This is a genomic window from Rickettsia endosymbiont of Urophora cardui (assembly GCF_964030725.1).
Classification (GTDB): Bacteria; Pseudomonadota; Alphaproteobacteria; order Rickettsiales; family Rickettsiaceae; genus Rickettsia.
The window spans coordinates 1-230,686 of the sequence record NZ_CAXIPY010000001.1 but is presented as its reverse complement, the minus strand read 5'-3'; the positions used below and the strand labels follow the sequence as shown (position 1 = coordinate 230,686).

The window sequence follows — 230,686 nt, the reverse complement described above, 5'->3', positions numbered from 1 at the left end:
TTTTATACCTAGAATACCGGTAGTTAAGTTACCCGACGTACCTGCGATATACATATTATTCACGCCTGTACCGGTTTCGATATAAGAAGTATCTTTATACGTATTATATCTAATACCAATATTAGGCATTAAATTTATACCGTCCATGACAGAGAATTGATAACCGATATTACCCTCAAAACCGTAAGCTTTGCTTGTATATTTACCGCTAGCAGTCTTATACCTATTAGGTCCAACTTGTCTTAAATTCTTGGTGTTAATTTTACTGTTACTTGCTGAAAATATTTCTTGTAATATAAGACCGATACTAAATTGTTGTTGGCCGTATAGAGAAATAATATCGCTTTCTGCCGACAGTTTATCACCAGTGCTTGGATCTTTAAACCTAAAGTCAGCGTTCATACGGCTATATGCAATACCGACAAGACTATTTTCCCCGATATAAATATCACCACCGATAATACCGCCGGATACAGTGCCTTTATAGCTAGGATTACCTTGATGTGCATCTTGATTACTTGAACCAAAAGTACCGATAACCCATAATCCTTTTTTAGTAACTATAGGGCTTTCTTGATCACCCGCTGCAACTGCTACCATAGTACCACCTGATAGGTGATTATTAATGTTAGAAGTGACTACTTTATACATCATATTTGCTACATTAACCGCTCTTGTTCCTTGCTCGGTTAAATGCTCTACTACTTTTTTTATATTATCAGGTGCAACCTGAGCTAAATTTGTTGCAAATAATAAAGCTTGCTCTTGTTGTGTTTTACCCACTACAAAAGCATCATAATTAGCTATTTTAATCACTTCTTTTAGTTCAGCTTTATTCTTTACTAATTCTTGAGCCAGTTCTACCGCATATTTTTCAGGATTTTTTATAACAAGTGTAGATTTTTCTCGGATCACTTCTTTTTGCGCTGCCGATACAAAAGCATTTTCCGTATGTCCAACGATCATATTATTGATTGCCTCAGCTAATTGTTGTGACTCAGGTTTTTTAACATATTCCTCGTCTACTCTTATTGAGTTAGTTTGACATTGCTGATACTCTGCTTGCAGTTTTTGCTGTTCAGCTCTTTCATTAGCTTCACGTTCTGCTTGCAGTTTTTGCTGTTCAGCTCTTTCATTAGCTTCACGTTCTGCTTGCAGTTTTTGCTGTTCAGCTCTTTCATTAGCTTCACGTTCTGCTTGTAGTTTTTGCTGTTCAGCTCTTTCATTAGCTTCACGTTCTGCTTGCAGTTTTTGCTGTTCAGCTCTTTCATTAGCTTCACGTTCTGCTTGCAGTTTTTGCTGTTCAGCTCTTTCATTAGCTTCACGTTCTGCTTGCAGTTTTTGCTGTTCAGCTCTTTCATTAGCTTCACGTTCTGCTTGCAGTTTTTGCTGTTCAGCTCTTTCATTAGCTTCACATTCTGCTTGCAGTTTTTGCTGTTCAGCTCTTTCATTAGCTTCACGTTCTGCTTGTAGTTTTTGCTGTTCAGCTCTTTCATTAGCTTCACGTTCTGCTTGTAGTTTTTGCTGTTCAGCTCTTTCATTAGCTTCACGTTCTGCTTGTAGTTTTTGCTGTTCAGCTACTGCATCTGCTTGAACTTTATTTTGAGCCTGCATCGCTTGTATTTGAACATCAACGCTTACTTGTGACTTTGCTACTTTTTGATCTAGTGTTCCCTGTTTTCTTTTGCTCTTTTTGCTTGTTACTGTCACATAACCATCGTCATGATCTGAAGCCATTACTAGTGTATCAACGTGTAATATTGATAAAAATACCAATATTATAATTCGTAACCCTATCTTATAATAACTTACTGTTTGATAAAATTTCATTTTTTAGTACTAATAAAATTAAGACTATGTCAAAACCACTCGACATATATTACAATAATTAAATAAAAATTTGTAATGCAAAGCAAGTAATAATTAACAAAATCAGGTATCCAACAAACCAAAACTTATGCTATAATTAAAAAAGTGATAAATTACTCACCTTACGCATTACGCAGCAGGGCTTTGTTGCATAAATAAGACTTGTAGAGGGTAAATTCCAGTATTAATTAAGCCAGATTTATATTTTCTTCCCATACCTCATTGGGTGTTTTATAACCGAGCACTTTTCTTGGTAAATTATTTAAAAAATCCTCAATTTCTTGTAATTGCTTTATTGTTAATTTTTTTATATCTAAAGATTTAGAGTATACTCTGTGCACCATTGAGTTAATCTTCTCTATCAATGGTTTTTGCCATGGAGAATAAGGATTGCAAAAATATACTTTTCGTTCAGATTTTGGCAATAGTTGTTCATGATTGGTAAATTCTTTGCCATTATCTAACGTTATGCTTTTGATTATATGCGACAATTGTTTAAGTTTTTTATTCATGTTACCAATCACATCTTGTGTTCTTTTTGAACGGTTTAAAGTGAGAAACACTTTTTGTGTTCTGATATCCACAAGAGCGCCTATATTACGACTTTGATTACCTTTGTTAAAAGTTAAATCACCTTCTAAATGACCTATTGCTGCTATCTTTCTATTTATCTCTGGTCTTTCAGTAATGGAAACTCGATTTGGTATTGTAATTCTTTTGTTTCTGATTCTTGTACCATGATGCAACCTATTTTTCCTTTTTCTTGCTAAAGATAAATATAATTTTTGCCTTCGTGCTATAGGAGATGTATACAGGAGTTTCGCACTTAGCAAAGTTGCGAATCAGTTAAAAGCCATCTGATATTGTTTTGAATTGATGTTTTTATAACTTCCCAAGTTTGTTGATATAAAGTAATGTTTTCATTTATCCTCCTTTTATTCATATCAAGCCAGGCAAATACTGCAAGGCAAATATGATTTCTTTGAGCTCGGCCCGTGCGTGCCTGACAGCGTTCAATACCACAAGTTTGTTTTAATTCTCGATGATAAACCTCTATAGACCAACGTGCCTTAACAATTTTCTCTATTTGCTCACGTGTGGGATTTTCCAAGTTCGTTGTTATGTAATCAATGCGACCATTCTTTGCCACAAACTTAAATACCGTAACCCAACCGTATCCACGTAGGTGAATTTTTAGCCCCTCATCGGGTATCTCTAAACTTTCCAAGCTAACATTATGATTAACTTTTCTATTTTTCCTTAGGGTGGTAACCCATAGCCAGCCTAAATTACGTATATGTTTTAAATTCTCCAACCCGCTATACCAAGCATCCATGGCTTTGTTGCATAAATAAAATTTGTAGAGCAAGAGTGGTGATAATCTGGTAAGATGTCCTGAATTAAAAAATAATCCAGATTATATGAGATCTCGGAAGAAAGCCCCTTTTAGTAAATCACGCAAGTATTCTAAATATAAAATAACGAATTGGTCAGAATATAATAATTTTTTACGCAATAGGGGTCGCATAGATTTTATGATTGCCAGTGATTTGGCGATTGGCTGGTATGCTGATTACAGAGAGGAAATGAAACGAGGAAGACCTAGACGCTATAGTGATCACGCTATATTACAGTGTTTGAAGATCAGATGCTTATTCGGTCTTAAGTTACGCCAAACCCAAGGCTTTATAAACTGGCTCTTTGAAATATCGGGTTTATCTATTAGATGTCCAGACTATACAACATTAAGTAAGCGTATGAAGTCATTAGATCTTAGGTATTTACATGGAAATCAAGATAAAGAATTTAGTTGTATTTCAATGGATAGTACAGGGATACAAGCCTACACAGGGAACGAATGGCTAGAAAATAAGCATGGTAAGCAATATAAGCGTCGCATATGGAAAAAGCTACATATCGTTATAGAAGATCAAGGTATGATACTTGCCGATAGTACCACAGAGCATACTATAGATGATAGATCACAGATTGGACTACTAATAGCTAATGTCAGAGCCAAGGATTTTCTGGGAGATCGAGGGTATGACGGTGAATCTACATATCAATTGTTGAGAAAGAAGAAGATAAAACCAGTTATTAGACCCCCAAACTCTTCAGTAAAAGTTCAATCGCTTAGGGATAAAACTGAGAGAGATGCAGCTGTTATATATCAACAAAACAAAGGATACCAAGCATGGAGGGTAAAGAATAATTATGGTAGAAGGGAGCGTGTAGAGAACACGTTCTTTCGATTTAAAACTTCTTTTGGTAGTAAGTTTCTATCAAGACATGATCAAAATATGACAAAAGAAATGTCTATTAAATGCCACTTATTAAACAAAATGTTTGAAATTGGTAAACCTATCTCTGTGCCTGTTGGCTAGGCTAGCATTGCGGGGTTAGGGGCAGTATATTCAAAAGCTTATTTATGCAACAAAGCCATAGATGATAGATCACAGATTGGACTACTAATAGCTAATGTCAGAGCCAAGGATTTTCTGGGAGATCGAGGGTATGACGGTGAATCTACATATCAATTGTTGACAGGAGTTTCGCACTTAGCAAAGTTGCGAATCAGTTAAAAGCCATCTGATATTGTTTTGAATTGATGTTTTTATAACTTCCCAAGTTTGTTGATATAAAGTAATGTTTTCATTTATCCTCCTTTTATTCATATCAAGCCAGGCAAATACTGCAAGGCAAATATGATTTCTTTGAGCTCGGCCCGTGCGTGCCTGACAGCGTTCAATACCACAAGTTTGTTTTAATTCTCGATGATAAACCTCTATAGACCAACGTGCCTTAACAATTTTCTCTATTTGCTCACGTGTGGGATTTTCCAAGTTCGTTGTTATGTAATCAATGCGACCATTCTTTGCCACAAACTTAAATACCGTAACCCAACCGTATCCACGTATAGCTAACACGGAAATGTTTCTACCATAGATTAGGAAAAACTTAGGCATTGATCAATAATTTTATGTAAACAGTTTTTAAAGTTAGTCCAGCAATGTTTAATAGGATTTAGATCTGGTGAATATGTGAGTAAATACAAAAACTATGGTAAAAACCTTTTCGCGTTAGCTATAGGTGAATTTTTAGCCCCTCATCGGGTATCTCTAAACTTTCCAAGCTAACATTATGATTAACTTTTCTATTTTTCCTTAGGGTGGTAACCCATAGCCAGCCTAAATTACGTATATGTTTTAAATTCTCCAACCCGCTATACCAAGCATCCATGACTATGGCATCAGGATTGAGACCTCTTTCTTTAGCTAAAGTAAGCATATCACAAAAATGCTCATTCTTTGTTTTACCATCAGTGTCTTTATCATATATTCTATAATCTACGGGAGTAGATTGAGCAATTTTAGTATTGTAATGTAGTAAGTTTACCATTCCTATACCAGGTATAACATCATGTACAGCTCCAGAATATTGATAACGTACAAGCTCAATCTTCTGACTGTATTGCTTTGATAATAAGGTGTCATCCCCCACTAATAAACACGGTGCTTCCCAATCTATATATTTTGACACTTCCTTATAGATTTCGCTAGGACGAAAATCCTTACTCTTTAACCATCGACTTGCACTATCGTGAGATAGATCTACTGGACTCACTTCAGATAATGCCTTGCTAGTATATCTGACACTACTTGCTTGTAAAAATGATTTATATAAGTCCTTGCTACATTTTGTTCTTGTCATTTTTATCTAAAACTATTTTTCTCTAGATTAACATACTTTTTGCTAAGTGCGAAACTCCTGGTTGAGAAAGAAGAAGATAAAACCAGTTATTAGACCCCCAAACTCTTCAGTAAAAGTTCAATCGCTTAGGGATAAAACTGAGAGAGATGCAGCTGTTATATATCAACAAAACAAAGGATACCAAGCATGGAGGGTAAAGAATAATTATGGTAGAAGGGAGCGTGTAGAGAACACGTTCTTTCGATTTAAAACTTCTTTTGGTAGTAAGTTTCTATCAAGACATGATCAAAATATGAGAGTCTTTTGCAATGATTGTGTAAATTTTTGTTGAGCCTATATTAGAAGTAATTAAAAATATAGGTAACAGAAATGCAAATAGAGAAGAATAAAAAAATAAATGAAGCAATAGATTTGCTGATAGAAGGCGGAGTAGATTTAAAAACAGTACTAAGTCAGAATGGAATGATGCTCCTCGCAGCAGAGCTACGAGGTATCTAAAAAAGTTTTAGTTGTTTCTTATGATATCACGAAGCAGAGCTTCGGGGAATTAAACCCTGAGAGATTAATTAAGGAATTAACCAAGGGTATTTTAGAGCGAGCACTGCATGCTGAGATGTCAGAACATTTAGGTTATAGCAAGTATGATAGAGCTGAAACTGAGAATGCGAGGAATGGTAGTTTTAGTAAGAATCTGATTAGTGAGAATGGTACTATATAGCTAACACGGAAATGTTTCTACCACAGATTAGGAAAAACTTAGGCATTGATCAATAATTTTATGTAAACAGTTTTTAAAGTTAGTCCAGCAATGTTTAATAGGATTTAGATCTGGTGAATATGTGAGTAAATACAAAAACTATGGTAAAAACCTTTTCGCGTTAGCTATAGAGATAAATGTTCCAAGAGACAGACAAGGTAAATTTGAACCTATAATAGTCTCAAAGAAACAAACAAGAATAGATGGCTTAGACCAAAAGATAATATCCTTATATGCGAAGGGTATGAGTGTGTCTGATATTAAAACACAATTGCAAGAATTATATGGAGCTGAGATCAGTGAGAGCCTAATCAGCAGGATTACAGATGAAGTAATAGATGAGGTCAAGATTTGGCAGAGTAGACCTCTTGAGTCAGTATACCCTATAGTATATTTTGACTGTTTAGTAGTGAAAGTAAGACAAGCTAAACTTATTATTAATAAATCAGTATATGTAGCTTTAGGAATAGATTTATCTGGCAGAAAGGATATTTTAGGCTTATGGATAAGTGAGAATGAAGGAGCTAAATTTTGGCTTGGTAATTTTACTGAAATGAAGAATCGAGGAGTAAAAGATATCTTAATTGCTTGTAGTGATAATCTAACTGGTATGTCTGATGCTATTGCATCAGTATATCCGAAAACTGAACATCAAATTTGTATTGTCCATCAGATCAGGAATAGCCTCAAATATGTATCATATAAAGATAGAAAGCAATTAGCAGCGGATTTGAAACTAATCTATACTTCTGCTACTGAAAAAGAAGCAGAATTAGCTCTTGAGTCATTTGATCAAAAATGGAGTAAGCAATATCCGCATATAGCTAAATCTTGGTATAATAATTGGGATAATTTGATAATTTTCTTGCAATATCCAAAGGAGATTCGTAAGATTATTTACACTACAAATGCGATAGAATCGCTGAATAGCCAATTGAGAAAAGTTACTAAGAATAAACGCATCTTTCCAAATGATGACGCAGTATTTAAAGTTTTATATCTGACAATTGATTATATTACCAAAAAATGGTCTATGCCTATCCCCAATTGGAATGAAGCTATGGCTCATTTTATGATCAAATTTGATGGTAGAATTTAATGGTTCACGAAATTTACACAATTGATGAGACAGAGCCAAAATATGACAAAAGAAATGTCTATTAAATGCCACTTATTAAACAAAATGTTTGAAATTGGTAAACCTATCTCTGTGCCTGTTGGCTAGGCTAGCATTGCGGGGTTAGGGGCAGTATATTCAAAAGCTTATTTATGCAACAAAGCCCCACGGCCCAGTCCCTCTCAACTGTGATTCTACCAAGAGCTTTAGCAAGTTCATCATTTTGCTCTTGTAAATGATTTATTTGTTCTTGATATTCACTCAAAACTTTAGCTGGTTCAAAAGCTAATGCCGCATGGCTTTGTTGCATAAATAAGATTTGTAGAGCAAGAGTGGTGATAATCTGGTAAGATGTCCTGAATTAAAAATAATCCAGATTATATGAGATCTCGGAAGAAAGCCCCTTTTAGTAAATCACGCAAGTATTCTAAATATAAAATAACGAATTGGTCAGAATATAATAATTTTTTACGCAATAGGGGTCGCATAGATTTTATGATTGCCAGTGATTTGGCGATTGGCTGGTATGCTGATTACAGAGAGGAAATGAAACGAGGAAGACCTAGACGCTATAGTGATCACGCTATATTACAGTGTTTGAAGATCAGATGCTTATTCGGTCTTAAGTTACGCCAAACCCAAGGCTTTATAAACTGGCTCTTTGAAATATCGGGTTTATCTATTAGATGTCCAGACTATACAACATTAAGTAAGCGTATGAAGTCATTAGATCTTAGGTATTTACATGGAAATCAAGATAAAGAATTTAGTTATATTTCAATGGATAGTACAGGGATACAAGCCTACACAGGGAACGAATGGCTAGAAAATAAGCATGGTAAGCAATATAAGCGTCGCATATGGAAAAAGCTACATATCGTTATAGAAGATCAAGGTATGATACTTGCCGATAGTACCACAGAGCATACTATAGATGATAGATCACAGATTGGACTACTAATAGCTAATGTCAGAGCCAAGGATTTTCTGGGAGATCGAGGGTATGACGGTGAATCTACATATCAATTGTTGAGAAAGAAGAAGATAAAACCAGTTATTAGACCCCCAAACTCTTCAGTAAAAGTTCAATCGCTTAGGGATAAAACTGAGAGAGATGCAGCTGTTATATATCAACAAAACAAAGGATACCAAGCATGGAGGGTAAAGAATAATTATGGTAGAAGGGAGCGTGTAGAGAACACGTTCTTTCGATTTAAAACTTCTTTTGGTAGTAAGTTTCTATCAAGACATGATCAAAATATGACAAAAGAAATGTCTATTAAATGCCACTTATTAAACAAAATGTTTGAAATTGGTAAACCTATCTCTGTGCCTGTTGGCTAGGCTAGCATTGCGGGGTTAGGGGCAGTATATTCAAAAGCTTATTTATGCAACAAAGCCGTGAGCATGAGTTCTTTAAACCTGAATTCTGGATTAGCTAATTTTGAGATATAGCAGGTTTGTTAGGTTTCATACAGTATGCAATTAGGGCGGATAAGATATGTACAAAGGCATTCCAAATTGATCTATGTCTTGTATGTTCGATCTCGAAAGCACCCTTCAGCACACTAAATACTGTTTCGATAATTGAGCGTTTGCGTAATAATATTTTTTCAAATAATGGCATAAGTTTATTCTTCATTTTCTTCTTTATGCCAGTTACTAACTTGATTCCTTTGCTGTATAGATCATCAAAGAGCTCCTGTTTGATATAACCCTTATCGCCAAACAATAATCCCGTGATATGTTTGGTGATTATCGAAACCGGCGCTCTATCATCTACATTACCAGGCGTTAGTTTTAGACCTTGAATCTCACCTTTTTCGTTAATAACCAAATGTAATTTTAGACCAAAAAACCAACTTTTTGTTGTTTTACCCAAAGCAGCAATACCGGCAAAGACTTTATTACGAGAGATTCTTTTTCGATGACAAACCTCTAAAGATGTGGCGTCAATATAAGAAACTCCCGTAGATTGAGCTGCCTGCATATACCATTCAAGTAATAAAACTAAATAACTCAGAACTCTTGGTTTTAGAGCTATAAAACGAGTATATGATGGAAGAGTTACAAAGTCTGATTTATATAGTCTATCCGCCAAAAACACTTCAAATCCTGATCATTTGTAATGGGATAGAGTTTTGACAACAAATTGCTAAGATTTTCAATAAAAATTAATAAGTTATGTTAATTTTTACTGATACATTTCTGTGTTGGTCTAATTTTGATATGGAGCTATTGTTAACGATTTTTTATCGTTCATCTAGTTTTTGCATGATGATATTTTTGATTTATGTGGAGTTAGACACGATTTGTAAATGATTTGCAATGCATCGTAAATTCAAACCAATAGCAGAGATTATTGGATTGATAATATCTCCTATCATACCTTTCAAGAAGTTTCTACCCATCCGACCATATTGCTTTAAGTGACCTATTATTGGTTCTATGGCACTGCGTCTCTTGATCATAGACTTGTCCTCTTGTAACAACTTCTTCCGCGTTTTTGGGGTATATACCTTACTCTTCTCCTTTACATTGCTACCACTATACCCAAGATCAACAAATGATTTCTTTATCTTGATTCCAGTGACACTCTCTACTGCTTCAAAAGTATAATGGACTAATGGTATGGACCTCCTGATATAGAGAATGAAAAGCAGTTGCTAATCTTCTAGGGTTAATATTTAACATATTAAAACAACAATTAAGGAGGTCCATATGGAGGTTACTACAATTGGTATAGATATTGCAAAAAGAATTTTTCAAATTCATGGTGTAGATAAAAATGGCAAGACAGTATTAAAGAAAAAATTGATGAGAGATCAGGTTTTGACATTTATGGCTAATTTACCACAATGTTTAGTAGGGATGGAAGCTTGTGGTGGTTCTAGTTATTGGGCAAGAGAAATAACTAAATTAGGGCATGAAGTAAAACTAATGGCACCGCAATTTGTCAAACCATATGTTAAAACTAATAAAAATGATCAAGCAGATGCTGAAGCGATATGTGAAGCCGTGACAAGACCTAATATGAGATTTGTTGCAATTAAAACTATAGAGCAACAAGAAATTTTATCAATACATAGGGTAAGAGAGAGATTGGTAAAAAATCGTACAGCACTTGCTAATGAAATTAGGGGGCTACTACATGAGTTTGGTTTTATTGTTCCTCAAGGCATTAATAAGGTTATCACAAAATTAATTGAGATTTTAGATGCAGGGAAATTAAGCCAGTTAAGTTATCAAACATTTAGTGAACTAAAAGAAGAATTCTTAGATAATAACAGAAAAATAAAAGAGATAGAAAAACGATTAACAATGATAGCAAGTAACCTAACTCAATATCAACGATTAAGAGCTATACCTGGTCTTGGTTTAATTACTGCTACTGCTTTAATAGCATCAATAGGTAATGCTACAAGTTTTGAGAATGGCAGGCAATTATCGGCATGGCTAGGATTAGTGCCAAGACAACATTCAAGTGGTGGGAAGGATAAGCTGCTGGGAATTAGCAAGCGAGGTGATGTATACTTACGCACTTTATTAATTCAAGGGGCTAGAGCTGTACTAAATGCCAAGATAAGATTTACATCGGAAGAACAGAAATCTAAAAAAGATTTTAGCCAATTTACGAAATGGATGTTTAATTTATCTGAGCGAAGTAGCCATAATAAAACGACAGTTGCCATAGCTAATAAGTTGGCAAGAGTGGTGTTTGCTGTACTAAGATCAGGAGATGATTATGTAGAGAGTAAAGTTTGTAGCTAAAGAGTGTGTAGCATAGCACTTATAAGTAAAATAAATGGTGATTTATATAATGAATAGGTAAAAGCAAAACAATATGTAAGAGATTCCAACCCGAAATATGCTTGAGATAATTAATATTGATGGTAAATAAGACAAACCTTAGCTTACAAAAAAACTGCGTTTTTCAGTGGCTCTTTTAGAAGCCGATGGACTGATAAGTATATAGTTTGTAAGCCAGCGAATTCCATCAGGGCTGTAGAATAAATTAGGTTGATTTATCAGCTATAAGCCGGATACATGACTGCATTTGTTTGTTTTTATTATTGATGTTATTTTTTTCTTGCATTCTACAGGAGGTCCATACATGAAAAAATTGGACAAAAAAATGAAGGAGTGTGTTTCCGCAATAAGTTAGAATAAATAGCAATAAACTTAAGAGGAAAGATGAAGAAAAATAAAGTAAAAATTTTCAGTGCTTCAGAAAAAACGGGGATAGTATTAGAATTAATAAAAGAGGAGTCGACACTTGGTCAGTTAGCTTCAAAATATGCAATAAGTGTTAAAACAATTCAAAATTGGAAAAAACAGTTTTTAGGTAATGCGGCATTAGCTTTTGAACCAGCTAAAGTTTTGAGTGAATATCAAGAACAAATAAATCATTTACAAGAGCAAAATGATGAACTTGCTAAAGCTCTTGGTAGAATCACAGTTGAGAGGGACTGGGCCGTGGGAAAGCTCAAAAGCTTGGATTTATCAAATAAAAAGAGTCTTGTACACTCCAAGCTAAATCAACTCTCAAAATCAAGACAGTGTGAACTATTAAAGATTAGTCGATCTACAGCCTACTATAAATCCAAGGAGATGAGTATAAATAAATTAAGTATTTTAAATAGAATAGATGAAATATATACAGATAATCCTGAATTTGGTTATCGCTATATTCATCAACAGTTACTAGAAGATGGTTTTATTGTCGGTAAAGATCGAGTACTGAAATATATGAGGATGATGGGTATAGAAGCTATTTACCCACATAAGAAAAAATCTACTTCTCGAAACGATAGTGAGCATAAGATCTATAGCTACTTACTTGATCAATATTGGACTAAATCTGGCTCAACAAAGCAAGTGTATGTGCCTAATGTGAATGAGGTTTGGAGTGGTGACATTACTTACATTAGAACTAATGGTGGCTTTATGTATATGGCAGCTATTATAGATTGGCATAGCAAGGCCATATTGAGCTATAAACTGTCAAATTCTATGGATGCATCTCTTGTAACTGATGTCTTGAAACAAGCTCTCAGTAAGTATAACGCTCCACAGATATTTAATAGTGATCAAGGTAGCCAATATACCAGTTATGACCACATAAATATTCTCAAGGAGCATGATATCCAAATTTCAATGAATGGCAAAGGTAGAAGTATTGATAATATAGTAATAGAAAGGTTTTTTAGAACTTTAAAATATAATTGTATCTTTATTAATGATTTTAACAATGTTAAAGAGTTAAAAGATGGGATTGATCATTATCTGAATAAATATAATTATCACAGATTTCATTCAAGTATTGGTTATAAAAAGCCTATGAATGTATATCTGAATTATATGCAAAATTATCAGCAAATTGCTGCCTGATAATCGAAAAATTAGGAAAACATACTACTCATTTTTTTGTCTTGATTTTTCAGTCCCCTATCAAGCTCTGATGCAATGTATGACCATCATAAGGATTATTATGAAACGATTTTGCGGATAAAACAAAATTTCTACGACCACTTACTACTACCGCTACTTTATTGCCAAACTCATATGGCTTGTTGCGTTTTCCCTTTCCTATACACTCTACTTCAGGGGCATGAAAACTATATAATACTTTGTTATCTTCTTTATATTGCTTTTTAGCTTCTCTTTTTAAAACAGATTGGTTATGTATTTGTTTTATTTTTTGCAATACTTCTTGATTTTTGAGAGACAAGTTTAATTGCTTATTTTTGATCTCACGCTCACATACTCTAATCAAACGACCCAGTAATATTTTTAAATGCTTCATTATTTTCCAACGCTTCTTGGCTTTACTATGTTCTTTATATTTCCATAGCTTTACTATATCGCGTTTATAGGTTCTAGCGTATGTTTCATTCAAATGTATACCCAAACTGTTGCAAAGCTTTACTATGCTAAGCCTAGCTTTATCCATTAAATAAACATCGTGTGGGTGTTTGATATTCTTAATTTGTACAGTCGTATCAGCGATGATTAATTCCAAATCTTTTTTTTTAATTGTGTTAGTTTTTATCCCAACCCTGATCAACTCCGATAATATCTCATTATATCCAGCTTCACCTAATACACTACGAAACCGTCGTATACTAGTTTCCGAGATAGCTATGTCTTTTTCTATATATTCCCACCCGCAGAAATACTGCCAATACATATTCTCTTTTAGCTCTTCCTCTGATAATGAATCTGAAAAATTATACATTGCTTGTAGCATCGTTATGCCAAGCATCACTCTATGACATTTTCTATTTCTACCAAATTTCTTAATACAAACATTTTTTGATAACCACTCTTCGAGCCTAGACCAATTTATTAATTCTCTTAATGTCCCCCTACGGGGATAAAAAATCCCTCGCCTTCAGGCGAAGGGAAGATATAATGAAGTTGCTTTAGCAACGAATTGATAAAAAGATATGAGAAGTTATAGAAAAAATAGTCATAGCCAGTATGATTTAAAAGTACATATTATATGGATACCAAAGTATAGAAAAAGAGCATTGGTAGGAAAAGTAACTGAGAGAGTCAGGGATTTATTAAGGCAAATTTGCATGGAACATGAAGCATATATAATTTCAGGTAAAGTATCTTGTGATCATGTTCATATATTTATTTCATACCGTCCTCAAGTGGCTTTAAGTAAGCTTGTACAATATCTAAAAGGGAGTAGCTCAAGAATATTATTGCAAGAATTTGCTCATTTAAGGAAACAATTTTGGGGTAATCATTTTTGGGCTAGAGGATATATGGCGGTGAGTTCAGGTAATATTACTGACGAAATGATACAGCAGTATATTGATGAACAAGAAGGTGAGCCAGTAAATGATGATCGATTTCTAATCGATTCCACTTTATAACCCCTCAGCTTATAGCTGAGGGTTGTTTAGTTTATATAGCTTATTATTTGGGTTTAATTCTTCTTTTAATTTATAACCAAACAGTTTCCCTTGTTCTTGCGATTTGATAATGTTGTCTATTGGCATTGACTGAAATCCATAAGGTTTATGACCATATTTTATCATTTTCTTACGGATTGTTGTATTACTTCTTGTCTTAAAACCATATTATCTATAAGGCTTGTAGAGTTTTGGCGGACGGACTATATAATTGTAGATAGGACATATAAAAATATTTAAAGTTTTTACAAGGTGATTGATGGTATAAAAGCACTATTGTTAACAGCTCAGAATAGCTTATTTCAGGCTTTCTTGTAGGGTTTTTATTAATTAATGGTAGAAATGATTTATTAATCCACTGCTCGCTAATTTTACAAAAATCATCGACAAAACAAAATAATGCAGTAATATCTTTCTTCATGGGGATACTCTTGTTTTTTTGCTAAAAATTATATAGAGTATCTTCTATCCCTTGTAAATACTTACTTCCAAACCTAGATTAATCCAGAATTCAGGTTTTAAGTCTCTTGATGGCAAGCTTAAATATGCAGAGCAGTATGATAGCAGTATATTATCTGCTATCTCAAATGCTAAGACTGTGGAGCAAGAACAGCTAATTACAAATATGCATAATATGGTAGTATACGCACAAAAACATGGTATATTAAATGACCAAGAGATAGTAAATCAATTTAACTCTAATGATAGTCGAAACGTGCTTAAGAATTTAAGTAAAACATGTGAGAAACATTATATGGATCATCATAATGAGAATATTAAGCAGTTATTAGATGATGAGCATGTAATGGTCGGACTTAAGAAATATACATGTCCGCTTAAATATATGAAACATGAGATGCAAAATAATATACCTAGCTTTGTAGATGAAAAGCAAATATCTAGCACCTTTGCAAAGGTAAAGGCAGAAGTTAAAGAGCTACGCCTAGAAAGAGAGTTAGAACATACAATGACTATAAGATTATAAGGATTTGCAAGCATGACTAACGAAGAACTTAATCAGAGGCAACAGCAAACAGACTTAAGTACAAATAGCAATGCTAATGATACTGGCGATAATAGTGCTTCCGAGCACCCAAGGCATGACGAACTATTTAAAAAGGTCATGAGCGAGCCTGTAGCTGCTCGTGAGTTTCTAGAGCATTATTTGCCAGTGTCATTCAAGAACAAGATTAATCTAAGTAGTGTCAAAATAGAAAAGGAAAGTTTTGTTACTGAAGACTTAAGAAAGAGACTCAGCGATGTCGTGTACTCTGTTTCTTTAAAAAATGATAATATTAAAGATAGTAATGCTGAAAAAAGTGTCCATAATGACAAAGCGTACATATACGTGCTTATAGAGCATCAATCTAGTAGCGATTACTGGATTGCCTTTAGACTGTGGCAATATATGATTTTGTTATGCGAAAGGCATAAGGACGCACATAAAAATAATAGTAATAGTGCAAAAGAAAAAGATAATAAGCTTCCTTTAATATGTCCTGTCGTAGTATATGCAAATGATAAGCCTTATAATGCTCCAAGGAGCTTTTGGGAATTATTTGAAGATAGCAAGACTGCTAAGGAATTGATGGGCGGCGAGTATTTACTTGTAGACTTACAACAACAAAGTGATAATGAGATAGAGCAAAAGAAGCATCTTGGTATGATGGAATATATGCTCAAACATATCAAAGCTCGTGATATCTTAAATCTATGGCAAAGTCTACTTGAAAGATTTAAAAGTAGTATTGAAATAGATAAGGAAAATGGCTACATTTACATTAAATGGTTATTATGGTATAGTGATGCTAAGGTATCTGAAGATAAACAAGCAAAGCTAGCAAGCATCATAGCAACACATCTAAATAAAGCAGATCAAGAGGGACTTATGAGAACTATTGCTGATAAATATATTGATGAGGGCGTTCAAAAAGGAATGGTCCAAGGCATGCAGATCGGAGAAGCTAAAGGCATGCAGCTCGGAGAAGCTAAAGGAAAATATGAAGTGGCAAAAAATATGCTTGCAGCTGACTCTGATCCTGATTTTATTTCCAAGGTTACTGGTTTATCTATCACTGAAATCAACAAACTAAAGGATTAGAAAGTAGAATACAATGCAAACTGCAAGATCTACATTAAAGCTTAAAATGCCGCTGCAAACTATTCTACCTCAGCTACCACAAAAACAAGTAGTAGTCATAGATAGAAACTCCTTGCTGCAAAAAACTGCTAATCCAAAATCTACTAAAGATGTCAAGGCTAATGCTCAAGGCTTTGTTGCATAAATAAGATTTGTAGAGCAAGAGTGGTGATAATCTGGTAAGATGTCCTGAATTAAAAATAATCCAGATTATATGAGATCTCGGAAGAAAGCCCCTTTTAGTAAATCACGCAAGTATTCTAAATATAAAATAACGAATTGGTCAGAATATAATAATTTTTTACGCAATAGGGGTCGCATAGATTTTATGATTGCCAGTGATTTGGCGATTGGCTGGTATGCTGATTACAGAGAGGAAATGAAACGAGGAAGACCTAGACGCTATAGTGATCACGCTATATTACAGTGTTTGAAGATCAGATGCTTATTCGGTCTTAAGTTACGCCAAACCCAAGGCTTTATAAACTGGCTCTTTGAAATATCGGGTTTATCTATTAGATGTCCAGACTATACAACATTAAGTAAGCGTATGAAGTCATTAGATCTTAGGTATTTACATGGAAATCAAGATAAAGAATTTAGTTGTATTTCAATGGATAGTACAGGGATACAAGCCTACACAGGGAACGAATGGCTAGAAAATAAGCATGGTAAGCAATATAAGCGTCGCATATGGAAAAAGCTACATATCGTTATAGAAGATCAAGGTATGATACTTGCCGATAGTACCACAGAGCATACTATAGATGATAGATCACAGATTGGACTACTAATAGCTAATGTCAGAGCCAAGGATTTTCTGGGAGATCGAGGGTATGACGGTGAATCTACATATCAATTGTTGAGAAAGAAGAAGATAAAACCAGTTATTAGACCCCCAAACTCTTCAGTAAAAGTTCAATCGCTTAGGGATAAAACTGAGAGAGATGCAGCTGTTATATATCAACAAAACAAAGGATACCAAGCATGGAGGGTAAAGAATAATTATGGTAGAAGGGAGCGTGTAGAGAACACGTTCTTTCGATTTAAAACTTCTTTTGGTAGTAAGTTTCTATCAAGACATGATCAAAATATGACAAAAGAAATGTCTATTAAATGCCACTTATTAAACAAAATGTTTGAAATTGGTAAACCTGTCTCTGTGCCTGTTGGCTAGGCTAGCATTGCGGGGTTAGGGGCAGTATATTCAAAAGCTTATTTATGCAACAAAGCCGGTAAACATGGTGATGAGCAGAAATTACGTAATTATGTACAGAATCGAGGTTCAGGCAAACCTTCTTATAAAGCATTTCAACAAAAACAGTTAAAGCTTTTTGGATAGATACCTCGTAGCTCTGCTGCGAGGAGCATCATTTAAACCCTTTATCTATAAGCTTTCTATCTATCCCTTATCCTAAATTAGCGTTCTTAGTACTGATTATTAAATTGCAATGGTTTTTATCGTAATTGCATGGAGTTTTTTATTTAATACCTCAGATAGAGCATTTTTTACTAGTTTATGTTGATTAATTAAAGTAAGTCCATTAAACTGTATATCTGATAATTCTAATGCATAATGGTCTTGATCACCTACTAAATCGGTAATTTTAATTACACCATTTGGAAAAGATTTTTTAAGTATTTTTTCTAATTCTTCTGCAGATATTGCCATTATTTTATTAATTCCTATATAATACATACGTTATTAATTACTATATTATCTATAGAGTTCTATTGATAATAATGATTCTTGCGAATATAATTAATACTAAAATAATATATTACAGTAATATGAAAAAAGAAAGCAGAAGATATCGATGTAATTGACTTGAGTGGTAACAATAAGATAGCTGATTATATTATATTTGCTAACGGCAGGTCAACTAAGAATGTTGGAGCAATAGCTGAATATGTGGCATTAGAGTTAAAAAATAAAGCCGGTATAAGCACTAATATAGAGGGGCTTGGTAAATCAGAGTGGGTACTAATAGACGCAGGTACTATTTTGGTTAATATCTTTTATCCTGAAGCAAGAACACATTTTAAACTTGAAGAAATTTGGAAAAAATAAATATTTTTAAATGAACGATCACATACTTACTAATGTTATAATTTTACTTGGTACTGCAGTCTTTATCGTGGCTATACTTAAGCGATTTAAGTTAAGTCCGGTACTTGGCTATCTAATTGCTGGAGCTGCAATTGGTGATCATGGTCTAAAAATTGTAACATATGACCAGACTAAGTTACTCGGCGAACTTGGTGTAGTATTTCTATTATTTGCGATAGGGCTTGAGCTATCTTTCGAGCGATTAAAAGCTATGAGACGGTATGTTTTTGGGCTTGGTACTTTACAAGTTCTAACAACCACCATAGTAATTGCCGGTGCGATGGTGCTTATAGACGGCAATAGTAGTGCTGCTATTATTACCGGAGGCGGACTTGCACTTTCATCTACAGCCCTTGTTATGCAGGTCATTGAGGAAAACCGTAGCCAATCAACACAAATCGGTAGAATTTCTTTAGCAATTCTGCTGCTCCAAGATTTGGCTGTAGTACCATTACTTGTAATAGTACCACTGCTTAGCGGTAATAGTCAGGCTTCTCTTGCAATAGCACTTGGTATTGCATTTTTAAAAGCCATTGCTGCTTTACTTACTATATTTGTTGTGGGTCGTGTTTTACTTCGTCCAATATTTTCATTCATATCTTCCGAAAGTAATAGTACTAATGAGCTACCTATTTCAATGACTTTGTTAATAGTGCTTTCTGCTGCTTGGGCTACTGAAACTTTCGGCTTATCGCTAGCACTTGGAGCTTTTGTTGCTGGAGTATTAGTTGCTGAAACTGAATTTAGACTACAAGCAGAAGAGAGTATTTACCCTTTCAAAAGTTTGTTCTTAGGGCTATTCTTCATGACTGTCGGTATGAATATCGACGCACTTGAAATGTATGAAAAACTATCTCATATCCTTATTTTATCTATTGCTTTAATAGGTATTAAAACCTTAATAATAACAGCTTTTTGTATTTTATTTGGGTTTAATAAAGGTGTTGCTTTTTATTCAGGGCTTTTATTATCGCAGGGCGGAGAATTTGCTTTCATATTATTTAGCTTAGGTAAAGAAAGTGGTGTTTTAGAAGAAAGTAGTGCTAACATATTATTGCTTGTTGTTACCTTTACTATGGCACTTACGCCGCTACTTGCAGCATTAGGACGAAAAATTGCTGAAAAAGTCGATAAAGGTCTCGGCAAGACCCCAACGCAAATTATAGAACTTGGGGCAAGAGATTTAACAAATCATATTATTATTGCGGGGCTTGGTAATATCGGTAAAATGGTCGCAAGGGTTCTAGAAGCTGAAGGGACAAGCTATGTAATATTAGATTTAGACGAAGATAGAGTTAAGGAAGGGTTAACAGACGGTTTTCCAGTTTTTAAAGGTGATGTATCACAGGCAGATACTCTAAAAGCCCTTGGTACAGATAGGGCTCTTGCTATCATACTTACTATGAATAATCAAGTAACTATAAAGAAATCGCTTAAAACAGTTACCGCTAACTATCCTGATATGCAAGTTATCGTGAGGCTAAAAAGCCTTAAAAATTCTAGAGAGTTCTATGATTTAGGAGCAACAACTATTATCCCTGAAAGTTATGAAACAGGTCTTCAAATTGGTGGTACGGTTTTAAAATTCATAGGTATTAGTGAGCAAGAAATTAATAGAATAAAAGTACAATTTAGGCTTGGTAATTATATAGTAGCAAAGAAAGAGGAGAGCTTATCGGAAGTAGAGTATAATGATTAAGATTCTCATTGCTTTAATTGCAATAATACTATCAACAACAATTAATGCCGATAATAAACAGTTATCCATTCCAAGATTTGTTTCAATAAAATCTAATGAAGTTAATGCACGAAGCGGTCCCACTACGAAAGCAGCAATAGAGTGGGTTTTTGTTAAAAAAGGTGAACCAGTAGAAATAATTGCCGAATATGAACAGTGGCGACAAGTACGTGATATTCATGGCGAAAGTGGTTGGATACATTCAAGCGTCTTATCAGGTAGAAGATCAGTAATTATTATTGCTGATCAAGAGATCGAATTACTTAAATATGCAAATATAAAGAGTAGAGTAATAGCAAAATTAATGCCAAAAGTTCGCTGTGGCTTAAAAAAATGCAAAGAACAGTTTTGCCAAATTACCTGCAAAAATTACACTGGTTGGGTACTTAAAAAAGACCTCTGGGGAGTGTATGATGATAAAGATAGGTAATGATGCTCGGCTTTGTTGCATAAATAAGCTTTTGAATATACTGCCCCTAACCCCGCAATGCTAGCCTAGCCAACAGGCACAGAGATAGGTTTACCAATTTCAAACATTTTGTTTAATAAGTGGCATTTAATAGACATTTCTTTTGTCATATTTTGATCATGTCTTGATAGAAACTTACTACCAAAAGAAGTTTTAAATCGAAAGAACGTGTTCTCTACACGCTCCCTTCTACCATAATTATTCTTTACCCTCCATGCTTGGTATCCTTTGTTTTGTTGATATATAACAGCTGCATCTCTCTCAGTTTTATCCCTAAGCGATTGAACTTTTACTGAAGAGTTTGGGGGTCTAATAACTGGTTTTATCTTCTTCTTTCTCAACAATTGATATGTAGATTCACCGTCATACCCTCGATCTCCCAGAAAATCCTTGGCTCTGACATTAGCTATTAGTAGTCCAATCTGTGATCTATCATCTATAATGGACTGATGGTAAATAAGACAAACCTTAGCTTACAAAAAAACTGCGTTTTTCAGTGGCTCTTTTAGAAGCCGATGGACTGATAAGTATATAGTTTGTAAGCCAGCGAATTCCATCAGGGCTGTAGAATAAATTAGGTTGATTTATCAGCTATAAGCCGGATACATGACTGCATTTGTTTGTTTTTATTATTGATGTTATTTTTTTCTTGCATTCTACAGGAGGTCCATACATGAAAAAATTGGACAAAAAAATGAAGGAGTGTGTTTCCGCAATAAGTTAGAATAAATAGCAATAAACTTAAGAGGAAAGATGAAGAAAAATAAAGTAAAAATTTTCAGTGCTTCAGAAAAAACGGGGATAGTATTAGAATTAATAAAAGAGGAGTCGACACTGGCTTTGTTGCATAAATAAGATTTGTAGAGCAAGAGTGGTGATAATCTGGTAAGATGTCCTGAATTAAAAATAATCCAGATTATATGAGATCTCGGAAGAAAGCCCCTTTTAGTAAATCACGCAAGTATTCTAAATATAAAATAACGAATTGGTCAGAATATAATAATTTTTTACGCAATAGGGGTCGCATAGATTTTATGATTGCCAGTGATTTGGCGATTGGCTGGTATGCTGATTACAGAGAGGAAATGAAACGAGGAAGACCTAGACGCTATAGTGATCACGCTATATTACAGTGTTTGAAGATCAGATGCTTATTCGGTCTTAAGTTACGCCAAACCCAAGGCTTTATAAACTGGCTCTTTGAAATATCGGGTTTATCTATTAGATGTCCAGACTATACAACATTAAGTAAGCGTATGAAGTCATTAGATCTTAGGTATTTACATGGAAATCAAGATAAAGAATTTAGTTGTATTTCAATGGATAGTACAGGGATACAAGCCTACACAGGGAACGAATGGCTAGAAAATAAGCATGGTAAGCAATATAAGCGTCGCATATGGAAAAAGCTACATATCGTTATAGAAGATCAAGGTATGATACTTGCCGATAGTACCACAGAGCATACTATAGATGATAGATCACAGATTGGACTACTAATAGCTAATGTCAGAGCCAAGGATTTTCTGGGAGATCGAGGGTATGACGGTGAATCTACATATCAATTGTTGAGAAAGAAGAAGATAAAACCAGTTATTAGACCCCCAAACTCTTCAGTAAAAGTTCAATCGCTTAGGGATAAAACTGAGAGAGATGCAGCTGTTATATATCAACAAAACAAAGGATACCAAGCATGGAGGGTAAAGAATAATTATGGTAGAAGGGAGCGTGTAGAGAACACGTTCTTTCGATTTAAATGTAGAAGTTAAGATTTGATCTTACAGACACTATAAATTTGAGTCTTTTGCAATGATTGTGTAAATTTTTGTTGAGCCTATATTAGAAGTAATTAAAAATATAGGTAACAGAAATGCAAATAGAGAAGAATAAAAAAATAAATGAAGCAATAGATTTGCTGATAGAAGGTGGAGTAGATTTAAAAACAGTACTAAGTCAGAATGGATTAATTAAGGAATTAACCAAGGGTATTTTAGAGCGAGCACTGCATGCTGAGATGTCAGAACATTTAGGTTATAGCAAGTATGATAGAGCTGAAACTGAGAATGCGAGGAATGGTAGTTGGTAAATTCCAGTATTAATTAAGCCAGATTTATATTTTCTTCCCATACCTCATTGGGTGAGTCTTTTGCAATGATTGTGTAAATTTTTGTTGAGCCTATATTAGAAGTAATTAAAAATATAGGTAACAGAAATGCAAATAGAGAAGAATAAAAAAATAAATGAAGCAATAGATTTGCTGATAGAAGGTGGAGTAGATTTAAAAACAGTACTAAGTCAGAATGGCTTTGTTGCATAAATAAGCTTTTGAATATACTGCCCCTAACCCCGCAATGCTAGCCTAGCCAACAGGCACAGAGATAGGTTTACCAATTTCAAACATTTTGTTTAATAAGTGGCATTTAATAGACATTTCTTTTGTCATATTTTGATCATGTCTTGATAGAAACTTACTACCAAAAGAAGTTTTAAATCGAAAGAACGTGTTCTCTACACGCTCCCTTCTACCATAATTATTCTTTACCCTCCATGCTTGGTATCCTTTGTTTTGTTGATATATAACAGCTGCATCTCTCTCAGTTTTATCCCTAAGCGATTGAACTTTTACTGAAGAGTTTGGGGGTCTAATAACTGGTTTTATCTTCTTCTTTCTCAACAATTGATATGTAGATTCACCGTCATACCCTCGATCTCCCAGAAAATCCTTGGCTCTGACATTAGCTATTAGTAGTCCAATCTGTGATCTATCATCTATAGTATGCTCTGTGGTACTATCGGCAAGTATCATACCTTGATCTTCTATAACGATATGTAGCTTTTTCCATATGCGACGCTTATATTGCTTACCATGCTTATTTTCTAGCCATTCGTTCCCTGTGTAGGCTTGTATCCCTGTACTATCCATTGAAATACAACTAAATTCTTTATCTTGATTTCCATGTAAATACCTAAGATCTAATGACTTCATACGCTTACTTAATGTTGTATAGTCTGGACATCTAATAGATAAACCCGATATTTCAAAGAGCCAGTTTATAAAGCCTTGGGTTTGGCGTAACTTAAGACCGAATAAGCATCTGATCTTCAAACACTGTAATATAGCGTGATCACTATAGCGTCTAGGTCTTCCTCGTTTCATTTCCTCTCTGTAATCAGCATACCAGCCAATCGCCAAATCACTGGCAATCATAAAATCTATGCGACCCCTATTGCGTAAAAAATTATTATATTCTGACCAATTCGTTATTTTATATTTAGAATACTTGCGTGATTTACTAAAAGGGGCTTTCTTCCGAGATCTCATATAATCTGGATTATTTTTAATTCAGGACATCTTACCAGATTATCACCACTCTTGCTCTACAAATCTTATTTATGCAACAAAGCCAGGGGCAGTATATTCAAAAGCTTATTTATGCAACAAAGCCGATGCTCCTCGCAGCAGAGCTACGAGGTATCTAAAAAAGTTTTAGTTGTTTCTTATGATATCACGAAGCAGAGCTTCGGGGAATTAAACCCTGAGAGATTAAAAATTGATTATATCTGGCTTAATTAATTATAGAACTTTCCCTTAGTTGGCGATAATCCTGGGATACGCTTAATATCAAAGTTGCTTAATAACTTATCTCGAGAGAGTTTTGCTTGCTTCAGCAATCTGGCAATACGTTGTTGTTGTCTATGTTCTAACTCACGTATGGCTAACTCCTGTAGATAATCTATATATGTTTTCTTTTCTTGCTCAAAGCTTTCTGCAACTGATTTATAGCACGATGCAAAAGTAGGTAAGCAAAGGTTCTTGAGTAAATTATTTAGCGGTTGCGGAGTTATTATCTGTTTACTCATGCAACCTCCATTGTTTTAAAGCAATGTAATTGATCATATTCAGACAGTATTGGTTGATTAATTTTTACTGAACAAACAGTTTGAGTCTGGCTATTTAGTAAATCTGTAATATGATCAATTATTGGCTCAATCTTCTTTTCTAATAGCACTTCTAATGCAGTAACTACATTCAATTCTCCATACATTTTTGCTAATTGTAATATTTTAAGATATATTTTATGCCCTTTATATGGATATATAGAGATAAGCTGGTCATATACCTGACGAAATATAGCACGTGGGAATAAAGCTTCATAATATTGATATTGAACAAATGCTCCAGGTTTACGTACTAAACTATCAATAATATGTCTATAATCAATAACATAGCCATTGCTGATTCTAGACATTTTTTGTAAACATTTGTTACCATAGTAAAGCTCTATTTCTTCAGAATAAATATAAGCTTTTAAAGTATAACCTATTAAGCGACTAGGCACAGAATAAGCTACAGATAAAATACTAACTGTACTGCTTGGATTAACACGTACTGATAATATTGTAGGTGCATTCCATTTCCTGATTGGTAACTCTTTTAAATGAACTAATTCTTCAGCTAATTTTTCTTTTCTACAGCTATTTCGCTTTTCTTTAATTTGTGTAAGGAATAATTCATAAGCTTTTAAATCAACAAAATTACGTGATCCACGTAATAGCAGATGTTGATTCACTGCTTGCTTAAATGTATCATGACTCTCTTTTCAACAGAACCATTTTCATGACTGACGCCTGGATTATTTCGCGATGGTGCAACATTGTCAGGAGTTTCGCACTTAGCAAAAAGTATGTTAATCTAGAGAAAAATAGTTTTAGATAAAAATGACAAGAACAAAATGTAGCAAGGACTTATATAAATCATTTTTACAAGCAAGTAGTGTCAGATATACTAGCAAGGCATTATCTGAAGTGAGTCCAGTAGATCTATCTCACGATAGTGCAAGTCGATGGTTAAAGAGTAAGGATTTTCGTCCTAGCGAAATCTATAAGGAAGTGTCAAAATATATAGATTGGGAAGCACCGTGTTTATTAGTGGGGGATGACACCTTATTATCAAAGCAATACAGTCAGAAGATTGAGCTTGTACGTTATCAATATTCTGGAGCTGTACATGATGTTATACCTGGTATAGGAATGGTAAACTTACTACATTACAATACTAAAATTGCTCAATCTACTCCCGTAGATTATAGAATATATGATAAAGACACTGATGGTAAAACAAAGAATGAGCATTTTTGTGATATGCTTACTTTAGCTAAAGAAAGAGGTCTCAATCCTGATGCCATAGTCATGGATGCTTGGTATAGCGGGTTGGAGAATTTAAAACATATACGTAATTTAGGCTGGCTATGGGTTACCACCCTAAGGAAAAATAGAAAAGTTAATCATAATGTTAGCTTGGAAAGTTTAGAGATACCCGATGAGGGGCTAAAAATTCACCTACGTGGATACGGTTGGGTTACGGTATTTAAGTTTGTGGCAAAGAATGGTCGCATTGATTACATAACAACGAACTTGGAAAATCCCACACGTGAGCAAATAGAGAAAATTGTTAAGGCACGTTGGTCTATAGAGGTTTATCATCGAGAATTAAAACAAACTTGTGGTATTGAACGCTGTCAGGCACGCACGGGCCGAGCTCAAAGAAATCATATTTGCCTTGCAGTATTTGCCTGGCTTGATATGAATAAAAGGAGGATAAATGAAAACATTACTTTATATCAACAAACTTGGGAAGTTATAAAAACATCAATTCAAAACAATATCAGATGGCTTTTAACTGATTCGCAACTTTGCTAAGTGCGAAACTCCTGATTGTAATAACCAAGCAATTCTTGCCATCTTTCTGTAAATTGTCTACTATTACCACATTGCTTGGTAGCTGCACTTAAATTATCTGTACGATGCTCTGGTAAAACTCCACCTAACTCCCATACAGCTTTTTCAAACCCTGATGCTAATGTATCAAAACTTTCACTATGGCATATGCTAAAAGTTTCCCAACATGAATAAGGCAACATAAAATGAAATAGTAAGTGAGGATATGGTTGCCCACCAATACAAATACCCAATTGATTCATATTGGTCCAATCAGACTGACTCTGTTTGCCAGGAAGAATATTTTGTAAAAAGATTACTGTCTTATCCTTACCATGTGCAGCTCTCCATTGTTTCAACTATAATGGACTAATGGTATGGACCTCCTGATATAGAGAATGAAAAGCAGTTGCTAATCTTCTAGGGTTAATATTTAACATATTAAAACAACAATTAAGGAGGTCCATATGGAGGTTACTACAATTGGTATAGATATTGCAAAAAGAATTTTTCAAATTCATGGTGTAGATAAAAATGGCAAGACAGTATTAAAGAAAAAATTGATGAGAGATCAGGTTTTGACATTTATGGCTAATTTACCACAATGTTTAGTAGGGATGGAAGCTTGTGGTGGTTCTAGTTATTGGGCAAGAGAAATAACTAAATTAGGGCATGAAGTAAAACTAATGGCACCGCAATTTGTCAAACCATATGTTAAAACTAATAAAAATGATCAAGCAGATGCTGAAGCGATATAGCTAACGCGAAAAGGTTTTTACCATAGTTTTTGTATTTACTCACATATTCACCAGATCTAAATCCTATTAAATATTGCTGGACTAACTTTAAAAACTGTTTACATAAAATTATTGATCAATGCCTAAGTTTTTCCTAATCTGTGGTAGAAACATTTCCGTGTTAGCTATATGTGAAGCCGTGACAAGACCTAATATGAGATTTGTTGCAATTAAAACTATAGAGCAACAAGAAATTTTATCAATACATAGGGTAAGAGAGAGATTGGTAAAAAATCGTACAGCACTTGCTAATGAAATTAGGGGGCTACTACATGAGTTTGGTTTTATTGTTCCTCAAGGCATTAATAAGGTTATCACAAAATTAATTGAGATTTTAGATGCAGGGAAATTAAGCCAGTTAAGTTATCAAACATTTAGTGAACTAAAAGAAGAATTCTTAGATAATAACAGAAAAATAAAAGAGATAGAAAAACGATTAACAATGATAGCAAGTAACCTAACTCAATATCAACGATTAAGAGCTATACCTGGTCTTGGTTTAATTACTGCTACTGCTTTAATAGCATCAATAGGTAATGCTACAAGTTTTGAGAATGGCAGGCAATTATCGGCATGGCTAGGATTAGTGCCAAGACAACATTCAAGTGGTGGGAAGGATAAGCTGCTGGGAATTAGCAAGCGAGGTGATGTATACTTACGCACTTTATTAATTCAAGGGGCTAGAGCTGTACTAAATGCCAAGATAAGATTTACATCGGAAGAACAGAAATCTAAAAAAGATTTTAGCCAATTTACGAAATGGATGTTTAATTTATCTGAGCGAAGTAGCCATAATAAAACGACAGTTGCCATAGCTAATAAGTTGGCAAGAGTGGTGTTTGCTGTACTAAGATCAGGAGATGATTATGTAGAGAGTAAAGTTTGTAGCTAAAGAGTGTGTAGCATAGCACTTATAAGTAAAATAAATGGTGATTTATATAATGAATAGGTAAAAGCAAAACAATATGTAAGAGATTCCAACCCGAAATATGCTTGAGATAATTAATATTGATGGTAAATAAGACAAACCTTAGCTTACAAAAAAACTGCGTTTTTCAGTGGCTCTTTTAGAAGCCGATGGACTGATAAGTATATAGTTTGTAAGCCAGCGAATTCCATCAGGGCTGTAGAATAAATTAGGTTGATTTATCAGCTATAAGCCGGATACATGACTGCATTTGTTTGTTTTTATTATTGATGTTATTTTTTTCTTGCATTCTACAGGAGGTCCATACATGAAAAAATTGGACAAAAAAATGAAGGAGTGTGTTTCCGCAATAAGTTAGAATAAATAGCAATAAACTTAAGAGGAAAGATGAAGAAAAATAAAGTAAAAATTTTCAGTGCTTCAGAAAAAACGGGGATAGTATTAGAATTAATAAAAGAGGAGTCGACACTTGGTCAGTTAGCTTCAAAATATGCAATAAGTGTTAAAACAATTCAAAATTGGAAAAAACAGTTTTTAGGTAATGCGGCATTAGCTTTTGAACCAGCTAAAGTTTTGAGTGAATATCAAGAACAAATAAATCATTTACAAGAGCAACATGATGAACTTGCTAAAGCTCTTGGTAGAATCACAGTTGAGAGGGACTGGGCCGTGGGAAAGCTCAAAAGCTTGGATTTATCAAATACAGGAGTTTCGCACTTAGCAAAATTGTGTATTAGTTAGAAGCCATTTAATGTTGTTCTGAATTGATGTTTTTATAACTTCCCAAGTTTGTTGATATAAAGTAATGTTTTCATTTATCCTCCTTTTGTTCATATCAAGCCAGGCCAATACAGCAAGGCAAATATGATTTCTTTGAGCTCGACCCGTGCGTGCCTGACAGCATTCAATACCACAAGTTTGTTTCAATTCTCGATGATAAACTTCTATAGACCAACGCGCCTTAACAATTTTCTCTATTTGCTCACGTGTAGGATTCTCTAAATTAGTTGTTATGTAGTCTATCCGCCAAAAACACTTCAAATCCTGATCATTTGTAATGGGATAGAGTTTTGACAACAAATTGCTAAGATTTTCAATAAAAATTAATAAGTTATGTTAATTTTTACTGATACATTTCTGTGTTGGTCTAATTTTGATATGGAGCTATTGTTAACGATTTTTTATCGTTCATCTAGTTTTTGCATGATGATATTTTTGATTTATGTGGAGTTAGACACGATTTGTAAATGATTTGCAATGCATCGTAAATTCAAACCAATAGCAGAGATTATTGGATTGATAATATCTCCTATCATACCTTTCAAGAAGTTTCTACCCATCCGACCATATTGCTTTAAGTGACCTATTATTGGTTCTATGGCACTGCGTCTCTTGATCATAGACTTGTCCTCTTGTAACAACTTCTTCCGCGTTTTTGGGGTATATACCTTACTCTTCTCCTTTACATTGCTACCACTATACCCAAGATCAACAAATGATTTCTTTATCTTGATTCCAGTGACACTCTCTACTGCTTCAAAGCTCTGATGCAATGTATGACCATCATAAGGATTATTATGAAACGATTTTGCGGATAAAACAAAATTTCTACGACCACTTACTACTACCGCTACTTTATTGCCAAACTCATATGGCTTGTTGCGTTTTCCCTTTCCTATACACTCTACTTCAGGGGCATGAAAACTATATAATACTTTGTTATCTTCTTTATATTGCTTTTTAGCTTCTCTTTTTAAAACAGATTGGTTATGTATTTGTTTTATTTTTTGCAATACTTCTTGATTTTTGAGAGACAAGTTTAATTGCTTATTTTTGATCTCACGCTCACATACTCTAATCAAACGACCCAGTAATATTTTTAAATGCTTCATTATTTTCCAACGCTTCTTGGCTTTACTATGTTCTTTATATTTCCATAGCTTTACTATATCGCGTTTATAGGTTCTAGCGTATGTTTCATTCAAATGTATACCCAAACTGTTGCAAAGCTTTACTATGCTAAGCCTAGCTTTATCCATTAAATAAACATCGTGTGGGTGTTTGATATTCTTAATTTGTACAGTCGTATCAGCGATGATTAATGGCTTTGTTGCATAAATAAGCTTTTGAATATACTGCCCCTGGCTTTGTTGCATAAATAAGATTTGTAGAGCAAGAGTGGTGATAATCTGGTAAGATGTCCTGAATTAAAAATAATCCAGATTATATGAGATCTCGGAAGAAAGCCCCTTTTAGTAAATCACGCAAGTATTCTAAATATAAAATAACGAATTGGTCAGAATATAATAATTTTTTACGCAATAGGGGTCGCATAGATTTTATGATTGCCAGTGATTTGGCGATTGGCTGGTATGCTGATTACAGAGAGGAAATGAAACGAGGAAGACCTAGACGCTATAGTGATCACGCTATATTACAGTGTTTGAAGATCAGATGCTTATTCGGTCTTAAGTTACGCCAAACCCAAGGCTTTATAAACTGGCTCTTTGAAATATCGGGTTTATCTATTAGATGTCCAGACTATACAACATTAAGTAAGCGTATGAAGTCATTAGATCTTAGGTATTTACATGGAAATCAAGATAAAGAATTTAGTTGTATTTCAATGGATAGTACAGGGATACAAGCCTACACAGGGAACGAATGGCTAGAAAATAAGCATGGTAAGCAATATAAGCGTCGCATATGGAAAAAGCTACATATCGTTATAGAAGATCAAGGTATGATACTTGCCGATAGTACCACAGAGCATACTATAGATGATAGATCACAGATTGGACTACTAATAGCTAATGTCAGAGCCAAGGATTTTCTGGGAGATCGAGGGTATGACGGTGAATCTACATATCAATTGTTGAGAAAGAAGAAGATAAAACCAGTTATTAGACCCCCAAACTCTTCAGTAAAAGTTCAATCGCTTAGGGATAAAACTGAGAGAGATGCAGCTGTTATATATCAACAAAACAAAGGATACCAAGCATGGAGGGTAAAGAATAATTATGGTAGAAGGGAGCGTGTAGAGAACACGTTCTTTCGATTTAAAACTTCTTTTGGTAGTAAGTTTCTATCAAGACATGATCAAAATATGACAAAAGAAATGTCTATTAAATGCCACTTATTAAACAAAATGTTTGAAATTGGTAAACCTATCTCTGTGCCTGTTGGCTAGGCTAGCATTGCGGGGTTAGGGGCAGTATATTCAAAAGCTTATTTATGCAACAAAGCCATTCTGACTTAGTACTGTTTTTAAATCTACTCCACCTTCTATCAGCAAATCTATTGCTTCATTTATTTTTTTATTCTTCTCTATTTGCATTTCTGTTACCTATATTTTTAATTACTTCTAATATAGGCTCAACAAAAATTTACACAATCATTGCAAAAGACTCACCCAATGAGGTATGGGAAGAAAATATAAATCTGGCTTAATTAATACTGGAATTTACCAACTACCATTCCTCGCATTCTCAGTTTCAGCTCTATCATACTTGCTATAACCTAAATGTTCTGACATCTCAGCATGCAGTGCTCGCTCTAAAATACCCTTGGTTAATTCCTTAATTAATCCATTCTGACTTAGTACTGTTTTTAAATCTACTCCACCTTCTATCAGCAAATCTATTGCTTCATTTATTTTTTTATTCTTCTCTATTTGCATTTCTGTTACCTATATTTTTAATTACTTCTAATATAGGCTCAACAAAAATTTACACAATCATTGCAAAAGACTCAAATTTATAGTGTCTGTAAGATCAAATCTTAACTTCTACATTTAAATCGAAAGAACGTGTTCTCTACACGCTCCCTTCTACCATAATTATTCTTTACCCTCCATGCTTGGTATCCTTTGTTTTGTTGATATATAACAGCTGCATCTCTCTCAGTTTTATCCCTAAGCGATTGAACTTTTACTGAAGAGTTTGGGGGTCTAATAACTGGTTTTATCTTCTTCTTTCTCAACAATTGATATGTAGATTCACCGTCATACCCTCGATCTCCCAGAAAATCCTTGGCTCTGACATTAGCTATTAGTAGTCCAATCTGTGATCTATCATCTATAGTATGCTCTGTGGTACTATCGGCAAGTATCATACCTTGATCTTCTATAACGATATGTAGCTTTTTCCATATGCGACGCTTATATTGCTTACCATGCTTATTTTCTAGCCATTCGTTCCCTGTGTAGGCTTGTATCCCTGTACTATCCATTGAAATACAACTAAATTCTTTATCTTGATTTCCATGTAAATACCTAAGATCTAATGACTTCATACGCTTACTTAATGTTGTATAGTCTGGACATCTAATAGATAAACCCGATATTTCAAAGAGCCAGTTTATAAAGCCTTGGGTTTGGCGTAACTTAAGACCGAATAAGCATCTGATCTTCAAACACTGTAATATAGCGTGATCACTATAGCGTCTAGGTCTTCCTCGTTTCATTTCCTCTCTGTAATCAGCATACCAGCCAATCGCCAAATCACTGGCAATCATAAAATCTATGCGACCCCTATTGCGTAAAAAATTATTATATTCTGACCAATTCGTTATTTTATATTTAGAATACTTGCGTGATTTACTAAAAGGGGCTTTCTTCCGAGATCTCATATAATCTGGATTATTTTTAATTCAGGACATCTTACCAGATTATCACCACTCTTGCTCTACAAATCTTATTTATGCAACAAAGCCAGGAGCATCATTTAAATATAGATATATCATGGCTCATTTAACGATAGATGAAAGATTTAAAATATACGAAATGAATAAGAGTGGTTATAGCTCGCGATATATAGGGACAAAGATTGGCCGTGATAAAAGCACTATATGTTATGAACTCAAGAGAATGAGGCATAATTATAGACCAGATAGGGCTAACACACTTGCTTGCAGTTTAAGGCAAGGTAAGAGAAAAAGAAAATTAGATATTGATAATAATTTACGAGCAGAAATAATAAAGCAGTTAACACAGGGTATTTCACCAGATATAATTTCAGGTAGACGTAAACTATCACGAGATACTGTCAATATTTCTACAGAGAGTATATACCAGTTTATTTATACATCTCCTATAGCACAAAGGCAAAAATTATATTTATCTTTAGCAAGAAAAAGGAAAAATAGGTTGCATCATGGTACAAGAATCAGAAACAAAAGAATTACAATACCAAATCGAGTTTCCATTACTGAAAGACCAGAGATAAATAGAAAGATAGCAGCAATAGGTCATTTAGAAGGTGATTTAACTTTTAACAAAGGTAATCAAAGTCGTAATATAGGCGCTCTTGTGGATATCAGAACACAAAAAGTGTTTCTCACTTTAAACCGTTCAAAAAGAACACAAGATGTGATTGGTAACATGAATAAAAAACTTAAACAATTGTCGCATATAATCAAAAGCATAACGTTAGATAATGGCAAAGAATTTACCAATCATGAACAACTATTGCCAAAATCTGAACGAAAAGTATATTTTTGCAATCCTTATTCTCCATGGCAAAAACCATTGATAGAGAAGATTAACTCAATGGTGCACAGAGTATACTCTAAATCTTTAGATATAAAAAAATTAACAATAAAGCAATTACAAGAAATTGAGGATTTTTTAAATAATTTACCAAGAAAAGTGCTCGGTTATAAAACACCCAATGAGGTATGGGAAGAAAATATAAATCTGGCTTAATTAATACTGGAATTTACCTTATATTTTTTGATCTTTTGCATTAAAATACCTACTTGGTTATTTGTACATGTCATCAGTAATTCTCGAATAATATTTAAATATTTAAAAATAAATTTTTATTCGATTTTACTGTCCATAGTTACTTCTTTTTTATAGGTAATTTTAATGTTCGTTGAGGGTAATTCTAATATTCGTTAGTCAAAATTCTACCATCAAATTTGATCATAAAATGAGCCATAGCTTCATTCCAATTTGGGGATAGGCATAGACCATTTTTTGGTAATATAATCAATTGTCAGATATAAAACCTTAAATACTGCGTCATCATTTGGAAAGATGCGTTTATTCTTAGTAACTTTTCTCAATTGGCTATTCAGCGATTCTATCGCATTTGTAGTGTAAATAATCTTACGAATCTCCTTTGGATATTGCAAGAAAATTATCAAATTATCCCAATTATTATACCAAGATTTAGCTATATGCGGATATTGCTTACTCCATTTTTGATCAAATGACTCAAGAGCTAATTCTGCTTCTTTTTCAGTAGCAGAAGTATAGATTATATAATGGACTAATGGTATGGACCTCCTGATATAGAGAATGAAAAGCAGTTGCTAATCTTCTAGGGTTAATATTTAACATATTAAAACAACAATTAAGGAGGTCCATATGGAGGTTACTACAATTGGTATAGATATTGCAAAAAGAATTTTTCAAATTCATGGTGTAGATAAAAATGGCAAGACAGTATTAAAGAAAAAATTGATGAGAGATCAGGTTTTGACATTTATGGCTAATTTACCACAATGTTTAGTAGGGATGGAAGCTTGTGGTGGTTCTAGTTATTGGGCAAGAGAAATAACTAAATTAGGGCATGAAGTAAAACTAATGGCACCGCAATTTGTCAAACCATATGTTAAAACTAATAAAAATGATCAAGCAGATGCTGAAGCGATATGTGAAGCCGTGACAAGACCTAATATGAGATTTGTTGCAATTAAAACTATAGAGCAACAAGAAATTTTATCAATACATAGGGTAAGAGAGAGATTGGTAAAAAATCGTACAGCACTTGCTAATGAAATTAGGGGGCTACTACATGAGTTTGGTTTTATTGTTCCTCAAGGCATTAATAAGGTTATCACAAAATTAATTGAGATTTTAGATGCAGGGAAATTAAGCCAGTTAAGTTATCAAACATTTAGTGAACTAAAAGAAGAATTCTTAGATAATAACAGAAAAATAAAAGAGATAGAAAAACGATTAACAATGATAGCAAGTAACCTAACTCAATATCAACGATTAAGAGCTATACCTGGTCTTGGTTTAATTACTGCTACTGCTTTAATAGCATCAATAGGTAATGCTACAAGTTTTGAGAATGGCAGGCAATTATCGGCATGGCTAGGATTAGTGCCAAGACAACATTCAAGTGGTGGGAAGGATAAGCTGCTGGGAATTAGCAAGCGAGGTGATGTATACTTACGCACTTTAATGATGCTCCTCGCAGCAGAGCTACGAGGTATCTAAAAAAGTTTTAGTTGTTTCTTATGATATCACGAAGCAGAGCTTCGGGGAATTAAACCCTGAGAGATTAATTCAAGGGGCTAGAGCTGTACTAAATGCCAAGATAAGATTTACATCGGAAGAACAGAAATCTAAAAAAGATTTTAGCCAATTTACGAAATGGATGTTTAATTTATCTGAGCGAAGTAGCCATAATAAAACGACAGTTGCCATAGCTAATAAGTTGGCAAGAGTGGTGTTTGCTGTACTAAGATCAGGAGATGATTATGTAGAGAGTAAAGTTTGTAGCTAAAGAGTGTGTAGCATAGCACTTATAAGTAAAATAAATGGTGATTTATATAATGAATAGGTAAAAGCAAAACAATATGTAAGAGATTCCAACCCGAAATATGCTTGAGATAATTAATATTGATGGTAAATAAGACAAACCTTAGCTTACAAAAAAACTGCGTTTTTCAGTGGCTCTTTTAGAAGCCGATGGACTGATAAGTATATAGTTTGTAAGCCAGCGAATTCCATCAGGGCTGTAGAATAAATTAGGTTGATTTATCAGCTATAAGCCGGATACATGACTGCATTTGTTTGTTTTTATTATTGATGTTATTTTTTTCTTGCATTCTACAGGAGGTCCATACATGAAAAAATTGGACAAAAAAATGAAGGAGTGTGTTTCCGCAATAAGTTAGAATAAATAGCAATAAACTTAAGAGGAAAGATGAAGAAAAATAAAGTAAAAATTTTCAGTGCTTCAGAAAAAACGGGGATAGTATTAGAATTAATAAAAGAGGAGTCGACACTTGGTCAGTTAGCTTCAAAATATGCAATAAGTGTTAAAACAATTCAAAATTGGAAAAAACAGTTTTTAGGTAATGCGGCATTAGCTTTTGAACCAGCTAAAGTTTTGAGTGAATATCAAGAACAAATAAATCATTTACAAGAGCAAAATGATGAACTTGCTAAAGCTCTTGGTAGAATCACAGTTGAGAGGGACTGGGCCGTGGGAAAGCTCAAAAGCTTGGATTGATCAAATAAAAAGAGTCTTGTACACTCCAAGCTAAATCAACTCTCAAAATCAAGACAGTGTGAACTATTAAAGATTAGTCGATCTACAGCCTACTATAAATCCAAGGAGATGAGTATAAATAAATTAAGTATTTTAAATAGAATAGATGAAATATATACAGATAATCCTGAATTTGGTTATCGCTATATTCATCAACAGTTACTAGAAGATGGTTTTATTGTCGGTAAAGATCGAGTACTAAAATATATGAGGATGATGGGTATAGAAGCTATTTAGTCTATCCGCCAAAAACACTTCAAATCCTGATCATTTGTAATGGGATAGAGTTTTGACAACAAATTGCTAAGATTTTCAATAAAAATTAATAAGTTATGTTAATTTTTACTGATACATTTCTGTGTTGGTCTAATTTTGATATGGAGCTATTGTTAACGATTTTTTATCGTTCATCTAGTTTTTGCATGATGATATTTTTGATTTATGTGGAGTTAGACACGATTTGTAAATGATTTGCAATGCATCGTAAATTCAGGCTCTGTCTCATCAATTGTGTAAATTTCGTGAACCATTAAATTCTACCATCAAATTTGATCATAAAATGAGCCATAGCTTCATTCCAATTGGGGATAGGCATAGACCATTTTTTGGTAATATAATCAATTGTCAGATATAAAACTTTAAATACTGCGTCATCATTTGGAAAGATGCGTTTATTCTTAGTAACTTTTCTCAATTGGCTATTCAGCGATTCTATCGCATTTGTAGTGTAAATAATCTTACGAATCTCCTTTGGATATTGCAAGAAAATTATCAAATTATCCCAATTATTATACCAAGATTTAGCTATATGCGGATATTGCTTACTCCATTTTTGATCAAATGACTCAAGAGCTAATTCTGCTTCTTTTTCAGTAGCAGAAGTATAGATTAGTTTCAAATCCGCTGCTAATTGCTTTCTATCTTTATATGATACATATTTGAGGCTATTCCTGATCTGATGGACAATACAAATTTGATGTTCAGTTTTCGGATATACTGATGCAATAGCATCAGACATACCAGTTAGATTATCACTACAAGCAATTAAGATATCTTTTACTCCTCGATTCTTCATTTCAGTAAAATTACCAAGCCAAAATTTAGCTCCTTCATTCTCACTTATCCATAAGCCTAAAATATCCTTTCTGCCAGATAAATCTATTCCTAAAGCTACATATACTGATTTATTAATAATAAGTTTATCTTGTCTTACTTTCACTACTAAACAGTCAAAATATACTATAGGGTATACTGATTCAAGAGGTCTACTCTGCCAAATCTTGACCTCATCTATTACTTCATCTGTAATCCTGCTGATTAGGCTCTCACTGATCTCAGCTCCATATAATTCTTGCAATTGTGTTTTAATATCAGACACACTCATACCCTTCGCATATAAGGATATTATCTTTTGGTCTAAGCCATCTATTCTTGTTTGTTTCTTTGAGACTATTATAGGTTCAAATTTACCTTGTCTGTCTCTTGGAACATTTAGCTCTATAGTACCATTCTCACTAATCAGATTCTTACTAAAACTACCATTCCTCGCATTCTCAGTTTCAGCTCTATCATACTTGCTATAACCTAAATGTTCTGACATCTCAGCATGCAGTGCTCGCTCTAAAATACCCTTGGTTAATTCCTTAAATGATGCTCCTCGCAGCAGAGCTACGAGGTATCTAAAAAAGTTTTAGTTGTTTCTTATGATATCACGAAGCAGAGCTTCGGGGAATTAAACCCTGAGAGATTAATCCATTCTGACTTAGTACTGTTTTTAAATCTACTCCGCCTTCTATCAGCAAATCTATTGCTTCATTTATTTTTTTATTCTTCTCTATTTGCATTTCTGTTACCTATATTTTTAATTACTTCTAATATAGGCTCAACAAAAATTTACACAATCATTGCAAAAGACTCTAAATTCAAACCAATAGCAGAGATTATTGGATTGATAATATCTCCTATCATACCTTTCAAGAAGTTTCTACCCATCCGACCATATTGCTTTAAGTGACCTATTATTGGTTCTATGGCACTGCGTCTCTTGATCATAGACTTGTCCTCTTGTAACAACTTCTTCCGCGTTTTTGGGGTATATACCTTACTCTTCTCCTTTACATTGCTACCACTATACCCAAGATCAACAAATGATTTCTTTATCTTGATTCCAGTGACACTCTCTACTGCTTCAAAGCTCTGATGCAATGTATGACCATCATAAGGATTATTATGAAACGATTTTGCGGATAAAACAAAATTTCTACGACCACTTACTACTACCGCTACTTTATTGCCAAACTCATATGGCTTGTTGCGTTTTCCCTTTCCTATACACTCTACTTCAGGGGCATGAAAACTATATAATACTTTGTTATCTTCTTTATATTGCTTTTTAGCTTCTCTTTTTAAAACAGATTGGTTATGTATTTGTTTTATTTTTTGCAATACTTCTTGATTTTTGAGAGACAAGTTTAATTGCTTATTTTTGATCTCACGCTCACATACTCTAATCAAACGACCCAGTAATATTTTTAAATGCTTCATTATTTTCCAACGCTTCTTGGCTTTACTATGTTCTTTATATTTCCATAGCTTTACTATATCGCGTTTATAGGTTCTAGCGTATGTTTCATTCAAATGTATACCCAAACTGTTGCAAAGCTTTACTATGCTAAGCCTAGCTTTATCCATTAAATAAACATCGTGTGGGTGTTTGATATTCTTAATTTGTACAGTCGTATCAGCGATGATTAATTCCAAATCTTTTTTTTTAATTGTGTTAGTTTTTATCCCAACCCTGATCAACTCCGATAATATCTCATTATATCCAGCTTCACCTAATACACTACGAAACCGTCGTATACTAGTTTCCGAGATAGCTATGTCTTTTTCTATATATTCCCACCCGCAGAAATACTGCCAATACATATTCTCTTTTAGCTCTTCCTCTGATAATGAATCTGAAAAATTATACATTGCTTGTAGCATCGTTATGCCAAGCATCACTCTATGACATTTTCTATTTCTACCAAATTTCTTAATACAAACATTTTTTGATAACCACTCTTCGAGCCTAGACCAATTTATTAATTCTCTTAATTTATATAGCTTATTATTTGGGTTTAATTCTTCTTTTAATTTATAACCAAACAGTTTCCCTTGTTCTTGCGATTTGATAATGTTGTCTATTGGCATTGACTGAAATCCATAAGGTTTATGACCATATTTTATCATTTTCTTACGGATTGTTGTATTACTTCTTGTCTTAAAACCATATTATCTATAAGGCTTGTAGAGTTTTGGCGGACGGACTATTTACCCACATAAGAAAAAATCTACTTCTCGAAACGATAGTGAGCATAAGATCTATAGCTACTTACTTGATCAATATTGGACTAAATCTGGCTCAACAAAGCAAGTGTATGTGCCTAATGTGAATGAGGTTTGGAGTGGTGACATTACTTACATTAGAACTAATGGTGGCTTTATGTATATGGCAGCTATTATAGATTGGCATAGCAAGGCCATATTGAGCTATAAACTGTCAAATTCTATGGATGCATCTCTTGTAACTGATGTCTTGAAACAAGCTCTCAGTAAGTATAACGCTCCACAGATATTTAATAGTGATCAAGGTAGCCAATATACCAGTTATGACCACATAAATATTCTCAAGGAGCATGATATCCAAATTTCAATGAATGGCAAAGGTAGAAGTATTGATAATATAGTAATAGAAAGGTTTTTTAGAACTTTAAAATATAATTGTATCTTTATTAATGATTTTAACAATGTTAAAGAGTTAAAAGAGGGGATCGATCATTATCTGAATAAATATAATTATCACAGATTTCATTCAAGTATTGGTTATAAAAAGCCTATGAATGTATATCTGAATTATATGCAAAATTATCAGCAAATTGCTGCCTGATAATCGAAAAATTAGGAAAACATACTACTCATTTTTTTGTCTTGATTTTTCATGTATGGACCTCCTGTAGAATGCAAGAAAAAAATAACATCAATAATAAAAACAAACAAATGCAGTCATGTATCCGGCTTATAGCTGATAAATCAACCTAATTTATTCTACAGCCCTGATGGAATTCGCTGGCTTACAAACTATATACTTATCAGTCCATCGGCTTCTAAAAGAGCCACTGAAAAACGCAGTTTTTTTGTAAGCTAAGGTTTGTCTTATTTACCATCAATATTAATTATCTCAAGCATATTTCGGGTTGGAATCTCTTACATATTGTTTTGCTTTTACCTATTCATTATATAAATCACCATTTATTTTACTTATAAGTGCTATGCTACACACTCTTTAGCTACAAACTTTACTCTCTACATAATCATCTCCTGATCTTAGTACAGCAAACACCACTCTTGCCAACTTATTAGCTATGGCAACTGTCGTTTTATTATGGCTACTTCGCTCAGATAAATTAAACATCCATTTCGTAAATTGGCTAAAATCTTTTTTAGATTTCTGTTCTTCCGATGTAAATCTTATCTTGGCATTTAGTACAGCTCTAGCCCCTTGAATTAATAAAGTGCGTAAGTATACATCACCTCGCTTGCTAATTCCCAGCAGCTTATCCTTCCCACCACTTGAATGTTGTCTTGGCACTAATCCTAGCCATGCCGATAATTGCCTGCCATTCTCAAAACTTGTAGCATTACCTATTGATGCTATTAAAGCAGTAGCAGTAATTAAACCAAGACCAGGTATAGCTCTTAATCGTTGATATTGAGTTAGGTTACTTGCTATCATTGTTAATCGTTTTTCTATCTCTTTTATTTTTCTGTTATTATCTAAGAATTCTTCTTTTAGTTCACTAAATGTTTGATAACTTAACTGGCTTAATTTCCCTGCATCTAAAATCTCAATTAATTTTGTGATAACCTTATTAATGCCTTGAGGAACAATAAAACCAAACTCATGTAGTAGCCCCCTAATTTCATTAGCAAGTGCTGTACGATTTTTTACCAATCTCTCTCTTACCCTATGTATTGATAAAATTTCTTGTTGCTCTATAGTTTTAATTGCAACAAATCTCATATTAGGTCTTGTCACGGCTTCACATATCGCTTCAGCATCTGCTTGATCATTTTTATTAGTTTTAACATATGGTTTGACAAATTGCGGTGCCATTAGTTTTACTTCATGCCCTAATTTAGTTATTTCTCTTGCCCAATAACTAGAACCACCACAAGCTTCCATCCCTACTAAACATTGTGGTAAATTAGCCATAAATGTCAAAACCTGATCTCTCATCAATTTTTTCTTTAATACTGTCTTGCCATTTTTATCTACACCATGAATTTGAAAAATTCTTTTTGCAATATCTATACCAATTGTAGTAACCTCCATATGGACCTCCTTAATTGTTGTTTTAATATGTTAAATATTAACCCTAGAAGATTAGCAACTGCTTTTCATTCTCTATATCAGGAGGTCCATACCATTAGTCCACTATCATTAGTTTCAAATCCGCTGCTCATTGCTTTCTATCTTTATATGATACATATTTGAGGCTATTCCTGATCTGATGGACAATACAAATTTGATGTTCAGTTTTCGGGTATACTGATGCAATAGCATCAGACATACCAGTTAGATTATCACTACAAGCAATTAAGATATCTTTTACTCCTCTATTTTTCATCTCAGTAAAATTACCAAGCCAAAATTTAGCTCCTTCATTCTCACTTATCCATAAGCCTAAAATATCCTTTCTGCCAGATAAATCTATTCCTAAAGCTACATATACTGATTTATTAATAATAAGTTTATCTTGTCTTACTTTCACTACTAAACAGTCAAAATATACTATAGGGTATACTGATTCAAGCGGTCTACTCTGCCAAATCTTGACCTCATCTATTACTTCATCTGTAATCCTGCTGATTAGGCTCTCACTGATCTCAGCTCCATATAATTCTTGCAATTGTGTGTTAATATCAGACACACTCATACCCTTCGCATATAAGGATATTATCTTTTGGTCTAAGCCATCTATTCTTGTTTGTTTCTTTGAGACTATTATAGGTTCAAATTTACCTTGTCTGTCTCTTGGAACATTTAGCTCTATAGTACCATTCTCACTAATCAGATTCTTACTAAAACTACCATTCCTCGCATTCTCAGTTTCAGCTCTATCATACTTGCTATAACCTAAATGTTCTGACATCTCAGCATGCAGTGCTCGCTCTAAAATACCCTTGGTTAATTCCTTAAATGATGCTCCTCGCAGCAGAGCTACGAGGTATCTAAAAAAGTTTTAGTTGTTTCTTATGATATCACGAAGCAGAGCTTCGGGGAATTAAACCCTGAGAGATTAATCCATTCTGACTTAGTACTGTTTTTAAATCTACTCCGCCTTTTATCAGCAAATCTATTGCTTCATTTATTTTTTTATTCTTCTCTATTTGCATTTCTGTTACCTATATTTTTAATTACTTCTAATATAGGCTCAACAAAAATTTACACAATCATTGCAAAAGACTCGCGGATTTGAAACTAATCTATACTTCTGCTACTGAAAAAGAAGCAGAATTAGCTCTTGAGTCATTTGATCAAAAATGGAGTAAGCAATATCCGTATATAGCTAAATCTTGGTATAATAATTGGGATAATTTGATAATTTTCTTGCAATATCCAAAGGAGATTCGTAAGATTATTTACACTACAAATGCGATAGAATCGCTGAATAGCCAATTGAGAAAAGTTACTAAGAATAAACGCATCTTTCCAAATGATGACGCAGTATTTAAGGTTTTATATCTGACAATTGATTATATTACCAAAAAATGGTCTATGCCTATCCCCAATTGGAATGAAGCTATGGCTCATTTTATGATCAAATTTGATGGTAGGATTTAATGGCTCACGAAATTTACACAATTGATGAAACAGAGCCAGGTTTTGTTCTCCTTAGTCCTTGAATTTTCAATTGTAACCGACGCCAACCTAGCCATTTTTTCAATAACCCGTCTAACTGAAGTTTTGTCAAAACTTCAGGTCTAAAGATTTACATTATTAGAACAATATCTTTAACTTTAATGAACCTTGATGACTAGTATATTTGTTACGTAAATTACAGTGATACGTTGCAAGTAGCTCAATATTCTTATAAGATGCAAGTAAATTTGCACCTACAGTATAGCTGACTTTTGGTGTGCTATTGCTTGTAGTCTTCTCAAAGTAATTATCTGCCCAAATAAATCTAGCTTTCACCTTAGGTTGCTTATTGCTCAAACTATTTTCTATGGAAGCATGTAATCCCGGTACTATTTGAGCATCGTTTGATACTCTCTTAGGAGTAGTTATTTTTATACCTAGAATACCGGTAGTTAAGTTACCCGACGTACCTGCGATATACATATTATTCACGCCTGTACCGGTTGCGATATAAGAAGTATCTTTATACGTATTATATCTAATACCAATATTAGGCATTAAATTTATACCGTCCATGACAGAGAATTGATAACCGATATTACCCTCAAAACCGTAAGCTTTGCTTGTATATTTACCGCTAGCAGTCTTATACCTATTAGGTCCAACTTGTCTTAAATTCTTGGTGTTAATTTTACTGTTACTTGCTGAAAATATTTCTTGTAATATAAGACCGATACTAAATTGTTGTTGGCCGTATAGAGAAATAATATCGCTTTCTGCCGACAGTTTATCACCAGTGCTTGGATCTTTAAACCTAAAGTCAGCGTTCATACGGCTATATGCAATACCGACAAGACTATTTTCCCCGATATAAATATCACCACCGATAATACCGCCAGATACAGTGCCTTTATAGCTAGGATTACCTTGATGTGCATCTTGATTACTTGAACCAAAAGTACCGATAACCCATAATCCTTTTTTAGTAACTATAGGGCTTTCTTGATCACCCGCTGCAACTGCTACCATAGTACCACCTGATAGGTGATTATTAATGTTAGAAGTGACTACTTTATACATCATATTTGCTACATTAACCGCTCTTGTTCCTTGCTCGGTTAAATGCTCTACTACTTTTTTTATATTATCAGGTGCAACCTGAGCTAAATTTGTTGCAAATAATAAAGCTTGCTCTTGTTGTGTTTTACCCACTACAAAAGCATCATAATTAGCTATTTTAATCACTTCTTTTAGTTCAGCTTTATTCTTTACTAATTCTTGAGCCAGTTCTACCGCATATTTTTCAGGATTTTTTATAACAAGTGTAGATTTTTCTCGGATCACTTCTTTTTGCGCTGCCGATACAAAAGCATTTTCCGTATGTCCAACGATCATATTATTGATTGCCTCAGCTAATTGTTGTGACTCAGGTTTTTTAACATATTCCTCGTCTACTCTTATTGAGTTAGTTTGACATTGCTGATACTCTGCTTGCAGTTTTTGCTGTTCAGCTCTTTCATTAGCTTCACGTTCTGCTTGCAGTTTTTGCTGTTCAGCTCTTTCATTAGCTTCACGTTCTGCTTGCAGTTTTTGCTGTTCAGCTCTTTCATTAGCTTCACGTTCTGCTTGCAGTTTTTGCTGTTCAGCTCTTTCATTAGCTTCACGTTCTGCTTGCAGTTTTTGCTGTTCAGCTCTTTCATTAGCTTCACGTTCTGCTTGCAGTTTTTGCTGTTCAGCTCTTTCATTAGCTTCACGTTCTGCTTGCAGTTTTTGCTGTTCAGCTCTTTCATTAGCTTCACGTTCTGCTTGCAGTTTTTGCTGTTCAGCTCTTTCATTAGCTTCACGTTCTGCTTGCAGTTTTTGCTGTTCAGCTCTTTCATTAGCTTCACGTTCTGCTTGCAGTTTTTGCTGTTCAGCTCTTTCATTAGCTTCACGTTCTGCTTGCAGTTTTTGCTGTTCAGCTCTTTCATTAGCTTCACGTTCTGCTTGCAGTTTTTGCTGTTCAGCTCTTTCATTAGCTTCACGTTCTGCTTGCAGTTTTTGCTGTTCAGCTCTTTCATTAGCTTCACGTTCTGCTTGCAGTTTTTGCTGTTCAGCTCTTTCATTAGCTTCACGTTCTGCTTGCAGTTTTTGCTGTTCAGCTCTTTCATTAGCTTCACGTTCTGCTTGCAGTTTTTGCTGTTCAGCTCTTTCATTAGCTTCACGTTCTGCTTGCAGTTTTTGCTGTTCAGCTCTTTCATTAGCTTCACATTCTGCTTGCAGTTTTTGCTGTTCAGCTCTTTCATTAGCTTCACGTTCTGCTTGTAGTTTTTGCTGTTCAGCTCTTTCATTAGCTTCACGTTCTGCTTGTAGTTTTTGCTGTTCAGCTACTGCATCTGCTTGAACTTTATTTTGAGCCTGCATCGCTTGTATTTGAACATCAACGCTTACTTGTGACTTTGCTACTTTTTGATCTAGTGTTCCCTGTTTTCTTTTGCTCTTTTTGCTTGTTACTGTCACATAACCATCGTCATGATCTGAAGCCATTACTAGTGTATCAACGTGTAATATTGATAAAAATACCAATATTATAATTCGTAACCCTATCTTATAATAACTTACTGTTTGATAAAATTTCATTTTTTAGTACTAATAAAATTAAGACTATGTCAAAACCACTCGACATATATTACAATAATTAAATAAAAATTTGTAATGCAAAGCAAGTAATAATTAACAAAATCAGGTATCCAACAAACCAAAACTTATGCTATAATTAAAAAAGTGATAAATTACTCACCTTACGCATTACGCAGCAGGGCTTTGTTGCATAAATAAGATTTGTAGAGGGTAAATTCCAGTATTAATTAAGCCAGATTTATATTTTCTTCCCATACCTCATTGGGTTTTTTATAACCGAGCACTTTTCTTGGTAAATTATTTAAAAAATCCTCAATTTCTTGTAATTGCTTTATTGTTAATTTTTTTATATCTAAAGATTTAGAGTATACTCTGTGCACCATTGAGTTAATCTTCTCTATCAATGGTTTTTGCCATGGAGAATAAGGATTGCAAAAATATACTTTTCGTTCAGATTTTGGCAATAGTTGTTCATGATTGGTAAATTCTTTGCCATTATCTAACGTTATGCTTTTGATTATATGCGACAATTGTTTAAGTTTTTTATTCATGTTACCAATCACATCTTGTGTTCTTTTTGAACGGTTTAAAGTGAGAAACACTTTTTGTGTTCTGATATCCACAAGAGCGCCTATATTACGACTTTGATTACCTTTGTTAAAAGTTAAATCACCTTCTAAATGACCTATTGCTGCTATCTTTCTATTTATCTCTGGTCTTTCAGTAATGGAAACTCGATTTGGTATTGTAATTCTTTTGTTTCTGATTCTTGTACCATGATGCAACCTATTTTTCCTTTTTCTTGCTAAAGATAAATATAATTTTTGCCTTTGTGCTATAGGAGATGTATAAATAAACTGGTATATACTCTCTGTAGAAATATTGACAGTATCTCGTGATAGTTTACGTCTACCTGAAATTATATCTGGTGAAATACCCTGTGTTAACTGCTTTATTATTTCTGCTCGTAAATTATTATCAATATCTAATTTTCTTTTTCTCTTACCTTGCCTTAAACTGCAAGCAAGTGTGTTAGCCCTATCTGGTCTATAATTATGCCTCATTCTCTTGAGTTCATAACATATAGTGCTTTTATCACGGCCAATCTTTGTCCCTATATATCGCGAGCTATAACCACTCTTATTCATTTCGTATATTTTAAATCTTTCATCTATCGTTAAATGAGCCATGATATATCTATATTTAAATGATGCTCCTCGCAGCAGAGCTACGAGGTATCTAAAAAAGTTTTAGTTGTTTCTTATGATATCACGAAGCAGAGCTTCGGGGAATTAAACCCTGAGAGATTAAAAATTGATTATATCTGGCTTAATTAATTATAGAACTTTCCGTGGTCTATTTTTTTATGTCAATCACTACTTCCTTTTATATGAGTTATAATATTTATAATTGAAAACAAAAACTGTCACCCCTCGGCAAAGAAAACTGTCGTTGCATAGTGGTCCCTTTGTGACGTAATTTACTGGTCCCTTTTAGTTTAGCAATGACACATTTCAGTCCGTTATATATTGTCATCAAGATTTATCTCTTAGTATTTTTGCTTCTTTTTGCTTTTGTTTAGCTATAGCAGCTTGGTATCCTGCCCAAAAACTGGTTTTGCGTTTATGTTGCATTGATAATTCTAAAAAATAAATCTCATGATTCTGATATTGCTTCCAATCAGTAATTTGATTACTTAAGATTCCGCACGTTACTAAATCTTTAGCTGCATAATTATAATATTTAGATTTAGTGTTTGCTAAAATAGGTTGTATCATCTTGCGGTATAATAAAGTAGCAGCAAGCGGATCTATTTTATGCAGCACATCTGCTGCAGGACGCAAAATATTGTAATTACTACCGTCCAAATCACTACTCTTTGAATGTACTAATATTGCTAGAGGCTCAAATTCTTGAATAGCTACCAAGAATGTAATAGCTGTATAAGGATCATGGAACTCTAGTGCCTTTTGGATAGCAATCTTATGAAATGATCCAATAAAATCCACCTCTGCATATTTTACGATTTCTTTATATACTCTAGGACTTAAAGTTTCTTCAAACCAATGCAGTCTTTCTGTTTGTGCTTCTTGATATTTGCCACATAATTCCAAAGCCTCTATTTTTAAAGCTTTTCTTTTGTGCTGCCACGAATGTGTATGAGGTAAATCTATGGAATCTAGCCATTTTATTGCCTCCTGCCCTTTCCAGTACTTGATAAAACGTTCAGCAATTTCTAAATGTTCATGAGCAGAGGGTTTTGCATTAAATGAACAGGCAGCTATATAGGCATCAACATCATCTTGACAATCAGCTATCTGTTTTAAGCCAATGCTTATTCTCATAGTATTTTTTGAGTTATAAGCGTGCTTTAGCTTCTGCTCTAGCAACTTTAAGCCTTCATCACCTAATATAGTCTTAAAACTAAACAACCCTCAGCTATAAGCTGAGGGGTTATAAAGTGGAATCGATTAGAAATCGATCATCATTTACTGGCTCACCTTCTTGTTCATCAATATACTGCTGTATCATTTCGTCAGTAATATTACCTGAACTCACCGCCATATATCCTCTAGCCCAAAAATGATTACCCCAAAATTGTTTCCTTAAATGAGCAAATTCTTGCAATAATATTCTTGAGCTACTCCCTTTTAGATATTGTACAAGCTTACTTAAAGCCACTTGAGGACGGTATGAAATAAATATATGAACATGATCACAAGATACTTTACCTGAAATTATATATGCTTCATGTTCCATGCAAATTTGCCTTAATAAATCCCTGACTCTCTCAGTTACTTTTCCTACCAATGCTCTTTTTCTATACTTTGGTATCCATATAATATGTACTTTTAAATCATACTGGCTATGACTATTTTTTCTATAACTTCTCATATCTTTTTATCAATTCGTTGCTAAAGCAACTTCATTATATCTTCCCTTCGCCTGAAGGCGAGGGATTTTTTATCCCCGTAGGGGGACATTAAAGATTATATCATCATAAACAGCATAACCGTTATTCATAAAACGATTAAATACTAGCTCTATCATATCTTCTAAAGAAGTAGTTACTGCTGCATAGGCATTTGCTAAATCAGCACAAGCCTTAATAAAAACATCCCCGATTACTCCATTACTATCATCCACTCTATTCAAAGTCTTGGGATGTAAATCTAAGAAAGCCGTTAATAAATCAACAGCATGATTTGGAAATCTTGGTAATAAATCCCTAGTAATATGTATACGTAATTGATCAATCGTGGTAGCAAAATCACCAGATTCGTAATAATCAATGAATCTACTGGATTTTTTCAAAGATGATATCTCGGCTTTAATCATCGAAACAATCTTCTTGGGATCTTCATCAAGACTTGCTAATATCACATCTAATTGTTTTTGTATTCTGATATTACTGTTATAAAGAGATAAAATCAGGAGTTTCGCACTTAGCAAAATTGTGTATTAGTTAGAAGCCATTTAATGTTGTTCTGAATTGATGTTTTTATAACTTCCCAAGTTTGTTGATATAAAGTAATGTTTTCATTTATCCTCCTTTTGTTCATATCAAGCCAGGCCAATACAGCAAGGCAAATATGATTTCTTTGAGCTCGACCCGTGCGTGCCTGACAGCATTCAATACCACAAGTTTGTTTCAATTCTCGATGATAAACTTCTATAGACCAACGCGCCTTAACAATTTTCTCTATTTGCTCACGTGTAGGATTCTCTAAATTAGTTGTTATGTAATCAATGCGACCATTTTTTGCCACAAACTTAAATACCGTAACCCAACCGTATCCACGTAGGTGAATTTTTAGCCCTTCATCGGGAATCTCTAAAGTTTCCAAGCTAACATTACGATTAACTTTTCTATTTTTTCTTAGGTTGGTAACCCATATCCAACCTAAATTACGTATATGTTTTAAATTATCCAAACCACTATACCAAGCATCCATAACTATAGCATCAGGCTTGATACCTCTTTCTTTAGCTAAAGTAAGCATATCACAAAAATGCTCGTTCTTTGTTTTACCATCAGTTTCTTTATCATATATTCTATAATCTACAGGAGTAGATTGATCAATTTGAGTATTGTAATGCAGTAAGTTTACCATTCCTATACCAGGTATAACATCATGTACAGCCCCAGAATATTGATAATTTACAAGCTCGATCCTCTTACTGTATTGCTTTGACAATAAGGTGTCATCTCCCACTAATAAACAAGGATCTTCCAGATCAATATATTTTGACACTTTGCTATAGATTTCGCTAGGGCGAAAATCCTTACTCTTTAACCATCGACTTGCACTATCGTGCGATAGATCTAATGGACTTACTTCAGATAATGCTTTGCTAGTATATCTTACACTACTTGCTTGTAAGAATGATTTATATAAATCTTTGCTACATTTTGATCTTGTCATTTTTATCTAAAACTATTTTTCTCTAGATTAGCATATTATTTGCTAAGTGCGAAACTCCTGAAAATAATTTCTGCTAATTTCTCTGATCCAATATTAATTAGCTGTTCATTGGTGATCATATAATCATTCTTAGAGTTGTTATTCCTAATCTCTTACTTCGACCTTAGTGAAGTTAGTAGCAAAGGATGCTAAATCTAAAGATAATGATAGTGGACTAATGGTATGGACCTCCTGATATAGAGAATGAAAAGCAGTTGCTAATCTTCTAGGGTTAATATTTAACATATTAAAACAACAATTAAGGAGGTCCATATGGAGGTTACTACAATTGGTATAGATATTGCAAAAAGAATTTTTCAAATTCATGGTGTAGATAAAAATGGCAAGACAGTATTAAAGAAAAAATTGATGAGAGATCAGGTTTTGACATTTATGGCTAATTTACCACAATGTTTAGTAGGGATGGAAGCTTGTGGTGGTTCTAGTTATTGGGCAAGAGAAATAACTAAATTAGGGCATGAAGTAAAACTAATGGCACCGCAATTTGTCAAACCATATGTTAAAACTAATAAAAATGATCAAGCAGATGCTGAAGCGATATGTGAAGCCGTGACAAGACCTAATATGAGATTTGTTGCAATTAAAACTATAGAGCAACAAGAAATTTTATCAATACATAGGGTAAGAGAGAGATTGGTAAAAAATCGTACAGCACTTGCTAATGAAATTAGGGGGCTACTACATGAGTTTGGTTTTATTGTTCCTCAAGGCATTAATAAGGTTATCACAAAATTAATTGAGATTTTAGATGCAGGGAAATTAAGCCAGTTAAGTTATCAAACATTTAGTGAACTAAAAGAAGAATTCTTAGATAATAACAGAAAAATAAAAGAGATAGAAAAACGATTAACAATGATAGCAAGTAACCTAACTCAATATCAACGATTAAGAGCTATACCTGGTCTTGGTTTAATTACTGCTACTGCTTTAATAGCATCAATAGGTAATGCTACAAGTTTTGAGAATGGCAGGCAATTATCGGCATGGCTAGGATTAGTGCCAAGACAACATTCAAGTGGTGGGAAGGATAAGCTGCTGGGAATTAGCAAGCGAGGTGATGTATACTTACGCACTTTATTAATTCAAGGGGCTAGAGCTGTACTAAATGCCAAGATAAGATTTACATCGGAAGAACAGAAATCTAAAAAAGATTTTAGCCAATTTACGAAATGGATGTTTAATTTATCTGAGCGAAGTAGCCATAATAAAACGACAGTTGCCATAGCTAATAAGTTGGCAAGAGTGGTGTTTGCTGTACTAAGATCAGGAGATGATTATGTAGAGAGTAAAGTTTGTAGCTAAAGAGTGTGTAGCATAGCACTTATAAGTAAAATAAATGGTGATTTATATAATGAATAGGTAAAAGCAAAACAATATGTAAGAGATTCCAACCCGAAATATGCTTGAGATAATTAATATTGATGGTAAATAAGACAAACCTTAGCTTACAAAAAAACTGCGTTTTTCAGTGGCTCTTTTAGAAGCCGATGGACTGATAAGTATATAGTTTGTAAGCCAGCGAATTCCATCAGGGCTGTAGAATAAATTAGGTTGATTTATCAGCTATAAGCCGGATACATGACTGCATTTGTTTGTTTTTATTATTGATGTTATTTTTTTCTTGCATTCTACAGGAGGTCCATACATGAAAAATCAAGACAAAAAAATGAGTAGTATGTTTTCCTAATTTTTCGATTATCAGGCAGCAATTTGCTGATAATTTTGCATATAATTCAGATATACATTCATAGGCTTTTTATAACCAATACTTGAATGAAATCTGTGATAATTATATTTATTCAGATAATGATCAATCCCCTCTTTTAACTCTTTAACATTGTTAAAATCATTAATAAAGATACAATTATATTTTAAAGTTCTAAAAAACCTTTCTATTACTATAGCTAACACGACTAGAATTATTCCTTAGAATAATGTAAGATAATGATTTTAACTACGGTAGAGATGAAAGCATACAGTCAGGATTTAAGAGATAGGGTAATCAGTCTTCACAAAACCTCTAAATATAGAATAAAAGCAATATCAGACTTATTAGGTATAGAGCGTCATACGATATCAAATTGGATTAGACGTTATAAAGAAAATGGAGACTACAGCTCAAGACAACATCTGCAAAGTGGACGTGATGCTAGGTTTACTAATAAGGAGAATATAATTGAATTTTTAGCAAATAATCCTGATAGCCGAGCTATAGATATAAGAGATGCAGTAGCGCCCGAGCTGCCAATGAGCACATTTTATGACACGCTTCATAGAATGAAAATTACATATAAAAAAAGAGCCAAAATACAAAGGCAGGGATGAAGAAGCTAGAAAACAATTTGTGGAATATATTAATCAAATAGCATCTGATAAACTTGTGTATTGTGACGAAATGGGGGTAAGTAATAATATAACCATGTTGTACGGATGGTCAGAAAGAGGAACAAGAGCTTACTCAGAAGCAAGCAGGTTTTGCTACTGAGCGAGTAAATATAGTTGCTGGTTATCATAAGGGCACCAAAGAATTAATTGCTCCGTTAGAGCATTCCGGTTATATTGATAAGCAATTATTTAATCAGTGGGTAGGTGAGCTATTATGCCCATCACTAAAACCTGGACAATGTGTAATAATGGATAATGTGAGTATTCATAAGTCACCGTTGGTAAAGGAATTAATAGAAAAGCGGCTCTGTTTCATCAATTGTGTAAATTTCGTGAGCCAATGATGCTCCTCGCAGCAGAGCTACGAGGTATCTAAAAAAGTTTTAGTTGTTTCTTATGATATCACGAAGCAGAGCTTCGGGGAATTAAACCCTGAGAGATTAAATCCTACCATCAAATTTGATCATAAAATGAGCCATAGCTTCATTCCAATTGGGGATAGGCATAGACCATTTTTTGGTAATATAATCAATTGTCAGATATAAAACCTTAAATACTGCGTCATCATTTGGAAAGATGCGTTTATTCTTAGTAACTTTTCTCAATTGGCTATTCAGCGATTCTATCGCATTTGTAGTGTAAATAATCTTACGAATCTCCTTTGGATATTGCAAGAAAATTATCAAATTATCCCAATTATTATACCAAGATTTAGCTATATGCGGATATTGCTTACTCCATTTTTGATCAAATGACTCAAGAGCTAATTCTGCTTCTTTTTCAGTAGCAGAAGTATAGATTAGTTTCAAATCCGCTGCTAATTGCTTTCTATCTTTATATGATACATATTTGAGGCTATTCCTGATCTGATGGACAATACAAATTTGATGTTCAGTTTTCGGGTATACTGATGCAATAGCATCAGACATACCAGTTAGATTATCACTACAAGCAATTAAGATATCTTTTACTCCTCTATTTTTCATCTCAGTAAAATTACCAAGCCAAAATTTAGCTCCTTCATTCTCACTTATCCATAAGCCTAAAATATCCTTTCTGCCAGATAAATCTATTCCTAAAGCTACATATACTGATTTATTAATAATAAGTTTATCTTGTCTTACTTTCACTACTAAACAGTCAAAATATACTATAGGGTTACTGATTCAAGAGGTCTACTCTGCCAAATCTTGACCGATAGTGGACTAATGGTATGGACCTCCTGATATAGAGAATGAAAAGCAGTTGCTAATCTTCTAGGGTTAATATTTAACATATTAAAACAACAATTAAGGAGGTCCATATGGAGGTTACTACAATTGGTATAGATATTGCAAAAAGAATTTTTCAAATTCATGGTGTAGATAAAAATGGCAAGACAGTATTAAAGAAAAAATTGATGAGAGATCAGGTTTTGACATTTATGGCTAATTTACCACAATGTTTAGTAGGGATGGAAGCTTGTGGTGGTTCTAGTTATTGGGCAAGAGAAATAACTAAATTAGGGCATGAAGTAAAACTAATGGCACCGCAATTTGTCAAACCATATGTTAAAACTAATAAAAATGATCAAGCAGATGCTGAAGCGATATGTGAAGCCGTGACAAGACCTAATATGAGATTTGTTGCAATTAAAACTATAGAGCAACAAGAAATTTTATCAATACATAGGGTAAGAGAGAGATTGGTAAAAAATCGTACAGCACTTGCTAATGAAATTAGGGGGCTACTACATGAGTTTGGTTTTATTGTTCCTCAAGGCATTAATAAGGTTATCACAAAATTAATTGAGATTTTAGATGCAGGGAAATTAAGCCAGTTAAGTTATCAAACATTTAGTGAACTAAAAGAAGAATTCTTAGATAATAACAGAAAAATAAAAGAGATAGAAAAACGAATGATGCTCCTCGCAGCAGAACTACGAGGTATCTAAAAAAGTTTTAGTTGTTTCTTATGATATCACGAAGCAGAGCTTCGGGGAATTAAACCCTGAGAGATTAACAATGATAGCAAGTAACCTAACTCAATATCAACGATTAAGAGCTATACCTGGTCTTGGTTTAATTACTGCTACTGCTTTAATAGCATCAATAGGTAATGCTACAAGTTTTGAGAATGGCAGGCAATTATCGGCATGGCTAGGATTAGTGCCAAGACAACATTCAAGTGGTGGGAAGGATAAGCTGCTGGGAATTAGCAAGCGAGGTGATGTATACTTACGCACTTTATTAATTCAAGGGGCTAGAGCTGTACTAAATGCCAAGATAAGATTTACATCGGAAGAACAGAAATCTAAAAAAGATTTTAGCCAATTTACGAAATGGATGTTTAATTTATCTGAGCGAAGTAGCCATAATAAAACGACAGTTGCCATAGCTAATAAGTTGGCAAGAGTGGTGTTTGCTGTACTAAGATCAGGAGATGATTATGTAGAGAGTAAAGTTTGTAGCTAAAGAGTGTGTAGCATAGCACTTATAAGTAAAATAAATGGTGATTTATATAATGAATAGGTAAAAGCAAAACAATATGTAAGAGATTCCAACCCGAAATATGCTTGAGATAATTAATATTGATGGTAAATAAGACAAACCTTAGCTTACAAAAAAACTGCGTTTTTCAGTGGCTCTTTTAGAAGCCGATGGACTGATAAATATATAGTTTGTAAGCCAGCGAATTCCATCAGGGCTGTAGAATAAATTAGGTTGATTTATCAGCTATAAGCCGGATACATGACTGCATTTGTTTGTTTTTATTATTGATGTTATTTTTTTCTTGCATTCTACAGGAGGTCCATACATGAAAAATCAAGACAAAAAAATGAGTAGTATGTTTTCCTAATTTTTCGATTATCAGGCAGCAATTTGCTGATAATTTTGCATATAATTCAGATATACATTCATAGGCTTTTTATAACCAATACTTGAATGAAATCTGTGATAATTATATTTATTCAGATAATGATCAATGGCTTTGTTGCATAAATAAGCTTTTGAATATACTGCCCCTAACCCCGCAATGCTAGCCTAGCCAACAGGCACAGAGATAGGTTTACCAATTTCAAACATTTTGTTTAATAAGTGGCATTTAATAGACATTTCTTTTGTCATATTTTGATCATGTCTTGATAGAAACTTACTACCAAAAGAAGTTTTAAATCGAAAGAACGTGTTCTCTACACGCTCCCTTCTACCATAATTATTCTTTACCCTCCATGCTTGGTATCCTTTGTTTTGTTGATATATAACAGCTGCATCTCTCTCAGTTTTATCCCTAAGCGATTGAACTTTTACTGAAGAGTTTGGGGGTCTAATAACTGGTTTTATCTTCTTCTTTCTCAACAATTGATATGTAGATTCACCGTCATACCCTCGATCTCCCAGAAAATCCTTGGCTCTGACATTAGCTATTAGTAGTCCAATCTGTGATCTATCATCTATAGTATGCTCTGTGGTACTATCGGCAAGTATCATACCTTGATCTTCTATAACGATATGTAGCTTTTTCCATATGCGACGCTTATATTGCTTACCATGCTTATTTTCTAGCCATTCGTTCCCTGTGTAGGCTTGTATCCCTGTACTATCCATTGAAATACAACTAAATTCTTTATCTTGATTTCCATGTAAATACCTAAGATCTAATGACTTCATACGCTTACTTAATGTTGTATAGTCTGGACATCTAATAGATAAACCCGATATTTCAAAGAGCCAGTTTATAAAGCCTTGGGTTTGGCGTAACTTAAGACCGAATAAGCATCTGATCTTCAAACACTGTAATATAGCGTGATCACTATAGCGTCTAGGTCTTCCTCGTTTCATTTCCTCTCTGTAATCAGCATACCAGCCAATCGCCAAATCACTGGCAATCATAAAATCTATGCGACCCCTATTGCGTAAAAAATTATTATATTCTGACCAATTCGTTATTTTATATTTAGAATACTTGCGTGATTTACTAAAAGGGGCTTTCTTCCGAGATCTCATATAATCTGGATTATTTTTTAATTCAGGACATCTTACCAGATTATCACCACTCTTGCTCTACAAATTTTATTTATGCAACAAAGCCAAGCGGCTTGCAAGCTCTAACGCTTGTTGACCTGACAGAGTACGTAGCATCGAGTCTTTAGAAGATAGCGAGTTTAGCCTGCTACTAGTAGCTGCATATTGATCCGACAAACTACTCTGCAATAAGTCTGAAGCTCTAAAGTTTGTGCTTAATGTATCAACGCTTTCAGTAATAAACTGTCTGCCATCATCAGATGTAGTTACTCTCATACCACCATCATCAATAATACCATCACCCATCATTAAAGATGGTGCTAGATTCTGCTGCGATATAGTTCTATTACCGATACTTACATTATCCATACTTAAGTTATTATCAGCAATTCCAGCAGCAACGCTACTTGCAACAGAAAGCGGCGAGAACTGACCTGCAAGAATAGACATACCGTGTGAACATGCTTTAAATAAAGCCCAAGATAAAGGAGGTACTAAACATCCAAGCATCTGATACGTCGCGTAAGTATTTAATGCATATTCTGAATATGAGCCTTGTGATAGGATGCTCATGCCATTACCACCAAATATACTTACCTTGCCAGATAATGATAACATACCTAAACAATGCACTAACGAGTAGAATATTGGCCATGATGAGACCCATATTGTAAAGTTACACCAAAACTGAAAGAACTTAAAACCTCCAACAAGGCAAGTTAGTGGCAGCACCACTACCATACAGCTAATTATTAGCGAAAATGCGACCGATTGCATTATGCTTAAGAAATCCTCTGCCATCTTACCGCCCACTAAATAGGAAAAAGATTGCTGGAACATTCCTCTTGTAGCATGCATGCTAATTAATTCTGGATATAGCCTATTCATAGATAGTTTTTCACGCCAATCATCAAGTGCTTCTCTATTAGCATTTAAAAGCATGGCTTGTTGCATCCATTCATTTAAATCTTGTTGATCAGCTCTTAAAAAGCTTAAAGTATCAGAAGTAATAGCTTTTAAACGCTCTGCTATATGAGTATTATTTTGCATGCCAATTGCAACGCCGAATTTGCCAATTAATCCATCATTGGTCTCAAGAGCAATACTTGCCTTAAATGATGCTCCTCGCAGCAGAGCTACGAGGTATCTAAAAAAGTTTTAGTTGTTTCTTATGATATCACGAAGCAGAGCTTCGGGGAATTAAACCCTGAGAGATTAATTAATCTCTCAACCTGAATTCTGGATTAATCTAGGTTTGGAAGTAAGTATTTACAAGGGATAGAAGATACTCTATATAATTTTTAGCAAAAAAACAAGAGTATCCCCATGAAGAAAGATATTACTGCATTATTTTGTTTTGTCGATGATTTTTGTAAAATTAGCGAGCAGTGGATTAATCTCTCATAACTCAACATTAATCTCCTTTAAACCCTTTATCGGAAAGTTCTATAATTAATTAAGCCAGATATAATCAATTTTTAATCTCTCAGGGTTTAATTCCCCGAAGCTCTGCTTCGTGATATCATAAGAAACAACTAAAACTTTTTTAGATACCTCGTAGCTCTGCTGCGAGGAGCATCATTTAAATATAGATATATCATGGCTCATTTAACGATAGATGAAAGATTTAAAATATACGAAATGAATAAGAGTGGTTATAGCTCGCGATATATAGGGACAAAGATTGGCCGTGATAAAAGCACTATATGTTATGAACTCAAGAGAATGAGGCATAATTATAGACCAGATAGGGCTAACACACTTGCTTGCAGTTTAAGGCAAGGTAAGAGAAAAAGAAAATTAGATATTGATAATAATTTACGAGCAGAAATAATAAAGCAGTTAACACAGGGTATTTCACCAGATATAATTTCAGGTAGACGTAAACTATCACGAGATACTGTCAATATTTCTACAGAGAGTATATACCAGTTTATTTATACATCTCCTATAGCACAAAGGCAAAAATTATATTTATCTTTAGCAAGAAAAAGGAAAAATAGGTTGCATCATGGTACAAGAATCAGAAACAAAAGAATTACAATACCAAATCGAGTTTCCATTACTGAAAGACCAGAGATAAATAGAAAGATAGCAGCAATAGGTCATTTAGAAGGTGATTTAACTTTTAACAAAGGTAATCAAAGTCGTAATATAGGCGCTCTTGTGGATATCAGAACACAAAAAGTGTTTCTCACAGGAGTTTCGCACTTAGCAAATAATATGCTAATCTAGAGAAAAATAGTTTTAGATAAAAATGACAAGATCAAAATGTAGCAAAGATTTATATAAATCATTCTTACAAGCAAGTAGTGTAAGATATACTAGCAAAGCATTATCTGAAGTAAGTCCATTAGATCTATCGCACGATAGTGCAAGTCGATGGTTAAAGAGTAAGGATTTTCGCCCTAGCGAAATCTATAGCAAAGTGTCAAAATATATTGATCTGGAAGATCCTTGTTTATTAGTGGGAGATGACACCTTATTGTCAAAGCAATACAGTAAGAGGATCGAGCTTGTAAATTATCAATATTCTGGGGCTGTACATGATGTTATACCTGGTATAGGAATGGTAAACTTACTGCATTACAATACTCAAATTGATCAATCTACTCCTGTAGATTATAGAATATATGATAAAGAAACTGATGGTAAAACAAAGAACAAGCATTTTTGTGATATGCTTACTTTAGCTAAAGAAAGAGGTATCAAGCCTGATGCTATAGTTATGGATGCTTGGTATAGTGGTTTGGATAATTTAAAACATATACGTAATTTAGGTTGGATATGGGTTACCAACCTAAGAAAAAATAGAAAAGTTAATCGTAATGTTAGCTTGGAAACTTTAGAGATTCCCGATGAAGGGCTAAAAATTCACCTACGTGGATACGGTTGGGTTACGGTATTTAAGTTTGTGGCAAAAAATGGTCGCATTGATTACATAACAACTAATTTAGAGAATCCTACACGTGAGCAAATAGAGAAAATTGTTAAGGCGCGTTGGTCTATAGAAGTTTATCATCGAGAATTGAAACAAACTTGTGGTATTGAATGCTGTCAGGCACGCACGGGTCGAGCTCAAAGAAATCATATTTGCCTTGCTGTATTGGCCTGGCTTGATATGAACAAAAGGAGGATAAATGAAAACATTACTTTATATCAACAAACTTGGGAAGTTATAAAAACATCAATTCAGAACAACATTAAATGGCTTCTAACTAATACACAATTTTGCTAAGTGCGAAACTCCTGTCTCACTTTAAACCGTTCAAAAAGAACACAAGATGTGATTGGTAACATGAATAAAAAACTTAAACAATTGTCGCATATAATCAAAAGCATAACGTTAGATAATGGCAAAGAATTTACCAATCATGAACAACTATTGCCAAAATCTGAACGAAAAGTATATTTTTGCAATCCTTATTCTCCATGGCAAAAACCATTGATAGAGAAGATTAACTCAATGGTGCACAGAGTATACTCTAAATCTTTAGATATAAAAAAATTAACAATAAAGCAATTACAAGAAATTGAGGATTTTTTAAATAATTTACCAAGAAAAGTGCTCGGTTATAAAACACCCAATGAGGTATGGGAAGAAAATATAAATCTGGCTTAATTAATACTGGAGGCTCTGTCTCATCAATTGTGTAAATTTCGTGAACCATTAAATTCTACCATCAAATTTGATCATAAAATGAGCCATAGCTTCATTCCAATTGGGGATAGGCATAGACCATTTTTTGGTAATATAATCAATTGTCAGATATAAAACTTTAAATACTGCGTCATCATTTGGAAAGATGCGTTTATTCTTAGTAACTTTTCTCAATTGGCTATTCAGCGATTCTATCGCATTTGTAGTGTAAATAATCTTACGAATCTCCTTTGGATATTGCAAGAAAATTATCAAATTATCCCAATTATTATACCAAGATTTAGCTATATGCGGATATTGCTTACTCCATTTTTGATCAAATGACTCAAGAGCTAATTCTGCTTCTTTTTCAGTAGCAGAAGTATAGATTAGTTTCAAATCCGCTGCTAATTGCTTTCTATCTTTATATGATACATATTTGAGGCTATTCCTGATCTGATGGACAATACAAATTTGATGTTCAGTTTTCGGATATACTGATGCAATAGCATCAGACATACCAGTTAGATTATCACTACAAGCAATTAAGATATCTTTTACTCCTCGATTCTTCATTTCAGTAAAATTACCAAGCCAAAATTTAGCTCCTTCATTCTCACTTATCCATAAGCCTAAAATATCCTTTCTGCCAGATAAATCTATTCCTAAAGCTACATATACTGATTTATTAATAATAAGTTTATCTTGTCTTACTTTCACTACTAAACAGTCAAAATATACTATAGGGTATACTGATTCAAGAGGTCTACTCTGCCAAATCTTGACCTCATCTATTACTTCATCTGTAATCCTGCTGATTAGGCTCTCACTGATCTCAGCTCCATATAATTCTTGCAATTGTGTTTTAATATCAGACACACTCATACCCTTCGCATATAAGGATATTATCTTTTGGTCTAAGCCATCTATTCTTGTTTGTTTCTTTGAGACTATTATAGGTTCAAATTTACCTTGTCTGTCTCTTGGAACATTTATCTCTATAGTACCATTCTCACTAATCAGATTCTTACTAAAACTACCATTCCTCGCATTCTCAGTTTCAGCTCTATCATACTTGCTATAACCTAAATGTTCTGACATCTCAGCATGCAGTGCTCGCTCTAAAATACCCTTGGTTAATTCCTTAATTAATCCATTCTGACTTAGTACTGTTTTTAAATCTACTCCGCCTTCTATCAGCAAATCTATTGCTTCATTTATTTTTTTATTCTTCTCTATTTGCATTTCTGTTACCTATATTTTTAATTACTTCTAATATAGGCTCAACAAAAATTTACACAATCATTGCAAAAGACTCATACTGGAATTTACCACTATCCCCGTTTTTTCTGAAGCACTGAAAATTTTTACTTTATTTTTCTTCATCTTTCCTCTTAAGTTTATTGCTATTTATTCTAACTTATTGCGGAAACACACTCCTTCATTTTTTTGTCCAATTTTTTCATGTATGGACCTCCTGTAGAATGCAAGAAAAAAATAACATCAATAATAAAAACAAACAAATGCAGTCATGTATCCGGCTTATAGCTGATAAATCAACCTAATTTATTCTACAGCCCTGATGGAATTCGCTGGCTTACAAACTATATACTTATCAGTCCATCGGCTTCTAAAAGAGCCACTGAAAAACGCAGTTTTTTTGTAAGCTAAGGTTTGTCTTATTTACCATCAATATTAATTATCTCAAGCATATTTCGGGTTGGAATCTCTTACATATTGTTTTGCTTTTACCTATTCATTATATAAATCACCATTTATTTTACTTATAAGTGCTATGCTACACACTCTTTAGCTACAAACTTTACTCTCTACATAATCATCTCCTGATCTTAGTACAGCAAACACCACTCTTGCCAACTTATTAGCTATGGCAACTGTCGTTTTATTATGGCTACTTCGCTCAGATAAATTAAACATCCATTTCGTAAATTGGCTAAAATCTTTTTTAGATTTCTGTTCTTCCGATGTAAATCTTATCTTGGCATTTAGTACAGCTCTAGCCCCTTGAATTAATAAAGTGCGTAAGTATACCAGGAGTTTCGCACTTAGCAAAAAGTATGTTAATCTAGAGAAAAATAGTTTTAGATAAAAATAACAAGAACAAAATGTAGCAAGGACTTATATAAATCATTTTTACAAGCAAGTAGTGTCAGATATACTAGCAAGGCATTATCTGAAGTGAGTCCAGTAGATCTATCTCACGATAGTGCAAGTCGATGGTTAAAGAGTAAGGATTTTCGTCCTAGCGAAATCTATAAGGAAGTGTCAAAATATATAGATTGGGAAGCACCGTGTTTATTAGTGGGGGATGACACCTTATTATCAAAGCAATACAGTCAGAAGATTGAGCTTGTACGTTATCAATATTCTGGAGCTGTACATGATGTTATACCTGGTATAGGAATGGTAAACTTACTACATTACAATACTAAAATTGCTCAATCTACTCCCGTAGATTATAGAATATATGATAAAGACACTGATGGTAAAACAAAGAATGAGCATTTTTGTGATATGCTTACTTTAGCTAAAGAAAGAGGTCTCAATCCTGATGCCATAGTCATGGATGCTTGGTATAGCGGGTTGGAGGATTTAAAACATATACGTAATTTAGGCTGGCTATGGGTTACCACCCTAAGGAAAAATAGAAAAGTTAATCATAATGTTAGCTTGGAAAGTTTAGAGATACCCGATGAGGGGCTAAAAATTCACCTACGTGGATACGGTTGGGTTACGGTATTTAAGTTTGTGGCAAAGAATGGTCGCATTGATTACATAACAACGAACTTGGAAAATCCCACACGTGAGCAAATAGAGAAAATTGTTAAGGCACGTTGGTCTATAGAGGTTTATCATCGAGAATTAAAACAAACTTGTGGTATTGAACGCTGTCAGGCACGCACGGGCCGAGCTCAAAGAAATCATATTTGCCTTGCAGTATTTGCCTGGCTTGATATGAATAAAAGGAGGATAAATGAAAACATTACTTTATATCAACAAACTTGGGAAGTTATAAAAACGAGTCTTTTGCAATGATTGTGTAAATTTTTGTTGAGCCTATATTAGAAGTAATTAAAAATATAGGTAACAGAAATGCAAATAGAGAAGAATAAAAAAATAAATGAAGCAATAGATTTGCTGATAGAAGGTGGAGTAGATTTAAAAACAGTACTAAGTCAGAATGGATTAATTAAGGAATTAACCAAGGGTATTTTAGAGCGAGCACTGCATGCTGAGATGTCAGAACATTTAGGTTATAGCAAGTATGATAGAGCTGAAACTGAGAATGCGAGGAATGGTAGTTTTAGTAAGAATCTGATTAGTGAGAATGGTACTATAGAGCTAAATGTTCCAAGAGACAGACAAGGTAAATTTGAACCTATAATAGTCTCAAAGAAACAAACAAGAATAGATGGCTTAGACCAAAAGATAATATCCTTATATGCGAAGGGTATGAGTGTGTCTGATATTAAAACACAATTGCAAGAATTATATGGAGCTGAGATCAGTGAGAGCCTAATCAGCAGGATTACAGATGAAGTAATAGATGAGGTCAAGATTTGGCAGAGTAGACCTCTTGAATCAGTATACCCTATAGTATATTTTGACTGTTTAGTAGTGAAAGTAAGACAAGATAAACTTATTATTAATAAATCAGTATATGTAGCTTTAGGAATAGATTTATCTGGCAGAAAGGATATTTTAGGCTTATGGATAAGTGAGAATGAAGGAGCTAAATTTTGGCTCGGTAATTTTACTGAAATGAAGAATCGAGGAGTAAAAGATATCTTAATTGCTTGTAGTGATAATCTAACTGGTATGTCTGATGCTATTGCATCAGTATATCCGAAAACTGAACATCAAATTTGTATTGTCCATCAGATCAGGAATAGCCTCAAATATGTATCATATAAAGATAGAAAGCAATTAGCAGCGGATTTGAAACTAATCTATACTTCTGCTACTGAAAAAGAAGCAGAATTAGCTCTTGAGTCATTTGATCAAAAATGGAGTAAGCAATATCCGCATATAGCTAAATCTTGGTATAATAATTGGGATAATTTGATAATTTTCTTGCAATATCCAAAGGAGATTCGTAAGATTATTTACACTACAAATGCGATAGAATCGCTGAATAGCCAATTGAGAAAAGTTACTAAGAATAAACGCATCTTTCCAAATGATGACGCAGTATTTAAGGTTTTATATCTGACAATTGATTATATTACCAAAAAATGGTCTATGCCTATCCCCAATTGGAATGAAGCTATGGCTCATTTTATGATCAAATTTGATGGTAGAATTTAATGGTTCACGAAATTTACACAATTGATGAGACAGAGCCATAAAAACATCAATTCAAAACAATATCAGATGGCTTTTAACTGATTCGCAACTTTGCTAAGTGCGAAACTCCTGTATACATCACCTCGCTTGCTAATTCCCAGCAGCTTATCCTTCCCACCACTTGAATGTTGTCTTGGCACTAATCCTAGCCATGCCGATAATTGCCTGCCATTCTCAAAACTTGTAGCATTACCTATTGATGCTATTAAAGCAGTAGCAGTAATTAAACCAAGACCAGGTATAGCTCTTAATCGTTGATATTGAGTTAGGTTACTTGCTATCATTGTTAATCGTTTTTCTATCTCTTTTATTTTTCTGTTATTATCTAAGAATTCTTCTTTTAGTTCACTAAATGTTTGATAACTTAACTGGCTTAATTTCCCTGCATCTAAAATCTCAATTAATTTTGTGATAACCTTATTAATGCCTTGAGGAACAATAAAACCAAACTCATGTAGTAGCCCCCTAATTTCATTAGCAAGTGCTGTACGATTTTTTACCAATCTCTCTCTTACCCTATGTATTGATAAAATTTCTTGTTGCTCTATAGTTTTAATTGCAACAAATCTCATATTAGGTCTTGTCACGGCTTCACATATCGCTTCAGCATCTGCTTGATCATTTTTATTAGTTTTAACATATGGTTTGACAAATTGCGGTGCCATTAGTTTTACTTCATGCCCTAATTTAGTTATTTCTCTTGCCCAATAACTAGAACCACCACAAGCTTCCATCCCTACTAAACATTGTGGTAAATTAGCCATAAATGTCAAAACCTGATCTCTCATCAATTTTTTCTTTAATACTGTCTTGCCATTTTTATCTACACCATGAATTTGAAAAATTCTTTTTGCAATATCTATACCAATTGTAGTAACCTCCATATGGACCTCCTTAATTGTTGTTTTAATATGTTAAATATTAACCCTAGAAGATTAGCAACTGCTTTTCATTCTCTATATCAGGAGGTCCATACCATTAGTCCATTATAATCAAGAACTAGATGATTATTTGTGTAAAATTTGTGAGCACATAGAAGATCGTTATGAAATTAGATTTTTAGAAATAGGAGTAGATAAAGATCACGTACATTTTTTATTACAGTCAATACCAATGTATAGCCCAACAAAAATAACTCAAATCATAAAAAGTATTACTTCTAAGAAAATGTTTGAGAAATATCCAAATCTTAAAGAAAAATTATGGGGAAGTGAGTTTTGGAGTAAAGGATATTTTATGAGCACAGTAGGTAGTCCCTCCGCCAAAACTCTAAAAAATATCACTTGTGTCACTAATTTCCAAAAATAGTGCGATTTTAGAGCAAATTACTCTAATTTTGAGGGCTGATTTTAAATTTTTGTATTAAAAACCACACTATTTCCCAAAATGCATTCATTTTTTTATTGTCATTTTTTTGTATTTCCATAAGCTTTTGATATAAAACCTTTCATTTTCTTATGGATTTTACTATGCATTTTTGCCTTAAAACCCTATTGCCTATAAGGCTTTTAGAGTTTTGGCGGACGGACTAGGTAAACATGGTGATGAGCAGAAATTACGTAATTATGTACAGAATCAAGGTTCAGGCAAACCTTCTTATAAAGCATTTCAACAAAAACAGTTAAAGCTTTTTGGATAGATACCTCGTAGCTCTGCTGCGAGGAGCATCATTTACTTCTAATATAGGCTCAACAAAAATTTACACAATCATTGCAAAAGACTCAATTTTTATTAAAAAAAGTGGCGAGTGTATCAATCTATAATTTGTATTATATATCAAATAATTTACTTTAAATTGTAGAAATATCGCTTTTAAGCTGATAAAAGCACTAAATATTTAACTTTAAATATAAATTTTTACTTTAGTCAGAAAAATTAGAATTTTTGTCAAAACTTTAGTCAAAAGCTTATTTATGCAACAAAGCCATTAACAATACCCTGTTTCAGATATTTTAAGAAGATCATATAAATCGAGAGCTGTTTTCTCTACTTGTTTATCATTTATTAATAGAATAATCTTAATTTCCGATATTTGTACCATTTGAACATTGATATTATCTTTTGCTAATTTTGATAATATCATTTCAAGCAATTTCAAATCATTTTTAATCCCATGACCAATAATTGAAACTGTAGCAATTTCAGTATCAAAGGTAAAATTACTTATTTGATTATTATTTTTCAAATTAGTAAGTAGTATATGTAAACTATTTTTATCTGTTAAATTAGTAATAAAACTATATCTTTTGTTAGGCTCTATTTCTTGCATCACCTCAATATGATTATTATTTTGTGCAATGATACTAGCAACTTGAATAAAGTTTAACGAAGAGCTTTCTATAGTTATATATAATAAATTTTTATTAGAAGTAATACCGCTAATTATTCTCTTTTCCATAATTTTATCTTTTGAAGTGATTAACGTGCAACCTGCTTCAGGTGCAAAAGTTGAAAGAATACGCATATCTATTTGATATCGCATTACTATCTCTGCTGCCCTTGGATGTAGTACTTTTGCTCCACTTAATGCTAACTCTAGCATTTCTGAAAAGTCTATCTCGTCTATCTTTTTTGCTTTTGGAATAATTCTTGGATCAGCAGCAAATACACCCTCTACATCCGTATAAATATCGCACCTATCTGCTTTCATAGCTGCAGCAATTAAAGCAGCGGTAGTATCAGAACCACCTCTACCTAATGTAGCTAATCTATTATGTTTATTGATTCCTTGAAAACCAGCAATTATAGGAATAATATTTTGTTGTAAACATTCGTTCAATAAGTTTGTGTCAACTGATTCTACTAAAGCTTTACTGTGATTATCATCAGTCAAAATTGGTAATTGCCACGCCAAAAATGATCTGGCATTTATATTTTCTTCTTGAAGAGCAAGTGCAAGCAATGAAGCCGTAACTATCTCGCCACTAGAAAGTGCTACATCATATTCTGCAAGTTGAGATGATTTATTAAGACTTGATACTTCATTACATAATGTAACAAGTTGATTAGTGACCCCTGCCATAGCAGAAACTACTATAATTACTTGATTATTTTTAGCTATTTCAGCTTTTATAATAGGGATGATTTTTTTTATTCTGTCAATAGTTGCAACGGAAGTGCCACCAAATTTTTGAATTATTAAGGCCATATATAGAAGCCTATTACTGCTGTTTTTGTGGGGTATTAATATTGTTTAGTTTTTTCGTCATTGCGAGGAGACGCATAGCTAAAGGTACGGCAGTCTAGTTAACTATAATGTCATTCTCGCTTAAGATTTACTTGCATGGATCAGTTTTTCCGTCATTGCGAGAAAATTACGAAGTAATTGACGAAGCAATCCATTTAAAAAATGCTAATTTATAGCATTTTTAACTGGATCCCGTGAAAAATCACGGGATGACAGAGAAAAAAGATCTACGCAAGCAATGCAATGACGATTACACAGGCAATCCCACAAATCCTTAATTATGCACTAGCGATTTCTGTAACGTTTACTATTTTATGATCACGCTTAGTTAAAAACTCTACTCTTCCTGATGTTAAAGCAAAAATAGTATGATCCTTACCAATCCCAACATTTACTCCAGGATGGATTTTTGTACCACGTTATCTAACTATAATATTGCCAGGTATTACATATTGTCCATCAGCTTTTTTAACGCCAAGTCTTCGACCGGCTGAATCTCTTCCGTTCCTAGAACTACCACCAGCTTTTTTGGTTGCCATCTTATGATTCCTTTATTAATCTCTCAGGGTTTAATTCCCCGAAGCTCTGCTTCGTGATATCATAAGAAACAACTAAAACTTTTTTAGATACCTCGTAGCTCTGCTGCGAGGAGCATCATTTAACTTTTACAAAAAGTCTATTATTGTTTTGTAATATCTAATATTTTCAGCTCTGTCAATTCTTGACGATGACCGGCTTTACGACGATAATTTTTTCTACGTTTTTTCTTAAAAACTATAATTTTATTATCTCTAAGCTGGTTAGTAATTTCAGCTGTAACAACAGCTCCTTTTACTAATGGAGTACCGATAAAAGAAGGCTTTGAATACTCACCCATCATTAAAACCTGATTAAGCTGAATTTTAGAGCCAAGCTCACCTTCAATTTTTTCGACTTTAATAACGCTGTTTTGATCTACTTTATATTGTTTTCCACCTGCTTTTATAACTGCGAACATGAAAAATATCTCTTTAAAAATTTATAAATATTTGTCGTATCATATTATTATATTGGCAATTAGTCAATGATAATTTAAAGCTGTATACTCGTTTTATTTGAAAAATTTGACTAACGAATATTAGAATTACCCTCAACGAACAATGATGCTCCTCGCAGCAGAGCTACGAGGTATCTAAAAAAGTTTTAGTTGTTTCTTATGATATCACGAAGCAGAGCTTCGGGGAATTAAACCCTGAGAGATTAAAATTACCTATAAAAAAGAAGTAACTATGGACAGTAAAATCGAATAAAAATTTATTTTTAAATATTTAAATATTATTCGAGAATTACTGATGACATGTACAAATAACCAAGTAGGTATTTTAATGCAAAAGATCAAAAAATATAATCAGATAATTTCTGCTGCAAAAGCAGGTATGTATAATGGACTAAAAAAATTGGACAAAAAAATGAAGGAGTGTGTTTCCGCAATAAGTTAGAATAAATAGCAATAAACTTAAGAGGAAAGATGAAGAAAAATAAAGTAAAAATTTTCAGTGCTTCAGAAAAAACGGGGATAGTATTAGAATTAATAAAAGAGGAGTCGACACTTGGTCAGTTAGCTTCAAAATATGCAATAAGTGTTAAAACAATTCAAAATTGGAAAAAACAGTTTTTAGGTAATGCGGCATTAGCTTTTGAACCAGCTAAAGTTTTGAGTGAATATCAAGAACAAATAAATCATTTACAAGAGCAAAATGATGAGCTTGCTAAAGCTCTTGGTAGAATCACAGTTGAGAGGGACTGGGCCGTGGGAAAGCTCAAAAGCTTGGATTTATCAAATAAAAAGAGTCTTGTACACTCCAAGCTAAATCAACTCTCAAAATCAAGACAGTGTGAACTATTAAAGATTAGTCGATCTACAGCCTACTATAAATCCAAGGAGATGAGTATAAATAAATTAAGTATTTTAAATAGAATAGATGAAATATATACAGATAATCCTGAATTTGGTTATCGCTATATTCATCAACAGTTACTAGAAGATGGTTTTATTGTCGGTAAAGATCGAGTACTGAAATATATGAGGATGATGGGTATAGAAGCTATTTACCCACATAAGAAAAAATCTACTTCTCGAAACGATAGTGAGCATAAGATCTATAGCTACTTACTTGATCAATATTGGACTAAATCTGGCTCAACAAAGCAAGTGTATGTGCCTAATGTGAATGAGGTTTGGAGTGGTGACATTACTTACATTAGAACTAATGGTGGCTTTATGTATATGGCAGCTATTATAGATTGGCATAGCAAGGCCATATTGAGCTATAAACTGTCAAATTCTATGGATGCATCTCTTGTAACTGATGTCTTGAAACAAGCTCTCAGTAAGTATAACGCTCCACAGATATTTAATAGTGATCAAGGTAGCCAATATACCAGTTATGACCACATAAATATTCTCAAGGAGCATGATATCCAAATTTCAATGAATGGCCAAGGTAGAAGTATTGATAATATAGTAATAGAAAGGTTTTTTAGAACTTTAAAATATAATTGTATCTTTATTAATGATTTTAACAATGTTAAAGAGTTAAAAGAGGGGATTGATCATTATCTGAATAAATATAATTATCACAGATTTCATTCAAGTATTGGTTATAAAAAGCCTATGAATGTATATCTGAATTATATGCAAAATTATCAGCAAATTGCTGCCTGATAATCGAAAAATTAGGAAAACATACTACTCATTTTTTTGTCTTGATTTTTCAGTCCACTATCATGAGTGTAAAAACGGCACGTAAGTATTTACGTATTAATAAGTATCCAAGCGAATTACGCACAATACGTAAATATAGGACACGTAAGGATCCATTTGTGAAGCACTGGGATGAAATAGAATCAATGCTAGAATCAGCACCGGAGTTGCAAGCAACTACCATATTAGCATATTTGACAGAAAAGTATCATGGGAATTATAATGGGAAGCAATTACGCTGTTTGCAGAAAAGGTTGAAACAATGGAGAGCTACACATGGTAAGGATAAGACAGTAATCTTTTTACAAAATATTCTTCCTGGCAAACAGAGTCAGTCTGATTGGACCAATATGAATCAATTGGGTATTTGTATTGGTGGGCAACCATATCCTCACTTACTATTTCATTTTATGTTGCGTTATTCATGTTGGGAAACTTTTAGCATATGCCATAGTGAAAGTTTTGATACATTAGCATCAGGGTTTGAAAAAGCTGTATGGGAGTTAGGTGGAGTTTTACCAGAGCATCGTACAGATAATTTAAGTGCAGCTACCAAGCAATGTGGTAATAGTAGACAATTTACAGAAAGATGGCAAGAATTGCTTGGTTATTACAATGTTGCACCATCGCGAAATAATCCAGGCGTCAGTCATGAAAATGGTTCTGTTGAAAAAAGTCATGATACATTTAAGCAAGCAGTGAATCAACATCTGCTATTACGTGGATCACGTAATTTTGTTGATTTAAAAGCTTATGAATTATTCCTTACACAAATTAAAGAAAAGCGAAATAGCTGTAGAAAAGAAAAATTAGCTGAAGAATTAGTTCATTTAAAAGAGTTACCAATCAGGAAATGGAATGCACCTACAATATTATCAGTACGTGTTAATCCAAGCAGTACAGTTAGTATTTTATCTGTAGCTTATTCTGTGCCTAGTCGCTTAATAGGTGGAAAGTTCTATAATTAATTAAGCCAGATATAATCAATTTTTAATCTCTCAGGGTTTAATTCCCCGAAGCTCTGCTTCGTGATATCATAAGAAACAACTAAAACTTGGAAAGTTCTATAATTAATTAAGCCAGATATAATCAATTTTTAATCTCTCAGGGTTTAATTCCCCGAAGCTCTGCTTCGTGATATCATAAGAAACAACTAAAACTTTTTTAGATACCTCGTAGCTCTGCTGCGAGGAGCATCATTTAAATATAGATATATCATGGCTCATTTAACGATAGATGAAAGATTTAAAATATACGAAATGAATAAGAGTGGTTATAGCTCGCGATATATAGGGACAAAGATTGGCCGTGATAAAAGCACTATATGTTATGAACTCAAGAGAATGAGGCATAATTATAGACCAGATAGGGCTAACACACTTGCTTGCAGTTTAAGGCAAGGTAAGAGAAAAAGAAAATTAGATATTGATAATAATTTACGAGCAGAAATAATAAAGCAGTTAACACAGGGTATTTCACCAGATATAATTTCAGGTAGACGTAAACTATCACGAGATACTGTCAATATTTCTACAGAGAGTATATACCAGTTTATTTATACATCTCCTATAGCACAAAGGCAAAAATTATATTTATCTTTAGCAAGAAAAAGGAAAAATAGGTTGCATCATGGTACAAGAATCAGAAACAAAAGAATTACAATACCAAATCGAGTTTCCATTACTGAAAGACCAGAGATAAATAGAAAGATAGCAGCAATAGGTCATTTAGAAGGTGATTTAACTTTTAACAAAGGTAATCAAAGTCGTAATATAGGCGCTCTTGTGGATATCAGAACACAAAAAGTGTTTCTCACTTTAAACCGTTCAAAAAGAACACAAGATGTGATTGGTAACATGAATAAAAAACTTAAACAATTGTCGCATATAATCAAAAGCATAACGTTAGATAATGGCAAAGAATTTACCAATCATGAACAACTATTGCCAAAATCTGAACGAAAAGTATATTTTTGCAATCCTTATTCTCCATGGCAAAAACCATTGATAGAGAAGATTAACTCAATGGTGCACAGAGTATACTCTAAATCTTTAGATATAAAAAAATTAACAATAAAGCAATTACAAGAAATTGAGGATTTTTTAAATAATTTACCAAGAAAAGTGCTCGGTTATAAAACACCCAATGAGGTATGGGAAGAAAATATAAATCTGGCTTAATTAATACTGGAATTTACCCTCTACAAATCTTATTTATGCAACAAAGCCCTGCTGCGTAATGCGTAAGGTGAGTAATTTATCACTTTTTTAATTATAGCATAAGTTTTGGTTTGTTGGATACCTGATTTTGTTAATTATTACTTGCTTTGCATTACAAATTTTTATTTAATTATTGTAATATATGTCGAGTGGTTTTGACATAGTCTTAATTTTATTAGTACTAAAAAATGAAATTTTATCAAACAGTAAGTTATTATAAGATAGGGTTACGAATTATAATATTGGTATTTTTATCAATATTACACGTTGATACACTAGTAATGGCTTCAGATCATGACGATGGTTATGTGACAGTAACAAGCAAAAAGAGCAAAAGAAAACAGGGAACACTAGATCAAAAAGTAGCAAAGTCACAAGTAAGCGTTGATGTTCAAATACAAGCGATGCAGGCTCAAAATAAAGTTCAAGCAGATGCAGTAGCTGAACAGCAAAAACTACAAGCAGAACGTGAAGCTAATGAAAGAGCTGAACAGCAAAAACTGCAAGCAGAATGTGAAGCTAATGAAAGAGCTGAACAGCAAAAACTGCAAGCAGAACGTGAAGCTAATGAAAGAGCTGAACAGCAAAAACTGCAAGCAGAACGTGAAGCTAATGAAAGAGCTGAACAGCAAAAACTGCAAGCAGAACGTGAAGCTAATGAAAGAGCTGAACAGCAAAAACTACAAGCAGAACGTGAAGCTAATGAAAGAGCTGAACAGCAAAAACTGCAAGCAGAACGTGAAGCTAATGAAAGAGCTGAACAGCAAAAACTGCAAGCAGAACGTGAAGCTAATGAAAGAGCTGAACAGCAAAAACTGCAAGCAGAACGTGAAGCTAATGAAAGAGCTGAACAGCAAAAACTGCAAGCAGAGTATCAGCAATGTCAAACTAACTCAATAAGAGTAGACGAGGAATATGTTAAAAAACCTGAGTCACAACAATTAGCTGAGGCAATCAATAATATGATCGTTGGACATACGGAAAATGCTTTTGTATCGGCAGCGCAAAAAGAAGTGATCCGAGAAAAATCTACACTTGTTATAAAAAATCCTGAAAAATATGCGGTAGAACTGGCTCAAGAATTAGTAAAGAATAAAGCTGAACTAAAAGAAGTGATTAAAATAGCTAATTATGATGCTTTTGTAGTGGGTAAAACACAACAAGAGCAAGCTTTATTATTTGCAACAAATTTAGCTCAGGTTGCACCTGATAATATAAAAAAAGTAGTAGAGCATTTAACCGAGCAAGGAACAAGAGCGGTTAATGTAGCAAATATGATGTATAAAGTAGTCACTTCTAACATTAATAATCACCTATCAGGTGGTACTATGGTAGCAGTTGCAGCGGGTGATCAAGAAAGCCCTATAGTTACTAAAAAAGGATTATGGGTTATCGGTACTTTTGGTTCAAGTAATCAAGATGCACATCAAGGTAATCCTAGCTATAAAGGCACTGTATCCGGCGGTATTATCGGTGGTGATATTTATATCGGGGAAAATAGTCTTGTCGGTATTGCATATAGCCGTATGAACGCTGACTTTAGGTTTAAAGATCCAAGCACTGGTGATAAACTGTCGGCAGAAAGCGATATTATTTCTCTATACGGCCAACAACAATTTAGTATCGGTCTTATATTACAAGAAATATTTTCAGCAAGTAACAGTAAAATTAACACCAAGAATTTAAGACAAGTTGGACCTAATAGGTATAAGACTGCTAGCAGTAAATATACAAGCAAAGCTTACGGTTTTGAGGGTAATATCGGTTATCAATTCTCTGTCATGGACGGTATAAATTTAATGCCTAATATTGGTATTAGATATAATACGTATAAAGATACTTCTTATATCGAAACCGGTACAGGCGTGAATAATATGTATATCGCAGGTACGTCGGGTAACTTAACTACCGGTATTCTAGGTATAAAAATAACTACTCCTAAGAGAGTATCAAACGATGCTCAAATAGTACCGGGATTACATGCTTCCATAGAAAATAGTTTGAGCAATAAGCAACCTAAGGTGAAAGCTAGATTTATTTGGGCAGATAATTACTTTGAGAAGACTACAAGCAATAGCACACCAAAAGTCAGCTATACTGTAGGTGCAAATTTACTTGCATCTTATAAGAATATTGAGCTACTTGCAACGTATCACTGTAATTTACGTAACAAATATACTAGTCATCAAGGTTCATTAAAGTTAAAGATATTGTTCTAATAATGTAAATCTTTAGACCTGAAGTTTTGACAAAACTTCAGTTAGACGGGTTATTGAAAAAATGGCTAGGTTGGCGTCGGTTACAATTGAAAATTCAAGGACTAAGGAGAACAAAACCTGGCTCTGTTTCATCAATTGTGTAAATTTCGTGAGCCATTAAATCCTACCATCAAATTTGATCATAAAATGAGCCATAGCTTCATTCCAGTTGGGGATAGGCATAGACCATTTTTTGGTAATATAATCAATTGTCAGATATAAAACCTTAAATACTGCGTCATCATTTGGAAAGATACGTTTATTCTTAGTAACTTTTCTCAATTGGCTATTCAGCGATTCTATCGCATTTGTAGTGTAAATAATCTTACGAATCTCCTTTGGATATTGCAAGAAAATTATCAAATTATCCCAATTATTATACCAAGATTTAGCTATATAGTCCGTCCGCCAAAACTCTACAAGCCTTATAGATAATATGGTTTTAAGACAAGAAGTAATACAACAATCCGTAAGAAAATGATAAAATATGGTCATAAACCTTATGGATTTCAGTCAATGCCAATAGACAACATTATCAAATCGCAAGAACAAGGGAAACTGTTTGGTTATAAATTAAAAGAAGAATTAAACCCAAATAATAAGCTATATAAATTAAGAGAATTAATAAATTGGTCTAGGCTCGAAGAGTGGTTATCAAAAAATGTTTGTATTAAGAAATTTGGTAGAAATAGAAAATGTCATAGAGTGATGCTTGGCATAACGATGCTACAAGCAATGTATAATTTTTCAGATTCATTATCAGAGGAAGAGCTAAAAGAGAATATGTATTGGCAGTATTTCTGCGGGTGGGAATATATAGAAAAAGACATAGCTATCTCGGAAACTAGTATACGACGGTTTCGTAGTGTATTAGGTGAAGCTGGATATAATGAGATATTATCGGAGTTGATCAGGGTTGGGATAAAAACTAACACAATTAAAAAAAAAGATTTGGAATTAATCATCGCTGATACGACTGTACAAATTAAGAATATCAAACACCCACACGATGTTTATTTAATGGATAAAGCTAGGCTTAGCATAGTAAAGCTTTGCAACAGTTTGGGTATACATTTGAATGAAACATACGCTAGAACCTATAAACGCGATATAGTAAAGCTATGGAAATATAAAGAACATAGTAAAGCCAAGAAGCGTTGGAAAATAATGAAGCATTTAAAAATATTACTGGGTCGTTTGATTAGAGTATGTGAGCGTGAGATCAAAAATAAGCAATTAAACTTGTCTCTCAAAAATCAAGAAGTATTGCAAAAAATAAAACAAATACATAACCAATCTGTTTTAAAAAGAGAAGCTAAAAAGCAATATAAAGAAGATAACAAAGTATTATATAGTTTTCATGCCCCTGAAGTAGAGTGTATAGGAAAGGGAAAACGCAACAAGCCATATGAGTTTGGCAATAAAGTAGCGGTAGTAGTAAGTGGTCGTAGAAATTTTGTTTTATCCGCAAAATCGTTTCATAATAATCCTTATGATGGTCATACATTGCATCAGAGCTTTGAAGCAGTAGAGAGTGTCACTGGAATCAAGATAAAGAAATCATTTGTTGATCTTGGGTATAGTGGTAGCAATGTAAAGGAGAAGAGTAAGGTATATACCCCAAAAACGCGGAAGAAGTTGTTACAAGAGGACAAGTCTATGATCAAGAGACGCAGTGCCATAGAACCAATAATAGGTCACTTAAAGCAATATGGTCGGATGGGTAGAAACTTCTTGAAAGGTATGATAGGAGATATTATCAATCCAATAATCTCTGCTATTGGTTTGAATTTACGATGCATTGCAAATCATTTACAAATCGTGTCTAACTCCACATAAATCAAAAATATCATCATGCAAAAACTAGATGAACGATAAAAAATCGTTAACAATAGCTCCATATCAAAATTAGACCAACACAGAAATGTATCAGTAAAAATTAACATAACTTATTAATTTTTATTGAAAATCTTAGCAATTTGTTGTCAAAACTCTATCCCATTACAAATGATCAGGATTTGAAGTGTTTTTGGCGGATAGACTATATACGGATATTGCTTACTCCATTTTTGATCAAATGACTCAAGAGCTAATTCTGCTTCTTTTTCAGTAGCAGAAGTATAGATTAGTTTCAAATCCGCGAGTCTTTTGCAATGATTGTGTAAATTTTTGTTGAGCCTATATTAGAAGTAATTAAAAATATAGGTAACAGAAATGCAAATAGAGAAGAATAAAAAAATAAATGAAGCAATAGATTTGCTGATAAAAGGCGGAGTAGATTTAAAAACAGTACTAAGTCAGAATGGATTAATCTCTCAGGGTTTAATTCCCCGAAGCTCTGCTTCGTGATATCATAAGAAACAACTAAAACTTTTTTAGATACCTCGTAGCTCTGCTGCGAGGAGCATCATTTAAGGAATTAACCAAGGGTATTTTAGAGCGAGCACTGCATGCTGAGATGTCAGAACATTTAGGTTATAGCAAGTATGATAGAGCTGAAACTGAGAATGCGAGGAATGGTAGTTTTAGTAAGAATCTGATTAGTGAGAATGGTACTATAGAGCTAAATGTTCCAAGAGACAGACAAGGTAAATTTGAACCTATAATAGTCTCAAAGAAACAAACAAGAATAGATGGCTTAGACCAAAAGATAATATCCTTATATGCGAAGGGTATGAGTGTGTCTGATATTAAAACACAATTGCAAGAATTATATGGAGCTGAGATCAGTGAGAGCCTAATCAGCAGGATTACAGATGAAGTAATAGATGAGGTCAAGATTTGGCAGAGTAGACCGCTTGAATCAGTATACCCTATAGTATATTTTGACTGTTTAGTAGTGAAAGTAAGACAAGATAAACTTATTATTAATAAATCAGTATATGTAGCTTTAGGAATAGATTTATCTGGCAGAAAGGATATTTTAGGCTTATGGATAAGTGAGAATGAAGGAGCTAAATTTTGGCTTGGTAATTTTACTGAGATGAAAAATAGAGGAGTAAAAGATATCTTAATTGCTTGTAGTGATAATCTAACTGGTATGTCTGATGCTATTGCATCAGTATACCCGAAAACTGAACATCAAATTTGTATTGTCCATCAGATCAGGAATAGCCTCAAATATGTATCATATAAAGATAGAAAGCAATTAGCAGCGGATTTGAAACTAATCTATACTTCTGCTACTGAAAAAGAAGCAGAATTAGCTCTTGAGTCATTTGATCAAAAATGGAGTAAGCAATATCCGCATATAGCTAAATCTTGGTATAATAATTGGGATAATTTGATAATTTTCTTGCAATATCCAAAGGAGATTCGTAAGATTATTTACACTACAAATGCGATAGAATCGCTGAATAGCCAATTGAGAAAAGTTACTAAGAATAAACGCATCTTTCCAAATGATGACGCAGTATTTAAGGTTTTATATCTGACAATTGATTATATTACCAAAAAATGGTCTATGCCTATCCCCAAATTGGAATGAAGCTATGGCTCATTTTATGATCAAATTTGATGGTAGAATTTTGACTAACGAATATTAGAATTACCCTCAACGAACATTAAAATTACCTATAAAAAAGAAGTAACTATGGACAGTAAAATCGAATAAAAATTTATTTTTAAATATTTAAATATTATTCGAGAATTACTGATGACATGTACAAATAACCAAGTAGGTATTTTAATGCAAAAGATCAAAAAATATAATCAGATAATTTCTGCTGCAAAAGCAGGTATGAGTGTAAAAACGGCACGTAAGTATTTACGTATTAATAAGTATCCAAGCGAATTACGCACAATACGTAAATATAGGACACGTAAGGATCCATTTGTGAAGCACTGGGATGAAATAGAATCAATGCTAGAATCAGCACCGGAGTTGCAAGCAACTACCATATTAGCATATTTGACAGAAAAGTATCATGGGAATTATAATGGGAAGCAATTACGCTGTTTGCAGAAAAGGTTGATAGTGGACTAATGGTATGGACCTCCTGATATAGAGAATGAAAAGCAGTTGCTAATCTTCTAGGGTTAATATTTAACATATTAAAACAACAATTAAGGAGGTCCATATGGAGGTTACTACAATTGGTATAGATATTGCAAAAAGAATTTTTCAAATTCATGGTGTAGATAAAAATGGCAAGACAGTATTAAAGAAAAAATTGATGAGAGATCAGGTTTTGACATTTATGGCTAATTTACCACAATGTTTAGTAGGGATGGAAGCTTGTGGTGGTTCTAGTTATTGGGCAAGAGAAATAACTAAATTAGGGCATGAAGTAAAACTAATGGCACCGCAATTTGTCAAACCATATGTTAAAACTAATAAAAATGATCAAGCAGATGCTGAAGCGATATGTGAAGCCGTGACAAGACCTAATATGAGATTTGTTGCAATTAAAACTATAGAGCAACAAGAAATTTTATCAATACATAGGGTAAGAGAGAGATTGGTAAAAAATCGTACAGCACTTGCTAATGAAATTAGGGGGCTACTACATGAGTTTGGTTTTATTGTTCCTCAAGGCATTAATAAGGTTATCACAAAATTAATTGAGATTTTAGATGCAGGGAAATTAAGCCAGTTAAGTTATCAAACATTTAGTGAACTAAAAGAAGAATTCTTAGATAATAACAGAAAAATAAAAGAGATAGAAAAACGATTAACAATGATAGCAAGTAACCTAACTCAATATCAACGATTAAGAGCTATACCTGGTCTTGGTTTAATTACTGCTACTGCTTTAATAGCATCAATAGGTAATGCTACAAGTTTTGAGAATGGCAGGCAATTATCGGCATGGCTAGGATTAGTGCCAAGACAACATTCAAGTGGTGGGAAGGATAAGCTGCTGGGAATTAGCAAGCGAGGTGATGTATACTTACGCACTTTATTAATTCAAGGGGCTAGAGCTGTACTAAATGCCAAGATAAGATTTACATCGGAAGAACAGAAATCTAAAAAAGATTTTAGCCAATTTACGAAATGGATGTTTAATTTATCTGAGCGAAGTAGCCATAATAAAACGACAGTTGCCATAGCTAATAAGTTGGCAAGAGTGGTGTTTGCTGTACTAAGATCAGGAGATGATTATGTAGAGAGTAAAGTTTGTAGCTAAAGAGTGTGTAGCATAGCACTTATAAGTAAAATAAATGGTGATTTATATAATGAATAGGTAAAAGCAAAACAATATGTAAGAGATTCCAACCCGAAATATGCTTGAGATAATTAATATTGATGGTAAATAAGACAAACCTTAGCTTACAAAAAAACTGCGTTTTTCAGTGGCTCTTTTAGAAGCCGATGGACTGATAAGTATATAGTTTGTAAGCCAGCGAATTCCATCAGGGCTGTAGAATAAATTAGGTTGATTTATCAGCTATAAGCCGGATACATGACTGCATTTGTTTGTTTTTATTATTGATGTTATTTTTTTCTTGCATTCTACAGGAGGTCCATACATGAAAAATCAAGACAAAAAAATGAGTAGAGTCTTTTGCAATGATTGTGTAAATTTTTGTTGAGCCTATATTAGAAGTAATTAAAAATATAGGTAACAGAAATGCAAATAGAGAAGAATAAAAAAATAAATGAAGCAATAGATTTGCTGATAGAAGGTGGAGTAGATTTAAAAACAGTACTAAGTCAGAATGGATTAATTAAGGAATTAACCAAGGGTATTTTAGAGCGAGCACTGCATGCTGAGATGTCAGAACATTTAGGTTATAGCAAGTATGATAGAGCTGAAACTGAGAATGCGAGGAATGGTAGTTTTAGTAAGAATCTGATTAGTGAGAATGGTACTATAGAGCTAAATGTTCCAAGAGACAGACAAGGTAAATTTGAACCTATAATAGTCTCAAAGAAACAAACAAGAATAGATGGCTTAGACCAAAAGATAATATCCTTATATGCGAAGGGTATGAGTGTGTCTGATATTAAAACACAATTGCAAGAATTATATGGAGCTGAGATCAGTGAGAGCCTAATCAGCAGGATTACAGATGAAGTAATAGATGAGGTCAAGATTTGGCAGAGTAGACCTCTTGAATCAGTATACCCTATAGTATATTTTGACTGTTTAGTAGTGAAAGTAAGACAAGATAAACTTATTATTAATAAATCAGTATATGTAGCTTTAGGAATAGATTTATCTGGCAGAAAGGATATTTTAGGCTTATGGATAAGTGAGAATGAAGGGAAGTTCTATAATTAAATGATGCTCCTCGCAGCAGAGCTACGAGGAGCATCATTTAAATATAGATATATCATGGCTCATTTAACGATAGATGAAAGATTTAAAATATACGAAATGAATAAGAGTGGTTATAGCTCGCGATATATAGGGACAAAGATTGGCCGTGATAAAAGCACTATATGTTATGAACTCAAGAGAATGAGGCATAATTATAGACCAGATAGGGCTAACACACTTGCTTGCAGTTTAAGGCAAGGTAAGAGAAAAAGAAAATTAGATATTGATAATAATTTACGAGCAGAAATAATAAAGCAGTTAACACAGGGTATTTCACCAGATATAATTTCAGGTAGACGTAAACTATCACGAGATACTGTCAATATTTCTACAGAGAGTATATACCAGTTTATTTATACATCTCCTATAGCACAAAGGCAAAAATTATATTTATCTTTAGCAAGAAAAAGGAAAAATAGGTTGCATCATGGTACAAGAATCAGAAACAAAAGAATTACAATACCAAATCGAGTTTCCATTACTGAAAGACCAGAGATAAATAGAAAGATAGCAGCAATAGGTCATTTAGAAGGTGATTTAACTTTTAACAAAGGTAATCAAAGTCGTAATATAGGCGCTCTTGTGGATATCAGAACACAAAAAGTGTTTCTCACTTTAAACCGTTCAAAAAGAACACAAGATGTGATTGGTAACATGAATAAAAAACTTAAACAATTGTCGCATATAATCAAAAGCATAACGTTAGATAATGGCAAAGAATTTACCAATCATGAACAACTATTGCCAAAATCTGAACGAAAAGTATATTTTTGCAATCCTTATTCTCCATGGCAAAAACCATTGATAGAGAAGATTAACTCAATGGTGCACAGAGTATACTCTAAATCTTTAGATATAAAAAAATTAACAATAAAGCAATTACAAGAAATTGAGGATTTTTTAAATAATTTACCAAGAAAAGTGCTCGGTTATAAAACACCCAATGAGGTATGGGAAGAAAATATAAATCTGGCTTAATTAATACTGGAATTTACCATTTAAATATAGATATATCATGGCTCATTTAACGATAGATGAAAGATTTAAAATATACGAAATGAATAAGAGTGGTTATAGCTCGCGATATATAGGGACAAAGATTGGCCGTGATAAAAGCACTATATCAGGAGTTTCGCACTTAGCAAAATTGTGTATTAGTTAGAAGCCATTTAATGTTGGGCTCTGTCTCATCAATTGTGTAAATTTCGTGAACCATTAAATTCTACCATCAAATTTGATCATAAAATGAGCCATAGCTTCATTCCAATTGGGGATAGGCATAGACCATTTTTTGGTAATATAATCAATTGTCAGATATAAAACTTTAAATACTGCGTCATCATTTGGAAAGATGCGTTTATTCTTAGTAACTTTTCTCAATTGGCTATTCAGCGATTCTATCGCATTTGTAGTGTAAATAATCTTACGAATCTCCTTTGGATATTGCAAGAAAATTATCAAATTATCCCAATTATTATACCAAGATTTAGCTATATGCGGATATTGCTTACTCCATTTTTGATCAAATGACTCAAGAGCTAATTCTGCTTCTTTTTCAGTAGCAGAAGTATAGATTAGTTTCAAATCCGCTGCTAATTGCTTTCTATCTTTATATGATACATATTTGAGGCTATTCCTGATCTGATGGACAATACAAATTTGATGTTCAGTTTTCGGATATACTGATGCAATAGCATCAGACATACCAGTTAGATTATCACTACAAGCAATTAAGATATCTTTTACTCCTCGATTCTTCATTTCAGTAAAATTACCAAGCCAAAATTTAGCTCCTTCATTCTCACTTATCCATAAGCCTAAAATATCCTTTCTGCCAGATAAATCTATTCCTAAAGCTACATATACTAATTTATTAATAATAAGTTTATCTTGTCTTACTTTCACTACTAAACAGTCAAAATATACTATAGGGTATACTGACTCAAGAGGTCTACTCTGCCAAATCTTGACCTCATCTATTACTTCATCTGTAATCCTGCTGATTAGGCTCTCACTGATCTCAGCTCCATATAATTCTTGCAATTGTGTTTTAATATCAGACACACTCATACCCTTCGCATATAAGGATATTATCTTTTGGTCTAAGCCATCTATTCTTGTTTGTTTCTTTGAGACTATTATAGGTTCAAATTTACCTTGTCTGTCTCTTGGAACATTTATCTCTATAGTACCATTCTCACTAATCAGATTCTTACTAAAACTACCATTCCTCGCATTCTCAGTTTCAGCTCTATCATACTTGCTATAACCTAAATGTTCTGACATCTCAGCATGCAGTGCTCGCTCTAAAATACCCTTGGTTAACTCCTTAATTAATCCATTCTGACTTAGTACTGTTTTTAAATCTACTCCGCCTTCTATCAGCAAATCTATTGCTTCATTTATTTTTTTATTCTTCTCTATTTGCATTTCTGTTACCTATATTTTTAATTACTTCTAATATAGGCTCAACAAAAATTTACACAATCATTGCAAAAGACTCTTAAGCCAGATTTATATTTTCTTCCCATACCTCATTGGGTGTTTTATAACCGAGCACTTTTCTTGGTAAATTATTTAAAAAATCCTCAATTTCTTGTAATTGCTTTATTGTTAATTTTTTTATATCTAAAGATTTAGAGTATACTCTGTGCACCATTGAGTTAATCTTCTCTATCAATGGTTTTTGCCATGGAGAATAAGGATTGCAAAAATATACTTTTCGTTCAGATTTTGGCAATAGTTGTTCATGATTGGTAAATTCTTTGCCATTATCTAACGTTATGCTTTTGATTATATGCGACAATTGTTTAAGTTTTTTATTCATGTTACCAATCACATCTTGTGTTCTTTTTGAACGGTTTAAAGTGAGAAGCACTTTTTGTGTTCTGATATCCACAAGAGCGCCTATATTACGACTTTGATTACCTTTGTTAAAAGTTAAATCACCTTCTAAATGACCTATTGCTGCTATCTTTCTATTTATCTCTGGTCTTTCAGTAATGGAAACTCGATTTGGTATTGTAATTCTTTTGTTTCTGATTCTTGTACCATGATGCAACCTATTTTTCCTTTTTCTTGCTAAAGATAAATATAATTTTTGCCTTTGTGCTATAGGAGATGTATAAATAAACTGGTATATACTCTCTGTAGAAATATTGACAGTATCTCGTGATAGTTTACGTCTACCTGAAATTATATCTGGTGAAATACCCTGTGTTAACTGCTTTATTATTTCTGCTCGTAAATTATTATCAATATCTAATTTTCTTTTTCTCTTACCTTGCCTTAAACTGCAAGCAAGTGTGTTAGCCCTATCTGGTCTATAATTATGCCTCATTCTCTTGAGTTCATAACATATACAGGAGTTTCGCACTTAGCAAATAATATGCTAATCTAGAGAAAAATAGTTTTAGATAAAAATGACAAGATCAAAATGTAGCAAAGATTTATATAAATCATTCTTACAAGCAAGTAGTGTAAGATATACTAGCAAAGCATTATCTGAAGTAAGTCCATTAGATCTATCGCACGATAGTGCAAGTCGATGGTTAAAGAGTAAGGATTTTCGCCCTAGCGAAATCTATAGCAAAGTGTCAAAATATATTGATCTGGAAGATCCTTGTTTATTAGTGGGAGATGACACCTTATTGTCAAAGCAATACAGTAAGAGGATCGAGCTTGTAAATTATCAATATTCTGGGGCTGTACATGATGTTATACCTGGTATAGGAATGGTAAACTTACTGCATTACAATACTCAAATTGATCAATCTACTCCTGTAGATTATAGAATATATGATAAAGAAACTGATGGTAAAACAAAGAACGAGCATTTTTGTGATATGCTTACTTTAGCTAAAGAAAGAGGTATCAAGCCTGATGCTATAGTTATGGATGCTTGGTATAGTGGTTTGGATAATTTAAAACATATACGTAATTTAGGTTGGATATGGGTTACCAACCTAAGAAAAAATAGAAAAGTTAATCGTAATGTTAGCTTGGAAACTTTAGAGATTCCCGATGAAGGGCTAAAAATTCACCTACGTGGATACGGTTGGGTTACGGTATTTAAGTTTGTGGCAAAAAATGGTCGCATTGATTACATAACAACTAATTTAGAGAATCCTACACGTGAGCAAATAGAGAAAATTGTTAAGGCGCGTTGGTCTATAGAAGTTTATCATCGAGAATTGAAACAAACTTGTGGTATTGAATGCTGTCAGGCACGCACGGGTCGAGCTCAAAGAAATCATATTTGCCTTGCTGTATTGGCCTGGCTTGATATGAACAAAAGGAGGATAAATGAAAACATTACTTTATATCAACAAACTTGGGAAGTTATAAAGAGTCTTTTGCAATGATTGTGTAAATTTTTGTTGAGCCTATATTAGTAATTAAAAATATAGGTAACAGAAATGCAAATAGAGAAGAATAAAAAAATAAATGAAGCAATAGATTTGCTGATAGAAGGCGGAGTAGATTTAAAAACAGTACTAAGTCAGAATGGATTAATTAAGGAATTAACCAAGGGTATTTTAGAGCGAGCACTGCATGCTGAGATGTCAGAACATTTAGGTTATAGCAAGTATGATAGAGCTGAAACTGAGAATGCGAGGAATGGTAGTTTTAGTAAGAATCTGATTAGTGAGAATGGTACTATAGAGATAAATGTTCCAAGAGACAGACAAGGTAAATTTGAACCTTATTAAAACACAATTGCAAGAATTATATGGAGCTGAGATCAGTGAGAGCCTAATCAGCAGGATTACAGATGAAGTAATAGATGAGGTCAAGATTTGGCAGAGTAGACCTCTTGAATCAGTATACCCTATAGTATATTTTGACTGTTTAGTAGTGAAAGTGAGACAAGATAAACTTATTAATGATGCTCCTCGCAGCAGAGCTACGAGGTATCTAAAAAAGTTTTAGTTGTTTCTTATGATATCACGAAGCAGAGCTTCGGGGAATTAAACCCTGAGAGATTAATTTTTGGCTAGCAATCCGCAGGATGACGCTCATAAATCTGTTCTATCACGCCGTCAAGACCCATTAAGAAAGTATAAACTTTTAGTTGTGGAAATTTTTCTTTGATTATCTTACGGGCTTTATTTAAAATTTCCGTATGTGCTTCAGTTTCTTTTTCTTTAGTGCTTAAACGTTCTTCAGCTATGAGCTTTTTATATGCCCCACATTCACGATGATCAAGGAAAATGATTTGCTTGATGTTATGTAAGTCTTGCAAAATCTCTATAGTATCTTCTATAGTCTTTCCCCAATGGGTATATTTCTCATTAACAAGAGCAAGAGAAGCACCAGGAAGTGATACCTTATCAAAATCATCCTCCAAACCTAGTTGTTTTATTAACTTATCTGTTTCATCTATCAATCTAAAATCTACGCAACTTATTAGAAGAGTTGAAGCTTCATTTAGAGTTTTTAAATGTTCTTTACTTACTTCTACTTTTACAATCTCTTTGTCGGCAAGCATATTTTATGAACCTAAAAATTAAAAATATTTCTTACATGCTTTAAAGTAAGAATAACCAGTTATGATTGTTAAAAAAGCTGCAATCCATAAAATTATTTCTCCAACTAAATCAAGATAGATAATATTAGAACCTTTTGAGCCTAATACTAATATTGATAAAGCAAACATCTGTAAAAAGGTTTTAGTTTTTGCAAGTGTTGAGACAGGAACACTAACTTTAACTAATGCTAAAAATTCTCGAAGACCGCTAACTAAAAACTCTCTTGCCAATATCAATAAACAAGGAATTTCATCTACATCACTTTTCTTCAATAACATTATAATAACGCAGCCGACTAATAATTTATCCGCAATTGGGTCGAGCATTTTACCAAAACTTGTAACCAAGTTATATTTTCTTGCAATATAACCATCAAAAAAATCCGTAATACTAGCTAGCACAAATAGTAAAGCTCCAAGTATGCGGGCAAGAGGGCTATTAACATAAAATGTTAGTATAATAACTGGAATTGCAGCTATTCGGGCAATCGTCAAATAGTTAGGTAAATTTTTATCAATTTTCATCAATTATATTATAAACACTCCATTTATTTATCTAGCTTATTGATATAATATTGTTGGATTATGGATAAAATGTTGTTCCAAGACCAATATATTAAAAGACCTGCTGGAAAACTACTAAACATTACCAGGAAAACTAAAGGCATAAATTTCATCACTTGGGCTTGTACCGGATCAGCAGGCTCAGGACTCATTCTTTGTTGCAAGAACATAGTAATAGCCATTAAGATAGGCCATGCACCAATCATTAAGAATGAAGGTAGAGAAAAATGCAACAACCCGAATAAGTTAAAGATACTAGTAGGATCGGGAGCAGATAAGTCTTTAATCCAGCCGTAAAATGGTGCTTGACGCATTTCAATAGTAACATAAAGCACTTTATAGATAGAGAAAAATACCGGTATTTGAACAAGTATAGGCAAACAACCTGCTACGGGATTGACTTTTTCCTTTTTATATAAAGCCATAATTTCTTGATTTAAACGAGCTTTATCATCACCGTATAGATTTTTGATCCTATTAATTTCAGGCTGTAAATTCTTCATTCTTTTCATTGAACGATAGGATTTATTAGCCAAAGTAAACATCAGTAATTTAATAATAACAGTAACGATTAAGATACTAATACCGAAATTACCGACATATTTATAAAAGAAGTTCATCGCATAGAAAACCGGCTTAGTAATTATATAAAACCAGCCAAAATCTATAGCTCTATCAAATAATTTAATGTCATATTGCTTTTCGTATTTGTCTAGCAAATCTACTTTCTTTGCTCCTGCAAAAAGTCTTCCTTTAATAGAAAAATTCTCACCTGGCTTTACTATTTGTACAGGTGAAATAAAATCTACTTGATATCGCTCTACTTCTTGTTTAACTGCATAATTAAAGTTTGAACTATAATTACTTGATTTATCAGGAATTAAAGAAGTAAGCCAATATTTATCAGTAATTCCTATCCAATCAACTTTACTTGCGGAAAATTTCTCAATTTTTTTGTCCTTAATATCATCATATGAATATTCTTTTAGGTTTTCGTCTATACACCCAATAGGACCTTGGTGTAGTATATTTACGGCTTTTTCTACAGCAGTATATTTACGATTTATTAAGCCGTAAGATTGCACAGGAAGTTCTTGATTGCTATTATTGACGATGGTTTGTTCTATAGTAAATAAATAATTTTCATCTACGGTGATAGCTATTAAAAATTTAACACCATCCTCATTAACCCAAAATAAATTAACTGGTTTTTCAGGTGTTAATACTTCACTATCACTATTCCATATAGTTTCGTTATTAGGTAGCTTTACACTAGATAAATTACTCACCCAACCTATTTCTGCAAAATATGCATCTTTAGTATCAGATGGCGAAAATAATACTACTTCAGGGCTATTTTCAGATAAATCTTGCTTATATTTTTTCAAAATTAAATCATCAAATCTAAGTCCTTTTAATGAAATAGAGCCAGAAAGTGCATTTGAATCTATTTTAATACGTGGTGCTTGACTTGCTTCTTGAACAATAACAGGTGTAGCCTCTAATTGTGCGGATTCTTTTTTCTTTAAATCCTTTGCTTTTTGTAATGCTATTTGTTGTTGTTGCTTTTGCTGCTGCGGCTTTACAATAAAATATTGCCAACCAAAAATTATACCTAAAGATAGTACAATGGCTGCTACAAGATTAACTATATTATTATTCATTAGTAAGTACTTAATTTTTTATATTTTAGAGCTTTAAATTTTATAGGATTTAAATAAAATAATCAAGAACAATTGATGAGAGTATCATCCCGTGGCTTGACCACGGGATCCAGAATAAAGCGAGATAAATCGAGCTTTTCTTAGTATGTTTATTATTTTTCTGGATCTAGTTCCCAAGCCATGGGATGACATCGAGGACGTTTTTCAATCCATGCAACAACCTAACATGCCCTACACTATACCTGAAGTTTTGACAAAATCCTTTCCATAAGGAGAAATGTATTCCAATTTTTTTATACTTTTTTAGTAATAACAAAATTTATTTATTCTATTTGGGTACATAATGTATCAAAAACTGTAGCAATTTTGTCTAATATTGCTGGTTTATACTCACTAATATTATTGGGTAATGCTAGCTTTTTAATGATGCTCCTCGCAGCAGAGCTACGAGGTATCTAAAAAAGTTTTAGTTGTTTCTTATGATATCACAAAGCAGAGCTTCGGGGAATTAAACCCTGAGAGATTAATTCTAAAACCACATCTTGATTATAGGGAAAAATTTTTTATTTCTTGCAACATTTCTTGTATAATCATACACACTAAAACCCCTTTTGTATTTGAGCGTATTTATATCATAACTTATAAGTTTGGCTATCTTTTTGTCAAAACTTCAGTATACCGACATTTTGGAAAATTTTTAATTTAAATTCAGGCAATACAGAAATTATATGTTCAAAAATATCAGCTTGAACTTTTTCGTATCCTATTAAACTTGTTTCTTTAACGAAAATATATATCTCTATAGGTAAGCCATTAACAGTTGGCTGAAGTTGTCTAACTAAAAAAGTAAACCCTTCAGTATAAATAGCAGGATTATTTTTTAGATATTCTTGAACATATAATTTAAATATTTTGATATTTGTTAGATCTTTTTCATCTTTATCAAGAGTGATTTTATTGATTACATCTTTTGATAGATAAGGAGATTTTTTGAGATTTGTTAAAATAGTAGAATCACAAAAATTAATAGTTGCCATATTTATATTAAATTCTCTTTTTACTCTTCTTGCTCCTGCTTCATCAACTCCTTTATAATTTATAACGTTGGAACTTAAAACACTAGAAGTAGGAATAGTTGAAATAGATTGATCAAAATTTCTAATTGTCACTACAGAGATAGTAATTTTTTCGACTGTTCCTTCGACTTCACCAATACGCACCCAGTCACCTATATTGATAATCTCTTGACTAGTCAGTTGAAGACTTGCAATTAACCCAAGCATAGTGTCTTTAAAGATGAATGTTAAAAGAGCAGCGGCAGCACCTAAACTTGTTAAAAAAGCACTAAGCGAAATATTTAGCAAATAAGAAATAGTTATCATAGCCGAAATGATCATGACAAATATTTTTAATATTTGAAAATATAAGCTTAGAGGAGCTTTTTTAGCAAAAGTTTTAATTCTATTATGATAAAGGTCAGCACCAGCATCTATAAGAGTCAGTGATAACATAGTAAAAGATAAACTGACATATAATATGACTATAGTATCTTTAATCCCAAGTAATATATGTGCTTTAAAAGAACTTGGATGAAGGATATTTCCCCAGGATATGAAATAAATCCCTAATAGCGAGTGTAGTAAATAACGAAATATCGGATATTTCTTCAACACTCTTTCATAATCTTCATAATGATGTCTTGTTAAGTAATTTTTTACTGGAACAAAAATTAGTTTTTTAATTAAAAATACTAAAGGTATAATAGATACCAGCATAACAAATAACATTATTATTTCAGTACTTGATGTACGATATAAATCCATTAAATATTGCATATTTTACTTACCATATTATTATGTATGATTATAAATAAATTTTTATTATTCCTAAAAATTTTATTTTTATCAATAAATTTAACTAAAAAGAACAAAATAACTTTTTAACTATGACATTCCTGAATATTAATCCTATTATTTTCTCTGTAGGACCGCTCGCCGTATCTTGGTACTCTCTTTCATATGTAGCTGGAATTTTACTTGGCTGGTTTTATGCAAGTAAAATTATAGAAAAATTTCCTACAAAAATCACCAAGAAAAATTTAGAAGAGTTTGTTACTTACGCTATTATTGGGATAATAGTTGGAGGCAGACTCGGCTATATTCTATTATATAATCCTTATAAATATTTTTCAAATCCAATAGAGATTTTAAAAACATATGAGGGCGGAATGTCCTTTCACGGTGGTGCTATAGGAGTTATTATTGCTGCTTATATATTTTGCAAACGACATAAATTTAATTTCTTAAGTCTTACTGATATTATTGCTCCAGTAGTCCCAATTGGCTTATTTTTCGGCAGAATTGCCAATTTTATTAATGGTGAGTTATATGGGCGTGTTACAAATTCATCTATTGGTGTAATTTTTCCAGATAGTGATTTAAGCTTGCGTCATCCTAGTCAATTATATGAAGCTTTCTTTGAAGGATTAGTGTTATTTTGTACTTTGGCTTATGCTGTATTTAAACGTAATACAATTAAAAAGCAAGGTTTAAACTCAGGTCTGTTTTTAATGTTTTATTCTCTGTTTAGAATAATTATTGAGATATTTAGAGAGCCGGATATGCAAATTGGCTTTATTTTTGATAGTTTAACTATGGGGCAAATTTTATCGATGCCGCTGTTACTTTTAGGTATTTATTTAATAATAAAAACAGAATGTCGATCGATCACAAAATAAGGGAAATAATTGAGCAAAGTGTCTATATCACTTGTGATCGCCTTATGCAGGAAGTTTTACATTTAAGCCCTACTTCCTATTATAGGCAAACGAAATCCTTAGCAGAAGAAGGGGATTTTACTACCGCTCCTGAAGTTTCGCAGCTATTTGGTGAAATTATAGGCTTATGGTGTATAAAAGAATGGCAAAGAATTGGTAGTCCTAAAAATCTTAGCATAGTCGAGCTTGGTCCTGGCAGAGGGTTATTAATGCGGGACTTATTACGCACAGCAAAATTAGTTCCAGAATTTTATAACGCTTTATCGATCAACTTAATTGATATTAATGAAAATTTTATTGTTCAGCAAAAATCCAATCTACAAAACTTTGATTTACCGATTAATTGGTACGCATCTATAGAAGATATCCCCAAAAAACCCGCTCTAATAATAGCTAATGAGCTCTTTGATGCTATGCCGATAAAGCAATATATCAAAGTAAAAGAATCATGGTATGAAAGAATATTTGTAGTACAGCCGGTAGATGGAAAAATCAAGTATGATAAAATAGCTGTTAGTAAACAATTACAAGAATATTTACAGAAGACGCATTTAGATGCGAAAGACGGAGCAGTGCTTGAAGAGTCCTATAAATCTATAGAGATTATGAAATTTATATCCGAGCATATAAAAGAATTGGGCGGAAGCGGTCTTATAATAGATTACGGCTATGATATAAACCCGAATACTAGGACTAGATATCAATATAACTCAACCTTGCAAGCTATAAAAAATCATAAATACTGCCCAATAATTGAGCATTTAGGGGAGGCAGATTTATCAGCACATGTAGATTTTTATGTACTCAAAACAGTAGCTCAAAATAGCAAGATCAATATAATAGATACAATCTCACAACGTGATTTCTTAATAGAAAACGGGATTTTATTACGCAAGCAAACAATTCAAAACAAACTTAACCCTCAGCAAGCACAGCTAATAGAACGACAAGTAAATAGGTTGATATCTCTCAAAGAAATGGGTGGCTTGTTTAAGGTATTGCAGGTGATGAAAACGTCACCTACTGTGTCACCCTCGTGATCAAGCAGGCATTGTTGCGTGATGAACGAACATTAGAATTACCCATGACGAATATTAAAATTACCTGTAATAGTTGAGATACCGTCTTGAGTGTCAACAACTTTTTCATTATTTTACCTCAATTTTATTTTACAGGGTTTTTATATTTGCACTAAAAGATGTTTTGTTATTAAGAACACCATAAATTATGTGAAGCAACTTACGCATAGCAGCAATCACTATAACCATTTTAGATTTTCCAACATTGCTCAAACGTTGACTAAAATCCTTAATAATCGGATTATGTTTTATAGCAACTATGGCAGGCATATAAAAAGCTTTACGTAAATTAGCATCTCCTGTTTTTGATATTTTTCCTATTCCATGGACAGAAGTGCCTGATTGTTTTGGCTTTGGGTTAAGACCAACAAACGCAGCTAGTTGTTTTGCAGAATTAAAATTTTCTACAACAAGAAAAGCAAGTATCACTCCTATTGTTTTTTCTCCTATACCAGGGATTGAATCAAGAAGTTTACTTTTATCATGTAAGTCTTTGTGTCCTTTAATATGATTAGAGATAAGTTCTTCTACTTCCTTAATTTGCTTATCCAGAAATTCAATATGAATCATAATGTTAATGGCAACTGCTTTACTTGCTCCGCTCGGCTTTGTTGCATAAATAAGATTTGTAGAGCAAGAGTGGTGATAATCTGGTAAGATGTCCTGAATTAAAAATAATCCAGATTATATGAGATCTCGGAAGAAAGCCCCTTTTAGTAAATCACGCAAGTATTCTAAATATAAAATAACGAATTGGTCAGAATATAATAATTTTTTACGCAATAGGGGTCGCATAGATTTTATGATTGCCAGTGATTTGGCGATTGGCTGGTATGCTGATTACAGAGAGGAAATGAAACGAGGAAGACCTAGACGCTATAGTGATCACGCTATATTACAGTGTTTGAAGATCAGATGCTTATTCGGTCTTAAGTTACGCCAAACCCAAGGCTTTATAAACTGGCTCTTTGAAATATCGGGTTTATCTATTAGATGTCCAGACTATACAACATTAAGTAAGCGTATGAAGTCATTAGATCTTAGGTATTTACATGGAAATCAAGATAAAGAATTTAGTTGTATTTCAATGGATAGTACAGGGATACAAGCCTACACAGGGAACGAATGGCTAGAAAATAAGCATGGTAAGCAATATAAGCGTCGCATATGGAAAAAGCTACATATCGTTATAGAAGATCAAGGTATGATACTTGCCGATAGTACCACAGAGCATACTATAGATGATAGATCACAGATTGGACTACTAATAGCTAATGTCAGAGCCAAGGATTTTCTGGGAGATCGAGGGTATGACGGTGAATCTACATATCAATTGTTGAGAAAGAAGAAGATAAAACCAGTTATTAGACCCCCAAACTCTTCAGTAAAAGTTCAATCGCTTAGGGATAAAACTGAGAGAGATGCAGCTGTTATATATCAACAAAACAAAGGATACCAAGCATGGAGGGTAAAGAATAATTATGGTAGAAGGGAGCGTGTAGAGAACACGTTCTTTCGATTTAAAACTTCTTTTGGTAGTAAGTTTCTATCAAGACATGATCAAAATATGACAAAAGAAATGTCTATTAAATGCCACTTATTAAACAAAATGTTTGAAATTGGTAAACCTATCTCTGTGCCTGTTGGCTAGGCTAGCATTGCGGGGTTAGGGGCAGTATATTCAAAAGCTTATTTATGCAACAAAGCCATACCTCGTAGCTCTGCTGCGAGGAGCATCATTTAAATATACAGGAGTTTCGCACTTAGCAAATAATATGCTAATCTAGAGAAAAATAGTTTTAGATAAAAATGACAAGATCAAAATGTAGCAAAGATTTATATAAATCATTCTTACAAGCAAGTAGTGTAAGATATACTAGCAAAGCATTATCTGAAGTAAGTCCATTAGATCTATCGCACGATAGTGCAAGTCGATGGTTAAAGAGTAAGGATTTTCGCCCTAGCGAAATCTATAGCAAAGTGTCAAAATATATTGATCTGGAAGATCCTTGTTTATTAGTGGGAGATGACACCTTATTGTCAAAGCAATACAGTAAGAGGATCGAGCTTGTAAATTATCAATATTCTGGGGCTGTACATGATGTTATACCTGGTATAGGAATGGTAAACTTACTGCATTACAATACTCAAATTGATCAATCTACTCCTGTAGATTATAGAATATATGATAAAGAAACTGATGGTAAAACAAAGAACGAGCATTTTTGTGATATGCTTACTTTAGCTAAAGAAAGAGGTATCAAGCCTGATGCTATAGTTATGGATGCTTGGTATAGTGGTTTGGATAATTTAAAACATATACGTAATTTAGGTTGGATATGGGTTACCAACCTAAGAAAAAATAGAAAAGTTAATCGTAATGTTAGCTTGGAAACTTTAGAGATTCCCGATGAAGGGCTAAAAATTCACCTACGTGGATACGGTTGGGTTACGGTATTTAAGTTTGTGGCAAAAAATGGTCGCATTGATTACATAACAACTAATTTAGAGAATCCTACACGTGAGCAAATAGAGAAAATTGTTAAGGCGCGTTGGTCTATAGAAGTTTATCATCGAGAATTGAAACAAACTTGTGGTATTGAATGCTGTCAGGCACGCACGGGTCGAGCTCAAAGAAATCATATTTGCCTTGCTGTATTGGCCTGGCTTGATATGAACAAAAGGAGGATAAATGAAAACATTACTTTATATCAACAAACTTGGGAAGTTATAAAAACATCAATTCAGAACAACATTAAATGGCTTCTAACTAATACACAATTTTGCTAAGTGCGAAACTCCTGTTATTATCTGTTTACTCATGCAACCTCCATTGTTTTAAAGCAATGTAATTGATCATATTCAGACAGTATTGGTTGATTAATTTTTACTGAACAAACAGTTTGAGTCTGGCTATTTAGTAAATCTGTAATATGATCAATTATTGGCTCAATCTTCTTTTCTAATAGCACTTCTAATGCAGTAACTACATTCAATTCTCAATACATTTTTGCTAATTGTAATATTTGAAGATATATTTTATGCCCTTTATATGGATATATAGACCTGAATTCTGGATTAATCTAGGTTTGGAAGTAAGTATTTACAAGGGATAGAAGATACTCTATATAATTTTTAGCAAAAAAACAAGAGTATCCCCATGAAGAAAGATACTACTGCATTATTTTGTTTTGTCGATGATTTTTGTAAAATTAGCGAGCAGTGGATTAATAAATCATTTCTACCATTAATTAATAAAAACCCTACAAGAAAGCCTGAAATAAGCTATTCTGAGCTGTTAACAATAGTGCTTTTATACCATCAATCACCTTGTAAAAACTTTAAATATTTTTATATGTCCTATCTACAATTATATAAATCAGACTTTGTAACTCTTCCATCATATACTCGTTTTATAGCTCTAAAACCAAGAGTTCTGAGTTATTTAGTTTTATTACTTGAATGGTATATGCAGGCAGCTCAATCTACGGGAGTTTCTTATATTGACGCCACATCTTTAGAGGTTTGTCATCGAAAAAGAATCTCTCGTAATAAAGTCTTTGCCGGTATTGCTGCTTTGGGTAAAACAACAAAAAGTTGGTTTTTTGGTCTAAAATTACATTTGGTTATTAACGAAAAAGGTGAGATTCAAGGTCTAAAACTAACGCCTGGTAATGTAGATGATAGAGCGCCGGTTTCGATAATCACCAAACATATCACGGGATTATTGTTTGGCGATAAGGGTTATATCAAACAGGAGCTCTTTGATGATCTATACAGCAAAGGAATCAAGTTAGTAACTGGCATAAAGAAGAAAATGAAGAATAAACTTATGCCATTATTTGAAAAAATATTATTACGCAAACGCTCAATTATCGAAACAGTATTTAGTGTGCTGAAGGGTGCTTTCGAGATCGAACATACAAGACATAGATCAATTTGGAATGCCTTTGTACATATCTTATCCGCCCTAATTGCATACTGTATGAAACCTAACAAACCTGCTATATCTCAAAATTAGCTAATCCAGAATTCAGGTTATAGAGATAAGCTGGTCATATACCTGACGAAATATAGCACGTGGGAATAAAGCTTCATAATATTGATATTGAACAAATGCTCCAGGTTTACGTACTAAACTATCAATAATATGTCTATAATCAATAACATAGCCATTGCTGATTCTAGACATTTTTTGTAAACATTTGTTACCATAGTAAAGCTCTATTTCTTCAGAATAAATATAAGCTTTTAAAGTATAACCTATTAAGCGACTAGGCACAGAATAAGCTACAGATAAAATACTCAGGAGTTTCGCACTTAGCAAAATTGTGTATTAGTTAGAAGCCATTTAATGTTGTTCTGAATTGATGTTTTTATAACTTCCCAAGTTTGTTGATATAAAGTAATGTTTTCATTTATCCTCCTTTTGTTCATATCAAGCCAGGCCAATACAGCAAGGCAAATATGATTTCTTTGAGCTCGACCCGTGCGTGCCTGACAGCATTCAATACCACAAGTTTGTTTCAATTCTCGATGATAAACTTCTATAGACCAACGCGCCTTAACAATTTTCTCTATTTGCTCACGTGTAGGATTCTCTAAATTAGTTGTTATGTAATCAATGCGACCATTTTTTGCCACAAACTTAAATACCGTAACCCAACCGTATCCACGTAGGTGAATTTTTAGCCCTTCATCGGGAATCTCTAAAGTTTCCAAGCTAACATTACGATTAACTTTTCTATTTTTTCTTAGGTTGGTAACCCATATCCAACCTAAATTACGTATATGTTTTAAATTATCCAAACCACTATACCAAGCATCCATAACTATAGCATCAGGCTTGATACCTCTTTCTTTAGCTAAAGTAAGCATATCACAAAAATGCTCGTTCTTTGTTTTACCATCAGTTTCTTTATCATATATTCTATAATCTACAGGAGTAGATTGATCAATTTGAGTATTGTAATGCAGTAAGTTTACCATTCCTATACCAGGTATAACATCATGTACAGCCCCAGAATATTGATAATTTACAAGCTCGATCCTCTTACTGTATTGCTTTGACAATAAGGTGTCATCTCCCACTAATAAACAAGGATCTTCCAGATCAATATATTTTGACACTTTGCTATAGATTTCGCTAGGGCGAAAATCCTTACTCTTTAACCATCGACTTGCACTATCGTGCGATAGATCTAATGGACTTACTTCAGATAATGCTTTGCTAGTATATCTTACACTACTTGCTTGTAAGAATGATTTATATAAATCTTTGCTACATTTTGATCTTGTCATTTTTATCTAAAACTATTTTTCTCTAGATTAGCATATTATTTGCTAAGTGCGAAACTCCTGATATAGATATATCATGGCTCATTTAACGATAGATGAAAGATTTAAAATATACGAAATGAATAAGAGTGGTTATAGCTCGCGATATATAGGGACAAAGATTGGCCGTGATAAAAGCACTATATGTTATGAACTCAAGAGAATGAGGCATAATTATAGACCAGATAGGGCTAACACACTTGCTTGCAGTTTAAGGCAAGGTAAGAGAAAAAGAAAATTAGATATTGATAATAATTTACGAGCAGAAATAATAAAACAGTTAACACAGGGTATTTCACCAGATATAATTTCAGGTAGACGTAAACTATCACGAGATACTGTCAATATTTCTACAGAGAGTATATACCAGTTTATTTATACATCTCCTATAGCACAAAGGCAAAAATTATATTTATCTTTAGCAAGAAAAAGGAAAAATAGGTTGCATCATGGTACAAGAATCAGAAACAAAAGAATTACAATACCAAATCGAGTTTCCATTACTGAAAGACCAGAGATAAATAGAAAGATAGCAGCAATAGGTCATTTAGAAGGTGATTTAACTTTTAACAAAGGTAATCAAAGTCGTAATATAGGCGCTCTTGTGGATATCAGAACACAAAAAGTGTTTCTCACTTTAAACCGTTCAAAAAGAACACAAGATGTGATTGGTAACATGAATAAAAAACTTAAACAATTGTCGCATATAATCAAAAGCATAACGTTAGATAATGGCAAAGAATTTACCAATCATGAACAACTATTGCCAAAATCTGAACGAAAAGTATATTTTTGCAATCCTTATTCTCCATGGCAAAAACCATTGATAGAGAAGATTAACTCAATGGTGCACAGAGTATACTCTAAATCTTTAGATAGTCTATCCGCCAAAAACACTTCAAATCCTGATCATTTGTAATGGGATAGAGTTTTGACAACAAATTGCTAAGATTTTCAATAAAAATTAATAAGTTATGTTAATTTTTACTGATACATTTCTGTGTTGGTCTAATTTTGATATGGAGCTATTGTTAACGATTTTTTATCGTTCATCTAGTTTTTGCATGATGATATTTTTGATTTATGTGGAGTTAGACACGATTTGTAAATGATTTGCAATGCATCGTAAATTCAAACCAATAGCAGAGATTATTGGATTGATAATATCTCCTATCATACCTTTCAAGAAGTTTCTACCCATCCGACCATATTGCTTTAAGTGACCTATTATTGGTTCTATGGCACTGCGTCTCTTGATCATAGACTTGTCCTCTTGTAACAACTTCTTCCGCGTTTTTGGGGTATATACCTTACTCTTCTCCTTTACATTGCTACCACTATACCCAAGATCAACAAATGATTTCTTTATCTTCAGGAGTTTCGCACTTAGCAAAAAGTATGTTAATCTAGAGAAAAATAGTTTTAGATAAAAATGACAAGAACACAATGTAGCAAGGACTTATATAAATCATTTTTACAAGCAAGTAGTGTCAGATATACTAGCAAGGCATTATCTGAAGTGAGTCCAGTAGATCTATCTCACGATAGTGCAAGTCGATGGTTATAGCTAACGCGGAAAGGTTTTTACCATAGTTTTTGTATTTACTCACATATTCACCAGATCTAAATCCTATTAAACATTGCTGGACTAACTTTAAAAACTGTTTACGTAAAATTATTGATCAATGCCTAAGTTTTTCCTAATCTGTGGTAGAAACATTTCCGTGTTAGCTATAAAGAGTAAGGATTTTCGTCCTAGCGAAATCTATAAGGAAGTGTCAAAATATATAGATTGGGAAGCACCGTGTTTATTAGTGGGGGATGACACCTTATTATCAAAGCAATACAGTCAGAAGATTGAGCTTGTACGTTATCAATATTCTGGAGCTGTACATGATGTTATACCTGGTATAGGAATGGTAAACTTACTACATTACAATACTAAAATTGCTCAATCTACTCCCGTAGATTATAGAATATATGATAAAGACACTGATGGTAAAACAAAGAATGAGCATTTTTGTGATATGCTTACTTTAGCTAAAGAAAGAGGTCTCAATCCTGATGCCATAGTCATGGATGCTTGGTATAGCGGGTTGGAGAATTTAAAACATATACGTAATTTAGGCTGGCTATGGGTTACCACCCTAAGGAAAAATAGAAAAGTTAATCATAATGTTAGCTTGGAAAGTTTAGAGATACCCGATGAGGGGCTAAAAATTCACCTACGTGGATACGGTTGGGTTACGGTATTTAAGTTTGTGGCAAAGAATGGTCGCATTGATTACATAACAACGAACTTGGAAAATCCCACACGTGAGCAAATAGAGAAAATTGTTAAGGCACGTTGGTCTATAGAGGTTTATCATCGAGAATTAAAACAAACTTGTGGTATTGAACGCTGTCAGGCACGCACGGGCCGAGCTCAAAGAAATCATATTTGCCTTGCAGTATTTGCCTGGCTTGATATGAATAAAAGGAGGATAAATGAAAACATTACTTTATATCAACACACTTGGGAAGTTATAAAAACATCAATTCAAAACAATATCAGATGGCTTTTAACTGATTCGCAACTTTGCTAAGTGCGAAACTCCTGATCTTGATTCCAGTGACACTCTCTACTGCTTCAAAGCTCTGATGCAATGTATGACCATCATAAGGATTATTATGAAACGATTTTGCGGCTCTGTCTCATCAATTGTGTAAATTTCGTGAACCATTAAATTCTACCATCAAATTTGATCATAAAATGAGCCATAGCTTCATTCCAATTGGGGATAGGCATAGACCATTTTTTGGTAATATAATCAATTGTCAGATATAAAACTTTAAATACTGCGTCATCATTTGGAAAGATGCGTTTATTCTTAGTAACTTTTCTCAATTGGCTATTCAGCGATTCTATCGCATTTGTAGTGTAAATAATCTTACGAATCTCCTTTGGATATTGCAAGAAAATTATCAAATTATCCCAATTATTATACCAAGATTTAGCTATATGCGGATATTGCTTACTCCATTTTTGCTCAAATGACTCAAGAGCTAATTCTGCTTCTTTTTCAGTAGCAGAAGTATAGATTAGTTTCAAATCCGCTGCTAATGGCTTTCTATCTTTATATGATACATATTTGAGGCTATTCCTGATCTGATGGACAATACAAATTTGATGTTCAGTTTTCGGATATACTGATGCAATAGCATCAGACATACCAGTTAGATTATCACTACAAGCAATTAAGATATCTTTTACTCCTCGATTCTTCATTTCAGTAAAATTACCAAGCCAAAATTTAGCTCCTTCATTCTCACTTATCCATAAGCCTAAAATATCCTTTCTGCCAGATAAATCTATTCCTAAAGCTACATATACTGATTTATTAATAATAAGTTTATCTTGTCTTACTTTCACTACTAAACAGTCAAAATATACTATAGGGTATACTGATTCAAGAGGTCTACTCTGCCAAATCTTGACCTCATCTATTACTTCATCTGTAATCCTGCTGATTAGGCTCTCACTGATCTCAGCTCCATATAATTCTTGCAATTGTGTTTTAATATCAGACACACTCATACCCTTCGCATATAAGGATATTATCTTTTGGTCTAAGCCATCTATTCTTGTTTGTTTCTTTGAGACTATTATAGGTTCAAATTTACCTTGTCTGTCTCTTGGAACATTTAGCTCTATAGTACCATTCTCACTAATCAGATTCTTACTAAAACTACCATTCCTCGCATTCTCAGTTTCAGCTCTATCATACTTGCTATAACCTAAATGTTCTGACATCTCAGCATGCAGTGCTCGCTCTAAAATACCCTTGGTTAATTCCTTAATTAATCCATTCTGACTTAGTACTGTTTTTAAATCTACTCCACCTTCTATCAGCAAATCTATTGCTTCATTTATTTTTTTATTCTTCTCTATTTGCATTTCTGTTACCTATATTTTTAATTACTTCTAATATAGGCTCAACAAAAATTTACACAATCATTGCAAAAGACTCGATTTTGCGGATAAAACAAAATTTCTACGACCACTTACTACTACCGCTACTTTATTGCCAAACTCATATGGCTTGTTGCGTTTTCCCTTTCCTATACACTCTACTTCAGGGGCATGAAAACTATATAATACTTTGTTATCTTCTTTATATTGCTTTTTAGCTTCTCTTTTTAAAACAGATTGGTTATGTATTTGTTTTATTTTTTGCAATACTTCTTGATTTTTGAGAGACAAGTTTAATTGCTTATTTTTGATCTCACGCTCACATACTCTAATCAAACGACCCAGTAATATTTTTAAATGCTTCATTATTTTCCAACGCTTCTTGGCTTTACTATGTTCTTTATATTTCCATAGCTTTACTATATCGCGTTTATAGGTTCTAGCGTATGTTTCATTCAAATGTATACCCAAACTGTTGCAAAGCTTTACTATGCTAAGCCTAGCTTTATCCATTAAATAAACATCGTGTGGGTGTTTGATATTCTTAATTTGTACAGTCGTATCAGCGATGATTAATTCCAAATCTTTTTTTTTAATTGTGTTAGTTTTTATCCCAACCCTGATCAACTCCGATAATATCTCATTATATCCAGCTTCACCTAATACACTACGAAACCGTCGTATACTAGTTTCCGAGATAGCTATGTCTTTTTCTATATATTCCCACCCGCAGAAATACTGCCAATACATATTCTCTTTTAGCTCTTCCTCTGATAATGAATCTGAAAAATTATACATTGCTTGTAGCATCGTTATGCCAAGCATCACTCTATGACATTTTCTATTTCTACCAAATTTCTTAATACAAACATTTTTTGATAACCACTCTTCGAGCCTAGACCAATTTATTAATTCTCTTAATTTATATAGCTTATTATTTGGGTTTAATTCTTCTTTTAATTTATAACCAAACAGTTTCCCTTGTTCTTGCGATTTGATAATGTTGTCTATTGGCATTGACTGAAATCCATAAGGTTTATGACCATATTTTATCATTTTCTTACGGATTGTTGTATTACTTCTTGTCTTAAAACCATATTATCTATAAGGCTTGTAGAGTTTTGGCGGACGGACTAGATATAAAAAAATTAACAATAAAGCAATTACAAGAAATTGAGGATTTTTTAAATAATTTACCAAGAAAAGTGCTCGGTTATAAAACACCCAATGAGGTATGGGAAGAAAATATAAATCTGGCTTAATTAATACTGGAATTTACCAGTAATATAAGCACCATTTTCTTTTCTGATAATATCATATTGTCTTTGGGCTATCGAATCGATAAAATGGATATTACCAGATAGTCCTATATAATTTTGTCTACTGTTTATTCTATTTAAAAATCTACTTAAATCAAATTCATTTCCTATGAAGCTGGCAGTCATACGTCCTAAATCATAGGAAAGTAGATGCATAAAACCCATATGATTGATTCCGAGAGCCTTTGCTCGCTCAGGAACATTACTGTTAAGAGTATTTAACGAGCCTGTAAAGCTAATATCAATATTTTCTGGATAATCTACATCAATGCGATTATCACCGATTAGTATAGCTTTTTTATCTAAATTATATTTATTAATACTACCAGCAAGTAGGCTTAAATTTTTTGGATCATCCGATATATAAATAATAGGCTTTGTTGTATCGCTGCGTTCATTTATAATCTCGGTATTATCCGAAACATTTTTTACAGCCTTTGCAATAGATTCAGGATTATCTTCATAAAATTCAGTAAGTGCTAAGGTGGCATTTTTCTGAATCAAAATATTTTGCATAACTTGGCTAACAGTTTGAGAGTGTTTGCCTGTAGGCAATAATGCCATAAAATCCTTATGACTACTTCCATAATAATTAACGATCCGGATTAGCTGCTTTAAAGGTGCATGACCAAATACGAATAATTTATCATCTGCAAGAGCTGGATTATTTGACATAGTTATTATAACAATATTATTGGCTTTGGCTTTCTCGGCTATTAAAGAAGTAAAGTTAGAATATAAAGGACCTAGAATAATTTTAGTTTTACGTGCTACTATTTTATCCATAGCAGCTAATACATTTTTCTCATCTGAACCATCATATGATGTAACATGGATATAAGATTTTACCCCGTCATTAAGACCCATTTTAATCAAATCTTTATATTGCTTGCCAACAATACCATCAGGACCTTGATTAGGCATTAAAATTGCAATCTCAATTTCTTTTTGTGCTGTTTTTACAGGTACAATAGTTTCTTCTTTGGAAGTTTGACATGATGATAGATATAAGGAACAAAAAAACATTAAAATGATTTTTGCAAAGTTTCGTGTTATACTAGCCATAATATTACTACAAGATTTAAAAATTATGTTTTTAAAAGTGGGATTATATATTGTTTCGACACCGATTGGCAATTTTGAAGATATCACACTTCGTGCTATATCAACCCTAAAAAACTCGGATATTATCTTATGCGAGGATACTAGAATATCACAAAAATTGCTAGCAAAACATGACATTCGTACTAAATTACAAGTTTATAATGATCATAGTGATGAGAAAGACAGAGAAAATATTATAAATCTAATAAAAGCAAATAAGATAGTAAGCTTAATTTCTGATGCCGGCACTCCTTTAATTTCTGACCCTGGATATAAATTAGTACGAGATTTAAGATCGCTAAATTTCCACATAGATGTAGTGCCTGGTGTCTCTTCACCAATCACAGCATTAACATTATCTGCTCTACCTACTGATCGATTTCTATTTTGCGGATTCTTACCCAAAACTATCGAAAGCAAGAAAAAGCTCTTTACTGAATTTGCAAACATTCGTGCTACGCTAATTTTCTTTGAGGCTGCACCCCGCTTAATAAATACTTTATTAATAGCTAAGGAAATACTTGGAAATCGTGAAATATGTGTAGCACGTGAGCTTACTAAGCTTTATCAAGAAATTAAAACTGCAAATATCGATGAAGTAATAGCATTTTATCAAAATAATACTCTAAAAGGCGAGATAGTATTACTAATTTCAGGGGTTTTACAAGAACAAGAAGAAAAGCTGGAACTCGATTTATAGCTAACACGGAAATGTTTCTACCACAGATTAGGAAAAACTTAGGCATTGATCAATAATTTTACGTAAACAGTTTTTAAAGTTAGTCCAGCAATGTTTAATAGGATTTAGATCTGGTGAATATGTGAGTAAATACAAAAACTATGGTAAAAACCTTTCCGCGTTAGCTATAACAGAATTTATAAAATCATGTTTGAGTAAAAATTTGAGTGCTAAAACTACTACTGACCTTGCTTATGAAAAATTTAAAAATACATATAGCAAAAAAGAAATATACAGATTGGTAAATATAATGGACTAATGGTATGGACCTCCTGATATAGAGAATGAAAAGCAGTTGCTAATCTTCTAGGGTTAATATTTAACATATTAAAACAACAATTAAGGAGGTCCATATGGAGGTTACTACAATTGGTATAGATATTGCAAAAAGAATTTTTCAAATTCATGGTGTAGATAAAAATGGCAAGACAGTATTAAAGAAAAAATTGATGAGAGATCAGGTTTTGACATTTATGGCTAATTTACCACAATGTTTAGTAGGGATGGAAGCTTGTGGTGGTTCTAGTTATTGGGCAAGAGAAATAACTAAATTAGGGCATGAAGTAAAACTAATGGCACCGCAATTTGTCAAACCATATGTTAAAACTAATAAAAATGATCAAGCAGATGCTGAAGCGATATGTGAAGCCGTGACAAGACCTAATATGAGATTTGTTGCAATTAAAACTATAGAGCAACAAGAAATTTTATCAATACATAGGGTAAGAGAGAGATTGGTAAAAAATCGTACAGCACTTGCTAATGAAATTAGGGGGCTACTACATGAGTTTGGTTTTATTGTTCCTCAAGGCATTAATAAGGTTATCACAAAATTAATTGAGATTTTAGATGCAGGGAAATTAAGCCAGTTAAGTTATCAAACATTTAGTGAACTAAAAGAAGAATTCTTAGATAATAACAGAAAAATAAAAGAGATAGAAAAACGATTAACAATGATAGCAAGTAACCTAACTCAATATCAACGATTAAGAGCTATACCTGGTCTTGGTTTAATTACTGCTACTGCTTTAATAGCATCAATAGGTAATGCTACAAGTTTTGAGAATGGCAGGCAATTATCGGCATGGCTAGGATTAGTGCCAAGACAACATTCAAGTGGTGGGAAGGATAAGCTGCTGGGAATTAGCAAGCGAGGTGATGTATACTTACGCACTTTATTAATTCAAGGGGCTAGAGCTGTACTAAATGCCAAGATAAGATTTACATCGGAAGAACAGAAATCTAAAAAAGATTTTAGCCAATTTACGAAATGGATGTTTAATTTATCTGAGCGAAGTAGCCATAATAAAACGACAGTTGCCATAGCTAATAAGTTGGCAAGAGTGGTGTTTGCTGTACTAAGATCAGGAGATGATTATGTAGAGAGTAAAGTTTGTAGCTAAAGAGTGTGTAGCATAGCACTTATAAGTAAAATAAATGGTGATTTATATAATGAATAGGTAAAAGCAAAACAATATGTAAGAGATTCCAACCCGAAATATGCTTGAGATAATTAATATTGATGGTAAATAAGACAAACCTTAGCTTACAAAAAAACTGCGTTTTTCAGTGGCTCTTTTAGAAGCCGATGGACTGATAAGTATATAGTTTGTAAGCCAGCGAATTCCATCAGGGCTGTAGAATAAATTAGGTTGATTTATCAGCTATAAGCCGGATACATGACTGCATTTGTTTGTTTTTATTATTGATGTTATTTTTTTCTTGCATTCTACAGGAGGTCCATACATGAAAAAATTGGACAAAAAAATGAAGGAGTGTGTTTCCGCAATAAGTTAGAATAAATAGCAATAAACTTAAGAGGAAAGATGAAGAAAAATAAAGTAAAAATTTTCAGTGCTTCAGAAAAAACGGGGATAGTATTAGAATTAATAAAAGAGGAGTCGACACTTGGTCAGTTAGCTTCAAAATATGCAATAAGTGTTAAAACAATTCAAAATTGGAAAAAACAGTTTTTAGGTAATGCGGCATGGCTTTGTTGCATAAATAAGATTTGTAGAGCAAGAGTGGTGATAATCTGGTAAGATGTCCTGAATTAAAAATAATCCAGATTATATGAGATCTCGGAAGAAAGCCCCTTTTAGTAAATCACGCAAGTATTCTAAATATAAAATAACGAATTGGTCAGAATATAATAATTTTTTACGCAATAGGGGTCGCATAGATTTTATGATTGCCAGTGATTTGGCGATTGGCTGGTATGCTGATTACAGAGAGGAAATGAAACGAGGAAGACCTAGACGCTATAGTGATCACGCTATATTACAGTGTTTGAAGATCAGATGCTTATTCGGTCTTAAGTTACGCCAAACCCAAGGCTTTATAAACTGGCTCTTTGAAATATCGGGTTTATCTATTAGATGTCCAGACTATACAACATTAAGTAAGCGTATGAAGTCATTAGATCTTAGGTATTTACATGGAAATCAAGATAAAGAATTTAGTTGTATTTCAATGGATAGTACAGGGATACAAGCCTACACAGGGAACGAATGGCTAGAAAATAAGCATGGTAAGCAATATAAGCGTCGCATATGGAAAAAGCTACATATCGTTATAGAAGATCAAGGTATGATACTTGCCGATAGTACCACAGAGCATACTATAGATGATAGATCACAGATTGGACTACTAATAGCTAATGTCAGAGCCAAGGATTTTCTGGGAGATCGAGGGTATGACGGTGAATCTACATATCAATTGTTGAGAAAGAAGAAGATAAAACCAGTTATTAGACCCCCAAACTCTTCAGTAAAAGTTCAATCGCTTAGGGATAAAACTGGAAAGTTCTATAATTAATTAAGCCAGATATAATCAATTTTTAATCTCTCAGGGTTTAATTCCCCGAAGCTCTGCTTCGTGATATCATAAGAAACAACTAAAACTTTTTTAGATACCTCGTAGCTCTGCTGCGAGGAGCATCATTTAAATATAGATATATCATGGCTCATTTAACGATAGATGAAAGATTTAAAATATACGAAATGAATAAGAGTGGTTATAGCTCGCGATATATAGGGACAAAGATTGGCCGTGATAAAAGCACTATATGTTATGAACTCAAGAGAATGAGGCATAATTATAGACCAGATAGGGCTAACACACTTGCTTGCAGTTTAAGGCAAGGTAAGAGAAAAAGAAAATTAGATATTGATAATAATTTACGAGCAGAAATAATAAAGCAGTTAACACAGGGTATTTCACCAGATATAATTTCAGGTAGACGTAAACTATCACGAGATACTGTCAATATTTCTACAGAGAGTATATACCAGTTTATTTATACATCTCCTATAGCACAAAGGCAAAAATTATATTTATCTTTAGCAAGAAAAAGGAAAAATAGGTTGCATCATGGTACAAGAATCAGAAACAAAAGAATTACAATACCAAATCGAGTTTCCATTACTGAAAGACCAGAGATAAATAGAAAGATAGCAGCAATAGGTCATTTAGAAGGTGATTTAACTTTTAACAAAGGTAATCAAAGTCGTAATATAGGCGCTCTTGTGGATATCAGAACACAAAAAGTGTTTCTCACTTTAAACCGTTCAAAAAGAACACAAGATGTGATTGGTAACATGAATAAAAAACTTAAACAATTGTCGCATATAATCAAAAGCATAACGTTAGATAATGGCAAAGAATTTACCAATCATGAACAACTATTGCCAAAATCTGAACGAAAAGTATATTTTTGCAATCCTTATTCTCCATGGCAAAAACCATTGATAGAGAAGATTAACTCAATGGTGCACAGAGTATACTCTAAATCTTTAGATATAAAAAAATTAACAATAAAGCAATTACAAGAAATTGAGGATTTTTTAAATAATTTACCAAGAAAAGTGCTCGGTTATAAAACACCCAATGAGGTATGGGAAGAAAATATAAATCTGGCTTAATTAATACTGGAATTTACCAACGATAAATAACTCTCTACTTTACAGCCTGAAGATTAATCATTATACTATGTTTTAATTATTTAAATAAATTATTTATGAATATTCACGAATATCAAGCAAAAGAGATTTTAAGAAAATACGGTGTGCCTACTTCAACTGGGGTAGTGGTTACGAAAACCGAAAGCATTAATGCAGCGATTGATGAGCTAAATACAAAGGTTTATGTAGTTAAGGCACAAATACATGCTGGTGGTAGAGGTAAAGCCGGCGGTGTTAAGGTTGTTAAGAGTAAAGAGGAAGCAAAAAAAGTTGCTCATGATATGTTCGGTATTAATTTAGTCACACACCAAACAGGACCACAAGGGCAGAAAGTAAATCGTCTTTATATTGAATCAGGTTGTGATATTTTAAAGGAATATTATTTTAGTGTCGTATTTGATAGATCAGCTAGCTGTATCACCTTTATAGCTTCTACGGAGGGCGGTGTTGATATAGAAGAAGTTGCAGAAAAAACTCCTGAAAAAATTATCAAATTTTCAGTTGATCCAGCTACCGGCTTGCAAAATTTCCATGCTCAAGGAATAGCATATGAATTAGGTTTTAAAGACCATCAAGTAAAGCAAATGAAAGAAATAGTAAAAGCAACCTACAAAGCTTTTATTGAAACAGATGCAGCACAAATTGAGATTAATCCGTTAATTGTAAATAAAGAGGGCAATTTATTAGCATTAGATGCAAAATTTACCTTTGATGATAATGGTCTATTTAAGCATCCTGAAATTATAGCTTTGCGTGATCAGGATGAAGAAGATCCGTTAGAAACAAGAGCAGCTGATGCTGGTCTTAGCTATGTGAAAATGGATGGTAGTATTGGTTGTATGGTAAATGGTGCGGGACTTGCTATGGCAACAATGGATATTATTAAGCTTTATGGTGCAACACCTGCAAATTTCCTAGATGTTGGGGGCGGAGCTGATCGTGAACGTGTGAAAGAAGCCTTAAAAATAATTTTATCTGACAAAGAAGTGAAAGGCATTTTAGTTAATATTTTTGGTGGTATTATGCGTTGTGATATTATAGCAGAAGGAATTATCGCAGCAGCAAAAGATATAGGTATAAAAGTGCCGCTAGTAGTCCGCTTAGCTGGTACAAATGTTGAAAAAGGTAAAGAGATTTTATCCAATTCAGGTTTAGAAATAATACCGGCTCATGATTTAGCTGATGCGGCTAGTAAAATAGTTGAGGCAATTAGGTAATCATGTCATCCCGTGGCTTGTCCACGGGATCCAGTAATAAAAAATACAAAAAGGTCAATTTTTGCCGTCATTGCGAGCAAATGAAATGAGCGTGGCAATCTCATGAAATAGTACAAGACTCCTAAGATTGCCGCGTCGATGCTATGCATCTCCTCGCAATGACGATTGTACAAAAACAAATTTAAAAATAATAAGTAGTTATCAAAGATGGCAATATTAGTTAACAAAAAAACAAAAGTAATCTGTCAGGGTTTTACCGGTTCACAAGGTACTTTCCACTCCGAGCAAGCAATAGCTTATGGTACTAAAATGGTCGGTGGGGTGACCCCAGGTAAAGGCGGTAAAACTCACCTCGATTTACCGATATATAACACTGTGCATGAGGCAAAAGCCAAAACCGGTGCTAATGCTAGCGTTATTTATGTACCGCCTCCCTTTGCAGCCGATTCAATATTAGAGGCAATTGATGCCGGAATTGAAATAGTCGTATGTATCACAGAAGGAATTCCGGTGCTTGATATGGTCAGAGTAAAGCGTGCTTTGGTCGGTTCTAGAACAAGATTAATCGGTCCTAACTGCCCGGGGATTATAACCCCTGATGAATGCAAAATAGGTATCATGCCAGGGCATATTCATAGAAAAGGTTCTATAGGTATTGTTTCAAGATCAGGTACTTTAACTTATGAAGCAGTAGCACAAACAACAGCTGTAGGGCTTGGTCAATCTACATGTGTTGGCATTGGCGGTGATCCCGTTAATGGCACTAATTTTGTAGATTGCATTGATATGTTTTTACAAGATGACGAAACAAAAGCAATTATCATGATTGGTGAAATTGGTGGTGACGCAGAAGAAAATGCAGCTAATTTTATTAAGCATTCAAAAAGCAAAAAACCTATAGTAAGCTTTATAGCAGGTATTACAGCTCCTCCAGGTAAAAGAATGGGGCATGCTGGTGCTATTATTGCTGGCGGAAAAGGTAGTGCTGAAGATAAGCTTGAAGCTCTGCAAAGTGCTGGCGTAACTATCACAAGATCACCTGCGGATATCGGCAAAACTATGCTGGATTTGCTGAATAAGGGTTAAACCAAACGTCATTGCGAGAAGAATTACGAAGTAATTTGCCGAAGCAATCTCAGGATGCTTAACGAGATTGCCGAACTCGTTTTAACTGCTCGCAATGATTATCTATTCAACATACTTATACATAATAACGCCAATTTAGGATAAGAGAAGTTGTTCTGGAGCTAAAGCATCAAGTTTTATACGAGATTTAGTGATAGCATAAGAAGTAACACAAGCTAGAATATGCACCAAGAAATTAACAGGAGATCTATGCCTTGTATGCTCTAGGTTCATTCTATTTTTTAGTATATTAAATACTGATTCAAATGATGCTCCTCGCAGCAGAGCTACGAGGTATCTATCCAAAAAGCTTTAACTGTTTTTGTTGAAATGCTTTATAAGAAGGTTTGCCTGAACCTTGATTCTGTACATATAGCTAACACGGGAATGTTTCTACCACAGATTAGGAAAAACTTAGGCATTGATCAATAATTTTACGTAAACAGTTTTTAAAGTTAGTCCAGCAATGTTTAATAGGATTTAGATCTGGTGAATATGTGAGTAAATACAAAAACTATGGTAAAAACCTTTCCGCGTTAGCTATAATTACGTAATTTCTGCTCATCACCATGTTTACCTACTGTGCTCATAAAATATCCTTTACTCCAAAACTCACTTCCCCATAATTTTTCTTTAAGATTTGGATATTTCTCAAACATTTTCTTAGAAGTAATACTTTTTATGATTTGAGTTATTTTTGTTGGGCTATACATTGGTATTGACTGTAATAAAAAATGTACGTGATCTTTATCTACTCCTATTTCTAAAAATCTAATTTCATAACGATCTTCTATGTGCTCACAAATTTTACACAAATAATCATCTAGTTCTTGATTGAATATTACTCTTCTATACTTTGCCGGCGTTACTAAATGATATATTAGTACTGTGACATTATGACTCTTATGTATATAACTGCTTTCTTCCATTCAAGTAGTATATCACGAAGCAGAGCTTCGGGGAATTAAACCCTGAAAGATTAAAAAAAGTGGCGAGTGTATCAATCTATAATTTGTATTATATATCCAATAATTTACTTTAAATTGTAGAAATATCGCTTTTAAGCTGATAAAAGCACTAAATATTTAACTTTAAATATAAATTTTTACTTTAGTCAGAAAAATTAGAATTTTTGTCAAAACTTCAGGCTACTGAAAAAGAAGCAGAATTAGCTCTTGAGTCATTTGATCAAAAATGGAGTAAGCAATATCCGCATATAGCTAAATCTTGGTATAATAATTGGGATAATTTGATAATTTTCTTGCAATATCCAAAGGAGATTCGTAAGATTATTTACACTACAAATGCGATAGAATCGCTGAATAGCCAATTGAGAAAAGTTACTAAGAATAAACGCATCTTTCCAAATGATGACGCAGTATTTAAGGTTTTATATCTGACAATTGATTATATTACCAAAAAATGGTCTATGCCTATCCCCAATTGGAATGAAGCTATGGCTCATTTTATGATCAAATTTGATGGTAGAATTTAATCTCTCAGGGTTTAATTCCCCGAAGCTCTGCTTCGTGATATACTACTTGAATGGAAGAAAGCAGTTATGTACATAAGAGTCATAATGTCACAGTACTAATATATCATTTAGTAACGCCGGCAAAGTATAGAAGAGTAATATTCAATCAAGAACTAGATGATTATTTGTGTAAAATTTGTGAGCACATAGAAGATCGTTATGAAATTAGATTTTTAGAAATAGGAGTAGATAAAGATCACGTACATTTTTTATTACAGTCAATACCAATGTATAGCCCAACAAAAATAACTCAAATCATAAAAAGTATTACTTCTAAGAAAATGTTTGAGAAATATCCAAATCTTAAAGAAAAATTATGGGGAAGTGAGTTTTGGAGTAAAGGATATTTTATGAGCACAGTAGGTAAACATGGTGATGAGCAGAAATTACGTAATTATGTACAGAATCAAGGTTCAGGCAAACCTTCTTATAAAGTCCGTCCGCCAAAACTCTACAAGCCTTATAGATAATATGGTTTTAAGACAAGAAGTAATACAACAATCCGTAAGAAAATGATAAAATATGGTCATAAACCTTATGGATTTCAGTCAATGCCAATAGACAACATTATCAAATCGCAAGAACAAGGGAAACTGTTTGGTTATAAATTAAAAGAAGAATTAAACCCAAATAATAAGCTATATAAATTAAGAGAATTAATAAATTGGTCTAGGCTCGAAGAGTGGTTATCAAAAAATGTTTGTATTAAGAAATTTGGTAGAAATAGAAAATGTCATAGAGTGATGCTTGGCATAACGATGCTACAAGCAATGTATAATTTTTCAGATTCATTATCAGAGGAAGAGCTAAAAGAGAATATGTATTGGCAGTATTTCTGCGGGTGGGAATATATAGAAAAAGACATAGCTATCTCGGAAACTAGTATACGACGGTTTCGTAGTGTATTAGGTGAAGCTGGATATAATGAGATATTATCGGAGTTGATCAGGGTTGGGATAAAAACTAACACAATTAAAAAAAAAGATTTGGAATTAATCATCGCTGATACGACTGTACAAATTAAGAATATCAAACACCCACACGATGTTTATTTAATGGATAAAGCTAGGCTTAGCATAGTAAAGCTTTGCAACAGTTTGGGTATACATTTGAATGAAACATACGCTAGAACCTATAAACGCGATATAGTAAAGCTATGGAAATATAAAGAACATAGTAAAGCCAAGAAGCGTTGGAAAATAATGAAGCATTTAAAAATATTACTGGGTCGTTTGATTAGAGTATGTGAGCGTGAGATCAAAAATAAGCAATTAAACTTGTCTCTCAAAAATCAAGAAGTATTGCAAAAAATAAAACAAATACATAACCAATCTGTTTTAAAAAGAGAAGCTAAAAAGCAATATAAAGAAGATAACAAAGTATTATATAGTTTTCATGCCCCTGAAGTAGAGTGTATAGGAAAGGGAAAACGCAACAAGCCATATGAGTTTGGCAATAAAGTAGCGGTAGTAGTAAGTGGTCGTAGAAATTTTGTTTTATCCGCAAAATCGTTTCATAATAATCCTTATGATGGTCATACATTGCATCAGAGCTTTGAAGCAGTAGAGAGTGTCACTGGAATCAAGATAAAGAAATCATTTGTTGATCTTGGGTATAGTGGTAGCAATGTAAAGGAGAAGAGTAAGGTATATACCCCAAAAACGCGGAAGAAGTTGTTACAAGAGGACAAGTCTATGATCAAGAGACGCAGTGCCATAGAACCAATAATAGGTCACTTAAAGCAATATGGTCGGATGGGTAGAAACTTCTTGAAAGGTATGATAGGAGATATTATCAATCCAATAATCTCTGCTATTGGTTTGAATTTACGATGCATTGCAAATCATTTACAAATCGTGTCTAACTCCACATAAATCAAAAATATCATCATGCAAAAACTAGATGAACGATAAAAAATCGTTAACAATAGCTCCATATCAAAATTAGACCAACACAGAAATGTATCAGTAAAAATTAACATAACTTATTAATTTTTATTGAAAATCTTAGCAATTTGTTGTCAAAACTCTATCCCATTACAAATGATCAGGATTTGAAGTGTTTTTGGCGGATAGACTATAAAGCATTTCAACAAAAACAGTTAAAGCTTTTTGGATAGATACCTCGTAGCTCTGCTGCGAGGAGCATCATTGGTTCACGAAATTTACACAATTGATGAGACCAGAGCCTAACCCCTTAGCTTTGGTCAGCATACACGCTATATTAGTGTTTCCTCGTGCTAGGGCGATATCTAGAGGATATTGACATTCAGAGTTTAAAGTAGAAATTTTGATGCCGCGTATTACTAAATATTTTGCTAGATAATAATTATCTTTATAAACGGCAGCGGTAAGTAATGTATCACCTTTATTATTTTTTTCTTGTAATATAGGGTAAACATCAAGTAAAACACGTAATTTAGAAAGGTTATTTCTATCGATTGCTCTAAAAGAATTACCTATCGCACTACAATAAGATAAGGTAGCGGTAATATCTTTTTTCTTATTTAGATCGTTGTCATATTTAACAAGACTTTCTACAGCTTTTCTTCTATCAGCATTTGCTATCCATTCTTCTTTTTTCTGGAATAGCTTAATATATGAATATATATCCATCTGATCTAAAGTAGCCTGCTCGGTTAACTTACCAAGTATAATATCATCATCAGGTAATAATAACATTTGGCTTTCATCTTTAGCAAATTTCGTTGCTGATTCCGTTAGTTCTGTATTTACGATATTATCTTGCTTCTTAACAACTACATTTGAAGAACTTACTGAAGTGCTTGTATTTTGTGGCTGTATCTGTTTCTGATTAGCTGGCACTGAATTATTAGCAGCATTAGTATTATTAGAACCTTGATTCTGATTTGCAGATAACACTTCCACAGGCTTTAATGGAGCATCCCAATCTTGCTTTTTCGGCAAATTCACATCAGCAGTAAATGTTTCTTTCGAATTATCAGTTGTGGCTGAAGAATCGGTTGTATTTGGCATTGTTGCAGGCGAAACTACAGGCTGTACCGCAGGTATAGGCGTATTACTAGGTGCGGTTGGCTGATTAACTGTAGGTACAGGCGTATTAGGCGTAGATGGTGTTGCCGGTACAGGTGCAGGAGTCGTTACTGGCGGTGTTACTACGTCACTTGCTGTAGGCTGATTAACTACAGGAACAGGAGTAGCTGGCATTACTGTTGGTGCAGGAGCTACCACTTGAGGAGCGGGCGGTGCAGTTACATTATCTTGCTGTTCATTCGCCTCTGGTGGAGGAGTAAGCTTTATATATTGATGCGTAGGCGGCAAAGCAATAGGTTGATATACTTGGGTACGTGGCGCAGGTGGTACTACATAGCTACCTGGACGAAGAGGCGGATTAGAGATAAGAGATCCAGCTACTTTAAGCTCCGGCTGTGCTTCTTCATTATTTGCAATATTAGGCAAAGGCGTACTATTTGCTTCTTTGTTATTAGAAGATGTTGCATCTTTCGTATCACTATGTGAAGCTAAATTCGTATTAGTTTGATGAGTTTGATTACTTGCACTAGGTAATGTTGCATTACCCATATCTATAAAAGGCTCAGATGCTTCTTTTTCACTATTCGTATCATTATGTGAAGCTAAATTCGTATTAGTTTGATGGCTCTGATTACTTGCACTAGGTAATGTTGCATTACCCATATCTATAAAAGGCTCAGATGCTTCTTTTTCACTATTCGTATCATTATGTGAAGCTAAATTCGTATCAGTTTGATGGCTCTGATTACTTGCACTAGGTAATGTTGCATTACCCATATCTATAAAAGGCTCAGATGCTTCTTTTTCACTATTCGTATCATTATGTGAAGCTAAATTCGTATTAGTTTGATGGCTCTGATTACTTGCACTAGGTAATGTTGCATTACCCATATCTATAAAAGGCTCAGATGCTTCTTTTTCACTATTCGTATCATTATGTGAAACTAAATTCGTATTAGTTTGATGAGTCTGATTACTTGCACTAGGTAATGTTGCATTACCCATATCTATAAAAGGCTCAGATGCTTCTTTTTCACTATTCGTATCATTATGTGAAGCTAAATTCGTATTAGTTTGATGGCTCTGATTACTTGCACTAGGTAATGTTGCATTACCCATATCTATAAAAGGCTCAGATGCTTCTTTTTCACTATTCGTATCATTATGTGAAGCTAAATTCGTATTAGTTTGATGAGTCTGATTACTTGCACTAGGTAATGTTGCATTACCCATATCTATAAAAGGCTCAGATGCTTCTTTTTCACTATTCGTATCATTATGTGAAGCTAAATTTGTATTAGCTTGATGAGCCTCATTATTCGCACTAGGCAATTGTACTTCGTTTTTGTTAGTTTCTTGTGAAACTAATTTATCACTTGGCTTATCTGGTTGTGCTTGCGGTTTAGGCAATGGAGCTTTTTTTGGTGATTTATGGAAAAATTGTTTAATCTTATCAAAAATGGACATAGATGATCTAGAGTCAGAAGTAGGCTGCTCATCTTTACTTTTTATATCAGAATTTTGTGATGGCATAGGTAATGGCGGCGGTGCAGCAGCATAGCTTTGCAACGTGACTAGGGATAGACTTATAAAAAATAATATCCTGCATAATTTATTTAACATATATTTCCCTAATGATGCTCCTCGCAGCAGAGCTACGAGGTATCTAAAAAAGTTTTAGTTGTTTCTTATGATATCACGAAGCAGAGCTTCGGGGAATTAAACCCTGAGAGATTAAATAGTTATTTGAGTTTATCATCTTGTAGGAGCTTTAGCTGCGTGGCTCAATTTTTTCGTCATTGCGAGGCAAAACTGTAAGTTTTGTACGTGTGCAATCACAGGATGTTTAACAAGATTGCCGCGTCGAAACTACGTTTCTCCTCGCAATGACGCTTAATTCAACATTTTCTACTTTCTACTATTCTGTACTAATTTTTTTATTTCACTCTCTACTAATTCTTTTACAAGCGAAGGTAGGTTTTTATCAAGCCATGTTTTAAGCTCCGGCTTTAACATTTCGATTACTAATTCTTCAAGAGCATTTTTAGATGAAACATTATTATCTAAATTTTTATCTTTAATAGTTGAGGTGAAATTTTTTAAAATATCATTTACTTTTTCAGCAGATTTAGTTGATATTAACTCCTCTTCATCTTGGTCTATTATTTCTGTTAACTCAAGTATATCTTCGTCTTCATTGCTTAAATTTTTACGCTCGTTAATCACTCCTTTGACAGATTTTAGAATGTCTTCTATCGACATATCTTGGCTTTTCTTGCTTTCCTTACTCACTTAGAAACCTATAAACATTTTCTTTTTAATAGTCTTAAATTCCTCTTCAGGACTGAAGTATTTTACCTTAAGCTTTAAACTTTGAGCAGTTAACTCGCCAGTTAATGATTTCATTTGATATGCACTAAGTATAGAAGCTTTATAAGCATCAACACGTGTTATTTTTGCATCATAGAGCTTTTCTTCAGCACTTAAAACATCTAACATTGTTTTAGAACCTACTATTTCCTCTTGTACTGTACCATCATAGGATATTTGAGCTGCCGCTACTCTTTGATCCGCTGCAATAATACGAGATTTTGCTGCTTCAAACCCTTCCCATATACTTATAACATAAGCCTGCACTTGTCTTATTGCACCATCAAGCTGTATCGCACTATTTCGTGTTTGATTTTTAGCTGATCTAATTTTTGAATATTGAGCTCCTCCATTTGGATAAATAGGAACATTAACAGATAACGTAGTAGTAACACTTCTAGTATTTATGTGCTCAGTATCCAAATTTTGCGGATTATAATTAGTTCTACCAGATTGCAATTTTACACTTACTTGTGGCAATAATTTTCCTTTTTCTACTAACTCTTGTGCCTTTGCTGAAGTTACGCTATGTCTTGCTGAATCAATATCAGGATTTAAATTAACAGCTCTTTTTGTTAGCTCATCTAATGAATTTGGCAATCCTTGAGGTAAAATAGGCATAGCTATGTCAGTAGGTTCTATACCGAATACTCTAATAAAGTTTGCTTTTTTTGCTTGGAAATCAGCATAAGCGGTTAGCTTATTCGCTTCTGCTGCTGCAAGTCCCGCTCTTGCAGTTGCTATATCTATCTCTGTTGCTTCACCAAGCCTTAATTTTTCTTCTACAGTGTTTACTTGTTGGATATTAGTACGAACTCTACTTTCTGAAATATCATATTTCTCTTTACTTTCAAAATAATCAAGATAAGCACCGATTAAGTCTAATAATACTTTTTGCTCACTAGAATAATATTGACCACGTGACGCTCTAAAAGCTGCTTGTGCAGATCTAAGAGCAGCAACATCTGAACCACCGTTAAATAGAGATTGTTCAATTACCACTGCCGCTTGATTATTATCTACTGCTGGTGGACTGTTAAGTTGTTGAGCATATATCCTAGCATATTTGGTTTTACTATTATTTCTGTTAGCGCTCAGTGCTGCATTAGGCATAAATCCTGAAAAAGCTTGAGGAAATTGCTCAATAGAATTAACAAATTTAACTCTTGCAGTCTTCAGATCATTGTTATTTTTATACCCTTCTGTTAAAGCTTCTTGCAAATCTATTGCAATAACGGGAGAAGTTAGTAATAATGAGCAAATAAATATAGTTAACTTACGCATAAATTTTTTAAATGAATTGATAATATGGTAGTGAGATTAGTTTAATCTTTCAAGAATATAGCTATTTTTAAGTTAGATAATATAATACTATGTAACAATGTTAGCACGTAGTATAACAAAAATTAATTCTAAGGGCAATGATAACTATTTTATATTTCATTTTTCTACACAAAGCGTTACAATTAATTAATTAACAATTGATAATAAATAACATATATGCCTAATACTCTCATCAATCTTTCGCACTTTGTTGGTTTAAGTAAAGAACAAGAATCAGCGTTACTAAACCTCTTAAAAAGACTACATAATTTTTCTGGTTCTTTAAAAACTAATATAAAAGATTTAGAAGCTAATATTCTTAGTATTTTAAAAAGCTCTTTAAAAGAATTAGCACAAACTGAAAATTTAGATTTAGAGAAGATAGAAAAACTTTTTAACAAAACAGTAAAAGCATCTCTTAGTGAATTATCAAAAGCTTTAGATAAAACTTATCAAGATCAGTTAAAGACAAAAGATATATTTCTATTTGATGGAATTATCGTAGCAAAATGTTTAAGTGTTTTAGAACAAGTTCTAAAATTTCAAAAAGAATTAGATGAAGTTTATCCGGGTGCTTCTAAGAAAATTATAACATCATTAGAAAATATATTAATTACTGTAATTGCAACTCAACTGCCTATTCTTTCAACTTTCATAAAAGCAAGCGGTATACTTGAAAAAGTCAATAATCTCATCGATCATGAAAAACTATTGCCCAAAATAACAAAATGGCATAGCGATATTAAAAAGATGCAGCAAGAAATAAAGGATAATAAAAACCTTAAAGATGTTTATAAAAAAGCTGAACAAGTTGCCGAAATTTCAGAAATATCCAAAGATCCTGTTAAGAAAATTATTGACATTTCAAAAGTTTCAGAAATATCAAAAGAATCTATTGAGAAAGTAATTAAAGTAGCAAAAAATCCTAATAATGAATCATCGTTAGATTACGTGATAGAAGCTAACAAAGCTATACCGCAAACTACTAAAGAGGTAGAAGATAAATATCAAAAATAAAAAGTGATGTTGAAAAAGCACTTCCTGAAGAGATAAAAGATGAAAAACTACATTCCATCAAAAATACTATTAGTGATAGATTAAATAGTACAAAAACAGAATTATTAAGAGCAGCAAACCCTGAAACTCCTTTTGTTGATAAAATAACTTCTTTATTTAAAGCAGCAGAAACAGCTACCAAAATTGCAAGTGATGTGAAAAAAATAGCAGGAGTAATACCGGGTGGACAAAAATTAGAAAGCGTTATAAGCGGGATAATAACAACTAACCTAATACCTGAAGTTTTGACAAAAAATTTTTATTAAAAAAAGTGGCGAGTGTATCAATCTATAATTTGTATTATATATCAAATAATTTACTTTAAATTGTAGAAATATCGCTTTTAAGCTGATAAAAGCACTAAATATTTAACTTTAAATATAAATTTTTACTTTAGTCAGAAAAATTAGAGTTTTTGTCAAAACTTCAGTAATACCTAAGCCGATTTTAACAATAGCTAAATTAGCTCCTGAGGTAGCAGAGTTAGTTACAGTAGGTAAGGCAATAATTACAGTCCTTTCCAAATCACAAAACTTAAATCAAACACAAGGCAGGTCAAAAAGTGCTTAATACTCATATTTTAATTGCTATAGGATGTTTAGTAGTATTAGTAATATACTTAATATATAAAACAGCATCACGTAAAAAAAATATTACGACTTCCGGAGAAAATAATTCTGAAGAAACTTTTGCTCTTAATAGCAAGAATCAGGATAATAAAAAACTCACCTTACAAGAACGAATAGAATTATCTTGGAAATTTCTTTATGACATTACAGAAACCATTCTCAATAAATTTACTCAAGATGATATAACTTTAGTGAATAAATGTGGTCGTGTTTTACTTGAAAACGGAGCACGCTATGAACATATAGTTGATCTGGCAATCCCTCGTGCCAAATCTCATACTCAATCTGTAGAGCAAGAGCAAACTAAAGGCAAAAAAACTTTAGAGGGGGTAATTTTTCTACCTTGAAAAAAGCAGATACTTGACGTATAAACTACTCTATCCACTTTTTATTTATTAGCGATATACAATCCTTGTAACCTGAATTCTGGATTAGCTAATTTTGAGATATAGCAGGTTTGTTAGGTTTCATACAGTATGCAATTAGGGCGGATAAGATATGTACAAAGGCATTCCAAATTGATCTATGTCTTGTATGTTCGATCTCGAAAGCACCCTTCAGCACACTAAATACTGTTTCGATAATTGAGCGTTTGCGTAATAATATTTTTTCAAATAATGGCATAAGTTTATTCTTCATTTTCTTCTTTATGCCAGTTACTAACTTGATTCCTTTGCTGTATAGATCATCAAAGAGCTCCTGTTTGATATAACCCTTATCGCCAAACAATAATCCCGTGATATGTTTGGTGATTATCGAAACCGGCGCTCTATCATCTACATTACCAGGCGTTAGTTTTAGACCTTGAATCTCACCTTTTTCGTTAATAACCAAATGTAATTTTAGACCAAAAACCAACTTTTTGTTGTTTTACCCAAAGCAGCAATACCGGCAAAGACTTTATTACGAGAGATTCTTTTTCGATGACAAACCTCTAAAGATGTGGCGTCAATATAAGAAACTCCCGTAGATTGAGCTGCCTGCATATATCATTCAAGTAATAAAACTAAATAACTCAGAACTCTTGGTTTTAGAGCTATAAAACGAGTATATGATGGAAGAGTTACAAAGTCTGATTTATATAATTGTAGATAGGACATATAAAAATATTTAAAGTTTTTACAAGGTGATTGATGGTATAAAAGCACTATTGTTAACAGCTCAGAATAGCTTATTTCAGGCTTTCTTGTAGGGTTTTTATTAATTAATGGTAGAAATGATGCTCCTCGCAGCAGAGCTACGAGGTATCTAAAAAAGTTTTAGTTGTTTCTTATGATATCACGAAGCAGAGCTTCGGGGAATTAAACCCTGAGAGATTAATCCACTGCTCGCTAATTTTACAAAAATCATCGACAAAACAAAATAATGCAGTAATATCTTTCTTCATGGGGATACTCTTGTTTTTTTGCTAAAAATTATATAGAGTATCTTCTATCCCTTGTAAATACTTACTTCCAAACCTAGATTAATCCAGAATTCAGGTTTGTAAATGATTTTTTTAAAAGATATTATTAGAAAGTTATAGTTAAAAATAATTGCAATTAATGAGCAAATTAAAACAAGGAACATTTATCACTTTTGAGGGAGGAGAAGGAATTGGCAAATCCACCCAATGTCAAATGTTATATGAATATCTAAAATCCCAAAATATTCCCGTACTTCTAACCCGTGAAGTTGGCGGTACTAACGTAGCCGAAAAGATGCGTGAGATTCTAGTGTATACTGATTTATTGCCAATGTCTGAATTATTACAAGCTATGGCAGCACGTTATGACCATATGGTAAAAAAAATTATACCGGCTTTGCAGGCAGGGAATATAGTAATATGCGACCGATTTATTGACTCAACAGCCTGCTATCAAGGATTAGAGCTAGAAAACGGTATAGAACTCGTATATAATCTGCACAAAGATTTAATGCCGCCTCTTATGCCGGATATTACCTTTTTTATTGATGTAGAATCTTCTATTGCCATTGAGCGGGTAAATTCACGAAATATGAGCAATAAATTTGACGTAAGAGGGTTAGATTTTTACAATAAAATTTATGATTGCTTTAAGGAATTAAGTGAAAAATTTCCTGAAAGGATAGTAACAATTAAGGCTTCCGATCTTGATCCTCCGCAAGTACACAAGTTAATAAAAAAACACTTAAATTTAATATGAATAATACCTATTATATTACCACTCCCATATATTATGTTAATGATGTCCCGCATATTGGGCATGCTTATACCAGCGTTGCAAGTGACGTGATTGCCCGCTTTATGCGTCTTAGCGGTCGTGAAGTCATGTTTTTAACAGGTACTGATGAACATGGGCAGAAAGTAGAAAAAGCTGCTATTGATAAAAATATTGATCCGCAAAAATTTACTGATCAGACTTCTCAAAGTTTTCGTCATCTTATGGCTGCCATGCATATTTCAAATGATGATTTTATAAGAACAACGGAAGAAAGGCATAAAGAAGCAGTAGCTATATTTTGGCAAAAATTACTAGATAACAGCTCTATCTATGAGGGTTTTTATGAGGGGTGGTATGCCGTTCGTGATGAAGCTTTTTATGATGAATCTGAGCTAACAGCGGACAAATTAGCACCAACCGGTGCAGCGGTGGAATGGGTTAAAGAACCTAGCTATTTCTTTAATCTCTCAAAATGGCAAGATAAATTGCTTGAGTTTTATGAAGCAAACCCTGATTTTATCAGACCTATATCAAGACGTAACGAGGTCATCAGCTTTGTTAAGTCAGGTCTAAAAGATTTGTCCGTATCACGCACCACTTTTAACTGGGGTATCAAAGTCCCAAACGATAATACACACGTGATTTATGTGTGGCTTGATGCACTTGCTAATTATATCTCAGCCCTTGGTTATCCTGATCAAAATAGCAATTACGGCAAGTTTTGGCCAGCCAATTTACAGGTAGTCGGCAAAGATATTCTACGTTTCCATGCCGTTTATTGGCCAGCTTTCTTAATGGCTGCTGAAATTCCGCTGCCTAAGACAATTATGGCACATGGCTGGTGGACTAATGAGGGGCAGAAAATTTCTAAATCACTTGGTAATACTATTGATCCGATTAAGCTGATAGAGGAGTTTGGTGTTGATCAGGTTAGATATTTTTTAATGCGTGAGATAACATTTGGAGCGGATGGTAACTTTGCCCGCAGCAATCTAATTACCCGTATTAATAGCGAATTATCAAATAAGATCGGTAATTTATTGCAACGTACTACTTCTTTTGTTTATAAAAATAATGATGGTAAAGTGCCGGCAATCACGCAAGATGCAATTAATAAAATATATGAATTACCGCTTTTAAAAATAGCAATTAATTCTGCTAAACAGAATATTTTGCTAATGGAAAAAACCGAGATTAACAAGATTCTTGATAATATTATTAATTTAGCCGAAGAAGCAAATATTTATATTGATAGCGAAGCTCCTTGGAACTTGAAAAAAACAGACCCTGAAAAAATGCTAGAGGTGTTATATGCTCTGCTAGAAACTCTGCGTTATATCGCCATAATGCTTCAGGCTTTTATGCCAAGTTCTGCCGGTAAAATGCTTGATCAGCTAGGGGTAAACACAGAAGAGCGTTTATTTAAGCATTTATCGCTTGAGTTTGCTTTAACACCGGATAGTTCCATTTTAGAGCCTGCTATAATATTCCCGAGATTTGAGTAATGTTACTCTCTTTGTCATCCCGTGGCTTGTCCACGGGATCCAGCAATAAAGCGAGCATTTTATATCTGTATTTTTTACTGGATCTAGTGCCCAAGCCAGGGGATGACATCAAGCCTATGCATTTTCGCAGGAATGACATAAAAGCCATTTAAACCTGAATTCTGGATTAGCTAATTTTGAGATATAGCAGGTTTGTTAGGTTTCATACAGTATGCAATTAGGGCGGATAAGATATGTACAAAGGCATTCCAAATTGATCTATGTCGTGTATGTTCGACCTCGAAAGCACCCTTCAGCACACTAAATACTGTTTCGATAATTGAGCGTTTGCGTAATAATATTTTTTCAAATAATGGCATAAGTTTATTCTTCATTTTCTTCTTTATGCCAGTTACTCACTTGATTCCTTTGCTGTATAGATCATCAAAGAGCTCCTGTTTGATATAACCCTTATCGCCAAACAATAATCCCGTGATATGTTTGGTGATTATCGAAACCGGCGCTCTATCATCTACATTACCAGGCGTTAGTTTTAGACCTTGAATCTCACCTTTTTCGTTAATCTCTCAGGGTTTAATTCCCCGAAGCTCTGCTTCGTGATATCATAAGAAACAACTAAAACTTTTTTAGATACCTCGTAGCTCTGCTGCGAGGAGCATCATTAACCAAATGTAATTTTAGACCAAAAAACCAACTTTTTGTTGTTTTACCCAAAGCAGCAATACCGGCAAAGACTTTATTACGAGAGATTCTTTTTCGATGACAAACCTCTAAAGATGTGGCGTCAATATAAGAAACTCCCGTAGATTGAGCTGCCTGCATATACCATTCAAGTAATAAAACTAAATAACTCAGAACTCTTGGTTTTAGAGCTATAAAACGAGTATATGATGGAAGAGTTACAAAGTCTGATTTATATAATTGTAGATAGGACATATAAAAATATTTAGTCTATCCGCCAAAAACACTTCAAATCCTGATCATTTGTAATGGGATAGAGTTTTGACAACAAATTGCTAAGATTTTCAATAAAAATTAATAAGTTATGTTAATTTTTACTGATACATTTCTGTGTTGGTCTAATTTTGATATGGAGCTATTGTTAACGATTTTTTATCGTTCATCTAGTTTTTGCATGATGATATTTTTGATTTATGTGGAGTTAGACACGATTTGTAAATGATTTGCAATGCATCGTAAATTCAAACCAATAGCAGAGATTATTGGATTGATAATATCTCCTATCATACCTTTCAAGAAGTTTCTACCCATCCGACCATATTGCTTTAAGTGACCTATTATTGGTTCTATGGCACTGCGTCTCTTGATCATAGACTTGTCCTCTTGTAACAACTTCTTCCGCGTTTTTGGGGTATATACCTTACTCTTCTCCTTTACATTGCTACCACTATACCCAAGATCAACAAATGATTTCTTTATCTTGATTCCAGTGACACTCTCTACTGCTTCAAAGCTCTGATGCAATGTATGACCATCATAAGGATTATTATGAAACGATTTTGCGGATAAAATAAAATTTCTACGACCACTTACTACTACCGCTACTTTATTGCCAAACTCATATGGCTTGTTGCGTTTTCCCTTTCCTATACACTCTACTTCAGGGGCATGAAAACTATATAATACTTTGTTATCTTCTTTATATTGCTTTTTAGCTTCTCTTTTTAAAACAGATTGGTTATGTATTTGTTTTATTTTTTGCAATACTTCTTGATTTTTGAGAGACAAGTTTAATTGCTTATTTTTGATCTCACGCTCACATACTCTAATCAAACGACCCAGTAATATTTTTAAATGCTTCATTATTTTCCAACGCTTCTTGGCTTTACTATGTTCTTTATATTTCCATAGCTTTACTATATCGCGTTTATAGGTTCTAGCGTATGTTTCATTCAAATGTATACCCAAACTGTTGCAAAGCTTTACTATGCTAAGCCTAGCTTTATCCATTAAATAAACATCGTGTGGGTGTTTGATATTCTTAATTTGTACAGTCGTATCAGCGATGATTAATTCCAAATCTTTTTTTTTAATTGTGTTAGTTTTTATCCCAACCCTGATCAACTCCGATAATATCTCATTATATCCAGCTTCACCTAATACACTACGAAACCGTCGTATACTAGTTTCCGAGATAGCTATGTCTTTTTCTATATATTCCCACCCGCAGAAATACTGCCAATACATATTCTCTTTTAGCTCTTCCTCTGATAATGAATCTGAAAAATTATACATTGCTTGTAGCATCGTTATGCCAAGCATCACTCTATGACATTTTCTATTTCTACCAAATTTCTTAATACAAACATTTTTTGATAACCACTCTTCGAGCCTAGACCAATTTATTAATTCTCTTAATTTATATAGCTTATTATTTGGGTTTAATTCTTCTTTTAATTTATAACCAAACAGTTTCCCTTGTTCTTGCGATTTGATAATGTTGTCTATTGGCATTGACTGAAATCCATAAGGTTTATGACCATATTTTATCATTTTCTTACGGATTGTTGTATTACTTCTTGTCTTAAAACCATATTATCTATAAGGCTTGTAGAGTTTTGGCGGACGGACTATTTAAAGTTTTTACAAGGTGATTGATGGTATAAAAGCACTATTGTTAACAGCTCAGAATAGCTTATTTCAGGCTTTCTTGTAGGGTTTTTATTAAAATGATGCTCCTCGCAGCAGAGCTACGAGGTATCTAAAAAAGTTTTAGTTGTTTCTTATGATATCACGAAGCAGAGCTTCGGGGAATTAAACCCTGAGAGATTAATCCACTGCTCGCTAATGTTACAAAAATCATCGACAAAACAAAATAATGCAGTAATATCTTTCTTCATGGGGATACTCTTGTTTTTTTGCTAAAAATTATATAGAGTATCTTCTATCCCTTGTAAATACTTACTTCCCAACCTAGATTAATCCAGAATTCAGGTTTTAAATACTGGACAAAATAACACCCTTAGAAACACATATGCTAATAGATTCACATTGCCATCTTAATTTACTGAAAGATGTAGAAATAGACAACATAATCAAACAAGCTATAGAAAATAATGTGCAGTACCTACAAACTATTTGCACTACACTTGATGACTTGCCGGTTATTTTAGAAATAGCTGAAAAATATGAAAATGTTTTTGTATCTGTCGGTGTGCATCCGTGTGAGATGAACGGTCATTGCGAAGCACTACAAGTGCTGAAGCAATCTCAGGAAATTTTAATGAGATTGCCACGTCAAGGCTTCGCCTTTCCTCGCAATGACGCTGCCACAATTATAGAACTTACTAATCACCCCAAAATCATTGGAATAGGCGAAACTGGACTTGATTATTATCACGAGCCTTATGATAAAAAACTACAACAAGATTCCTTATTACATCATATAGAAGCCGCTGCTACAACAAAGTTACCGCTTATTGTTCACACTAGAGAAGCAGACGATGACACTATAGATATTTTAACCTCGGAAATGCGTAATAATAAATTTCCTGGGTTAATACATTGCTTTACTTCCTCAAAAAAGCTAGCAGAAAAAATGCTAGATATCGGTTTATATATTTCAATGTCAGGTATTATAACTTTTAAAAATGCAACTGATTTGCAGGAAATAGTTAAATATGTGCCGCTTGATAGATTACTGATTGAAACCGATGCACCTTATCTAGCCCCTACCCCTATGCGTGGCAAACAAAACGAACCGGCTTTCGTTAGATATGTTGCTGAGAAAGTCGCCGAACTCAAAAACATCACCTCCAAAGAAGTGGCAAATGTTACTACTAATAACTTCAAAACATTATTTTCTAAATTTACAAATTACCTAAATTCTAGTGATTAATAATTAGAAGTTGAAAATTTTTGTTAACTAATATATTATTTTTAGTAGTATGTTAATTAATCTCTCAGGGTTTAATTCCCCGAAGCTCTGCTTCGTGATATCATAAGAAACAACTAAAACTTTTTTAGATACCTTGTAGCTCTGCTGCGAGGAGCATCATTTAATTCATATTGGTAACTATTATGGAATTTAATCGTAAAAATGCAATTATCAGTTTTTTAGAAGAACCTGAAGTTTTGACAAAAATTCTAATTTTTCTGACTAAAGTAAAAATGTATATTTAAAGCTAAATATTTAGTGCTTTTATCAGCTTAAAAGCAATATTTCTACAATTTAAAGTAAATTATTTGATATATAATACAAATTATAGATTGATACACTCGCCACTTTTTTTAGTTAATCACCCTGCATTGTAAATGCAGGGCTTAAGATTACGGCATAAATGCCTTAGCTATAGCTAGTTTTCAACTTGAAAGTTTCCAAACTTATCATCTCTCGATTCATGTTTATCAATATAATCCTTAATCATTTTGTCAGTCACATTGCCTGTGGTTCTGACAAAATATCCAACAGCCCATAAGTGTTTACCCCAATACTGTTGCCGTAATTCTGGAAATTCCTGCTGAATCTTCCTTGAACTCTTTCCTTTTAGATACTGTACCCCCTTACTAATATATAATGGACTAATGGTATGGACCTCCTGATATAGAGAATGAAAAGCAGTTGCTAATCTTCTAGGGTTAATATTTAACATATTAAAACAACAATTAAGGAGGTCCATATGGAGGTTACTACAATTGGTATAGATATTGCAAAAAGAATTTTTCAAATTCATGGTGTAGATAAAAATGGCAAGACAGTATTAAAGAAAAAATTGATGAGAGATCAGGTTTTGACATTTATGGCTAATTTACCACAATGTTTAGTAGGGATGGAAGCTTGTGGTGGTTCTAGTTATTGGGCAAGAGAAATAACTAAATTAGGGCATGAAGTAAAACTAATGGCACCGCAATTTGTCAAACCATATGTTAAAACTAATAAAAATGATCAAGCAGATGCTGAAGCGATATGTGAAGCCGTGACAAGACCTAATATGAGATTTGTTGCAATTAAAACTATAGAGCAACAAGAAATTTTATCAATACATAGGGTAAGAGAGAGATTGGTAAAAAATCGTACAGCACTTGCTAATGAAATTAGGGGGCTACTACATGAGTTTGGTTTTATTGTTCCTCAAGGCATTAATAAGGTTATCACAAAATTAATTGAGATTTTAGATGCAGGGAAATTAAGCCAGTTAAGTTATCAAACATTTAGTGAACTAAAAGAAGAATTCTTAGATAATAACAGAAAAATAAAAGAGATAGAAAAACGATTAACAATGATAGCAAGTAACCTAACTCAATATCAACGATTAAGAGCTATACCTGGTCTTGGTTTAATTACTGCTACTGCTTTAATAGCATCAATAGGTAATGCTACAAGTTTTGAGAATGGCAGGCAATTATCGGCATGGCTAGGATTAGTGCCAAGACAACATTCAAGTGGTGGGAAGGATAAGCTGCTGGGAATTAGCAAGCGAGGTGATGTATACTTACGCACTTTATTAATTCAAGGGGCTAGAGCTGTACTAAATGCCAAGATAAGATTTACATCGGAAGAACAGAAATCTAAAAAAGATTTTAGCCAATTTACGAAATGGATGTTTAATTTATCTGAGCGAAGTAGCCATAATAAAACGACAGTTGCCATAGCTAATAAGTTGGCAAGAGTGGTGTTTGCTGTACTAAGATCAGGAGATGATTATGTAGAGAGTAAAGTTTGTAGCTAAAGAGTGTGTAGCATAGCACTTATAAGTAAAATAAATGGTGATTTATATAATGAATAGGTAAAAGCAAAACAATATGTAAGAGATTCCAACCCGAAATATGCTTGAGATAATTAATATTGATGGTAAATAAGACAAACCTTAGCTTACAAAAAAACTGCGTTTTTCAGTGGCTCTTTTAGAAGCCGATGGACTGATAAGTATATAGTTTGTAAGCCAGCGAATTCCATCAGGGCTGTAGAATAAATTAGGTTGATTTATCAGCTATAAGCCGGATACATGACTGCATTTGTTTGTTTTTATTATTGATGTTATTTTTTTCTTGCATTCTACAGGAGTATAATGGACTAATGGTATGGACCTCCTGATATATAGCTAACACGGAAATGTTTCTACCACAGATTAGGAAAAACTTAGGCATTGATCAATAATTTTATGTAAACAGTTTTTAAAGTTAGTCCAGCAATGTTTAATAGGATTTAGATCTGGTGAATATGTGAGTAAATACAAAAACTATGGTAAAAACCTTTTCGCGTTAGCTATAGAGAATGAAAAGCAGTTGCTAATCTTCTAGGGTTAATATTTAACATATTAAAACAACAATTAAGGAGGTCCATATGGAGGTTACTACAATTGGTATAGATATTGCAAAAAGAATTTTTCAAATTCATGGTGTAGATAAAAATGGCAAGACAGTATTAAAGAAAAAATTGATGAGAGATCAGGTTTTGACATTTATGGCTAATTTACCACAATGTTTAGTAGGGATGGAAGCTTGTGGTGGTTCTAGTTATTGGGCAAGAGAAATAACTAAATTAGGGCATGAAGTAAAACTAATGGCACCGCAATTTGTCAAACCATATGTTAAAACTAATAAAAATGATCAAGCAGATGCTGAAGCGATATGTGAAGCCGTGACAAGACCTAATATGAGATTTGTTGCAATTAAAACTATAGAGCAACAAGAAATTTTATCAATACATAGGGTAAGAGAGAGATTGGTAAAAAATCGTACAGCACTTGCTAATGAAATTAGGGGGCTACTACATGAGTTTGGTTTTATTGTTCCTCAAGGCATTAATAAGGTTATCACAAAATTAATTGAGATTTTAGATGCAGGGAAATTAAGCCAGTTAAGTTATCAAACATTTAGTGAACTAAAAGAAGAATTCTTAGATAATAACAGAAAAATAAAAGAGATAGAAAAACGATTAACAATGATAGCAAGTAACCTAACTCAATATCAACGATTAAGAGCTATACCTGGTCTTGGTTTAATTACTGCTACTGCTTTAATAGCATCAATAGGTAATGCTACAAGTTTTGAGAATGGCAGGCAATTATCGGCATGGCTAGGATTAGTGCCAAGACAACATTCAAGTGGTGGGAAGGATAAGCTGCTGGGAATTAGCAAGCGAGGTGATGTATACTTACGCACTTTATTAATTCAAGGGGCTAGAGCTGTACTAAATGCCAAGATAAGATTTACATCGGAAGAACAGAAATCTAAAAAAGATTTTAGCCAATTTACGAAATGGATGTTTAATTTATCTGAGCGAAGTAGCCATAATAAAACGACAGTTGCCATAGCTAATAAGTTGGCAAGAGTGGTGTTTGCTGTACTAAGATCAGGAGATGATTATGTAGAGAGTAAAGTTTGTAGCTAAAGAGTGTGTAGCATAGCACTTATAAGTAAAATAAATGGTGATTTATATAATGAATAGGTAAAAGCAAAACAATATGTAAGAGATTCCAACCCGAAATATGCTTGAGATAATTAATATTGATGGTAAATAAGACAAACCTTAGCTTACAAAAAAACTGCGTTTTTCAGTGGCTCTTTTAGAAGCCGATGGACTGATAAGTATATAGTTTGTAAGCCAGCGAATTCCATCAGGGCTGTAGAATAAATTAGGTTGATTTATCAGCTATAAGCCGGATACATGACTGCATTTGTTTGTTTTTATTATTGATGTTATTTTTTTCTTGCATTCTACAGGAGGTCCATACATGAAAAAATTGGACAAAAAAATGAAGGAGTGTGTTTCCGCAATAAGTTAGAATAAATAGCAATAAACTTAAGAGGAAAGATGAAGAAAAATAAAGTAAAAATTTTCAGTGCTTCAGAAAAAACGGGGATAGTATTAGAAATGATGCTCCTCGCAGCAGAGCTACGAGGTATCTAAAAAAGTTTTAGTTGTTTCTTATGATATCACGAAGCAGAGCTTCGGGGAATTAAACCCTGAGAGATTAATAAAAGAGGAGTCGACACTTGGTCAGTTAGCTTCAAAATATGCAATAAGTGTTAAAACAATTCAAAATTGGAAAAAACAGTTTTTAGGTAATGCGGCATTAGCTTTTGAACCAGCTAAAGTTTTGAGTGAATATCAAGAACAAATAAATCATTTACAAGAGCAAAATGATGAACTTGCTAAAGCTCTTGGTAGAATCACAGTTGAGAGGGACTGGGCCGTGGGAAAGCTCAAAAGCTTGGATTTATCAAATAAAAAGAGTCTTGTACACTCCAAGCTAAATCAACTCTCAAAATCAAGACAGTGTGAACTATTAAAGATTAGTCGATCTACAGCCTACTATAAATCCAAGGAGATGAGTATAAATAAATTAAGTATTTTAAATAGAATAGATGAAATATATACAGATAATCCTGAATTTGGTTATCGCTATATTCATCAACAGTTACTAGAAGATGGTTTTATTGTCGGTAAAGATCGAGTACTGAAATATATGAGGATGATGGGTATAGAAGCTATTTACCCACATAAGAAAAAATCTACTTCTCGAAACGATAGTGAGCATAAGATCTATAGCTACTTACTTGATCAATATTGGACTAAATCTGGCTCAACAAAGCAAGTGTATGTGCCTAATGTGAATGAGGTTTGGAGTGGTGACATTACTTACATTAGAACTAATGGTGGCTTTATGTATATGGCAGCTATTATAGATTGGCATAGCAAGGCCATATTGAGCTATAAACTGTCAAATTCTATGGATGCATCTCTTGTAACTGATGTCTTGAAACAAGCTCTCAGTAAGTATAACGCTCCACAGATATTTAATAGTGATCAAGGTAGCCAATATACCAGTTATGACCACATAAATATTCTCAAGGAGCATGATATCCAAATTTCAATGAATGGCAAAGGTAGAAGTATTGATAATATAGTAATAGAAAGGTTTTTTAGAACTTTAAAATATAATTGTATCTTTATTAATGATTTTAACAATGTTAAAGAGTTAAAAGAGGGGATTGATCATTATCTGAATAAATATAATTATCACAGATTTCATTCAAGTATTGGTTATAAAAAGCCTATGAATGTATATCTGAATTATATGCAAAATTATCAGCAAATTGCTGCCTGATAATCGAAAAATTAGGAAAACATACTACTCATTTTTTTGTCTTGATTTTTCATGTATGGACCTCCTGTAGAATGCAAGAAAAAAATAACATCAATAATAAAAACAAACAAATGCAGTCATGTATCCGGCTTATAGCTGATAAATCAACCTAATTTATTCTACAGCCCTGATGGAATTCGCTGGCTTACAAACTATATACTTATCAGTCCATCGGCTTCTAAAAGAGCCACTGAAAAACGCAGTTTTTTTGTAAGCTAAGGTTTGTCTTATTTACCATCAATATTAATTATCTCAAGCATATTTCGGGTTGGAATCTCTTACATATTGTTTTGCTTTTACCTATTCATTATATAAATCACCATTTATTTTACTTATAAGTGCTATGCTACACACTCTTTAGCTACAAACTTTACTCTCTACATAATCATCTCCTGATCTTAGTACAGCAAACACCACTCTTGCCAACTTATTAGCTATGGCAACTGTCGTTTTATTATGGCTACTTCGCTCAGATAAATTAAACATCCATTTCGTAAATTGGCTAAAATCTTTTTTAGATTTCTGTTCTTCCGATGTAAATCTTATCTTGGCATTTAGTACAGCTCTAGCCCCTTGAAAATGATGCTCCTCGCAGCAGAGCTACGAGGTATCTAAAAAAGTTTTAGTTGTTTCTTATGATATCACGAAGCAGAGCTTCGGGGAATTAAACCCTGAGAGATTAATAAAGTGCGTAAGTATACATCACCTCGCTTGCTAATTCCCAGCAGCTTATCCTTCCCACCACTTGAATGTTGTCTTGGCACTAATCCTAGCCATGCCGATAATTGCCTGCCATTCTCAAAACTTGTAGCATTACCTATTGATGCTATTAACTGAAGTTTTGACAAAAAGATAACCAAACTTATAAAGTATGATATAAATACGCTCAAATACAAAATGGTTTTTAGTGTGTATGATTATGCAAGAAATGTTGCAAGAAATAAAAAATTTTCCCCTATAATCAAGATGTGGTTTTAGAATTAATACTATCACTAGTAACTAATGATAGCGTTAAAGCAAGATCTGTTGTTGAATTAACAACTAATAAATATTTTCAGCGTAGTTGGTCAAGTGTATACAGAGCTATAGAGAATTTTTACTGTGCTCGTGATGAATCATTAAATATAAGAGATGAGCAACGTTTTAAGACTCGAGAAGATATAGAAAAATACTTAATAAGTAAACTGATTAATGAGGGTAAAAACTTACTGCAAATAGATACTACAGTGAGTAGCAAGAAAGATTCCAAGAAAGCAATTGATCGTACATATATTAGACAGAATGCTAATAACCGACCAGTTGCGGGTTATGAATATAGTGTAGTTTGCATCGGTGCTCAGCCTAAATGGTCTGTACCAATATCTATAAATAGAGTAAAATCAGATGAGAATAAGTATAGCAAAGGTAGCAAACAAATAATGAAAATTGTTAAGCAAATACCACAAAAGGCTCTAAATATAACAGTAGGTGATGCAGGTTATAGCGCTCTATCTTTCATTCACCCGCTGCACAATGAAGCAAATACGGTAACAATAACCCGCCAAAGAATTAATCGCAGTATTTACAAAATATATATAGAGGAGCAAAAAACAAGAGGTCGTAAAAGATCTTATGGAGCTAAGATTTCTTGTAGTAGTTCTGATAATTTACTGATTCCAGATACAGAAGAAACTGTAGTAAAGGCTACAAAAAATGGTGACATATCAATTAGTATTTCACTATTTAAGAATTATCTAATCAAGGGCAAGAAACAGCATATCATGTCTGATAAACCGCTGAATTTTATTCAGGTTAAGGTGTTAGATGCATCAGGAAATAGGAAATATAACAGAGATTTATGGTTATGTGTTTCTGGCCAACAAAAAGATAAAATCAGTGGTAAAGAAGTATATGAATACTATAGACAAAGGTTTGATATTGAGCATTTTTTTAAATTTGGTAAGTCAAAATTATTGATGGATAAATTTCAAACGAATGATCCAAATAAAGATGAGGATTATATGTTATTCGTAATGCTAGCGTACAACATATTGTATCATGCACAATCTTCAGTTAAGGCAAGAAAAGTAAGGGCATGGGATAAAAAAATCAATAGCAATATGTTGTCTCCAAGTGAAGTTTATAGATCTATGCCACAAATTGCCCTTGAAGAAATATTAGAAAAGTCTATATCCAGAGGGATACCAGATCATAGAAATATTAGAAATAATCATCAGGTCAAACCATTTGCACCAGTAATACGCAAAAGTAATAAACACGGTAAGTTGGAAATTACAATAAAATCAAGTTTTGATGGAAGTAACCAAATTACCAAAACCTCATTTAATAAAAAGCTAGAATTACCAAATAATATTAGTAAGTATAAACCAGCAATATTAGACAAAATTGCTACAGTTTTTGACACATTATGTACCCAAATAGAATAAATAAATTTTGTTATTACTAAAAAAGTATAAAAAAATTGGAATACATTTCTCCTTATGGAAAGGATTTTGTCAAAACTTCAGTATTAAAGCAGTAGCAGTAATTAAACCAAGACCAGGTATAGCTCTTAATCGTTGATATTGAGTTAGGTTACTTGCTATCATTGTTAATCGTTTTTCTATCTCTTTTATTTTTCTGTTATTATCTAGTCCGTCCGCCAAAACTCTAAAAGCCTTATAGGCAATAGGGTTTTAAGGCAAAAATGCATAGTAAAATCCATAAGAAAATGAAAGGTTTTATATCAAAAGCTTATGGAAATACAAAAAAATGACAATAAAAAAATGAATGCATTTTGGGAAATAGTGTGGTTTTTAATACAAAAATTTAAAATCAGCCCTCAAAATTAGAGTAATTTGCTCTAAAATCGCACTATTTTTGGAAATTAGTGACACAAGTGATATTTTTTAGAGTTTTGGCGGAGGGACTATCTAAGAATTCTTCTTTTAGTTCACTAAATGTTTGATAACTTAACTGGCTTAATTTCCCTGCATCTAAAATCTCAATTAATTTTGTGATAACCTTATTAATGCCTTGAGGAACAATAAAACCAAACTCATGTAGTAGCCCCCTAATTTCATTAGCAAGTGCTGTACGATTTTTTACCAATCTCTCTCTTACCCTATGTATTGATAAAATTTCTTGTTGCTCTATAGTTTTAATTGCAACAAATCTCATATTAGGTCTTGTCACGGCTTCACATATCGCTTCAGCATCTGCTTGATCATTTTTATTAGTTTTAACATATGGTTTGACAAATTGCGGTGCCATTAGTTTTACTTCATGCCCTAATTTAGTTATTTCTCTTGCCCAATAACTAGAACCACCACAAGCTTCCATCCCTACTAAACATTGTGGTAAATTAGCCATAAATGTCAAAACCTGATCTCTCATCAATTTTTTCTTTAATACTGTCTTGCCATTTTTATCTACACCATGAATTTGAAAAATTCTTTTTGCAATATCTATACCAATTGTAGTAACCTCCATATGGACCTCCTTAATTGTTGTTTTAATATGTTAAATATTAACCCTAGAAGATTAGCAACTGCTTTTCATTCTCTATATCAGGAGGTCCATACCATTAGTCCACTATCTCAGCACCGGAGTTGCAAGCAACTACCATATTAGCATATTTGACAGAAAAGTATCATGGGAATTATAATGGGAAGCAATTACGCTGTTTGCAGAAAAGGTTGAAACAATGGAGAGCGGCTTTGTTGCATAAATAAGATTTGTAGAGCAAGAGTGGTGATAATCTGGTAAGATGTCCTGAATTAAAAATAATCCAGATTATATGAGATCTCGGAAGAAAGCCCCTTTTAGTAAATCACGCAAGTATTCTAAATATAAAATAACGAATTGGTCAGAATATAATAATTTTTTACGCAATAGGGGTCGCATAGATTTTATGATTGCCAGTGATTTGGCGATTGGCTGGTATGCTGATTACAGAGAGGAAATGAAACGAGGAAGACCTAGACGCTATAGTGATCACGCTATATTACAGTGTTTGAAGATCAGATGCTTATTCGGTCTTAAGTTACGCCAAACCCAAGGCTTTATAAACTGGCTCTTTGAAATATCGGGTTTATCTATTAGATGTCCAGACTATACAACATTAAGGGAAAGTTCTATAATTAATTAAGCCAGATATAATCAATTTTTAATTAAATATAGATATATCATGGCTCATTTAACGATAGATGAAAGATTTAAAATATACGAAATGAATAAGAGTGGTTATAGCTCGCGATATATAGGGACAAAGATTGGCCGTGATAAAAGCACTATATGTTATGAACTCAAGAGAATGAGGCATAATTATAGACCAGATAGGGCTAACACACTTGCTTGCAGTTTAAGGCAAGGTAAGAGAAAAAGAAAATTAGATATTGATAATAATTTACGAGCAGAAATAATAAAGCAGTTAACACAGGGTATTTCACCAGATATAATTTCAGGTAGACGTAAACTATCACGAGATACTGTCAATATTTCTACAGAGAGTATATACCAGTTTATTTATACATCTCCTATAGCACAAAGGCAAAAATTATATTTATCTTTAGCAAGAAAAAGGAAAAATAGGTTGCATCATGGTACAAGAATCAGAAACAAAAGAATTACAATACCAAATCGAGTTTCCATTACTGAAAGACCAGAGATAAATAGAAAGATAGCAGCAATAGGTCATTTAGAAGGTGATTTAACTTTTAACAAAGGTAATCAAAGTCGTAATATAGGCGCTCTTGTGGATATCAGAACACAAAAAGTGTTTCTCACTTTAAACCGTTCAAAAAGAACACAAGATGTGATTGGTAACATGAATAAAAAACTTAAACAATTGTCGCATATAATCAAAAGCATAACGTTAGATAATGGCAAAGAATTTACCAATCATGAACAACTATTGCCAAAATCTGAACGAAAAGTATATTTTTGCAATCCTTATTCTCCATGGCAAAAACCATTGATAGAGAAGATTAACTCAATGGTGCACAGAGTATACTCTAAATCTTTAGATATAAAAAAATTAACAATAAAGCAATTACAAGAAATTGAGGATTTTTTAAATAATTTACCAAGAAAAGTGCTCGGTTATAAAACACCCAATGAGGTATGGGAAGAAAATATAAATCTGGCTTAATTAATACTGGAATTTACCTTTGGAAAGATGCGTTTATTCTTAGTAACTTTTCTCAATTGGCTATTCAGCGATTCTATCGCATTTGTAGTGTAAATAATCTTACGAATCTCCTTTGGATATTGCAAGAAAATTATCAAATTATCCCAATTATTATACCAAGATTTAGCTATATGCGGATATTGCTTACTCCATTTTTGATCAAATGACTCAAGAGCTAATTCTGCTTCTTTTTCAGTAGCAGAAGTATAGATTAGTTTCAAATCCGCTGCTAATTGCTTTCTATCTTTATATGATACATATTTGAGGCTATTCCTGATCTGATGGACAATACAAATTTGATGTTCAGTTTTCGGATATACTGATGCAATAGCATCAGACATACCAGTTAGATTATCACTACAAGCAATTAAGATATCTTTTACTCCTCGATTCTTCATTTCAGTAAAATTACCAAGCCAAAATTTAGCTCCTTCATTCTCACTTATCCATAAGCCTAAAATATCCTTTCTGCCAGATAAATCTATTCCTAAAGCTACATATACTGATTTATTAATAATAAGTTTATCTTGTCTTACTTTCACTACTAAACAGTCAAAATATACTATAGGGTATACTGATTCAAGAGGTCTACTCTGCCAAATCTTGACCTCATCTATTACTTCATCTGTAATCCTGCTGATTAGGCTCTCACTGATCTCAGCTCCATATAATTCTTGCAATTGTGTTTTAATATCAGACACACTCATACCCTTCGCATATAAGGATATTATCTTTTGGTCTAAGCCATCTATTCTTGTTTGTTTCTTTGAGACTATTATAGGTTCAAATTTACCTTGTCTGTCTCTTGGAACATTTAGCTCTATAGTACCATTCTCACTAATCAGATTCTTACTAAAACTACCATTCCTCGCATTCTCAGTTTCAGCTCTATCATACTTGCTATAACCTAAATGTTCTGACATCTCAGCATGCAGTGCTCGCTCTAAAATACCCTTGGTTAATTCCTTAATTAATCCATTCTGACTTAGTACTGTTTTTAAATCTACTCCGCCTTCTATCAGCAAATCTATTGCTTCATTTATTTTTTTATTCTTCTCTATTTGCATTTCTGTTACCTATATTTTTAATTACTTCTAATATAGGCTCAACAAAAATTTACACAATCATTGCAAAAGACTCAATCCTTGGCTCTGACATTAGCTATTAGTAGTCCAATCTGTGATCTATCATCTATAGTATGCTCTGTGGTACTATCGGCAAGTATCATACCTTGATCTTCTATAACGATATGTAGCTTTTTCCATATGCGACGCTTATATTGCTTACCATGCTTATTTTCTAGCCATTCGTTCCCTGTGTAGGCTTGTATCCCTGTACTATCCATTGAAATACAACTAAATTCTTTATCTTGATTTCCATGTAAATACCTAAGATCTAATGACTTCATACGCTTACTTAATGTTGTATAGTCTGGACATCTAATAGATAAACCCGATATTTCAAAGAGCCAGTTTATAAAGCCTTGGGTTTGGCGTAACTTAAGACCGAATAAGCATCTGATCTTCAAACACTGTAATATAGCGTGATCACTATAGCGTCTAGGTCTTCCTCGTTTCATTTCCTCTCTGTAATCAGCATACCAGCCAATCGCCAAATCACTGGCAATCATAAAATCTATGCGACCCCTATTGCGTAAAAAATTATTATATTCTGACCAATTCGTTATTTTATATTTAGAATACTTGCGTGATTTACTAAAAGGGGCTTTCTTCCGAGATCTCATATAATCTGGATTATTTTTAATTCAGGACATCTTACCAGATTATCACCACTCTTGCTCTACAAATCTTATTTATGCAACAAAGCCATTAATCATCGCTGATACGACTGTACAAATTAAGAATATCAAACACCCACACGATGTTTATTTAATGGATAAAGCTAGGCTTAGCATAGTAAAGCTTTGCAACAGTTTGGGTATACATTTGAATGAAACATACGCTAGAACCTATAAACGCGATATAGTAAAGCTATGGAAATATAAAGAACATAGTAAAGCCAAGAAGCGTTGGAAAATAATGAAGCATTTAAAAATATTACTGGGTCGTTTGATTAGAGTATGTGAGCGTGAGATCAAAAATAAGCAATTAAACTTGTCTCTCAAAAATCAAGAAGTATTGCAAAAAATAAAACAAATACATAACCAATCTGTTTTAAAAAGAGAAGCTAAAAAGCAATATAAAGAAGATAACAAAGTATTATATAGTTTTCATGCCCCTGAAGTAGAGTGTATAGGAAAGGGAAAACGCAACAAGCCATATGAGTTTGGCAATAAAGTAGCGGTAGTAGTAAGTGGTCGTAGAAATTTTGTTTTATCCGCAAAATCGTTTCATAATAATCCTTATGATGGTCATACATTGCATCAGAGCTTTGAAGCAGTAGAGAGTGTCACTGGAATCAAGATAAAGAAATCATTTGTTGATCTTGGGTATAGTGGTAGCAATGTAAAGGAGAAGAGTAAGGTATATACCCCAAAAACGCGGAAGAAGTTGTTACAAGAGGACAAGTCTATGATCAAGAGACGCAGTGCCATAGAACCAATAATAGGTCACTTAAAGCAATATGGTCGGATGGGTAGAAACTTCTTGAAAGGTATGATAGGAGATATTATCAATCCAATAATCTCTGCTATTGGTTTGAATTTACGATGCATTGCAAATCATTTACAAATCGTGTCTAACTCCACATAAATCAAAAATATCATCATGCAAAAACTAGATGAACGATAAAAAATCGTTAACAATAGCTCCATATCAAAATTAGACCAACACAGAAATGTATCAGTAAAAATTAACATAACTTATTAATTTTTATTGAAAATCTTAGCAATTTGTTGTCAAAACTCTATCCCATTACAAATGATCAGGATTTGAAGTGTTTTTGGCGGATAGACTAACTTATCTTGTGAGAACTTTGTTTTTTTAATGATGCTCCTCGCAGCAGAGCTACGAGGTATCTAAAAAAGTTTTAGTTGTTTCTTATGATATCACGAAGCAGAGCTTCGGGGAATTAAACCCTGAGAGATTAATTTTTTCTGTTGTGTTGCTATGTGATTTTAACTATCTTGTTTAATTCATCACATCGTTTTTTATAATTGTATGGAATTATGCCGTCTATTTTTGGATCTGTATTTTCATCGATGAAGATAGAATTATTGTATGAGCGTTTTGTTTGCATATGTTATTCCGAATAATTTTTTCAAAAAAATGATGATAAAAGGAGTTTTACTTTTTGTTTAAAAAGAGTATCTGTAAAGAACAGAAATTTAAGATTTTTTAAGGTTAGAGAATTTGTTAGTTTTTGGCGGCACTTCTGCTTTAGTAACTAAGCCAGCTGGCGATCCATCTAAGTTAAAACGCTGGGCTCCTTCAACAAGAAGTTTTTTATATCTGTAATCAGCACAATATCGTCTAAAGAATCTCTTAATCTGTTGTTTTGAGAAATTATCGTTCTCGAGTGCTATAACTTCTTTACTAATACCTATAGCAAGAGGTTTAGCAGGAATAGAAAAACACAGAGGATATTTTGTTTGCAGTAATTTTAAGATTTGTTTAGATTCATCTTTCCATCTTGCCAGTTTAGCTTTAAGGGCTTCTTTGTGCTGTTCTGCTAGAATCCTTGCTTTTTCAGCTTTAATTTGTGCTTTAGCCAATTTAGCGTCTTGAGCTTTATTATGACCCGTACTATGTTTAACGGATTTACCTCCAGAGTTAACCTGAGCACTCTCGGGCTTTGGTGTTTGTACTACTTGCTTATCAAAGACGACCACTTGTTTTTTAAGGATTGGCGTAACAATACTGACTGGTACTTTAAGCTTTAATGTAGATTTTGCTGTTTGCATAATATTTGACTAGCTATTTTTTAGTTTATTGATTTCATCAATTGAAAGACCAGTAGCAACAGAGATAGTTTTAATATCTATATTTTGAGCTAATAAATTTTTAGCTACTTCCATAGTTTTTTTAGCTTCCCCAATCTGCATACCTTCGTTTCTACCAATCTGCATACCTTCGTTTCTGCCAATCTGCATACCTTCGTTTCTGCCAATCTGCATACCTTCGTTTCTGCCAATCTGCAAACCTTTAGCTTCCCCAATCTGCATACCTCTAGCTTCGCCTCTAGCTTCAGCGGATTCAATCATGAAATCTTCGACAGCTTTGTTATCCATGATGCGTTTAATTTCCTGCTCATAAGCAAGGAGTTCTGCTTCATTCCAGTTAAACTGATTTAATGCTTCATAAGCACGCCCTACTACAAGATCACTACCTATAATTTTCTGCAGGTCAGCTTCACTTGTGTTAGTAGCATATTTAAAAAAATAGCACCATTTTTCGGTAATAGTTTTTAAGTTTTCAATTTTATCTATATTAAATTTAGGTAGTTCAATAAAGCTAAAAGAGAAATCCTTTAAGTCATGTTCAAAAGTAACTTTATCAAGGATAACATGATGAGAGATATAATCAGCTTTATCAGGGAAGATAATATAATCACTAATAGCAATAAAGATGACTTCCTTAAGGTTAGCATAGAGACCGTCTTGTTTTTGTCCTTGGGATAGTTGTCGAGAATAGGCTTTAGCAGCATAATATTGAGCTCTTTTCTCAAAGCCTTTAGAAGGGGAGACTTGCATTTCTACGATGATTTGCGTACCATTTTGAGCTTTACAAAGAACATCGACGAGAGATTGCTTTTTATAAGCAATATCAGGGTCTTGGATAGGACTTAGGAAAGTAACATCCTGTATTTGTTCATCATCTTTAAATCCCATGATATCATTGATGAAGTGGATAAGAATATCTTTGTTTTTTTCAGAACCAAAGATTTTCTTGAAGGCGACATCATTTTTAGGATCGAGGAACTTTGAAACTGCCATAATTAGTTACTAATATTTGTATGTGCATTATATTATAGCACAAAATAGAAGATAAGTAAGTTATAAAAATAATCGCATAGATGTTGTTGAGTGATATTCATATTCTCATCTTCCGGGTAAAGGAAGGTACAATGAGTCTTGTATTAAAGTAGAACCCAGAGAATGGATTCTACGGAAAGTTCTATAATTAATTAAGCCAGATATAATCAATTTTTAATCTCTCAGGGTTTAATTCCCCGAAGCTCTGCTTCGTGATATCATAAGAAACAACTAAAACTTTTTTAGATACCTCGTAGCTCTGCTGCGAGGAGCATCATTTAAATATAGATATATCATGGCTTTGTTGCATAAATAAAATTTGTAGAGCAAGAGTGGTGATAATCTGGTAAGATGTCCTGAATTAAAAAATAATCCAGATTATATGAGATCTCGGAAGAAAGCCCCTTTTAGTAAATCACGCAAGTATTCTAAATATAAAATAACGAATTGGTCAGAATATAATAATTTTTTACGCAATAGGGGTCGCATAGATTTTATGATTGCCAGTGATTTGGCGATTGGCTGGTATGCTGATTACAGAGAGGAAATGAAACGAGGAAGACCTAGACGCTATAGTGATCACGCTATATTACAGTGTTTGAAGATCAGATGCTTATTCGGTCTTAAGTTACGCCAAACCCAAGGCTTTATAAACTGGCTCTTTGAAATATCGGGTTTATCTATTAGATGTCCAGACTATACAACATTAAGTAAGCGTATGAAGTCATTAGATCTTAGGTATTTACATGGAAATCAAGATAAAGAATTTAGTTGTATTTCAATGGATAGTACAGGGATACAAGCCTACACAGGGAACGAATGGCTAGAAAATAAGCATGGTAAGCAATATAAGCGTCGCATATGGAAAAAGCTACATATCGTTATAGAAGATCAAGGTATGATACTTGCCGATAGTACCACAGAGCATACTATAGATGATAGATCACAGATTGGACTACTAATAGCTAATGTCAGAGCCAAGGATTTTCTGGGAGATCGAGGGTATGACGGTGAATCTACATATCAATTGTTGAGAAAGAAGAAGATAAAACCAGTTATTAGACCCCCAAACTCTTCAGTAAAAGTTCAATCGCTTAGGGATAAAACTGAGAGAGATGCGGCTTTGTTGCATAAATAAGCTTTTGAATATACTGCCCCTAACCCCGCAATGCTAGCCTAGCCAACAGGCACAGAGATAGGTTTACCAATTTCAAACATTTTGTTTAATAAGTGGCATTTAATAGACATTTCTTTTGTCATATTTTGATCATGTCTTGATAGAAACTTACTACCAAAAGAACAGGAGTTTCGCACTTAGCAAATAATATGCTAATCTAGAGAAAAATAGTTTTAGATAAAAATGACAAGATCAAAATGTAGCAAAGATTTATATAAATCATTCTTACAAGCAAGTAGTGTAAGATATACTAGCAAAGCATTATCTGAAGTAAGTCCATTAGATCTATCGCACGATAGTGCAAGTCGATGGTTAAAGAGTAAGGATTTTCGCCCTAGCGAAATCTATAGCAAAGTGTCAAAATATATTGATCTGGAAGATCCTTGTTTATTAGTGGGAGATGACACCTTATTGTCAAAGCAATACAGTAAGAGGATCGAGCTTGTAAATTATCAATATTCTGGGGCTGTACATGATGTTATACCTGGTATAGGAATGGTAAACTTACTGCATTACAATACTCAAATTGATCAATCTACTCCTGTAGATTATAGAATATATGATAAAGAAACTGATGGTAAAACAAAGAACGAGCATTTTCGTGATATGCTTACTTTAGCTAAAGAAAGAGGTATCAAGCCTGATGCTATAGTTATGGATGCTTGGTATAGTGGTTTGGATAATTTAAAACATATACGTAATTTAGGTTGGATATGGGTTACCAACCTAAGAAAAAATAGAAAAGTTAATCGTAATGTTAGCTTGGAAACTTTAGAGATTCCCGATGAAGGGCTAAAAATTCACCTACGTGGATACGGTTGGGTTACGGTATTTAAGTTTGTGGCAAAAAATGGTCGCATTGATTACATAACAACTAATTTAGAGAATCCTACACGTGAGCAAATAGAGAAAATTGTTAAGGCGCGTTGGTCTATAGAAGTTTATCATCGAGAATTGAAACAAACTTGTGGTATTGAATGCTGTCAGGCACGCACGGGTCGAGCTCAAAGAAATCATATTTGCCTTGCTGTATTGGCCTGGCTTGATATGAACAAAAGGAGGATAAATGAAAACATTACTTTATATCAACAAACTTGGGAAGTTATAAAAACATCAATTCAGAACAACATTAAATGGCTTCTAACTAATACACAATTTTGCTAAGTGCGAAACTCCTGAAGAAGTTTTAAATCGAAAGAACGTGTTCTCTACACGCTCCCTTCTACCATAATTATTCTTTACCCTCCATGCTTGGTATCCTTTGTTTTGTTGATATATAACAGCTGCATCTCTCTCAGTTTTATCCCTAAGCGATTGAACTTTTACTGAAGAGTTTGGGGGTCTAATAACTGGTTTTATCTTCTTCTTTCTCAACAATTGATATGTAGATTCACCGTCATACCCTCGATCTCCCAGAAAATCCTTGGCTCTGACATTAGCTATTAGTAGTCCAATCTGTGATCTATCATCTATAGTATGCTCTGTGGTACTATCGGCAAGTATCATACCTTGATCTTCTATAACGATATGTAGCTTTTTCCATATGCGACGCTTATATTGCTTACCATGCTTATTTTCTAGCCATTCGTTCCCTGTGTAGGCTTGTATCCCTGTACTATCCATTGAAATACAACTAAATTCTTTATCTTGATTTCCATGTAAATACCTAAGATCTAATGACTTCATACGCTTACTTAATGTTGTATAGTCTGGACATCTAATAGATAAACCCGATATTTCAAAGAGCCAGTTTATAAAGCCTTGGGTTTGGCGTAACTTAAGACCGAATAAGCATCTGATCTTCAAACACTGTAATATAGCGTGATCACTATAGCGTCTAGGTCTTCCTCGTTTCATTTCCTCTCTGTAATCAGCATACCAGCCAATCGCCAAATCACTGGCAATCATAAAATCTATGCGACCCCTATTGCGTAAAAAATTATTATATTCTGACCAATTCGTTATTTTATATTTAGAATACTTGCGTGATTTACTAAAAGGGGCTTTCTTCCGAGATCTCATATAATCTGGATTATTTTTAATTCAGGACATCTTACCAGATTATCACCACTCTTGCTCTACAAATCTTATTTATGCAACAAAGCCCTGCTGATTAGGCTCTCACTGATCTCAGCTCCATATAATTCTTGCAATTGTGTTTTAATATCAGACACACTCATACCCTTCGCATATAAGGATATTATCTTTTGGTCTAAGCCATCTATTCTTGTTTGTTTCTTTGAGACTATTATAGGTTCAAATTTACCTTGTCTGTCTCTTGGAACATTTATCTCTATAGTACCATTCTCACTAATCAGATTCTTACTAAAACTACCATTCCTCGCATTCTCAGTTTCAGCTCTATCATACTTGCTATAACCTAAATGTTCTGACATCTCAGCATGCAGTGCTCGCTCTAAAATACCCTTGGTTAATCTCTCAGGGTTTAATTCCCCGAAGCTCTGCTTCGTGATATCATAAGAAACAACTAAAACTTTTTTAGATACCTCGTAGCTCTGCTGCGAGGAGCATCATTAAAAATTTTTTGTCAAAACTTCAGTTACTTACCATCAAACACCATTTCATCATGGAGATTTGCAGCAAGAACAAGATAATAACGTTAAAAAACTAGGAGGTACTAAACATCACTCTAAATGTGAAATAATACAATTATCTTTCTTCTTTATTTTCATATAACCTATCTAGAATTTACACAAATTCTAAATTCTATGCATTTTTTAAAAATGCATAGAACCTAAGTAACCCGTCATCTAATATTATTTAAAATTTGATAAAGTTATTTAAATATATTATAAGTAGACCTTTTTAAGGTATTACAAAACAATATGAGTCAGAAGCTTTATATTAAAACTTACGGATGTCAGATGAATGTGTATGACTCCGTTAAGATGCAGGATTTGCTATATCCTTATGGCTATGAGCCTACGGAAAATATCGAAGAAGCAGATGTTATTATTTTAAATACTTGCCATATTAGAGAAAAAGCCGCAGAAAAAACCTATTCAGAACTTGGTCGTATTAAAAAATTACAAGATGCACGAAAAAAACAAGGTCTAAATTCATCAATAATAGTAGTAGCTGGCTGCGTTGCACAAGCTGAGGGCGAAGAAATTTTTACCAGAACTCCTTATGTTGATATCGTAGTCGGTCCTCAATCTTATTATAATTTACCTGAATTAATTTCTAAAGTTGTTAGACACGAAAAACACTTAATCGATCTTGATTTTGTTGAAGAAGCAAAATTTGACCAATTACCTGAACAGTTATATCCGCAAGGAGCTAGTAGCTTTATATCAGTGCAAGAGGGGTGCGATAAGTTTTGTACTTTTTGCGTAGTACCTTATACTAGAGGTGCTGAATTTTCAAGAAACGTAGAGCAAGTTTATAGAGAAGCCTTAAAGGTAGTTAGTAGCGGTGCTAAAGAAATCATGCTGCTTGGACAGAATGTTAATGCTTATCACGGCAAAACATCAGACGATAAAGTATTTACTCTTGCTGATTTGATAAGGCATTTAGCAAAAATTCCAAATTTAGAGAGATTACGTTACACCACGTCACATCCGATAGATATGACAGATGATTTAATAAGCTTGCACGGCTTAGAGCCTAAATTAATGCCGTTTTTACATCTTCCAGTGCAATCAGGTTCAAATAAAATACTCAAGGCAATGAACCGCAAACATGATCGGGATTATTACTTTGATATAATTGATCACTTAAGAAAAGCAAGACCTGATATAGTTTTATCTTCTGATTTCATTGTTGGATTTCCTGGCGAAACAGATGAAGATTTTGCAGATACTTTAGATTTAGTCCGCAAAGTAAAATATGGTCAATGCTATTCATTTAAATATAGCCCACGTCCTGGTACCCCAGGTGCAACAAGAACCGATCAGATGCCTGAGCATATTAAATCAGAAAGATTAACCATCTTACAACAAGAATTATCAAATCAGCAGCTAGCCTTTAATGAAAGCTGTGTAGGTTCTACAATGAAAGTTTTATTTGATCGTGATGGTAAATTTGATGATCAAATAATAGGTAAAACACCTTATATGCAATCCGTATATATCTCAAACCCTAATAAAGATTTACTTGGTAAAATTATTGAGGTAAAAATTACTAAAGCAGCACTTAATAGTGTAACTGGTGAAATATACCGTTAATACTTTAAAGAGTCTTTTGCAATGATTGTGTAAATTTTTGTTGAGCCTATATTAGAAATGATGCTCCTCGCAGCAGAGCTACGAGGTATCTAAAAAAGTTTTAGTTGTTTCTTATGATATCACGAAGCAGAGCTTCGGGGAATTAAACCCTGAGAGATTAAAAATTGATTATATCTGGCTTAATTAATTATAGAACTTTCCGTAGTCCAATCTGTGATCTATCATCTATAGTATGCTCTGTGGTACTATCGGCAAGTATCATACCTTGATCTTCTATAACGATATGTAGCTTTTTCCATATGCGACGCTTATATTGCTTACCATGCTTATTTTCTAGCCATTCGTTCCCTGTGTAGGCTTGTATCCCTGTACTATCCATTGAAATACAACTAAATTCTTTATCTTGATTTCCATGTAAATACCTAAGATCTAATGACTTCATACGCTTACTTAATGTTGTATAGTCTGGACATCTAATAGATAAACCCGATATTTCAAAGAGCCAGTTTATAAAGCCTTGGGTTTGGCGTAACTTAAGACCGAATAAGCATCTGATCTTCAAACACTGTCAGGAGTTTCGCACTTAGCAAAAAGTATGTTAATCTAGAGAAAAATAGTTTTAGATAAAAATGACAAGAACAAAATGTAGCAAGGACTTATATAAATCATTTTTACAAGCAAGTAGTGTCAGATATACTAGCAAGGCATTATCTGAAGTGAGTCCAGTAGATCTATCTCACGATAGTGCAAGTCGATGGTTAAAGAGTAAGGATTTTCGTCCTAGCGAAATCTATAAGGAAGTGTCAAAATATATAGATTGGGAAGCACCGTGTTTATTAGTGGGGGATGACACCTTATTATCAAAGCAATACAGTCAGAAGATTGAGCTTGTACGTTATCAATATTCTGGAGCTGTACATGATGTTATACCTGGTATAGGAATGGTAAACTTACTACATTACAATACTAAAATTGCTCAATCTACTCCCGTAGATTATAGAATATATGATAAAGACACTGATGGTAAAACAAAGAATGAGCATTTTTGTGATATGCTTACTTTAGCTAAAGAAAGAGGTCTCAATCCTGATGCCATAGTCATGGATGCTTGGTATAGCGGGTTGGAGAATTTAAAACATATACGTAATTTAGGCTGGCTATGGGTTACCACCCTAAGGAAAAATAGAAAAGTTAATCATAATGTTAGCTTGGAAAGTTTAGAGATACCCGATGAGGGGCTAAAAATTCACCTACGTGGATACGGTTGGGTTACGGTATTTAAGTTTGTGGCAAAGAATGGTCGCATTGATTACATAACAACGAACTTGGAAAATCCCACACGTGAGCAAATAGAGAAAATTGTTAAGGCACGTTGGTCTATAGAGGTTTATCATCGAGAATTAAAACAAACTTGTGGTATTGAACGCTGTCAGGCACGCACGGGCCGAGCTCAAAGAAATCATATTTGCCTTGCAGTATTTGCCTGGCTTGATATGAATAAAAGGAGGATAAATGAAAACATTACTTTATATCAACAAACTTGGGAAGTTATAAAAACATCAATTCAAAACAATATCAGATGGCTTTTAACTGATTCGCAACTTTGCTAAGTGCGAAACTCCTGACTGTAATTGTAATAGTTGAGATTATATCTTACATTTAGTAAAATAAATTAATTATTAAATGGAGATAAAGAATGAACTTAAATCAAAAAATAATAAAACCAAAATTAGGTTTACTTGAATTAGCTAAGAGCCTTGGTAGTATATCATCAGCATGTAAAGCGATGGGATATAGTAGAGATAGTTATTACAGATTTAAAGAACTGTATGAAACTGGTGGCGAAGAAGCGTTGTATGAAATTAGTCGAAGAAAGCCAATAATAGCGAATAGAGTTGATCCTGCTGTAGAGAAAGCAGTACTAGATATGGCAATAGAATATCCAGCATATGGTCAGCTAAGAGTATCAAATGAGCTTAAAAAGACAGGTGTACTTGTATCACCTGGGGGAGTAAGATCAATTTGGTTACGTAATGATTTAAACAACATCAGTAAAAGACTTAAAGCATTAGAAGCAAAAATGGCTCAAGATGGTATTGTGCTTACTGAGGCACAATTACAAGTGCTAGAGAAGCGTCGTAATGAAAAAGAAGCTCATGGAGAAATTGAGACACAGCATCCAGGGTATCTAGGATGCCAAGATACATATTATGTAGGCAACTTTAAGGGTATAGGTAAGGTTTATTCTCAGGTATTTATTGATAGCTACAGCAGAGTAGCTGATGTTAAACTATATACTGATAAAACAGCTTTAACTGCTGCTGATATGCTTAATGACCGAGTGTTACCATGGTATGAGACTCAAGGGATACCAATACTTCGTATTCTGACAGATCGTGGGTCAGAATATAAGGGGAATATAGAGCATCATGCTTTTGAATTATTTCTAAGTATCGAAGGTATAGAGCATACTACTACTAAAGCATATTCTCCTCAAACAAACGGTATGTGTGAGCGTTTTAATAAAACCATGAAACAAGAATTCTTTGATACAGCTATGCGGAAAAAGATTTATACAGCTCTTGATGACCTACAATTAGATCTTGATATCTGGCTAGAGTATTTCAATAATGAAAGACCTCATTCTGGTAAATATTGTTATGGAAAAACTCCTATGCAAACTTTTAAGGATAGTAAGAAATTAGCTGTTGAAAAGAATAATGAAATCTTGTATCTTGAATATGTATCTGACAGTCAAAATTTAACTGACAATCAGGGGCAAAATTTATAGTGTCTGTAAGATCAAATCTTAACTTCTACACTGTAATATAGCGTGATCACTATAGCGTCTAGGTCTTCCTCGTTTCATTTCCTCTCTGTAATCAGCATACCAGCCAATCGCCAAATCACTGGCAATCATAAAATCTATGCGACCCCTATTGCGTAAAAAATTATTATATTCTGACCAATTCGTTATTTTATATTTAGAATACTTGCGTGATTTACTAAAAGGGGCTTTCTTCCGAGATCTCATATAATCTGGATTATTTTTAATTCAGGACATCTTACCAGATTATCACCACTCTTGCTCTACAAATCTTATTTATGCAACAAAGCCAGGTAGAAGTATTGATAATATAGTAATAGAAAGGTTTTTTAGAACTTTAAAATATAATTGTATCTTTATTAATGATTTTAACAATGTTAAAGAGTTAAAAGAGGGGATTGATCATTATCTGAATAAATATAATTATCACAGATTTCATTCAAGTATTGGTTATAAAAAGCCTATGAATGTATATCTGAATTATATGCAAAATTATCAGCAAATTGCTGCCTGATAATCGAAAAATTAGGAAAACATACTACTCATTTTTTTGTCTTGATTTTTCATGTATGGACCTCCTGTAGAATGCAAGAAAAAAATAACATCAATAATAAAAACAAACAAATGCAGTCATGTATCCGGCTTATAGCTGATAAATCAACCTAATTTATTCTACAGCCCTGATGGAATTCGCTGGCTTACAAACTATATACTTATCAGTCCATCGGCTTCTAAAAGAGCCACTGAAAAACGCAGTTTTTTTGTAAGCTAAGGTTTGTCTTATTTACCATCAATATTAATTATCTCAAGCATATTTCGGGTTGGAATCTCTTACATATTGTTTTGCTTTTACCTATTCATTATATAAATCACCATTTATTTTACTTATAAGTGCTATGCTACACACTCTTTAGCTACAAACTTTACTCTCTACATAATCATCTCCTGATCTTAGTACAGCAAACACCACTCTTGCCAACTTATTAGCTATGGCAACTGTCGTTTTATTATGGCTACTTCGCTCAGATAAATTAAACATCCATTTCGTAAATTGGCTAAAATCTTTTTTAGATTTCTGTTCTTCCGATGTAAATCTTATCTTGGCATTTAGTACAGCTCTAGCCCCTTGAATTAATAAAGTGCGTAAGTATACATCACCTCGCTTGCTAATTCCCAGCAGCTTATCCTTCCCACCACTTGAATGTTGTCTTGGCACTAATCCTAGCCATGCCGATAATTGCCTGCCATTCTCAAAACTTGTAGCATTACCTATTGATGCTATTAAAGCAGTAGCAGTAATTAAACCAAGACCAGGTATAGCTCTTAATCGTTGATATTGAGTTAGGTTACTTGCTATCATTGTTAATCGTTTTTCTATCTCTTTTATTTTTCTGTTATTATCTAAGAATTCTTCTTTTAGTTCACTAAATGTTTGATAACTTAACTGGCTTAATTTCCCTGCATCTAAAATCTCAATTAATTTTGTGATAACCTTATTAATGCCTTGAGGAACAATAAAACCAAACTCATGTAGTAGCCCCCTAATTTCATTAGCAAGTGCTGTACGATTTTTTACCAATCTCTCTCTTACCCTATGTATTGATAAAATTTCTTGTTGCTCTATAGTTTTAATTGCAACAAATCTCATATTAGGTCTTGTCACGGCTTCACATATCGCTTCAGCATCTGCTTGATCATTTTTATTAGTTTTAACATATGGTTTGACAAATTGCGGTGCCATTAGTTTTACTTCATGCCCTAATTTAGTTATTTCTCTTGCCCAATAACTAGAACCACCACAAGCTTCCATCCCTACTAAACATTGTGGTAAATTAGCCATAAATGTCAAAACCTGATCTCTCATCAATTTTTTCTTTAATACTGTCTTGCCATTTTTATCTACACCATGAATTTGAAAAATTCTTTTTGCAATATCTATACCAATTGTAGTAACCTCCATATGGACCTCCTTAATTGTTGTTTTAATATGTTAAATATTAACCCTAGAAGATTAGCAACTGCTTTTCATTCTCTATATCAGGAGGTCCATACCATTAGTCCACTATCCTATGGCTCATTTTATGATCAAATTTGATGGTAGAATTTAATGGTTCACGAAATTTACACAATTGATGAGACAGAGCCTCAAAATATGACAAAAGAAATGTCTATTAAATGCCACTTATTAAACAAAATGTTTGAAATTGGTAAACCTATCTCTGTGCCTGTTGGCTAGGCTAGCATTGCGGGGTTAGGGGCAGTATATTCAAAAGCTTATTTATGCAACAAAGTCCTACTGCATCTCTTATATCTATAGCTCGGCTATCAGGATTATTTGCTCAAAATTCAATTATATTCTCCTTCTTAGTAAACCTAGCATCACGTCCACTTTGCAGATGTTGTCTTGAGCTGTAGTCTCCATTTTCTTTATAACGTCTAATCCAATTTGATATCGTATGACGCTCTATACCTAATAAGTCTGATATTGCTTTTATTCTATATTTAGAGGTTTTGTGAAGACTGATTACCCTATCTCTTAAATCCTGACTGTATGCTTTCATCTCTACCGTAGTTAAAATCATTATCTTACATTATTCTAAGGAATAATTCTAGTCGCGTTAGCTATACACTGATATGAAGAACTCGGCCGCAAGCGACCGAGTTTCAAAACAGGTTAAACTGCTTTGTTTCTTTTTCAATTTTATCCATTGCGTTTAGTTGATTTTGGTATCCACACAAAGTGATACATTATTCTAAAAACATGATGACTATTACGCCTCAATTCCATTCTACTAAATTATAATATGCCAACGCTTATATTATAACGCTATCCATCTAGGGAGCAAGCTCCCTAGATTTTCGCTATGCGGTTAAAAAAAGAAGAAATTGAGAAGTTAAAGTAAATTTAAAAATCCATGATATGGTGCGGTCGAGAAGACTTGAACTTCCAATCTTTTTACAGAACAGCACCCTCAATGCTGCGCGTCTACCAATTTCGCCACGACCGCTTAAGGCTTCTTGTATAGCAGATTATTAGTATAACATCAATAGTATTTGTTATGACCGTCATTGCGAGGAGATGCGCAGAATCGACGAGTCTTTTGCAATGATTGTGTAAATTTTTGTTGAGCCTATATTAGAAGTAATTAAAAATATGGCTTTGTTGCATAAATAAGCTTTTGAATATACTGCCCCTAACCCCGCAATGCTAGCCTAGCCAACAGGCACAGAGATAGGATAGTGGACTAATGGTATGGACCTCCTGATATAGAGAATGAAAAGCAGTTGCTAATCTTCTAGGGTTAATATTTAACATATTAAAACAACAATTAAGGAGGTCCATATGGAGGTTACTACAATTGGTATAGATATTGCAAAAAGAATTTTTCAAATTCATGGTGTAGATAAAAATGGCAAGACAGTATTAAAGAAAAAATTGATGAGAGATCAGGTTTTGACATTTATAGCTAACGCGACTAGAATTATTCCTTAGAATAATGTAAGATAATGATTTTAACTACGGTAGAGATGAAAGCATACAGTCAGGATTTAAGAGATAGGGTAATCAGTCTTCACAAAACCTCTAAATATAGAATAAAAGCAATATCAGACTTATTAGGTATAGAGCGTCATACGATATCAAATTGGATTAGACGTTATAAAGAAAATGGAGACTACAGCTCAAGACAACATCTGCAAAGTGGACGTGATGCTAGGTTTACTAATAAGGAGAATATAATTGAATTTTTAGCAAATAATCCTGATAGCCGAGCTATAGATATAAGAGATGCAGTAGCGCCCGAGCTGCCAATGAGCACATTTTATGACACGCTTCATAGAATGAAAATTACATATAAAAAAAGAGCCAAAATACAAAGGCAGGGATGAAGAAGCTAGAAAACAATTTGTGGAATATATTGATCAAATAGCATCTGATAAACTTGTGTATTGTGACGAAATGGGGGTAAGTAATAATATAACCATGTTGTACGGATGGTCAGAAAGAGGAACAAGAGCTTACTCAGAGCAAGCAGGTTTTGCTACTGAGCGAGTAAATATAGTTGCTGGTTATAATAAGGGCACCAAAGAATTAATTGCTCCGTTAGAGCATTCCGGTTATATTGATAAGCAATTATTTAATCAGTGGGTAGGTGAGCTATTATGCCCATCACTAAAACCTGGACAATGTGTAATAATGGATAATGCGAGTATTCATAAGTCACCGTTGGTAAAGGAATTAATAGAAAAAGCGGGTTGTACTCTTATTTATCTACCGGTCTATTCTCCAGATTTAAATTCTATTGAACACTGTTGGGCTAATTTTAAAAATTACTTGAGAAAAATTATTAAAAACTTTAAAGATTTTCGTGATGCAATAACGGCAGCAATGGTAAAAACCTTCCCGTGTTAGCTATATGGCTAATTTACCACAATGTTTAGTAGGGATGGAAGCTTGTGGTGGTTCTAGTTATTGGGCAAGAGAAATAACTAAATTAGGGCATGAAGTAAAACTAATGGCACCGCAATTTGTCAAACCATATGTTAAAACTAATAAAAATGATCAAGCAGATGCTGAAGCGATATGTGAAGCCGTGACAAGACCTAATATGAGATTTGTTGCAATTAAAACTATAGAGCAACAAGAAATTTTATCAATACATAGGGTAAGAGAGAGATTGGTAAAAAATCGTACAGCACTTGCTAATGAAATTAGGGGGCTACTACATGAGTTTGGTTTTATTGTTCCTCAAGGCTTTGTTGCATAAATAAGCTTTTGAATATACTGCCCCTAACCCCGCAATGCTAGCCTAGCCAACAGGCACAGAGATAGGTTTACCAATTTCAAACATTTTGTTTAATAAGTGGCATTTAATAGACATTTCTTTTGTCATATTTTGATCATGTCTTGATAGAAACTTACTACCAAAAGAAGTTTTAAATCGAAAGAACGTGTTCTCTACACGCTCCCTTCTACCATAATTATTCTTTACCCTCCATGCTTGGTATCCTTTGTTTTGTTGATATATAACAGCTGCATCTCTCGGCTTTGTTGCATAAATAAGATTTGTAGAGCAAGAGTGGTGATAATCTGGTAAGATGTCCTGAATTAAAAATAATCCAGATTATATGAGATCTCGGAAGAAAGCCCCTTTTAGTAAATCACGCAAGTATTCTAAATATAAAATAACGAATTGGTCAGAATATAATAATTTTTTACGCAATAGGGGTCGCATAGATTTTATGATTGCCAGTGATTTGGCGATTGGCTGGTATGCTGATTACAGAGAGGAAATGAAACGAGGAAGACCTAGACGCTATAGTGATCACGCTATATTACAGTGTAGAAGTTAAGATTTGATCTTACAGACACTATAAATTTTGCCCCTGATTGTCAGTTAAATTTTGACTGTCAGATACATATTCAAGATACAAGATTTCATTATTCTTTTCAACAGCTAATTTCTTACTATCCTTAAAAGTTTGCATAGGAGTTTTTCCATAACAATATTTACCAGAATGAGGTCTTTCATTATTGAAATACTCTAGCCAGATATCAAGATCTAATTGTAGGTCATCAAGAGCTGTATAAATCTTTTTCCGCATAGCTGTATCAAAGAATTCTTGTTTCATGGTTTTATTAAAACGCTCACACATACCGTTTGTTTGAGGAGAATATGCTTTAGTAGTAGTATGCTCTATACCTTCGATACTTAGAAATAATTCAAAAGCATGATGCTCTATATTCCCCTTATATTCTGACCCACGATCTGTCAGAATACGAAGTATTGGTATCCCTTGAGTCTCATACCATGGTAACACTCGGTCATTAAGCATATCAGCAGCAGTTAAAGCTGTTTTATCAGTATATAGTTTAACATCAGCTACTCTGCTGTAGCTATCAATAAATACCTGAGAATAAACCTTACCTATACCCTTAAAGTTGCCTACATAATATGTATCTTGGCATCCTAGATACCCTGGATGCTGTGTCTCAATTTCTCCATGAGCTTCTTTTTCATTACGACGCTTCTCTAGCACTTGTAATTGTGCCTCAGTAAGCACAATACCATCTTGAGCCATTTTTGCTTCTAATGCTTTAAGTCTTTTACTGATGTTGTTTAAATCATTACGTAACCAAATTGATCTTACTCCCCCAGGTGATACAAGTACACCTGTCTTTTTAAGCTCATTTGATACTCTTAGCTGACCATATGCTGGATATTCTATTGCCATATCTAGTACTGCTTTCTCTACAGCAGGATCAACTCTATTCGCTATTATTGGCTTTCTTCGACTAATTTCATACAACGCTTCTTCGCCACCAGTTTCATACAGTTCTTTAAATCTGTAATAACTATCTCTACTATATCCCATCGCTTTACATGCTGATGATATACTACCAAGGCTCTTAGCTAATTCAAGTAAACCTAATTTTGGTTTTATTATTTTTTGATTTAAGTTCATTCTTTATCTCCATTTAATAATTAATTTATTTTACTAAATGTAAGATATAATCTCAACTATTACAATTACAGTCAGGAGTTTCGCACTTAGCAAAGTTGCGAATCAGTTAAAAGCCATCTGATATTGTTTTGAATTGATGTTTTTATAACTTCCCAAGTTTGTTGATATAAAGTAATGTTTTCATTTATCCTCCTTTTATTCATATCAAGCCAGGCAAATACTGCAAGGCAAATATGATTTCTTTGAGCTCGGCCCGTGCGTGCCTGACAGCGTTCAATACCACAAGTTTGTTTTAATTCTCGATGATAAACCTCTATAGACCAACGTGCCTTAACAATTTTCTCTATTTGCTCACGTGTGGGATTTTCCAAGTTCGTTGTTATGTAATCAATGCGACCATTCTTTGCCACAAACTTAAATACCGTAACCCAACCGTATCCACGTAGGTGAATTTTTAGCCCCTCATCGGGTATCTCTAAACTTTCCAAGCTAACATTATGATTAACTTTTCTATTTTTCCTTAGGGTGGTAACCCATAGCCAGCCTAAATTACGTATATGTTTTAAATTCTCCAACCCGCTATACCAAGCATCCATGACTATGGCATCAGGATTGAGACCTCTTTCTTTAGCTAAAGTAAGCATATCACAAAAATGCTCATTCTTTGTTTTACCATCAGTGTCTTTATCATATATTCTATAATCTACGGGAGTAGATTGAGCAATTTTAGTATTGTAATGTAGTAAGTTTACCATTCCTATACCAGGTATAACATCATGTACAGCTCCAGAATATTGATAACGTACAAGCTCAATCTTCTGACTGTATTGCTTTGATAATAAGGTGTCATCCCCCACTAATAAACACGGTGCTTCCCAATCTATATATTTTGACACTTCCTTATAGATTTCGCTAGGACGAAAATCCTTACTCTTTAACCATCGACTTGCACTATCGTGAGATAGATCTACTGGACTCACTTCAGATAATGCCTTGCTAGTATATCTGACACTACTTGCTTGTAAAAATGATTTATATAAGTCCTTGCTACATTTTGTTCTTGTCATTTTTATCTAAAACTATTTTTCTCTAGATTAACATACTTTTTGCTAAGTGCGAAACTCCTGACAGTGTTTGAAGATCAGATGCTTATTCGGTCTTAAGTTACGCCAAACCCAAGGCTTTATAAACTGGCTCTTTGAAATATCGGGTTTATCTATTAGATGTCCAGACTATACAACATTAAGTAAGCGTATGAAGTCATTAGATCTTAGGTATTTACATGGAAATCAAGATAAAGAATTTAGTTGTATTTCAATGGATAGTACAGGGATACAAGCCTACACAGGGAACGAATGGCTAGAAAATAAGCATGGTAAGCAATATAAGCGTCGCATATGGAAAAAGCTACATATCGTTATAGAAGATCAAGGTATGATACTTGCCGATAGTACCACAGAGCATACTATAGATGATAGATCACAGATTGGACTACGGAAAGTTCTATAATTAATTAAGCCAGATATAATCAATTTTTAATCTCTCAGGGTTTAATTCCCCGAAGCTCTGCTTCGTGATATCATAAGAAACAACTAAAACTTTTTTAGATACCTCGTAGCTCTGCTGCGAGGAGCATCATTTCTAATATAGGCTCAACAAAAATTTACACAATCATTGCAAAAGACTCTTTAAAGTATTAACGGTATATTTCACCAGTTACACTATTAAGTGCTGCTTTAGTAATTTTTACCTCAATAATTTTACCAAGTAAATCTTTATTAGGGTTTGAGATATATACGGATTGCATATAAGGTGTTTTACCTATTATTTGATCATCAAATTTACCATCACGATCAAATAAAACTTTCATTGTAGAACCTACACAGCTTTCATTAAAGGCTAGCTGCTGATTTGATAATTCTTGTTGTAAGATGGTTAATCTTTCTGATTTAATATGCTCAGGCATCTGATCGGTTCTTGTTGCACCTGGGGTACCAGGACGTGGGCTATATTTAAATGAATAGCATTGACCATATTTTACTTTGCGGACTAAATCTAAAGTATCTGCAAAATCTTCATCTGTTTCGCCAGGAAATCCAACAATGAAATCAGAAGATAAAACTATATCAGGTCTTGCTTTTCTTAAGTGATCAATTATATCAAAGTAATAATCCCGATCATGTTTGCGGTTCATTGCCTTGAGTATTTTATTTGAACCTGATTGCACTGGAAGATGTAAAAACGGCATTAATTTAGGCTCTAAGCCGTGCAAGCTTATTAAATCATCTGTCATATCTATCGGATGTGACGTGGTGTAACGTAATCTCTCTAAATTTGGAATTTTTGCTAAATGCCTTATCAAATCAGCAAGAGTAAATACTTTATCGTCTGATGTTTTGCCGTGATAAGCATTAACATTCTGTCCAAGCAGCATGATTTCTTTAGCACCGCTACTAACTACCTTTAAGGCTTCTCTATAAACTTGCTCTACGTTTCTTGAAAATTCAGCACCTCTAGTATAAGGTACTACGCAAAAAGTACAAAACTTATCGCACCCCTCTTGCACTGATATAAAGCTACTAGCTCCTTGCGGATATAACTGTTCAGGTAATTGGTCAAATTTTGCTTCTTCAACAAAATCAAGATCGATTAAGTGTTTTTCGTGTCTAACAACTTTAGAAATTAATTCAGGTAAATTATAATAAGATTGAGGACCGACTACGATATCAACATAAGGAGTTCTGGTAAAAATTTCTTCGCCCTCAGCTTGTGCAACGCAGCCAGCTACTACTATTATTGATGAATTTAGACCTTGTTTTTTTCGTGCATCTTGTAATTTTTTAATACGACCAAGTTCTGAATAGGTTTTTTCTGCGGCTTTTTCTCTAATATGGCAAGTATTTAAAATAATAACATCTGCTTCTTCGATATTTTCCGTAGGCTCATAGCCATAAGGATATAGCAAATCCTGCATCTTAACGGAGTCATACACATTCATCTGACATCCGTAAGTTTTAATATAAAGCTTCTGACTCATATTGTTTTGTAATACCTTAAAAAGGTCTACTTATAATATATTTAAATAACTTTATCAAATTTTAAATAATATTAGATGACGGGTTACTTAGGTTCTATGCATTTTTAAAAAATGCATAGAATTTAGAATTTGTGTAAATTCTAGATAGGTTATATGAAAATAAAGAAGAAAGATAATTGTATTATTTCACATTTAGAGTGATGTTTAGTACCTCCTAGTTTTTTAACGTTATTATCTTGTTCTTGCTGCAAATCTCCATGATGAAATGGTGTTTGATGGTAAGTAACTGAAGTTTTGACAAAAAATTTTTAATGATGCTCCTCGCAGCAGAGCTACGAGGTATCTAAAAAAGTTTTAGTTGTTTCTTATGATATCACGAAGCAGAGCTTCGGGGAATTAAACCCTGAGAGATTAACCAAGGGTATTTTAGAGCGAGCACTGCATGCTGAGATGTCAGAACATTTAGGTTATAGCAAGTATGATAGAGCTGAAACTGAGAATGCGAGGAATGGTAGTTTTAGTAAGAATCTGATTAGTGAGAATGGTACTATAGAGATAAATGTTCCAAGAGACAGACAAGGTAAATTTGAACCTATAATAGTCTCAAAGAAACAAACAAGAATAGATGGCTTAGACCAAAAGATAATATCCTTATATGCGAAGGGTATGAGTGTGTCTGATATTAAAACACAATTGCAAGAATTATATGGAGCTGAGATCAGTGAGAGCCTAATCAGCAGGGCTTTGTTGCATAAATAAGATTTGTAGAGCAAGAGTGGTGATAATCTGGTAAGATGTCCTGAATTAAAAATAATCCAGATTATATGAGATCTCGGAAGAAAGCCCCTTTTAGTAAATCACGCAAGTATTCTAAATATAAAATAACGAATTGGTCAGAATATAATAATTTTTTACGCAATAGGGGTCGCATAGATTTTATGATTGCCAGTGATTTGGCGATTGGCTGGTATGCTGATTACAGAGAGGAAATGAAACGAGGAAGACCTAGACGCTATAGTGATCACGCTATATTACAGTGTTTGAAGATCAGATGCTTATTCGGTCTTAAGTTACGCCAAACCCAAGGCTTTATAAACTGGCTCTTTGAAATATCGGGTTTATCTATTAGATGTCCAGACTATACAACATTAAGTAAGCGTATGAAGTCATTAGATCTTAGGTATTTACATGGAAATCAAGATAAAGAATTTAGTTGTATTTCAATGGATAGTACAGGGATACAAGCCTACACAGGGAACGAATGGCTAGAAAATAAGCATGGTAAGCAATATAAGCGTCGCATATGGAAAAAGCTACATATCGTTATAGAAGATCAAGGTATGATACTTGCCGATAGTACCACAGAGCATACTATAGATGATAGATCACAGATTGGACTACTAATAGCTAATGTCAGAGCCAAGGATTTTCTGGGAGATCGAGGGTATGACGGTGAATCTACATATCAATTGTTGAGAAAGAAGAAGATAAAACCAGTTATTAGACCCCCAAACTCTTCAGTAAAAGTTCAATCGCTTAGGGATAAAACTGAGAGAGATGCAGCTGTTATATATCAACAAAACAAAGGATACCAAGCATGGAGGGTAAAGAATAATTATGGTAGAAGGGAGCGTGTAGAGAACACGTTCTTTCGATTTAAAACTTCTTCAGGAGTTTCGCACTTAGCAAAATTGTGTATTAGTTAGAAGCCATTTAATGTTGTTCTGAATTGATGTTTTTATAACTTCCCAAGTTTGTTGATATAAAGTAATGTTTTCATTTATCCTCCTTTTGTTCATATCAAGCCAGGCCAATACAGCAAGGCAAATATGATTTCTTTGAGCTCGACCCGTGCGTGCCTGACAGCATTCAATACCACAAGTTTGTTTCAATTCTCGATGATAAACTTCTATAGACCAACGCGCCTTAACAATTTTCTCTATTTGCTCACGTGTAGGATTCTCTAAATTAGTTGTTATGTAATCAATGCGACCATTTTTTGCCACAAACTTAAATACCGTAACCCAACCGTATCCACGTAGGTGAATTTTTAGCCCTTCATCGGGAATCTCTAAAGTTTCCAAGCTAACATTACGATTAACTTTTCTATTTTTTCTTAGGTTGGTAACCCATATCCAACCTAAATTACGTATATGTTTTAAATTATCCAAACCACTATACCAAGCATCCATAACTATAGCATCAGGCTTGATACCTCTTTCTTTAGCTAAAGTAAGCATATCACGAAAATGCTCGTTCTTTGTTTTACCATCAGTTTCTTTATCATATATTCTATAATCTACAGGAGTAGATTGATCAATTTGAGTATTGTAATGCAGTAAGTTTACCATTCCTATACCAGGTATAACATCATGTACAGCCCCAGAATATTGATAATTTACAAGCTCGATCCTCTTACTGTATTGCTTTGACAATAAGGTGTCATCTCCCACTAATAAACAAGGATCTTCCAGATCAATATATTTTGACACTTTGCTATAGATTTCGCTAGGGCGAAAATCCTTACTCTTTAACCATCGACTTGCACTATCGTGCGATAGATCTAATGGACTTACTTCAGATAATGCTTTGCTAGTATATCTTACACTACTTGCTTGTAAGAATGATTTATATAAATCTTTGCTACATTTTGATCTTGTCATTTTTATCTAAAACTATTTTTCTCTAGATTAGCATATTATTTGCTAAGTGCGAAACTCCTGTTCTTTTGGTAGTAAGTTTCTATCAAGACATGATCAAAATATGACAAAAGAAATGTCTATTAAATGCCACTTATTAAACAAAATGTTTGAAATTGGTAAACCTATCTCTGTGCCTGTTGGCTAGGCTAGCATTGCGGGGTTAGGGGCAGTATATTCAAAAGCTTATTTATGCAACAAAGCCGGGAGATCGAGGGTATGACGGTGAATCTACATATCAATTGTTGAGAAAGAAGAAGATAAAACCAGTTATTAGACCCCCAAACTCTTCAGTAAAAGTTCAATCGCTTAGGGATAAAACTGAGAGAGATGCAGCTGTTATATATCAACAAAACAAAGGATACCAAGCATGGAGGGTAAAGAATAATTATGGTAGAAGGGAGCGTGTAGAGAACACGTTCTTTCGATTTAAAACTTCTTTTGGTAGTAAGTTTCTATCAAGACATGATCAAAATATGACAAAAGAAATGTCTATTAAATGCCACTTATTAAACAAAATGTTTGAAATTGGTAAACCTATCTCTGTGCCTGTTGGCTAGGCTAGCATTGCGGGGTTAGGGGCAGTATATTCAAAAGCTTATTTATGCAACAAAGCCCTTCTTTCTCAACAATTGATATGTAGATTCACCGTCATACCCTCGATCTCCCAGAAAATCCTTGGCTCTGACATTAGCTATTAGTAGTCCAATCTGTGATCTATCATCTATAGTATGCTCTGTGGTACTATCGGCAAGTATCATACCTTGATCTTCTATAACGATATGTAGCTTTTTCCATATGCGACGCTTATATTGCTTACCATGCTTATTTTCTAGCCATTCGTTCCCTGTGTAGGCTTGTATCCCTGTACTATCCATTGAAATACAACTAAATTCTTTATCTTGATTTCCATGTAAATACCTAAGATCTAATGACTTCATACGCTTACTTATAGCTAACACGGAAATGTTTCTACCACAGATTAGGAAAAACTTAGGCATTGATCAATAATTTTACGTAAACAGTTTTTAAAGTTAGTCCAGCAATGTTTAATAGGATTTAGATCTGGTGAATATGTGAGTAAATACAAAAACTATGGTAAAAACCTTTCCGCGTTAGCTATAATGTTGTATAGTCTGGACATCTAATAGATAAACCCGATATTTCAAAGAGCCAGTTTATAAAGCCTTGGGTTTGGCGTAACTTAAGACCGAATAAGCATCTGATCTTCAAACACTGTAATATAGCGTGATCACTATAGCGTCTAGGTCTTCCTCGTTTCATTTCCTCTCTGTAATCAGCATACCAGCCAATCGCCAAATCACTGGCAATCATAAAATCTATGCGACCCCTATTGCGTAAAAAATTATTATATTCTGACCAATTCGTTATTTTATATTTAGAATACTTGCGTGATTTACTAAAAGGGGCTTTCTTCCGAGATCTCATATAATCTGGATTATTTTTAATTCAGGACATCTTACCAGATTATCACCACTCTTGCTCTACAAATCTTATTTATGCAACAAAGCCCACATCTTTAGCAGTGTGTCATCCAAAAAGAATCTCTCGTAATAAAGTATTTGCTGGTATTGCTGCTTTGGGTAAAACAACAAAAAGTTGGTTTTTTGGTCTAAAGTTACATTTGCTTATTAACGAAAAAGGTGAAATTCAAGGTCTAAAACTAACGCCTGGTAATGTAGATGATAGAGCACCGGTTTCGACAATAACCAAACATATCACGGGATTATTGTTTGGCGATAAGGGTTATATCAAACAAGAGCTTTTTGATGATCTATACAGTCAAGGACTCAAGTTAGTAACTGGCATAAAGAAGAAAATGAAGAATAAACTTATGCCATTATTTGAAAAAATATTATTACGCAAACGCTCGATTATCGAAACAGTATTTAGTGTGCTGAAGGGTTCTTTCGAGATCGAACATACAAGACATAGATCAATTTGGAATGCCTTTGTACATATCTTATCCGCCCTAATTGCATACTCTATGAAACCTAACAAACCTGCTATATCTCAAAATTAGCTAATCCAGAATTCAGGTTCTATGCTTTTCTATCCCAGCAAAACCACTTGCTATAGGTATAAGCAAGGAAGTTATAGAGTACGAGAAAGATAATTTCTCAAAACAACAAATCAAGAGATTCTTTAGAAGATATTGCTCTGATTACAGATATAAAAAACTTCTTATTGAAGGTGCTCAGCGTTTTAACTTAGATGGGACGAATGCTAGCTTAGTTACTAAAGAAGAAGTGCCTACAAAAACTAACAAATTCTCTAAACTTAAAAAATCTTAAATTTCTGTTCTTTACAGATATTCTTTTTAAACAAAAAGTAAAACTCCTTTTATCATCATTTTTTTGAAAAAATTATTCGGAATAACATATGCAAACAAAACGCTCATACAATAATTCTGTTTTCATCGATGAAAATACAGATCCAAAAATAGACGGCATAATTCCATACAATTATAAAAAACGACGTGAGGAATTAAATCAGATAGTAAAGCGTCAAGTAGCAAAACAACAACAAAAATTAACACAAAAAAACAAATCTATAGTAAGATAGTTAATTTTTTATTAAGATATTAATATAATATTAATTTGTATTGTTATCATCACCTAGCTCTAGGATCTGTACAAATAACTGTGTTCATTTCTGTAGAAGTCAAGATTTGATATGACACCTTATACAATATAGATTACCCCTCCCCTACTAATTCTTTATCTTCAATTACGGCTCTGTCTCATCAATTGTGTAAATTTCGTGAACCATTAAATTCTACCATCAAATTTGATCATAAAATGAGCCATAGCTTCATTCCAATTGGGGATAGGCATAGACCATTTTTTGGTAATATAATCAATTGTCAGATATAAAACTTTAAATACTGCGTCATCATTTGGAAAGATGCGTTTATTCTTAGTAACTTTTCTCAATTGGCTATTCAGCGATTCTATCGCATTTGTAGTGTAAATGATCTTACGAATCTCCTTTGGATATTGCAAGAAAATTATCAAATTATCCCAATTATTATACCAAGATTTAGCTATATGCGGATATTGCTTACTCCATTTTTGATCAAATGACTCAAGAGCTAATTCTGCTTCTTTTTCAGTAGCAGAAGTATAGATTAGTTTCAAATCCGCTGCTAATTGCTTTCTATCTTTATATGATACATATTTGAGGCTATTCCTGATCTGATGGACAATACAAATTTGATGTTCAGTTTTCGGATATACTGATGCAATAGCATCAGACATACCAGTTAGATTATCACTACAAGCAATTAAGATATCTTTTACTCCTCGATTCTTCATTTCAGTAAAATTACCAAGCCAAAATTTAGCTCCTTCATTCTCACTTATCCATAAGCCTAAAATATCCTTTCTGCCAGATAAATCTATTCCTAAAGCTACATATACTGATTTATTAATAATAAGTTTATCTTGTCTTACTTTCACTACTAAACAGTCAAAATATACTATAGGGTATACTGATTCAAGAGGTCTACTCTGCCAAATCTTGACCTCATCTATTACTTCATCTGTAATCCTGCTGATTAGGCTCTCACTGATCTCAGCTCCATATAATTCTTGCAATTGTGTTTTAATATCAGACACACTCATACCCTTCGCATATAAGGATATTATCTTTTGGTCTAAGCCATCTATTCTTGTTTGTTTCTTTGAGACTATTATAGGTTCAAATTTACCTTGTCTGTCTCTTGGAACATTTATCTCTATAGTACCATTCTCACTAATCAGATTCTTACTAAAACTACCATTCCTCGCATTCTCAGTTTCAGCTCTATCATACTTGCTATAACCTAAATGTTCTGACATCTCAGCATGCAGTGCTCGCTCTAAAATACCCTTGGTTAATTCCTTAATTAATCCATTCTGACTTAGTACTGTTTTTAAATCTACTCCGCCTTCTATCAGCAAATCTATTGCTTCATTTATTTTTTTATTCTTCTCTATTTGCATTTCTGTTACCTATATTTTTAATGGTAAATTCCAGTAATGATGCTCCTCGCAGCAGAGCTACGAGGTATCTAAAAAAGTTTTAGTTGTTTCTTATGATATCACGAAGCAGAGCTTCGGGGAATTAAACCCTGAGAGATTAATTAAGCCAGATTTATATTTTCTTCCCATACCTCATTGGGTGTTTTATAACCGAGCACTTTTCTTGGTAAATTATTTAAAAAATCCTCAATTTCTTGTAATTGCTTTATTGTTAATTTTTTTATATCTAAAGATTTAGAGTATACTCTGTGCACCATTGAGTTAATCTTCTCTATCAATGGTTTTTGCCATGGAGAATAAGGATTGCAAAAATATACTTTTCGTTCAGATTTTGGCAATAGTTGTTCATGATTGGTAAATTCTTTGCCATTATCTAACGTTATGCTTTTGATTATATGCGACAATTGTTTAAGTTTTTTATTCATGTTACCAATCACATCTTGTGTTCTTTTTGAACGGTTTAAAGTGAGAAACACTTTTTGTGTTCTGATATCCACAAGAGCGCCTATATTACGACTTTGATTACCTTTGTTAAAAGTTAAATCACCTTCTAAATGACCTATTGCTGCTATCTTTCTATTTATCTCTGGTCTTTCAGTAATGGAAACTCGATTTGGTATTGTAATTCTTTTGTTTCTGATTCTTGTACCATGATGCAACCTATTTTTCCTTTTTCTTGCTAAAGATAAATATAATTTTTGCCTTTGTGCTATAGGAGATGTATAAATAAACTGGTATATACTCTCTGTAGAAATATTGACAGTATCTCGTGATAGTTTACGTCTACCTGAAATTATATCTGGTGAAATACCCTGTGTTAACTGCTTTATTATTTCTGCTCGTAAATTATTATCAATATCTAATTTTCTTTTTCTCTTACCTTGCCTTAAACTGCAAGCAAGTGTGTTAGCCCTATCTGGTCTATAATTATGCCTCATTCTCTTGAGTTCATAACATATAGTGCTTTTATCACGGCCGGCTTTGTTGCATAAATAAAATTTGTAGAGCAAGAGTGGTGATAATCTGGTAAGATGTCCTGAATTAAAAAATAATCCAGATTATATGAGATCTCGGAAGAAAGCCCCTTTTAGTAAATCACGCAAGTATTCTAAATATAAAATAACGAATTGGTCAGAATATAATAATTTTTTACGCAATAGGGGTCGCATAGATTTTATGATTGCCAGTGATTTGGCGATTGGCTGGTATGCTGATTACAGAGAGGAAATGAAACGAGGAAGACCTAGACGCTATAGTGATCACGCTATATTACAGTGTTTGAAGATCAGATGCTTATTCGGTCTTAAGTTACGCCAAACCCAAGGCTTTATAAACTGGCTCTTTGAAATATCGGGTTTATCTATTAGATGTCCAGACTATACAACATTAAGTAAGCGTATGAAGTCATTAGATCTTAGGTATTTACATGGAAATCAAGATAAAGAATTTAGTTGTATTTCAATGGATAGTACAGGGATACAAGCCTACACAGGGAACGAATGGCTAGAAAATAAGCATGGTAAGCAATATAAGCGTCGCATATGGAAAAAGCTACATATCGTTATAGAAGATCAAGGTATGATACTTGCCGATAGTACCACAGAGCATACTATAGATGATAGATCACAGATTGGACTACTAATAGCTAATGTCAGAGCCAAGGATTTTCTGGGAGATCGAGGGTATGACGGTGAATCTACATATCAATTGTTGAGAAAGAAGAAGATAAAACCAGTTATTAGACCCCCAAACTCTTCAGTAAAAGTTCAATCGCTTAGGGATAAAACTGAGAGAGATGCAGCTGTTATAGCTAACACGGAAATGTTTCTACCACAGATTAGGAAAAACTTAGGCATTGATCAATAATTTTACGTAAACAGTTTTTAAAGTTAGTCCAGCAATGTTTAATAGGATTGAGATCTGGTGAATATGTGAGTAAATACAAAAACTATGGTAAAAACCTTTCCGCGTTAGCTATATATATCAACAAAACAAAGGATACCAAGCATGGAGGGTAAAGAATAATTATGGTAGAAGGGAGCGTGTAGAGAACACGTTCTTTCGATTTAAAACTTCTTTTGGTAGTAAGTTTCTATCAAGACATGATCAAAATATGACAAAAGAAATGTCTATTAAATGCCACTTATTAAACAAAATGTTTGAAATTGGTAAACCTATCTCTGTGCCTGTTGGCTAGGCTAGCATTGCGGGGTTAGGGGCAGTATATTCAAAAGCTTATTTATGCAACAAAGCCAAACTGCTTTGTTTCTTTTTCAATTTTATCCATTGCGTTTAGTTGATTTTGGTATCCACACAAAGTGATACATTATTCTAAAAACATGATGACTATTACGCCTCAATTCCATTCTACTAAATTATAATATGCCAACGCTTATATTATAACGCTATCCATCTAGGGAGCAAGCTCCCTAGATTTTCGCTATGCGGTTAAATAAAGCATTGTCATCCCGTGGCTTGTCCACGGGATGACATCAATGACGCTTCAATAATCAATTAACAACTTGCCATTGTCCATCAGGTTGACGGCAGGCACTGCCATAAGCTTTTTGTTGTTTTCCACCTACTACAACTGTTTGGGTATATTCACGGCAATATTGACCGGTATTGTTTTTATAAGCTTTGCTTGGTGTTACAGTACCATAATTACCATTATCAGGATTACGCCATTGTACACTGCTACCACTTGGTGCAGCTTCTAAAGCTCTTTGGGAGGTAAGCTCTGCAAGTTTTCTATCTTGTTCATCCATACCTGCACCAATTTGGTTACCAAGGATTGCACCAAGTAATGCACCTGCTCCTACTGCAGCAAGTCGTCCTGTACCACCACCAAATTGAGAACCTAGTAATGCACCGGCTGTTCCGCCAATTAGCGTACCACTACCTTGCTTATTCATGCCGCCCGGACCTTGGCATGCTTGCAACATTGAAGCCGCAAGTAATATAACTATAATTTTAGATATTATTTTCATATGATTTCTCATTATTATAAGTACCATATATAACTAATTATACGGTTTTTGGAATTTTGTAAAGTATAAACCTAATTCTAATTGAATTTTATATTTTCTTTGTTAAACTACTAAAAGGAATTAGAAATATTATTTATGGACATTAATAGTCGGAATTTATTAATAAAATCGGCATCTTACTTATCAGTTACTACAGCATTAATTATTCTAAGCGTAAAAATATATGCTTGGTTTGTGACTGATTCGCAATCAATACTTGCTTCTTTGATTGACTCAATGCTTGACATAACTTCTTCTTTTATAAATTTAATAGCTTTAAGATTTGCATTGCAACCACCAGATTATCATCACAGATTTGGGCATGAAAAAATGCAGGATTTAACACTTTTCTCTCAATCAATATTTTTCTTTGCATCAGCTTTTTTTGTCGGTTTTTCCTCTATCAAATCCTTGTTTGAAAAAACTAAACCAGAAAATATTAGCGATGGTACGATGATAATGTACATATGTATATTTTTAACAATTATCTTAGTGCTTTATCAAACCTATGTAATAAAAAAAACTAAATCAGATATAATTAAAGCTGATAAGCTACATTATTTTACCGATTTACTTACTAATGTTATAGTAATTATCTCTTTAAATTTAAGTGATCGTTTTTGGTTTGTTGATCCTTTATTTGGGGTGGTTATTGCATTATATATATTTCATACTTCTTATTCCCTATTCAAAAAAGCTTTTAAAAATTTAGTTGATCACGAATTACCAGAACAAGACAGACAAAAAATTATTGCAATAATTAACAAGCATCGTGGCGTGAAAGGTATACATGAAATGAAAACTAGATATGCCGCCCAAAAAGCTTTTATACAATGCCACTTAGAAATGGATGGCAATATGTCGCTTTATAATGCTCATGAAATTAGCGATGAAATTGCCTTTGATATATTACAAGAATTCCCTGACTCTGAAATAATAATCCACCAAGATCCTTATGGGGTGGAAGAGCATGTCAATTATCGTGAATATATTGTTAGATGAATTTTGATAATTTTTTCATGCGAGAAGCCTTAAAACAAGCAGAAATTGCTTTTAGTAAAAACGAAGTGCCGGTTGGAGCAGTTATTGTTGATAGAGAAAATCAGAAAATTATATCTAAAAGTTATAACAACACAGAAGAAAAAAATAATGCTCTTTATCATGCTGAAATTATTGCAATTAATGAAGCATGCAGAATTATATCTTCCAAAAATTTAAGCGATTATGATATTTACGTTACTCTAGAACCTTGTGCTATGTGTGCGGCAGCTATCGCTCATAATAGATTAAAACGTTTATTTTATGGTGCTTCTGATTCAAAACATGGAGCAGTTGAGAGCAGTTTGAGATATTTTAACAGCAAAGCCTGCTTTCATAGACCAGAGATATATAGCGGAATTTTTGCTGAAGATTCTGCCTTATTAATGAAAGAATTTTTTAAAAAGATAAGAGACTAAGAAAACAACGTGCTACATGCGTTCAAATCAGTTTACCATTACTATATTAGTCAAAAGGTTTTACTATAACCATAATAACCGCAACAATCATGCAAATGGCAGGAATTTCATTTACTATGCGGTAAAATTTTTCTGAATGAACATTCTTGCCAATGGCAAAATCTTTTCGCCATCTTGCAAGTAAGCCATGAAATATTACTAAAATTAATACTGCAAACATCTTAACATGAAACCAAGTATCAAGGGCAGCAAATCCATAAATATAAGCATTTATTAAACCAAATATAAAGGTGCTAATCATTGCGGGATTCATGATGAATCTAAGGAGCTTTAACTCCATTATTTGGAAAGTTTTATCTGTTTCATTACCTACTTTGACCTTAGTATGATAAACATATATCCGTGGTAAATATAACAATCCAGCCATCCAGCATATCGCAGAAATTAGATGAATTGATTTAAACCATAGGTAGTAATTTGCCATTTTCTATCCTTGTTTTTATAATTTTTTATTTACTGGATTCCCGCGTAGGCGGGAATGAGGTAAAGCACAAACATTTACTAAATTTATCAGGACATATTCTTTCACTATTACTACTAGCTACTAAAAAATCACCCTCTTTTTTATTAATAAATTTTAATAAAATACTTGTCAAACTTTTAATAAAAATTTTATTTGTACTAAGCGTTGGGGTTCTATTATATTTTATTTTATACTTATCTGCAATTAATTTATATTCAATATCGAGCTCAACTAGTGTTTCTACGTGTTCAGAAACGAAAGCTATAGGCACAATTATTATATTTTTATTTTGCTTCCCTGCTATTTCTATTTCATCTTCTGTATTTGGCTTTAACCATTCTACAGGTCCTACTCTACTTTGATAAGTTACTTTATAATCTAGATCTTTTATATTTAACTCTTTAACTACTGCTTTTACTGTTTCTTCTACTTGAAAACTATATGGATCTCCTGCATCTATTATTTTTTGAGGCAAACCATGAGCTGAAAATAATACTCTAGAGTTTTTATCAAATATTTTTTCTTTTATTAAAGCAGTATGAGCTTTTATAAAATTTTCTTCTACTGGATAACAACAAACAACTTTAACCGGAATATTAAAATCAAAGTTACTTAAAAAATTCTTTACCGATGAACCTGTAGTTGTTGTTGAGAATTGTGGATATAAGGGTAATAATATCACCTCTGTAGGATTATATTCTTTTATTTGCTTTATGGTTTCTTCTATTTGCGGCGAAGCATAACGCATATTTATAAAAATATTAAAATCTTCATTGTTAGCTTGTTTTAAATTTTCTGCCAATGCTAATTTTTGTTTTTCTGTTTCTTCAAGTAAAGGCGATTTACCCCCTATTAGAGAATATATTTTTTGAGATTTCTTTTCTCTCGTTGTAGATATTAATTTAGCAATAATATAGCGTAATGGGTTAGGTAGATTAATAATAGCTTTATCATAAAACAAATTAAATAAGAATGGCTTCACTGATTTAAGACTATCTGGACCTCCTAAATTAAAAAGCACTATTGCTATTTTTTTTTTATTTATATTCATATTCCCTAATGCATTCTACTAAAAATTCTACATTTTCTGGCGGTGTTTCCGGTAAAATACCATGTCCTAAATTAAAAATAAAATTCTTATTTTCCATTATTGATAAAATTTTATGGATTTTTTCTTTTATTATTTTTTTATTAGTAAGCAATATTACCGGATCTAAATTACCCTGCACTGTTACTTTATTACTCCACAATTTCATTTTCTCAAGCGGTATTAATGGGTCAATAGCTAAAACATCCATTGGTACTTCTTCTAAAAATTTTTCATATAAAAGCCCTGCACCTTTAGGAAAAGTAATAATAGGAATATCAGGAAAAGCTCCCTTTATACTCTTTATTATTTTCTTCGTTGGTTCTATTACAAATTTTTTAAATTCTTCTTCTGGTAAAATACCAGCCCATGAATCAAAGATTTTTATTATATTTGCACCTGATTTTATTTGATTTATAAGATGATAAATTGTTTTTTCTGTAATAAAATTAATTAATTCTTTTGCTAATTCTTCATTTTCATAAATAAATTTTTTGCTAACTCTAAAGTCTTGTTTACCTTTTCCTTCTAACATGTAAGTCATTACTGTCCAAGGACTACCTGCGAAACCTATTAGAGAAGTAGATTCAGGTAATTCTTTCCTTACTTTTTTTACTATTTCATATACTTTTTCTAATTTATCATTTGAATTATCTTGTAAATATTTAAAATCTTCTTTTAATTTAAATTGCTTTAGTACCGGTCCAATATTTTCTTTAAAATCTACTTCCCAACCAAGAGCATGAGGCAATACTAATATATCAGAAAAAATTATCGCTGCATCAAAGCCAAAACGTTTTATCGGTTGGAGTGTTACTTCTGTTGCCTTATCTACATCATAACAAAATTCTAAAAAATTTTTCACTTCTTTTCTTACTGTCATATATTCAGGCAAATATCTACCAGCTTGTCGCATTAGCCAAATTGGAGGTTTGTTATCTAATCTTTCAATAGGACTGGAAATTAATGTCATGTTATTACTAATAAATAAGTATAATATATTCTTTATTTGTTGTATATGTAAGTAGAATTATGTAGATTAAATGTTTTCTACATAGTTATCAACAAAATATATATAAAAAATATTCCTATAAAATAAGTAATTTTAATAATTATTCACATAAATTTGAGTTAAGTTTTTATAAGTGGATAACTAAGTGTAATAGCTCTTTATTACTTAGAAAAGGTGATATTTTCAAAGAAAAATGTTACTTATTCACAATTTTATCCACAAACTGTTTGTTTAAAGTGAACAATACAAGATTTACTTGATTTAATAAGGATTTTGGATATTTTTAAAAAATTTTTAATAAGAAAAATAATAAGTTATCAAAACTTTTATCCACATTAGTATGTGTAAAATATGACAAACAGGAGTTTCGCACTTAGCAAAAAGTATGTTAATCTAGAGAAAAATAGTTTTAGATAAAAATGACAAGAACAAAATGTAGCAAGGACTTATATAAATCATTTTTACAAGCAAGTAGTGTCAGATATACTAGCAAGGCATTATCTGAAGTGAGTCCAGTAGATCTATCTCACGATAGTGCAAGTCGATGGTTAAAGAGTAAGGATTTTCGTCCTAGCGAAATCTATAAGGAAGTGTCAAAATATATAGATTGGGAAGCACCGTGTTTATTAGTGGGGGATGACACCTTATTATCAAAGCAATACAGTCAGAAGATTGAGCTTGTACGTTATCAATATTCTGGAGCTGTACATGATGTTATACCTGGTATAGGAATGGTAAACTTACTACATTACAATACTAAAATTGCTCAATCTACTCCCGTAGATTATAGAATATATGATAAAGACACTGATGGTAAAACAAAGAATGAGCATTTTTGTGATATGCTTACTTTAGCTAAAGCAAGAGGTCTCAATCCTGATGCCATAGTCATGGATGCTTGGTATAGCGGGTTGGAGAATTTAAAACATATACGTAATTTAGGCTGGCTATGGGTTACCACCCTAAGGAAAAATAGAAAAGTTAATCATAATGTTAGCTTGGAAAGTTTAGAGATACCCGATGAGGGGCTAAAAATTCACCTACGTGGATACGGTTGGGTTACGGTATTTAAGTTTGTGGCAAAGAATGGTCGCATTGATTACATAACAACGAACTTGGAAAATCCCACACGTGAGCAAATAGAGAAAATTGTTAAGGCACGTTGGTCTATAGAGGTTTATCATCGAGAATTAAAACAAACTTGTGGTATTGAACGCTGTCAGGCACGCACGGGCCGAGCTCAAAGAAATCATATTTGCCTTGCAGTATTTGCCTGGCTTGATATGGATAAAAGGAGGATAAATGAAAACATTACTTTATATCAACAAACTTGGGAAGTTATAAAAACATCAATTCAAAACAATATCAGATGGCTTTTAACTGATTCGCAACTTTGCTAAGTGCGAAACTCCTGACAAAGCTGATTATTCACCTAGTTTCAGACTCTTCTGTTCAAACTGCAAAGAGTGCAGCTCATTCTGCTCTTGCTCAATTTACTTCTTTAAAACCAAAATTATATCATTGGCCAATGATTAGAAATTCAGAATTATTAAAAGAAGTATTGAGTAAGATAGAGTCAAAGCATGGTATTGTATTATATACAATTGCGGATCAAGAACTAAGGAAGACTCTGACAAAATTTTGTTATGAATTAAAAATTCCTTGTATTTCGGTAATAGGTAAAATTATCAAAGAAATGTCAGTTTTTTCAGGAATTGAGATAGAAAAAGAGCAAAATTATAATTATAAATTCGATAAAACTTATTTTGATACTCTTAATGCTATTGATTATGCTATAAGACATGATGATGGACAGCTGCTTAATGAGTTACAGTTTGCGGATATTGTGTTAATAGGTCCATCTAGAACTTCTAAGACCCCTACTTCTGTATTTTTAGCATATAATGGGCTAAAGACGGCAAATATTCCTTATGTTTATAATTGCCCGTTCCCTGATTTTATAGAAAAAGATATAGATCAATTGGTAGTAGGGCTTGTAATTAATCCAAATAGATTAATAGAAATAAGAGAAACTAGGCTGAATTTGCTACAAATTAATGAAAATAGAAATTATACAGATTTTAATATAGTACAAAAAGAATGTTTAGAAGTTAAAAAAATTTGTGAACTAAGAAACTGGCCAGTAATAGATGTATCAACAAAATCAATAGAAGAAACAGCTGCTTTAATAATGCGGATATATTATAATAAAAAAATAAGTACAATAAATAAAAAATAAAAATTTTCATTATTTACAAGTATAATTTGGTAATTTATAATTTTACTTATAAAAAATATAGAGGATATATGGCAAGCAATGTAACAGATAAATCTTTTGAAGAGGAAGTACTAAAATCAGATTTACCTGTATTAGTAGATTTTTGGGCTGAGTGGTGCGGTCCGTGCAGAATGTTAACCCCAATAATAGAGGAAGTAAGTAAAGAGCTAGAGAACAAAGTAAAAGTACTTAAAATGAATATAGTAGATGATTCCGAAACACCTAGCAAACTTGGAATAAAAAGTATACCAACTTTGATTTTATTTAAAGATGGTGAACAATTAGATATAAAAGTAGGAATAAAGCAAAATAATCCAAAACAAGAAATTTTAGATTGGATAGAAAATAATATAAAATATTGATTTTATGTCTTTTAATCATTCTAAAGTATTTATAGAGATAAAAAACGCTTACGTTGAGGGTATAGATACCCACAAAAGAGCACAAGGATTAAAGCATTTCTTTCTTAATAGAGGAACTTCTTTTTCTCCAAATATACCAATATTGAATAATATTAATTTCTCTTGCTATGAGGGAGAAAAAGTAGCCTTTATTGGTAGTAATGGTTCGGGAAAAAGTTCTCTTTTAAAAATGATTGCAGGAATTTATCCGCCAATAAAAGGAACAATAAGGGTTTGTGGTGATATTGCACCTATAATAGATATGAGTGCTGGGTTTGAGCAAGAACAAACAGGGCGTGATAACATCAAAATGTTGATGTTATATAATAATATGCTAGATAAATATAACAAAGAAGTAGAGCAGGAAATTATAGAATTTTCGGAATTAGGTAGCAAAATTGATTTACCTATAAAAAATTATAGTTCAGGAATGTTATCTCGAATTGCTTTTTCCATATCAATATTTCAACATCCACAAATACTATTACTTGATGAAATTTTTGCTGCAGGAGATAGTTATTTTATAAAAAAATCTTTAAATTTAATGAAAAATAAATTTAAAAATACACCTATTTCAATAATAGTAAGTCATCAAGAAGAACTTGTAAAAGATAATTGTAATAGATGTATTTTATTACGTGATGGTAGTATTGTTGCTGATGGTAAACCTTCAGAAATATTTAAAATTTACAATAGAGAAAAACATAAATGATAAAGTATTTTTTATCTAAAAAATATTGGGAAGCGGTAATATTATTAGTTAGAGCTTCTATAATTAAGCAAAACAAAGATTCGTTTTTAGGCTCTTTATGGAGTTTGATTCAACCATTTGTTAATATATTGGTAATTTCGTATTTTTTTGGCTTTTTATTGAATCAGCCAAGAGAGTTTTTGATAATGAATTTAGTTGGAGGAATTCCTTTATGGACTTTTCTAGTAACTAGCTTAACAACTTCTTCAAATTCTTTAGTAGCACGTGACCAAATAATAAAAAAAGTTAGAATTTCTAAGACTTTTTTCCCAGTTGCAGATAGTTTAGCACAGCTATACAATCTATTTTGCTCATTTTTGGCAATGTATGTTGCTTTTATTTTATTGTTTCCAGAAAAATTTTCATGGCAAATAATATTTATGCCAATATTAATTTTACCACTAATAATTTGTACAATTAGTGGATCTATTGCTATGGCTTTTCTAACGCCTTATATCCGCGATATTCCACAAATATTAAATGTTGTTTTAGGAGTCATTTATTGGAGTATACCTATAGTTTATCCATATTCATTAATCCCTGAAGCTCAAAGAGACTTATTTGAACTTAACCTATTCTTTATAATTATAAGACCTGCACAATCATTAGTAATTAATGGGACATTACCGGACCTAATATCAATAGGTAAATCTGTGTTAGTAGCATTTATAACTGTTTGTATAAGTTACTTAGTATATAAACGCTTTTCAAAAAGAGTTATTTATTACCTATGAAGCTTGGTTTTAATCTAGATTTTAAAAAATTAGATTTAACCGGTCTTAAAAAATTAGATCAAATATTTTTAGATTATCTCTTTAAAGCCAACAAATCTCTTTATGATAATATATTATTATTTAGATCTAATCCTTATTCTATTCTCTCTCAAGATTATTCCGAATTTTTATTAAATATATCTCCTTACTTGGATGATTTTCTAGCAGAATTATTTTGTATTTCAAACGAAGTTACAAGTTTGAGATTACAGCATAAAGATTTTGATATTATTTATGAGTGCAAAAGAAAATTTGTCCAGCGTTATGCCATCAAGAAATATTCACACGAAAAAATAAAAGATATAGATTTTGAGGATATATACTTAAAATTAGTTGATTTAATAGGTAAAAATTTTACTTCTAGAGATTTCGCTAAACAAGTAATTATATGGCAACAAGCAGGAGAGAGTTTTGTAAAAGAATTAGATATAGCCGCACAATATGCTGCTTATAGGGTGTCATCTCGTGGCTTTATTGATGGTGTCATCCCGTGGTCCCGCCACGGGATCCAGAAAAAACAAATAGATTCCGCGATCAAGTCGCGGAATGACATCTTGTTTGATCTCCCTCAAAAGCTAGACAAAGAAAACCTAATAAATGATAAAAAAATATCTAAATATCAAAAAAATGAAAGGTTAGATTTTGATTATACAGATTCTTTTTTAAATCTGGATGAAGCTTTAAACCACTCTCATTATTGTATTTATTGTCATAAACAGGATAAGGATAGTTGTTCTAGGGGAATAAATGTCATTCCTACAGAAGCTTTTTCATACAGCTCAAATCTGTCATCCCGTGGCTTGTCCACGGGATCCAGTAATAAAAAATACAACTGTAAAAAGCTCGATTTCTCTCGCTTTATACTGGATCCCGTGGACAAGCCACGGGATGACACCGAACGCATTTTTCGATCCATGCAACAACTCCAGTCAAGCCACGGGATGACAGGCTGCCCCCTAAAACAAAAAATTTCCGAGATGAATTATGTTAAAGCTCAAGGCTTTAATTTAAGTGCTCTTGCGATTATTGTTATAGATAACCCAATGGTTGCGGTTACCGGTCACAGGATTTGTAATGATTGCTCAAAAGCCTGTATTTATCAAAAGCAAGATCCGGTAAATATACCGCTAATAGAGTCAAATATTTTAGAAGAAACGCTTAAGTTACCTTATGGTCTAGAGATATATCTACTTTTAACTCGTTGGAATCCGCTTAATATTTATAACCCGCTACCAAAAGAATCTACTAACTATAATATTCTGGTTACAGGGCTTGGTCCGGCAGGTTTCAGTCTTAGTTATTATTTATTACGATCTGGTCATAATGTCACGGCTATTGATGGCTTGAAAATTACACCTTTGTCTTTTGATATTCACAAGCCTATAAAATTCTGGCATGAATATAAAAATAAATTGTCCGAAAGAGTGCCGAAAGGATTTGGTGGGGTAGCGGAGTATGGTATTACTGTTCGCTGGGATAAAAACAGCCTTGATATATTACGGCTAATACTCGAGAGAAATAGCCAGTTTAAATATTATGATGGGGTGGCTTTAGATTTTAATGTAACGAAAGAGCAAGCCTTTGATTTAGGTTTTGATCATATAGCTTTCTGCATTGGAGCTGGTAAGCCAAAAATTTTGGATATAGAGAATTTTGATGTTAAAGGTGTTAAAACAGCTTCAGACTTTTTAATGACTTTGCAAAGTGGTGGAGCATTTTTAGAAAACTCTAATACTAATATGCTTATTAGGATGCCGATTGCGGTAATTGGTGGTGGTCTTACCTCTCTAGATGCAGCAACAGAAAGCTTATATTATTATAAAAAGCAGGTAGAGAGTTTTGTTAAAGATTACGAGTTTGCTGTTGCCAAATACGGCAAAGATTATACGAAAAAAGATTGGACTGAAGAAGATAAGGAAATAGCCGAGGAATTTATTGCTCATGCAAAATTATTTGAGAAAGCTAAGAATAATGAAGAGCTAAAAGAGGTTTTTAAGAAACTTGGCGGAGCTACTATTTATTATCGTGGGAAGCTGCAAGATTCGCCGGCATATAAATTAAATCATGAGGAGTTAATATATGCATTAGCATTAGGAGTTAATTTTGAAGAAAATATGCAGCCTTTGAGAATTAATACTGATAAATATGCTCATGTGGAGTCCGTGGAGTTTGGGAATAAAGAACGTCATTGCGAGGAAATGCGTAGCATTGACGCGGCAATCTCTTTAAGTCAAACTCCTAAGATTGCCACGCAGCCAAAGGCTGCTCGCAATGACGTCAAAGCCAAAACCGTGATCATGGCAATTGGTATAGAAAACAATACCGAATTTGATGAAGATAAATATAGCTACTTTGGAGACTGCAACCCTAAATATTCAGGTAGTGTAGTTAAGGCACTTGCTAACAGCAAAGATGGCTATGAGGCTATTAATAAGAAGTTAGCAAATAGTAACCCAAATTTTAAAGGTGATTATAAAAACTTTGTAAAACAGCTAGATGATTTGTTAATTAGCAAGGTTCACAAAATAAATATCTTAGGCGATAAAATTTTTGAGTTAGTAATTCACTCACCGCTTGCTGCTAAAAACTTTAAACCAGGGCAGTTTTTCCGTTTACAAAATTATTCTAATGATATAACTAAATTAATAGAGCCTATAGCCCTAAGCGTTGCGGATATAAATGTAGAAAGCGGCTTGATTAGTTTTATAATATATGATGTCGGCAAATCAACTAGTTTATGTAAATTATTTTCTGAAGATGAAAAAGTAGTTTTAATGGGACCAAGCGGGATGCCATTAGAGATACCGAAAAATAAAAAAATAGTGATTATTGATTCCGAACCGAACAATGTTTTAATTGAAACTCTAAAAGATAACAATAACGAAGTTATGTTTTTTACTTATTCTGAGATAAAAACACAAAAGCTAACTTCAGTAGATAGAGTAATAATTAATGCATCACCTGAAATAGCAGAAGAGTTAAAAAGCTTAAAAATATTCGGTGAAAGTGCAGAGATAATTGTTAGCGTTAATTCATCTATGCAATGCATGATGAAAGGGATTTGTGGGCAGTGTATACAAAAAGTTGAAGATGAAAGAAAATATATTTTTGCTTGTAGCTGCCAAAATCAAAAAGCAGAAATAGTTGATTTTGAAAGCTTAAAAACCCGCTTGCGTCAGAATTCTTTACAAGAGAAGATGAAGAAATTATAACTTGAATCTTCCTTTGGAAAAATTAAAACTGTTGGATTACGCTTGTGACGACTCCCCAGATATACGTACCATTTTCAATTTTGGTAGGTGGGAAATCTTTATTTTCAGGCATTAAGTAAGCTTCGTCGTTGATAAATTTTAAGCGTTTTACAGTAAATTCATTATTAATAACTGCAATTACTATTTTATTATTGGTAGGGGGGTAGAGATTTATCAACTATCAATAAATCATTTTCTCTAATTATAATGGACTAATGGTATGGACCTCCTGATATAGAGAATGAAAAGCAGTTGCTAATCTTCTAGGGTTAATATTTAACATATTAAAACAACAATTAAGGAGGTCCATATGGAGGTTACTACAATTGGTATAGATATTGCAAAAAGAATTTTTCAAATTCATGGTGTAGATAAAAATGGTAAGACAGTATTAAAGAAAAAATTGATGAGAGATCAGGTTTTGACATTTATGGCTAATTTACCACAATGTTTAGTAGGGATGGAAGCTTGTGGTGGTTCTAGTTATTGGGCAAGAGAAATAACTAAATTAGGGCATGAAGTAAAACTAATGGCACCGCAATTTGTCAAACCATATGTTAAAACTAATAAAAATGATCAAGCAGATGCTGAAGCGATATGTGAAGCCGTGACAAGACCTAATATGAGATTTGTTGCAATTAAAACTATAGAGCAACAAGAAATTTTATCAATACATAGGGTAAGAGAGAGATTGGTAAAAAATCGTACAGCACTTGCTAATGAAATTAGGGGGCTACTACATGAGTTTGGTTTTATTGTTCCTCAAGGCATTAATAAGGTTATCACAAAATTAATTGAGATTTTAGATGCAGGGAAATTAAGCCAGTTAAGTTATCAAACATTTAGTGAACTAAAAGAAGAATTCTTAGATAATAACAGAAAAATAAAAGAGATAGAAAAACGATTAACAATGATAGCAAGTAACCTAACTCAATATCAACGATTAAGAGCTATACCTGGTCTTGGTTTAATTACTGCTACTGCTTTAATAGCATCAATAGGTAATGCTACAAGTTTTGAGAATGGCAGGCAATTATCGGCATGGCTAGGATTAGTGCCAAGACAACATTCAAGTGGTGGGAAGGATAAGCTGCTGGGAATTAGCAAGCGAGGTGATGTATACTTACGCACTTTATTAATTCAAGGGGCTAGAGCTGTACTAAATGCCAAGATAAGATTTACATCGGAAGAACAGAAATCTAAAAAAGATTTTAGCCAATTTACGAAATGGATGTTTAATTTATCTGAGCGAAGTAGCCATAATAAAACGACAGTTGCCATAGCTAATAAGTTGGCAAGAGTGGTGTTTGCTGTACTAAGATCAGGAGATGATTATGTAGAGAGTAAAGTTTGTAGCTAAAGAGTGTGTAGCATAGCACTTATAAGTAAAATAAATGGTGATTTATATAATGAATAGGTAAAAGCAAAACAATATGTAAGAGATTCCAACCCGAAATATGCTTGAGATAATTAATATTGATGGTAAATAAGACAAACCTTAGCTTACAAAAAAACTGCGTTTTTCAGTGGCTCTTTTAGAAGCCGATGGACTGATAAGTATATAGTTTGTAAGCCAGCGAATTCCATCAGGGCTGTAGAATAAATTAGGTTGATTTATCAGCTATAAGCCGGATACATGACTGCATTTGTTTGTTTTTATTATTGATGTTATTTTTTTCTTGCATTCTACAGGAGGTCCATACATGAAAAAATTGGACAAAAAAATGAAGGAGTGTGTTTCCGCAATAAGTTAGAATAAATAGCAATAAACTTAAGAGGAAAGATGAAGAAAAATAAAGTAAAAATTTTCAGTGCTTCAGAAAAAACGGGGATAGTATTAGAATTAATAAAAGAGGAGTCGACACTTGGTCAGTTAGCTTCAAAATATGCAATAAGTGTTAAAACAATTCAAAATTGGAAAAAACAGTTTTTAGGTAATGCGGCATTAGCTTTTGAACCAGCTAAAGTTTTGAGTGAATATCAAGAACAAATAAATCATTTACAAGAGCAAAATGATGAACTTGCTAAAGCTCTTGGTAGAATCACAGTTGAGAGGGACTGGGCCGTGGGAAAGCTCAAAAGATTGGATTTATCAAATAAAAAGAGTCTTGTACACTCCAAGCTAAATCAACTCTCAAAATCAAGACAGTGTGAACTATTAAAGATTAGTCGATCTACAGCCTACTATAAATCCAAGGAGATGAGTATAAATAAATTAAGTATTTTAAATAGAATAGATGAAATATATACAGATAATCCTGAATTTGGTTATCGCTATATTCATCAACAGTTACTAGAAGATGGTTTTATTGTCGGTAAAGATCGAGTACTGAAATATATGAGGATGATGGGTATAGAAGCTATTTACCCACATAAGAAAAAATCTACTTCTCGAAACGATAGTGAGCATAAGATCTATAGCTACTTACTTGATCAATATTGGACTAAATCTGGCTCAACAAAGCAAGTGTATGTGCCTAATGTGAATGAGGTTTGGAGTGGTGACATTACTTACATTAGAACTAATGGTGGCTTTATGTATATGGCAGCTATTATAGATTGGCATAGCAAGGCCACATTGAGCTATAAACTGTCAAATTCTATGGATGCATCTCTTGTAACTGATGTCTTGAAACAAGCTCTCAGTAAGTATAACGCTCCACAGATATTTAATAGTGATCAAGGTAGCCAATATACCAGTTATGACCACATAAATATTCTCAAGGAGCATGATATCCAAATTTCAATGAATGGCAAAGGTAGAAGTATTGATAATATAGTAATAGAAAGGTTTTTTAGAACTTTAAAATATAATTGTATCTTTATTAATGATTTTAACAATGTTAAAGAGTTAAAAGAGGGGATTGATCATTATCTGAATAAATATAATTATCACAGATTTCATTCACTGAAGTTTTGACAAAAAATTTTTATTAAAAAAAGTGGCGAGTGTATCAATCTATAATTTGTATTATATATCAAATAATTTACTTTAAATTGTAGAAATATCGCTTTTAAGCTGATAAAAGCACTAAATATTTAACTTTAAATATAAATTTTCACTTTAGTCAGAAAAATTAGAATTTTTGTCAAAACTTCAGATTCAAGTATTGGTTATAAAAAGCCTATGAACGCCAATTTAGGATAAGAGAAGTTGTTCTGGAGCTAAAGCATCAAGTTTTATACCTGAAGTTTTGACAAAAAGATAACCAAACTTATAAAGTATGATATAAATACGCTCAAATACAAAATGGTTTTTAGTGTGTATGATTATGCAAGAAATGTTGCAAGAAATAAAAAATTTTCCCCTATAATCAAGATGTGGTTTTAGAATTAATACTATCACTAGTAACTAATGATAGCGTTAAAGCAAGATCTGTTGTTGAATTAACAACTAATAAATATTTTCAGCGTAGTTGGTCAAGTGTATACAGAGCTATAGAGAATTTTTACTGTGCTCGTGATGAATCATTAAATATAAGAGATGAGCAACGTTTTAAGACTCGAGAAGATATAGAAAAATACTTAATAAGTAAACTGATTAATGAGGGTAAAAACTTACTGCAAATAGATACTACAGTGAGTAGCAAGAAAGATTCCAAGAAAGCAATTGATCGTACATATATTAGACAGAATGCTAATAACCGACCAGTTGCGGGTTATGAATATAGTGTAGTTTGCATCGGTGCTCAGCCTAAATGGTCTGTACCAATATCTATAAATAGAGTAAAATCAGATGAGAATAAGTATAGCAAAGGTAGCAAACAAATAATGAAAATTGTTAAGCAAATACCACAAAAGGCTCTAAATATAACAGTAGGTGATGCAGGTTATAGCGCTCTATCTTTTATTCACCCGCTGCACAATGAAGCAAATACGGTAACAATAACCCGCCAAAGAATTAATCGCAGTATTTACAAAATATATATAGAGGAGCAAAAAACAAGAGGTCGTAAAAGATCTTATGGAGCTAAGATTTCTTGTAGTAGTTCTGATAATTTACTGATTCCAGATACAGAAGAAACTGTAGTAAAGGCTACAAAAAATGGTGACATATCAATTAGTATTTCACTATTTAAGAATTATCTAATCAAGGGTAAGAAACAGCATATCATGTCTGATAAACCGCTGAATTTTATTCAGGTTAAGGTGTTAGATGCATCAGGAAATAGGAAATATAACAGAGATTTATGGTTATGTGTTTCTGGCCAACAAAAAGATAAAATCAGTGGTAAAGAAGTATATGAATACTATAGACAAAGGTTTGATATTGAGCATTTTTTTAAATTTGGTAAGTCAAAATTATTGATGGATAAATTTCAAACGAATGATCCAAATAAAGATGAGGATTATATGTTATTCGTAATGCTAGCGTACAACATATTGTATCATGCACAATCTTCAGTTAAGGCAAGAAAAGTAAGGGCATGGGATAAAAAAATCAATAGCAATATGTTGTCTCCAAGTGAAGTTTATAGATCTATGCCACAAATTGCCCTTGAAGAAATATTAGAAAAGTCTGTATCCAGAGGGATACCAGATGGCTTTGTTGCATAAATAAAATTTGTAGAGCAAGAGTGGTGATAATCTGGATTATTTTTTAATTCAGGACATCTTACCAGATTATCACCACTCTTGCTCTACAAATTTTATTTATGCAACAAAGCCGCTCAGAATAGCTTATTTCAGGCTTTCTTGTAGGGTTTTTATTAATGGTAGAAATGATTTATTAATCCACTGCTCGCTAATTTTACAAAAATCATCGACAAAACAAAATAATGCAGTAATATCTTTCTTCATGGGGATACTCTTGTTTTTTTGCTAAAAATTATATAGAGTATCTTCTATCCCTTGTAAATACTTACTTCCAAACCTAGATTAATCCAGAATTCAGGTTAATAGAGATTTTTTAAACAAAAGTCCAGTTATACTTATATTTTGCAATTCTAAAAAATGTAGAATAAAATCTAGTCATGCAAACTATTAATAAAACATTAAACATTCCTTCAAAAGGGTATAAAAAAATTTTGAGTCTTCTTAATAAAAAAGGAGAAGCAAGATTAATTGGTGGCTCAGTTCGTGATGCTTTACTTGATAAAGAGAGTTATGATATTGATATAGCGACGAACTTACTACCAAATGAGGTAACAAGCATTCTATCCCAAGCTAAGATAAAAACTATACCAACTGGCTTAAAATTTGGCACAATTATAGCTATTTTAGAAAAGGAACAGTTCCAAATCACCACTCTTCGGAAAGATATTGAATGTAACGGCAGACACGCTAAAGTAGTATTCACAAATGATTTTGCTGAAGATGCTGAAAGAAGAGACTTCACTATTAATGCTTTAAGCTATTGTCCCTTTAAAGGTAAAATATATGATTATTTCAATGGATTTGAAGATTTAAAGCAGCGAAAAGTAGTATTTATAAGAGCTGCTCACCAAAGAATTAAAGAAGATTATTTACGTATTTTACGATTCTTTCGTTTTTCTAGCTATTATGCAAATAGGCTTGATTCAGAAGGATTTAAAGCATGCGATGAACTAAAAAGTGGTTTAATGAGTTTATCACGAGAACGCATAAAAAGTGAGTTTGATAGAATTATAGTTTCAAACAATAGCCCTGAAATTCTAAAGGCAATGTTTGAAATAGGGATTTTAGCATTGATGTTTTCTGTCCAAAATTATGAAATCAAAATTGCAAAGCAAGCCAAAAGCTTTAATCTAGAATTAAGTACTAGATATGCATTATTATTATATTATCAAAAAGATTTAAATTTAAAAAATTTTCTAGATTGGAAATTCTCAAAACATGAAACTATCCAGATATTATCAATATTAGACTTTATTCATAAAAGTATAATCACTGAATTTGATATAAAAAAAATTTGGCTGGAGCATAAAAACTATAAAGAATATTTATTAGCAGCAAGTATATTAGGTAAGATAGATTATTCACAAATAACAGAATTTATAAATATATATGATTCATTAGAACGACCTAAATTCCCAATAAATGGTACTGATTTACTGACTATGAATATAGAGCAAAAAGACATAGGCGAAAAACTAAATTACTTAAAAAAGATTTGGATAGATCAAGATTTTAAGTTAAGTAAGTCGGAGTTATTGGATATGATAACGTCATTCCCGCGTAGGCGGGAATCCAGTCATTAATTAGGAATCAAAACTATGAAATATAAAAATTTATTTTTTCTGGATTCCTGCCTACGCGGGAATGACATCAGATCCATTCCACAACGCTGGACAAGCCACGGAATGACAATAACCCTACTCTACCTACTATTCTTCAGCTTTACTAGCTACGCTAAACCAAAAATAGTTACAAGCATTACCCCAATTGCAAGCATAGCTGCAATGCTGGTTAAAGATAAAGCGGATATAGAGAGTTTAGCCGTAAGTAACGGCTGCCCGCATCATTATAATTTAAAACCAAGTGATCTAGCAAAAGTCAAAAATGCCAACATCGCTATTTATATAGATGAAGAATTTGATGGATTTGCTGACGAGCTAATTAATAATCATGCTAACACCATTATAAAAATTAGTGATACTGAAGATTTAAAAATCATAAAAGATAATTGGCATATTTGGCTTGATCTTGATAATACGAGAATCATATTGCAAAAATTTGCTAAAATATTTAGTGAAAAATTCCCTGACCTACAACAAGATATTAATAATAACCTTGAGCTAGCAATGAAAGAATTACAAGATTTGCAAGAAACTAAAAATAACGAGTTTGCTAATATAAAGGATGTGATTTTATTAAGCGACAGTAGCGAGTATTTTTTTATTGATACAAATATCCGTACGACAAAATTATATAGCGACAGCCAAAAAAGCTTAAGATATTTCAGTAAATTAGACTCTTTAACTAAAGAGTCTAATAATAAATGTCTTGTTTTAAGTACTGAGCAAAATCCAAACTTATATAACAAATTAAATGTTAAAACAGTAATACTAAATAGTGAAAACTGGGATATCAAAAATATTGATTCCGAAAGCTACCGGAATCAATATTTACAGATGATTAACCAGGTTAAGGGATGTTTGTAAATATTAAATGCGGTAAATTCCAGTATTAATCTCTCAGGGTTTAATTCCCCGAAGCTCTGCTTCGTGATATCATAAGAAACAACTAAAACTTTTTTAGATACCTCGTAGCTCTGCTGCGAGGAGCATCATTTAAGCCAGATTTATATTTTCTTCCCATACCTCATTGGGTGTTTTATAACCGAGCACTTTTCTTGGTAAATTATTTAAAAAATCCTCAATTTCTTGTAATTGCTTTATTGTTAATTTTTTTATATCTAAAGATTTAGAGTATACTCTGTGCACCATTGAGTTAATCTTCTCTATCAATGGTTTTTGCCATGGAGAATAAGGATTGCAAAAATATACTTTTCGTTCAGATTTTGGCAATAGTTGTTCATGATTGGTAAATTCTTTGCCATTATCTAACGTTATGCTTTTGATTATATGCGACAATTGTTTAAGTTTTTTATTCATGTTACCAATCACATCTTGTGTTCTTTTTGAACGGTTTAAAGTGAGAAACACTTTTTGTGTTCTGATATCCACAAGAGCGCCTATATTACGACTTTGATTACCTTTGTTAAAAGTTAAATCACCTTCTAAATGACCTATTGCTGCTATCTTTCTATTTATCTCTGGTCTTTCAGTAATGGAAACTCGATTTGGTATTGTAATTCTTTTGTTTCTGATTCTTGTACCATGATGCAACCTATTTTTCCTTTTTCTTGCTAAAGATAAATATAATTTTTGCCTTTGTGCTATAGGAGATGTATAAATAAACTGGTATATACTCTCTGTAGAAATATTGACAGTATCTCGTGATAGTTTACGTCTACCTGAAATTATATCTGGTGAAATACCCTGTGTTAACTGCTTTATTATTTCTGCTCGTAAATTATTATCAATATCTAATTTTCTTTTTCTCTTACCTTGCCTTAAACTGCAAGCAAGTGTGTTAGCCCTATCTGGTCTATAATTATGCCTCATTCTCTTGAGTTCATAACATATAGTGCTTTTATCACGGCCAATCTTTGTCCCTATATATCGCGAGCTATAACCACTCTTATTCATTTCGTATATTTTAAATCTTTCATCTATCGTTAAATGAGCCATGATATATCTATATTTAAATGATGCTCCTCGCAGCAGAGCTACGAGGTATCTAAAAAAGTTTTAGTTGTTTCTTATGATATCACGAAGCAGAGCTTCGGGGAATTAAACCCTGAGAGATTAAAAATATAGGTAACAGAAATGCAAATAGAGAAGAATAAAAAAATAAATGAAGCAATAGATTTGCTGATAAAAGGCGGAGTAGATTTAAAAACAGTAGTGACTAACGAATATTAGAATTACCCTCAACGAACATTAAAATTACCTATAAAAAAGAAGTAACTATGGACAGTAAAATCGAATAAAAATTTATTTTTAAATATTTAAATATTATTCGAGAATTACTGATGACATGTACAAATAACCAAGTAGGTATTTTAATGCAAAAGATCAAAAAATATAATCAGATAATTTCTGCTGCAAAAGCAGGTATGAGTGTAAAAACGGCACGTAAGTATTTACGTATTAATCAGTATCCAAGCGAATTACGCACAATACGTAAATATAGGACACGTAAGGATCCATTTGTGAAGCACTGGGATGAAATAGAATCAATGCTAGAATCAGCACCGGAGTTGCAAGCAACTACCATATTAGCATATTTGACAGAAAAGTATCATGGGAATTATAATGGGAAGCAATTACGCTGTTTGCAGAAAAGGTTGAAACAATGGAGAGCTGCACATGGTAAGGATAAGACAGTAATCTTTTTACAAAATATTCTTCCTGGCAAACAGAGTCAGTCTGATTGGACCAATATGAATCAATTGGGTATTTGTATTGGTGGGCAACCATATCCTCACTTACTATTTCATTTTATGTTGCCTTATTCATGTTGGGAAACTTTTAGCATATGCCATAGTGAAAGTTTTGATACATTAGCATCAGGGTTTGAAAAAGCTGTATGGGAGTTAGGTGGAGTTTTACCAGAGCATCGTACAGATAATTTAAGTGCAGCTACCAAGCAATGTGGTAATAGTAGACAATTTACAGAAAGATGGCAAGAATTGCTTGGTTATTGGTAAATTCCAGTATTAATTAAGCCAGATTTATATTTTCTTCCCATACCTCATTGGGTGTTTTATAACCGAGCACTTTTCTTGGTAAATTATTTAAAAAATCCTCAATTTCTTGTAATTGCTTTATTGTTAATTTTTTTATATCTAAAGATTTAGAGTATACTCTGTGCACCATTGAGTTAATCTTCTCTATCAATGGTTTTTGCCATGGAGAATAAGGATTGCAAAAATATACTTTTCGTTCAGATTTTGGCAATAGTTGTTCATGATTGGTAAATTCTTTGCCATTATCTAACGTTATGCTTTTGATTATATGCGACAATTGTTTAAGTTTTTTATTCATGTTACCAATCACATCTTGTGTTCTTTTTGAACGGTTTAAAGTGAGAAACACTTTTTGTGTTCTGATATCCACAAGAGCGCCTATATTACGACTTTGATTACCTTTGTTAAAAGTTAAATCACCTTCTAAATGACCTATTGCTGCTATCTTTCTATTTATCTCTGGTCTTTCAGTAATGGAAACTCGATTTGGTATTGTAATTCTTTTGTTTCTGATTCTTGTACCATGATGCAACCTATTTTTCCTTTTTCTTGCTAAAGATAAATATAATTTTTGCCTTTGTGCTATAGGAGATGTATAAATAAACTGGTATATACTCTCTGTAGAAATATTGACAGTATCTCGTGATAGTTTACGTCTACCTGAAATTATATCTGGTGAAATACCCTGTGTTAACTGCTTTATTATTTCTGCTCGTAAATTATTATCAATATCTAATTTTCTTTTTCTCTTACCTTGCCTTAAACTGCAAGCAAGTGTGTTAGCCCTATCTGGTCTATAATTATGCCTCATTCTCTTGAGTTCATAACATATAGTGCTTTTATCACGGCCAATCTTTGTCCCTATATATCGCGAGCTATAACCACTCTTATTCATTTCGTATATTTTAAATCTTTCATCTATCGTTAAATGAGCCATGATATATCTATATTTAAATGATGCTCCTCGCAGCAGAGCTACGAGGTATCTAAAAAAGTTTTAGTTGTTTCTTATGATATCACGAAGCAGAGCTTCGGGGAATTAAACCCTGAGAGATTAATACTGAAGTTTTGACAAAATCCTTTCCATAAGGAGAAATGTATTCCAATTTTTTTATACTTTTTTAGTAATAACAAAATTTATTTATTCTATTTGGGTACATAATGTGTCAAAAACTGTAGCAATTTTGTCTAATATTGCTGGTTTATACTTACTAATATTATTTGGTAATTCTAGCTTTTTATTAAATGAGGTTTTGGTAATTTGGTTACTTCCATCAAAACTTGATTTTATTGTAATTTCCAACTTACCGTGTTTATTACTTTTGCGTATTACTGGTGCAAATGGTTTGACCTGATGATTATTTCTAATATTTCTATGATCTGGTATCCCTCTGGATATAGACTTTTCTAATATTTCTTCAAGGGCAATTTGTGGCATAGATCTATAAACTTCACTTGGAGACAACATATTGCTATTGATTTTTTTATCCCATGCCCTTACTTTTCTTGCCTTAACTGAAGATTGTGCATGATACAATATGTTGTACGCTAGCATTACGAATAACATATAATCCTCATCTTTATTTGGATCATTCGTTTGAAATTTATCCATCAATAATTTTGACTTACCAAATTTAAAAAAATGCTCAATATCAAACCTTTGTCTATAGTATTCATATACTTCTTTACCACTGATTTTATCTTTTTGTTGGCCAGAAACACATAACCATAAATCTCTGTTATATTTCCTATTTCCTGATGCATCTAACACCTTAACCTGAATAAAATTCAGCGGTTTATCAGACATGATATGCTGTTTCTTGCCCTTGATTAGATAATTCTTAAATAGTGAAATACTAATTGATATGTCACCATTTTTTGTAGCCTTTACTACAGTTTCTTCTGTATCTGGAATCAGTAAATTATCAGAACTACTACAAGAAATCTTAGCTCCATAAGATCTTTTACGACCTCTTGTTTTTTGCTCCTCTATATATATTTTGTAAATACTGCGATTAATTCTTTGGCGGGTTATTGTTACCGTATTTGCTTCATTGTGCAGCGGGTGAATGAAAGATAGAGCGCTATAACCTGCATCACCTACTGTTATATTTAGAGCCTTTTGTGGTATTTGCTTAACAATTTTCATTATTTGTTTGCTACCTTTGCTATACTTATTCTCATCTGATTTTACTCTATTTATAGATATTGGTACAGACCATTTAGGCTGAGCACCGATGCAAACTACACTATATTCATAACCCGCAACTGGTCGGTTATTAGCATTCTGTCTAATATATGTACGATCAATTGCTTTCTTGGAATCTTTCTTGCTACTCACTGTAGTATCTATTTGCAGTAAGTTTTTACCCTCATTAATCAGTTTACTTATTAAGTATTTTTCTATATCTTCTCGAGTCTTAAAACGTTGCTCATCTCTTATATTTAATGATTCATCACGAGCACAGTAAAAATTCTCTATAGCTCTGTATACACTTGACCAACTACGCTGAAAATATTTATTAGTTGTTAATTCAACAACAGATCTTGCTTTAACGCTATCATTAGTTACTAGTGATAGTATTAATTCTAAAACCACATCTTGATTATAGGGGAAAATTTTTTATTTCTTGCAACATTTCTTGCATAATCATACACACTAAAAACCATTTTGTATTTGAGCGTATTTATATCATACTTTATAAGTTTGGTTATCTTTTTGTCAAAACTTCAGTTAATAGAAAAAGCGGGTTGTACTCTTATTTATCTACCGGTCTATTCTCCAGATTTAAATTCTATTGAACACTGTTGGGCTAATTTTAAAAATTACTTGAGAAAAATTATTAAAAACTTTAAAGATTTTCGTGATGCAATAACGGCAGCAATGGTAAAAACCTTCCCGTGTTAGCTATAAAACGACAGTTGCCATAGCTAATAAGTTGGCAAGAGTGGTGTTTGCTGTACTAAGATCAGGAGATGATTATGTAGAGAGTAAAGTTTGTAGCTAAAGAGTGTGTAGCATAGCACTTATAAGTAAAATAAATGGTGATTTATATAATGAATAGGTAAAAGCAAAACAATATGTAAGAGATTCCAACCCGAAATATGCTTGAGATAATTAATATTGATGGTAAATAAGACAAACCTTAGCTTACAAAAAAACTGCGTTTTTCAGTGGCTCTTTTAGAAGCCGATGGACTGATAAGTATATAGTTTGTAAGCCAGCGAATTCCATCAGGGCTGTAGAATAAATTAGGTTGATTTATCAGCTATAAGCCGGATACATGACTGCATTTGTTTGTTTTTATTATTGATGTTATTTTTTTCTTGCATTCTACAGGAGGTCCATACATGAAAAAATTGGACAAAAAAATGAAGGAGTGTGTTTCCGCAATAAGTTAGAATAAATAGCAATAAACTTAAGAGGAAAGATGAAGAAAAATAAAGTAAAAATTTTCAGTGCTTCAGAAAAAACGGGGATAGTATTAGAATTAATAAAAGAGGAGTCGACACTTGGTCAGTTAGCTTCAAAATATGCAATAAGTGTTAAAACAATTCAAAATTGGAAAAAACAGTTTTTAGGTAATGCGGCATTAGCTTTTGAACCAGCTAAAGTTTTGAGTGAATATCAAGAACAAATAAATCATTTACAAGAGCAAAATGATGAACTTGCTAAAGCTCTTGGTAGAATCACAGTTGAGAGGGACTGGGCCGTGGGAAAGCTCAAAAGCTTGGATTTATCAAATAAAAAGAGTCTTGTACACTCCAAGCTAAATCAACTCTCAAAATCAAGACAGTGTGAACTATTAAAGATTAGTCGATCTACAGCCTACTATAAATCCAAGGAGATGAGTATAAATAAATTAAGTATTTTAAATAGAATAGATGAAATATATACAGATAATCCTGAATTTGGTTATCGCTATATTCATCAACAGTTACTAGAAGATGGTTTTATTGTCGGTAAAGATCGAGTACTGAAATATATGAGGATGATGGGTATAGAAGCTATTTACCCACATAAGAAAAAATCTACTTCTCGAAACGATAGTGAGCATAAGATCTATAGCTACTTACTTGATCAATATTGGACTAAATCTGGCTCAACAAAGCAAGTGTATGTGCCTAATGTGAATGAGGTTTGGAGTGGTGACATTACTTACATTAGAACTAATGGTGGCTTTATGTATATGGCAGCTATTATAGATTGGCATAGCAAGGCCATATTGAGCTATAAACTGTCAAATTCTATGGATGCATCTCTTGTAACTGATGTCTTGAAACAAGCTCTCAGTAAGTATAACGCTCCACAGATATTTAATAGTGATCAAGGTAGCCAATATACCAGTTATGACCACATAAATATTCTCAAGGAGCATGATATCCAAATTTCAATGAATGGCAAAGGTAGAAGTATTGATAATATAGTAATAGAAAGGTTTTTTAGAACTTTAAAATATAATTGTATCTTTATTAATGATTTTAACAATGTTAAAGAGTTAAAAGAAGGGATTGATCATTATCTGAATAAATATAATTATCACAGATTTCATTCAAGTATTGGTTATAAAAAGCCTATGAATGTATATCTGAATTATATGCAAAATTATCAGCAAATTGCTGCCTGATAATCGAAAAATTAGGAAAACATACTACTCATTTTTTTGTCTTGATTTTTCATGTATGGACCTCCTGTAGAATGCAAGAAAAAAATAACATCAATAATAAAAACAAACAAATGCGAGTCTTTTGCAATGATTGTGTAAATTTTTGTTGAGCCTATATTAGAAGTAATTAAAAATATAGGTAACAGAAATGCAAATAGAGAAGAATAAAAAAATAAATGAAGCAATAGATTTGCTGATAGAAGGTGGAGTAGATTTAAAAACAGTACTAAGTCAGAATGGATTAATTAAGGAATTAACCAAGGGTATTTTAGAGCGAGCACTGCATGCTGAGATGTCAGAACATTTAGGTTATAGCAAGTATGATAGAGCTGAAACTGAGAATGCGAGGAATGGTAGTTTTAGTAAGAATCTGATTAGTGAGAATGGTACTATAGAGCTAAATGTTCCAAGAGACAGACAAGGTAAATTTGAACCTATAATAGTCTCAAAGAAACAAACAAGAATAGATGGCTTAGACCAAAAGATAATATCCTTATATGCGAAGGGTATGAGTGTGTCTGATATTAAAACACAATTGCAAGAATTATATGGAGCTGAGATCAGTGAGAGCCTAATCAGCAGGATTACAGATGAAGTAATAGATGAGGTCAAGATTTGGCAGAGTAGACCTCTTGAATCAGTATACCCTATAGTATATTTTGACTGTTTAGTAGTGAAAGTAAGACAAGATAAACTTATTATTAATAAATCAGTATATGTAGCTTTAGGAATAGATTTATCTGGCAGAAAGGATATTTTAGGCTTATGGATAAGTGAGAATGAAGGAGCTAAATTTTGGCTTGGTAATTTTACTGAAATGAAGAATCGAGGAGTAAAAGATATCTTAATTGCTTGTAGTGATAATCTAACTGGTATGTCTGATGCTATTGCATCAGTATATCCGAAAACTGAACATCAAATTTGTATTGTCCATCAGATCAGGAATAGCCTCAAATATGTATCATATAAAGATAGAAAGCAATTAGCAGCGGATTTGAAACTAATCTATACTTCTGCTACTGAAAAAGAAGCAGAATTAGCTCTTGAGTCATTTGATCAAAAATGGAGTAAGCAATATCCGCATATAGCTAAATCTTGGTATAATAATTGGGATAATTTGATAATTTTCTTGCAATATCCAAAGGAGATTCGTAAGATTATTTACACTACAAATGCGATAGAATCGCTGAATAGCCAATTGAGAAAAGTTACTAAGAATAAACGCATCTTTCCAAATGATGACGCAGTATTTAAGGTTTTATATCTGACAATTGATTATATTACCAAAAAATGGTCTATGCCTATCCCCAATTGGAATGAAGCTATGGCTCATTTTATGATCAAATTTGATGGTAGAATTTAATGGTTCACGAAATTTACACAATTGATGAGACAGAGCCACAAATGCAGTCATGTATCCGGCTTATAGCTGATAAATCAACCTAATTTATTCTACAGCCCTGATGGAATTCGCTGGCTTACAAACTATATACTTATCAGTCCATCGGCTTCTAAAAGAGCCACTGAAAAACGCAGTTTTTTTGTAAGCTAAGGTTTGTCTTATTTACCATCAATATTAATTATCTCAAGCATATTTCGGGTTGGAATCTCTTACATATTGTTTTGCTTTTACCTATTCATTATATAAATCACCATTTATTTTACTTATAAGTGCTATGCTACACACTCTTTAGCTACAAACTTTACTCTCTACATAATCATCTCCTGATCTTAGTACAGCAAACACCACTCTTGCCAACTTATTAGCTATGGCAACTGTCGTTTTATTATGGCTACTTCGCTCAGATAAATTAAACATCCATTTCGTAAATTGGCTAAAATCTTTTTTAGATTTCTGTTCTTCCGATGTAAATCTTATCTTGGCATTTAGTACAGCTCTAGCCCCTTGAATTAATAAAGTGCGTAAGTATACATCACCTCGCTTGCTAATTCCCAGCAGCTTATCCTTCCCACCACTTGAATGTTGTCTTGGCACTAATCCTAGCCATGCCGATAATTGCCTGCCATTCTCAAAACTTGTAGCATTACCTATTGATGCTATTAAAGCAGTAGCAGTAATTAAACCAAGACCAGGTATAGCTCTTAATCGTTGATATTGAGTTAGGTTACTTGCTATCATTGTTAATCGTTTTTCTATCTCTTTTATTTTTCTGTTATTATCTAAGAATTCTTCTTTTAGTTCACTAAATGTTTGATAACTTAACTGGCTTAATTTCCCTGCATCTAAAATCTCAATTAATTTTGTGATAACCTTATTAATGCCTTGAGGAACAATAAAACCAAACTCATGTAGTAGCCCCCTAATTTCATTAGCAAGTGCTGTACGATTTTTTACCAATCTCTCTCTTACCCTATGTATTGATAAAATTTCTTGTTGCTCTATAGTTTTAATTGCAACAAATCTCATATTAGGTCTTGTCACGGCTTCACATATCGCTTCAGCATCTGCTTGATCATTTTTATTAGTTTTAACATATGGTTTGACAAATTGCGGTGCCATTAGTTTTACTTCATGCCCTAATTTAGTTATTTCTCTTGCCCAATAACTAGAACCACCACAAGCTTCCATCCCTACTAAACATTGTGGTAAATTAGCCATAAATGTCAAAACCTGATCTCTCATCAATTTTTTCTTTAATACTGTCTTGCCATTTTTATCTACACCATGAATTTGAAAAATTCTTTTTGCAATATCTATACCAATTGTAGTAACCTCCATATGGACCTCCTTAATTGTTGTTTTAATATGTTAAATATTAACCCTAGAAGATTAGCAACTGCTTTTCATTCTCTATATCAGGAGGTCCATACCATTAGTCCATTATAGACATATTATTGATAGTTTAGTACGCAAACCTGGAGCATTTGTTCAATATCAATATTATGAAGCTTTATTCCCACGTGCTATATTTCGTCAGGTATATGACCAGCTTATCTCTATATATCCATATAAAGGGCATAAAATATATCTTAAAATATTACAATTAGCAAAAATGTATGGAGAATTGAATGTAGTTACTGCATTAGAAGTGCTATTAGAAAAGAAGATTGAGCCAATAATTGATCATATTACAGATTTACTAAATAGCCAGACTCAAACTGTTTGTTCAGTAAAAATTAATCAACCAATACTGTCTGAATATGATCAATTACATTGCTTTAAAACAATGGAGGTTGCATGAGTAAACAGATAATAACTCCGCAACCGCTAAATAATTTACTCAAGAACCTTTGCTTACCTACTTTTGCATCGTGCTATAAATCAGTTGCAGAAAGCTTTGAGCAAGAAAAGAACAGGAGTTTCGCACTTAGCAAAGTTGCGAATCAGTTAAAAGCCATCTGATATTGTTTTGAATTGATGTTTTTATAACTTCCCAAGTTTGTTGATATAAAGTAATGTTTTCATTTATCCTCCTTTTATTCATATCAAGCCAGGCAAATACTGCAAGGCAAATATGATTTCTTTGAGCTCGGCCCGTGCGTGCCTGACAGCGTTCAATACCACAAGTTTGTTTTAATTCTCGATGATAAACCTCTATAGACCAACGTGCCTTAACAATTTTCTCTATTTGCTCACGTGTGGGATTTTCCAAGTTCGTTGTTATGTAATCAATGCGACCATTCTTTGCCACAAACTTAAATACCGTAACCCAACCGTATCCACGTAGGTGAATTTTTAGCCCCTCATCGGGTATCTCTAAACTTTCCAAGCTAACATTATGATTAACTTTTCTATTTTTCCTTAGGGTGGTAACCCATAGCCAGCCTAAATTACGTATATGTTTTAAATTCTCCAACCCGCTATACCAAGCATCCATGACTATGGCATCAGGATTGAGACCTCTTTCTTTAGCTAAAGTAAGCATATCACAAAAATGCTCATTCTTTGTTTTACCATCAGTGTCTTTATCATATATTCTATAATCTACGGGAGTAGATTGAGCAATTTTAGTATTGTAATGTAGTAAGTTTACCATTCCTATACCAGGTATAACATCATGTACAGCTCCAGAATATTGATAACGTACAAGCTCAATCTTCTGACTGTATTGCTTTGATAATAAGGTGTCATCCCCCACTAATAAACACGGTGCTTCCCAATCTATATATTTTGACACTTCCTTATAGATTTCGCTAGGACGAAAATCCTTACTCTTTAACCATCGACTTGCACTATCGTGAGATAGATCTACTGGACTCACTTCAGATAATGCCTTGCTAGTATATCTGACACTACTTGCTTGTAAAAATGATTTATATAAGTCCTTGCTACATTTTGTTCTTGTCATTTTTATCTAAAACTATTTTTCTCTAGATTAACATACTTTTTGCTAAGTGCGAAACTCCTGAAGAAAACATATATAGATTATCTACAGGAGTTAGCCATACGTGAGTTAGAACATAGACAACAACAACGTATTGCCAGATTGCTGAAGCAAGCAAAACTCTCTCGAGATAAGTTATTAAGCAACTTTGATATTAAGCGTATCCCAGGATTATCGCCAACTAAGATCCAATATCTTGCACAAGGAGAATTTATGGATCGCTATGAAAATATACTTATTTTTGGTAATCCTGGCACTGGCAAAAGTCATCTTAGTATAGGTTTAGCACGTGAGTGGTGTCTTGCTGGTAGACGTGTATTATATACAACAGCAGCTAATTTGGTTCAACAATTACTAGAAGCAAAGCTTAGTTTCTGAAGTTTTGACAAAAAATTTTTATTAAAAAAAGTGGCGAGTGTATCAATCTATAATTTGTATTATATATCAAATAATTTACTTTAAATTGTAGAAATATCGCTTTTAAGCTGATAAAAGCACTAAATATTTAACTTTAAATATAAATTTTCACTTTAGTCAGAAAAATTAGAATTTTTGTCAAAACTTCAGTTAGTTTAAAACTTAAGCAAATTATTAAAAAATTCGATTATTTTGAAATATTGATAATTGATGATATATCATATGTACCATATAATCGTGAAGAAACTGATGTTTTATTTACCTTATTAGCTGAACGTTATGAAATGCGTAGTGTATTAATTACTAGCAATTTAGTTTTTGCAAAATGGAATACTATTTTTAAAGATAAAATGACTACGTCAGCAGTTATTGACAGATTGGTTCACCATTCTTCAATTCTTGAACTCAATACTGAAAGTTATAGAATCGCTACAGCTAAAGGCAAAAAATTAACTATAAAATCGGAGGATAATAATGTGTAGAAGTTAAGATACCGTCTTGAGTGTCAACAACTTTTTCATTATTTTACCTCAATTTTATTTTACAGGGTTTTTATATTTGCACTAAAAGATGTTTTGTTATTAAGAACACCATAAATTATGTGAAGCAACTTACGCATAGCAGCAATCACTATAACCATTTTAGATTTTCCAACATTGCTCAAACGTTGACTAAAATCCTTAATAATCGGATTATGTTTTATAGCAACTATGGCAGGCATATAAAAAGCTTTACGTAAATTAGCATCTCCTGTTTTTGATATTTTTCCTATTCCATGGACAGAAGTGCCTGATTGTTTTGGCTTTGGGTTAAGACCAACAAACGCAGCTAGTTGTTTTGCAGAATTAAAATTTTCTACAACAAGAAAAGCAAGTATCACTCCTATTGTTTTTTCTCCTATACCAGGGATTGAATCAAGAAGTTTACTTTTATCATGTAAGTCTTTGTGTCCTTTAATATGATTAGAGATAAGTTCTTCTACTTCCTTAATTTGCTTATCCAGAAATTCAATATGAATCATAATGTTAATGGCAACTGCTTTACTTGCTCCGCTCAATCTATTATTTTCTTGATTTTTATTAGCAATCAAACTATCCAAGCGTCTTACCCATTGTTGTAATTCTTTAATATGTATAGGGGTTGGTTGCCAAAGATCAGGTTGCATAGCCTTGCAAAAAGAAGCTATCAATTCACAATCAGATTTGTCAGTTTTAACTCTTGAAAGCTTGCTCATTGCAAAGCCCTTGATGCGAGCTGGATTTACGACACTAACTTTAAATGTATTATCATAAAGATATTGAGCTAACCTAACTTCGTAACCACCTGTTGATTCCATACAAGCGTGAGCAGTATCTATTCCCTTTTTTTCTAACCATTGTTTTAGTGCAGCAAAGCCTTTTGCAGTATTATTAAACTTTTTGGTTTTGATTTTATTATCATTTAATAAAGCTACGTCAAATGTTGCTTTAGAAATATCTATACCCAAAATAATGCTACTCATATTTGACCTTCTATGTTAATAATAAGTAGAATACCCAAAGATCAACCTTGTAAATACAGGTTCATTGATTAATTTCAAGACCTAAGAATACCGTCCGATCTTTAATGAGTATGTGAAGACTAATTGTTTGATCTCAACTACAGGGTTACATAGCCCTAAGATTTAATACGGCATATTAGTCTTCTTACTTAAGTGCCCTTAAGTATCTTATAGTTGTTTACTAAAGACAATACTAAGATACAAGATTTGATCTTACAGACACTATAAATTTTGCCCCTGATTGTCAGTTAAATTTTGACTGTCAGATACATATTCAAGATACAAGATTTCATTATTCTTTTCAACAGCTAATTTCTTACTATCCTTAAAAGTTTGCATAGGAGTTTTTCCATAACAATATTTACCAGAATGAGGTCTTTCATTATTGAAATACTCTAGCCAGATATCAAGATCTAATTGTAGGTCATCAAGAGCTGTATAAATCTTTTTCCGCATAGCTGTATCAAAGAATTCTTGTTTCATGGTTTTATTAAAACGCTCACACATACCGTTTGTTTGAGGAGAATATGCTTTAGTAGTAGTATGCTCTATACCTTCGATACTTAGAAATAATTCAAAAGCATGATGCTCTATATTCCCCTTATATTCTGACCCACGATCTGTCAGAATACGAAGTATTGGTATCCCTTGAGTCTCATACCATGGTAACACTCGGTCATTAAGCATATCAGCAGCAGTTAAAGCTGTTTTATCAGTATATAGTTTAACATCAGCTACTCTGCTGTAGCTATCAATAAATACCTGAGAATAAACCTTACCTATACCCTTAAAGTTGCCTACATAATATGTATCTTGGCATCCTAGATACCCTGGATGCTGTGTCTCAATTTCTCCATGAGCTTCTTTTTCATTACGACGCTTCTCTAGCACTTGTAATTGTGCCTCAGTAAGCACAATACCATCTTGAGCCATTTTTGCTTCTAATGCTTTAAGTCTTTTACTGATGTTGTTTAAATCATTACGTAACCAAATTGATCTTACTCCCCCAGGTGATACAAGTACACCTGTCTTTTTAAGCTCATTTGATACTCTTAGCTGACCATATGCTGGATATTCTATTGCCATATCTAGTCCCTCCGCCAAAACTCTAAAAAATATCACTTGTGTCACTAATTTCCAAAAATAGTGCGATTTTAGAGCAAATTACTCTAATTTTGAGGGCTGATTTTAAATTTTTGTATTAAAAACCACACTATTTCCCAAAATGCATTCATTTTTTTATTGTCATTTTTTTGTATTTCCATAAGCTTTTGATATAAAACCTTTCATTTTCTTATGGATTTTACTATGCATTTTTGCCTTAAAACCCTATTGCCTATAAGGCTTTTAGAGTTTTGGCGGACGGACTATCTAGTACTGCTTTCTCTACAGCAGGATCAACTCTATTCGCTATTATTGGCTTTCTTCGACTAATTTCATACAACGCTTCTTCGCCACCAGTTTCATACAGTTCTTTAAATCTGTAATAACTATCTCTACTATATCCCATCGCTTTACATGCTGATGATATACTACCAAGGCTCTTAGCTAATTCAAGTAAACCTAATTTTGGTTTTATTATTTTTTGATTTAAGTTCATTCTTTATCTCCATTTAATAATTAATTTATTTTACTAAATGTAAGATATAATCTCAACTATTACAAATAATGTAACACTTTAGACAATATTTTTTACTCAAAAATGGGTAATTTTAATCTCTCAGGGTTTAATTCCCCGAAGCTCTGCTTCGTGATATCATAAGAAACAACTAAAACTTTTTTAGATACCTCGTAGCTCTGCTGCGAGGAGCATCATTCGTCATGGGTAATTCTAGGCTCTGTCTCATCAATTGTGTAAATTTCGTGAACCATTAAATTCTACCATCAAATTTGATCATAAAATGAGCCATAGCTTCATTCCAATTGGGGATAGGCATAGACCATTTTTTGGTAATATAATCAATTGTCAGATATAAAACCTTAAATACTGCCAGGAGTTTCGCACTTAGCAAAATTGTGTATTAGTTAGAAGCCATTTAATGTTGTTCTGAATTGATGTTTTTATAACTTCCCAAGTTTGTTGATATAAAGTAATGTTTTCATTTATCCTCCTTTTGTTCATATCAAGCCAGGCCAATACAGCAAGGCAAATATGATTTCTTTGAGCTCGACCCGTGCGTGCCTGACAGCATTCAATACCACAAGTTTGTTTCAATTCTCGATGATAAACTTCTATAGACCAACGCGCCTTAACAATTTTCTCTATTTGCTCACGTGTAGGATTCTCTAAATTAGTTGTTATGTAATCAATGCGACCATTTTTTGCCACAAACTTAAATACCGTAACCCAACCGTATCCACGTAGGTGAATTTTTAGCCCTTCATCGGGAATCTCTAAAGTTTCCAAGCTAACATTACGATTAACTTTTCTATTTTTTCTTAGGTTGGTAACCCATATCCAACCTAAATTACGTATATGTTTTAAATTATCCAAACCACTATACCAAGCATCCATAACTATAGCATCAGGCTTGATACCTCTTTCTTTAGCTAAAGTAAGCATATCACAAAAATGCTCGTTCTTTGTTTTACCATCAGTTTCTTTATCATATATTCTATAATCTACAGGAGTAGATTGATCAATTTGAGTATTGTAATGCAGTAAGTTTACCATTCCTATACCAGGTATAACATCATGTACAGCCCCAGAATATTGATAATTTACAAGCTCGATCCTCTTACTGTATTGCTTTGACAATAAGGTGTCATCTCCCACTAATAAACAAGGATCTTCCAGATCAATATATTTTGACACTTTGCTATAGATTTCGCTAGGGCGAAAATCCTTACTCTTTAACCATCGACTTGCACTATCGTGCGATAGATCTAATGGACTTACTTCAGATAATGCTTTGCTAGTATATCTTACACTACTTGCTTGTAAGAATGATTTATATAAATCTTTGCTACATTTTGATCTTGTCATTTTTATCTAAAACTATTTTTCTCTAGATTAGCATATTATTTGCTAAGTGCGAAACTCCTGACTGCGTCATCATTTGGAAAGATGCGTTTATTCTTAGTAACTTTTCTCAATTGGCTATTCAGCGATTCTATCGCATTTGTAGTGTAAATAATCTTACGAATCTCCTTTGGATATTGCAAGAAAATTATCAAATTATCCCAATTATTATACCAAGATTTAGCTATATGCGGATATTGCTTACTCCATTTTTGATCAAATGACTCAAGAGCTAATTCTGCTTCTTTTTCAGTAGCAGAAGTATAGATTAGTTTCAAATCCGCTGCTAATTGCTTTCTATCTTTATATGATACATATTTGAGGCTATTCCTGATCTGGTGGACAATACAAATTTGATGTTCAGTTTTCGGATATACTGATGCAATAGCATCAGACATACCAGTTAGATTATCACTACAAGCAATTAAGATATCTTTTACTCCTCGATTCTTCATTTCAGTAAAATTACCAAGCCAAAATTTAGCTCCTTCATTCTCACTTATCCATAAGCCTAAAATATCCTTTCTGCCAGATAAATCTATTCCTAAAGCTACATATACTGATTTATTAATAATAAGTTTATCTTGTCTCACTTTCACTACTAAACAGTCAAAATATACTATAGGGTATACTGATTCAAGAGGTCTACTCTGCCAAATCTTGACCTCATCTATTACTTCATCTGTAATCCTGCTGATTAGGCTCTCACTGATCTCAGCTCCATATAATTCTTGCAATTGTGTTTTAATATCAGACACACTCATACCCTTCGCATATAAGGATATTATCTTTTGGTCTAAGCCATCTATTCTTGTTTGTTTCTTTGAGACTATTATAGGTTCAAATTTACCTTATCTGTCTCTTGGAACATTTATCTCTATAGTACCATTCTCACTAATCAGATTCTTACTAAAACTACCATTCCTCGCATTCTCAGTTTCAGCTCTATCATACTTGCTATAACCTAAATGTTCTGACATCTCAGCATGCAGTGCTCGCTCTAAAATACCCTTGGTTAATTCCTTAATTAATCCATTCTGACTTAGTACTGTTTTTAAATCTACTCCGCCTTCTATCAGCAAATCTATTGCTTCATTTATTTTTTTATTCTTCTCTATTTGCATTTCTGTTACCTATATTTTTAATTACTTCTAATATAGGCTCAACAAAAATTTACACAATCATTGCAAAAGACTCTAATTCTAATGTTCGTTCATCAGCGTAAAAAATTATTATATTCTGACCAATTCGTTATTTTATATTTAGAATACTTGCGTGATTTACTAAAAGGGGCTTTCTTCCGAGATCTCATATAATCTGGATTATTTTTAATTCAGGACATCTTACCAGATTATCACCACTCTTGCTCTACAAATCTTATTTATGCAACAAAGCCGAGGATTATCAGCAAAAGACAACGACGCCAATTTTTCAAATTCAGCGAGTATACTTATCCAGCACGTCAGACATGATTTTGCGGGCGATGGGAGCAGCAGCTTTACTTCCGCCGCCTCCATGATCGACAAAAACAGTAATGGAGTAGCGAGGATTATGATAAGGAGCAAAACCTATAAATAAAGCATGATTTCGTCGCTCCCAAGCTATAGAATCACGGCTAAGATCATCGTTAGCATTTGCTTTGCCTTGCACTTGAGAAGTGCCTGTTTTACCGGCAAGTTGTCTATCCTCCCCAAGTATCCTATTATAATAGGCAGTACCGCCTGCAACATTCACTGCATTATACAAGCTTTCCTGCACTATTTTAATATTTTCAGGATTAATATCAATATTATGATATTCTAGATCATTTTTCACTATTCTTGGTGTATATAATTTACCCGTACTTGCAATAGCTGTAATAAACCTTGCAAGCTGGATGGGGGTAACACCTAAATAACCTTGTCCGATTGCTAAATTAAAAGTATCACCTATTGACCAAGGAAGCTTTAGTTTTTTCTTTTTCCATTCCTTTGATGGTACGAATCCTGAACTTTCAGGGGCTAAATCAATACCGGTTTTTGAGCCTAGCCCAAATTTTCTAGCAACCTCAAGAATTTTGTCAGGTCCTACTATTCTAGAGATCTCATACATGTAAGTATTACAGGAATGCTTAAGAGCAGATGACATATCAAGAGTGCCGTGACCAGTATGTTTCCAGCATCTAAAGCTATTAGTACCAAGTACAGAAGTACCGCTGCAAAACAAAGTCTTGTTTGGCTTAATGCCCGCTTCTAATGCTGCAAGTATGGTAATTATTTTAAAAACAGATCCAGGTGGATAGGAATTCTGCACTACTTTATTGATTAAAGGCTTATAAGGATCGTTAGTTAGACTTTGCCAATAACTTTCGGATAATTTGCTAAAATTATTTGATTCAAACGTAGGTGAGGAAGTACAAATTAACACATTACCGTTTTCAGTATCCATAACTATTGCAGAAGAGCCTTGTGGATTTAGATATTCTTGTATTTTTTGCTGAAGGTTTACATCGATATTTAAATAAATATCATTACCTGATTTACTGGAAACCCCTGAAATTTCTCTTACTTGTTTACCATAAGCGTTAACCTCAACTTTTTTATAACCGAACTCCCCTCGCAATTTATCATCATAATATTTTTCGATCCCAGATTTACCTATATTAAAATCACTTAAATTATATACATTCAATCCTTGCTTTTCCTGTTCATTTATCTGCCCAAGATAACCAATTAGATGAGAAGTCACGTTTGAGAAAGGATAGGATCTTAAATATCCTATATCGATAAATATATTAGTTAATTTATGTTTCTGCTCTTCGATTAAAGATACTTGTTGCCAATCAAGTTGATCGAGTATCATCAAAGGCACGTGACGGCTAGATTTCTTAATTTTTTGCTGGATATAATTATATTTTTCTTCAGATAAGTTTAAAACTTTACTAACTATTTCTAGCTCATCTTTATAATTATTATTAACGCTTCGATCTATTAATAGCTGATAGCATGGCTTATTAGTAGCTAGAATATTATTTTCCAAATCGTAAATTCTGCCTCTGCTAGGTGGTAGAACAACAAAATTAATACGGTTTTTATCTGATAACGTCTTATATTCCTCACTTTTGATAAGCTGCAAATAAAACATCCGCATTCCAAGTAAAGATAAAAGCCCGAGTTTACTTGCTCCAATTATAAAAGCACGGCGTGAGATTAACTCATTATGTAATATTTTTTTGTTTAGCATGCTTTTTAAAATAACTTAGAGGAGAGTCAAATATAAGACGAATTAAATTATAAGAAAATATAGTTGTTAAATATTGAAATAAAATTGTTAAATATCCATCTATTTCTAACTTTTTTATTGTTACAAGTAAATATTTAAAGTTCAAGATAAATAAACAGTAAACGCAAAATACGATGAAATTTATTAAATAATTTTTTATCGCAAAAAATTTTGAAGATAATTTTAAAATTATATAGGCTGATAAAAAAACTAAGGAATTTGTCCCGATAGGCATGGAATTTATTTGATCAAGCAGTAATCCTATCAAAAATATTACGAGCATATTTAAGGCATATAAAGTCATGAAATAATAAATAAATATGATTTCTATTGCAGGAAAAATTCTGCTCTTAATACCAATTTTGTAAGCAAATTCAGGAAATAATATTATAAAAAAACATAATAACGCAAATAGCAATCTAAATACTATTTGTACAGTGTTGTTTATGATTTCTTGTTTTATTTTAAACATGTTAATAAATTTAATTTTGTAACTTCCAATTCGTTATTGCGAGATAATGTTGTTGCGTAAACCAAAAAACATCCTCGATGTCATCCTGCGTAAAGGTTACGTAAATCGTTGACAAGAATTTAAGAAAGCAAAAGGAGTTTGTCCATCTAAAGATTGATGATTACGTATTTCATTATAATAAATTAAATACTCAAATAAGTCATCCTTTATTGTTTGCCAAAACCTTGCCATTTTCTCATTAGTTTAAGGTCTATATGATCTTGTATAGCTTATTTCACTAAGGTCCTTACATGGTGGTAATGTTTAATATGTCATATAATAAGGCATCCCACAAATTTAGTGTCAGTATCTTAATCTGAAGTTTTGATAAAAATTCTAATTTTTCTGACTAAAGTAAAAATTTATATTTAAAGTTAAATATTTAGTGCTTTTATCAGCTTAAAAGCGATATTTCTACAATTTAAAGTAAATTATTTGATATATAGCTAACACGGGAAGGTTTTTACCATTGCTGCCGTTATTGCATCACGAAAATCTTTAAAGTTTTTAATAATTTTTCTCAAGTAATTTTTAAAATTAGCCCAACAGTGTTCAATAGAATTTAAATCTGGAGAATAGACCGGTAGATAATTAAAATACCTACTTGGTTATTTGTACATGTCATCAGTAATTCTCGAATAATATTTAAATATTTAAAAATAAATTTTTATTCGATTTTACTGTCCATAGTTACTTCTTTTTTATAGGTAATTTTAATGTTCGTTGAGGGTAATTCTAATATTCGTTAGTCAATCTTCTATGTGCTCACAAATTTTACACAAATAATCATCTAGTTCTTGATTGAATATTACTCTTCTATACTTTGCCGGCGTTACTAAATGATATATTAGTACTGTGACATTATGACTCTTATGTATATAACTGCTTTCTTCCATTCAAGTAGTATATCACGAAGCAGAGCTTCGGGGAATTAAACCCTGAGAGATTAATATAAAAAATATACTATCCAGCAGATGATAGACTAATGCTTATGATCGTGGTGGTGAGTATAAAAGCCTAGAGAGGAAAGGGCATTTGAAAAATCAGAATTTGGAGTTATAGCGTTTGGGGTTCCGGTGCAACATATATGACCGTTTAAGCATATTACTTGGTCAGAATTTTTAATTACTGTAAATAAATCATGTGAAATCATGAAAACAGTAATATCTAGCTTCTTACGGATTAAACTAATAAGCTGATAAAATTCTTGCTGGCTTGTGACATCTAAAGATTGCAGTGGCTCATCTAAAATAATTAGATCGGGTTTGCTAAGCAAAGAGGATGCAAGAACTATCTTTTGAAACTGCCCACCTGAAAGCGTAGAAATTTCTTGATCTTTTAAACGCTCTAAATCAATGAATGAGTGGACTTCTTTAATATCATTAGTAAGATTATTTGGTGCTAGTAAATCTAAAAATTTCTTTACTGTAATTGGCAAATCAGAACTTAGGTTAAATTTTTGCGGCACATAACCGATCTTTAATCTAGGATCAATTATAATTTCGCCACTTGTTGGTCTTTCAAGCCCAAGCATTAGCCTAACTATAGTAGTTTTACCTGCTCCGTTTGGTCCTATTAAAGTGGTAATATTATTTTTTTTAACAGTGAAACTAACGTTATTTATCGGTAACTTATTACCAAATTTTTTAGATACGTTATAAAATTCTATTATGGGCTGCATGGACTAGCTTACTTCTGTCATCCCGTGGCTTGTCCACGGGATCCAGAAAAACAACAAATTTAATTTATTACTGAATCCCGTGGACAAGCCACGGGATGACACAGTGCAAGTAATGATATAGTATCCATTACGTCGAGTAAATACCTATCAGCTCGGCTTTGTTGCATAAATAAGCTTTTGAATATACTGCCCCTAACCCCGCAATGCTAGCCTAGCCAACAGGCACAGAGATAGGTTTACCAATTTCAAACATTTTGTTTAATAAGTGGCATTTAATAGACATTTCTTTTGTCATATTTTGATCATGTCTTGATAGAAACTTACTACCAAAAGAAGTTTTAAATCGAAAGAACGTGTTCTCTACACGCTCCCTTCTACCATAATTATTCTTTACCCTCCATGCTTGATATCCTTTGTTTTGTTGATATATAACAGCTGCATCTCTCTCAGTTTTATCCCTAAGCGATTGAACTTTTACTGAAGAGTTTGGGGGTCTAATAACTGGTTTTATCTTCTTCTTTCTCAACAATTGATATGTAGATTCACCGTCATACCCTCGATCTCCCAGAAAATCCTTGGCTCTGACATTAGCTATTAGTAGTCCAATCTGTGATCTATCATCTATAGTATGCTCTGTGGTACTATCGGCAAGTATCATACCTTGATCTTCTATAACGATATGTAGCTTTTTCCATATGCGACGCTTATATTGCTTACCATGCTTATTTTCTAGCCATTCGTTCCCTGTGTAGGCTCGTATCCCTGTACTATCCATTGAAATACAACTAAATTCTTTATCTTGATTTCCATGTAAATACCTAAGATCTAATGACTTCATACGCTTACTTAATGTTGTATAGTCTGGACATCTAATAGATAAACCCGATATTTCAAAGAGCCAGTTTATAAAGCCTTGGGTTTGGCGTAACTTAAGACCGAATAAGCATCTGATCTTCAAACACTGTAATATAGCGTGATCACTATAGCGTCTAGGTCTTCCTCGTTTCATTTCCTCTCTGTAATCAGCATACCAGCCAATCGCCAAATCACTGGCAATCATAAAATCTATGCGACCCCTATTGCGTAAAAAATTATTATATTCTGACCAATTCGTTATTTTATATTTAGAATACTTGCGTGATTTACTAAAAGGGGCTTTCTTCCGAGATCTCATATAATCTGGATTATTTTTTAATTCAGGACATCTTACCAGATTATCACCACTCTTGCTCTACAAATTTTATTTATGCAACAAAGCCATAACGTTCGGCTCACAACCGGCAAGCTGCACGCATGCACTTGTTGCATCGTCTTGCATAATAGAACATTTTTGCAGTGATTGCCTAGATTCTACAATCATTGCTCTGCTTGCAATCATTTCCGACACCACAAGCCCCGCTCCAAATCTTTTCACTAATCTTCTAAATTCCAAATCCGTCACGCCCGACATCGGAGCAAGGATTACGTTTGAAGAAAGTTCAATGTTACCAATTTTTATCATAGAAAATGCTGTATAAATAATTATGTATACCTTTAATACTTCAAGATTTGGCAAGCCAAATTTCGGGATTCGTCTTTGCTCACGTAGTTTATCTACGTTCCGCAGACTCACCGCTTATTTGACCTACCAACTTTTGAAGTATTTGCGGTATATTGTACTATAATTTCTTATTTTTGTCTAATACTAGTAAATTAAGAATAGACAAAAGCCAATTAATCTATTATAAGGATTAGATTACATTCCTAGGTAAAATGAATATAGACGAAGTTTTATTTGGAAAAGAGCAAGGAATCTATAAGACGAGGAACGGAACGTACATGCAAGTAACGTGAGTACCGCAAGTACTTATAAGATGACGTAGCCAATTCTTCAAATCATTTGAATATATTTGGCCATGTAGCTCAGTGGGTAGAGCAAAGGACTGAAAATCCTTGTGTCGTTGGTTCGATTCCGACCATGGCCACCACTTCTTAACACTCCCCATTAATCTCTCATAACTCAACATTAATCTCCTTTAAACCCTTTATCTATAAGCTTTCTATCTATCCCTTATCCTAAATTAGCGTTAAAAAAGTATAAAAAAATTGGAATACATTTCTCCTTATGGAAAGGATTTTGTCAAAACTTCAGTTCAAATAAAACGAGTATATTTATGTACGGTTTTTGTAAAAGAATAATGCTATCAATGCAAGAATGCAGCTTAAAATAATATAATAAACTGCAGAAGTAACTTGACCTGTTTTTTGTACTAGATACTCAAAAACAAGTGGAGTAGTGCCACCAAATATAGTTGTAGCGGTGTTATATGAAAGCGAGAGTGCAGTGTTACGTATTTCAGTAGGATAAAATTCTGCCTGCAAAGCTGGCTCAGGACCAATATAACTAGCAGCAAGCACTGCGAGTATAAATTGTGAAATAATTACGCCGGTTAAATTACCTGTTTCAAAATTATTAAGTAAAAACGGAGTTGCTATAATAATCACTACAAGGTTAATTACAAAAATTTTCCTGCGACCTATAACATCGGATAAATAACCGCTAAGTAATGTTATAGCTATCATAATTACATAACATACGCTTGCTAGGCTGTTTACTTCATTTTCAGTAAAGTTACGACTGATTTTTAAGAATGACACTAAATAAATTGCATGCAAATAGAATATTATCGAACCTGGAGCATTAATAAAAATTGAAATCAATATATCAAACCAATGCTTAGTAATAACTTTTTTTAGCGGCGAATTCTGTATCTTTTTCTGTTCTTTTAAATTTTTAAAATTTGGCGTTTCATGCGTATGGTTCTTAATATAAAAAGCTGCAAAAAGAATAAAGAAACCAAGTAAAAAAGGTATCCTCCAGCCGAAACTATCAAGCTGTTCAGCGTTTAAGATATTCTTGACGATATAAGAAACAAAAGAGCCAAGCAATAAACCAGCACATATGCTAGACATTGAAATACTGCCAGTAAAGCCTCGATGCTTTGGATGAGTATGCTCAATAACGAATGAGATAGAACCGGTTAAAGCTCCGCCCATTGACAGCCCTTGTAAGATTCTAACAACAATCATTGATATAGTGGCAGTGATACCGATAGTATGGTAGGTCGGTAATATTCCGATTAATATAGTTGGGGCAGACATGCAGAATAAAGCACCAGTTAAGGCTGCTTTTCTACCGAATTTATCACCGATAACACCGAAAAATATGCCTCCTAGTGGTCTTGCCAAATACCCTATAGCAAAGACTAAAAAAGCCTGCAATAAAGAAGTATTAGCATCGTCATTTGGGAAAAACTTAGTTCCGATTATCGGTGCAAAGTAAGCGAATAGTACATAATCATACCATTCAAAAGTGTTGGCTATGCCGCTTGAAAATACTATTTTTTTTCGATTCATATTTTTTTGCTCATGGCTTTTTTTTCAGAATATATTATAAATAAAGTTGCTGGAATTATGATTATCGCCCCGTGCAATGTACTTTTGTCTGGAAACTCGTTAAATATGAAATATGCTGCTATTGCCGAAATCACAAGCTCTAAATATCTATAAGGAGCGGTAGCGGTAGCATCTACCATAGAAAAAGCTTTAAGTAGCAAGAATAATATTAAACTCCCACTACTGCCTAAGATAAATAACAACGCTAATTCAAAAAGAGTTGGAGTAAGCCAGTAGTTAGCTGCAGCAGGTATCGATACCACAGCAGTTACTATTGCTGAATAAAATAGCATACTAATCATTGACTCTTTTACCACAAATTTTTTGTTTATAATATCAAGCATAGAAAATGAAATAGCTGCTAAAACAAAATAGAGCATTTCGGAGTTAAAATCCTCGGCATGAGGTTTAAGCGTAATTACTAGCCCAACGAATCCTACTATTGTCACTACCCATCTTTGCCAAATGATATTTTCATTAAGAAAAAATACGGCAAGTATTAAAGTAAATAGGGGGATAGAAAAACTTATAACAGTCGCAGTAGTAACAGGTGCAATACTTAAGCCATAAGTCCACGAAGTCATACCAAAAAATAATAATAATCCCCTTAAAATATGAACAAAAGGACGACTTGTTTTTAAGGTATTTTTACCATAATAAGCAACGAAAGGTAATAAAACTATGCTACTGAAGAAAAAACGGAAAAAAGCTACTTCAAAACTGTGTAATCTAGTTCCTAAATATTTAGACATTACATCGTTAGCACTACTACTTACTAAACTAAGTAAAAACCAACCTATACCTATTGAATATGTTTTTAATGCATCATTCATTAAATATACTCCAGTAATTTCTATAATTTTATTTAAATTTCTTGACTTTTGATATGAAAGAATCTTATCTTAAAAAATATAAATAACATAACGATGAAAAGCTTATATTATAATATAATAATGAATTTTAAGCAAGTATAAGGTTGTAACTATGATAAGAATGTCTAAAAGGTTAGGAGTAATTTTATTTGTATCATGCATAAGCATTAATAGCTTTGCTAAACGCATAGAAGCTGATGTAAATGCTGTACCGGAATATAATTATGATGATATTCCATATTATGAAAATGAAGGAAGTTTACTCGTTAAAATGCGTCTAAACGGAGTTTTTGCACATGCTAAGCAAAAAAACTTACCTACTCCTACAGTTCCTCAGCCTCTTCCAGTAGGTGAGTTTGTAAAAAATGGTTATGGTGGTGATATCTCTACTACTATATTCTTCAACAATTATTTTGCTACTGAATTATCTTTAGGTTTTAATGTTTTACGTACTAAAAATTCAGTGCTTAGTAATGTATCTTATAACTATGGCGTTGGAACAACACCTGGTAAAAGTAAGCCTCTTTATATGATTCCGGCAACAATTACAGGACAATTTCATGTAGCACCTTTCGGTGGTATTAGACCTTATGTAGGGTTAGGTTATCATGGTTCATATATGATCACTCAATCTAGCGGTATTAAGATAAGAAACGGAAATGGTTTTGTAGGACAAATAGGTCTAGATTTCTATGCTAAAGATAATACAGTAATAAATTTAGACATAAAACAATATTATTTAAATCCTAAAATTGTATATAAGCCAAGTTTAGTAGGAAATCAAAATATTACCTCTAGAACTAAGCTTAATCCTTTAGTAGTTTCTATAGGTATAGGATTTAGTTTTTAGTATAATCGTCATTGCGAGCGACTATAAGGAGCGTGGCAATCCAGAAAAAATAATAAAAAATGCTAATTTATAGCATTTTTTATACTTCCTTGCTTCGTCAATTACTGCGTAATTTCCTTAGCTCAGACGGAAAAACTGATCCACGCAGCAATGCCGCCACGGGATGACAGAGGATATAATTCACGCAAACATATAAATAAAACATATTAACCTATGTCCTTACAGATTATCCAATTATTATATCTCATAGCTGCTATTTGCTTTATTCTATCGCTCAAGTTTTTATCATCACAAAAACAAGCACGTTTAGGCAGTACTATAGGTATTTTGGGGATGACAATAGCAGTCGGTGTTACTTTCTTTCTGCCTGATTTTGCCCATAAATTACCTATTATAGCTACTATATTAGTTGGGGGCATAATAGGCGGGGTAATTGCTCTTAAAATTTCTATGACGGCAATGCCACAATTAGTTGCGGGCTTTCACTCTTTTGTTGGTCTTGCTGCGGTATTTGTATCTTATGCTACTGTACTTGCACCTGAAAATTTTGCTATAGGTATTGCAGGAAGCTTGCCTACTAGTTCTTTGATAGAGATATCACTAGGTGTATCTATAGGTGCTTTAACTTTTAGCGGTTCAATTATTGCTTTTTTAAAGCTACAAGGCTTAATGAAAAGCAGCACATTAAAATTTTATGGTCAGCAATATGTATGTTTACTGACAACAATATTATTAGTCGCATTAATAGTGTTGTTTATTCGCTCAGAAAATATATTTCTATTTAACCTAATAATATTACTATCTTTGCTAATTGGGGTATTGCTTATAATACCGGTAGGCGGTGCTGATATGCCGGTGATAGTATCGATGTTAAATTCCTATTCAGGTTTTGCAGCAGCAGGTATAGGTTTTACACTCAGCAATAGCTTACTTATTATTACTGGTGCATTGGTTGGTAGTAGCGGTGCTATACTTAGCTATATAATGTGTAAGGCAATGAATCGCTCCTTAATCAAAGTTATTTTTGGTGCATTTTTACCAGCTCCTAGTGGTACTAATAAAAATATAGATGATGATAAGGTAGCAAAAGCAAGCTACCCTGAAGATGCAGCAAATTTATTGCGTAATGCATCATCTGTTATAATTGTTCCGGGTTATGGTATGGCAGTAGCTCAGTCTCAGCATATTATAAAAGAAATGGTTGATATATTAGAAGGGTTAGACATTAACGTACGTTTTGCTGTACATCCTGTAGCAGGTAGAATGCCAGGGCATATGAATGTGCTACTTGCCGAAGCTAATATTGATTATGAGAAAGTTTTAGAGCTTGAAGAGATTAATAGAGATTTCGCTACTACCGACATAGTCTTAGTTATTGGAGCAAATGACGTAACTAATCCAGCCGCTAAAAATGATCCAGATAGCCCAATTTACGGTATGCCTGTTTTAGATGTTGAAAAAGCTCGTAGCGTTTTGTTTATTAAACGTTCTATGGCTTCAGGATATGCTGGTATAGAAAATGAGTTATTTTATCACGACAATACCTTTATGTTATTTGGTGATGCTAAGAAAGTAGTTGAAGAAATTGTCAAGTTTCTAAATGAATACTAGAATGTGTTGCATAGATCGAAAAACGTCCTCGTGTCATCTAGTTTCTTGTCCACGAGATGACATAAATGAAGATTGACTTAAATAGCACCATTTGTTATAACCTTTCTTATTAAGCTAAAAAACAAATATCATGAATTCCCAAAAAATATTACCGCTACTTCCAAAAGCTACGGCTATGTGGTTAATTGAAAACACCTCATTAACTTTTAAGCAGATTGCTGATTTTTGTGGTATTCATGAACTTGAAATAAAAGGTATGGCAGATGGTGAAGTGGCACAATCTATCAAAGGACTTGACCCGATTGCAAATGGTCAGCTAACTATTGAGGAAATTGATCGTTGTAGCAAAGACCCTAAACATGTCTTACAAATTTCTCATAGCCCTGCCTATGAATTAATGAAGAATCAGAAAAAACAGCGTGCTAAATATACACCAATTGCAAGACGTCAAGATAAACCTGATGCTATATATTGGTTACTACGTAATTATCCGGATATTCAAGATAATCAAGTAGTTAAGCTTATTGGTACTACTAAAACTACCATCGATGCTATTAGAACCCGCAGCCATTGGAATATGAAATCTATTCACCCACGTGATCCTGTATTACTTGGACTTTGTAGCCAAGTAGAACTAAATAAGGCAGTAGCGATGCTAGAATCCGCATCAAGCCACAACAAAGAAACTAAAGAGTCTTAAGATAAAAAACATCATTGTGAGAAGAAACTGAAAGTTCGACTAATTAATCTCAGGAATTCTACTTTATTAGATTGCCATGTCGATTCTACGAATCTCCTCGCAATAAGGCATTGTGGCTTTGTTGCATAAATAAGATTTGTAACGCTAATTTACTGAAGTTTTGACAAAAAATTTTTATTAAAAAAAGTGGCGAGTGTATCAATCTATAATTTGTATTATATATCAAATAATTTACTTTAAATTGTAGAAATATCGCTTTTAAGCTAATAAAAGCACTAAATATTTAACTTTAAATATAAATTTTTACTTTAGTCAGAAAAATTAGAATTTTTGTCAAAACTTCAGTAATTTAGGATAAGGGATAGATAGAAAGCTTATAGATGGTAAATTCCAGTATTAATTAAGCCAGATTTATATTTTCTTCCCATACCTCATTGGGTGTTTTATAACCGAGCACTTTTCTTGGTAAATTATTTAAAAAATCCTCAATTTCTTGTAATTGCTTTATTGTTAATTTTTTTATATCTAAAGATTTAGAGTATACTCTGTGCACCATTGAGTTAATCTTCTCTATCAATGGTTTTTGCCATGGAGAATAAGGATTGCAAAAATATACTTTTCGTTCAGATTTTGGCAATAGTTGTTCATGATTGGTAAATTCTTTGCCATTATCTAACGTTATGCTTTTGATTATATGCGACAATTGTTTAAGTTTTTTATTCATGTTACCAATCACATCTTGTGTTCTTTTTGAACGGTTTAAAGTGAGAAACACTTTTTGTGTTCTGATATCCACAAGAGCGCCTATATTACGACTTTGATTACCTTTGTTAAAAGTTAAATCACCTTCTAAATGACCTATTGCTGCTATCTTTCTATTTATCTCTGGTCTTTCAGTAATGGAAACTCGATTTGGTATTGTAATTCTTTTGTTTCTGATTCTTGTACCATGATGCAACCTATTTTTCCTTTTTCTTGCTAAAGATAAATATAATTTTTGCCTTTGTGCTATAGGAGATGTATAAATAAACTGGTATATACTCTCTGTAGAAATATTGACAGTATCTCGTGATAGTTTACGTCTACCTGAAATTATATCTGGTGAAATACCCTGTGTTAACTGCTTTATTATTTCTGCTCGTAAATTATTATCAATATCTAATTTTCTTTTTCTCTTACCTTGCCTTAAACTGCAAGCAAGTGTGTTAGCCCTATCTGGTCTATAATTATGCCTCATTCTCTTGAGTTCATAACATATAGTGCTTTTATCACGGCCAATCTTTGTCCCTATATATCGCGAGCTATAACCACTCTTATTCATTTCGTATATTTTAAATCTTTCATCTATCGTTAAATGAGCCATGATATATCTATATTTAATGATGCTCCTCGCAGCAGAGCTACGAGGTATCTAAAAAAGTTTTAGTTGTTTCTTATGATATCACGAAGCAGAGCTTCGGGGAATTAAACCCTGAGAGATTAATTATAGAACTTTCCACGCATCTTTCCAAATGATGACGCAGTATTTAAGGTTTTATATCTGACAATTGATTATATTACCAAAAAATGGTCTATGCCTATCCCCAATTGGAATGAAGCTATGGCTCATTTTATGATCAAATTTGATGGTAGAATTTAATGGTTCACGAAATTTACACAATTGATGAGACAGAGCCAATGAGTAGTATGTTTTCCTAATTTTTCGATTATCAGGCAGCAATTTGCTGATAATTTTGCATATAATTCAGATATACATTCATAGGCTTTTTATAACCAATACTTGAATGAAATCTGTGATAATTATATTTATTCAGATAATGATCAATCCCCTCTTTTAACTCTTTAACATTGTTAAAATCATTAATAAAGATACAATTATATTTTAAAGTTCTAAAAAACCTTTCTATTACTATATTATCAATACTTCTACCTTTGCCATTCATTGAAATTTGGATATCATGCTCCTTGAGAATATTTATGTGGTCATAACTGGTATATTGGCTACCTTGATCACTATTAAATATCTGTGGAGCGTTATACTTACTGAGAGCTTGTTTCAAGACATCAGTTACAAGAGATGCATCCATAGAATTTGACAGTTTATAGCTCAATATGGCCTTGCTATGCCAATCTATAATAGCTGCCATATACATAAAGCCACCATTAGTTCTAATGTAAGTAATGTCACCACTCCAAACCTCATTCACATTAGGCACATACACTTGCTTTGTTGAGCCAGATTTAGTCCAATATTGATCAAGTAAGTAGCTATAGATCTTATGCTCACTATCGTTTCGAGAAGTAGATTTTTTCTTATGTGGGTAAATAGCTTCTATACCCATCATCCTCATATATTTCAGTACTCGATCTTTACCGACAATAAAACCATCTTCTAGTAACTGTTGATGAATATAGCGATAACCAAATTCAGGATTATCTGTATATATTTCATCTATTCTATTTAAAATACTTAATTTATTTATACTCATCTCCTTGGATTTATAGTAGGCTGTAGATCGACTAATCTTTAATAGTTCACACTGTCTTGATTTTGAGAGTTGATTTAGCTTGGAGTGTACAAGACTCTTTTTATTTCAGGAGTTTCGCACTTAGCAAATAATATGCTAATCTAGAGAAAAATAGTTTTAGATAAAAATGACAAGATCAAAATGTAGCAAAGATTTATATAAATCATTCTTACAAGCAAGTAGTGTAAGATATACTAGCAAAGCATTATCTGAAGTAAGTCCATTAGATCTATCGCACGATAGTGCAAGTCGATGGTTAAAGAGTAAGGATTTTCGCCCTAGCGAAATCTATAGCAAAGTGTCAAAATATATTGATCTGGAAGATCCTTGTTTATTAGTGGGAGATGACACCTTATTGTCAAAGCAATACAGTAAGAGGATCGAGCTTGTAAATTATCAATATTCTGGGGCTGTACATGATGTTATACCTGGTATAGGAATGGTAAACTTACTGCATTACAATACTCAAATTGATCAATCTACTCCTGTAGATTATAGAATATATGATAAAGAAACTGATGGTAAAACAAAGAACGAGCATTTTTGTGATATGCTTACTTTAGCTAAAGAAAGAGGTATCAAGCCTGATGCTATAGTTATGGATGCTTGGTATAGTGGTTTGGATAATTTAAAACATATACGTAATTTAGGTTGGATATGGGTTACCAACCTAAGAAAAAATAGAAAAGTTAATCGTAATGTTAGCTTGGAAACTTTAGAGATTCCCGATGAAGGGCTAAAAATTCACCTACGTGGATACGGTTGGGTTACGGTATTTAAGTTTGTGGCAAAAAATGGTCGCATTGATTACATAGTCTCTCCGCCAAAACTCTAAAAGCCTTATAGGCAATAGGGTTTTAAGGCAAAAATGCATAGTAAAATCCATAAGAAAATGAAAGGTTTTATATGAAAAGCTTATGGAAATACGAAAAAATGGCAATGAGAACATTGAGTACATTTTGAGAAATAGTGTGTTTTTTCATAGAAAAATTTAAAATTAGCCCTCAAAATTAGAGTAATTTGCTCTAAAATCGCACTATTTTTGGAAATTAGTGACACAAGTGATATTTTTTAGAGTTTTGGCGGACGGACTAGTTATGGTTGGTTTATGGGATTTAAATGACATTTAATCATTAATCAGAGATTATAGCTGTTAAAATAACAAAAGCAAATAGAGCTGATTTATCTGTTCTTGAATCTATAACTCAGAAGATAACAGGTAAGGTATTTGGTGATAAAGCGTATATTTGTAAAGAGTTATGGTTTAAACTCTATTCTAGAAATTTAAGAATGATAACTAATATTCGCAAGGATATGAAGAATTATTTACTAGCATTAGAAGATAAAGCTATGTTACGTAAACGATCATTAATTGCATCAGTATTTAATCTCTCAGGGTTTAATTCCCCGAAGCTCTGCTTCGTGATATCATAAGAAACGGAAAGTTCTATAATTAATTAAGCCAGATATAATCAATTTTTAATCTCTCAGGGTTTAATTCCCCAAAGCTCTGCTTCGTGATATCATAAGAAACAACTAAAACTTTTTTAGATACCTCGTAGCTCTGCTGCGAGGAGCATCATTTAAATATAGATATATCATGGCTCATTTAACGATAGATGAAAGATTTAAAATATACGAAATGAATAAGAGTGGTTATAGCTCGCGATATATAGGGACAAAGATTGGCCGTGATAAAAGCACTATATGTTATGAACTCAAGAGAATGAGGCATAATTATAGACCAGATAGGGCTAACACACTTGCTTGCAGTTTAAGGCAAGGTAAGAGAAAAAGAAAATTAGATATTGATAATAATTTACGAGCAGAAATAATAAAGCAGTTAACACAGGGTATTTCACCAGATATAATTTCAGGTAGACGTAAACTATCACGAGATACTGTCAATATTTCTACAGAGAGTATATACCAGTTTATTTATACATCTCCTATAGCACAAAGGCAAAAATTATATTTATCTTTAGCAAGAAAAAGGAAAAATAGGTTGCATCATGGTACAAGAATCAGAAACAAAAGAATTACAATACCAAATCGAGTTTCCATTACTGAAAGACCAGAGATAAATAGAAAGATAGCAGCAATAGGTCATTTAGAAGGTGATTTAACTTTTAACAAAGGTAATCAAAGTCGTAATATAGGCGCTCTTGTGGATATCAGAACACAAAAAGTGTTTCTCACTTTAAACCGTTCAAAAAGAACACAAGATGTGATTGGTAACATGAATAAAAAACTTAAACAATTGTCACATATAATCAAAAGCATAACGTTAGATAATGGCAAAGAATTTACCAATCATGAACAACTATTGCCAAAATCTGAACGAAAAGTATATTTTTGCAATCCTTATTCTCCATGGCAAAAACCATTGATAGAGAAGATTAACTCAATGGTGCACAGAGTATACTCTAAATCTTTAGATATAAAAAAATTAACAATAAAGCAATTACAAGAAATTGAGGATTTTTTAAATAATTTACCAAGAAAAGTGCTCGGTTATAAAACACCCAATGAGGTATGGGAAGAAAATATATAATGGACTGAAAAAATTGGACAAAAAAATGAAGGAGTGTGTTTCCGCAATAAGTTAGAATAAATAGCAATAAACTTAAGAGGAAAGATGAAGAAAAATAAAGTAAAAATTTTCAGTGCTTCAGAAAAAACGGGGATAGTATTAGAATTAATAAAAGAGGAGTCGACACTTGGTCAGTTAGCTTCAAAATATGCAATAAGTGTTAAAACAATTCAAAATTGGAAAAAACAGTTTTTAGGTAATGCGGCATTAGCTTTTGAACCAGCTAAAGTTTTGAGTGAATATCAAGAACAAATAAATCATTTACAAGAGCAAAATGATGAACTTGCTAAAGCTCTTGGTAGAATCACAGTTGAGAGGGACTGGGCCGTGGGAAAGCTCAAAAGCTTGGATTTATCAAATAAAAAGAGTCTTGTACACTCCAAGCTAAATCAACTCTCAAAATCAAGACAGTGTGAACTATTAAAGATTAGTCGATCTACAGCCTACTATAAATCCAAGGAGATGAGTATAAATAAATTAAGTATTTTAAATAGAATAGATGAAATATATACAGATAATCCTGAATTTGGTTATCGCTATATTCATCAACAGTTACTAGAAGATGGTTTTATTGTCGGTAAAGATCGAGTACTGAAATATATGAGGATGATGGGTATAGAAGCTATTTACCCACATAAGAAAAAATCTACTTCTCGAAACGATAGTGAGCATAAGATCTATAGCTACTTACTTGATCAATATTGGACTAAATCTGGCTCAACAAAGCAAGTGTATGTGCCTAATGTGAATGAGGTTTGGAGTGGTGACATTACTTACATTAGAACTAATGGTGGCTTTATGTATATGGCAGCTATTATAGATTGGCATAGCAAGGCCATATTGAGCTATAAACTGTCAAATTCTATGGATGCATCTCTTGTAACTGATGTCTTGAAACAAGCTCTCAGTAAGTATAACGCTCCACAGATATTTAATAGTGATCAAGGTAGCCAATATACCAGTTATGACCACATAAATATTCTCAAGGAGCATGATATCCAAATTTCAATGAATGGCAAAGGTAGAAGTATTGATAATATAGTAATAGAAAGGTTTTTTAGAACTTTAAAATATAATTGTATCTTTATTAATGATTTTAACAATGTTAAAGAGTTAAAAGATGGGATTGATCATTATCTGAATAAATATAATTATCACAGATTTCATTCAAGTATTGGTTATAAAAAGCCTATGAATGTATATCTGAATTATATGCAAAATTATCAGCAAATTGCTGCCTGATAATCGAAAAATTAGGAAAACATACTACTCATTTTTTTGTCTTGATTTTTCATGTATGGACCTCCTGTAGAATGCAAGAAAAAAATAACATCAATAATAAAAACAAACAAATGCAGTCATGTATCCGGCTTATAGCTGATAAATCAACCTAATTTATTCTACAGCCCTGATGGAATTCGCTGGCTTACAAACTATATACTTATCAGTCCATCGGCTTCTAAAAGAGCCACTGAAAAACGCAGTTTTTTTGTAAGCTAAGGTTTGTCTTATTTACCATCAATATTAATTATCTCAAGCATATTTCGGGTTGGAATCTCTTACATATTGTTTTGCTTTTACCTATTCATTATATAAATCACCATTTATTTTACTTATAAGTGCTATGCTACACACTCTTTAGCTACAAACTTTACTCTCTACATAATCATCTCCTGATCTTAGTACAGCAAACACCACTCTTGCCAACTTATTAGCTATGGCAACTGTCGTTTTATTATGGCTACTTCGCTCAGATAAATTAAACATCCATTTCGTAAATTGGCTAAAATCTTTTTTAGATTTCTGTTCTTCCGATGTAAATCTTATCTTGGCATTTAGTACAGCTCTAGCCCCTTGAATTAATAAAGTGCGTAAGTATACATCACCTCGCTTGCTAATTCCCAGCAGCTTATCCTTCCCACCACTTGAATGTTGTCTTGGCACTAATCCTAGCCATGCCGATAATTGCCTGCCATTCTCAAAACTTGTAGCATTACCTATTGATGCTATTAAAGCAGTAGCAGTAATTAAACCAAGACCAGGTATAGCTCTTAATCGTTGATATTGAGTTAGGTTACTTGCTATCATTGTTAATCGTTTTTCTATCTCTTTTATTTTTCTGTTATTATCTAAGAATTCTTCTTTTAGTTCACTAAATGTTTGATAACTTAACTGGCTTAATTTCCCTGCATCTAAAATCTCAATTAATTTTGTGATAACCTTATTAATGCCTTGAGGAACAATAAAACCAAACTCATGTAGTAGCCCCCTAATTTCATTAGCAAGTGCTGTACGATTTTTTACCAATCTCTCTCTTACCCTATGTATTGATAAAATTTCTTGTTGCTCTATAGTTTTAATTGCAACAAATCTCATATTAGGTCTTGTCACGGCTTCACATATCGCTTCAGCATCTGCTTGATCATTTTTATTAGTTTTAACATATGGTTTGACAAATTGCGGTGCCATTAGTTTTACTTCATGCCCTAATTTAGTTATTTCTCTTGCCCAATAACTAGAACCACCACAAGCTTCCATCCCTACTAAACATTGTGGTAAATTAGCCATAAATGTCAAAACCTGATCTCTCATCAATTTTTTCTTTAATACTGTCTTGCCATTTTTATCTACACCATGAATTTGAAAAATTCTTTTTGCAATATCTATACCAATTGTAGTAACCTCCATATGGACCTCCTTAATTGTTGTTTTAATATGTTAAATATTAACCCTAGAAGATTAGCAACTGCTTTTCATTCTCTATATCAGGAGGTCCATACCATTAGTCCACTATCTAATACGTAAATACTTACGTGCCGTTTTTACACTCATACCTGCTTTTGCAGCAGAAATTATCTGATTATATTTTTTGATCTTTTGCATTAAAATACCTACTTGGTTATTTGTACATGTCATCAGTAATTCTCGAATAATATTTAAATATTTAAAAATAAATTTTTATTCGATTTTACTGTCCATAGTTACTTCTTTTTTATAGGTAATTTTAATGCCCCCCTACGGGGATAAAAAATCCCTCGCCTTCAGGCGAAGGGAAGATATAATGAAGTTGCTTTAGCAACGAATTTATAAAAAGATATGAGAAGTTATAGAAAAAATAGTCATAGCCAGTATGATTTAAAAGTACGTATTATATGGATACCAAAGTATAGAAAAAGAGCATTGGTAGGAAAAGTAGCTGAGAGAGTCAGGGATTTATTAAGACAAATTTGCATGGAACATGAAGCATATATAATTTCAGGTAAAGTATCTTGTGATCATGTTCATATATTTATTTCATACCGTCCTCAAGTGGCTTTAAGTAAGCTTGTACAATATCTAAAAGGGAGTAGCTCAAGAATATTATTGCAAGAATTTGCTCATTTAAGGAAACAATTTTGGGGTAATCATTTTTGGGCTAGAGGATATATGGCAGTGAGTTCAGGTAATATTACTTGTAATAGTTGAGATACCGTCTTGAGTGTCAACAACTTTTTCATTATTTTACCTCAATTTTATTTTACAGGGTTTTTATATTTGCACTAAAAGATGTTTTGTTATTAAGAACACCATAAATTATGTGAAGCAACTTACGCATAGCAGCAATCACTATAACCATTTTAGATTTTCCAACATTGCTCAAACGTTGACTAAAATCCTTAATAATCGGATTATGTTTTATAGCAACTATGGCAGGCATATAAAAAGCTTTACGTAAATTAGCATCTCCTGTTTTTGATATTTTTCCTATTCCATGGACAGAAGTGCCTGATTGTTTTGGCTTTGGGTTAAGACCAACAAACGCAGCTAGTTGTTTTGCAGAATTAAAATTTTCTACAACAAGAAAAGCAAGTATCACTCCTATTGTTTTTTCTCCTATACCAGGGATTGAATCAAGAAGTTTACTTTTATCATGTAAGTCTTTGTGTCCTTTAATATGATTAGAGATAAGTTCTTCTACTTCCTTAATTTGCTTATCCAGAAATTCAATATGAATCATAATGTTAATGGCAACTGCTTTACTTGCTCCGCTCAATCTATTATTTTCTTGATTTTTATTAGCAATCAAACTATCCAAGCGTCTTACCCATTGTTGTAATTCTTTAATATGTATAGGGGTTGGTTGCCAAAGATCAGGTTGCATAGCCTTGCAAAAAGAAGCTATCAATTCACAATCAGATTTGTCAGTTTTAACTCTTGAAAGCTTGCTCATTGCAAAGCCCTTGATGCGAGCTGGATTTACGACACTAACTTTAAATGTATTATCATAAAGATATTGAGCTAACCTAACTTCGTAACCACCTGTTGATTCCATACAAGCGTGAGCAGTATCTATTCCCTTTTTTTCTAACCATTGTTTTAGTGCAGCAAAGCCTTTTGCAGTATTATTAAACTTTTTGGTTTTGATTTTATTATCATTTAATAAAGCTACGTCAAATGTTGCTTTAGAAATATCTATACCCAAAATAATGCTACTCATATTTGACCTTCTATGTTAATAATAAGTAGAATACCCAAAGATCAACCTTGTAAATACAGGTTCATTGATTAATTTCAAGACCTAAGAATACCGTCCGATCTTTAATGAGTATGTGAAGACTAATTGTTTGATCTCAACTACAGGGTTACATAGCCCTAAGATTTAATACGGCATATTAGTCTTCTTACTTAAGTGCCCTTAAGTATCTTATAGTTGTTTACTAAAGACAATACTAAGATACAAGATTTAATATTGCAAGTAATTTTTAAATGATGCTCCTCGCAGTAGAGCTACGAGGTATCTATCCAAAAAGCTTTAACTGCAAAACTTACGCTATGAGTAAAAAAGTGATAAATTATTGTAAACATAATCAAACACGTCAAAGAGGATAAGATTGCAAGCAATACCAATTCATAGGACAGATTATTGTCAATTTTTAACAGTTAGCCAAAAGAATTATAGTTTAACCTACTACGCTGAACATGCGAAGAAATGTAGCCATGATGTTATTAATAGATTTTTAGGAGATGAAAAATATACCCCTTCTTTATTATGGGAACACATTAAGAATGATGTTGTTTTTGCATCTAATGGATATACAATATTTGATGATACGGTGTTAAATAAAAGGAATACGAAGAAAATAGAGGTGGCAAGAACTCAGTACAGTGGAGCTACAGGTGGAGTTACTACCGGTATAGGAGTAGTGAGTCTAGTATATTATAACCCTGATATTGATAAGTTTTGGGTAATAACGCCAATTTAGGATAAGAGAAGTTGTTCTGGAGCTAAAGCATCAAGTTTTATACGAGATTTAGTGATAGCATAAGAAGTAACACAAGCTAGAATATGCACCAAGAAATTAACAGGAGATCTATGGCTTGTATGCTCTAGGTTCATTCTATTTTTTAGTATATTAAATACTGATTCAAATGATGCTCCTCGCAGCAGAGCTACGAGGTATCTAAAAAAGTTTTAGTTGTTTCTTATGATATCACGAAGCAGAGCTTCGGGGAATTAAACCCTGAGAGATTAAAAATTGATTATATCTGGCTTAATTAATTATAGAACTTTCCTAGCAA

At 33.1% G+C, this 230,686-nt stretch carries 201 protein-coding genes, 2 tRNA genes and 63 pseudogenes (1 of these 266 cut by a window edge); 140 read left to right on the top strand and 126 right to left on the bottom strand.

The window, feature by feature from the left end; translation table 11 throughout:
• From AAHI98_RS01300 to AAHI98_RS01290, 3 genes and pseudogenes are all read right to left on the bottom strand, one after another.
• Positions 1–966, bottom strand: the 5' portion of a protein-coding gene (locus tag AAHI98_RS01300; protein WP_342224815.1) for an autotransporter outer membrane beta-barrel domain-containing protein. Its footprint begins 291 nt before the window's first position; only the first 966 of its 1,257 coding nucleotides appear in the window; the start codon lies at positions 964–966; the stop codon falls past the left edge of the window.
• Between the two features lie 1,091 nt (positions 967–2,057).
• Positions 2,058–2,690: pseudogene (locus AAHI98_RS01295) on the bottom strand (IS30 family transposase); the annotation flags it as partial.
• Positions 2,691–2,695: 5 nt separating this feature from the next.
• Positions 2,696–3,238 (bottom strand): transposase, encoded by a 543-nt coding sequence (locus tag AAHI98_RS01290; protein ID WP_342224797.1) that lies wholly within the window; start codon positions 3,236–3,238, stop codon positions 2,696–2,698.
• A 52-nt stretch (positions 3,239–3,290) separates the two neighbouring features.
• Between AAHI98_RS01290 and AAHI98_RS01285 the strand changes: the two genes are divergently transcribed.
• Positions 3,291–4,253 carry an IS5 family transposase gene (locus tag AAHI98_RS01285; protein ID WP_342224734.1) on the top strand — a complete coding sequence of 321 codons (963 nt, stop codon included), beginning with the start codon at positions 3,291–3,293 and terminating at the stop codon, positions 4,251–4,253.
• Positions 4,254–4,427: 174 nt separating this feature from the next.
• Here the strand turns inward: AAHI98_RS01285 and AAHI98_RS18385 are convergent.
• Positions 4,428–4,784: pseudogene (locus AAHI98_RS18385) on the bottom strand (transposase); the annotation flags it as partial.
• A gap of 175 nt (positions 4,785–4,959) precedes the next feature.
• Positions 4,960–5,580, bottom strand: a pseudogene (locus AAHI98_RS01275) (transposase); the annotation flags it as partial.
• A 46-nt stretch (positions 5,581–5,626) separates the two neighbouring features.
• Between AAHI98_RS01275 and AAHI98_RS01270 the strand changes: the two are divergent.
• The 4 genes and pseudogenes from AAHI98_RS01270 to AAHI98_RS01255 form a co-directional block, all read left to right on the top strand.
• Positions 5,627–5,911 carry a hypothetical protein gene (locus AAHI98_RS01270; RefSeq protein ID WP_342224794.1) on the top strand — a complete coding sequence of 95 codons (285 nt, stop codon included), beginning with the start codon at positions 5,627–5,629 and terminating at the stop codon, positions 5,909–5,911.
• A gap of 38 nt (positions 5,912–5,949) precedes the next feature.
• Positions 5,950–6,078 (top strand): hypothetical protein, encoded by a 129-nt coding sequence (locus AAHI98_RS01265; RefSeq protein ID WP_342224793.1) that lies wholly within the window; start codon positions 5,950–5,952, stop codon positions 6,076–6,078.
• 25 nt (positions 6,079–6,103) lie between these two features.
• Positions 6,104–6,292, top strand: a pseudogene (locus AAHI98_RS01260) (transposase); the annotation flags it as partial.
• A gap of 148 nt (positions 6,293–6,440) precedes the next feature.
• A pseudogene (locus AAHI98_RS01255) lies at positions 6,441–7,436 on the top strand (IS256 family transposase); the annotation flags it as partial.
• A gap of 127 nt (positions 7,437–7,563) precedes the next feature.
• Here AAHI98_RS01255 and AAHI98_RS01250 read toward each other — a convergent pair.
• Positions 7,564–7,764, bottom strand: a complete 201-nt coding sequence (locus AAHI98_RS01250; RefSeq protein ID WP_342224791.1) for a hypothetical protein — start codon at positions 7,762–7,764, stop codon at positions 7,564–7,566.
• A gap of 71 nt (positions 7,765–7,835) precedes the next feature.
• Here AAHI98_RS01250 and AAHI98_RS01245 point away from each other — a divergent pair, with 71 nt between their 5' ends.
• Positions 7,836–8,798 (top strand): IS5 family transposase, encoded by a 963-nt coding sequence (locus tag AAHI98_RS01245; RefSeq protein WP_342224790.1) that lies wholly within the window; start codon positions 7,836–7,838, stop codon positions 8,796–8,798.
• A 94-nt stretch (positions 8,799–8,892) separates the two neighbouring features.
• Here the strand turns inward: AAHI98_RS01245 and AAHI98_RS01240 are convergent.
• Both AAHI98_RS01240 and AAHI98_RS01235 read right to left on the bottom strand, forming a co-directional pair.
• Positions 8,893–9,543, bottom strand: a pseudogene (locus tag AAHI98_RS01240) (IS982 family transposase); the annotation flags it as partial.
• 202 nt (positions 9,544–9,745) lie between these two features.
• Positions 9,746–9,946, bottom strand: a complete 201-nt coding sequence (locus tag AAHI98_RS01235; protein ID WP_342224789.1) for a hypothetical protein — start codon at positions 9,944–9,946, stop codon at positions 9,746–9,748.
• Positions 9,947–10,175: 229 nt separating this feature from the next.
• On the opposite strand from AAHI98_RS01235, the gene AAHI98_RS01230 reads away from it, so the two are divergent.
• On the top strand, positions 10,176–11,225 hold the full coding sequence (locus tag AAHI98_RS01230; RefSeq protein WP_342224642.1) for an IS110 family RNA-guided transposase: 1,050 nt from the start codon (positions 10,176–10,178) through the stop codon (positions 11,223–11,225).
• 423 nt (positions 11,226–11,648) lie between these two features.
• Positions 11,649–12,845 carry an IS3 family transposase gene (locus AAHI98_RS01225; protein WP_342224643.1) on the top strand — a complete coding sequence of 399 codons (1,197 nt, stop codon included), beginning with the start codon at positions 11,649–11,651 and terminating at the stop codon, positions 12,843–12,845.
• A 49-nt stretch (positions 12,846–12,894) separates the two neighbouring features.
• Here AAHI98_RS01225 and AAHI98_RS01220 read toward each other — a convergent pair whose 3' ends face one another.
• Positions 12,895–13,758: a transposase gene (locus tag AAHI98_RS01220; protein ID WP_342224813.1), complete on the bottom strand. Its 864-nt coding sequence runs from the start codon at positions 13,756–13,758 to the stop codon at positions 12,895–12,897.
• Positions 13,759–13,903: 145 nt separating this feature from the next.
• Between AAHI98_RS01220 and tnpA (AAHI98_RS01215) the strand changes: the two genes are divergently transcribed.
• Positions 13,904–14,344 carry an IS200/IS605 family transposase gene (gene tnpA / locus AAHI98_RS01215; RefSeq protein WP_342224764.1) on the top strand — a complete coding sequence of 147 codons (441 nt, stop codon included), beginning with the start codon at positions 13,904–13,906 and terminating at the stop codon, positions 14,342–14,344.
• 9 nt (positions 14,345–14,353) lie between these two features.
• Here the strand turns inward: tnpA (AAHI98_RS01215) and AAHI98_RS01210 are convergent, their stop codons facing one another.
• Both AAHI98_RS01210 and AAHI98_RS18380 read right to left on the bottom strand, forming a co-directional pair.
• Complete coding sequence (locus AAHI98_RS01210) at positions 14,354–14,509, bottom strand: hypothetical protein (RefSeq protein WP_342224788.1); 156 nt, start codon at positions 14,507–14,509, stop codon at positions 14,354–14,356.
• Positions 14,510–14,567: 58 nt separating this feature from the next.
• Positions 14,568–14,804 (bottom strand): annotated as a pseudogene (locus tag AAHI98_RS18380) (IS982 family transposase); the annotation flags it as partial.
• Positions 14,805–14,981: 177 nt separating this feature from the next.
• Between AAHI98_RS18380 and AAHI98_RS01200 the strand changes: the two are divergent.
• From AAHI98_RS01200 to AAHI98_RS01190, 3 genes are all read left to right on the top strand, one after another.
• On the top strand, positions 14,982–15,368 hold the full coding sequence (locus tag AAHI98_RS01200) for a hypothetical protein (RefSeq protein WP_342224787.1): 387 nt from the start codon (positions 14,982–14,984) through the stop codon (positions 15,366–15,368).
• Between the two features lie 12 nt (positions 15,369–15,380).
• Positions 15,381–16,484: an Rpn family recombination-promoting nuclease/putative transposase gene (locus tag AAHI98_RS01195; RefSeq protein ID WP_342224786.1), complete on the top strand. Its 1,104-nt coding sequence runs from the start codon at positions 15,381–15,383 to the stop codon at positions 16,482–16,484.
• Between the two features lie 253 nt (positions 16,485–16,737).
• Positions 16,738–17,700: an IS5 family transposase gene (locus tag AAHI98_RS01190; RefSeq protein ID WP_342224785.1), complete on the top strand. Its 963-nt coding sequence runs from the start codon at positions 16,738–16,740 to the stop codon at positions 17,698–17,700.
• Positions 17,701–17,964: 264 nt separating this feature from the next.
• Here the strand turns inward: AAHI98_RS01190 and AAHI98_RS01185 are convergent, their stop codons facing one another.
• Complete coding sequence (locus tag AAHI98_RS01185; RefSeq protein ID WP_342224784.1) at positions 17,965–18,195, bottom strand: BolA family transcriptional regulator; 231 nt, start codon at positions 18,193–18,195, stop codon at positions 17,965–17,967.
• A 123-nt stretch (positions 18,196–18,318) separates the two neighbouring features.
• Between AAHI98_RS01185 and rsfS the strand changes: the two are divergent.
• The 3 genes and pseudogenes from rsfS to AAHI98_RS01170 form a co-directional block, all read left to right on the top strand.
• Positions 18,319–18,594: pseudogene (gene rsfS, locus AAHI98_RS01180) on the top strand (ribosome silencing factor); the annotation flags it as partial.
• A gap of 10 nt (positions 18,595–18,604) precedes the next feature.
• Entirely contained in the window at positions 18,605–20,332 is a 1,728-nt protein-coding gene (locus AAHI98_RS01175; protein ID WP_342224783.1) for a monovalent cation:proton antiporter-2 (CPA2) family protein, read from the top strand.
• Positions 20,325–20,801 (top strand): SH3 domain-containing protein, encoded by a 477-nt coding sequence (locus AAHI98_RS01170; protein ID WP_342224782.1) that lies wholly within the window; start codon positions 20,325–20,327, stop codon positions 20,799–20,801. The genes AAHI98_RS01175 and AAHI98_RS01170 overlap by 8 nt, the downstream gene beginning before the upstream one ends.
• Before the next feature lie 65 nt (positions 20,802–20,866).
• Here AAHI98_RS01170 and AAHI98_RS01165 read toward each other — a convergent pair whose 3' ends face one another.
• A complete protein-coding gene (locus AAHI98_RS01165; protein WP_342224812.1) occupies positions 20,867–21,250 on the bottom strand; it encodes a transposase in 384 nt (127 codons plus the stop codon).
• Between the two features lie 510 nt (positions 21,251–21,760).
• Here AAHI98_RS01165 and AAHI98_RS01160 point away from each other — a divergent pair.
• Complete coding sequence (locus AAHI98_RS01160) at positions 21,761–22,609, top strand: IS5 family transposase (RefSeq protein WP_342224773.1); 849 nt, start codon at positions 21,761–21,763, stop codon at positions 22,607–22,609.
• Positions 22,610–22,710: 101 nt separating this feature from the next.
• Positions 22,711–22,923, top strand: a pseudogene (locus AAHI98_RS01155) (transposase); the annotation flags it as partial.
• Positions 22,924–23,199: 276 nt separating this feature from the next.
• Here the strand turns inward: AAHI98_RS01155 and AAHI98_RS01150 are convergent.
• The 3 genes from AAHI98_RS01150 to AAHI98_RS01140 form a co-directional block, all read right to left on the bottom strand.
• Complete coding sequence (locus AAHI98_RS01150) at positions 23,200–24,162, bottom strand: IS5 family transposase (RefSeq protein ID WP_342224734.1); 963 nt, start codon at positions 24,160–24,162, stop codon at positions 23,200–23,202.
• 248 nt (positions 24,163–24,410) lie between these two features.
• Entirely contained in the window at positions 24,411–24,701 is a 291-nt protein-coding gene (locus AAHI98_RS01145) for an ATP-binding protein (protein ID WP_342224781.1), read from the bottom strand.
• Positions 24,698–25,411, bottom strand: a complete 714-nt coding sequence (locus tag AAHI98_RS01140) for a Mu transposase domain-containing protein (protein ID WP_342224780.1) — start codon at positions 25,409–25,411, stop codon at positions 24,698–24,700. Before AAHI98_RS01140 ends, AAHI98_RS01145 begins: the two co-directional genes overlap by 4 nt.
• Positions 25,412–25,559: 148 nt before the next feature.
• On the opposite strand from AAHI98_RS01140, the gene AAHI98_RS01135 reads away from it, so the two are divergent.
• Complete coding sequence (locus AAHI98_RS01135) at positions 25,560–26,540, top strand: IS701 family transposase (protein WP_342224659.1); 981 nt, start codon at positions 25,560–25,562, stop codon at positions 26,538–26,540.
• Here AAHI98_RS01135 and AAHI98_RS01130 read toward each other — a convergent pair.
• The gene (locus AAHI98_RS01130) at positions 26,537–26,917 is read right to left on the bottom strand and encodes a hypothetical protein (RefSeq protein WP_342224779.1); all 381 of its coding nucleotides are present in this window, start codon (positions 26,915–26,917) and stop codon (positions 26,537–26,539) included. The genes AAHI98_RS01135 and AAHI98_RS01130 overlap by 4 nt on opposite strands.
• A gap of 108 nt (positions 26,918–27,025) precedes the next feature.
• Between AAHI98_RS01130 and AAHI98_RS01125 the strand changes: the two are divergent.
• The 3 genes and pseudogenes from AAHI98_RS01125 to AAHI98_RS01115 all read left to right on the top strand — a co-directional run.
• A pseudogene (locus AAHI98_RS01125) lies at positions 27,026–27,313 on the top strand (IS110 family transposase); the annotation flags it as partial.
• Positions 27,314–27,479: 166 nt separating this feature from the next.
• Positions 27,480–28,247 (top strand): annotated as a pseudogene (locus tag AAHI98_RS01120) (IS110 family RNA-guided transposase); the annotation flags it as partial.
• Between the two features lie 423 nt (positions 28,248–28,670).
• Positions 28,671–29,024: a helix-turn-helix domain-containing protein gene (locus tag AAHI98_RS01115; protein WP_342224777.1), complete on the top strand. Its 354-nt coding sequence runs from the start codon at positions 28,671–28,673 to the stop codon at positions 29,022–29,024.
• Here AAHI98_RS01115 and AAHI98_RS01110 read toward each other — a convergent pair.
• Positions 29,001–29,381, bottom strand: coding sequence for a transposase (locus tag AAHI98_RS01110; protein WP_458693689.1), 381 nt, complete (start codon positions 29,379–29,381; stop codon positions 29,001–29,003). The genes AAHI98_RS01115 and AAHI98_RS01110 overlap by 24 nt on opposite strands.
• Positions 29,382–29,503: 122 nt before the next feature.
• Positions 29,504–30,439 carry a hypothetical protein gene (locus tag AAHI98_RS01105; RefSeq protein WP_342224775.1) on the bottom strand — a complete coding sequence of 312 codons (936 nt, stop codon included), beginning with the start codon at positions 30,437–30,439 and terminating at the stop codon, positions 29,504–29,506.
• A gap of 71 nt (positions 30,440–30,510) precedes the next feature.
• On the opposite strand from AAHI98_RS01105, the gene AAHI98_RS01100 reads away from it, so the two are divergent.
• Entirely contained in the window at positions 30,511–31,473 is a 963-nt protein-coding gene (locus tag AAHI98_RS01100) for an IS5 family transposase (protein WP_342224734.1), read from the top strand.
• Positions 31,474–31,749: 276 nt separating this feature from the next.
• Here the strand turns inward: AAHI98_RS01100 and AAHI98_RS01095 are convergent.
• Positions 31,750–31,962: pseudogene (locus tag AAHI98_RS01095) on the bottom strand (transposase); the annotation flags it as partial.
• Positions 31,963–32,063: 101 nt separating this feature from the next.
• Entirely contained in the window at positions 32,064–32,912 is an 849-nt protein-coding gene (locus AAHI98_RS01090; RefSeq protein ID WP_342224773.1) for an IS5 family transposase, read from the bottom strand.
• Between the two features lie 112 nt (positions 32,913–33,024).
• On the opposite strand from AAHI98_RS01090, the gene AAHI98_RS01085 reads away from it, so the two are divergent.
• Positions 33,025–33,987, top strand: coding sequence for an IS30 family transposase (locus AAHI98_RS01085; protein WP_342224646.1), 963 nt, complete (start codon positions 33,025–33,027; stop codon positions 33,985–33,987).
• Between the two features lie 184 nt (positions 33,988–34,171).
• Here the strand turns inward: AAHI98_RS01085 and AAHI98_RS01080 are convergent.
• Positions 34,172–34,601: pseudogene (locus AAHI98_RS01080) on the bottom strand (transposase); the annotation flags it as partial.
• Positions 34,602–34,656: 55 nt separating this feature from the next.
• Between AAHI98_RS01080 and AAHI98_RS01075 the strand changes: the two are divergent.
• From AAHI98_RS01075 to AAHI98_RS01060, 4 genes and pseudogenes are all read left to right on the top strand, one after another.
• Positions 34,657–35,487: pseudogene (locus AAHI98_RS01075) on the top strand (IS110 family RNA-guided transposase); the annotation flags it as partial.
• Positions 35,488–35,677: 190 nt separating this feature from the next.
• Positions 35,678–35,806 (top strand): hypothetical protein, encoded by a 129-nt coding sequence (locus AAHI98_RS01070; protein WP_342224707.1) that lies wholly within the window; start codon positions 35,678–35,680, stop codon positions 35,804–35,806.
• A gap of 423 nt (positions 35,807–36,229) precedes the next feature.
• On the top strand, positions 36,230–36,538 hold the full coding sequence (locus tag AAHI98_RS01065; protein WP_342224772.1) for a helix-turn-helix domain-containing protein: 309 nt from the start codon (positions 36,230–36,232) through the stop codon (positions 36,536–36,538).
• A gap of 108 nt (positions 36,539–36,646) precedes the next feature.
• Positions 36,647–36,814 carry a transposase gene (locus AAHI98_RS01060; protein ID WP_342224771.1) on the top strand — a complete coding sequence of 56 codons (168 nt, stop codon included), beginning with the start codon at positions 36,647–36,649 and terminating at the stop codon, positions 36,812–36,814.
• 292 nt (positions 36,815–37,106) lie between these two features.
• Here AAHI98_RS01060 and AAHI98_RS01055 read toward each other — a convergent pair.
• From AAHI98_RS01055 to AAHI98_RS01045, 3 genes and pseudogenes are all read right to left on the bottom strand, one after another.
• Positions 37,107–38,222: pseudogene (locus AAHI98_RS01055) on the bottom strand (IS256 family transposase); the annotation flags it as partial.
• A gap of 64 nt (positions 38,223–38,286) precedes the next feature.
• Positions 38,287–38,421, bottom strand: coding sequence for a hypothetical protein (locus AAHI98_RS01050; RefSeq protein ID WP_342224770.1), 135 nt, complete (start codon positions 38,419–38,421; stop codon positions 38,287–38,289).
• A gap of 49 nt (positions 38,422–38,470) precedes the next feature.
• Entirely contained in the window at positions 38,471–39,811 is a 1,341-nt protein-coding gene (locus AAHI98_RS01045) for an IS5 family transposase (RefSeq protein WP_342224769.1), read from the bottom strand.
• Positions 39,812–39,890: 79 nt separating this feature from the next.
• Between AAHI98_RS01045 and AAHI98_RS01040 the strand changes: the two genes are divergently transcribed.
• Positions 39,891–40,508 carry an IS3 family transposase gene (locus AAHI98_RS01040; RefSeq protein ID WP_342224809.1) on the top strand — a complete coding sequence of 206 codons (618 nt, stop codon included), beginning with the start codon at positions 39,891–39,893 and terminating at the stop codon, positions 40,506–40,508.
• A 396-nt stretch (positions 40,509–40,904) separates the two neighbouring features.
• On the opposite strand, the gene AAHI98_RS01035 is transcribed toward AAHI98_RS01040, so the two are convergent.
• The 3 genes and pseudogenes from AAHI98_RS01035 to AAHI98_RS01025 all read right to left on the bottom strand — a co-directional run bounded on the left by AAHI98_RS01035 (position 40,905) and on the right by AAHI98_RS01025 (position 43,018).
• Positions 40,905–41,954 (bottom strand): IS110 family RNA-guided transposase, encoded by a 1,050-nt coding sequence (locus AAHI98_RS01035; RefSeq protein ID WP_342224642.1) that lies wholly within the window; start codon positions 41,952–41,954, stop codon positions 40,905–40,907.
• A gap of 130 nt (positions 41,955–42,084) precedes the next feature.
• Positions 42,085–42,819 (bottom strand): annotated as a pseudogene (locus tag AAHI98_RS01030) (IS256 family transposase); the annotation flags it as partial.
• Positions 42,820–42,883: 64 nt separating this feature from the next.
• Complete coding sequence (locus AAHI98_RS01025; RefSeq protein ID WP_342224747.1) at positions 42,884–43,018, bottom strand: hypothetical protein; 135 nt, start codon at positions 43,016–43,018, stop codon at positions 42,884–42,886.
• A 73-nt stretch (positions 43,019–43,091) separates the two neighbouring features.
• Here AAHI98_RS01025 and AAHI98_RS01020 point away from each other — a divergent pair.
• Positions 43,092–43,466 (top strand): annotated as a pseudogene (locus AAHI98_RS01020) (transposase); the annotation flags it as partial.
• 156 nt (positions 43,467–43,622) lie between these two features.
• On the opposite strand, the gene AAHI98_RS01015 reads toward AAHI98_RS01020, so the two are convergent.
• From AAHI98_RS01015 to AAHI98_RS00990, 6 genes are all read right to left on the bottom strand, one after another.
• Positions 43,623–46,103 (bottom strand): autotransporter domain-containing protein, encoded by a 2,481-nt coding sequence (locus AAHI98_RS01015; RefSeq protein ID WP_342224767.1) that lies wholly within the window; start codon positions 46,101–46,103, stop codon positions 43,623–43,625.
• Positions 46,104–46,330: 227 nt separating this feature from the next.
• The gene (locus AAHI98_RS01010) at positions 46,331–47,293 is read right to left on the bottom strand and encodes an IS30 family transposase (RefSeq protein ID WP_342224766.1); all 963 of its coding nucleotides are present in this window, start codon (positions 47,291–47,293) and stop codon (positions 46,331–46,333) included.
• Between the two features lie 345 nt (positions 47,294–47,638).
• Positions 47,639–48,535 carry a DUF6880 family protein gene (locus tag AAHI98_RS01005; RefSeq protein WP_342224765.1) on the bottom strand — a complete coding sequence of 299 codons (897 nt, stop codon included), beginning with the start codon at positions 48,533–48,535 and terminating at the stop codon, positions 47,639–47,641.
• A 22-nt stretch (positions 48,536–48,557) separates the two neighbouring features.
• On the bottom strand, positions 48,558–48,998 hold the full coding sequence (tnpA, locus tag AAHI98_RS01000; protein ID WP_342224764.1) for an IS200/IS605 family transposase: 441 nt from the start codon (positions 48,996–48,998) through the stop codon (positions 48,558–48,560).
• Between the two features lie 69 nt (positions 48,999–49,067).
• On the bottom strand, positions 49,068–49,556 hold the full coding sequence (locus tag AAHI98_RS00995; protein WP_342224763.1) for a DUF6880 family protein: 489 nt from the start codon (positions 49,554–49,556) through the stop codon (positions 49,068–49,070).
• Entirely contained in the window at positions 49,550–50,530 is a 981-nt protein-coding gene (locus AAHI98_RS00990; RefSeq protein ID WP_342224656.1) for an IS701 family transposase, read from the bottom strand. The genes AAHI98_RS00995 and AAHI98_RS00990 overlap by 7 nt, the downstream gene beginning before the upstream one ends.
• Before the next feature lie 312 nt (positions 50,531–50,842).
• Between AAHI98_RS00990 and AAHI98_RS00985 the strand changes: the two genes are divergently transcribed.
• A complete protein-coding gene (locus tag AAHI98_RS00985) occupies positions 50,843–51,892 on the top strand; it encodes an IS110 family RNA-guided transposase (protein ID WP_342224642.1) in 1,050 nt (349 codons plus the stop codon).
• Between the two features lie 396 nt (positions 51,893–52,288).
• On the opposite strand, the gene AAHI98_RS18040 is transcribed toward AAHI98_RS00985, so the two are convergent.
• On the bottom strand, positions 52,289–52,501 hold the full coding sequence (locus AAHI98_RS18040) for an integrase core domain-containing protein (protein WP_410526182.1): 213 nt from the start codon (positions 52,499–52,501) through the stop codon (positions 52,289–52,291).
• A 33-nt stretch (positions 52,502–52,534) separates the two neighbouring features.
• Between AAHI98_RS18040 and AAHI98_RS00980 the strand changes: the two genes are divergently transcribed.
• Together AAHI98_RS00980 and AAHI98_RS18035 are read left to right on the top strand one after the other, a co-directional pair.
• Positions 52,535–52,915 carry an IS630 transposase-related protein gene (locus tag AAHI98_RS00980; protein WP_342224696.1) on the top strand — a complete coding sequence of 127 codons (381 nt, stop codon included), beginning with the start codon at positions 52,535–52,537 and terminating at the stop codon, positions 52,913–52,915.
• 119 nt (positions 52,916–53,034) lie between these two features.
• Positions 53,035–53,319 (top strand): annotated as a pseudogene (locus tag AAHI98_RS18035) (transposase); the annotation flags it as partial.
• Between the two features lie 96 nt (positions 53,320–53,415).
• Here the strand turns inward: AAHI98_RS18035 and AAHI98_RS00975 are convergent.
• Positions 53,416–54,170: pseudogene (locus AAHI98_RS00975) on the bottom strand (IS256 family transposase); the annotation flags it as partial.
• 108 nt (positions 54,171–54,278) lie between these two features.
• Between AAHI98_RS00975 and AAHI98_RS00970 the strand changes: the two are divergent.
• Positions 54,279–55,428, top strand: a pseudogene (locus tag AAHI98_RS00970) (IS110 family RNA-guided transposase).
• Between the two features lie 570 nt (positions 55,429–55,998).
• On the opposite strand, the gene AAHI98_RS00965 reads toward AAHI98_RS00970, so the two are convergent.
• Both AAHI98_RS00965 and AAHI98_RS00960 read right to left on the bottom strand, forming a co-directional pair.
• Positions 55,999–56,961 (bottom strand): IS5 family transposase, encoded by a 963-nt coding sequence (locus AAHI98_RS00965; protein ID WP_342224734.1) that lies wholly within the window; start codon positions 56,959–56,961, stop codon positions 55,999–56,001.
• A gap of 66 nt (positions 56,962–57,027) precedes the next feature.
• Positions 57,028–58,029: a conjugal transfer protein TraG N-terminal domain-containing protein gene (locus tag AAHI98_RS00960; protein WP_342224762.1), complete on the bottom strand. Its 1,002-nt coding sequence runs from the start codon at positions 58,027–58,029 to the stop codon at positions 57,028–57,030.
• Positions 58,030–58,578: 549 nt separating this feature from the next.
• On the opposite strand from AAHI98_RS00960, the pseudogene AAHI98_RS00955 reads away from it, so the two are divergent.
• The 3 genes and pseudogenes from AAHI98_RS00955 to AAHI98_RS00945 form a co-directional block, all read left to right on the top strand.
• Positions 58,579–59,178, top strand: a pseudogene (locus AAHI98_RS00955) (IS30 family transposase); the annotation flags it as partial.
• A gap of 58 nt (positions 59,179–59,236) precedes the next feature.
• Entirely contained in the window at positions 59,237–60,217 is a 981-nt protein-coding gene (locus AAHI98_RS00950) for an IS701 family transposase (protein ID WP_342224760.1), read from the top strand.
• A 15-nt stretch (positions 60,218–60,232) separates the two neighbouring features.
• Positions 60,233–60,601 (top strand): annotated as a pseudogene (locus tag AAHI98_RS00945) (IS30 family transposase); the annotation flags it as partial.
• 48 nt (positions 60,602–60,649) lie between these two features.
• Here the strand turns inward: AAHI98_RS00945 and AAHI98_RS00940 are convergent.
• Together AAHI98_RS00940 and AAHI98_RS00935 are read right to left on the bottom strand one after the other, a co-directional pair.
• Positions 60,650–61,864, bottom strand: coding sequence for an IS256 family transposase (locus tag AAHI98_RS00940; RefSeq protein ID WP_342224684.1), 1,215 nt, complete (start codon positions 61,862–61,864; stop codon positions 60,650–60,652).
• Between the two features lie 564 nt (positions 61,865–62,428).
• Positions 62,429–62,692 carry a hypothetical protein gene (locus AAHI98_RS00935; RefSeq protein ID WP_342224758.1) on the bottom strand — a complete coding sequence of 88 codons (264 nt, stop codon included), beginning with the start codon at positions 62,690–62,692 and terminating at the stop codon, positions 62,429–62,431.
• 39 nt (positions 62,693–62,731) lie between these two features.
• Between AAHI98_RS00935 and AAHI98_RS00930 the strand changes: the two genes are divergently transcribed.
• Both AAHI98_RS00930 and AAHI98_RS00925 read left to right on the top strand, forming a co-directional pair.
• Positions 62,732–63,676, top strand: coding sequence for an IS701 family transposase (locus AAHI98_RS00930; protein ID WP_458693688.1), 945 nt, complete (start codon positions 62,732–62,734; stop codon positions 63,674–63,676).
• Positions 63,677–63,733: 57 nt separating this feature from the next.
• Entirely contained in the window at positions 63,734–64,948 is a 1,215-nt protein-coding gene (locus tag AAHI98_RS00925; RefSeq protein ID WP_342224662.1) for an IS256 family transposase, read from the top strand.
• Positions 64,949–65,058: 110 nt separating this feature from the next.
• On the opposite strand, the pseudogene AAHI98_RS00920 reads toward AAHI98_RS00925, so the two are convergent.
• A pseudogene (locus AAHI98_RS00920) lies at positions 65,059–65,871 on the bottom strand (IS110 family RNA-guided transposase); the annotation flags it as partial.
• Positions 65,872–65,929: 58 nt separating this feature from the next.
• On the opposite strand from AAHI98_RS00920, the gene tnpA (AAHI98_RS00915) reads away from it, so the two are divergent.
• Together tnpA (AAHI98_RS00915) and AAHI98_RS00910 are read left to right on the top strand one after the other, a co-directional pair.
• On the top strand, positions 65,930–66,295 hold the full coding sequence (gene tnpA, locus AAHI98_RS00915; RefSeq protein WP_342224807.1) for an IS200/IS605 family transposase: 366 nt from the start codon (positions 65,930–65,932) through the stop codon (positions 66,293–66,295).
• A gap of 208 nt (positions 66,296–66,503) precedes the next feature.
• Positions 66,504–66,626, top strand: coding sequence for a hypothetical protein (locus AAHI98_RS00910; RefSeq protein ID WP_342224755.1), 123 nt, complete (start codon positions 66,504–66,506; stop codon positions 66,624–66,626).
• Positions 66,627–66,914: 288 nt separating this feature from the next.
• On the opposite strand, the gene AAHI98_RS00905 is transcribed toward AAHI98_RS00910, so the two are convergent.
• From AAHI98_RS00905 to rplU, 3 genes and pseudogenes are all read right to left on the bottom strand, one after another.
• Positions 66,915–68,135 (bottom strand): aspartate kinase, encoded by a 1,221-nt coding sequence (locus AAHI98_RS00905; protein ID WP_342224754.1) that lies wholly within the window; start codon positions 68,133–68,135, stop codon positions 66,915–66,917.
• 317 nt (positions 68,136–68,452) lie between these two features.
• Positions 68,453–68,713 (bottom strand): annotated as a pseudogene (gene rpmA / locus AAHI98_RS00900) (50S ribosomal protein L27).
• Between the two features lie 140 nt (positions 68,714–68,853).
• Complete coding sequence (gene rplU / locus AAHI98_RS00895) at positions 68,854–69,171, bottom strand: 50S ribosomal protein L21 (protein WP_011478056.1); 318 nt, start codon at positions 69,169–69,171, stop codon at positions 68,854–68,856.
• Between the two features lie 334 nt (positions 69,172–69,505).
• On the opposite strand from rplU, the gene AAHI98_RS00890 reads away from it, so the two are divergent.
• The 5 genes from AAHI98_RS00890 to AAHI98_RS00870 all read left to right on the top strand — a co-directional run bounded on the left by AAHI98_RS00890 (position 69,506) and on the right by AAHI98_RS00870 (position 75,355).
• Positions 69,506–69,652: a hypothetical protein gene (locus AAHI98_RS00890; RefSeq protein ID WP_342224753.1), complete on the top strand. Its 147-nt coding sequence runs from the start codon at positions 69,506–69,508 to the stop codon at positions 69,650–69,652.
• 29 nt (positions 69,653–69,681) lie between these two features.
• Positions 69,682–70,878: an IS3 family transposase gene (locus tag AAHI98_RS00885; RefSeq protein WP_342224752.1), complete on the top strand. Its 1,197-nt coding sequence runs from the start codon at positions 69,682–69,684 to the stop codon at positions 70,876–70,878.
• Positions 70,879–70,940: 62 nt separating this feature from the next.
• Entirely contained in the window at positions 70,941–71,885 is a 945-nt protein-coding gene (istA, locus tag AAHI98_RS00880; protein ID WP_342224751.1) for an IS21 family transposase, read from the top strand.
• A 249-nt stretch (positions 71,886–72,134) separates the two neighbouring features.
• The gene (locus AAHI98_RS00875; RefSeq protein WP_342224646.1) at positions 72,135–73,097 is read left to right on the top strand and encodes an IS30 family transposase; all 963 of its coding nucleotides are present in this window, start codon (positions 72,135–72,137) and stop codon (positions 73,095–73,097) included.
• A 227-nt stretch (positions 73,098–73,324) separates the two neighbouring features.
• Positions 73,325–75,355, top strand: a complete 2,031-nt coding sequence (locus AAHI98_RS00870) for an autotransporter outer membrane beta-barrel domain-containing protein (RefSeq protein WP_342224750.1) — start codon at positions 73,325–73,327, stop codon at positions 75,353–75,355.
• Positions 75,356–75,511: 156 nt separating this feature from the next.
• Here AAHI98_RS00870 and AAHI98_RS00865 read toward each other — a convergent pair.
• Positions 75,512–75,793 (bottom strand): annotated as a pseudogene (locus AAHI98_RS00865) (transposase); the annotation flags it as partial.
• 78 nt (positions 75,794–75,871) lie between these two features.
• Here AAHI98_RS00865 and AAHI98_RS00860 point away from each other — a divergent pair.
• Positions 75,872–77,233, top strand: coding sequence for an IS5 family transposase (locus tag AAHI98_RS00860; protein ID WP_342224717.1), 1,362 nt, complete (start codon positions 75,872–75,874; stop codon positions 77,231–77,233).
• A gap of 146 nt (positions 77,234–77,379) precedes the next feature.
• Here the strand turns inward: AAHI98_RS00860 and AAHI98_RS00855 are convergent, their stop codons facing one another.
• Positions 77,380–77,529 carry a hypothetical protein gene (locus AAHI98_RS00855; protein ID WP_342224748.1) on the bottom strand — a complete coding sequence of 50 codons (150 nt, stop codon included), beginning with the start codon at positions 77,527–77,529 and terminating at the stop codon, positions 77,380–77,382.
• A 79-nt stretch (positions 77,530–77,608) separates the two neighbouring features.
• Here AAHI98_RS00855 and AAHI98_RS00850 point away from each other — a divergent pair, with 79 nt between their 5' ends.
• The 7 genes and pseudogenes from AAHI98_RS00850 (at position 77,609) to AAHI98_RS00820 (ending at position 82,822) form a co-directional block, all read left to right on the top strand.
• Positions 77,609–77,743, top strand: a complete 135-nt coding sequence (locus tag AAHI98_RS00850) for a hypothetical protein (protein ID WP_342224747.1) — start codon at positions 77,609–77,611, stop codon at positions 77,741–77,743.
• A 64-nt stretch (positions 77,744–77,807) separates the two neighbouring features.
• A pseudogene (locus AAHI98_RS00845) lies at positions 77,808–78,939 on the top strand (IS256 family transposase); the annotation flags it as partial.
• A gap of 110 nt (positions 78,940–79,049) precedes the next feature.
• The gene (locus AAHI98_RS00840) at positions 79,050–79,379 is read left to right on the top strand and encodes a hypothetical protein (RefSeq protein WP_342224746.1); all 330 of its coding nucleotides are present in this window, start codon (positions 79,050–79,052) and stop codon (positions 79,377–79,379) included.
• A 94-nt stretch (positions 79,380–79,473) separates the two neighbouring features.
• Entirely contained in the window at positions 79,474–80,523 is a 1,050-nt protein-coding gene (locus AAHI98_RS00835) for an IS110 family RNA-guided transposase (RefSeq protein ID WP_342224642.1), read from the top strand.
• A 444-nt stretch (positions 80,524–80,967) separates the two neighbouring features.
• A pseudogene (locus AAHI98_RS00830) lies at positions 80,968–81,615 on the top strand (IS256 family transposase); the annotation flags it as partial.
• Between the two features lie 60 nt (positions 81,616–81,675).
• Positions 81,676–82,638, top strand: a complete 963-nt coding sequence (locus tag AAHI98_RS00825) for an IS30 family transposase (protein WP_342224646.1) — start codon at positions 81,676–81,678, stop codon at positions 82,636–82,638.
• A 37-nt stretch (positions 82,639–82,675) separates the two neighbouring features.
• A complete protein-coding gene (locus AAHI98_RS00820; RefSeq protein WP_342224744.1) occupies positions 82,676–82,822 on the top strand; it encodes a helix-turn-helix domain-containing protein in 147 nt (48 codons plus the stop codon).
• Positions 82,823–82,875: 53 nt separating this feature from the next.
• Here the strand turns inward: AAHI98_RS00820 and AAHI98_RS00815 are convergent, their stop codons facing one another.
• Both AAHI98_RS00815 and AAHI98_RS00810 read right to left on the bottom strand, forming a co-directional pair.
• The gene (locus tag AAHI98_RS00815) at positions 82,876–84,090 is read right to left on the bottom strand and encodes an IS256 family transposase (RefSeq protein WP_342224743.1); all 1,215 of its coding nucleotides are present in this window, start codon (positions 84,088–84,090) and stop codon (positions 82,876–82,878) included.
• Between the two features lie 73 nt (positions 84,091–84,163).
• Positions 84,164–85,027 (bottom strand): annotated as a pseudogene (locus AAHI98_RS00810) (IS30 family transposase); the annotation flags it as partial.
• Positions 85,028–85,082: 55 nt separating this feature from the next.
• Here AAHI98_RS00810 and AAHI98_RS00805 point away from each other — a divergent pair.
• Complete coding sequence (locus AAHI98_RS00805) at positions 85,083–86,024, top strand: IS701 family transposase (RefSeq protein ID WP_342224741.1); 942 nt, start codon at positions 85,083–85,085, stop codon at positions 86,022–86,024.
• A gap of 54 nt (positions 86,025–86,078) precedes the next feature.
• A pseudogene (locus tag AAHI98_RS18375) lies at positions 86,079–86,544 on the top strand (transposase); the annotation flags it as partial.
• A gap of 112 nt (positions 86,545–86,656) precedes the next feature.
• On the opposite strand, the pseudogene AAHI98_RS00790 reads toward AAHI98_RS18375, so the two are convergent.
• From AAHI98_RS00790 to AAHI98_RS00775, 4 genes and pseudogenes are all read right to left on the bottom strand, one after another.
• A pseudogene (locus tag AAHI98_RS00790) lies at positions 86,657–87,154 on the bottom strand (carbonic anhydrase); the annotation flags it as partial.
• 15 nt (positions 87,155–87,169) lie between these two features.
• Positions 87,170–87,715: a CDP-diacylglycerol--glycerol-3-phosphate 3-phosphatidyltransferase gene (pgsA, locus tag AAHI98_RS00785; RefSeq protein ID WP_341788593.1), complete on the bottom strand. Its 546-nt coding sequence runs from the start codon at positions 87,713–87,715 to the stop codon at positions 87,170–87,172.
• Positions 87,716–87,738: 23 nt separating this feature from the next.
• Entirely contained in the window at positions 87,739–89,418 is a 1,680-nt protein-coding gene (gene yidC / locus AAHI98_RS00780) for a membrane protein insertase YidC (RefSeq protein ID WP_342224738.1), read from the bottom strand.
• A 662-nt stretch (positions 89,419–90,080) separates the two neighbouring features.
• Positions 90,081–91,253, bottom strand: a complete 1,173-nt coding sequence (locus AAHI98_RS00775) for a mechanosensitive ion channel family protein (protein WP_342224737.1) — start codon at positions 91,251–91,253, stop codon at positions 90,081–90,083.
• Between the two features lie 110 nt (positions 91,254–91,363).
• On the opposite strand from AAHI98_RS00775, the gene lgt reads away from it, so the two are divergent.
• Together lgt and AAHI98_RS00765 are read left to right on the top strand one after the other, a co-directional pair.
• Entirely contained in the window at positions 91,364–92,155 is a 792-nt protein-coding gene (lgt, locus tag AAHI98_RS00770; RefSeq protein WP_342224736.1) for a prolipoprotein diacylglyceryl transferase, read from the top strand.
• On the top strand, positions 92,134–93,234 hold the full coding sequence (locus tag AAHI98_RS00765) for a class I SAM-dependent methyltransferase (protein WP_342224735.1): 1,101 nt from the start codon (positions 92,134–92,136) through the stop codon (positions 93,232–93,234). Before lgt ends, AAHI98_RS00765 begins: the two co-directional genes overlap by 22 nt.
• A 129-nt stretch (positions 93,235–93,363) precedes the next feature.
• On the opposite strand, the pseudogene AAHI98_RS00760 reads toward AAHI98_RS00765, so the two are convergent.
• Positions 93,364–93,931: pseudogene (locus tag AAHI98_RS00760) on the bottom strand (IS110 family transposase); the annotation flags it as partial.
• A 30-nt stretch (positions 93,932–93,961) separates the two neighbouring features.
• Here AAHI98_RS00760 and AAHI98_RS00755 point away from each other — a divergent pair.
• Both AAHI98_RS00755 and AAHI98_RS00750 read left to right on the top strand, forming a co-directional pair.
• Entirely contained in the window at positions 93,962–94,924 is a 963-nt protein-coding gene (locus AAHI98_RS00755) for an IS5 family transposase (RefSeq protein ID WP_342224734.1), read from the top strand.
• 158 nt (positions 94,925–95,082) lie between these two features.
• Positions 95,083–96,063, top strand: a complete 981-nt coding sequence (locus tag AAHI98_RS00750) for an IS701 family transposase (protein ID WP_342224656.1) — start codon at positions 95,083–95,085, stop codon at positions 96,061–96,063.
• A 29-nt stretch (positions 96,064–96,092) separates the two neighbouring features.
• Here AAHI98_RS00750 and AAHI98_RS00745 read toward each other — a convergent pair whose 3' ends face one another.
• Entirely contained in the window at positions 96,093–96,269 is a 177-nt protein-coding gene (locus AAHI98_RS00745) for a hypothetical protein (RefSeq protein WP_342224661.1), read from the bottom strand.
• 164 nt (positions 96,270–96,433) lie between these two features.
• On the opposite strand from AAHI98_RS00745, the gene AAHI98_RS00740 reads away from it, so the two are divergent.
• Positions 96,434–97,294, top strand: coding sequence for an IS982 family transposase (locus AAHI98_RS00740; protein ID WP_342224733.1), 861 nt, complete (start codon positions 96,434–96,436; stop codon positions 97,292–97,294).
• A 12-nt stretch (positions 97,295–97,306) separates the two neighbouring features.
• On the opposite strand, the gene AAHI98_RS00735 is transcribed toward AAHI98_RS00740, so the two are convergent.
• Together AAHI98_RS00735 and AAHI98_RS00730 are read right to left on the bottom strand one after the other, a co-directional pair.
• Complete coding sequence (locus AAHI98_RS00735) at positions 97,307–97,600, bottom strand: hypothetical protein (protein ID WP_342224732.1); 294 nt, start codon at positions 97,598–97,600, stop codon at positions 97,307–97,309.
• Complete coding sequence (locus AAHI98_RS00730) at positions 97,594–98,574, bottom strand: IS701 family transposase (protein WP_342224656.1); 981 nt, start codon at positions 98,572–98,574, stop codon at positions 97,594–97,596. The genes AAHI98_RS00735 and AAHI98_RS00730 overlap by 7 nt, the downstream gene beginning before the upstream one ends.
• 73 nt (positions 98,575–98,647) lie before the next feature.
• Between AAHI98_RS00730 and AAHI98_RS00725 the strand changes: the two are divergent.
• Positions 98,648–99,487 (top strand): annotated as a pseudogene (locus tag AAHI98_RS00725) (IS30 family transposase); the annotation flags it as partial.
• Positions 99,488–99,691: 204 nt separating this feature from the next.
• On the opposite strand, the gene AAHI98_RS00720 reads toward AAHI98_RS00725, so the two are convergent.
• Positions 99,692–100,003, bottom strand: a complete 312-nt coding sequence (locus AAHI98_RS00720; RefSeq protein WP_342224730.1) for a hypothetical protein — start codon at positions 100,001–100,003, stop codon at positions 99,692–99,694.
• Positions 100,004–100,042: 39 nt separating this feature from the next.
• Between AAHI98_RS00720 and AAHI98_RS00715 the strand changes: the two genes are divergently transcribed.
• Both AAHI98_RS00715 and AAHI98_RS00710 read left to right on the top strand, forming a co-directional pair.
• On the top strand, positions 100,043–100,177 hold the full coding sequence (locus AAHI98_RS00715) for a hypothetical protein (protein WP_342224729.1): 135 nt from the start codon (positions 100,043–100,045) through the stop codon (positions 100,175–100,177).
• Positions 100,178–100,343: 166 nt separating this feature from the next.
• Positions 100,344–101,195 (top strand): annotated as a pseudogene (locus AAHI98_RS00710) (IS701 family transposase); the annotation flags it as partial.
• A gap of 137 nt (positions 101,196–101,332) precedes the next feature.
• Here the strand turns inward: AAHI98_RS00710 and AAHI98_RS00705 are convergent.
• Both AAHI98_RS00705 and AAHI98_RS00700 read right to left on the bottom strand, forming a co-directional pair.
• Positions 101,333–102,547 carry an IS256 family transposase gene (locus tag AAHI98_RS00705; RefSeq protein WP_342224727.1) on the bottom strand — a complete coding sequence of 405 codons (1,215 nt, stop codon included), beginning with the start codon at positions 102,545–102,547 and terminating at the stop codon, positions 101,333–101,335.
• 57 nt (positions 102,548–102,604) lie between these two features.
• On the bottom strand, positions 102,605–103,618 hold the full coding sequence (locus AAHI98_RS00700; RefSeq protein ID WP_342224726.1) for a transposase: 1,014 nt from the start codon (positions 103,616–103,618) through the stop codon (positions 102,605–102,607).
• A 59-nt stretch (positions 103,619–103,677) separates the two neighbouring features.
• On the opposite strand from AAHI98_RS00700, the pseudogene AAHI98_RS00695 reads away from it, so the two are divergent.
• Positions 103,678–103,824, top strand: a pseudogene (locus AAHI98_RS00695) (IS30 family transposase); the annotation flags it as partial.
• Here the strand turns inward: AAHI98_RS00695 and AAHI98_RS00690 are convergent.
• Entirely contained in the window at positions 103,825–104,946 is a 1,122-nt protein-coding gene (locus AAHI98_RS00690) for a penicillin-binding protein activator (protein ID WP_342224724.1), read from the bottom strand. It lies immediately after the preceding pseudogene.
• 25 nt (positions 104,947–104,971) lie between these two features.
• On the opposite strand from AAHI98_RS00690, the pseudogene rsmI reads away from it, so the two are divergent.
• From rsmI to sucD, 8 genes and pseudogenes are all read left to right on the top strand, one after another.
• A pseudogene (gene rsmI, locus AAHI98_RS00685) lies at positions 104,972–105,679 on the top strand (16S rRNA (cytidine(1402)-2'-O)-methyltransferase); the annotation flags it as partial.
• A gap of 181 nt (positions 105,680–105,860) precedes the next feature.
• Positions 105,861–105,983, top strand: a pseudogene (locus tag AAHI98_RS00680) (16S rRNA (cytidine(1402)-2'-O)-methyltransferase); the annotation flags it as partial.
• Positions 105,984–106,077: 94 nt separating this feature from the next.
• A complete protein-coding gene (locus tag AAHI98_RS00675; RefSeq protein WP_342224642.1) occupies positions 106,078–107,127 on the top strand; it encodes an IS110 family RNA-guided transposase in 1,050 nt (349 codons plus the stop codon).
• Positions 107,128–107,550: 423 nt separating this feature from the next.
• A complete protein-coding gene (locus AAHI98_RS00670) occupies positions 107,551–107,766 on the top strand; it encodes a helix-turn-helix domain-containing protein (RefSeq protein ID WP_342224723.1) in 216 nt (71 codons plus the stop codon).
• Positions 107,767–107,797: 31 nt separating this feature from the next.
• On the top strand, positions 107,798–108,541 hold the full coding sequence (locus tag AAHI98_RS00665; protein WP_342224722.1) for an IS5 family transposase: 744 nt from the start codon (positions 107,798–107,800) through the stop codon (positions 108,539–108,541).
• A gap of 143 nt (positions 108,542–108,684) precedes the next feature.
• Positions 108,685–109,647, top strand: coding sequence for an IS30 family transposase (locus tag AAHI98_RS00660; protein ID WP_342224646.1), 963 nt, complete (start codon positions 108,685–108,687; stop codon positions 109,645–109,647).
• A 95-nt stretch (positions 109,648–109,742) separates the two neighbouring features.
• Positions 109,743–110,903 (top strand): ADP-forming succinate--CoA ligase subunit beta, encoded by a 1,161-nt coding sequence (sucC, locus tag AAHI98_RS00655; RefSeq protein ID WP_342224721.1) that lies wholly within the window; start codon positions 109,743–109,745, stop codon positions 110,901–110,903.
• Positions 110,904–111,110: 207 nt separating this feature from the next.
• Positions 111,111–111,989 (top strand): succinate--CoA ligase subunit alpha, encoded by an 879-nt coding sequence (gene sucD / locus AAHI98_RS00650; RefSeq protein WP_342224720.1) that lies wholly within the window; start codon positions 111,111–111,113, stop codon positions 111,987–111,989.
• Positions 111,990–112,124: 135 nt separating this feature from the next.
• On the opposite strand, the pseudogene AAHI98_RS18370 reads toward sucD, so the two are convergent.
• Positions 112,125–112,292, bottom strand: a pseudogene (locus AAHI98_RS18370) (IS982 family transposase); the annotation flags it as partial.
• A 272-nt stretch (positions 112,293–112,564) separates the two neighbouring features.
• Complete coding sequence (tnpA, locus tag AAHI98_RS00645) at positions 112,565–112,957, bottom strand: IS200/IS605 family transposase (RefSeq protein WP_410526181.1); 393 nt, start codon at positions 112,955–112,957, stop codon at positions 112,565–112,567.
• A gap of 218 nt (positions 112,958–113,175) precedes the next feature.
• Between tnpA (AAHI98_RS00645) and AAHI98_RS00640 the strand changes: the two are divergent.
• From AAHI98_RS00640 to AAHI98_RS00630, 3 genes and pseudogenes are all read left to right on the top strand, one after another.
• A pseudogene (locus tag AAHI98_RS00640) lies at positions 113,176–113,523 on the top strand (transposase); the annotation flags it as partial.
• A gap of 50 nt (positions 113,524–113,573) precedes the next feature.
• Complete coding sequence (gene tnpA, locus AAHI98_RS00635) at positions 113,574–114,032, top strand: IS200/IS605 family transposase (protein ID WP_342224718.1); 459 nt, start codon at positions 113,574–113,576, stop codon at positions 114,030–114,032.
• A 42-nt stretch (positions 114,033–114,074) separates the two neighbouring features.
• Positions 114,075–115,436 (top strand): IS5 family transposase, encoded by a 1,362-nt coding sequence (locus AAHI98_RS00630; RefSeq protein WP_342224717.1) that lies wholly within the window; start codon positions 114,075–114,077, stop codon positions 115,434–115,436.
• A 273-nt stretch (positions 115,437–115,709) separates the two neighbouring features.
• Here the strand turns inward: AAHI98_RS00630 and AAHI98_RS00625 are convergent, their stop codons facing one another.
• The 3 genes from AAHI98_RS00625 to AAHI98_RS00615 all read right to left on the bottom strand — a co-directional run bounded on the left by AAHI98_RS00625 (position 115,710) and on the right by AAHI98_RS00615 (position 120,230).
• The gene (locus tag AAHI98_RS00625; protein WP_342224716.1) at positions 115,710–118,199 is read right to left on the bottom strand and encodes an ankyrin repeat domain-containing protein; all 2,490 of its coding nucleotides are present in this window, start codon (positions 118,197–118,199) and stop codon (positions 115,710–115,712) included.
• Positions 118,200–118,484: 285 nt separating this feature from the next.
• A complete protein-coding gene (locus AAHI98_RS00620; RefSeq protein ID WP_342224715.1) occupies positions 118,485–118,868 on the bottom strand; it encodes a DUF2497 domain-containing protein in 384 nt (127 codons plus the stop codon).
• Positions 118,869–120,230, bottom strand: a complete 1,362-nt coding sequence (locus AAHI98_RS00615) for a TolC family protein (RefSeq protein WP_342224714.1) — start codon at positions 120,228–120,230, stop codon at positions 118,869–118,871.
• Between the two features lie 216 nt (positions 120,231–120,446).
• On the opposite strand from AAHI98_RS00615, the gene AAHI98_RS00610 reads away from it, so the two are divergent.
• The gene (locus AAHI98_RS00610; protein ID WP_342224713.1) at positions 120,447–121,286 is read left to right on the top strand and encodes a hypothetical protein; all 840 of its coding nucleotides are present in this window, start codon (positions 120,447–120,449) and stop codon (positions 121,284–121,286) included.
• A 601-nt stretch (positions 121,287–121,887) separates the two neighbouring features.
• Positions 121,888–122,301, top strand: a complete 414-nt coding sequence (locus tag AAHI98_RS00605) for a DUF2660 domain-containing protein (protein WP_342224712.1) — start codon at positions 121,888–121,890, stop codon at positions 122,299–122,301.
• A gap of 88 nt (positions 122,302–122,389) precedes the next feature.
• Here AAHI98_RS00605 and AAHI98_RS00600 read toward each other — a convergent pair.
• Positions 122,390–123,341 (bottom strand): annotated as a pseudogene (locus AAHI98_RS00600) (IS982 family transposase).
• Positions 123,342–123,498: 157 nt separating this feature from the next.
• Between AAHI98_RS00600 and tmk the strand changes: the two are divergent.
• Together tmk and metG are read left to right on the top strand one after the other, a co-directional pair.
• Positions 123,499–124,119 carry a dTMP kinase gene (tmk, locus tag AAHI98_RS00595; protein ID WP_342224711.1) on the top strand — a complete coding sequence of 207 codons (621 nt, stop codon included), beginning with the start codon at positions 123,499–123,501 and terminating at the stop codon, positions 124,117–124,119.
• On the top strand, positions 124,116–125,642 hold the full coding sequence (gene metG, locus AAHI98_RS00590; protein ID WP_342224710.1) for a methionine--tRNA ligase: 1,527 nt from the start codon (positions 124,116–124,118) through the stop codon (positions 125,640–125,642). Before tmk ends, metG begins: the two co-directional genes overlap by 4 nt.
• A gap of 170 nt (positions 125,643–125,812) precedes the next feature.
• Here metG and AAHI98_RS00585 read toward each other — a convergent pair.
• From AAHI98_RS00585 to AAHI98_RS18365, 3 genes and pseudogenes are all read right to left on the bottom strand, one after another.
• Positions 125,813–126,590 (bottom strand): annotated as a pseudogene (locus AAHI98_RS00585) (transposase); the annotation flags it as partial.
• Positions 126,591–126,794: 204 nt separating this feature from the next.
• Positions 126,795–128,156: an IS5 family transposase gene (locus AAHI98_RS00580; RefSeq protein ID WP_342224709.1), complete on the bottom strand. Its 1,362-nt coding sequence runs from the start codon at positions 128,154–128,156 to the stop codon at positions 126,795–126,797.
• Positions 128,157–128,236: 80 nt separating this feature from the next.
• Positions 128,237–128,503, bottom strand: a pseudogene (locus AAHI98_RS18365) (hypothetical protein); the annotation flags it as partial.
• Positions 128,504–128,637: 134 nt separating this feature from the next.
• Here AAHI98_RS18365 and AAHI98_RS00570 point away from each other — a divergent pair.
• Entirely contained in the window at positions 128,638–129,501 is an 864-nt protein-coding gene (locus AAHI98_RS00570) for a TatD family hydrolase (RefSeq protein ID WP_342224708.1), read from the top strand.
• A 457-nt stretch (positions 129,502–129,958) separates the two neighbouring features.
• Here AAHI98_RS00570 and tnpA (AAHI98_RS00565) read toward each other — a convergent pair.
• Positions 129,959–130,180, bottom strand: a pseudogene (tnpA, locus tag AAHI98_RS00565) (IS200/IS605 family transposase); the annotation flags it as partial.
• Between the two features lie 102 nt (positions 130,181–130,282).
• Between tnpA (AAHI98_RS00565) and AAHI98_RS00560 the strand changes: the two are divergent.
• The 3 genes from AAHI98_RS00560 (at position 130,283) to AAHI98_RS00550 (ending at position 134,716) form a co-directional block, all read left to right on the top strand.
• Entirely contained in the window at positions 130,283–131,332 is a 1,050-nt protein-coding gene (locus tag AAHI98_RS00560; protein ID WP_342224642.1) for an IS110 family RNA-guided transposase, read from the top strand.
• A gap of 614 nt (positions 131,333–131,946) precedes the next feature.
• The gene (locus tag AAHI98_RS00555; protein WP_342224642.1) at positions 131,947–132,996 is read left to right on the top strand and encodes an IS110 family RNA-guided transposase; all 1,050 of its coding nucleotides are present in this window, start codon (positions 131,947–131,949) and stop codon (positions 132,994–132,996) included.
• A 544-nt stretch (positions 132,997–133,540) separates the two neighbouring features.
• Positions 133,541–134,716 carry an IS3 family transposase gene (locus AAHI98_RS00550; protein ID WP_342224805.1) on the top strand — a complete coding sequence of 392 codons (1,176 nt, stop codon included), beginning with the start codon at positions 133,541–133,543 and terminating at the stop codon, positions 134,714–134,716.
• Between the two features lie 396 nt (positions 134,717–135,112).
• Here the strand turns inward: AAHI98_RS00550 and AAHI98_RS00545 are convergent, their stop codons facing one another.
• Both AAHI98_RS00545 and AAHI98_RS00540 read right to left on the bottom strand, forming a co-directional pair.
• Positions 135,113–135,241, bottom strand: coding sequence for a hypothetical protein (locus AAHI98_RS00545; protein WP_342224707.1), 129 nt, complete (start codon positions 135,239–135,241; stop codon positions 135,113–135,115).
• A 191-nt stretch (positions 135,242–135,432) separates the two neighbouring features.
• Positions 135,433–135,588 (bottom strand): annotated as a pseudogene (locus tag AAHI98_RS00540) (transposase); the annotation flags it as partial.
• A 135-nt stretch (positions 135,589–135,723) separates the two neighbouring features.
• Here AAHI98_RS00540 and AAHI98_RS00535 point away from each other — a divergent pair.
• Positions 135,724–137,181 (top strand): transposase, encoded by a 1,458-nt coding sequence (locus tag AAHI98_RS00535; protein WP_342224664.1) that lies wholly within the window; start codon positions 135,724–135,726, stop codon positions 137,179–137,181.
• A 69-nt stretch (positions 137,182–137,250) separates the two neighbouring features.
• Here the strand turns inward: AAHI98_RS00535 and AAHI98_RS00530 are convergent, their stop codons facing one another.
• Positions 137,251–137,400, bottom strand: a complete 150-nt coding sequence (locus AAHI98_RS00530; RefSeq protein WP_342224706.1) for a hypothetical protein — start codon at positions 137,398–137,400, stop codon at positions 137,251–137,253.
• A gap of 325 nt (positions 137,401–137,725) precedes the next feature.
• A pseudogene (locus AAHI98_RS00525) lies at positions 137,726–138,226 on the bottom strand (IS110 family RNA-guided transposase); the annotation flags it as partial.
• Positions 138,227–138,533: 307 nt separating this feature from the next.
• Here AAHI98_RS00525 and AAHI98_RS00520 point away from each other — a divergent pair.
• Together AAHI98_RS00520 and AAHI98_RS00515 are read left to right on the top strand one after the other, a co-directional pair.
• Positions 138,534–138,884, top strand: coding sequence for a transposase (locus AAHI98_RS00520; protein WP_342224705.1), 351 nt, complete (start codon positions 138,534–138,536; stop codon positions 138,882–138,884).
• A 39-nt stretch (positions 138,885–138,923) separates the two neighbouring features.
• A complete protein-coding gene (locus AAHI98_RS00515; protein WP_342224646.1) occupies positions 138,924–139,886 on the top strand; it encodes an IS30 family transposase in 963 nt (320 codons plus the stop codon).
• A gap of 8 nt (positions 139,887–139,894) precedes the next feature.
• On the opposite strand, the pseudogene AAHI98_RS00510 reads toward AAHI98_RS00515, so the two are convergent.
• Positions 139,895–140,992 (bottom strand): annotated as a pseudogene (locus tag AAHI98_RS00510) (IS256 family transposase); the annotation flags it as partial.
• Between the two features lie 71 nt (positions 140,993–141,063).
• Positions 141,064–141,669, bottom strand: coding sequence for an IS5 family transposase (locus tag AAHI98_RS00505; protein WP_342224703.1), 606 nt, complete (start codon positions 141,667–141,669; stop codon positions 141,064–141,066).
• Positions 141,670–141,817: 148 nt separating this feature from the next.
• Here AAHI98_RS00505 and AAHI98_RS00500 point away from each other — a divergent pair, with 148 nt between their 5' ends.
• Positions 141,818–142,636 carry a hypothetical protein gene (locus AAHI98_RS00500; protein WP_342224702.1) on the top strand — a complete coding sequence of 273 codons (819 nt, stop codon included), beginning with the start codon at positions 141,818–141,820 and terminating at the stop codon, positions 142,634–142,636.
• A gap of 575 nt (positions 142,637–143,211) precedes the next feature.
• On the opposite strand, the gene AAHI98_RS00495 is transcribed toward AAHI98_RS00500, so the two are convergent.
• Both AAHI98_RS00495 and AAHI98_RS00490 read right to left on the bottom strand, forming a co-directional pair.
• The gene (locus tag AAHI98_RS00495) at positions 143,212–143,787 is read right to left on the bottom strand and encodes a ProQ/FinO family protein (protein ID WP_342224701.1); all 576 of its coding nucleotides are present in this window, start codon (positions 143,785–143,787) and stop codon (positions 143,212–143,214) included.
• 9 nt (positions 143,788–143,796) lie between these two features.
• Positions 143,797–144,819, bottom strand: coding sequence for an Rpn family recombination-promoting nuclease/putative transposase (locus tag AAHI98_RS00490; protein ID WP_342224700.1), 1,023 nt, complete (start codon positions 144,817–144,819; stop codon positions 143,797–143,799).
• A 421-nt stretch (positions 144,820–145,240) separates the two neighbouring features.
• Here AAHI98_RS00490 and AAHI98_RS00485 point away from each other — a divergent pair, with 421 nt between their 5' ends.
• Complete coding sequence (locus AAHI98_RS00485; RefSeq protein ID WP_342224699.1) at positions 145,241–145,996, top strand: IS5 family transposase; 756 nt, start codon at positions 145,241–145,243, stop codon at positions 145,994–145,996.
• Positions 145,997–146,034: 38 nt separating this feature from the next.
• On the opposite strand, the gene AAHI98_RS00480 is transcribed toward AAHI98_RS00485, so the two are convergent.
• Positions 146,035–146,172, bottom strand: a complete 138-nt coding sequence (locus AAHI98_RS00480; protein WP_342224688.1) for a hypothetical protein — start codon at positions 146,170–146,172, stop codon at positions 146,035–146,037.
• A gap of 46 nt (positions 146,173–146,218) precedes the next feature.
• On the opposite strand from AAHI98_RS00480, the gene AAHI98_RS00475 reads away from it, so the two are divergent.
• Positions 146,219–147,199, top strand: coding sequence for an IS701 family transposase (locus AAHI98_RS00475; RefSeq protein ID WP_342224689.1), 981 nt, complete (start codon positions 146,219–146,221; stop codon positions 147,197–147,199).
• On the opposite strand, the gene AAHI98_RS00470 is transcribed toward AAHI98_RS00475, so the two are convergent.
• Positions 147,176–148,057, bottom strand: a complete 882-nt coding sequence (locus tag AAHI98_RS00470; protein ID WP_342224690.1) for an IS5 family transposase — start codon at positions 148,055–148,057, stop codon at positions 147,176–147,178. The genes AAHI98_RS00475 and AAHI98_RS00470 overlap by 24 nt on opposite strands.
• Before the next feature lie 83 nt (positions 148,058–148,140).
• Positions 148,141–148,476 (bottom strand): annotated as a pseudogene (locus AAHI98_RS00465) (transposase); the annotation flags it as partial.
• 405 nt (positions 148,477–148,881) lie between these two features.
• Here AAHI98_RS00465 and miaB (AAHI98_RS00460) point away from each other — a divergent pair.
• Positions 148,882–150,222: a tRNA (N6-isopentenyl adenosine(37)-C2)-methylthiotransferase MiaB gene (gene miaB / locus AAHI98_RS00460; RefSeq protein ID WP_342224691.1), complete on the top strand. Its 1,341-nt coding sequence runs from the start codon at positions 148,882–148,884 to the stop codon at positions 150,220–150,222.
• A gap of 187 nt (positions 150,223–150,409) precedes the next feature.
• On the opposite strand, the gene AAHI98_RS00455 is transcribed toward miaB (AAHI98_RS00460), so the two are convergent.
• Positions 150,410–150,784, bottom strand: coding sequence for a transposase (locus AAHI98_RS00455; RefSeq protein ID WP_342224692.1), 375 nt, complete (start codon positions 150,782–150,784; stop codon positions 150,410–150,412).
• A gap of 67 nt (positions 150,785–150,851) precedes the next feature.
• Here AAHI98_RS00455 and AAHI98_RS00450 point away from each other — a divergent pair, with 67 nt between their 5' ends.
• On the top strand, positions 150,852–151,832 hold the full coding sequence (locus AAHI98_RS00450) for an IS701 family transposase (RefSeq protein ID WP_342224659.1): 981 nt from the start codon (positions 150,852–150,854) through the stop codon (positions 151,830–151,832).
• An 86-nt stretch (positions 151,833–151,918) separates the two neighbouring features.
• A complete protein-coding gene (locus tag AAHI98_RS00445) occupies positions 151,919–153,013 on the top strand; it encodes an IS481 family transposase (protein ID WP_342224693.1) in 1,095 nt (364 codons plus the stop codon).
• Between the two features lie 18 nt (positions 153,014–153,031).
• Here AAHI98_RS00445 and AAHI98_RS00440 read toward each other — a convergent pair whose 3' ends face one another.
• Positions 153,032–153,256 carry a hypothetical protein gene (locus tag AAHI98_RS00440; RefSeq protein WP_342224694.1) on the bottom strand — a complete coding sequence of 75 codons (225 nt, stop codon included), beginning with the start codon at positions 153,254–153,256 and terminating at the stop codon, positions 153,032–153,034.
• Positions 153,257–153,275: 19 nt separating this feature from the next.
• On the opposite strand from AAHI98_RS00440, the gene AAHI98_RS18030 reads away from it, so the two are divergent.
• Positions 153,276–153,563: an integrase core domain-containing protein gene (locus AAHI98_RS18030; protein ID WP_410526183.1), complete on the top strand. Its 288-nt coding sequence runs from the start codon at positions 153,276–153,278 to the stop codon at positions 153,561–153,563.
• A gap of 396 nt (positions 153,564–153,959) precedes the next feature.
• Here AAHI98_RS18030 and AAHI98_RS00435 read toward each other — a convergent pair whose 3' ends face one another.
• Positions 153,960–155,009, bottom strand: coding sequence for an IS110 family RNA-guided transposase (locus tag AAHI98_RS00435; protein WP_342224642.1), 1,050 nt, complete (start codon positions 155,007–155,009; stop codon positions 153,960–153,962).
• A 147-nt stretch (positions 155,010–155,156) separates the two neighbouring features.
• Between AAHI98_RS00435 and AAHI98_RS00430 the strand changes: the two genes are divergently transcribed.
• Positions 155,157–155,285 carry a hypothetical protein gene (locus tag AAHI98_RS00430; RefSeq protein ID WP_342224698.1) on the top strand — a complete coding sequence of 43 codons (129 nt, stop codon included), beginning with the start codon at positions 155,157–155,159 and terminating at the stop codon, positions 155,283–155,285.
• Positions 155,286–155,388: 103 nt separating this feature from the next.
• Here AAHI98_RS00430 and AAHI98_RS00425 read toward each other — a convergent pair whose 3' ends face one another.
• Positions 155,389–155,631: a helix-turn-helix domain-containing protein gene (locus AAHI98_RS00425; protein ID WP_342224697.1), complete on the bottom strand. Its 243-nt coding sequence runs from the start codon at positions 155,629–155,631 to the stop codon at positions 155,389–155,391.
• Between the two features lie 339 nt (positions 155,632–155,970).
• Positions 155,971–156,057, bottom strand: a tRNA-Leu gene (locus AAHI98_RS00420).
• Between the two features lie 335 nt (positions 156,058–156,392).
• On the opposite strand from AAHI98_RS00420, the pseudogene AAHI98_RS00415 reads away from it, so the two are divergent.
• From AAHI98_RS00415 to AAHI98_RS00395, 5 genes and pseudogenes are all read left to right on the top strand, one after another.
• Positions 156,393–156,521 (top strand): annotated as a pseudogene (locus AAHI98_RS00415) (IS110 family transposase); the annotation flags it as partial.
• 35 nt (positions 156,522–156,556) lie between these two features.
• Positions 156,557–156,937 (top strand): IS630 transposase-related protein, encoded by a 381-nt coding sequence (locus AAHI98_RS00410; RefSeq protein ID WP_342224696.1) that lies wholly within the window; start codon positions 156,557–156,559, stop codon positions 156,935–156,937.
• A 19-nt stretch (positions 156,938–156,956) separates the two neighbouring features.
• Positions 156,957–157,460 (top strand): IS630 family transposase, encoded by a 504-nt coding sequence (locus tag AAHI98_RS00405; RefSeq protein ID WP_342224695.1) that lies wholly within the window; start codon positions 156,957–156,959, stop codon positions 157,458–157,460.
• A pseudogene (locus AAHI98_RS00400) lies at positions 157,459–157,803 on the top strand (IS110 family transposase); the annotation flags it as partial. The gene AAHI98_RS00405 and the pseudogene AAHI98_RS00400, both read left to right, overlap by 2 nt.
• A 373-nt stretch (positions 157,804–158,176) precedes the next feature.
• Complete coding sequence (locus AAHI98_RS00395; RefSeq protein WP_342224694.1) at positions 158,177–158,401, top strand: hypothetical protein; 225 nt, start codon at positions 158,177–158,179, stop codon at positions 158,399–158,401.
• An 18-nt stretch (positions 158,402–158,419) separates the two neighbouring features.
• On the opposite strand, the gene AAHI98_RS00390 is transcribed toward AAHI98_RS00395, so the two are convergent.
• Together AAHI98_RS00390 and AAHI98_RS00385 are read right to left on the bottom strand one after the other, a co-directional pair.
• On the bottom strand, positions 158,420–159,514 hold the full coding sequence (locus AAHI98_RS00390) for an IS481 family transposase (protein WP_342224693.1): 1,095 nt from the start codon (positions 159,512–159,514) through the stop codon (positions 158,420–158,422).
• Between the two features lie 86 nt (positions 159,515–159,600).
• Positions 159,601–160,581 carry an IS701 family transposase gene (locus AAHI98_RS00385; RefSeq protein WP_342224659.1) on the bottom strand — a complete coding sequence of 327 codons (981 nt, stop codon included), beginning with the start codon at positions 160,579–160,581 and terminating at the stop codon, positions 159,601–159,603.
• A gap of 67 nt (positions 160,582–160,648) precedes the next feature.
• Here AAHI98_RS00385 and AAHI98_RS00380 point away from each other — a divergent pair, with 67 nt between their 5' ends.
• Entirely contained in the window at positions 160,649–161,023 is a 375-nt protein-coding gene (locus AAHI98_RS00380; RefSeq protein WP_342224692.1) for a transposase, read from the top strand.
• Positions 161,024–161,210: 187 nt separating this feature from the next.
• On the opposite strand, the gene miaB (AAHI98_RS00375) is transcribed toward AAHI98_RS00380, so the two are convergent.
• The gene (gene miaB, locus AAHI98_RS00375; protein WP_342224691.1) at positions 161,211–162,551 is read right to left on the bottom strand and encodes a tRNA (N6-isopentenyl adenosine(37)-C2)-methylthiotransferase MiaB; all 1,341 of its coding nucleotides are present in this window, start codon (positions 162,549–162,551) and stop codon (positions 161,211–161,213) included.
• A gap of 405 nt (positions 162,552–162,956) precedes the next feature.
• Between miaB (AAHI98_RS00375) and AAHI98_RS00370 the strand changes: the two are divergent.
• Together AAHI98_RS00370 and AAHI98_RS00365 are read left to right on the top strand one after the other, a co-directional pair.
• A pseudogene (locus AAHI98_RS00370) lies at positions 162,957–163,292 on the top strand (transposase); the annotation flags it as partial.
• A gap of 83 nt (positions 163,293–163,375) precedes the next feature.
• Positions 163,376–164,257: an IS5 family transposase gene (locus AAHI98_RS00365; protein WP_342224690.1), complete on the top strand. Its 882-nt coding sequence runs from the start codon at positions 163,376–163,378 to the stop codon at positions 164,255–164,257.
• Here AAHI98_RS00365 and AAHI98_RS00360 read toward each other — a convergent pair.
• Positions 164,234–165,214: an IS701 family transposase gene (locus tag AAHI98_RS00360; RefSeq protein ID WP_342224689.1), complete on the bottom strand. Its 981-nt coding sequence runs from the start codon at positions 165,212–165,214 to the stop codon at positions 164,234–164,236. The two genes, AAHI98_RS00365 and AAHI98_RS00360, sit on opposite strands and share 24 nt — an antisense overlap.
• A 46-nt stretch (positions 165,215–165,260) precedes the next feature.
• Between AAHI98_RS00360 and AAHI98_RS00355 the strand changes: the two genes are divergently transcribed.
• The gene (locus AAHI98_RS00355; protein WP_342224688.1) at positions 165,261–165,398 is read left to right on the top strand and encodes a hypothetical protein; all 138 of its coding nucleotides are present in this window, start codon (positions 165,261–165,263) and stop codon (positions 165,396–165,398) included.
• Positions 165,399–165,426: 28 nt separating this feature from the next.
• Positions 165,427–165,810, top strand: a complete 384-nt coding sequence (locus AAHI98_RS00350) for a transposase (protein ID WP_342224803.1) — start codon at positions 165,427–165,429, stop codon at positions 165,808–165,810.
• 42 nt (positions 165,811–165,852) lie between these two features.
• On the opposite strand, the gene AAHI98_RS00345 is transcribed toward AAHI98_RS00350, so the two are convergent.
• Together AAHI98_RS00345 and AAHI98_RS00340 are read right to left on the bottom strand one after the other, a co-directional pair.
• Entirely contained in the window at positions 165,853–166,251 is a 399-nt protein-coding gene (locus AAHI98_RS00345; protein WP_342224687.1) for a transposase, read from the bottom strand.
• A 118-nt stretch (positions 166,252–166,369) separates the two neighbouring features.
• Entirely contained in the window at positions 166,370–166,699 is a 330-nt protein-coding gene (locus AAHI98_RS00340) for a transposase (protein WP_342224686.1), read from the bottom strand.
• 28 nt (positions 166,700–166,727) lie between these two features.
• Here AAHI98_RS00340 and AAHI98_RS00335 point away from each other — a divergent pair, with 28 nt between their 5' ends.
• The 3 genes from AAHI98_RS00335 (at position 166,728) to AAHI98_RS00325 (ending at position 167,836) form a co-directional block, all read left to right on the top strand.
• A complete protein-coding gene (locus AAHI98_RS00335; RefSeq protein WP_458693687.1) occupies positions 166,728–167,294 on the top strand; it encodes an IS982 family transposase in 567 nt (188 codons plus the stop codon).
• A 10-nt stretch (positions 167,295–167,304) separates the two neighbouring features.
• Positions 167,305–167,565 (top strand): ProQ/FINO family protein, encoded by a 261-nt coding sequence (locus AAHI98_RS00330; protein WP_342224802.1) that lies wholly within the window; start codon positions 167,305–167,307, stop codon positions 167,563–167,565.
• Between the two features lie 88 nt (positions 167,566–167,653).
• Positions 167,654–167,836: a hypothetical protein gene (locus tag AAHI98_RS00325; RefSeq protein WP_342224685.1), complete on the top strand. Its 183-nt coding sequence runs from the start codon at positions 167,654–167,656 to the stop codon at positions 167,834–167,836.
• Positions 167,837–168,042: 206 nt separating this feature from the next.
• Here the strand turns inward: AAHI98_RS00325 and AAHI98_RS00320 are convergent, their stop codons facing one another.
• On the bottom strand, positions 168,043–169,257 hold the full coding sequence (locus AAHI98_RS00320) for an IS256 family transposase (protein ID WP_342224684.1): 1,215 nt from the start codon (positions 169,255–169,257) through the stop codon (positions 168,043–168,045).
• A gap of 140 nt (positions 169,258–169,397) precedes the next feature.
• The gene (locus tag AAHI98_RS00315; protein ID WP_342224683.1) at positions 169,398–170,306 is read right to left on the bottom strand and encodes an IS30 family transposase; all 909 of its coding nucleotides are present in this window, start codon (positions 170,304–170,306) and stop codon (positions 169,398–169,400) included.
• A 52-nt stretch (positions 170,307–170,358) separates the two neighbouring features.
• Between AAHI98_RS00315 and AAHI98_RS00310 the strand changes: the two genes are divergently transcribed.
• Positions 170,359–171,162 carry an IS5 family transposase gene (locus AAHI98_RS00310; RefSeq protein ID WP_342224682.1) on the top strand — a complete coding sequence of 268 codons (804 nt, stop codon included), beginning with the start codon at positions 170,359–170,361 and terminating at the stop codon, positions 171,160–171,162.
• A gap of 644 nt (positions 171,163–171,806) precedes the next feature.
• Here the strand turns inward: AAHI98_RS00310 and AAHI98_RS00305 are convergent.
• On the bottom strand, positions 171,807–172,286 hold the full coding sequence (locus AAHI98_RS00305) for an RT0821/Lpp0805 family surface protein (protein WP_342224681.1): 480 nt from the start codon (positions 172,284–172,286) through the stop codon (positions 171,807–171,809).
• Between the two features lie 135 nt (positions 172,287–172,421).
• Here AAHI98_RS00305 and AAHI98_RS00300 point away from each other — a divergent pair, with 135 nt between their 5' ends.
• Together AAHI98_RS00300 and AAHI98_RS00295 are read left to right on the top strand one after the other, a co-directional pair.
• A complete protein-coding gene (locus AAHI98_RS00300; protein WP_342224680.1) occupies positions 172,422–173,327 on the top strand; it encodes a cation diffusion facilitator family transporter in 906 nt (301 codons plus the stop codon).
• On the top strand, positions 173,324–173,782 hold the full coding sequence (locus AAHI98_RS00295) for a nucleoside deaminase (protein ID WP_342224679.1): 459 nt from the start codon (positions 173,324–173,326) through the stop codon (positions 173,780–173,782). Before AAHI98_RS00300 ends, AAHI98_RS00295 begins: the two co-directional genes overlap by 4 nt.
• Positions 173,783–173,828: 46 nt before the next feature.
• On the opposite strand, the gene hemJ is transcribed toward AAHI98_RS00295, so the two are convergent.
• The 3 genes from hemJ to hemE are packed head-to-tail and all read right to left on the bottom strand — an operon-like array spanning position 173,829 to position 176,365.
• The gene (gene hemJ / locus AAHI98_RS00290) at positions 173,829–174,266 is read right to left on the bottom strand and encodes a protoporphyrinogen oxidase HemJ (protein WP_342224678.1); all 438 of its coding nucleotides are present in this window, start codon (positions 174,264–174,266) and stop codon (positions 173,829–173,831) included.
• A gap of 25 nt (positions 174,267–174,291) precedes the next feature.
• Complete coding sequence (hemH, locus tag AAHI98_RS00285) at positions 174,292–175,356, bottom strand: ferrochelatase (protein WP_342224677.1); 1,065 nt, start codon at positions 175,354–175,356, stop codon at positions 174,292–174,294.
• On the bottom strand, positions 175,343–176,365 hold the full coding sequence (gene hemE, locus AAHI98_RS00280) for a uroporphyrinogen decarboxylase (protein ID WP_342224676.1): 1,023 nt from the start codon (positions 176,363–176,365) through the stop codon (positions 175,343–175,345). Before hemE ends, hemH begins: the two co-directional genes overlap by 14 nt.
• 458 nt (positions 176,366–176,823) lie before the next feature.
• Between hemE and AAHI98_RS00275 the strand changes: the two genes are divergently transcribed.
• The 6 genes and pseudogenes from AAHI98_RS00275 to AAHI98_RS00250 all read left to right on the top strand — a co-directional run bounded on the left by AAHI98_RS00275 (position 176,824) and on the right by AAHI98_RS00250 (position 183,819).
• Entirely contained in the window at positions 176,824–177,804 is a 981-nt protein-coding gene (locus tag AAHI98_RS00275; RefSeq protein ID WP_342224675.1) for an IS701 family transposase, read from the top strand.
• An 11-nt stretch (positions 177,805–177,815) separates the two neighbouring features.
• A pseudogene (locus AAHI98_RS00270) lies at positions 177,816–178,636 on the top strand (pyruvate, water dikinase regulatory protein).
• 75 nt (positions 178,637–178,711) lie between these two features.
• On the top strand, positions 178,712–179,044 hold the full coding sequence (gene trxA / locus AAHI98_RS00265) for a thioredoxin (RefSeq protein ID WP_342224674.1): 333 nt from the start codon (positions 178,712–178,714) through the stop codon (positions 179,042–179,044).
• A 4-nt stretch (positions 179,045–179,048) separates the two neighbouring features.
• A complete protein-coding gene (locus AAHI98_RS00260) occupies positions 179,049–179,795 on the top strand; it encodes an ABC transporter ATP-binding protein (RefSeq protein ID WP_342224673.1) in 747 nt (248 codons plus the stop codon).
• A complete protein-coding gene (locus AAHI98_RS00255; RefSeq protein ID WP_342224672.1) occupies positions 179,792–180,568 on the top strand; it encodes an ABC transporter permease in 777 nt (258 codons plus the stop codon). Before AAHI98_RS00260 ends, AAHI98_RS00255 begins: the two co-directional genes overlap by 4 nt.
• A complete protein-coding gene (locus AAHI98_RS00250; RefSeq protein ID WP_342224671.1) occupies positions 180,565–183,819 on the top strand; it encodes a palindromic element RPE4 domain-containing protein in 3,255 nt (1,084 codons plus the stop codon). Before AAHI98_RS00255 ends, AAHI98_RS00250 begins: the two co-directional genes overlap by 4 nt.
• 22 nt (positions 183,820–183,841) lie before the next feature.
• Here the strand turns inward: AAHI98_RS00250 and AAHI98_RS00245 are convergent, their stop codons facing one another.
• On the bottom strand, positions 183,842–184,036 hold the full coding sequence (locus tag AAHI98_RS00245; RefSeq protein WP_342224670.1) for a LexA family protein: 195 nt from the start codon (positions 184,034–184,036) through the stop codon (positions 183,842–183,844).
• A gap of 132 nt (positions 184,037–184,168) precedes the next feature.
• Here AAHI98_RS00245 and AAHI98_RS00240 point away from each other — a divergent pair, with 132 nt between their 5' ends.
• From AAHI98_RS00240 to AAHI98_RS00230, 3 genes are all read left to right on the top strand, one after another.
• Positions 184,169–185,218: an IS110 family RNA-guided transposase gene (locus AAHI98_RS00240; protein ID WP_342224642.1), complete on the top strand. Its 1,050-nt coding sequence runs from the start codon at positions 184,169–184,171 to the stop codon at positions 185,216–185,218.
• 423 nt (positions 185,219–185,641) lie between these two features.
• Complete coding sequence (locus AAHI98_RS00235; RefSeq protein WP_342224669.1) at positions 185,642–186,778, top strand: IS3 family transposase; 1,137 nt, start codon at positions 185,642–185,644, stop codon at positions 186,776–186,778.
• Between the two features lie 401 nt (positions 186,779–187,179).
• Positions 187,180–188,415 (top strand): transposase, encoded by a 1,236-nt coding sequence (locus tag AAHI98_RS00230; protein ID WP_342224668.1) that lies wholly within the window; start codon positions 187,180–187,182, stop codon positions 188,413–188,415.
• Positions 188,416–188,512: 97 nt separating this feature from the next.
• On the opposite strand, the pseudogene AAHI98_RS18360 reads toward AAHI98_RS00230, so the two are convergent.
• Positions 188,513–188,658 (bottom strand): annotated as a pseudogene (locus AAHI98_RS18360) (IS982 family transposase); the annotation flags it as partial.
• Positions 188,659–188,831: 173 nt separating this feature from the next.
• On the opposite strand from AAHI98_RS18360, the gene AAHI98_RS00225 reads away from it, so the two are divergent.
• Positions 188,832–190,037, top strand: a complete 1,206-nt coding sequence (locus AAHI98_RS00225; protein ID WP_342224667.1) for a CCA tRNA nucleotidyltransferase — start codon at positions 188,832–188,834, stop codon at positions 190,035–190,037.
• 102 nt (positions 190,038–190,139) lie between these two features.
• Complete coding sequence (locus tag AAHI98_RS00220) at positions 190,140–190,940, top strand: metal ABC transporter solute-binding protein, Zn/Mn family (RefSeq protein ID WP_410526180.1); 801 nt, start codon at positions 190,140–190,142, stop codon at positions 190,938–190,940.
• A 129-nt stretch (positions 190,941–191,069) separates the two neighbouring features.
• Here AAHI98_RS00220 and AAHI98_RS00215 read toward each other — a convergent pair whose 3' ends face one another.
• A complete protein-coding gene (locus tag AAHI98_RS00215) occupies positions 191,070–192,032 on the bottom strand; it encodes an IS30 family transposase (protein WP_342224646.1) in 963 nt (320 codons plus the stop codon).
• Positions 192,033–192,376: 344 nt separating this feature from the next.
• Between AAHI98_RS00215 and AAHI98_RS00210 the strand changes: the two genes are divergently transcribed.
• Complete coding sequence (locus AAHI98_RS00210) at positions 192,377–193,054, top strand: hypothetical protein (protein WP_342224665.1); 678 nt, start codon at positions 192,377–192,379, stop codon at positions 193,052–193,054.
• A 13-nt stretch (positions 193,055–193,067) separates the two neighbouring features.
• On the opposite strand, the gene AAHI98_RS00205 is transcribed toward AAHI98_RS00210, so the two are convergent.
• Complete coding sequence (locus AAHI98_RS00205; protein ID WP_342224646.1) at positions 193,068–194,030, bottom strand: IS30 family transposase; 963 nt, start codon at positions 194,028–194,030, stop codon at positions 193,068–193,070.
• A gap of 204 nt (positions 194,031–194,234) precedes the next feature.
• Entirely contained in the window at positions 194,235–195,692 is a 1,458-nt protein-coding gene (locus tag AAHI98_RS00200; RefSeq protein WP_342224664.1) for a transposase, read from the bottom strand.
• A gap of 120 nt (positions 195,693–195,812) precedes the next feature.
• Here AAHI98_RS00200 and AAHI98_RS00195 point away from each other — a divergent pair, with 120 nt between their 5' ends.
• The 3 genes from AAHI98_RS00195 to AAHI98_RS00185 all read left to right on the top strand — a co-directional run bounded on the left by AAHI98_RS00195 (position 195,813) and on the right by AAHI98_RS00185 (position 199,123).
• A complete protein-coding gene (locus AAHI98_RS00195) occupies positions 195,813–196,001 on the top strand; it encodes a transposase (protein WP_410526179.1) in 189 nt (62 codons plus the stop codon).
• Positions 196,002–196,524: 523 nt separating this feature from the next.
• Complete coding sequence (locus AAHI98_RS00190) at positions 196,525–197,721, top strand: IS3 family transposase (RefSeq protein ID WP_342224663.1); 1,197 nt, start codon at positions 196,525–196,527, stop codon at positions 197,719–197,721.
• Between the two features lie 187 nt (positions 197,722–197,908).
• Positions 197,909–199,123 (top strand): IS256 family transposase, encoded by a 1,215-nt coding sequence (locus AAHI98_RS00185; RefSeq protein WP_342224662.1) that lies wholly within the window; start codon positions 197,909–197,911, stop codon positions 199,121–199,123.
• A gap of 327 nt (positions 199,124–199,450) precedes the next feature.
• Here the strand turns inward: AAHI98_RS00185 and AAHI98_RS00180 are convergent, their stop codons facing one another.
• Positions 199,451–200,500 (bottom strand): IS110 family RNA-guided transposase, encoded by a 1,050-nt coding sequence (locus tag AAHI98_RS00180; protein ID WP_342224642.1) that lies wholly within the window; start codon positions 200,498–200,500, stop codon positions 199,451–199,453.
• 286 nt (positions 200,501–200,786) lie between these two features.
• On the opposite strand from AAHI98_RS00180, the gene AAHI98_RS00175 reads away from it, so the two are divergent.
• Both AAHI98_RS00175 and AAHI98_RS00170 read left to right on the top strand, forming a co-directional pair.
• Positions 200,787–200,963: a hypothetical protein gene (locus AAHI98_RS00175; RefSeq protein WP_342224661.1), complete on the top strand. Its 177-nt coding sequence runs from the start codon at positions 200,787–200,789 to the stop codon at positions 200,961–200,963.
• Positions 200,960–201,124 (top strand): hypothetical protein, encoded by a 165-nt coding sequence (locus AAHI98_RS00170; protein ID WP_342224660.1) that lies wholly within the window; start codon positions 200,960–200,962, stop codon positions 201,122–201,124. The genes AAHI98_RS00175 and AAHI98_RS00170 overlap by 4 nt, the downstream gene beginning before the upstream one ends.
• Here the strand turns inward: AAHI98_RS00170 and AAHI98_RS00165 are convergent.
• Positions 201,090–202,070, bottom strand: coding sequence for an IS701 family transposase (locus AAHI98_RS00165; RefSeq protein ID WP_342224659.1), 981 nt, complete (start codon positions 202,068–202,070; stop codon positions 201,090–201,092). The genes AAHI98_RS00170 and AAHI98_RS00165 overlap by 35 nt on opposite strands.
• A gap of 39 nt (positions 202,071–202,109) precedes the next feature.
• Between AAHI98_RS00165 and AAHI98_RS00160 the strand changes: the two genes are divergently transcribed.
• Together AAHI98_RS00160 and AAHI98_RS00155 are read left to right on the top strand one after the other, a co-directional pair.
• Positions 202,110–202,484, top strand: coding sequence for an ATP-binding protein (locus tag AAHI98_RS00160; RefSeq protein ID WP_342224658.1), 375 nt, complete (start codon positions 202,110–202,112; stop codon positions 202,482–202,484).
• Positions 202,485–202,627: 143 nt separating this feature from the next.
• Positions 202,628–203,005 carry an ATP-binding protein gene (locus AAHI98_RS00155; protein ID WP_342224800.1) on the top strand — a complete coding sequence of 126 codons (378 nt, stop codon included), beginning with the start codon at positions 202,628–202,630 and terminating at the stop codon, positions 203,003–203,005.
• Between the two features lie 59 nt (positions 203,006–203,064).
• Here the strand turns inward: AAHI98_RS00155 and AAHI98_RS00150 are convergent, their stop codons facing one another.
• From AAHI98_RS00150 to AAHI98_RS00090, 14 genes and pseudogenes are all read right to left on the bottom strand, one after another.
• Positions 203,065–204,024, bottom strand: coding sequence for a transposase (locus AAHI98_RS00150; RefSeq protein ID WP_342224639.1), 960 nt, complete (start codon positions 204,022–204,024; stop codon positions 203,065–203,067).
• A gap of 261 nt (positions 204,025–204,285) precedes the next feature.
• A pseudogene (locus tag AAHI98_RS00145) lies at positions 204,286–205,155 on the bottom strand (integrase core domain-containing protein); the annotation flags it as partial.
• A gap of 280 nt (positions 205,156–205,435) precedes the next feature.
• A pseudogene (locus tag AAHI98_RS00140) lies at positions 205,436–205,663 on the bottom strand (helix-turn-helix domain-containing protein); the annotation flags it as partial.
• A 271-nt stretch (positions 205,664–205,934) separates the two neighbouring features.
• Complete coding sequence (locus tag AAHI98_RS00135; RefSeq protein WP_342224657.1) at positions 205,935–206,075, bottom strand: hypothetical protein; 141 nt, start codon at positions 206,073–206,075, stop codon at positions 205,935–205,937.
• Entirely contained in the window at positions 206,069–207,049 is a 981-nt protein-coding gene (locus AAHI98_RS00130; RefSeq protein ID WP_342224656.1) for an IS701 family transposase, read from the bottom strand. The genes AAHI98_RS00135 and AAHI98_RS00130 overlap by 7 nt, the downstream gene beginning before the upstream one ends.
• A gap of 59 nt (positions 207,050–207,108) precedes the next feature.
• Positions 207,109–208,209: pseudogene (locus AAHI98_RS00125) on the bottom strand (IS256 family transposase); the annotation flags it as partial.
• A 313-nt stretch (positions 208,210–208,522) separates the two neighbouring features.
• Positions 208,523–210,307 (bottom strand): penicillin-binding protein 2, encoded by a 1,785-nt coding sequence (mrdA, locus tag AAHI98_RS00120; RefSeq protein WP_342224655.1) that lies wholly within the window; start codon positions 210,305–210,307, stop codon positions 208,523–208,525.
• Positions 210,282–210,818 (bottom strand): hypothetical protein, encoded by a 537-nt coding sequence (locus AAHI98_RS00115; RefSeq protein WP_342224654.1) that lies wholly within the window; start codon positions 210,816–210,818, stop codon positions 210,282–210,284. Before AAHI98_RS00115 ends, mrdA begins: the two co-directional genes overlap by 26 nt.
• A gap of 96 nt (positions 210,819–210,914) precedes the next feature.
• Positions 210,915–211,049, bottom strand: a complete 135-nt coding sequence (locus AAHI98_RS18025) for an IS3 family transposase (RefSeq protein ID WP_410526178.1) — start codon at positions 211,047–211,049, stop codon at positions 210,915–210,917.
• Positions 211,050–211,303: 254 nt separating this feature from the next.
• A pseudogene (locus tag AAHI98_RS00110) lies at positions 211,304–211,441 on the bottom strand (IS630 family transposase); the annotation flags it as partial.
• A gap of 168 nt (positions 211,442–211,609) precedes the next feature.
• Positions 211,610–211,753: pseudogene (locus AAHI98_RS00105) on the bottom strand (IS200/IS605 family transposase); the annotation flags it as partial.
• Between the two features lie 86 nt (positions 211,754–211,839).
• Positions 211,840–212,538 carry a metal ABC transporter ATP-binding protein gene (locus AAHI98_RS00100; RefSeq protein WP_342224653.1) on the bottom strand — a complete coding sequence of 233 codons (699 nt, stop codon included), beginning with the start codon at positions 212,536–212,538 and terminating at the stop codon, positions 211,840–211,842.
• A gap of 211 nt (positions 212,539–212,749) precedes the next feature.
• Complete coding sequence (locus AAHI98_RS00095; protein ID WP_342224652.1) at positions 212,750–213,712, bottom strand: IS5 family transposase; 963 nt, start codon at positions 213,710–213,712, stop codon at positions 212,750–212,752.
• Between the two features lie 81 nt (positions 213,713–213,793).
• A pseudogene (locus AAHI98_RS00090) lies at positions 213,794–214,039 on the bottom strand (tRNA-dihydrouridine synthase); the annotation flags it as partial.
• Positions 214,040–214,429: 390 nt separating this feature from the next.
• Between AAHI98_RS00090 and AAHI98_RS00085 the strand changes: the two are divergent.
• Positions 214,430–214,505 (top strand) — tRNA-Phe (locus AAHI98_RS00085).
• Between the two features lie 184 nt (positions 214,506–214,689).
• Here AAHI98_RS00085 and AAHI98_RS00080 read toward each other — a convergent pair.
• Positions 214,690–215,934 (bottom strand): MFS transporter, encoded by a 1,245-nt coding sequence (locus AAHI98_RS00080; RefSeq protein WP_342224651.1) that lies wholly within the window; start codon positions 215,932–215,934, stop codon positions 214,690–214,692.
• Positions 215,931–216,806 (bottom strand): DMT family transporter, encoded by an 876-nt coding sequence (locus AAHI98_RS00075; RefSeq protein ID WP_342224650.1) that lies wholly within the window; start codon positions 216,804–216,806, stop codon positions 215,931–215,933. Before AAHI98_RS00075 ends, AAHI98_RS00080 begins: the two co-directional genes overlap by 4 nt.
• 151 nt (positions 216,807–216,957) lie before the next feature.
• On the opposite strand from AAHI98_RS00075, the gene AAHI98_RS00070 reads away from it, so the two are divergent.
• The 3 genes from AAHI98_RS00070 to AAHI98_RS00060 all read left to right on the top strand — a co-directional run bounded on the left by AAHI98_RS00070 (position 216,958) and on the right by AAHI98_RS00060 (position 220,006).
• Complete coding sequence (locus AAHI98_RS00070) at positions 216,958–217,695, top strand: OmpW family outer membrane protein (RefSeq protein WP_342224649.1); 738 nt, start codon at positions 216,958–216,960, stop codon at positions 217,693–217,695.
• A 213-nt stretch (positions 217,696–217,908) separates the two neighbouring features.
• Entirely contained in the window at positions 217,909–219,306 is a 1,398-nt protein-coding gene (locus AAHI98_RS00065; protein WP_342224648.1) for an NAD(P)(+) transhydrogenase (Re/Si-specific) subunit beta, read from the top strand.
• A 130-nt stretch (positions 219,307–219,436) separates the two neighbouring features.
• Positions 219,437–220,006: a cell cycle transcriptional regulator TrcR gene (locus tag AAHI98_RS00060; protein ID WP_342224647.1), complete on the top strand. Its 570-nt coding sequence runs from the start codon at positions 219,437–219,439 to the stop codon at positions 220,004–220,006.
• Between the two features lie 400 nt (positions 220,007–220,406).
• Here AAHI98_RS00060 and AAHI98_RS00055 read toward each other — a convergent pair whose 3' ends face one another.
• Entirely contained in the window at positions 220,407–221,369 is a 963-nt protein-coding gene (locus tag AAHI98_RS00055) for an IS30 family transposase (RefSeq protein WP_342224646.1), read from the bottom strand.
• Positions 221,370–221,504: 135 nt separating this feature from the next.
• On the opposite strand from AAHI98_RS00055, the pseudogene AAHI98_RS18355 reads away from it, so the two are divergent.
• A pseudogene (locus AAHI98_RS18355) lies at positions 221,505–221,645 on the top strand (IS256 family transposase); the annotation flags it as partial.
• Between the two features lie 70 nt (positions 221,646–221,715).
• Here AAHI98_RS18355 and AAHI98_RS00050 read toward each other — a convergent pair.
• Positions 221,716–222,576 (bottom strand): annotated as a pseudogene (locus tag AAHI98_RS00050) (IS3 family transposase); the annotation flags it as partial.
• An 85-nt stretch (positions 222,577–222,661) separates the two neighbouring features.
• On the opposite strand from AAHI98_RS00050, the pseudogene AAHI98_RS00045 reads away from it, so the two are divergent.
• The 4 genes and pseudogenes from AAHI98_RS00045 to AAHI98_RS00030 form a co-directional block, all read left to right on the top strand.
• Positions 222,662–223,354, top strand: a pseudogene (locus tag AAHI98_RS00045) (IS701 family transposase); the annotation flags it as partial.
• A gap of 264 nt (positions 223,355–223,618) precedes the next feature.
• Positions 223,619–223,926: pseudogene (locus AAHI98_RS00040) on the top strand (transposase); the annotation flags it as partial.
• A gap of 208 nt (positions 223,927–224,134) precedes the next feature.
• Positions 224,135–225,088 (top strand): IS30 family transposase, encoded by a 954-nt coding sequence (locus AAHI98_RS00035; RefSeq protein WP_342224644.1) that lies wholly within the window; start codon positions 224,135–224,137, stop codon positions 225,086–225,088.
• Between the two features lie 84 nt (positions 225,089–225,172).
• Positions 225,173–226,369, top strand: a complete 1,197-nt coding sequence (locus tag AAHI98_RS00030; RefSeq protein WP_342224643.1) for an IS3 family transposase — start codon at positions 225,173–225,175, stop codon at positions 226,367–226,369.
• Between the two features lie 396 nt (positions 226,370–226,765).
• Here AAHI98_RS00030 and AAHI98_RS00025 read toward each other — a convergent pair whose 3' ends face one another.
• Positions 226,766–227,815 carry an IS110 family RNA-guided transposase gene (locus tag AAHI98_RS00025; protein ID WP_342224642.1) on the bottom strand — a complete coding sequence of 350 codons (1,050 nt, stop codon included), beginning with the start codon at positions 227,813–227,815 and terminating at the stop codon, positions 226,766–226,768.
• Between the two features lie 102 nt (positions 227,816–227,917).
• Positions 227,918–228,043, bottom strand: a complete 126-nt coding sequence (locus tag AAHI98_RS00020) for a hypothetical protein (RefSeq protein ID WP_342224641.1) — start codon at positions 228,041–228,043, stop codon at positions 227,918–227,920.
• A 180-nt stretch (positions 228,044–228,223) separates the two neighbouring features.
• Here AAHI98_RS00020 and tnpA (AAHI98_RS00015) point away from each other — a divergent pair.
• Positions 228,224–228,580 (top strand): annotated as a pseudogene (gene tnpA / locus AAHI98_RS00015) (IS200/IS605 family transposase); the annotation flags it as partial.
• A gap of 64 nt (positions 228,581–228,644) precedes the next feature.
• Here the strand turns inward: tnpA (AAHI98_RS00015) and AAHI98_RS00010 are convergent.
• Positions 228,645–229,604: a transposase gene (locus AAHI98_RS00010; protein WP_342224639.1), complete on the bottom strand. Its 960-nt coding sequence runs from the start codon at positions 229,602–229,604 to the stop codon at positions 228,645–228,647.
• Positions 229,605–229,998: 394 nt separating this feature from the next.
• Here AAHI98_RS00010 and AAHI98_RS00005 point away from each other — a divergent pair.
• Positions 229,999–230,358 (top strand): annotated as a pseudogene (locus AAHI98_RS00005) (IS701 family transposase); the annotation flags it as partial.
• Positions 230,359–230,686 lie beyond the last annotated feature (328 nt).

Excerpts from the sequence above, each read along its gene's own strand:
- AAHI98_RS01285 (WP_342224734.1), top strand. The coding sequence starts at position 3,291 with ATGAGATCTCGGAAGAAAGCCCCTTTTAGTAAATCACGCAAGTATTCT.
- AAHI98_RS01265 (WP_342224793.1), top strand. The coding sequence starts at position 5,950 with ATGCAAATAGAGAAGAATAAAAAAATAAATGAAGCAATAGATTTGCTG.
- AAHI98_RS01250 (WP_342224791.1), bottom strand. The coding sequence starts at position 7,764 with ATGCAACAAAGCCATGCGGCATTAGCTTTTGAACCAGCTAAAGTTTTG.
- AAHI98_RS01245 (WP_342224790.1), top strand. The coding sequence starts at position 7,836 with ATGAGATCTCGGAAGAAAGCCCCTTTTAGTAAATCACGCAAGTATTCT.
- AAHI98_RS01230 (WP_342224642.1), top strand. The coding sequence starts at position 10,176 with ATGGAGGTTACTACAATTGGTATAGATATTGCAAAAAGAATTTTTCAA.
- AAHI98_RS01225 (WP_342224643.1), top strand. The coding sequence starts at position 11,649 with ATGAAGAAAAATAAAGTAAAAATTTTCAGTGCTTCAGAAAAAACGGGG.
- tnpA (WP_342224764.1), top strand. The coding sequence starts at position 13,904 with ATGAGAAGTTATAGAAAAAATAGTCATAGCCAGTATGATTTAAAAGTA.
- AAHI98_RS01210 (WP_342224788.1), bottom strand. The coding sequence starts at position 14,509 with ATGATAAAATATGGTCATAAACCTTATGGATTTCAGTCAATGCCAATA.
- AAHI98_RS01195 (WP_342224786.1), top strand. The coding sequence starts at position 15,381 with ATGACTAACGAAGAACTTAATCAGAGGCAACAGCAAACAGACTTAAGT.
- AAHI98_RS01190 (WP_342224785.1), top strand. The coding sequence starts at position 16,738 with ATGAGATCTCGGAAGAAAGCCCCTTTTAGTAAATCACGCAAGTATTCT.
- AAHI98_RS01185 (WP_342224784.1), bottom strand. The coding sequence starts at position 18,195 with ATGGCAATATCTGCAGAAGAATTAGAAAAAATACTTAAAAAATCTTTT.
- AAHI98_RS01175 (WP_342224783.1), top strand. The coding sequence starts at position 18,605 with ATGAACGATCACATACTTACTAATGTTATAATTTTACTTGGTACTGCA.
- AAHI98_RS01170 (WP_342224782.1), top strand. The coding sequence starts at position 20,325 with ATGATTAAGATTCTCATTGCTTTAATTGCAATAATACTATCAACAACA.
- AAHI98_RS01160 (WP_342224773.1), top strand. The coding sequence starts at position 21,761 with ATGAGATCTCGGAAGAAAGCCCCTTTTAGTAAATCACGCAAGTATTCT.
- AAHI98_RS01150 (WP_342224734.1), bottom strand. The coding sequence starts at position 24,162 with ATGAGATCTCGGAAGAAAGCCCCTTTTAGTAAATCACGCAAGTATTCT.
- AAHI98_RS01145 (WP_342224781.1), bottom strand. The coding sequence starts at position 24,701 with ATGAGTAAACAGATAATAACTCCGCAACCGCTAAATAATTTACTCAAG.
- AAHI98_RS01135 (WP_342224659.1), top strand. The coding sequence starts at position 25,560 with ATGACAAGAACAAAATGTAGCAAGGACTTATATAAATCATTTTTACAA.
- AAHI98_RS01115 (WP_342224777.1), top strand. The coding sequence starts at position 28,671 with ATGAAGAAAAATAAAGTAAAAATTTTCAGTGCTTCAGAAAAAACGGGG.
- AAHI98_RS01105 (WP_342224775.1), bottom strand. The coding sequence starts at position 30,439 with ATGCAACAAAGCCAGGGGCAGTATATTCAAAAGCTTATTTATGCAACA.
- AAHI98_RS01100 (WP_342224734.1), top strand. The coding sequence starts at position 30,511 with ATGAGATCTCGGAAGAAAGCCCCTTTTAGTAAATCACGCAAGTATTCT.
- AAHI98_RS01090 (WP_342224773.1), bottom strand. The coding sequence starts at position 32,912 with ATGAGATCTCGGAAGAAAGCCCCTTTTAGTAAATCACGCAAGTATTCT.
- AAHI98_RS01085 (WP_342224646.1), top strand. The coding sequence starts at position 33,025 with ATGGCTCATTTAACGATAGATGAAAGATTTAAAATATACGAAATGAAT.
- AAHI98_RS01070 (WP_342224707.1), top strand. The coding sequence starts at position 35,678 with ATGTTTAATTTATCTGAGCGAAGTAGCCATAATAAAACGACAGTTGCC.
- AAHI98_RS01065 (WP_342224772.1), top strand. The coding sequence starts at position 36,230 with ATGAAGAAAAATAAAGTAAAAATTTTCAGTGCTTCAGAAAAAACGGGG.
- AAHI98_RS01060 (WP_342224771.1), top strand. The coding sequence starts at position 36,647 with ATGAGTATAAATAAATTAAGTATTTTAAATAGAATAGATGAAATATAT.
- AAHI98_RS01050 (WP_342224770.1), bottom strand. The coding sequence starts at position 38,421 with ATGCAAATAGAGAAGAATAAAAAAATAAATGAAGCAATAGATTTGCTG.
- AAHI98_RS01045 (WP_342224769.1), bottom strand. The coding sequence starts at position 39,811 with ATGATAAAATATGGTCATAAACCTTATGGATTTCAGTCAATGCCAATA.
- AAHI98_RS01035 (WP_342224642.1), bottom strand. The coding sequence starts at position 41,954 with ATGGAGGTTACTACAATTGGTATAGATATTGCAAAAAGAATTTTTCAA.
- AAHI98_RS01025 (WP_342224747.1), bottom strand. The coding sequence starts at position 43,018 with ATGCAAATAGAGAAGAATAAAAAAATAAATGAAGCAATAGATTTGCTG.
- AAHI98_RS01015 (WP_342224767.1), bottom strand. The coding sequence starts at position 46,103 with ATGAAATTTTATCAAACAGTAAGTTATTATAAGATAGGGTTACGAATT.
- AAHI98_RS01010 (WP_342224766.1), bottom strand. The coding sequence starts at position 47,293 with ATGGCTCATTTAACGATAGATGAAAGATTTAAAATATACGAAATGAAT.
- tnpA (WP_342224764.1), bottom strand. The coding sequence starts at position 48,998 with ATGAGAAGTTATAGAAAAAATAGTCATAGCCAGTATGATTTAAAAGTA.
- AAHI98_RS00990 (WP_342224656.1), bottom strand. The coding sequence starts at position 50,530 with ATGACAAGATCAAAATGTAGCAAAGATTTATATAAATCATTCTTACAA.
- AAHI98_RS00985 (WP_342224642.1), top strand. The coding sequence starts at position 50,843 with ATGGAGGTTACTACAATTGGTATAGATATTGCAAAAAGAATTTTTCAA.
- AAHI98_RS00980 (WP_342224696.1), top strand. The coding sequence starts at position 52,535 with ATGATTTTAACTACGGTAGAGATGAAAGCATACAGTCAGGATTTAAGA.
- AAHI98_RS00965 (WP_342224734.1), bottom strand. The coding sequence starts at position 56,961 with ATGAGATCTCGGAAGAAAGCCCCTTTTAGTAAATCACGCAAGTATTCT.
- AAHI98_RS00960 (WP_342224762.1), bottom strand. The coding sequence starts at position 58,029 with ATGCAAAATAATACTCATATAGCAGAGCGTTTAAAAGCTATTACTTCT.
- AAHI98_RS00950 (WP_342224760.1), top strand. The coding sequence starts at position 59,237 with ATGACAAGATCAAAATGTAGCAAAGATTTATATAAATCATTCTTACAA.
- AAHI98_RS00940 (WP_342224684.1), bottom strand. The coding sequence starts at position 61,864 with ATGCAAATAGAGAAGAATAAAAAAATAAATGAAGCAATAGATTTGCTG.
- AAHI98_RS00925 (WP_342224662.1), top strand. The coding sequence starts at position 63,734 with ATGCAAATAGAGAAGAATAAAAAAATAAATGAAGCAATAGATTTGCTG.
- AAHI98_RS00905 (WP_342224754.1), bottom strand. The coding sequence starts at position 68,135 with ATGGCCTTAATAATTCAAAAATTTGGTGGCACTTCCGTTGCAACTATT.
- rplU (WP_011478056.1), bottom strand. The coding sequence starts at position 69,171 with ATGTTCGCAGTTATAAAAGCAGGTGGAAAACAATATAAAGTAGATCAA.
- AAHI98_RS00890 (WP_342224753.1), top strand. The coding sequence starts at position 69,506 with ATGACATGTACAAATAACCAAGTAGGTATTTTAATGCAAAAGATCAAA.
- AAHI98_RS00885 (WP_342224752.1), top strand. The coding sequence starts at position 69,682 with ATGAAGAAAAATAAAGTAAAAATTTTCAGTGCTTCAGAAAAAACGGGG.
- istA (WP_342224751.1), top strand. The coding sequence starts at position 70,941 with ATGAGTGTAAAAACGGCACGTAAGTATTTACGTATTAATAAGTATCCA.
- AAHI98_RS00875 (WP_342224646.1), top strand. The coding sequence starts at position 72,135 with ATGGCTCATTTAACGATAGATGAAAGATTTAAAATATACGAAATGAAT.
- AAHI98_RS00870 (WP_342224750.1), top strand. The coding sequence starts at position 73,325 with ATGAAATTTTATCAAACAGTAAGTTATTATAAGATAGGGTTACGAATT.
- AAHI98_RS00860 (WP_342224717.1), top strand. The coding sequence starts at position 75,872 with ATGATAAAATATGGTCATAAACCTTATGGATTTCAGTCAATGCCAATA.
- AAHI98_RS00850 (WP_342224747.1), top strand. The coding sequence starts at position 77,609 with ATGCAAATAGAGAAGAATAAAAAAATAAATGAAGCAATAGATTTGCTG.
- AAHI98_RS00840 (WP_342224746.1), top strand. The coding sequence starts at position 79,050 with ATGACATGTACAAATAACCAAGTAGGTATTTTAATGCAAAAGATCAAA.
- AAHI98_RS00835 (WP_342224642.1), top strand. The coding sequence starts at position 79,474 with ATGGAGGTTACTACAATTGGTATAGATATTGCAAAAAGAATTTTTCAA.
- AAHI98_RS00825 (WP_342224646.1), top strand. The coding sequence starts at position 81,676 with ATGGCTCATTTAACGATAGATGAAAGATTTAAAATATACGAAATGAAT.
- AAHI98_RS00820 (WP_342224744.1), top strand. The coding sequence starts at position 82,676 with ATGGCTCATTTAACGATAGATGAAAGATTTAAAATATACGAAATGAAT.
- AAHI98_RS00815 (WP_342224743.1), bottom strand. The coding sequence starts at position 84,090 with ATGCAAATAGAGAAGAATAAAAAAATAAATGAAGCAATAGATTTGCTG.
- AAHI98_RS00805 (WP_342224741.1), top strand. The coding sequence starts at position 85,083 with ATGACAAGATCAAAATGTAGCAAAGATTTATATAAATCATTCTTACAA.
- pgsA (WP_341788593.1), bottom strand. The coding sequence starts at position 87,715 with ATGAAAATTGATAAAAATTTACCTAACTATTTGACGATTGCCCGAATA.
- yidC (WP_342224738.1), bottom strand. The coding sequence starts at position 89,418 with ATGAATAATAATATAGTTAATCTTGTAGCAGCCATTGTACTATCTTTA.
- AAHI98_RS00775 (WP_342224737.1), bottom strand. The coding sequence starts at position 91,253 with ATGCAATATTTAATGGATTTATATCGTACATCAAGTACTGAAATAATA.
- lgt (WP_342224736.1), top strand. The coding sequence starts at position 91,364 with ATGACATTCCTGAATATTAATCCTATTATTTTCTCTGTAGGACCGCTC.
- AAHI98_RS00765 (WP_342224735.1), top strand. The coding sequence starts at position 92,134 with ATGTCGATCGATCACAAAATAAGGGAAATAATTGAGCAAAGTGTCTAT.
- AAHI98_RS00755 (WP_342224734.1), top strand. The coding sequence starts at position 93,962 with ATGAGATCTCGGAAGAAAGCCCCTTTTAGTAAATCACGCAAGTATTCT.
- AAHI98_RS00750 (WP_342224656.1), top strand. The coding sequence starts at position 95,083 with ATGACAAGATCAAAATGTAGCAAAGATTTATATAAATCATTCTTACAA.
- AAHI98_RS00740 (WP_342224733.1), top strand. The coding sequence starts at position 96,434 with ATGAAGAAAGATACTACTGCATTATTTTGTTTTGTCGATGATTTTTGT.
- AAHI98_RS00730 (WP_342224656.1), bottom strand. The coding sequence starts at position 98,574 with ATGACAAGATCAAAATGTAGCAAAGATTTATATAAATCATTCTTACAA.
- AAHI98_RS00715 (WP_342224729.1), top strand. The coding sequence starts at position 100,043 with ATGACAAGAACACAATGTAGCAAGGACTTATATAAATCATTTTTACAA.
- AAHI98_RS00705 (WP_342224727.1), bottom strand. The coding sequence starts at position 102,547 with ATGCAAATAGAGAAGAATAAAAAAATAAATGAAGCAATAGATTTGCTG.
- AAHI98_RS00700 (WP_342224726.1), bottom strand. The coding sequence starts at position 103,618 with ATGATAAAATATGGTCATAAACCTTATGGATTTCAGTCAATGCCAATA.
- AAHI98_RS00690 (WP_342224724.1), bottom strand. The coding sequence starts at position 104,946 with ATGGCTAGTATAACACGAAACTTTGCAAAAATCATTTTAATGTTTTTT.
- AAHI98_RS00675 (WP_342224642.1), top strand. The coding sequence starts at position 106,078 with ATGGAGGTTACTACAATTGGTATAGATATTGCAAAAAGAATTTTTCAA.
- AAHI98_RS00670 (WP_342224723.1), top strand. The coding sequence starts at position 107,551 with ATGAAGAAAAATAAAGTAAAAATTTTCAGTGCTTCAGAAAAAACGGGG.
- AAHI98_RS00665 (WP_342224722.1), top strand. The coding sequence starts at position 107,798 with ATGAGATCTCGGAAGAAAGCCCCTTTTAGTAAATCACGCAAGTATTCT.
- AAHI98_RS00660 (WP_342224646.1), top strand. The coding sequence starts at position 108,685 with ATGGCTCATTTAACGATAGATGAAAGATTTAAAATATACGAAATGAAT.
- sucC (WP_342224721.1), top strand. The coding sequence starts at position 109,743 with ATGAATATTCACGAATATCAAGCAAAAGAGATTTTAAGAAAATACGGT.
- sucD (WP_342224720.1), top strand. The coding sequence starts at position 111,111 with ATGGCAATATTAGTTAACAAAAAAACAAAAGTAATCTGTCAGGGTTTT.
- tnpA (WP_410526181.1), bottom strand. The coding sequence starts at position 112,957 with ATGGAAGAAAGCAGTTATATACATAAGAGTCATAATGTCACAGTACTA.
- tnpA (WP_342224718.1), top strand. The coding sequence starts at position 113,574 with ATGGAAGAAAGCAGTTATGTACATAAGAGTCATAATGTCACAGTACTA.
- AAHI98_RS00630 (WP_342224717.1), top strand. The coding sequence starts at position 114,075 with ATGATAAAATATGGTCATAAACCTTATGGATTTCAGTCAATGCCAATA.
- AAHI98_RS00625 (WP_342224716.1), bottom strand. The coding sequence starts at position 118,199 with ATGTTAAATAAATTATGCAGGATATTATTTTTTATAAGTCTATCCCTA.
- AAHI98_RS00615 (WP_342224714.1), bottom strand. The coding sequence starts at position 120,230 with ATGCGTAAGTTAACTATATTTATTTGCTCATTATTACTAACTTCTCCC.
- AAHI98_RS00610 (WP_342224713.1), top strand. The coding sequence starts at position 120,447 with ATGCCTAATACTCTCATCAATCTTTCGCACTTTGTTGGTTTAAGTAAA.
- tmk (WP_342224711.1), top strand. The coding sequence starts at position 123,499 with ATGAGCAAATTAAAACAAGGAACATTTATCACTTTTGAGGGAGGAGAA.
- metG (WP_342224710.1), top strand. The coding sequence starts at position 124,116 with ATGAATAATACCTATTATATTACCACTCCCATATATTATGTTAATGAT.
- AAHI98_RS00580 (WP_342224709.1), bottom strand. The coding sequence starts at position 128,156 with ATGATAAAATATGGTCATAAACCTTATGGATTTCAGTCAATGCCAATA.
- AAHI98_RS00570 (WP_342224708.1), top strand. The coding sequence starts at position 128,638 with ATGCTAATAGATTCACATTGCCATCTTAATTTACTGAAAGATGTAGAA.
- AAHI98_RS00560 (WP_342224642.1), top strand. The coding sequence starts at position 130,283 with ATGGAGGTTACTACAATTGGTATAGATATTGCAAAAAGAATTTTTCAA.
- AAHI98_RS00555 (WP_342224642.1), top strand. The coding sequence starts at position 131,947 with ATGGAGGTTACTACAATTGGTATAGATATTGCAAAAAGAATTTTTCAA.
- AAHI98_RS00545 (WP_342224707.1), bottom strand. The coding sequence starts at position 135,241 with ATGTTTAATTTATCTGAGCGAAGTAGCCATAATAAAACGACAGTTGCC.
- AAHI98_RS00520 (WP_342224705.1), top strand. The coding sequence starts at position 138,534 with ATGAGATCTCGGAAGAAAGCCCCTTTTAGTAAATCACGCAAGTATTCT.
- AAHI98_RS00515 (WP_342224646.1), top strand. The coding sequence starts at position 138,924 with ATGGCTCATTTAACGATAGATGAAAGATTTAAAATATACGAAATGAAT.
- AAHI98_RS00505 (WP_342224703.1), bottom strand. The coding sequence starts at position 141,669 with ATGAGATCTCGGAAGAAAGCCCCTTTTAGTAAATCACGCAAGTATTCT.
- AAHI98_RS00500 (WP_342224702.1), top strand. The coding sequence starts at position 141,818 with ATGGATAAAGCTAGGCTTAGCATAGTAAAGCTTTGCAACAGTTTGGGT.
- AAHI98_RS00495 (WP_342224701.1), bottom strand. The coding sequence starts at position 143,787 with ATGCAAACAGCAAAATCTACATTAAAGCTTAAAGTACCAGTCAGTATT.
- AAHI98_RS00490 (WP_342224700.1), bottom strand. The coding sequence starts at position 144,819 with ATGGCAGTTTCAAAGTTCCTCGATCCTAAAAATGATGTCGCCTTCAAG.
- AAHI98_RS00485 (WP_342224699.1), top strand. The coding sequence starts at position 145,241 with ATGAGATCTCGGAAGAAAGCCCCTTTTAGTAAATCACGCAAGTATTCT.
- AAHI98_RS00475 (WP_342224689.1), top strand. The coding sequence starts at position 146,219 with ATGACAAGATCAAAATGTAGCAAAGATTTATATAAATCATTCTTACAA.
- AAHI98_RS00470 (WP_342224690.1), bottom strand. The coding sequence starts at position 148,057 with ATGAGATCTCGGAAGAAAGCCCCTTTTAGTAAATCACGCAAGTATTCT.
- miaB (WP_342224691.1), top strand. The coding sequence starts at position 148,882 with ATGAGTCAGAAGCTTTATATTAAAACTTACGGATGTCAGATGAATGTG.
- AAHI98_RS00450 (WP_342224659.1), top strand. The coding sequence starts at position 150,852 with ATGACAAGAACAAAATGTAGCAAGGACTTATATAAATCATTTTTACAA.
- AAHI98_RS00445 (WP_342224693.1), top strand. The coding sequence starts at position 151,919 with ATGAACTTAAATCAAAAAATAATAAAACCAAAATTAGGTTTACTTGAA.
- AAHI98_RS00440 (WP_342224694.1), bottom strand. The coding sequence starts at position 153,256 with ATGAGATCTCGGAAGAAAGCCCCTTTTAGTAAATCACGCAAGTATTCT.
- AAHI98_RS00435 (WP_342224642.1), bottom strand. The coding sequence starts at position 155,009 with ATGGAGGTTACTACAATTGGTATAGATATTGCAAAAAGAATTTTTCAA.
- AAHI98_RS00430 (WP_342224698.1), top strand. The coding sequence starts at position 155,157 with ATGGTTCACGAAATTTACACAATTGATGAGACAGAGCCTCAAAATATG.
- AAHI98_RS00425 (WP_342224697.1), bottom strand. The coding sequence starts at position 155,631 with ATGATTTTAACTACGGTAGAGATGAAAGCATACAGTCAGGATTTAAGA.
- AAHI98_RS00410 (WP_342224696.1), top strand. The coding sequence starts at position 156,557 with ATGATTTTAACTACGGTAGAGATGAAAGCATACAGTCAGGATTTAAGA.
- AAHI98_RS00395 (WP_342224694.1), top strand. The coding sequence starts at position 158,177 with ATGAGATCTCGGAAGAAAGCCCCTTTTAGTAAATCACGCAAGTATTCT.
- AAHI98_RS00390 (WP_342224693.1), bottom strand. The coding sequence starts at position 159,514 with ATGAACTTAAATCAAAAAATAATAAAACCAAAATTAGGTTTACTTGAA.
- AAHI98_RS00385 (WP_342224659.1), bottom strand. The coding sequence starts at position 160,581 with ATGACAAGAACAAAATGTAGCAAGGACTTATATAAATCATTTTTACAA.
- miaB (WP_342224691.1), bottom strand. The coding sequence starts at position 162,551 with ATGAGTCAGAAGCTTTATATTAAAACTTACGGATGTCAGATGAATGTG.
- AAHI98_RS00365 (WP_342224690.1), top strand. The coding sequence starts at position 163,376 with ATGAGATCTCGGAAGAAAGCCCCTTTTAGTAAATCACGCAAGTATTCT.
- AAHI98_RS00360 (WP_342224689.1), bottom strand. The coding sequence starts at position 165,214 with ATGACAAGATCAAAATGTAGCAAAGATTTATATAAATCATTCTTACAA.
- AAHI98_RS00345 (WP_342224687.1), bottom strand. The coding sequence starts at position 166,251 with ATGCCTAAGTTTTTCCTAATCTGTGGTAGAAACATTTCCGTGTTAGCT.
- AAHI98_RS00340 (WP_342224686.1), bottom strand. The coding sequence starts at position 166,699 with ATGAGATCTCGGAAGAAAGCCCCTTTTAGTAAATCACGCAAGTATTCT.
- AAHI98_RS00325 (WP_342224685.1), top strand. The coding sequence starts at position 167,654 with ATGCAAACAAAACGCTCATACAATAATTCTGTTTTCATCGATGAAAAT.
- AAHI98_RS00320 (WP_342224684.1), bottom strand. The coding sequence starts at position 169,257 with ATGCAAATAGAGAAGAATAAAAAAATAAATGAAGCAATAGATTTGCTG.
- AAHI98_RS00310 (WP_342224682.1), top strand. The coding sequence starts at position 170,359 with ATGAGATCTCGGAAGAAAGCCCCTTTTAGTAAATCACGCAAGTATTCT.
- AAHI98_RS00305 (WP_342224681.1), bottom strand. The coding sequence starts at position 172,286 with ATGAAAATAATATCTAAAATTATAGTTATATTACTTGCGGCTTCAATG.
- AAHI98_RS00300 (WP_342224680.1), top strand. The coding sequence starts at position 172,422 with ATGGACATTAATAGTCGGAATTTATTAATAAAATCGGCATCTTACTTA.
- AAHI98_RS00295 (WP_342224679.1), top strand. The coding sequence starts at position 173,324 with ATGAATTTTGATAATTTTTTCATGCGAGAAGCCTTAAAACAAGCAGAA.
- hemJ (WP_342224678.1), bottom strand. The coding sequence starts at position 174,266 with ATGGCAAATTACTACCTATGGTTTAAATCAATTCATCTAATTTCTGCG.
- hemH (WP_342224677.1), bottom strand. The coding sequence starts at position 175,356 with ATGAATATAAATAAAAAAAAAATAGCAATAGTGCTTTTTAATTTAGGA.
- hemE (WP_342224676.1), bottom strand. The coding sequence starts at position 176,365 with ATGACATTAATTTCCAGTCCTATTGAAAGATTAGATAACAAACCTCCA.
- AAHI98_RS00275 (WP_342224675.1), top strand. The coding sequence starts at position 176,824 with ATGACAAGAACAAAATGTAGCAAGGACTTATATAAATCATTTTTACAA.
- trxA (WP_342224674.1), top strand. The coding sequence starts at position 178,712 with ATGGCAAGCAATGTAACAGATAAATCTTTTGAAGAGGAAGTACTAAAA.
- AAHI98_RS00260 (WP_342224673.1), top strand. The coding sequence starts at position 179,049 with ATGTCTTTTAATCATTCTAAAGTATTTATAGAGATAAAAAACGCTTAC.
- AAHI98_RS00255 (WP_342224672.1), top strand. The coding sequence starts at position 179,792 with ATGATAAAGTATTTTTTATCTAAAAAATATTGGGAAGCGGTAATATTA.
- AAHI98_RS00250 (WP_342224671.1), top strand. The coding sequence starts at position 180,565 with ATGAAGCTTGGTTTTAATCTAGATTTTAAAAAATTAGATTTAACCGGT.
- AAHI98_RS00240 (WP_342224642.1), top strand. The coding sequence starts at position 184,169 with ATGGAGGTTACTACAATTGGTATAGATATTGCAAAAAGAATTTTTCAA.
- AAHI98_RS00235 (WP_342224669.1), top strand. The coding sequence starts at position 185,642 with ATGAAGAAAAATAAAGTAAAAATTTTCAGTGCTTCAGAAAAAACGGGG.
- AAHI98_RS00225 (WP_342224667.1), top strand. The coding sequence starts at position 188,832 with ATGCAAACTATTAATAAAACATTAAACATTCCTTCAAAAGGGTATAAA.
- AAHI98_RS00220 (WP_410526180.1), top strand. The coding sequence starts at position 190,140 with ATGACAATAACCCTACTCTACCTACTATTCTTCAGCTTTACTAGCTAC.
- AAHI98_RS00215 (WP_342224646.1), bottom strand. The coding sequence starts at position 192,032 with ATGGCTCATTTAACGATAGATGAAAGATTTAAAATATACGAAATGAAT.
- AAHI98_RS00210 (WP_342224665.1), top strand. The coding sequence starts at position 192,377 with ATGACATGTACAAATAACCAAGTAGGTATTTTAATGCAAAAGATCAAA.
- AAHI98_RS00205 (WP_342224646.1), bottom strand. The coding sequence starts at position 194,030 with ATGGCTCATTTAACGATAGATGAAAGATTTAAAATATACGAAATGAAT.
- AAHI98_RS00190 (WP_342224663.1), top strand. The coding sequence starts at position 196,525 with ATGAAGAAAAATAAAGTAAAAATTTTCAGTGCTTCAGAAAAAACGGGG.
- AAHI98_RS00185 (WP_342224662.1), top strand. The coding sequence starts at position 197,909 with ATGCAAATAGAGAAGAATAAAAAAATAAATGAAGCAATAGATTTGCTG.
- AAHI98_RS00180 (WP_342224642.1), bottom strand. The coding sequence starts at position 200,500 with ATGGAGGTTACTACAATTGGTATAGATATTGCAAAAAGAATTTTTCAA.
- AAHI98_RS00170 (WP_342224660.1), top strand. The coding sequence starts at position 200,960 with ATGAGTAAACAGATAATAACTCCGCAACCGCTAAATAATTTACTCAAG.
- AAHI98_RS00165 (WP_342224659.1), bottom strand. The coding sequence starts at position 202,070 with ATGACAAGAACAAAATGTAGCAAGGACTTATATAAATCATTTTTACAA.
- AAHI98_RS00150 (WP_342224639.1), bottom strand. The coding sequence starts at position 204,024 with ATGAGTAGCATTATTTTGGGTATAGATATTTCTAAAGCAACATTTGAC.
- AAHI98_RS00130 (WP_342224656.1), bottom strand. The coding sequence starts at position 207,049 with ATGACAAGATCAAAATGTAGCAAAGATTTATATAAATCATTCTTACAA.
- mrdA (WP_342224655.1), bottom strand. The coding sequence starts at position 210,307 with ATGCTAAACAAAAAAATATTACATAATGAGTTAATCTCACGCCGTGCT.
- AAHI98_RS00115 (WP_342224654.1), bottom strand. The coding sequence starts at position 210,818 with ATGTTTAAAATAAAACAAGAAATCATAAACAACACTGTACAAATAGTA.
- AAHI98_RS18025 (WP_410526178.1), bottom strand. The coding sequence starts at position 211,049 with ATGGCAAGGTTTTGGCAAACAATAAAGGATGACTTATTTGAGTATTTA.
- AAHI98_RS00100 (WP_342224653.1), bottom strand. The coding sequence starts at position 212,538 with ATGCAGCCCATAATAGAATTTTATAACGTATCTAAAAAATTTGGTAAT.
- AAHI98_RS00095 (WP_342224652.1), bottom strand. The coding sequence starts at position 213,712 with ATGAGATCTCGGAAGAAAGCCCCTTTTAGTAAATCACGCAAGTATTCT.
- AAHI98_RS00080 (WP_342224651.1), bottom strand. The coding sequence starts at position 215,934 with ATGAATCGAAAAAAAATAGTATTTTCAAGCGGCATAGCCAACACTTTT.
- AAHI98_RS00075 (WP_342224650.1), bottom strand. The coding sequence starts at position 216,806 with ATGAATGATGCATTAAAAACATATTCAATAGGTATAGGTTGGTTTTTA.
- AAHI98_RS00070 (WP_342224649.1), top strand. The coding sequence starts at position 216,958 with ATGATAAGAATGTCTAAAAGGTTAGGAGTAATTTTATTTGTATCATGC.
- AAHI98_RS00065 (WP_342224648.1), top strand. The coding sequence starts at position 217,909 with ATGTCCTTACAGATTATCCAATTATTATATCTCATAGCTGCTATTTGC.
- AAHI98_RS00060 (WP_342224647.1), top strand. The coding sequence starts at position 219,437 with ATGAATTCCCAAAAAATATTACCGCTACTTCCAAAAGCTACGGCTATG.
- AAHI98_RS00055 (WP_342224646.1), bottom strand. The coding sequence starts at position 221,369 with ATGGCTCATTTAACGATAGATGAAAGATTTAAAATATACGAAATGAAT.
- AAHI98_RS00035 (WP_342224644.1), top strand. The coding sequence starts at position 224,135 with ATGGCTCATTTAACGATAGATGAAAGATTTAAAATATACGAAATGAAT.
- AAHI98_RS00030 (WP_342224643.1), top strand. The coding sequence starts at position 225,173 with ATGAAGAAAAATAAAGTAAAAATTTTCAGTGCTTCAGAAAAAACGGGG.
- AAHI98_RS00025 (WP_342224642.1), bottom strand. The coding sequence starts at position 227,815 with ATGGAGGTTACTACAATTGGTATAGATATTGCAAAAAGAATTTTTCAA.
- AAHI98_RS00020 (WP_342224641.1), bottom strand. The coding sequence starts at position 228,043 with ATGACATGTACAAATAACCAAGTAGGTATTTTAATGCAAAAGATCAAA.
- AAHI98_RS00010 (WP_342224639.1), bottom strand. The coding sequence starts at position 229,604 with ATGAGTAGCATTATTTTGGGTATAGATATTTCTAAAGCAACATTTGAC.